Here is a 230,686-nt window from a genome sequence, read left to right on the forward strand (position 1 = left end):
CTATAAAAGGCATTTTATCCGCCTGCTCTTTTATAGCATTTATCACTTTTTTATTTCCATGTCCTATATTTAAATTTACAAGCTGTGAGGACATATCAAAATACTTTTTACCTGTACTGTCCCAAAAGTAAATTCCTTCAGCTTTTGTAATTACAAGTGGATCTAATTTTTTTTGTGCACTCCAGGAATGTAAATTATACTTTTTATCATATTCTTTTATTTTATTACTTTCTAAACACAATTCCTCATTTTGCAAAATTTCCATTTCTATTCCCCCTAATATATGGTTTCATATATTTCTATAAGCTGCCCTAGTGTAGGCTTTCTAGGATTAAGTGTTGTACTCTTATTTTCTATGGCATCCTTTGCCATTTTGTCAAAATTATCTTTATCCACTCCCACTTCTTTTAAACTTTTTGGAAGCCCTGTTTCTGAAAATAAATTTTTTATGGATTCCATAGCCAAATAGCTAGCTTCTCTTGTAGATTTTCCCTCTATATTTTCTCCCATAGTCTTGGCAATAAATTTAAATTTCTCCGAACATGCAGCTCTATTAAATCTCATTACTTCTGGAAGAAGCAGTGCATTTGCAAGGCCATGAGGAACTTTATAATAGGCTCCAAGGGGCCTGGACATAGAATGGACAAGTGCCGTAGATGAATTACTAAAAGCAAGACCTGCATACATTTGGGCAAGTAACATGTTACCTCTAGCTTCCATGTCATCCTCTTTTAATACCGCTTTTATTAAATTACTTGTAATAAGCTCTATGGCTTTTACTGCATAAACATCAGACATAGGCTGGGCAGCATTGGATATATATGCTTCCACAGCATGGGTAAAGGCATCCATGCCCGTTGCCGCGGTGATACTTGGCGGCATCATCTTAGTAAGGTTTGGATCTAAAATAGCCACCTTAGGAATGAGGAAATCACTGCCAATCAGCATTTTAATCTTTCTCTCTGTATCTGTTATTATAGAATATTTGGTAACTTCACTGCCTGTACCTGCAGTAGTAGGTACTGCCACTATAGGAATTCCCTCAATCTCTGGAGCCTTATTTTCATAATCCAAAATATCTCCCCCATTAGTGGATACCATACTTATGGCCTTGGCAGCATCTAGCGCACTCCCTCCTCCTAATGCCACTATCACATCTATATTTTCCTCTTTGGCAGTCTCTACCCCCAGTCTTACTGTATTTACACTGGGATCTGATTCCACTTTGTTAAATACTACATACTCTAAATCTGATTTTTTCAAACTATCTGAAACCTTATCTAAGGCTCCAGTTTTTTTAGATGAATGTTTGCCCGTTACTATCAATGCCTTCTTTCCCAATTTCAAAGACTTAACTCCAACTAGATCTACTACATCCTCTCCATAGATTATGTCCCTTGGACATTGGAATATAGAATAATTCATAAAAACACCTCAGCTCATTTAAAATTCAATAATTTATTATAATATTTTTTGATAATATAATAAATATTATGGATATAAATTATCATATATAAAAACGTAATCATATATCCATGGTGTACAAATATATTGTTATTTTTTTGTACATTATAAATTTATACAAAAAAAATAACAATTACAAAAGATACTTTTGCAATTTTCACTCCTTAAAAGTAGGGTATGAGCTTTGAATTACTTGATTAGATTTAAAAATATTCCTATCCTTATACAAAGTTTAATATTAAATATTACCTCCTCATCTTTCAAATCACAATTCAATATTTCTTCTATTCTTTTCACCCTATATTTTATGGTATTCCTGTGAATATATAATATCTCTGCAGTTTTACCCAAATTTCTATTTTCCCTTAAATATACAATTAAAGTTTGCAGGAGATTAGAAGAATTTTTTTCATCATATTTTTTTAATTTTAATAAATTTTCATTAAATAATTTTCTCATTTCATCGTGATTATTTATTTCAAAAAACAATCTAAATATACCTAAATCCTTGTAATTTATAATGCAATCATTTTTTTTGTAAAACTTTGTAGTTTCAAGAGCTTTTCTACCCTCCAAAATAACTTTGTTAAAGCCTCTTAAATGGTTACAAACTCCCCCAATACCTATACTTACAGTAATAAAACAAATGGTCTTATTTATCTGATTTTTTATAGTTCCTGCAATATAATCTATATTATTATTTTCTTTCTCCATAGGCACCATAAAAAAGAAAGCATCACTTTGCATAGTGTAAAGGCATTTTTTATTATTTTTATACATTACATATTCAATGGTTTCCTGAATACGATTTTTTATATTGGAAATCGTATCCTCATCTTGCAATTCATTTTCTTTCAAATAAAGTCTGAAATTATCTATATCAACTACCAGGGCACAATAGTTTTTATTTTCATTGTATCCATATAGAACAGCCCTGTTTAACATTTCTTCAGTGATATTTACATCCTCAAAAATTATTTCTCTCATAAAATTACTCATAGATTCTTTTTCCAACTTTTCTGTAAAAATAGTTCTACAAATATTTTGAGTTATATCTATTAATCTAACTTCAAAGGGCAGTTCAAATATTGGAAAATCCACACTGTCTGCAAAGTCCAATATCTCTTTAGGTGTTTTTTTAATATAAGGGCCTATATTTATAACAAGTCCTGCCAGCTTTCTCATATTAATATCCTTTACAAATTGCAGCAGCAGCTCTGTATTGTTTCCTATGGCCACACCTGTAATAAATAAAAGTTCTCCACCTTTTACCCAATTAGACACATCAGGAACTTCAGTAACATGCACCCATCTAATTACTTTGTTTAGGCCGCCTTTTCCCGCTACAACTTTCATCTTTTCAAGTCCTGGTAGATTCAATATGTTTTTACAAGTTACAAACATACTTCTCACTCTCCATAAAAAATAAATTTAAAAATCCATAACTAAAATGTACTATATTCTATTATAACTTTATTTGATGAATAAAATAAATATCCACATATGATAAACTTAAGGAATTGCCATATAAAAGCCTAAATAAAAAACTGCTGCAATAATTAACGCAGCAGTTACCTGTATTTAATTCCTTCAAATCTATAAAAACCTGTCAATTAAATTATTTTTAAATTATTCATAGGCACTGCTTTTTACATGCCAATATAGACATGAATTCAAAACCAATACTTGCCGCCAGATATGCAGTAATTTCACTGCAGTCATAATCTGGAGCTACCTCTACAATGTCACATCCTACAAAATTGATATCCTTTAGTTGCTGTATATAAGACAATGTTTCATGAGATGTAAACCCTCCAACTTCAGGAGTTCCAGTACCAGGGGCATAAGCCGGATCTACAAAATCAATGTCAAATGTTAAAAATGCTTTTCCCTGTCCTACCCTTCCTTTAATTTTCTCTCCTAATTCTTCTTCTGTCATTTTGTGTAATTTATGTGCTGTAATGACCTCGAATCCTAAATCTTCTGATATTTTAATATCATTTAAATCATACATAGAACCACGTATACCAATTTGGATTGAGGTTGAAGGGTCAATTAAGCCTTCTTCCAATGCCCTTCTAAATGGCGTTCCATGGGTATAATATTTACCAAATACACTTTTACCCAAATCCAAATGAGAGTCAAAATGTATTAAAGAAACTTTTCCATGTTTTTTATAAACAGCACGTAATTCACCTAAAGTAATTGAATGATCTCCACCTAAACACAGAGGCACAGCTCCAGCATCTAGAACTTCAGAAACGCTTTTGTAAATAGCATCATAACTTTCTTTTATATATCCAGGGACGATTGGAACATCTCCCAAATCTGCTATATTTAGAATATCCACAATATTTACTCCCATTATTATATTGTTAGGTTTAATCATAGTAGAAATTTTACGAATACTACTTGGACCAAATCTGGAACCAGTGCGAAATGAAGATGCTGTATCAAAAGGTATTCCTAAAATTCCTACATCCAATCCATCTGCATTTTCTTTTTTTTGTAATCTCATAAAATTGCCCATATCACAAAATCTAGGTAATAGTGAAGCATCTGGTAATTGATTTTTACTCATAATAAATTCCTCCCGTCTAATACATTATTTAAATTATAATCGCCATATAAATAAATTGTCAACAATAACCCTATTATTTTAACATTTTAATACTGAAGATTACTGTCAAATAAAAAGGAACAACTAAAACTAATAGTTGTTCCTAATTTCACAAAAAATTCTCGCTAAAATTATATTACTCCTTTATATACCTAAAATATTTCTAGTATGTTGTTCAACTTGCTCTGGAGTAACATCTGTATTTCTTGCAACTTTCGTATCGATAGCAGCCTTAGCTACCGCAGCAGCTACTTTAGGAGCTATTCTAAGATCAAAAGCCTCTGGTATAACATATTCTGGTAAAAGCTTATCTTTATCTACCAAATCTGCTATGGCATAAGCTGCAGCTATTTTCATTTCATCATTTATCTGTGAAGCATAAACATCCAGTGCCCCTCTGAATATGCCTGGAAAAGCCAGTACATTATTAACCTGATTTGGGAAATCTGATCTTCCAGTACACACAATTTTAGCTCCTGCTCTTAAAGCAGCCTCTGGCAATATTTCAGGATTGGGATTTGCCATTGCCATTACTATTGGATCTACATTCATGGACTTCACCATTTCCTCAGTAACACAATTAGCTTTAGATACTCCTAAAAATACATCTGCCCCTTTTAATGCCTCTTTTAAATCTCCCTTTACAATGGATTTATTGGTTATATCTGCAAGTTCTTCTTTATATTCATTCATTCCTGAAGTTCTTCCTTTGTATATTGTACCCTTGCTGTCACAAATTACTACATCCTTTACTCCCATTTTCAAAAGAAGCTTTGTAATAGCAGTGCCTGCTGCACCTGCTCCATTTATCACTACCTTTATACTGGAAAATTCCTTATTCACAATTTTTAGTGCATTTATAATACAGGCAGAAGAAACTACTGCAGTGCCATGCTGGTCATCATGAAATATGGGAATATTACTTATTTTCTTTAATTCATCCTCTATCTCAAAGCATTCCGGTGCTTTTATGTCTTCTAAGTTTATTCCTCCAAAGGTTGGCTCCATCAACTTTACAGCCTCTACAATTTTATGTACATTTTTTGTATCCAGACATATAGGAAAAGCATCAACTCCGGCAAAGGCCTTAAATAATACACATTTTCCTTCCATAACAGGCATTCCCGCCCCAGCTCCTATATCTCCAAGGCCAAGTACCGCTGTTCCATTTGTAACTACCGCTACCCAATTCCCTTTGGAAGTATATTCATATATTTTACTTTCATCTTTTTTAATTTCCAGACAAGGCTCTGCTACTCCTGGAGTATATGCAAGAGTCAAATCCTCTTTATTTTTTACAGGTACTTTACATTTTAATGCAATTTTGCCTTGATTTTCACTATGAAATTTTAAGGCTCTTTCCCTTAAATCACTCATATATAAATTGTCCTCCTAAAATTTATTTTACTCTGGCATCTAAATAACTAAGATGCTCTTTTACTACAAAATTTAGTATATCACTATTTTAAATCCATGTCATAAACACTTTCATTTCAACGGTATAATTACCGCTGTTCCATACTCTTTAACGTAAAAAACTGCATATTTCAATTGTGAATTGTGCACTGTGAACTGTGAATTGACTTATATATCCAGCTGTTCTCCTTCAAGTCTCTTAGGTAAAAACAAAGAAAGCATCAGTGAAATTACATTTAAAATAATAAAACATATAAATAGCACATGTAATCCTGAATTTAAAGACTCTTTTACAAGTTCAGCGGAAAGATTATTGTTTAATGCTGGAGTATTATATAAATTACTAGGTTCTATACCTTGTATGTTTAGGTTTTCAAAATATTTTATTATACTAAAATTAAATATGCTTCCAAATACACTTATTCCTATCGTTTGACCCAAATTCCTCAAGAGGGTGTTAACTGCCACTGCTGCCCCCCTCGTAGAATACTCCACTGAATCCTGTATAACTATAGTCTGGGTGTTTAAATTACCTCCAAATCCAAAACCCAGTATTGATACCGCAAGTATTACTAGAATTAATGGAGAATTTACGTTAAATAGAGGTAATACCATACTTCCAATCAATAATATAATAGAACTTAATAAAACTATATTTCTTTTACTATATTTAGTTATATACTTTGCCAAAAACATTGAAGACATAAGCCAGGTAAGGGACATAGGTGCCATACAAAGACCTGAAATAGTGGCACTAAAGCTGAGCACATTTTGAATATATAAGACTACATACACATCCATTGCAATTAATACAGCGGATTGCAGAAAACCTAATATATTCACTATGGTACTTGATTTAGTAAATATCTCAAAGGGCATAACAGGTTCTTTTGCTTTTTTTTCTACAAAATAGAATATAACAAGAAGCACACCTGCCAATAAAACATATACAAGCACAAAGAGTATATTTCCACTTTCTTTCTTTTCTCCAGCCAAAAATCCATATAAAAAAAGTATAATAGAAATAGTTAAAATAAGTGTTCCAAAATAATCTATATGTACATCTCTTTTTTGAAAATTTTCTTTAAGGTTCCTTTGAATAAGCACCACAGATATTATTCCAAAGGGTATGTTTATAAAAAAAATCCAGTGCCAGGACAAAGTATCTATTAAAAATCCTCCCAAAAAAGGTCCTACCAGACTTGCAACTCCCCACACCGTACTTAGCCAGCCTTGAACTTTAGCCCTTCCAGTAACAGAAAATAAGTCTCCTATTATGGTGTAAGTTAATGTAAATATAGACCCTGCTCCTATTCCCTGGACAGCACGGGATGCTATAAGAAAATACATATTTTGAGAAAGCCCACATAAAAAGCTGCCTATTAGAAATATTATTATACCAAAAGTTAAAATATTTTTTCTGCCATATAAATCTGCTAACTTGCCATATATAGGAGTGGTAATGGTTGATGTAAGTAAATATGTAGAAAATACCCAGCTTATAAGGTGAAATCCATTTAAATTCTTTACTATAGTTGGCACAGCTGTAATTACAACGGTTCCCTCCACAGCTGCAAGAAACATAGCCACCATGCTGGCAATAATTATATTCCTCTTCTCTTTCTCTAAATTCATATTAAATTTCACTTCCTTCCAAATACCGTCAAGCACTCTCCAAAAAACTTCAGGTTCATTTACGATCCTGAAGTTTTCCATTGAATATATTTACTGTAAAAATTTATTCTACCTTAAGCTTCATCTTAATCCCAGAACCTATTTCCTCCACTGTAGGAAGTATTCCTTCAAACTGTTCTGGAATGTCCCCGTTGAGCTTATATTCTCCATCCCCGGCAGCTTCTTTATCTTTAAAAGCATATTGTACAATTAATTTTTCTCCATCTTTACAAAGAATTATACCTACAGAAGGGTTGTCTCTTTCTTCTTTAACTGAATCATCTACTATGGATAGATGGAATGTTAGAATTCCTAAATACTCAGGTTTAAACTTTCCTATTTTAAATTCAACAATTAAATAACATTTAAGCTTCAGATTGTAGAAAAGCAAATCCACATAATAATCAGAACCAGACAATTCTATGTGATACTTTTTCCCAACTAGTGCAAATCCTCGTTTTAACTCCAGAAAAAATTCTATCACATTTTTCATGAACTGTCCTTGAAAATACTTTTCTTTTACTTCATCGGAAATTTCCATGAAATCCAATAGGTATTCATCTTTTAATACATAAAAATAATTTTTTAACTCACTTTCATTCTCCAAATCATTTTCTTTTAAATCTATATCCTGTATAAAATGAGAATTATCTGAATTTAAGTCAGCACTTTTTTTTAACTTGATATCTTCATCAAAATCATTTTCCTCTATAATAATGCTCTTGCTTTCAATAGATTCCAAATCCTCATAACAGGTATCCTCTTTTAATGCTTCTTCCTCCTCACCTGTTATGCCATATTCCATGTCTATATTATTAATCAATTCTTCAATTGACCAACCTTTTTCCATAACCTTATTTATAAATTCTAATCTTTTATCTGAATCCTTTATTTTATGCATTATAATTATATTACAGGACCAATTTACCTTTGAAGCTATTTTATCTACCAAATCCTGCGAACCGTATTCTCTGGCAAAGGCAGCCATATTCCTTAAATTCTTCTCTGTAAAACTCAAGTTCCCAGGGAATTTAAGCTTAAGGTAACCTGCCGAGATATTTATAAATTCTATCCCACAACCTTCATCATCCTTGGCTAAAATTAAATTTCCAATTTCCCAGTACAACCTAAACATATTTTTACTTATATCTTTATAGGCCATATTTTTAGAAAGAATTATATCCATATTTAAATGTTCAAGGAGTGCTCCTATATCATTATGGTTATTATGATACTCCAACATGCAAAACCACCTCATAACTCCTATTGTTTATGTATCTTATTTTCACCTTAGCAATTGCATAATAATATTATAAGGTAAAATCTACAATATTTCTACTAAAATTAATAGTATTTATTTTGGTATATTTAATTGAAGATCACATTGTATGATATTACTACATTATGTTTATTCTTTAAAATTAATACTTTTCACATATCTATCCTGTCCTATTATAGTATTTTTAAATATATTTTTAGCATTTTCTATATAGGCTTGTGGTTCAATCATTGAAGGACTAAAGTGGGTAAGCCATAGTTCTTCTACCTCTGCCTCTTTAGCAATAACTGCCGCTTCCGAAAAAATCATATGCTTATATGAAATAGCTTTATGCTTTTTTTCATCATCTCCATACATTCCTTCACATATAAAAATATCAGATTCCTTTACAAATTCAACCAACTCCCTACCGGGTCTTGAATCTGTACAATAGGATATTTTTAATCCTCTACGACCATGTCCAAGCACCATATCAGGTGTATACAATTTATCCCCTTGTTTTATTTCTTCTCCCTTTTGAAGTTTACTCCAGAAAATCAACGGTACTTTATTTTTTAAGGCCTTCTCCCTATAGAATTTTCTATTTCTCTGTACATCTATTGAATATGCAAAACAAGGTATTCCATGATCTACAGATAATATATTTATATTAAAGTATCCTATTTTTTGAAAATACTTCTCTTTTCCATGAAGTTCAACTAGCTCTATACTATAGGGAAGTACTGGTGCTATTACTTTAAGACCCGTAACAATTTTTATTAATCCATAAGGTCCTATTATAGTTATAGGCTCTAATCTTCCTGAATTTGCTATGGTAAGCAGTAGTCCCGGAAGTCCTGCTATATGATCTGCATGAAAATGTGTAAATAAAATCACGTCTATATTTCTAATTTTCCATCCCAATATTTTTAAACTTACCTGCGTACCTTCACCGCAATCTATAAGCAACTTTCTTCCTTGGTAGGAAACTATCATAGCTGTAAGATTTCTGCCCGGTATAGGCATACTTCCTCCACATCCTAACAAGCACACATCCAACATAATTTCCAGTCTATCCTCTCTTTCAACTCAATATTATAATATCCGTCTTATTGTATATTAAACAATTAAAGCTGCAGATATACCTGCAGCTTATGTTACATATTATTAATTTTAACTATTATCCATATATAAAATTTTATAAAAATTAATTTTAAAATCTATGCACTTAATATTAAATCATCAATTTTACAGCCAAGTATTTTTGCAATTACAGCAACTTTTTCAAGGCTCGGATTTTTCTTATCCCCTCTCTCCAGTTCTTCTAAATAAGATTTTGAGATTGAAGTTTTAAATTTGGTATTTCTAGTAATATTTTGGATATCCTGAGTAGTATATCCTAAACTTACCCTTATATCACGAATTTTTTTTCCGTTTAACATAAGAAAACCCCCTAATTTAATATTAACTTTTATATTTTTAATTATACTACTTTTTAATAGAAAATTACAATTAAATTTTGTTTTTAGTCATATCTCAAAATCACATCATTTGTTATCAAGTATTGAATTTTTTCAATGTGTGAAGAAGATTGCTGGCCTTTGATGCATTTTCTACAGTAAACATTGCTATGGATTTATTCTCATTTTCTATTCTTTCTATATTATCAGATATATTTATGGAAGTTTCTGTACACTGATTTGCAGAATATACTATTGAATCCATTATTTCACTAATTTCTACAGATGAGCTGTTCACATTTTCCGTCAATTCAGAGAATATCTGTATCACAGACTCAAATTTTCTGCCATCTTCTTCATATTCATTACTTATGTCTATAACTTTTTCATAGTCTGACAGAATATTATTCTCTATCATCTTTAACATTCCCTCTGCTGAATCCGACAGTTCTACTACAGATAATAAAATATCTTTTATATTGTCCTGTATGGTATTTACCATATCAGAGGACTGTACAGCAAGCTTTCCCACCTCTTCTGCCACTACCATAAATCCTCTTCCATATTCTCCTGCTTTTACAGATTCAATACGGGCATTTAAAGCCAACAAATTTATATTTTTTGATATATGTTTTATTTTTTCTGCCACTTTTGAAATAGTACTTACAACTTTAACCGCTTCTAATGACTTTTTCAATTTTTCACTGGATTTAACATAATAATCTTCTAAATTACGTTTTGACTCTTCTGTATCCTTTTTAATATTTGCAGCTTTTTCCTTTATACTCTCTATAAGGATCATTCCTCCATTAACTTCTTTTACTATGCCATGTATTTTATCTTTTACTTTTGAAATTTTTTCATCTACTCCTTCTATGGAATACAATGTTTGTGATATATTAGAACATATTTCAGAGGATTTATCACATACAAGATTTAGTTCTTTATTGGATTTTTCAAACATTTCATTTACACTATTAGTAACTTTAAGTGTTTGTCTACTTTCTTTTTTTATGCCTTCTATAATATTTTTTATGTCCTCCATGGCATAATTTAACGCTGAAGCTGTGTCCCCAAATTCATCTTTTTGTTCAATTTGTATACTATAATTTAAATTAAATTTAGATAATTCAAGAGCATATTCCCTTATTTTAAATAGAGGTTTTTTTATTCCTCTTGCTATAAGCAGTGCCATAAGAAGCCCTACCACTATAAATATAACAGTTATAAAGATTATTTTGTATTTAAGCACCTGTACTTCATTAAATATCTCCTCTTTATCTATGGTGATTCCAAGATACCAATGTGAATTAGGTATAGGTGAATATGCCATAAACATATCCTTTGTTCCTTCCTTATAGTAGCCTGACCCACTTTTGCCCTTTATCATATTTCCTTCCAGTTCTGCAAGAGAGGCAAGAGACTTGTCTTTCTTCGCATTTTTTATGGTATTATCCCCATTTAAGACCAGAGTTAAATTCTTATGAACTACTTTAGTACCCTGCTCATTAATTATAAAACAATATCCACTTTTACCAATTTTCACACTCTGAACAAGTTTATTTAGATTTTCCATACTGATATTTGAAAATAATACTCCCACAACCTTACTGCTATTATCCTTTATAGGAACGGCAACTGCAATTATTTGTTCTCCATTAACATTAAAATAAGGGCCTTCAATTTCTGTATTCCCATTCAATGCATTTTCAAGATATTTTGAATCATTACTTTCTAAATTCATCTGTGTTTTTTCCCCGCTTTGGATATAAGCTAGTCCATTTAAATTCATTACACTAAGACTTGCATAATTTAATGCTTTTGCTCTTTCTTCCAGAACATGAATTTGAGAAATAGGATTCATGGACTTTATCTCTTCTCTATTTGCTATTTCAATCATAACTTTAGTTTCCTGATTTAGCATGGATGCTATCAATTTAGATGATTCTACCGCTTTATCCTGAAGTGAAGAATCTATACTTTTTTCCATTGTCTTATAGGAACTATAGCAGGCTATTACTCCAAGAACACCACAGATTAACACAACCAATACAGCTATCTGGGCAATTATCTTTACAACTACACTATTAAAAGACAATAAGCCAAATCTTTTTATTTTAGCTTTTAAAAATGGAAACTGTAATTTTCTTATTTTGCTTATTGCAGAGGATAAATTAAATTTTCTTATTTTGCTTACTACAGAAGATAAATTAAATTTTTTTATCTTGTTCTTTATGTAATTAGGTAACTCTGATAATTTAAATTGCCTTATTTGAAACACTGCAATTCCCTCCTAATTAAATTCTATATATGAAAAATACCATTATCTACTATAATAATGTATGAATTTTAACTTATGGTTAAGAAATTGCATTCTTAATTTAAACTTAACTTAGAATTAACCTATGTTTAATTTAGATACTATCATTCTAAAGTTCTAAATTTTTTATCTGCACATAGATAAAAAATATTTATGAAAATTTAAATCATCTGTAAGTTCAGGATGAAATGAAGTTACGAGAATATTTTTATATTTTGCAGCAACTACATTGCCTTTTATACTGCATAAACTTTTCACATTACTGCCAAGGTAGGTAATAAAGGGGGCTCTTATAAAAACTAGAGGTATCTTAGAAGATGATATATCAGGAATTAGTGTCTCACAATAAAAACTATCTATTTGACTTCCATATGCATTCCTTCTTACTTTAATATCTATAACCTTAAGATAACTTTTATTTGAATTCTCTATGGAATTTGCAAGTAATATCATACCGGCACAAGTTCCCCAGATTGGCAGTCCTTTGAGTATTTTTTTTCTTAAAGGTTCAAGCATATCTGTATCCATTAAAAGTTTGCCAATAGTAGTACTCTCTCCACCTGGAAGTATAATCCCATCAATATTATTTAATTCATATTTATTCTTTATTTCCACAGGAATAGCTCCAAGTGACTCAATATGATGAATATGTTCTATTACCCCTCCTTGAAAAGATAATACTCCTATTCTCATATCCTACCATCCCCGTCCTGCATATTTCTCTTTTAAGCTTTCAATTTCAATTCCAGGCATAGGCTCTCCAATATCTTCTGAAACTTCCTGAATTACCTTAGGATCATTGTAATAAGTTGTGGCAAGTACGATAGCATGGGCTCTTTTTTCCGGATTTTCAGATTTAAATATTCCCGAACCTACAAATACACCTTCAGCTCCCAGCTGCATCATAAGTGCTGCATCTGCCGGAGTTGCAATTCCACCTGCTGCAAAGTTTACTACAGGAAGTTTTCCATTTTGCCATATGTATTTTATTAAATCATAAGGTGCCTGAAATTCTTTTGCCAAGGTCATGAGTTCTTCAGGTTTTGCACTTTTAACTTTTCCTATTTCATCTATCATAGTTCTCATATGGGTTACAGCTTCAACTACATTTCCAGTGCCAGCCTCTCCTTTAGTCCTTATCATGGATGCTCCTTCCCCAATCCTTCTAAGTGCTTCTCCCAAATTTCTGGCTCCGCATACAAAAGGTACTTCAAAATCCCACTTATTTATGTGATAAAAGCTGTCTGCAGGAGTTAAAACCTCACTTTCATCTATAAAATCTATATTTAACTGCTGTAATACCTGGGCTTCTACAAAATGTCCTATTCTAACCTTTGCCATAACAGGTATTGACACCGCTTTTTTTATTTCTTTTATCATTTTAGGATCGGACATTCTTGCAACTCCACCCTGTTTTCTTATATCTGAGGGTACTCTTTCAAGAGCCATAACAGCACAAGCTCCTGCCTTTTCAGCAATAACGGCTTGTTCCTTATTTACCACATCCATTATCACTCCACCTTTTAACATTTGAGCTAAATTTTTATTTATTTCATATTTGTTCATACTATTTTTCCCCCTATAATATTTATTAAATGATTTAAAATCAGATAATTATATTATATTTTATATATTATATTTGCCAAATGTACCGGTACACTTTAAGATTAGTTTAATTTTCTCAAGCTAAAGAGCTTATCCCATAACTGATAAGCTCTTTTAACATTGCTATTAATTACTAATTTGTTTTGTACAATTTTCATCCAATATATATTCTAAGACTTTTCCATCTGTATTTTTCAATTCTAATCCTAGCAACTTAGCAATAGTTGGTCCTTCATCCACTAAATTCATCTCTTCTACAATTACTCCTTTTTTTATTCCTTTGCCTGATGCCATAAATACAGTAGTATAATCAGGCTTAAAAGGAGAATATCCATGGTTGCATAACTTACATCCATTTTCTCTCTGTAAATTTCCCCCATTAAATTCCTCTATCAACTCTCCACAAATCTTATCTTGAAAATAATAGGGAAGTTTTGCCTCAAGCAACAAAGAACACCTTCCATCAGCACCAAATTCTAAAGCTTTTTCCCTGGAATAAATAGCATCTATACATTCATGTACCCCATTGAAATCCTCAATTAACTTTGTAATTTCTTTTAATATTTTAAAATTATTTTCTTTCACGTATAAATATCCACAACCATCACAGCTTTTAAATATAGCCTTATAGTCAATTATCTTACCTTTTGAATTGACTTCAATATACCCTCTATCTCTCAAAAGTATATTAAGATTGATTATCTTATTTACATCCAAACTGCTGTGGTCACCTAAAATAATAATAGTACTTTCCTCATATATACCTTTTTCTTTAAGTGCCTGTACTATTTCTCCTATTCTTTTATCATGCCTTTTTAAAGCAAGTTTAGCCTCCCTGGAATTAAAGCCATAATCATGTCTTATACTATCTAAATCCGTATAATGTACTAAAGTTAAATCCAGCCACTTATTCTCTATAGTATATAATAATGACTGGTGAACAAAATTATCAAGATTGGGTTGTCTTATACCATCTCTTAAATAGCCGAACCTTTTATTTAACTCATATTGAAATAAAGGAGTACCATTTAACAAGGACACCAGAATCTGACTTTTCCAAAACCTATTAGCAAAAATTTCCGGCATATTGTACTGTATTTTTGACTTTGCAGTAACAGGCCACAGCAGCGCTCCTACTTTCATTCCCTTTTCTACAGCCAGGTCATAAAAAGTATCTCCTCTTATATTATTCCTATACCAATACCAATCTGGAGATTTTCTATTAGGCTGAAGCAAAGTATTATTTACTATTCCATGATTTTTAGGATATTTCCCTGTAACAATAGATACATGGGCAGGATAAGTTAATGTAGGATATACACTATAAACATTCTTACAGTAGGAAGCCTCAGCTAGAAAGTTTTTAAAATTGGGTAAAGTGCTGATATATTGAAAATCCAAACTAGATAATGCATCTAATGAAATAACATATAAGTATTTTGATATTGCACTCATATAATTTACCCTTTCTTGAATAATAAATTTTTAAATATACAAATTATATCTATATAAGTTTACATAAGCATTAACTTAATGTAAAAATAATTGAACATTATTAATATATATAATTAATAATATTATAACATCTCTAGAAAGTGTGTAACTGTGTTATAATACCTTTAAATACTATAAAAAGGTGGTTTTTTATATGAAATATGAAGTACTTCATATATTAAAAAAAAATACCCATACATTTGTATCCGGTCAATTAATAAGCGACAACCTTGGTGTAAGTCGTACTGCTGTATGGAAATACATAAATAATTTAAAAAAAGAAGGATATATAATAGACTCTTCTTCCAAAAAAGGATATAAATTATTGGAATCTCCAGACATGCTAACTTTTGAAGAGATTGAAAAATACTTAAAAACAAAGTATATAGGTAAAAAAATTGTCTATCTTGAAAGCGTAGATTCTACTAATAATAAAGCAAAAGAGCTGGCCAGTAAAGGTGAAAATCATGGCACTTTAGTCATAGCTGAAGAACAGCTAGGAGGCCGCGGAAGGCTGGGAAGAGCATGGTGTTCTCCTAAGTACAAGGGTATATGGCTATCTATAATCTTAAGGCCAGATATAAACCCCATGCAAATACCTAAACTCACTCAAATAGCCGCCGCTTCCGTAATAGAAAGCTTAAAGGACTTTAAAATAGAAGCAACTATAAAATGGCCTAATGATATAATACTCAATGGTAAAAAAATATGTGGTATTTTAACTGAAATGAATGCCGAAATGAATAAAGTACACTATGTAGTATTAGGGATAGGTATAAATGCCAACTTAGGTGAAGAAGATTTTCAAAAGGATATATTAAGTAAAGCCACATCTATTAAAATAGAGACAGGACTTACTTTAGATAGAAAATCTTTCGTAGGAAATTTAGTAAATAAATTCGAATACTTATATGAAGAATTTGAAAAAACACAAAATATTGAATCCTCCATAAAGATTTGCAGAACCAATTCTGCCGTTATAGGAAAAATTATAAGAATAATTAGAGGAGAAAATGAAACCTTTGCAAAAGCTTTAGATCTAGATGAAAATGGAGGGTTAATAGTTCAATATGAAAATGGAACCCGAGAAAATCTGATATCTGGAGAAATTTCTATACGAGGATTAAATGGATATATTTAAAATTTAGTATTTCTATGTTTAAATTAAATCAAAATAGTAAACCATAATATATATTAAAATATCTTCAGGATGTGTTCAATTATGATTTTAATAAAAAATGTAGAAATATTTGCTCCCGAATCTTTAGGGAAAAAAGACATATTAATATGTTTTGATAAAATAGTCTATATATCTGAAAATACACATGTACCCAAAGGAAATTTTCCTGAAATTGAAATAATAGAAGGAAATGGCCTAAAAGCAACTCCGGGTATAATTGACCTTCACATACATATAAACGGTGCTGGAGGTGAAGGAGGATTCAATACCCGTACCCCCGAGCTGAATCTCACAGATTTTACTTTAAATGGCATTACAACCTGTATAGGTCTTTTGGGTACAGATGGAATAACGAGAAATATGGGTGCATTACTGGCGAAATCAAGGGCTCTTGAAATAGAAGGCTTATCTACATACTGCTGGACAGGATGTTATGCCGTACCTACAAGAACCCTTACAGACAGCATAAGAGGAGATATCATACTTATAGATAAAATAATAGGGGCCGGTGAAATAGCCATTTCAGATCACAGGGGAAGTCATCCTTCTGAAAATGATTTAATACATTTAGCCTGTGAAACCAGAGTAGGTGGACTCATTTCAGACAAATGCGGAGTATTACATATGCATGTAGGTGATGGAAAGAATGGATTAAATGCCGTATTTAATTTGATAGATAACTCAAATATACCTTTTGAGAACTTACTGCCTACACACCTTAATAGAAATAGTCTGTTACGTAAACAATGTGTAGAATATGTAAAAATCGGTGGTTTTGTGGATATAACCACTGGAATTAAGAATGAAGGAGATGAAGCTGTAAGTGCCTCTCAGCTATACAATACATTACTAAAAGAACATATTTCTCCTTATCACATAACAATGAGTTCTGATGCTGGAGGCAGTATGCCATTTTTTGATGACAAAGGTAACCTAACTAAACTAACCAGAGGTATGCCAAATACAAACATTAACTCAATAAAAGAATCTATAGAGTTGGGTATACCTTTGGAGCTAGCTCTCATTCCCCTTACTTCTTCCCCTGCAAAACTGCTAAAATTGAGAAACAAAGGCAAAATAACTGAAGGTTATGATGCTGATTTAATTTTATTGGACAATAAATTAAATATTAATACTGTCATAAGCAAAGGGAAAGTAATGGTTCAAAATTACTCCCCCTTAGTTTACGGTACCTTTGAAAATAGTTAAGAGTTGAAAATAATATTCCCCTCTGTAGATATTATAACTTCTCTGTATGGAAGTATAGTCTGTGTTTTCAACATGGCATTTTTAACTGCATTTACAATGCCACTGCAGCATGGTACTTCCATTCTGACCACAGTTATACTTTTTAAGTTATTGTTTTTTATAATTTCTATAAATTTATTCTCATAATATTTTATATCATCTAATTTAGGACATCCTATTACCGTGATATGGTTCTTTATGAAATCTTTATGAAAATTACCGTAAGCATAAGCGCTGCAGTCAGCAGCTACAAGTAAGTTTGCCTCTTTAAGATAGTCTGCATTGCTATTTATAAGTTTTAATTGAACAGGCCATTGATTTAATTCAGATGTACTCTTTAATGCATCTGATATATTCTCTGTATTTTTCGCCTTTACTTTATCTTCATGGTAATTTCTCTTTATTTTTTTTGCAGCTGTACCCGGACATCCACAGGGCATTGGTCTTTGTTCTTTCAATTTTTTGATTTCTTCAATTCTCTTTGTAACAAGCTCCTCATCATATGCTTTACTTTCCCTTTCAATTATACTTATAGCACCAGTAGGACATTCAGGAAGGCAGTCTCCCAGTCCATCACAATACTCGTCACTTATAAGCTTTGCTTTCCCATTTACCAATTCTATGGCATTTTCATGACATGCCTCTGCACACAGACCACATCCATTACACTTTTCTTCATTTATATCAACAATTTTTCTTATCATCATATATTCCTCCCTTACCTTGATATGTTCATTATAATAGAATATAATTTTAATATCTGTAACTTACGTTACACATGTAATAATTAAGTGTAAAAATATTATATCAGATAATGGGAGACTAATATGAAAAACGCTATTAATGCACTAGAGAAATGTGTGCTTACAAAAAATTTTTCTAAAGAATCCATAGAAGATTTTTTAAAAAATATAAATTATACCCTCTCCTCCTACTCTAAAGGAGAAATCATAGCCATGGAAGAATGGAATTGTTCCAAAATAGGCATAGTTATAAAAGGAAATGTGGAGGTACAAAAAATATTCGCCTCTGGAAAAACTATTACAATAAGCAGGCTGGAAGAAAGTGATATTTTTGGAGAAGTTATAATATTTTCTAATAGAAGCACCTACCCTGCTACCATAGTTTCATCAAATGAATCTATTATAATGTTTATATCCAAAGAGGATATATTGAACATCTTTCCTTTATTTCCTGTATTTTTAAATAACTTCATGACTTTATTATCTGACAAAATATTAATGTTAAATAGAAAACTTAAAAACATATCTTATGAAACCATTCGTCAAAAAATTGCTTTTTATATTTTAGAAGAGTATGCCCAGAAAAAAAATTTAAAAATAGATTTATCCTATACACGAAAAGAAATGGCAGAATTGCTTGGAATTCCAAGACCCTCTCTCTCAAGGGAACTTATAAATATGAAAAAGGATAATATAATAGACTTTCATAGAAATCATATTGTAATAAAAGATCTGGAAACTTTAAGAAATTTATTATTTTAACAATTAAAAAGGAAACGAAAAATTTTTCGTTTCCCTTTTAATAATTCATTTTACCATGAATCGCATCCACATCCGCAGCATAATAATAATATTATTATTATTACTACTATTTCTTTTCCGCGTCCATGTCCATATCCACCATCACATCTGCGTGACATAAAGATCCCTCCTTGTTATCCTAAACACATATTTTAAGTTATCTAAATTATCATCATCTGTTCCATATCTTATTGCTTTAATTCAAACTATAAGATCGATTAGTGAATTACAAAAACTATTTAATAAAAAGCATGTATCCCTTTATTAAATCTTTTTTACTTCCTTAGTTATTTAAAACATCCTCCTTAGCAAATGCTACCGCAATTAAGACCACCACATAATAATAAAAGTATTATTATAACTAGTACTTCTTTTCCACGTCCAAATCCACCGCAACCACTATCATATCTACGACCACATCTTGACATAAAGATCCCTCCTTGTCATCTTTAAAATAATTTATTTAGGTATTCTTTTTTTTCATCATGTGTTCTATACTTCTATAATATTAATCATCAGTGTAAATGTTACTTTTATTTTTATTATATAGTGAAGTTATTAATGACTATGCCCTTTTTTATAGAATTGATTTATATTAAATTTTTATGTAAAGTTAATGCAGCTGCTATATTTAAAAACTTTTCATAAAAAATAGACTATAAACAATCTCTTAAATTGTTTATAGTCTGCTTTAACTCTTTTTGGATAAAAAATAACTTGTCTATATATTTCTGTTTATATTCTAATACTGATAGACTAAGCTTACATTAGCTTTTATTTTATAAAGTCCTGTTTCTATAGTAGTACCTTGTCCTCCAGAGTTTTTTACTGATGATGAATCATAGAAAATAGGATATTCACCAGGAATACCATTTGAATTCTCTGTTATTGTAGTTAAAGTTGATAGTTTTACATCTAATGCATCAGCTATTGCCTGTGCCTTAGCTTTTGCATTTAATATGGCATTTGTCAAGGCTTTATTATAGTATTTTTCATAATCGCCAACTCCAAAAGTTACTCCATTTGAGTTATTCGCCCCATTTGCCACAGCAGTATCAATTACAGTTCCAACTGAAGCTATATTTTTAACTGTAACATTCAAAGTACTATCAACTGTATATCCAATAATTGTACTAATTCCTGTTTCCTCATTATAATTATATTTAGGGTTAATATAATAATTTGAGGTTTTAATATCCTCAGCTGCTACTCCTGCTGCTTTTATAGCTTCAACAACCTTATTTATTGCAGCAGAGTTGTTTTGTTGGGCTTTGTCTACCGTACTATCTTCTGTAGTTACTCCTAAAGATAAATTAGCAATATCAGGTACTACATTCACTTCACCATCTCCAGTAACATTTATGGTTCTGGTTTCTGCAGCTAATACCTTATAATTGGAAGCTGAAATTGCTCCAAATAAGAGGAGAAACATAATTGTAGACATAAAAATTAATGACCATTTTCTTTTTAACAAGTTAATACCTTTCAAAGTTAACACTCCTTACATTTTTTATATTAATAAATTTAAAATTTATTCTTCTTCATGTAATACTTTTCCTATTATTGCATAAACCTCCCAATTTTAGCTTTGTGTTCTTTATAAATTTAGACGATTAAACATAAAATTCTGTTTCAAAAATTTTAAAAATAGAAGGCTATTGTATTAACAACTTTTTCATCGTTAATACAATAGCCTCTTTCTTATTCATATTTTCATTAATTTTTGATACATTTTTCAATGAATAGTCTTACATTATTTTCCTCTTTAGTTCTATCACAGCCACCTCTTCCTAATCTATCACACAACCCAAGTAAGGCTACTTCATAAATATCCCCATACTCCTTCATACCTCTTATATCTCCAAAAGGCAGTTTATTTAACACAAAGAGTATATGCATGTGGTATCTTATCAAATAATAAACTTCATTTATAAATTCAATGTTATACGTAAACTCAGATAAAAAATCTCTTGAAAGTTCTGCTCCCACTTTATCATGATCATAGGAAGTTATTTTATCCCCTCTAGTCTTTGTTGTAGATGGCTTCCCAATATCATGAAGCAGTGCTGCCCACATAAAAGCTGAAACATTGTTACTTTTATTTTTTACTTTTGCCCCTTCATCTACAACCATCAATGTATGATTCCAAACATTACCCTCTGGATGATATCGTAGGGACTGTTTAGTATCTTTAAGCTTATATAACATATTAAAAGGATACATTTCAAATTCCTTATGGTTAATTATACTATTTAGATATTTTGATGGTTCTTTATCATCTAACAGATGATAATTTATCTCTTGAAATAAATCTTTATAAGGATTCATTTTTATCTTCTGCATTAATATCATTTATATCAAAAACAGCTCTGGCACTCTCTGCTTGGGGATCATGCTTTATATGCTTAGAATGAAACTTTCCATCCTCTTTTTTTCCGTTTTTAGTACTTCTTTTCTTATTTTGCTCGCTCATATTCTTCTCCTTATCTTTTATTATTAGATCCTGACGATTCCTTTTTTGAATTATGTGTTTGATTAATATAAGAACCGTTAACCTGAATGGAGTTTTCAAGGTTAGCAAGTTTTTGTTGATCATTTATTGGATTTTCAAATGTTTTATTATCGGAATTTTTATGCTTAGACATACTATCACCTCGAAATTAGTATTCCAAATTTTAATGTTTATATTCTGATACTAATATCTTATAAGTTACTCCCATTTTATCAGTGTCGGATTTTCATCCATAATGGATTTATACTGTTCTAAACTCCCGTATTTACCTTCAGGATCTGCTTTTAAATACCGGATATACTTAGATTGTCTTAATTCATTGGTAGACCAGCCAAAATGTTTTAATCTTACATAGCATATGCACCCAGGCAAACTAAATATATTTTCAGGAATCCTTCCGCAATGCAGTGGCTTTTCTTCCCAAGTATAATTAAAATTAGGCTGATATCTTATTAAAAATGGTCTATAATATTTGTGTGCCCCCCAATAAAAATCTTCTCTATAGTGACTTTCATCCCACATATCATATAGCCTAAAAGCATAATAATCAAAATTAGGTTCATTGATTAGTGTCCTAATAATATCACATATTCTATCTTCAAAAATTTCATCTGAATCTAAAAATAATATCCAATCAGGATTTGTATTTGCTGTTATTTCCCACAATTGTTTTCTCAGAACAATTTCATTACTAAACCCATGTTCTTTATTTTCAACTAAAGTTAATGGTATATTTTTAAATACTTTTTTACATATTTCAACTGAATCATCTTCGCTGGCATCATCTAAAATCACCGCATTATCTATATATTTAGCTGCATGTGTCAAAACCCTTTCTAAGAACTTTTTACTTTCATTTCTCACAAGCATAGCAAGGGTCAGTTTATTTCCTGTATCTTTGTTTATTCTTATTCGCTCATATAATAGATCTAAAATATTGTATCCAAGAAGAGGTTTGTTATCACTATTTATAAGCTTTATACTTTCTATTAGCATAGACTGTGTATTTAATTCTAAGTTACAAGTAAATACTTTCACAAAATTTTCTGTTATATTTTTACTTTCTAATTGAAATTTACATGTTATATTAATTTTATTATCATCTATATTAGCTTTATCAGTATTAATATCTAATATATTTATATTATTTACTGGCTTTTTTTCTATAATATAATTAATAATACTACTCTTATCTTTATTAAACTTTTCTGTATAATTAGAAGATAGATACTTATTCACTTCAAATTTATCAATATTATTATAATTAAAGCAGTAGAATTTATCCAAAAAATCTTTTACAAAATTATTAATATACAAAGAATTATTAATTTCATATATACATTTACTTCTAAATTGTTCTACTCCTTTTAAATCCTCTTTTCTATATACATGATAAGCCGGATAAGCGGTATCAACATACAGCTTAAACCCTAACGCTGCTGCCCTTATACAAAAGTGTCTATCTTCTCCCCAAAAGGACAAATTATAGATTTTATTAAAATTAACTCCTTTATTCATAGCCTTCTTACTTATTAAGGTACATGCACCTAAGCCTCCTACCTCATATATGCCTGGTTTTTTTAATTTTTCTATAAAATCTGTATATCTTTTATTAAATTCTTCTTCAGTCAATACTTCATTTCTTTCTTTAGTAATAAACGAATATTCATCACACATCCAAACCTGCGGCAATTGGCCTGCATTTTTTTGCCACCTGGTCCAAAATATTTCGCATATTATATCTTTGTTACTACTTATTAAACTTGATAATGTCTTAGGATGCAGCATTATATCTGAATCTATCAAGAATAAATAATCATAACAATTTTCTTTAGCATATTGTATAATTCTATTTTTATATTGTGCTATTTTCCAAATTAAACTTTCCTTCCAATAGTGTGTGTCTTCTGTACGTACATAAGTGTCTATTTTTTCTCCTTTTTCAATAATAACTTTATCTTTTGTTTCCTGAGAAAAATTTTTAAGCAAGTTGCTTGAATTTGGATCATCATTATCATCTATAAAAAAATAGTCTATAGTACTATCTTCTTTTATAATATTTTTTAAAAAACTTATAAAGCTTGCTAATATATTATACGGTTGTCTCACAGGACTTCCAATTAAAACCTTTGTATTCTCATTCATTAGTTTTCCTCCTATATAATTCACTATAGGTACTAAATAAGCAGCCTAGTAGATTATTCTCCTTATATACTATTCATAAATTTAATTATTGCCTATATATAAAAAACACTATAATTTTATACTATAGTGTAAATTAAATTGAAATGTTCTTATTCTTTATACTTATTCGATTTCTTCCCTCATTTTTTGATTTATATAAAGCTTCGTCTGCATTCCTTATCATCTCATTTAAATCTGTTAGACCTATTGATGTAAAAATTCCAAAAGAGCAGGTCACTTTTATAATTTTACCTTCATATATATTATTAAAATTCATTATTTTAACTCTTATTTTTTCTACTATTTCTAATATCTGTTCTTCTTCAAACTTTTCTAAAATGATTAAAAATTCCTCTCCGCCATATCTTCCAATAGTATGGTTCTTTCCTAAACAGGTCTTACAGATTGCTATGACATTTTTTAATATCAAATCACCAGCAGAATGCCCATATGTATCATTTATATTTTTGAACTTATCTAAATCAACCATTACCAATGATATAGGTTGATTATTTTTTATACAATAAAGTATTCTTTCATTGGCAACACTATAAAAATGATTCCTATTATATACTTCTGTTAGAATATCCATAGTAGCATAATATTGAAGTCTTTTTATCATTAAAATTTGTTCTGTATTATCCTTCAAAATAACAACCTTTCCATCGTTATTTATAAAAGTTATTTCTCCCCTGAAATAATGCTGCTTATCATCAGTTTTCATTTCAAAATCAAAAGTTACTTCTTTATTATCCTTTAGATACTTTGTAATTGCCGTAAAATCTTCAAGGGCCTTGGCTATATCTTGTCCTATTATAATACTTGCTTCTTTATTAAAGAACTGTTCCGTTGTCTTGTTTATATCGATTATTTTATTGTTCATGTCTAAAACTATTACAAATTCCTTTATATTATCAAAAATAATGTGTCTTGCTATAACTGCGGTTTCAAAAATATTATTTTTAGACAGCGCCTTAACATAAAACAGACAAAGAATTGCCATGAAAACAGGGACAATATCTATTTTTATTGGCATGATACCGGACATATATATCCAGTATCCAATCCAGGGTATAAAAGAAGTTATCATAATAGTAAAACTTCTTTTCCTATATACATTATTTTTAATAAAAAATTCTATGTATAAGATATTCCCCAGTAAAGACATTAAATTAATATATATGGTAGACATTATATATCCTATACCTGGACTGATATTTGCAATAGACAGGGAATACACTATGGCAGCTGAATAATTTCTATAAAACAAATGATGATATTCATTAGTAAAATTCAAAATCACTAAAATAACAGGTAGGCAAAAAATAATTATATACAACTTCACATTAACATACTTGCTCTTATTGGTATATTCAAGAGCCATGATAACCCAGAATGCTGGAATAGACAATATACCTATATATTGTACTGCTGCAAGCAGCTTCATATAATTCAAATCTGGAGATATTAATTCAAATGAATAAAATAAACTATATGTAAAAACAGATAAAATAAGGCCCAGAAAGCCTTTCAAATAGATCTTTTTCCTATTATAAAAAATGTAGATTGCTAGTTGTGCAGCAATAAATGCTGTTAAAAACATTATAAGAAAGATTACATAGTTCAAAATAACACCCTCTTTTATCATTTCATATAACATTTACATTCAATTATCAATACTTCTTTATTTAAAGATATAGATATTACATGAATATCTCAAGTATTCACCAGCATTATATCATAAAAATAAATAGATTTCTTCAAATTAAAAAGTTCCTATATATAATAGTGATTAACTAAAATTATTACAATTTCATATAATGTATTTATAATATTGTAAGCAGGAGGTTTCTTATAATGAATATTTATATGATACCATTTTTTATAAATAAAGAAAATTATGATGAAGATATGGACATGGCATATCAGTGTTTAGAAAGTTTATCTTATTCTAAAGATGTCAATTTATTAATTTTTAATCAAGGATGTTTATCTAATGAAGAATTAGATGTGATTTTACAGAAATTTGATTTTAATTATAAGCTGCTGGGTAATGGTGAAAATGTGGGTATTACACTATCTAGATATATAGGATTTCGATATATTATAGAAAACTATTCCAATATTGATTATGTTACAGAAGCTCATATTGATATGATTTTCCCGCCTAATTGGCAGGATCCTTTAATTGATTATTTAAATTCATCTGAAGAACCTATGATATCTCCCAAAATAGTAACTAATTTTTCAGATGACATTTCTTCAAATACCACTATTAGTTTAGAGGACAAAATCAAGTACCTATCTACAAAAGGAGAAGATAAAATCACCCAGGGATTTGTACATCCTGTGATTCATAAATTAAGTATATTAAAAGAATTATGTCCTTATGATGTTGGATTTTTAACAGGTACTCAAGGTTATGAGGATGACAGTATTTTGCTAGGATATAATTATTACATGGGCACAGGTAAGAAATGGGTACCTAAAATCTGTCATAAATCTTGCGTTTATCATAAAACACTATTTCAAAGATTTAAACTTCCAAATTTGTCTGAATCATTCACTAAAAATTATCAAGGATTAAAATTAGAATATGGATCCTATGGATTAAAAGAATTAGCTAGAATTTATCCTGACAATAATTTTTTCATGGGTGAATATCATAAATCTATAGTAGATCCTAACATGTACAGAAAATACAATAAGTATATTGGAGAAAATAATATTAAAAGATCTTGTGCAGATAAAAAATCCTCCAGATTTATAGTTACTACTGATGAAGAAAAAACAGAATGCCTATTAAAATTTCCTAATGATTGGTGGAGCAGATGCTACGAATACACCTGGGCATCAAATTTCTCAGAAGAGAATGACACTTGTTTAGATGCAGCCTGCGGTGCTCCTCATCCATTTAAGTTTTATTTAGCCAGTATATGTAAAGATGTATATGCCTGTGATATTGATACTGATATCTTAGATAAAAACAAAATCTTATCAAGAGTTAGTGAATACTTCGACGAAGAAGATGTTAAAAAAGCTGCAAAGTATATAGATAAAATAAAATTTTCAAATAGTAGTCTGGCAGCTCTCCCTTATGAGGACAATAAATTTGATAAAGTCTATTGTATTTCAGTAATAGAACATCTTCCTGTTGGAGATATAAAAAAATCTATTAATGAATTCTATAGGGTTTTACGAAAAGATGGACTTCTCGTATTAACTATTGATTACCCAACTGCAGATTTAAACTTGTTAGTTAACTGTTTAAAAAATACTGGATTTAAATTTGCAGATTCACTTGATTGTAAAATATACCCTAATGCTATATATTCTAAATTATTAGGAGGATTATATTGTTTCAGATTATTATTAAAAAAATAATAATCTCTTTGATTAAATTTGATTAAATAAAAACCTTATTTAAAGTATAAGTAATAAAGGCTGCAGAATTTAACTCCTGACAGCCTTATTATAATATTAAAAAAATCATTTACATTCTTATTTAAATCCCATTTTTTTAAAATATTCCCTATTATAGAGTATTCTTTTATCATTGGGTCTGAATTTGGCAGCTATTTCATTGTGTTCATAAGCTAATTTATGATTACCTAATCTATCATAGCAAACACATAATTGCAAATGAGGAAGCCACGTCCAACAGGCATCACTAAAAAATCCCAAACTATTTAATGGTTTTTTTAGATTTGCAGCTGTTTTATACCAAAATGCTGCTTGATTAATCTTATTTTCTTGTAAAAAGGAAAATCCAAGTCTACAGCATGCTTCAGCTCGTGGAGCATCATATTCAAAACTTCTAAAGGCATATTTACGACTTTCCTCACCTTTATTAATTGATTGATAATAGTCACATATCTTTCCGCAGACATGGATGTTATCTTCATACCATCCTCTTTTTGAATCTAAAAAATTATTATAGTATTTTAAAGCTTCTTCAAATATTCCATGATCATATAACTCATTTCCATAATACAATATATCTCTTGGCGTAAATTCGACTCCTTCTTTTAATTTATTCTGAAAAATCTCAAGATTACGATTGGGAGAATAGTTTATTTTTTTGTGAGTTACACTAATTTCGCTGTTAATTATATTTCCATATACTTCTAAATACTCATGGACAAAGCCAATCCATTTAAAATTTTTTTCTCTTTTAACTAGCCTATTACGTCTGTAACTTGTGGTTACATTACCATACTCATCAAAGCTTACATTATATTTCATTGTTACAGAATCTATTGAGATATCTAAATCTTCCTTCAAAGATTTAAACTTTTCTACATCTTCTGGAAGTAGTACATCATCCGCATCTAACCAAAAAATATAATCTTTAGTTGCTTTACTAAATGCAAAATTTCTTGCAGCTGAAAAATCATCAATCCATTTAAAATTATAAACATTATTGATATGTTTTTTTATTATATTTTTAGTATTATCAGAGGAACCTGTATCTACTATTATAAATTCATCCACTACATCTTTTACAGAATCTAAACATCTTCCTATGGTATCTTCTTCATTTTTTACTATCATACAAAGACTAACAGTTATCATATAATCACTTCCTTAAAGTCAGTACGTTATATAATATGAAAACACAAAAAAAGTGATACAAGCTGCTTTATAACATCAAGTGATTCTTAGATCCAGGTGGAGTTTGCTTACGAGAAATGCTTTTCTCCATCTGAACCTTATTAACAGTATTCTTAGTGTCTTTAGCACTAGAATACGTTATCCTTTAGGGGAAGAACTTATTCAGGGGCGCAGCAGTGCTTACCCCACACTTTGAAGAAGATGGAAGTATTAACTAATTACCTCGTTCGGATAAACAAAAATACTGGCTATCTAAAAAATAGCCAGTATCAATTATATTGGGCTCTATCCTATGATATTCAATGCTTTAGTGTTTGCCGTAACACTTGTAATATTAGTAGAGCTAGTAAGTGTAAGCTGAATATCATAAGTGTGAGAACCAGCTGTAGGAGTTTGAGTCCATGTCAAATTAGAAATTTCTGTGTGTGCTTCTCCAAGTGAAGTAGCAGTACCTGCATTATTAATTGTTATTGAAGCTATAGTGGTTGTATCTTCACGTAACTCATATAGAATTGAATAACTATAAGGAAGTATTGCAGTTACTATTATATCCAATTCTACTACAGAATCCAGTTTTAATTCCTGTCCAGTCGTAGTTATTGTCTGAGAAAGAAGTGCAGTTGGAGTACCAGTGATTGCATTAGCTGTACTATTCTCCGAAGAAGATAGTATACTTACAGGGCCCGTTGGACCTGTTGCTCCGGTTGGGCCTGTTGGACCAGTATCTCCGGTTGCTCCTGTTGGACCTGTGTCTCCGGTTGCTCCTGTTGGACCTGTGTCTCCGGTTGCCCCAGTTGCTCCTGTGTCTCCGGTTGCTCCGGTTGGACCAGTATCTCCGGTTGCTCCCGTGTCGCCCGTTGCCCCAGTTGCTCCTGTATCTCCAGTCGCTCCTGTTGCTCCGGTTGCTCCTGTTGCTCCTGTGTCTCCTGTTGCCCCAGTCGCTCCTGTATCTCCTGTTGGACCTGTGTCTCCGGTTGCCCCAGTTACTCCCGTGTCTCCGGTTGCTCCTGTTGCCCCAGTGTCTCCTGTTGCTCCTGTTGGACCCGTTGGGCCAGTATCTCCTGTCGCTCCTGTTGCGCCTGTATCTCCGGTTGCTCCTGTATCTCCTGTTGCTCCTGTTGGACCTGTGTCACCAGTTGCCCCAGTTGCTCCCGTGTCTCCTGTTGCTCCGGTTGCTCCTGTGTCTCCTGTTGCCCCAGTTGCCCCAGTGTCTCCTGTTGCTCCTGTATCTCCTGTTGCTCCTGTTGCTCCTGTTGGACCCGTGTCTCCTGTTAGTCCTGTTGCTCCAGTGTCTCCGGTTGCTCCGGTTGGACCCGTGTCTCCTGTTGCTCCAGTTGCTCCGGTGTCTCCTGTTGCTCCTGTTGCTCCTGTATCTCCTGTCGCTCCTGTTGTCCCGGTTGCTCCTGTGTCTCCTGTTGCCCCAGTTGCCCCAGTGTCTCCTGTTGCTCCTGTATCTCCTGTTGCTCCTGTTGGACCCGTGTCTCCGGTTGCTCCTGTTGCTCCAGTATCTCCGGTTGCGCCTGTTGCGCCTGTATCTCCGGTTGGACCCGTTGGGCCAGTATCTCCTGTTGCCCCAGTTGGACCTGTTGCTCCTGTATCTCCTGTTGCTCCTGTTGGACCCGTGTCTCCAGTTGCCCCAGTTGCTCCTGTGTCGCCTGTTGCCCCAGTTGCTCCGGTGTCTCCCGTTGCTCCTGTTGCCCCAGTGTCTCCTGTTGCTCCTGTTGGACCCGTGTCTCCCGTTGCTCCAGTTGCTCCTGTATCTCCTGTTGCTCCTGTTGTGCCTGTATCTCCGGTTGCTCCGGTTGCTCCTGTGTCTCCTGTTGCTCCGGTTGGGCCTGTGTCTCCTGTTGCCCCAGTTGCTCCGGTTGCTCCCGTATCTCCTGTTGCTCCTGTTGGACCCGTGTCTCCTGTTGCTCCGGTTGCTCCAGTATCTCCGGTTGCGCCTGTTGCGCCTGTATCTCCGGTTGGACCCGTTGGGCCAGTATCTCCTGTTGCCCCAGTTGGACCTGTTGCTCCTGTATCTCCTGTTGCTCCTGTTGGACCCGTGTCTCCAGTTGCCCCAGTTGCTCCTGTGTCTCCTGTTGCCCCAGTTGCTCCGGTTGCTCCCGTATCTCCGGTTGCTCCAGTTGGACCTGTGTCACCGGTTGCTCCGGTCGCTCCTGTGTCTCCCGTTGCTCCAGTTGCCCCAGTGTCTCCTGTTGCTCCTATTGGACCCGTGTCTCCTGTTGCTCCGGTTGGCCCTGTATCTCCGGTTGGGCCTGTTGGACCCGTGTCTCCTATTGCCCCAGTTGCTCCGGTGTCTCCCGTTGCTCCTGTTGCTCCCGTGTCTCCTGTTGCCCCAGTTGCTCCTGTATCTCCTGTTGCTCCTGTTGCTCCCGTGTCTCCTGTTGCTCCTGTATCTCCTGTTGCTCCGGTTGGACCCGTATCTCCTGTTGCCCCGGTTGCTCCTGTGTCTCCTGTTGCTCCGGTTGCTCCAGTATCTCCGGTTGCGCCTGTTGCGCCTGTATCTCCGGTTGGACCTGTTGGGCCAGTATCTCCTGTCGCTCCAGTTGCTCCTGTGTCTCCGGTTGCTCCGGTTGCGCCTGTGTCTCCGGTTGCTCCCGTGTCTCCTGTTGATCCTGTTGCTCCCGTATCACCTGTTGCCCCAGTTGCTCCTGTATCTCCCGTCGCTCCAGTTGCTCCCGTATCTCCAGTTGCTCCAGTTGGACCCGTGTCTCCGGTTGCTCCAGTTGCCCCAGTGTCTCCTGTTGCTCCGGTTGCTCCTGTGTCTCCTGTTGCCCCAGTTGCTCCCGTGTCTCCTGTCGCTCCTGTTGCTCCTGTTGGTCCTGTGTCTCCGGTTGCTCCGGTCGCTCCTGTGTCTCCCGTTGCTCCAGTTGCCCCAGTGTCTCCTGTTGCTCCTGTTGGACCCGTGTCTCCGGTTGCTCCGGTTGAACCCGTGTCTCCTGTTGCTCCAGTTGCTCCTGTATCTCCTGTTGCTCCTGTTGGTCCTGTGTCACCGGTTGCCCCAGTTGCTCCCGTGTCTCCTGTTGCTCCGGTTGCTCCTGTTGCCCCAGTTGCTCCTGTGTCGCCTGTTGCCCCAGTTGCTCCGGTGTCTCCCGTTGCTCCGGTTGCTCCCGTATCTCCGGTTGCTCCAGTTGGACCTGTGTCACCGGTTGCTCCGGTCGCTCCTGTGTCTCCCGTTGCTCCAGTTGCCCCAGTGTCTCCTGTTGCCCCAGTTGGACCCGTGTCTCCTGTTGCCCCAGTTGCTCCTGTGTCTCCTGTTGCTCCAGTTGCTCCTGTGTCTCCCGTTGCTCCTGTTGCTCCTGTATCTCCTGTTGCTCCTGTTGCTCCTGTATCTCCTGTTGCTCCGGTTGGACCCGTATCTCCTGTTGCCCCAGTTGCTCCCGTGTCTCCTGTTGATCCAGTTGCCCCAGTTGCCCCAGTGTCTCCTGTTGCTCCTGTTGGACCCGTGTCTCCGGTTGCTCCGGTTGGACCAGTATCTCCGGTTGCTCCAGTTGCTCCTGTATCTCCTGTTGCTCCTGTCGGACCTGTGTCACCGATTGCCCCAGTTGCTCCCGTTGGGCCAGTATCTCCTGTTGCTCCTGTTGCTCCCGTGTCTCCTGTTGCCCCGGTTGCTCCGGTGTCACCTGTTGCTCCAGTTGGACCCGTTGGGCCAGTATCTCCTGTTGCTCCTGTGTCTCCTGTTGCCCCAGTTGGACCCGTGTCTCCTGTTGCCCCAGTTGCTCCTGTGTCTCCTGTTGCTCCGGTTGGGCCGGTTGGGCCCGTTGGTCCCGTCGGTCCTGTAATACCAGTAGGTACTAACGTAACATATTCTACATTTAAAAATGGTCTCTGACTAGGAACTGGCCATTCTTTGGAGAAATATCCTATTATGGTATCAATGACATTTTCTATTCCAACCAACGTAATTCCATTATTTATCATCGAACCATTAAACCAATCAGTTACTAAATCTGTTATATCAATACTAATAAAACTACCAATATCACTATCCGTTACATTTACAAAATCGGTTGTTGCATTCAATGCAGGTGCGTTATTCCACGTAACTGTATCCTCTGAAAAATCACTTGCATTTGTAAATACATTGACAGTTTGAGGTGATAACACTGCATCAGGTATATCTTTTCTAAAAACAAACAATTCTAGTGAAGCTTGCAATATACTACTTCCAGAAGGAATATTAGATAAATCAAATTTCAGTAAACTTCTAAATACATCATTAGATGGAACAAACACTCCTGTGAATAAAAGGCTTGAACTACCAAAATTTGTATTAGGATTCAATTGAGATATATATGCATCATCACTAGGATTGACTTGTATAACTGGCATAATTTCATCTCCTTATTCTCTTTTGATTTTATGAGATTGTTTATAATTGGGCTATTACAATATATGTTCTTATAATAAAATTGGATACATTAAATAAATATTTGCCATAAGTATATACCCTCATTATTAAAGTAATATATAGTAAAGGAGATTTTGCAGCCATCAATAAAATGAAAGCGATTATTGATGGGTGTCTTTCGGCTTCACTTAAAATTTCCGAATTGATCTTTTTGACAAATACAAGTGCTGCTAAGCTGCAAAATGATTTTCAGCTTGCTTTTGGCATTACGATTCACAGATATGTGATAAAAGCTCGTATGAAAGAGGCATTACACAAAATTGACAGTACCGACAAACCAATCTATTCCATTTTAAAAAAAGAAAGTAACCGGAAATATATTTGCTACTGGTTGGGGCGACCTTAAAGAAAGTTTTCACTTTATGTTCAGGGAGCGGCCTGTTAGTGGCATTGTCAACATTATTCCAAATTCAAATACTGACATATCTGCAACTTTTAACGCCTAAAGACTTAATTGGAAAAGTCATTTCATGCTTTATATGTGTTTGCATGTGTGCAAATCTTCTTGGTCAGTTCATTTATGGTATTGTTTTTGAACATATAGGAAGCAGCACATACCTTCCATTTTATATAGGGGCATTAATAATGATAGGAATTAGTGTCTTTACCCGCCGTATTTTCTATGGAATTGACCATAATATATGAGGTTGATTTTATAAATGTTCAATGATAAACTATAGAATAATTAGAAAAAACTAACTTATCAGATCATCTTATCTAGAGATTGCAATTAACTATCACTTCCAAATTCTTCAAAGTGCAGAATGAGCACTGCCATATCTCTGGATAGGCTTTTCCGAAGCTTAGATAGGCAAACTTAACCTAAACCCAAAAATAACTTGATATACAATATATAAATTACGGAAATTTATATCATATGACTGCTAAATCTATTTTTAATAAGGAGACCACTAATAATGAGTAAATTAACCTATACCATGGAAAATTATCTGGAAGCAATATATGAACTTTCAAAAGAAGAGTCAGGAGTCAGAGTATCTGATATAGCCTACCGCCTGGGTGTTACAAAAGCCAGTACTAATAGAGCAATGACTACACTAAGCGAAAAAGGATTGATTACAAATGAAAAATACAAAGAAATATTTTTAACTGATATTGGAAAAAAACTGGCGGAGAAAACTTCTAAGAAGCACCATGTCATCCGTAAATTTCTTATTGAAATTTTAGATGTTGATTCAGATATTGCCGATAAGGATGCCTGTGCTATAGAACATGTTATCAGCGATGAATCTGTTCTTGCCATGCTAGAATATTTCAAAAAATAAAATATATATTTATTTATTTTTATCCAAACGCTGGAGTTAGCTAACATCCCATATTCTTCAAAGTGGGGGATGAGCACTGTTCGTTCCTCTATAAGTTCTTCTAAATTTCAGATGGAGAGAAAACTTCACCTAAACCTTAGAAGAACTTGATAGAAAATTTAGAATAATAAATACAATTTACCGTTAAATACGAAGTAATTTTTTATTACATATTCACATAAATTATAAAGTAAATAATTTTGTGGAGTAATTATGAACTATAAAAATAATTTATCTTATTCTAGGATAGAAGCTGTAAATTATGCCCTAAACTATGCTAAATCACCAAATCCTGCTTATAAATATTTCCCAGTACAAGGTGATAATGGAGGTGACTGTACAAATTTTATATCCCAATGCCTTAAAGCCGGTGGAGCTCCAATGGTGTCTTCACATAAGAATCAATGGTGGTACAGTGGTCCCAAGTGGTCGGTCTCATGGACTGTAGCGGGTTCACTTTACTGGTATTTGAAAATCAATGCTGATGAACAATTATACGGTGCTAAAGGTACAGAAGTTGATTATGTATCAATGCTTGATGTTGGCGATATAATCTTTTATAAAAATAAAAGAGGTAGAATTCAACACTCAGCAATTATAACTTCATTTGACAAAGATTATCCTTTAATATCGCAACATACTCCAAACCATTTAAACATATCCTATGAAAAAGACTGGGCTATTAAGATGCATTTTCTAAAAATATCCTTATAGTAACTTCTTCTTTTAAAAACTAGTTACAGCAAATGCCATTGGCTCAAATTTTCTTTTTTAGAATTTCTACTCTATATGTAGTTATATAATTTTCACTATAAGGATAATACTCTTTAACCCTTTGGGATAAATTATCTAAAATTCCAAATATTTTATCCCTATTTTTTTGTTCTGTTTTCATACGCTCAAACCATTGAGGTAGTTCATATGAAACTTTATGGAAATTCAATTGCCCTTCTTCTAAAGGAAGCTCTCTTAGTAATTTACTCCATAAACGTGGTGAATATGAAAATACATGAGAACTATCCCTCAATAGTTCAATCTCATTAAACATCCTTTCGGACTCATCTCCATCAACTACAGAACAATCTAAAATATATAATTTTCCTCCCGTTTTTAAAACTCTGCACATTTCTTTAAGTGCCGTTTTGATATTTGAAAAGTGGTGAGCAGCTAATCTACAGACAACAATATGAAATGTGTTGTCTGGAATTTTCATATTATGAACATCTTCAATACGAAATTCTATATTGGTAATTCCATTTTCATATGACTGTTTTTTTGCTTCATGTAACATTTCACGTGTAATGTCAATTGCTTCAACCTGTTGAGTATATTGTGCAAGTTTTATAGCTGTATGACCCGTACCAGTTGCCACATCTAAAACCTTATCTTCAGGTTGTGGATTCAATAATTTTATCATTCTATGAAGATCCCGGGCATTATTATGGACTGAACTATACCTATAATTAGAAGCATTTTTCCCAAAATTTTGTTGTACTCTGTTTTGATTTTCCACCTACAATCCCCCTTGAATTAAATCTATTTTTACCCAACTACTACTGCTGTTCCTGAAGCAGTTACCATGAGCATATTTCCTCCCTGTCCTAATACCTCATAATCAATATCTATCCCAATAACAGCATTTGCTCCAACAGCATACGCCCTATTTTTCAATTCTTCTAACGCTTCTTCTCTAGCCTGTATAAGTTCTCCTTCATAAGATTTTGAACGTCCTCCAAAAAAGTTAGTAAATCCCGCTGCAATATCTTTAATAGCATCTACTCCAGAAATTACTTCTCCAAAAACAATTCCTTTATATTCTAAAACTTTCTTTCCCTCTATACAATTTGTAGTTGTTACAATCATCATTATGCCTCCTTCTTTAAATTTTAAAAAGTTTGTTATTAGATAAATCGATTGATTTTTTATACACTTTAAATAATATCAGATAATTCTAATATAGAGAAATAATTTAATATTTTAGTACACTTCCATTAAGGTTATAATAAACATATATTAATATTTTACAATAAATTAAAAGGATGTGTTCCTATGTCAAATACTTATAATAAAGAATATCTAAAGAAAAAGCTTTCTCCTATACAATATAAGGTAACTCAGGAGAATGAAACTGAACCCCCTTTTGAAAATGAATATTGGGACTTCAACGGAGAGGGTATATATGTGGACATCTGTAGTGGAGAACCCTTATTTACCTCTCTGGATAAATTTGATTCTGGCTGCGGCTGGCCAAGTTTTTCAAAGCCATTGGTTCCTGAAAATATAAATGAATCCAAAGACAATTCCCATGGAATGATTAGAACAGAAGTAAGAAGTAAAAAGGGTAATTCTCATTTAGGCCATGTTTTTGATGACGGTCCAAAGGCATTAGGAGGACTCAGGTATTGTATAAATAGTGCTTCCATAAAATTTATACCTTTAGATGATTTAGATAGAAAAGGGTATGGTGAGTATAAAAAATTATTTAAAACATATAAATGATTTTTAAATAATCAAAGTAAAAAATTCTACGCTTATAACAGATGAACGAAAAGGTCAAAATATTTATTATTCTCTGAATACTACTGTACTGCAGGAAGTAATTAATTGGTTCTTAAATGTAACAAATGCTAATAAAGGAGGTGCTGCAGATGAAAAAAATAAGTAAAGTTTTAAAAAAAGATTGGATTATTTTAATTATTATAATTTTGGGATTTGGATTTGGAGCATATTTCTATAGTTCACTTCCCGATAGAGTTCCTATACATTGGAATATAGAGGGTGAAGTTAACGGTTATGGAACCAAGTTCTTCGGAGCTTTTGGACTTCCATTGATAAATCTAGGATGTTATTTAATGTTTATTATACTTCCATATATAGATCCCAAGAAAAAAAATTATGAAAAATTCAATTCCACTTATCAATATTTAAAATATATATTAATTATATTTTTATTTGGAATACAAATTATTACCCTTTTAGCATCAACTGGAGTAGTCATTAATATAGCAGATTATATACAAATCATGATATCATTGATATTTATTTTAATAGGAAATGTAATGGGAAGGTTTAGTCACAACTATTTTGTGGGGATAAAAACTCCCTGGACTTTAGCAGACGAACAGGTATGGAAAAGAACTCACAGAATTGCAGGACCACTTTGGGTTATAGGAGGTATTTTAAATTTATTATTAACTTTTACAGGGATATATTTTAAGAAGATAGGTTTTATGGTTATCCTAATAATAATTGTAGTTTTTCCCATTATTTATTCTTATATTCTCTACAGAAAGATACATTCAGATATGAACTAAGTATAGGTGATAAATTTATCACCTATACTTTACTATAACTTAATTTAACTCTGCATACATTTCAGCTATTGTATAAAGATAATAACTAAGTCCAATTTGCTGCTTTTCAAAAACATCTCTGTGAAAATCATCTTCTAGAAAAAATCTGGCCTGTTTAACAAATAATTTTGAATTTATATTCATACTATGATTGTTTTAAAATTTAATATGATCTTTTAACACCTTTTGAAGTCTTTTATCACTTGCCTTCCATCCACTCTTTAGAGCAGTTGCCAAATATTCTATAAATCTTTGTGCTTCTTTTGCATATTCATTCATATTTTCTAGATTTTCATATTTTATTTTAGGAATTTGATATCCATAGTTATCTTTAATATAGTTATTATGCTCTAAGAGTGCATTTTCCCATTCATCTACATTAAGTCCTTTAAACATTTCTTCTTTATTCATTGTTTTTCCTTTCTTTACTAGATTGATAGAATTGCCGATAGTCTCCAATAAAACATCCAATCTCTGCCTGCGCGCAAAAAGCAGTTTTTGCTGTTTAATTAAACACATTATACGACTTGGTTCATTCTCAAGTGTTTTCTTAATATCTTTTAGGGAAAAATCAAGTTCTTTATAAAATAATATTTGCTGAAGACGTTCAAGTTCTTTTTCTCCATAAAGACGATATCCCGCATCACTTATTTTACACGGCTTTAGCAATCCTATTTTATGATAATAATATAAGGTTTTTATTGTAACTCCTGTAAGTTCTGAAATTTCCTTAACCTTGTATAACATAATTTTTCACCTCATATATAATCATACTCCCTTACCAAAGGTTAGAGTCAATACTTTTCATATTTTTATAACTTAAACCTGTACCCAGTTCCCCACAATGTTTCTATAAATTCTGGATTTTGAGGATCCTTTTCTATTTTCTTTCTTATTTTCTGAATATGTACTGCTACAGTGGCCAAATCACCAATAAACTCACTTCCCCATATGCTGTCGAATATGTTCCCTTTGGTAAATACTATATTGGGATTTGAAGCCAAAAACACAAGTATTTCGTACTCCTTTGAAGTTAATTTTACTTCTTTCCCATTGACAGTTACTCTGTGGGAAGCTCTATTAATTTCAAGACCCTTAACCGCAATAATTTCCGAAGAAAAATTATTGCCCTTAAGTCTTTCATATCTGCTTATATGAGATTTTATTCTAGCTGCAAGCTCAGCAGGACTAAAAGGTTTTGTCATATAATCATCTGCTCCAAAATTTAACCCTCTTATCTTATCAATATCCTCATTTCTTGCGGAAACTACTATTACAGGTATTTCAAATTTCTTTCTCACTTCCTTTATTATTTCAAATCCATTTTTTCCAGGAAGCATCAAATCAACAATTATTACATCATACATTTCCCCCATGATCATATCAATCCCTTTATTTCCATCTTGAACAATTTCTACACTATATCCATTTAACTCCAAATAGTCTCTTTCCATTTCAGCTATATTTATATCATCTTCAATTATAAGAATTTTTTTCATCCGAATCCTCCACCTTCCTTGGGAACATAACAGTAAAGCAGGTTCCAACTCCCTGTGTACTTGATACTTCTATCCTTCCACCGTGAGACTCCATAAGTTCTTTTGCTATGGCAAGACCCAGTCCCGTACTCATCAAATCTTTAGTTCTTGCATAGTCCACCTTATAAAATCTATTAAATATGTTCTGTAGTTTATCCCCTGGTATTCCAGGTCCATTATCTTTTATGCTCGCACATAAATAATCTTTCATTTCATATAATCTAACTTCTATCTTTATAACATTATTACAACTGTATTTTACTGCATTTCCAATAATATTTCTAAATATCTGATTAACTCTTTTACAGTCAATATTTATATAACAATCTTTTTTCAGTTCATCTACATAATTAAATTTAATTCCCCTATCTTCCATATCATATTTAAATTCTTCCATTAAATCATTCATAAAGTTTTTTACATCTACTTTTTCAAAATTCAATTCTAATTTTTGCATATCCAATTTTGAGAACAAAAAAAGATCCTCGATAAGTTTATTCATATAAACAGAATTATTATATATTATTTTATAATATTTGTTTATTTTATCCTGAGGTAAGTCCCTCATTTCCAACATTGTTTCAATATAACCTTGAATTGAAGTAATGGGAGTTTTAAGATCGTGGGAGATATTTGCAATAAGAAGCTTTCTATTTTCCTCATAGGCCTTTTTTAACTTTTCACCCTCGTAAAGTTTTTCTGCCATTTCATTAAAGGAATTCAGTAAACTATTTATTTCCTTTGTGCTGTTAACTTTTATATTCACACCATAATTCCCCCTGGAAATTTCATCTACGGCACTTTTTAACTTATTTATTGGTTTGAATACATTATTTTCTAAATTCCTACTGAATAACACTTGATTTACTCCAATAGAACCAAAAATTATGGCAATAATTACTGTTACTGTTTTTCCTCCAAAATATCTGAATATAAAAAACCATAGTATTAAATTAAAAATTATGATAAACATATGTGAATGTCTCATATGCTTGGAGTACCATTCAAATTCTCTATTATTTTTATATTCTATTTCAAATTTTTTGCGCATTTTTTCTTTTACCTCATGTATTTTATGGTGATTTTTTCTTTTCTCATTTATATATATACGTACAATTTCAATTTTTTTATCAATTAATTCAATAAATTTCACAGTTTTTTTCATAATATCCCCTAATCTTTTATCAAGTTCTTCTGAGGTTCCGATGGAATTTGCTCTAGAGAAATGCCTATATATAATTTTAATCCAATTTTATTTATTTATAAATTATTTTAATATTAAACATTAAAAATACATTAAAGTAATTATAAAGAATTTATAAAAAATAATTTTATGAATTCTTTATAAAACTTTTAAAGTAAATTTAATATGCTCAATTAATATAGACATGTGAAGTGATCCTTAGACTCAACTAAAGTTTGTCCATAAAAATGTTTTTTTGTTCTAAATCCTAGAAGAATTATTCAGGCGCTTAGTAATACTCACTTCTTATTTGAAGAAAATAAGAGGCAAATAATAACAGCGTTAGTATAAAAGTTGGGAGGTAAAAATTATGGAAAGTATAATTCAAGTAAAAAATTTCACTAAAAAGTATGGGAGTTTTACCGCAGTAGATGATGTTTCTTTTGAAGTAGAGAGGGGGAGTATTTTTGCATTTCTAGGTCCAAATGGTGCAGGTAAGAGCACAACTATAAATACCCTGTGTACTATAATAGATAAAACTTCAGGTGAACTTAAAATTAATGGTTGTGAAGTTTCAAGAGAAAAATCTAAAGTTAGAAATGATATAGGCATAGTATTTCAAGAGTGTACTTTAGACACCAAGCTGACCGTTGAAGAAAATATAAAATTGCACTGTGAATTCTATAATGTTCCAAAACCTGAAATTAAGGGAAGAGTTGATTTTATACTGGAACTTGTAGATCTTGAAGCTTGGAGAAAGGCTCCTGTGGGCAGTTTATCGGGAGGTATGAAAAGAAGAGTCGAAATAGCCCGGGGACTTGTACATTATCCCAAAGTACTTTTCTTGGACGAACCAACCAAAGGTCTCGATCCGCAGACTAGATTAAATATATGGAATTATATTTACAAATTGCAAAAAGAAAAGAATATAACTATATTTTTAACTACACATTATATGGATGAGGCAGAAATATGCAGTAAAGTAGCCATAATAGACCATGGAAAAATAGTTGCCTATGATACTCCTCACAATCTTAAAAGAGAGTATACTTCAAAACTGACTAAAATAAAAATTTCAGATAACGATTCACTTATAAGATACTTAAAAATTAAGGACATTGAGTATACATTGAAAAAGGATATATTTAAAATATATTCCAATGAACTAAAAAATATTTTAGATATCATAACCATATTTAAAGAATCAATCTGTGATTTTGAAATTAGCACAGGTACTCTAAATGATGTATTTTTAACTTTGACAGGAAAGGGGATAAGAGAATAATGAGAGGAATAATTGCTATTTTAAAAAGAAACCTAACTAATTTTATACGAGATAAAATGAGACTTGTATTTTCAATAATTATGTCTGTATTTTTTCTCTTTGTATTTTCTTTTGTTATGAAATCCACTGCAGTAGGTATTGCCCAGCCTCTTAACTATCTTATTTCTGGAATAATAATCATGACAGTTTTCCAGGCCGCATTGAGCAATTCTACCAGTATAATTGAAGACATGTCCATGGGTTTTATGAAAGAGATAATTGTATCACCTATAAAAAGATGGCAAATATCCATAGGACAAGTTCTCTCCTCTACTGTAATTGCATTTTTTCAGGGTTTACTGGTTATAATACTGGGTATGTTTATGGGACTTAATTTGAGTATATTTCAATTTTTACAGATGTGTGCTGTTATGTTACTGGTTGGAATAACCTTTAGCTGCATTGGACTATATTTGGCTTCCCTTGCAAAAAGTTCTACCACCTTTCAGATAATGATAACCGTATTTACTTTTCCTCTAACTTTTTTATCCGGGGCCTATATTCCAACTACTATTATGCCAAAAATAATTCAACCTTTGGTGTATATAAATCCACTTACCTATACTACTTCAATTTTCAGATATATTACACTTGATATGAAAAATTTAACCTTAACTGCATTGATAAAAAGTGGAGTGGCATTTAATATTCACGGTTTTATTATAGGGCCTTATGCAGGGTTATTCATAATTTCCATCATGTGTGCTGTTTTTTTCCTGCTTTCAGTTATCCAGTTTAATAAAGCTGATTTTTCAAATATTAAGGTATTTGATCCCCATGCAAAATAAAAATTTATAGAAATATTTACAATAAACAAAGGTGCCGCTCTTTGACCCTTAGATATGCGGCACCAACATCATGATATTAAAATTTCTTACATCTACTTATTATTTATCCTCCGGCTTTTTATCCCTTTGTCCACCAAAGTGAAAACCGTTCTGCCAGTTACCATGCGGATCGTGGTCATTTGGGTTGGGTGGCTCATGTGCCGATTTCCTGGACCACATATCATGGAATCTTGAACCGAAAAATCCGCCGCGCATGGACCTGAGCCGTTCAATTTGCTCATGTCCCATACGGGAACGAGCAGCACACATCCACTCATCCCACTCGTCATCGTTCACTTCAACACCAAGTTGAGACTCCAGCACAGTGATTATCTTATCCAGATATTTGCCGAATGCCGCCTGTTCCTCTTCACTGAGACAGCTAAAAATACTTTCGGAATTGAGACCTGATTCCTGATGCTCATTTTTACCCTTCTCAGTCAGCGTCACCAACATGATACGCTTATCCTCCTCAGACGGGACACGGACAACGTAGCCCTTCTTCTCCAGCTTGTTTAGCAGCTCATTAAGTGATTGCTGCCGAATACCCAACAGATAGGAAAGGTCTTTGGTACTAATTCTCTCCTGTAGCTTGAGTATAGCTAAAACTCTGCCCTGCCCGCGCGTTGGATCGGCCATTGGGCCGTATTGTGCATGACTCAACAAATGGTGGCGCTGCAAAAGCCATTGGAGTTTTGACATTTTTTCATAAAGTTCGTTAAAATTATTTTCCATCTAGTAAATCCTCCTTAATTAATTTATAACAGGTACCTTTAATATTATTGTACTGGTACCTGTTATAAATGTCAAGATATTTTTCACAGGTGCCTGTAATAAATTATATGGAAAAATGCCCAGACTACTTCAATAATTCAATAAATACATTATTTGCTTTTGACTTTTTGACAATATATAAAACAATGACATTACTAGAATAAACTAATAATGAATGCCTATAGAATAATTATTGCTAAAAATATAATAATAACTATATGAAATAATTATTTACAGGAGGCGATATTAAAATGGGAAATTCTATGTTTTGCTATCAATGTGAACAAACTTTTGGTGGAAAGGGATGTACAAAAAGTGGAGTTTGTGGTAAAACCCCGGAAATTGCAAATTTACAGGATTTATTGATATATCAATTGAAAGGTATATCCTGTTATGCTAAAACACTAATTGACAGAGGAGAAACTATAGATAAAAATATAGTAACATTTTTGGAGAATTCTTTATTTACTACTCTTACAAATGTAAACTTTGATTCAAACTCTCATGTAAAATTATTAAAAGAATCACAGAAAATAAAAGAATCATTGAGAAATAAATCTCCAGAAGGAAAATATCCAGATGCAGCTATATATAATTTAAGTGATACAAAAGAAGATATGTTAAAAGATTCAGTTAAAGCTGGAATTATGTACGACGAAAATCTGGATGCTGATATCAGATCCCTACGCTCTACCATATTGTATGGCTTAAAAGGTATAAGTGCCTATGGCCACCAAGCAAGATTTATAGGATACAATAGTGAGCAGATAGATAAATTCTACTTTTTAGCATTGGAAGCCACCACCAACGATAATTTAACCCTACAGGACATGATCCGCATGACAATGAGAACGGGTGATATGAGCATAGAGGTTATGAAGACACTAGATAAGGCAAATACATCCAGATATAAAGATCCATCTGTTCACAAAGTTAATGTAAATATTAAAAAAGGACCCTTCATAATTGTATCAGGCCATGATTTAAGAGATTTAGAGATGCTTCTCCAGCAGACAGAAAACAAGGGAATCAATATTTATACTCATGGAGAAATGCTGCCTGCACACGGATATCCACTACTAAAAAAATATAAACATCTAGTAGGTAATTATGGTTCAGCCTGGCAAAACCAACAGAAAGAATTTGACGGAATACCAGGATGTATTTTAATGACTACTAATTGTTTAATGAGACCAAGAGAAACATATAAAGACAGAATATTTGCCACCAGTGTTGTTGGGTGGGATGGAGTTCAGCACATAGATGTAAATGAAGATGGAACAAAAGATTTTAGTGTAATAATAAATAAGGCCCTGGAACTTGGAGGATTTAAAGAAGACGAAAAAACAAAAGAGATTTTAGTAGGATTTGGTCATAAGGAAACCCTATCTCATGCAAATGAAATAGTAAACGCCGTAAAAAAAGGAATCATAAGACATTTCTTTTTAATAGGCGGTTGTGATGGGGCAAGACCTGGCAGAAACTACTATACCAGCTTTGCACAGATGGTACCTAATGACTGTATAATACTTACTTTAGCCTGCGGCAAATATAGATTTAATAAATTGGATTTTGGAACAATTGAGGGCCTTCCAAGATTACTTGATGTGGGCCAATGCAATGATGCCTATTCAGCAGTTAGAATAGCTACAGCACTGGCAGATGCTTTTGACACAGATGTAAATTCTCTTCCACTGACAATAATACTATCCTGGTATGAACAAAAAGCAGTAGCGGATTTGTTGGCATTACTGTCCCTTGGGGTAAAAGGAATATATTTAGGACCAAGTTTGCCTGCATTTATATCCCCTAATATACTTCAATATCTAGTAGATACCTTTGATATAAGACCAATCAGCACTCCTGAAGAGGACTTGAAAAGTTCTCTTAAACAAGCAAATTGAAAAAATCCTGGAAATGGAAAACTCCCATTCCATAAGGATGTTTTTGGTTTTCAAAATTTGCCGTAGGATATATTTTATATTTTACGGCCTTTTTCTTGCTCTAAATCCTGCCTAAGAAGTTAAAGCACACCTCCAATCTATTTTTAAAAAAATTACTAAGATTTCTTAACAATTCACACAGAAGATAAAATTCATGTTAAACTCAAAATATTTCACAGGGAATAAAGCATGAAATTGTCCTTCTGCTTGGTACAGTTGCCCAGCAAATTATTTTTAGGAGGGATCAAATGAAAACGACAGAAAAATCAGTAGTTGAAACAGATGTCCATGATAACGAACTTAGTTCCAATTTACAAATTCTTAGAATAAAGTCTCTAGTTGGCAAAACCCTGTTCTACTCAACCATTCCCTGTGGATTTGCAATTCTCGCATACTTTTCAATACAGGAAGTATGGGCAGCCGCGGCTGCAACAGTAGCCCTGGGGTTTGTGGTTCTTTTTGTAAGTTTTAATGTCTGGACATCCTCCTCCAGCAAGCTGAAGAAGATGTTAGGTCAAAACATCACTAAACCTATTTTGGAGGATATTTTCCAGGTGATAGACTATTTACCTGAATCCGGAATTGAAGTAAATTTAATTCATTCCTCCAATCTTATCCACTCTTGGGACACATACAGCGGCAGTGACTTCCTACAAGGGAAATACAAAGGGATAGATGTTCTCTATTCTGATATTCATCTGCAGGAGAAGATTGAAGAAACAGACGAAGAGGGAAAAACACAAACACGTTATGAGACAAGATTCAAGGGCCAATGGCTTATCTGTGATTTTCATAAAGAGTTTGCAGCTTACTTGCAGATCAGAGAAAACCGTAAACGCATGATTTTCAAAGGGTACACAAAGTCCAAGTCGGATATACAAACCGAAAACCCGGAGTTTAATGAGAAATTTCAGATTTTGACCTCAGATGGACATACTGCATTTTATGTGCTCACTCCTCATTTTATGGAGCACATCATATCCACGGACACCTTTGCAAAAGCACAATCTTTTTTCTGCTTTAGGGATGGCAAGGTACATATTGCTCTGCACAGTGGGCGGGATTCCTTTGAACTTAAAGGCATAAGAGTAAATGACCTTGAAGAAATTCGCAGGGATTTCCGCAGGGAACTTATCCATATGACTGGAATTATTGACGAACTTCTTCTCAATGATAAATTATTCAAGGAGGTATAAGTCATGGATCTTTTAACATCTATTATACTATCTGTTATTATTTTGATTTCAATCATGGTGCTTATCACGGTCATTTGGTGGATCATGACCAGCAACAATTTCAAGCGTACATCTATCAAGATTTCCGAAGCTCTGTCAGGCATTGAGGTGGCACTGACCAAACGCTATGATATGCTGACAAAATTATTGGATGTAGCCAAAGGCTATACATCTCATGAGAAAACTCTTTTCATGGAAACTATAACCCTGAGAAAAGGCATGTCAGTATCCGAAATAAATGATGCAGACAACCAGATTAACACAATGGCATCCCGCATCAACGCCATAGCAGAGGCGTACCCGGAACTACGCTCCAGTGATGTGTTTTGTGAACTTCAAGCAGGCATTCGTGATGCGGAGGAGCATTTGCAAGCAGCACGGCGATTGTATAACAGTATCGTGACGCAATATAATACGACAATGGCAGTATTTCCCTCAAGCATTGTGGCAAACTTCCAAAAGTTGACACCAGTTGATTTCTTTAAAACTGAGGAATGGAAAAAGGCTGATGTAAAGATTCAATTTTAATAATTCGATCTATTTTTCATAACACAGCTGACAGTTTTCTACTGCCTTTTCCTCATGTACCTCAGTACCATAGCTTTTAAACCCCGCGTCATAACGTGGGGTTCAGGGCATGAACAAATTCTATATTTTATAAGATATAAGCAAACCTGAGTTTCTCTTTAATATTATCCTAAATTCCATCCAATGGCCTTTTTCCTTATCTGGATAAACTCCCTATAGATACCTTCTTCATTTATAAGTTTTTCATGTTTTCCACTTTGTACAATATGTCCTTCACTCAACACGAAAATTTTATCTGCATTTCTCACTGTTGAAAGACGATGAGCAATCATAATAACAGTCTTGTACTTTGTGAGTTCTCGGATGGCAAGCTGAAGCTGGTTTTCATTTTCAGGATCCACACTTGAAGTGGCCTCGTCCAAAATAATTATAGGAGCATCCTTTAGTATAGCCCTTGCAATGGAAATACGCTGTTTTTCTCCTCCTGAGAGGCTGCTTCCACCTTCTCCAATTAACGTATTGTATCCTTCAGGAAGCTTTTCTATAAACTCATGGCAGCTGGCCCTTTTAGCCGCTTCAACTACTTCCTCCATGGTTACCTCTGGATATCCAAACTTTATATTGTTCAAAATGGTATCATGAAACAAATATACATTTTGAAATACCATGCTTATATTTCTCATAAGACTTTCACATGTGTATTCCTTCACATCATATCCTCCAAGTAGAACTCTACCTTCATTTACATCCCAAAATCTGGCTATAAGGCTGCAGATGGTACTTTTCCCCCCTCCAGAAGGCCCTACAATAGCCACTGTTGAATTTTGCGGTATGGTAAGAGTTATGTTGTCTAGAATCTTTCTTTCATCATAGGAAAAAGATACATTTTTAAGTTCTATATTATAATTTTCAGGTTGAATGTCCCTCCCATTTTCATCCATAAGAGGTATTTCTTCTACAGCCTGAATTTTATCCATGCTGCTGTCAAGTAATCTAAGTACTCCCGATACAGTGCCAATTAGCTCAATATAGGAGTAAATCACAAAACTTGATATAACCATCATGAGAGTACTTAAAAGAGAAAGTCTGCCTCCTGAAAAAAGGTAGCAGGACATAAGAATGATAGTACATGCTGCAATCTTGAAAACATACAGATAAAGTGCAATCAACTTATTAAACACCTTCTCAAGGCCCATATTCCTCTTTCGGCTTTCTTCAACGGCTTCATCCACCGCCCTGTTTGATTTTTCACCAAGTCCAAAAGATTTTACAATGGATATTCCCTGTATATACTCAAGCACCGCAGAAACAAGAGCACTCTGTGCTTCCTGACGTTTTGGAGCAATATCAATACTCTTTTTCTGAAGTATGGAATTTACAATCATACCTAAAATAATGGCTAGAATAGATATAATACCTATACGCCAATCAAAGAGGCTTATTACAATACTTATTATAACTGCATGAATAAATCCCACAATAATCTTATCTAAAATATCCCCTGCCTTGTTTTCAATATCCCCAATAGTAGTAGTAACTACAGAAGAAATCTCCCCAAGCCTATTGGAACTAAAATAACCCATAGGCATTCTCTTTAATCTATCCCCAATTTCAATTCTCTTGTCCGAACACATGGAAAAACATGCAATACTTCTTTTTTCATTAGCCAAATAACCAAATAATATTTTACCGGTCAGCCCTACAGCCATTATCAAAAATGCCAAAAATACAGTTTCCATAGTAATATTTTCTCCTGTATCTCTTGCAACTATAATGCTGTCTAGAGCATACACCATGGCAAAAATAGGCACTGCCTGACAAATAGAGAATATAACATCAAGTGCAAAGGACTGTACCAGCTTTCCCCTGTACTTTCCCGAAAATATCAAAATCCTTTTTATGGTGTTAAGCATATTTTTTCCCTCCTTTTATCTCATCTCTATCTTTAGTTCCTATATGAGCCTCCCACATTTTTCTATAAAGATTGCAATTTTCAAGCAGTTTTTCATGAGTTCCCTGAGCTTCTATCTTGCCTTGATTTACCACAACTATATTATCTGCAGTTGTAATGGTGGAAAGCCTATGGGCTATTACAATTAAAGTTTTCCCCTTTACCATCTGAGATATGGATTCCTGTATTATGGCCTCATTTTCAGGATCCGCATAGGCAGTGGCTTCATCAAGTACAATTACAGGACTATTTTTCAATATGGCCCTCGCAATTGAAATACGCTGCCTTTCCCCTCCTGAAAAATGCTTGCCTGCCTCACCTGCTTCTGTTTCATATCCATTTTGAAGACACATTATGAAATCATGACAGCTGGCTTTTTTAGCTGCTTCTATAATCTCCTTATCCGATGCACCCTCCTTTCCAATTCGGATATTTTCCTTTATAGAGGTGTTAAACAGAAAATTTTCCTGTGATACATAGGATATCACATCACTTATCTGCTTAAGTGGAATATCTCTTACATCCACATCATCTATGGTTATCCTCCCGCCTGAAGCTTCCCAGAAACTGGCGATAAGTTTTGCTATAGTTGATTTTCCTGAACCTGATGGCCCTACAATAGCTGTCATTCCACGTGGGACTATATCAAAAGATATTCCCTTTAAAATTTCAGTATCATCATAGCTGAATGTCACATCTTGAAACTTTATTTTATAGTTCTTTAATTTTTTATATTGAGATGGACGTTTTAATTCCTCCTTATCTAATATTTGGTATACCTGTCCAATAATAGTTCCCATAGAAGCTATGCTGTCAGTGTACTGCATAGCCTGTACAAGGGGTGTCAAAAGTCCAAAACACAATATTATACAAGTTATAAACACTGAGAGAGCCAAAGTTCCATTTATGTAAAAATAAAGTCCTGAAGGTATGACAAAAAGCAGTGCCTCAGGAGTAACATACATGACAGCTGTATACAAAAACAGTGTGTTTTTGAAAAAAGCTGTCACTGCAGCACAATTGTTTTCTACAGAGTCGGAATACTTCTTGTAGGAAGTTGAGGACTGGTTGAATGCTTTTATTGCCTCAATGCCGTTTACATATTCCACTACATTGGAATTCATCAGATTACCGGCCTGGACATATTTCTTATAATAGTACACATATTTTTTCATGATAGGCTTATATAGCAGCATTCCTATAGGTATTGTAACAAGGGATATAAGAGCCATACGCCAGTCCAGGTAAAATAAATATAAAAGCACAAATATCGGTACCAGAAGGTTTGATGTCATTTCTGGTATTACATGGGCAAGAGGTTCCTCAAGTTTTTCAACCGTATCCACCATTATTGTCTTCAATTCTCCAGATGGATTTTCCAGTACATATCCAAGAGGAACCTTTGAAAGTTTTTCAGCAAACTTTACACGAATATTTTTTAGGATTGTAAAGGCTGCACTATGGGATATAGAAGTGGAAAGTGCATTAAAGCCTACTTTTCCTGTATATCCTGCCAAAGCAGCAAGGACAACATATGAAAGCTGCCTGAAGTCAGAGTTTCCATCTATAATTTTCACCGTAATGTTTGCAGCAGCAAAATAGGGTATCATGCCGCAGGCCACACCAAGTACGGCAAGAATCACCGAAACTGTCATTTTGTCCTTGCACTGAGAAGCAAAGTACATCAATCTTCTAAAAGTGCTATCTTTTTTCATGTTCAACCTCCTTATATTATTAAAGAAAAAAATAGGGATATAATTCAGTATAGTTAGTTCCATCTAACTATACTGAATTATATCCCTATGCCCCTTATTTATCTACTCCATTTATACATTTATGCTCCAAAACCGCCCATAAATTATCTTCTTCTAAATTTACCTGGAGTCATTCCCATAATATCATGAAAGGCTTTTGAAAATTTACTGGCATTTTCATAGCCCACCATCATTGCAATGCCCCCTACAGTATTTTTAGTATTCAAAAGCATTCCCGCAGCTTTTTTTATCCTAAATTCCCTTATAAATGCATAATAAGTTTTACCATATATCTCTTTAAAACACTCCGAAAATGTCCTAGTATTTATCTCATACTTATTGCCTATTTCCTTTATGGTAATATATTTTTCCACATTTTCCGTAACATCTTCCTTTATAAGTTTTACCTTGCTTATAATCCTTCTATCAAAATATTTTCCCTTTATTTCAGATACCTGTATATCCTTGTCAATCAAAAAAAGCACCAGTTCTGAAAATTTAACAATGGCCCTTTCTCTCCAAAAAGCATCCTCTGATATTATATTCCCCATTATGTTTTGTATGTACCTGTTATTGGACAGTATCATGAATTTTCCATGGACATTCATCTTGTGAAGCAGCATATAACTTGTAATTCTGGTTTTTCCAAACATGTTTTTCAGAAAATCATCCAGATTCTCTTCTGTGGTAGTAATTGAAATGCCCTTATAATTTCCCAGTGGAAAGTTGTGTTTATGATTGCCACTAGACAAAACCGCCATTGCAAAATCCCCTGGTGCCACATAAAATATCTTTTGATTTAAATAATCTAGTTCACACCTGCCTGCCATGCAGTAATTCATTTCTATAATGCCTTTTTCCTCCACAGGAAGAAATTCATTAACCTTTAATTCAAAATCATGATATACAATCCATATACCCTTAAATATTTCATACTGCACAGTTTTTCCCTTAATATAATTTTCATTGTAATAATAAGCCGTCTTATTTTCCTCCCTTTGAACTTTTTCAATCATATCTTCAAAAGAGGCCTGCCATCTGACATCGGCTATATACAACTCCTTGTCCAAAAAATTCTCCCCATTTCCATATTTTATTTTAATATCTTTATTTTCATTATAATTGCCACCTATCTCTGTATTTTATCTTTCCACTTTCTCCAGTATGAACACTCATGTATCCCTTATAAGTTTTTCTAAGGCTCAGACAGATAAGGTCATTACCTATGCAAAAACTCCATCTGAATCTTTAAATTACTTAATAAAAGTTCCATTATCAAGTTCATTAAAAGCTTCAGTGAGTTCCTCATTTGAATTCATTACAATAGGCCCTCCCCATGCAACAGGTTCATTTAAAGATTTTCCTGTAAATAAAATAAAATGAATTTTTTCTTTACCTGACTTTACTTCTATTTTATCACCATTTTCAAAAAGAGCCGCACTTTTTTCATATATTGGATTTTTCATTCCTCCATCAAAATAACCATATCCTCTAAAAATATATATAAATGCAGTATCATATTCCTTCGTTTCAAAAGACCATTTTGAGTCAGCCTCCATTTTAACTTCCAAAATATTTGCTTTTACATATCCTCCATCAAAGGCCCCACTTGTATCTTTGTATTTTCCAGATATAACTTTTATATTACATCCTTGTTCTTTCACTTCACCTATATCTTTTCTTTCTATACTTCTATACTTTGGGGAACACATTTTATTTTTTCTAGGAAGGTTTATCCACAGTTGAAATCCCATCATAAGCTCAGAGATCTGTGGCATTTCCTGATGAATTATTCCGCTCCCTGCAGTCATCCACTGGCAGCATCCATCTTCAATTACACCTATATTCCCCATACTATCTTTATGTTCTATTTTCCCATTTATAAGATATGTTACTGTATCTATGCCCCTGTGGGGATGCCACGGAAAACCTTTTATATAATCTTCTGGATTAGTAGAATCAAAAATATCAAGCATTAAAAATGGATCAAACTCCTTTACTGTACCAATAGATAGTATTCTGACAAGCTTCACTCCAGCTCCATCTTTTTCTATATTGCCTTTTATGACTTTTTTTATTGCTCTGGCTGACATAAAAATCCCTCCAATATTCATTATAAGTGTAAATTTGTAGCAATGGGACTAACTTTTCATATAATATAGCATATAAAAATAACTATTACAACTTATTTAAACACAATAGGAAAAGGTGAGGGTTATATGGAAAGAATATATGATAGTAATGATATAAGGGTAGGATGTTTAAAACACAATGATACTGTTTATGACAGATATCACAGAGTTGTTGGATATATTGATGCTCCCGTACTTTATGATGCAAATTATAGACGAATAGGCTACGTAAAAAATGGAACCATCTATAAACGTAACGGCCATCCAGCGTGTTATTTCAATGGTTGGCATATCCATGATATGAGGGGGCACAGACTAGGGCATGTAAACAGTTCCTGGCTGGGATTGCTTGCGGCCGGTCTATTACTAGGTCTATATTATTAGTTTGTGGTACCTAGATATAGTTGACTTTTGTAGTTTAGATCCATAATGCTTTAATTTATCCCATGATAAAATTAACTAATACCCCCAGCTTCTTTAAGATGGGGGATAAACACCTTATATACCTATGTTTTAGGTATGATGTAAATAAACCCTAAACAAATTTAAAATTTAACGTATACTTTTAACACTGTGTATGTTAAATTTATAATACAGACTTGTAATATATTTACTACAATCTTAAAAATCAAATAATTGCAACTTGTTACAATCCGCTTCCTGCTAGTAATAAATCCACAAAATTCATTTACTTTTAATACATAAACAGTACTTTGTGCAAGAACACATATGTTGTGGAATTAGTAATATATTCTGGTTCAGATGGTAGTAAACGCTTTAAGTCCACTTAGTCATTCATTTGTAGGCATAAAGAATGTTAACTCAACAAATGGCTTTAACATGAAACCCTGAATAAAGAAAAGACCAAGGCTGGAACTGGATTAAGAAAAGGGGGAGAATAGAAATGAAGATTACCGTTATTAATGGAAGTCCTAAAGGCAAAGATAGCAATACTAATATAATGGTTACCGCTTTCTTAAAGGGGGCAAAGCGGGCAGGGGCAACAACTGTTAACATTTTCTTGGCAGAAAAAGAAATTAAACATTGTCTAGGTTGTTTTTCCTGTTGGTTCGTTAATCCTGGACAATGTGTGATTAAAGATGATATATCAGATATTATTGCTCAAGGTGAGGGAACAGATATTCTTATTTTAGCTACACCGCTTAAATATGCTAACATATCCAGTATGCTAAAAGTTTTTATTGAACGAATGCTGGTGTTGTGCAATCCATATTTTGAAATAACTCCAATAGGAATCAGACACCCGAAAAAAATAGCAGCAGCAGAAGCACAGTCATCTTTTTATCGTTCTAAACTAGTAATGATGGCTAACGGTGCTCTTTCTACCAGAGATCATTTTCAAATAATTTCCAAATGGGTTAATAAATTGGCTTTCTACAATCATACGGAAGTACTTGGAGAAATATATGCTCCGCAAGGACTTCTTCTCAATACTCAAGATAAGGAATTACGCCCTATTATTGATAATTATCTGCAGCTTTTGGAACAGGCAGGTCAAGAACTTGTAACCATGAACAGACTGTCAGATCAGACAGCAAAATCATTGGAACAGAACTTTATTCCTACTGATATTTACGTTAAACAAGTTAATAGCTTATTTGATAATTTACTTGATAAATTGGAACATCCTTACTCCAGGTGGTAGATGAAATGGACATGCTAGGAAACATATGTAAGCAATTATTAGCAGGTGTTTGATTTATAATCATGTAAATCCTTATGAAAACTTAGTGATAATATGACATTAGATAAAATAGAAAAACTGCCTTTTAAATGAGTTCCCATTTTTTATATAAAATTAGGAACTCAAATACTAAATTTAAAAATATATCAGTATCAAGGATAAACATATGGATTCTCTGGAGTCTCTATATTTTCTATTTTTTGTACAACTATTATGGGCATTATATCTTCATTTCCATATTTAGTACTTTCAAGGGTACCTTCTACACTTATCCATTGTTCTTTATTAAGCTGTGATGCATTATCCCATCTGCACATTAATCCTATGACTTGAGCATCAGCAGCACAACAGCTCATCAGCATTCTTGCAACGACAAATTCATTTTCCTTAAAGTTTTCTTCCTTATAGACAAAACCTCTTATTATTACCTTCTTTCCAATATACTGCTGAACTTTACCCTCTAATTTAAAAATATTTTCATAATAATTGTGATCATCAAATAAGATAATATCGCCAGTGATATCTTCTTCTATATTCTCATTGGTTGAACCATTATTATTTGAATTGATTATTGTGACCCCCTTATTATCAGCAATTTCTGTATTTAAATTATTTGGAACTGCTGTAAATCCAATTAGAATTACTGCAAGAAACATTAAATAACTTATCCTGAATTTATTTCTAGTCACTACTGTAAATATTTTTGTCAATTGAAATAAAGCTAATATGGAAATTGCCACTATGGTGATCTTTATATATATAAACATTTTAGGATTAATAAAATTATTAATCTTTCCTGTTTTCATCAAATAACATAAAAGGGCATTAAAAGCTATAAAAATAATAAATTTTACAAACTCTTCAATATTAAATTTTCTCATTACACTACCCCCATGGTGGTTAATATATTTATTAAACAGCCAATTATGTAACAAACAGAAAAAATGTATATTATCAATCTTATTACAAAGCCTTTTTTAAAGCTTGCTCCAAGCATTATGGTGTTTTTTATATCCAGCATAGGACCTATAATCATGAAGGCAGAAACAGAGCCTAGTGTAAATTGATTTAAAAATGTCCTTGCAATAAAGGCATCTGCCTCAGAGCAAACTGATAACACAAATGCTAAAAGCATCATTACAATTATAGAATATACAGTGTGCTTTCCAAGAGGAGTTATAATGCTTCTAGGTACAAATGTTTGAAATGCTGAGGATAACACAGCACCTATTATTAAATATTTGCTTATATCAAAAAATTCAATTGTAGTATGCTCCAAAACATTTAAAATTTTTGACCTTTTTAAACTATATTGATGATTATAGCCACATCCGCAGAGAATATCACCGTCAGACTCAAATTCTTTCCCTTTTACCGGCATGTCTTTACCTTGAACAACTTCTATAAGAAAGCCTATTGTTACAGCTGCTAAAACTCCAAATGCTGCCCTTAACAATACAACACTGGGTCTATCGTAAAAAGCACTATAAGTAGATAACAGCACAACAGGATTTACTATAGGTACCGCAAGCATAAATGTAACAGCTATACTAGCTGGAACACCTTTTTTCATAAGCCTTCTGGCTATAGGAACAATAGCACATTCACATATTGGAAATACAAATCCCATTAAAGAAGCTCCCGTAATTCCCAAAAATTTATTTTTAGGCAGCACCTTTGAGATAACTTTATCTGACACAAAAACCTGTATCACTGCTGATATAAAAGAACCTAAAAGTATAAATGGAATGGCCTCCAGCATTATGCTAATAAATATAGTAAAAAAGCTGTTAGTAAATCTCAAATTAAAATTAAAATCAGTTAATCCTCTTATTCCATTAAAGACAAAAATAAGTAATACCCCTAAAATCATATATATAATTATTTTTCCGTTATTTGATTCAGCTGCTTCTGAGCTTCCTAATGCTTTTTCATCTTCTCCTTGAAAATAATTTTTTGTAACTGTTTGTATATTTTTTAAAATTTTTTTTCTCAATATATTAGCTTTTAAAAGTTCTTCTTCTAAATCATTAACATTTTCAATTCCCAATATAATTGCATAGGAGTTAATCTCTTCAATCTTCTTTTTAATCCTTACTTGATCTTTTTTTGCCATTGTTTTAAAATTATTCATTATTATTAAATTACTATTATATATAGGTGGAAAAATCAAGGATTCCATATTACTCAAATAAAGTTCAAAACTCTCTGCATCTAATATATTAAATATAGTGGATATATTGCAGTTTTTTCTTATTTCATCCTGATTTAATGTATCTAACAGTTCCTGCAATAAAGTTGCTCCATTATGTTCAATAATAATCCTATGAGGTTTATAACTTTTAATTATATCCATTGAAATTACATCTTCCACAGCAACTTGTCCACTGTTTATATATTTATCTGCAATGCTTTTTTCTCCAATCTCATTCTGAAATATAAGCACTCGTTCTCCCTGGGATAAAGTATTGCCTAAAAGAACATTTATAAAAGTAGTTTTTCCAGCCCCTAAAAACCCTGTAACTATTTCTATATCAATTTTTTTCATCATCTATTATACCCCATGTTAAGCAGTGAATAGCTTATTTATATAATCCTTATTTATTTTACAGCCTATTACACATACTCTTCCAGTAAAATCAGATGTAGTTTCCCTTATATTTAATTCATTTGGGACATAATCAAACTCTATCCAGTTTTTATTTTCAACCTGAACTATACCCTTTGCTCTGAGCACCATTCCAGTAAGTTTTTCATCCCTCAGCTTATTTAAATTATTCAACAGCTTATTTTTGTTGTATATAACTGAAGTTTCAATTCCATAGCTATCAAAAACTTCATCTACATTATTTGGGCTTTTATTTGAAACTTTTGTACCAATTATATTTAATTTGGTCCTTTCAAGTCTTACTGCCTGCTTTAGAAGTTCAGCCTTAAAATCTTCCTTGGCAGCTTTAACAATTTTATCCCCCTTTAACTGTTCAATAGGGGTAGTAACAATACTACAACCACTACTAATCCTTTTAATTTGTTCCGTTACTGATTGAATCTTTTCACTGCTTTGATTTTCTGTTCTAGTTAAGACAACACACTTAGCACTTTTAATCTGATCCTTATAAAAATCTCCAAAATTTATTATATAGGCATTGAATTTTGTTACATCTATCAAGGTTATAACCAGATTCAAATTTACTATCCCTTTAAGCTCCCTACTGCTTATAACCTTCAATATTTCTGAAAGCTTGCCAACGCCGGAAGGTTCTATTATAATACTGTGAGGCTTATATTTACTGCATACCTCCTCTATAGCTTTTTTAAAATCCCCTGCAATAGTACAACATATACAACCTGCATTTATTTCTTTTATTTTTATATTTGTTTTCCTTAAAAATCTTCCATCTATTGGTACTCTTCCAAATTCATTTTCTATTATGGCTACATTTCCTGTATATACTTTTTCAAAAATCAGCTTTTTGATAAGAGTAGTCTTCCCGGATCCTAAAAATCCTGAAAAAATATCAACTCTAGTTTTCATAAATACATGCCTCCTTATTCGGATAAATTTACTTAATATTATAATAATATTAAATTAAATGCAAATTATTAGCATTTAGCATTATTTATTTAAAAAATCAATATAGGGATGGCATTATTAAAATAATAACTATATAATATCAAATGCTATTTTCCAATTTTTCAATTTCTTTTTGTCCCCCTATAGCTACAATTATATCCCCTTCCAAAAATACAAAATCCGAAGCAGGTGATACATTTATATTGTCCCCTCTTTTTATCATTATAATATTTATTCCATACTTAGACCTTATATTCAATTGCTCTAAATTTTTCCCAATCCATTTTTTTATACATAGTATTTCCGCTGCTCTATATTCAGGGGATAATGCTATAAAATCAAGCATATTATTTGATACCAGATTATGAGCAATTCTAACAGCTGTATCTTTTTCAGGAAAAACAACTTTATCAGCTCCTATTTTATATAGAATCTTTGCATGTAAATCTGTATTGGCCTTGGCAAGTACAAATTTCATACCCATTTCTTTTAACAATAAGGTAACTATAACACTACTTTGAATGTCGGCACCTATTCCTATTATAGCTACATCAAAATTATTCACCCCAAGTGCCTTCAGATTCTCCTCCTCAGTGGCATCTGCCTCAACTGCCTGTGTTACATAAGGAGTTATATCCTGAACATTATCTTCTCTTGAATCTACTGCAAGTACATCATTTCCAAGTTCATAAAGAGTTCTAGCTATTGATTTTCCAAACCTCCCCAAGCCTACTACTAAATACTGTTTTTTTTTCATGAGATCATCTCCGTTTCTCAAGTTTTATCCAATTAATATTTTATCTTCGGGATATTTTATAGATTTAGGAATTTTCCTATTTATCATGGATAATATTATAGTGAGACCCCCTAATCTTCCAAAAAACATGCTTATAATTATAACTATTTTTCCTATAATGCTCAAGTCAGGTGTAGTTCCAAAGCTCAACCCTGAAGTTCCAATGGCCGATATGCACTCAAAAATTATAGTTTCCAAGGATTCATCCTTTTCCGTTACGCCTAATATCAAAGCAGATATAAAAATCAAAATTATATAAACTATGAATATAACAATAGCTTTATATACCAGATCTTTTTTTATGGTTCTTTTATAAATTTCAGTTTCCTGTCTGCCTTTTATTACAGATACAGCTGTCATTATAATTAAGGCTGCAGTAGTTGTCTTTATCCCCCCTGCTGTAGAACCTGGAGCTCCACCTATAAACATAAATACAATAGTTAAAAATTTACTGCTCTCACTCATGTCAGAAATAGAAATCGAATTAAATCCTGCAGTCCTCACAGAAACTGAAGCAAAAAATGAAGATAACAGCTTATCTCTTGAAGTCATATGTTTCATAGTAGCTGGATTATTAAATTCAAATAAAAAAAACAATATGGTTCCAGAGGCTAAAAGTACAACAGCCATTGTTATGCAAACCTTTGAATTAAGGGAAAGTCTCTTTGTATACTTAAAACTTAAATTATATATTTCCTGCCATACATAAAATCCTAATCCTCCAATGATAATCAATACACTTATAGTAAATATTATTGTAAAATTATTATAATAAGGCATTAAACTTCTACCCTCTCCAATTAAGTCTATGCCAGCATTACAGAATGCAGATACAGAGTGAAAAATTGAATAAAAAAGCCCTCTATAAACTCCGAACTGAGGAACAAACTGAGAAGACAAAATAACTGCTCCCACAGCTTCTACTAAAAAAGTAAACAATAATATGTACTTTGACATTTTTACAAGCCCCTGTATATTAAAGGAATTAAGTGACTCATGAATTAACAATCTTTCTTTTAATGTAATTTTTCTCCCTAAAATCAATGCAATAAGAGTGGAAAACGCCATAAATCCAAGCCCGCCAATCTGAATTAAAGCCAAAATTACCGTTTTCCCAAAATAGTTCCAATGAGTTCCTGTATCCACTGTTATAAGCCCTGTTACACAGGTTGCAGATGTAGCTACAAATAATGAATCTATAAAATTGGTGTATGTATGATTTTCAGAAGATAGGGGAAGCCATAGTAAAATGGCACCTACTATAATTATTAACAAAAACCCCAATATCAAAATTTGAATTTCATTCATTTTAAATAATGGTTTACTTTTAAGCTTCATTAAAATTCACCTTCTGTTTATAAATTACTCTTTATAGTATATCTAGTTTAAAAATACTTACCCGATTTATTTAAAAAATCAAAATTTTCTTGGACAATTATCTCCATTCGTAAACCACCTACAGGGTTTACATCCTAAGCATTTAATAATACTTTTTCCCTCTCTTATATGACTTGTAAAATCATGATCTGCAAGCTGCGCTCTACCTATGGCGACAAAATCCACCAAATTATTATCAATTAAATAATTGGCCTGCTCTTTTGTTTTAATTGAATTTACTGCAATTACAGGTATATTTACCTGTTCTTTTATTTTAGCTGCGCCATATACAATCCAGTTACAGGGAAAATCTTTTGGTACTTCTTCTTTAATTGGTGTATTATCATATCCTGTAGAAACATGAATATAGTCCATACCTGAAGCTTGAAATTTTTTTGCCATATTAATGCTGGTTTCCAAATCACTCTCATTACATCCCATCCTAATTCCAACTACAAAAGAAGCATCAACCTTTTGTTTAACTCCTTGAAGGATCTCCATTGTAAATCTTAATCTATTATCTAAACTTCCGCCATACTCGTCCACTCGCTTGTTTATCTTAGTTGAAAAGAACTGTGTCATAAGATAGGAATGGGCACCATGAAATTCAACTCCATCAAAGCCAGCTTTTTGGGCTCTAAGGGCAGCACTTATAAAATCCTGTTGTATTAAATGAAGTTCATGCTTTGTCATAGCCCTGGCAGATATATTCCTATGAATATAATCAGAAGATGTAATAGTATCTTTATTAACAAGTTTGGAGGCTTTAAGTCCTGCATGATGAAGCTGAAGAATAACTTTTGCATTATATGTATGACAAATGTGCGCTATTTTATCCAACCCCTCTATATAATCATCACACCAAATTCCCAGCTGATCTGGAAATATTCTTCCACTTTCGGAAACTGCTGCTGCTTCCACAATTATCATACCTGTACCGCTTTTAGCTATTCTTTCATAGTGGTATATATTTTTCTTTGATACAAAACCATTCTTATCTGAAAAACCAAAACAGACCATAGGAGGCAGTATAATTCTATTTTTTATTTCTAGATTTCTAATTTTACGTGGTGTAAAAAGTGTATTCATTATTTTCTCTACCTTTCGTTTATTTTTAAAACTAATTTTTATCACTCAGACATCTTTACCCTCAATCCTCTGTAACGATTCAAAGCGGCACAGAATTCATATTTCCTAGGTAGTGCCAAATTGCCTGGATGACCTGTATAGGGTGAAATAGAATCTAATCCAAATTTTTCTATCTGCGTATATAGTCTATTGACAGCTTGAAAAACAGATGACCTATCGTCCAACATACGTTTTCTCAAAAAATCAATCATTACAGCAATACAATTGGTTTGGCTATCATCTACTAATTGTTCCAAAGCAGAAAGATCAATAATTTCTCTTCCATATGAAATCTTATATTTCCCTCTAGACTTAATACGATCTTCTTTCCCTGTTCCTAAAAATCCCCCCTTTAAAGGAATCCTATGTGTAATTTCTCCAAATTTACTATTTGTGATTTGTTCCCGTATGTATCCATGGGAATTTGCAATCTCTTTGGCAGTACTTGTTACATCCTTTGGCACATATTCATCCATCATAATAATTTGGTGTGCCACATCAAAATAATCCCCTGAACCTCCAACTATCAATATGGTTGAAACCCCATTATCATCATATAATGATTTTACCTTATCAATAAAAGGTGTTATTGGTTCTTTATCTTTTGAAACTAATTTTTGCATCCGTCCATCTCGTATCATAAAATTGGTAGCAGAGGTATCCTCGTCAATCAATAAAAGTGAGGTTCCCACTTCTAAAGCTTCCATAACATTTGCTGCTTGAGAAGTACTTCCACTGGCATTTTCCGTAGAAAATTTAAAAGTATCTTTATTTCCTGGCAAATTGCCGATAAAGGTGCTAATATTAACTTTTTCCACATTTCGTCCATCTTCAGCACGAATTTTTACTGCATCTTGCCTGGTAATCACAAATTCTCTGCCATCACCGGGAATATGATTATATACACCAAGTTCAAGTGCCTTCAACAATGTAGATTTTCCATGATAACCTCCACCTACAATTAAAGTTATTCCCTGGGGTATCCCCATTCCTGTAATTTTACCATTATAAGGCAGTAAAATTTCTATTTCAAATTTTTCCGGGCTTATAAATGGAATTTGGCCTTTAAACAACGGCTTATCTGATATACCACTTTCCCTTGGCAAAATGGAGCCATTACCAATAAAGGCAGCAAGGCCTTTTCTCTCTAATTCCTCTCGAATATACATTTGATCTAAAATTAAATTCACTTGATTTTTTAGTGCTTTTTGATCAATATTTCTATAAAACAAGGACCTATCTACTATTTTAGGAAGGATCTCCTGAAAGATACGGTTGGCAGCTTTACCCAAAACCCGTCTTCCTGCGGCGGGCAGACCAACTTCAAATCTCACTTCAATACGATTATTTTTAATCAAAACAGCTGTCCTCTCAAGCATTTCTTGCCCACAATGATCAATTAGCAGAAGTCCACTACCCCCTGTGCCACTGATACCCTTATTTAAGTGCTGGATATTCTTCCAGAAGACTCTCGTTAGAAAATCCGAAACAGCTGTTATTTTATCTTTGGAATCAATCAGATCATCTGGAATGCCTGTAATATCACGATTAATTACAATGTGGAATTTAGATGGAGGAGCATATGGATCTGCCTGGACATGGTCAACAAAAAGTTGATAGGTTCCAAATTTATATGCTCCCTTTATTTCTTTATAAGCAGAATACCCACGCCCATCTATAGACATCAATAATTTTTCAAGTTCATTATGATTTTTCAAGTTAAGTGTCCCCCTTGTTTGTATGCTTTTTAATAGTGTTTTTTCACTTACCTAATTTTACTAAGTTCATCTATGAATGCGGGTCTTTTTCTATATAAACCACTTAGTTCATTTATCATACCCTTCTGTTTTTCCTCTCCAGCTATTTTTTTATACCTTTTAAGTATTTCGCATACTCTCTGGTAATCCCTTCTATTTAATGAGGAATTTGCTGAGGATTTTATATATTTATTATAAATATTTATAACTTCATCCTTAAACTTACCTACCAACATATGTGCGTATTCTTCTATATTTGTTGGATTTTCCCTTATAAATTCCATTATCTCATCTAAATCATTTTCCTCTACTATAAGTTTAAGGTAAATACTTCTTCCATATCTGCCTTTATCATTTTTTAATTCTTGTTTTAAATTATTATATAATACTACTTTATCTCCTGCTGCTATTTCTTTTAACTCATTATAATATTCAAAATCCCCATCAAGCAAAAGTTCTTTTGCCAATTGGAATTGTTCTTTCTTTAATGAAAGCTCTTTATAAGCTGCATACCTTATTTTTTTCCATTTTGATATCAGCCCTGCATATTGTTTATCTTGTTTTTCTCCCTCTAAAGTCAATTCTATTACTTTGTGGTAGTTTTTTTCTTTAATATGTTTATTTATAAGAAGTTCTCTGAAATATGTAAATATAAGATTATCTTTTATAAAATCATCTGCTTCTTTTTTCGTACCATATTCTTTTATCATATCAAATAATATTTTCAGCATACTTTCATTGATGTATTCATTATATTTTCTATTGGAATTTTTATCTATGAAATATTCTATTTTTTTTCTTAATTTCACCCTAAATTCTTTTACATCAGTAAATTTTGCACATAATTGCAGTATATCAATTTTATATTCATCCCACCCGTCAAAAATTTTGTTATCACTTTGTTGTAATATCTTATTAAATACTTTTTCTCTTAGATTTACATGTGAAGGATTTATTTCCGTTACAATTTCTTCTATCAATTCCATAGTTTCTCCTACCAAAGAGCCTATTTCTCCATTAGAATCATCTGCATACTGGAAAGCTTCAACGGCTTCATTAAGTAATAAAAAAGCAATATTCAAAGCTAATAGTGTATCCTGTGTACTTCTTACTTTTTCTAATAAATCTCCCATATCACTGACAAAACCATAAGTTTTACTGTATTCGATAAAGCCTCTTCCTCCCGTATATTTTCTTACAATAGAATCTATAAGATTTTTGCATTTTTCAAGTTCCTGTTTGTCATTACCTTTTGAGTACCTGACAATAAGACTATTTTTCAAGATTTTATCCTTTTCCGTCATATCTATTATAATTCCAATTAATTCTTCTTTAGAAAGATTGTCTAACACTTCCTTCAATCCTTGATGCTTTACTACTTCTCTTTTCACACTTATGGTACTACCCTCATCATTTAAAATCTCAGATAGTTCAAAATAAGCTGCTGCTTCATGTTTGCATACAGGCCCAAAATCATAAGGACAATCACACTGAGAATATAGTATTTCTCCCATATTATCTATCTTTACTACAACTTCGTAGTCTTCACTTCCCTGAATTTGAAAAATATATTCATTGTTTCCCTGATTATTAGTTTCAATTATATTTCCTTCGCTATAATATGCATATCCTCTATCTAAAATTTTTCTGTCTATATGCTTTTTAAAATCATTTATATTCATCATTTATTCCTCCTAAACAGTAAAAAATCATTTATAAAAAAGAATAGCCCTGATACTAAAATGCAGTATTCTCTTAGTTACTATACCTTTTAGCAGAGAGTTATTTCTGAATATTTTATCATACCCTGGCCACTTATGTATTATTGTTTCTTTGTTCTATTATACATTATTTGAAATATTTTATGGTTTTAATTACTTCTCATGTAGGATAAAGTCAAAATTAAGCCTATACTTTTCTCTATAATCATTGTAACATCTCTTAAACCATTTCGAACCGACTCTAGACAGACTGTATACCCTTGTTGTCTTTTTATTCTTGTTAACCCTTACAGTGGTGCTAGTATAAAAATGTAGACACAAAAATTCGAACAATATAAAATAAAAGAAAAGGAGTGTCTACAAATATGTCAAATAAATCCGAAAGATACACAGAAGATTTCAAAAATACAATAGTAGAACTTTACAAATCAAGTAAATCTTTAAGTAAATTAAACAGCAAACATGGCGCATCTAAATCAACAATAAAATCATGGGTTAAAAAATCAACACCTATACAGATAGATAATAACAAAACTATTACGACAGCTGATTATCAGGTATTGATGAAAAAAATGGCCAGGTTGGAGAAAGAAAATGAGATATTAAAAAAAGCTATGGCCATATTTTCAAAGAAAAATTGGTAAAAAATTTAGGCCAGTTCAACCTAGCCCTAAGGAAGGGAAAATATCTTAAAAAGAGACTTCAATGCAAGTACTATTAACGAAAAATGGTGTAACAGATATAACTTACATACACACCATAAAAGATAGATGGTGCTATCTTGCATCTGTCATGGATCTCTACAGCAGGAAAATAATTGGTTATAGTTTCTCCAGAACTATGGATTCCAAACTTGCTATAGATGCTGTTAAAAATGTCCTCACCCTTCAAAGATCAGTTAAACCCCTTATCTTCCATAGTGATCTGGGAAGTCAATATACAAGCTCTGAATTTAAAAATTATCTCAAAAGTACTAATTTAATAGCCTTTAGCCTATTCTTTCAGTTCTAAAGGATGCACTTATGATAACGCCTGTATTGAGTCTTTCCATGCATCATTAAAGAAAGAAGAAGCAAACCTTGTTAAATATTATGATTATAATTCTGCCAAATTAGCCGTATTTCAGTACATAGAATCATGATACAACAGAAATAGAATACATGGGGTTCATAGGGTATATTACACCTCAACAAATGTGAGGACAACTGCAAAAAATCTGCTTAAATATTCGATTTTTTGTGTCCACTTTATTGACTCAGTTCCCCCTTAATATTATCATGATTTTATATATACTTCAACGAGGAGATACAAGTTTTAATCCTATAATCCCCATTACTATAAATCCAATACAAATTAACCTTATTATTTCAATAGGTTCTTTGAATAATATTATTCCCAAAATTACAGTACCAATTGTACCAATTCCTGTCCAGATTGCATATGCAGTTCCTAGTGGAAGATTTTTTAAAGCTAATGATAAGAAATAAAAGCTTGCTATCATTCCCAATATAGTAAGTATACTGGGTACAAGTTTTGTAAATCCTTGTGAATACTTCAAACCCACAGCCCAACACACTTCAAAAATCCCTGCTACAATTAATAATAACCATTTCATAATTTCACTCCTCTCCTAAAATTAAAATAAAAAAGCCATGGATGATATAATGAAATATCTCCCAGGCTTTTATCCTTCCGTGAACACAGTAAACTGTGCGTTTTATCTTGGACCAGACCAATTATCAATTTCAAACTGCGGAACCCTATAAAACTTCAAATTATTAAAATTTCTTATTTTTAAAATAATAGCAAAAAATATTGAAATAGTCAATATACTTTTCTTAACAGTGAAAAAATTCTTCGCATACTACTGTGATTTTTTATCGTATAAAATTGGTCATAATGTGTTCTCCTTCCGCAGGAACAGGTATTATCTCTTTTCCTGCATCAATTACCTTCAGGAGCCAGGCCATTGATCTGGCATTTTTACGAAGGGTCTGAATACCTTCTCCATCCTGAAGAACCTCTCCTTTTTCCATACCGTATGCTACTGTCCAGTATTGAGATGGCGGTATGACGGTCTGGGCTAAATTAAGATAGTTATTAAGCTGATGTATTACATCAACACCACCGGCGCGTCTTACAACTGAAATGGAAGTTGCAACTTTATATTTGAAATAATCTGAACTTGTGAAGAATACTCTATCCAGGAAAGACTTCATTGTTCCTGCTATTCCTGCATAATAGGTTGGCGAAGCAAGGATAAAGCCATCTGCTTCACGCATTTTTTTTGTAACCTCATTGACAATGTCATCTTTGAAAACACAGTAGTTTTCCTCAGAAGTCCAACAGTATCCACAGGCAATGCACCCATGAATATTCAACTGACCAATTTGGATGATTTCAACTCCTATACCCTGCTGTTCCAGTTCCTCTGCCATAATATTCAGTGCCTGACTTGTATTTCCGTCTTTACGTGGGCTACCATTAATAGCTATCACTTTCATAATTTCACACTCCTTTATCCGTTATACGGTTAGTATAGACCTTACACTTAACTGTAAGTCAATAGTATATGTAAAAAAAATTTTTATAATCACGCTTGACTTAGAACTAAATGTAAGTTATATAATATATACAAAACTATTTGAGACTAACTATATGAAGTCAAGTAAAAATTAAAAGATTTTTATAGTTATTTAATTTAAAAAAGAAAGCATGACAAAAAGAGCAATGGAAAATTGCTTTTTGAAAAATATTAATTTTTATGGATAAGTTTATATTTGTGGAGCAAAAGTTGCATTGGTCTTTAGAAGATGAAATATTATACGTATCAATTTTTTAGCAACATGGCTCATGGCAACATAATAGTGCTTGCCTTCAGAGCGTTTCTTCGACAAATATGCAGAGAAAGTGGCATCTCTCATTGAAACAGTTCTCCCAGCCATAAGTATGGCCCATCTAAGGTAGGCAGAACCCCGTTTGACCATGGGTGTATGGGATGCAGTGTACTTTCCAGATTGATAGGTGGAGGGATCTAATCCGGCAAAGGCCAGGAGTTTACAGGGAGTGGTGAATCTTTTAATATCGCCGATTTCTGCCAATATTATAGCTGCCAGGGTATATGAAATTCCTGGAATACTAATAAGTGGGGAATTGATCTCAACAACGATTTCTTTTATGAGAAGCTCTAAGGAATCAATCTCGTGTTGTACTGACTGTATTAACCTAATGGTTTGCTTGAGTTCAAAACTTAGAGACCTTGAGTTAGTGCCAATAGAATTTGCAGCAGACTCCTTTAGAGAAATAGCTTTATCTTTTCCATACTTGCCCCTGGAAGCTGTATTTAGTATGTTTGTTAGCTTGGTCAGGTGGCAGCCAGCTATATCTTTTGGGCTTGGAAGTATGGATAAAAGGGCATAGGAAGAAGATTGATGAATTGACCAAAAAAGATCGGGCAGCTCGGGAAATATAATATCTACCAATCTATTGACAGATGTTTTCAACTTAGACCTATATCCAATTAAGCGATATCTATGTCTGGTTAGTGACTTTAGCTCTTGAATCTGGTATGATACAGGAGAATAGGATTTTGTATCATCAGAAAAGAGCATTTTAGCAATAACCAATGCATCCGTTTTATCAGTCTTAGTTTTTCTAAGAGACTGGGCTTTACGGAAGAGATTTGTAGCTAAAGGGTTGAGAATGGAGAGCTTGAAGCCTTTAGCATACAAAAAGTTTTGGAGATTGGTGCTGTAATGACCTGTTGATTCAAGTCCTATTTTTACGTTGGAAATGTCCTTGTCAGGCAGAATGGAAAGTATTGAAGAATAAAGTAATTCAAAGCCTTGACGGGAATTGGATATACGTAAAGAATCATTATAAACAACACCATCTGAATCTATAATACAGCAATCATGTTTGTTTTTTGCTATATCTATACCAATATAAATCATAAGAACAACTCCTTTATAGTATTATACGCCATGTTCCACAAATCTCATGCAAATGTATCCTTGCTATATATAAAACGTCATGCGTTATCTAACTAATTAACAGATAAGCATAAGACAGTGGTTAGATCCTCAATTAAAATAGTCCAGCTATAGGTGATAAAACTAATCCACAGCGTCTTATGATAATTATAGTAAAAATCTCTAAGAAAGGAAAAGTATAATGAATTTTTACTATATGTTCATTATACAAGGTGATGAATATGAACTATACCATAACACAAGCAGCAAAAAAAATGAACTTAACAACATATACATTAAGATACTATGACCGTGAGGGACTGCTTCCCAATGTCGAAAGGGATAAGTCAGGCAACCGTACCTTCTCAAAGGATGATATGGAAACTCTTTCCCTCATATGCTGTCTTAAAAATACCGGAATGCCTATTAAGGAAATAAAGCAATTTACAGACTGGCAGAATGAGGGGAATCATACACTCCACGCCCGCAATGACATGTTAGTAAAACACAAAGATGATATTTTAAAGCAAATTGAAGATTTAAGAAAATATCTTCGATTGATTCACCAAAAGCTCGATTATTATCATGATGCCTGCCAAGCCTATGATACAGGCTTACCAATCCCATCCTGCTGTAAATGTACAGACAATGATTTAGAATAATAGGTCTTATTTTTACGGGTAATTTCATTCCATATAATCTTCATATACAGCGTTTAATCCCACAAGAATGGGCAGGATAATCAAAGGAAAATCCTGCCACGTAGTATCTGAGAACAAAATAATGCAATGACATTTATTCTCTTTTTCATCCCTTTCTTATTTATTTAAAATGCACTTAAGTTCTTCAGAGCTTGTGCACCCGTTGCACGATATACATTTCGACTTTCTAACATCACTGGCAGCTTATTTTCTGCTGCAATTTTCTCTGTATATTCTCTGAAATAGCTAATAAGCTAGTGTGGCAAAAGAAGTGGGTACAGTATCTCTTGTGTAGACTGTTCATAAAAAGAAAAAATAATAAAATCCAAAACAAAGATCAATACAAAAGCAATTCCAGCAGTATTGGCGTTTAGTGCATTTATAGCACTATTTAATGAAACTATATTAAATGTTGCATTAAATATTCTTATGGAGGAGTCGGTAGTACAATGTCAGCTTCTCAACTGAAAGCCTTAAATAATTCAGCTTCACAGGAAGTTGCTTTGACTACCGGGTTTGGAGTGGCCTCATTAGTTTTAGTAATATTAGTTTTAGTGGGCCTTTGTTTGTCATTTACTTTAAGATTTGAAAATAAAAATCTCTCTTTATAATTTGATTTAAAATCAGTAAATATTAAAAAAAATAAAATTTAAATAAACATTTGCAGTTCAAAAACTCACGGAAGATACAAAGTATAAATTCACTGCAGCTCCATCATTCCCTGGTAAACTAATTAGTACTGTATTTGCACCTGTTGCCCTAACTATGTTACCTTCACCTGAAATTACATTATTTTTACTTGTATCTATATTTAAAACCCTATTTCCTACATTGTTTGCAAAAAGTATTCTTAATTGTTCCTGACAACATTGTTTATATACCTTTGGAATCTCAGAAATAGTTGTATCTAATGCAGTTTTTAGGGTACTGGTCTTAAAATCGTAAGAATTACCAATTAAAAAAGTGCTCTGTATCAGCTCCATTTGACAAATAGGTACAATTTCTCCATTTGAAAATTGTGCTAGTGCTGCTGTATATATATTATTTGCATCGGGATAAAATCTGATTATACTCTGATTGTTTACAGCTGGTTCAGAAGCTATTGTTTCAACTATTATATCTGTTGCTCCAACATTTTTTAAATACCCTAAAACGGCTCTTAATCCTGCCATGCAATATTCATCCCCATTTATTCCAGCAAATCCTGGAGAACAAATATTACAGAAATTATATTTAGGATTATAATTGTTTCTGTGATACACAGGTGAACAATTATTATTTAAATATCTTTCATGAAAACAATCCAAAGAATCATCCTCAATGAAATCACCTAAGCAATTATCCTCAATAATTTCCCAATGACTGTGTTTTAAACCATTAACATAATAGTTTATACTAACTGAATTTTGGTTATTATGCATATTTACTCCTCCAAATTTAATCAATAAAACTATTCATCATAAAATCATTATTTATTATAAATTTCACAAATTCAAATTGATAAATATCATCTATATCTATAGATGATATTTTATCCATTATATATGGATAACTCTTCTCTCTATAAAAACTCTTATATTTTAAAAAGTAATCTGTTTTACATATATAAATGGCTCCATTTATTCTATATTCCTTCTTCATATCCTGTCTTCTTACTTTTTTGCTGTCATCAAAAAGAAAATCCAAACGCATATTTGAATCCAAAACTATATTAATGTTTGATGGGTGATCTACTTCACATATACTTACTATTGAATTTGCATCATAATTTAATAACTTGTCTACACTTTCCAATATATGCTTTTCATTTCTAAGAGGCGATGTAGGCTGCAGCAGAACAATATAATCATATGAATTGCCAGTTTTTTTTACTTCATTTAATACATGTAAAATGACATCATGATTTGATGCAGTATCTGTAGATAGCTCATCAGGCCTCAAAAATGGAACTGAAGCTCCATAACTTTCTGCTATTTTTGCATATTTTTTAGAATCAGTGGATACAATTATATCGTCAAAAATTTTAGATTTTATACATGCATCTATAGTGTAAGCCATTAAAGGTTTATTATTTATTTCTTTTATATTTTTATCAATTATACCCTTGGATCCACTTCTTGCAGGTATTATAGCCAAAAAACTTCTATCCATATACATTGCCTGTCTCCTTAAATTATAAAAACTTTCAAATCAAATATTTAATTTTTCTATCATACTTTTCATTTCTCTAAATTCCCCCATATCCAACCAATCATTATCAGTTACAGGGTATATACCCACCTTTTCACCCTTTGACAAACAGATATTTATTAAATCTGTCATATTAAAATAGATGCCTTTAGGAATATGCCTTAATACATCTACTTCCAATACATACATACCCGTATTAATTAAAAATTCATAATTGGGTTTTTCGTCAATTGAGGCTATATCTCCTTTTTGGTTTAAATTCAAAATTCCATATGGAATTATATAATTTTTTAAAGCTGTGACCACTGTTACCTTGTTATTATGCTCTTTATGATATTCTAAAATTTTAGAATAATTAGCATTAACCAATATGTCACAATTACTCACAAAAAAAGTATTGCCTATTCTGTTACCCACTAGACTCAATCCTCCTGCAGTACCAAGAGGTTTTTTTTCTTCTAAAAATGATATTTTATATGATAATTTTTTACTAAAATATGCTTTTATTATTTCCTTTTTATAATTAACAGTAATATAAAAATTTTCAAATTTAAACTCTAGAAATCTGTTTATTATCCTCTCTATTATAGGTATCTCTCCAATTGGAATAAGTGCTTTTGGAATAATTTTTGTATATGGATGGAGCCTTGTACCTTTTCCGCCAGCCATTATAACAACTGATATATCCCTAGCATTATTACAATTGAATTTATTATCATATAAATCATCCCAAAATATCATATCTACAACTTCATGGTACTCATTTATCAGTGGAATACTTTCAATACGATACTTTTTCATTAATTCATTTGCTCTATTTCTATTTTTTATATTTAAATATATAGGATGTACATTCATTATATTTTCTACTGAAGATGATAGCTCTCCGCTTTTTACAATCCATCTTCTTATATCTCCATCTGTAACTACACCTATCAATTTATTATTCTCTACTACAACCAGAATTTTTTTTGCAGTTTTATTTAACTTTTCAATTGTCTGTCGTATTGATATTTTTTTATCTATAAAAACATTTTGAATATCCATAAGAACACTCCCTAACCTATTGAGCTTTTTCTAGCATGCTTATGATATATTCTATGCTTTCTCTTTTTAAGTTGGTACTACATGGTATATTTAATACCCTATTGTAATATTTAATGGCTTTTTCAATTTTATAGGCTTGATTTTTTATATATGGTCTTTGTGTGTGTACTAGTTTCCAAATGGGTCTTGTTTGGATTTGATTTTTTAAAAGGTATTTTAACAGTTCATCTCTATCTAAACTGTTATTATCTATATACAAGGAATAAAACCAGTGATTATTTCTTGCATTATTATTAAATTCCAGAAGTGTTAATCCTTCTATATTATTTATTCTTGACTTATACAACTTATAATTTTTAATTTTTATTTCAATAAATTCTTCTAATCTTTCAAGTTGTGCTACTCCCAGTGCTGCTTGTAAATTAATCATTCTGTAATTGTATCCTATATGATGATGTACATAATATAATTCATCATCCTTAGCTTGAGTTGACAAATATTTAGCCTTTTTTATGTCCTCAGAGGATTTTCCAATTAAAATTCCTCCTCCTCCGGTTGTTATTATTTTATTTCCATTAAATGAATAGGCTCCAAAATCACCTATGGTACCTGCAAATTTCCCTTTATGTTTTCCATTAGTATAATAGGTCCCTAGAGCTTCAGCAGCATCTTCTATCAATTTTATTTTGTATTTATCTGTTAATTCTTTTATTTTTTCAACATTGGCCATATTTCCAAACACATGGACTACTATTAATGCTTTAATATACCTGTTGGTATTTTTATTTTTCAATCCATTGTCAGTCATGACGCATTCATTTTCAAAAAATTCTTCAAGTTTGCTGCAATCCATATTTAAATTATCATCGCAATCCATAAATACAGGTTCTGCCCCTAGATATTTAACAGGGTTAATTGTGGCTATAAATGTAACCGTTGGCACTATAACTTCACAATTTACAGAAACTCCCGAGAGCTTTAACGCTAAATGGATTGCTGCCGTACCGCTTTGACAAGCAGCAGCATTATCTACATTCAAGTATTTTTTTATATCATTTTCAAATCTATTTACATAACTGCCTGATGTAGAAATCCATTCACTTCTTATGGCATCTACCACATATTTTTCTTCATTACCCTTCAAATTTGGTACAGATAATGGTATCATAATTATCTTCCTCTCATATCTGCCTGAAAACTATTCCTATTCTACTCTCTCTCTTAATAGCATAAATGCTTCAGCATTTTTATAACCTGAAGCTCCTCCTCTAAATGTAGAAAGCCCTTTTACTACATCCACAGATCTTGGAAAAGGTGCTTTTCCTATTTCACTTTTAAATATATTCATAATACTCAGCTTTTTCTCTAAAAATCCTTCTATGTTTACAAATACATTAGGTTTAAAACTATCTATAGAATTATTTATTCCAAACTCAGTTTCCGATAATGTTTCATAAACATATACCTTTTTAACTGTATTATGCCTAAACCACTTAGTACAACACATGGAAGCCTCTGAAACAATTCTATGATCGCTGTGTATATCTCCATAATTAGGGATGTACAAAACTTCACATTTTGTTTCAATAATACATTCAGATATTTTATCCACTAAATCCTTAAAAGGTACTTTGTCTAATTCTGTAGTAGGAAATCCCAATCTAAATACCTTTGCAAATTTATATTCATTAGCTGCTTTTTCGATTTCTAATTCTCTGCTATTTATTCTTTCTTCAGAAAACCCCAATTCCCCTGTCATTGAAGTTACTATAACCCAATAAACCCTGTGACCCCCTTTTACATACTTTAATATGGTTCCCCCACAACCAAAGGTTTCATCATCTGCATGTGGTGCTATAATCAATACATTACTCATTATCAACCTCCCTCAATAATGGATCCTCTGATTTAACTATATAAGATTTAAAATCCAAGCTTCTCATTAAACTTATAATCTTCTCAACTGAATTTCCGCTACCATAGGGTGACTGTACTTTATCCAATAAAAGTTTAAATTCTTTAGTTAAAACTGTTTCTATTCCTTTTACTATATTACTCACTCCTTGATGAACAAAAACCACATTTTCTGCACATAATCTTCCTTTTTGCCTATTTCCCACATTAACTGCACCTAATTTTAATATTGGTGCCTCATATAATCCGGCACTGGAATTTCCAATCATAAACATACTATTCCTTAATAAATTTACAAATAAGGTTCTAGGGATATTTTTATAAAATTTAAAGTTTTCCTTATTATAATATTTTTTTATTACTTCTATAATCTTCTTGTTTCCGCTGTCTACATTTGGGTAACTTACAAATGCATTTACAGACTTTTTTTCTAAAGCAACCAGAATTTCTTCAAAATATTGACCTGCTCTATCTTCTTCACCTGCCAGGGGGTGAAATATCATAACTGCATAATTGTTCCAACGAGGTTTACCTAAGATATGAACAATTTCTTTTTTGCTTATATACTCAGTAGAAATAAATTTATCTAAAGCTGGACTTCCAACATTAAATATTCTATTTTTATTTTCTCCAATTTTTATTAATCTTTGTTTTGATTCTTCGTTACTGACAAAATGAAGAGATGACAATTTAGATACTGCATGCCTCACTGGATTGTCAATATTCCCATCCAAAGCATGATCTCCACCAAAAAAATGTATGGTTGGAATTCTAAGATATGTGCCTATTAATCCTCCAACAACCACTTCTTCCCTATCTCCAGCATATAAAATAACATCTGGTTTATATGCTGCTACTGTATGAATACAATCCTGCAATAATATGGATAGTGATTTAATTCTAGAAGCCCTAGAATTAGAATCAATAAGATTTTCAATTTGGGCTATTATGGGTATTCCATCTTCCACTATATTATTTAATGTATATCCATAAGTTTCTGATAAATGCGCACCTGATACTACAAGCTTAATTTCAAAATCATTTGCTTCATTTAATTTTTTATATAAAAGACTCATCAGATCGTAATCTGACCTAATTCCAGTAAAGGCTAAAATTTTCTTAATACACATCCGAATCTCCCATCTGTATATTCCAATTATTATAAATACTTAAATCAGTAGATTCCTCTTTAAAATCTTTAACTCCAAAATAAGAAATGGGTTCACAGTTGACAAATCCAATTCTTTCAGCTATTTCATGTACATTATCATTCAACTGACACCACATATTGATATATTTAAAATTATTATTTTTCCCTTTTTCAATAACCCATTCTAATATTTCTTTTGTATAACAATCATCTAATGAATTGATTTCTACTATATCAATTTCATAATTATTAAACTTCTTAGTAATTATTGATGAAATTACAGTTTGTCCTTGAACTACTACATAATTATCATATTTATTAATTGGATTATCCCTAAATCTCCATTTTAAATAATCTAAATCCTTATATATTCTTATTTTATTATTATTGTTATTAATAAGCCCAGAGTAATCTAATAAAAATTTTTTATCGTTAATGACATTAAAATTTTTATAATTGTTTAAATTGCTTATGTTTAACAAATTTAATTTCATAGTGGGAATTTCATATATGTCTTTCCAATTTAATTTATTTACAAAAATGAGATGAGAATTGCTATTAGGAAATCCAATTACTGCTTTGTAACCACTCTCCTCCATTCTTTTATATAATCCCTTAGCTAATTTAGGGAATAATCCTTTTCCTCTAAAATTTGGATGTGTCATTGTAGTCATAGATAATGCAGCCTTTTCTATATTTCCATTAATACAAATTTTACAGGGCGATACAGAATAATTTGCTATTATCTTGTTATTTTCAAGTGCAGCGTTAACCAGCATATCTTTCATAGGATTATCTATATATCTCCACCTCAAGAATTCTTCAGGCATTTCTCTAGTAAAACAACTCCTAAATAACTTTTGAAATTCTGATATTCTTTTTAAATATTCATTTTTATCTATAAATTTAAATTCCACTAAATTCCCCTACCTTATAGATCTATAAGCTCATCTTCTTTAAAATCCCTTTTTGCCTTTTTTCCAATAACATAACTCCAATTTCTTGGTGATATACCTGTTCCAGGCCTTTTTACGCATACATTTTCTTCAGTAAATGCTTCTTTAGATTTTATGAAAACTTTAGCCACCAAACTTTTCCTTGCCACCACTCTATTTATTTTTTCCGAAGGGGTTTGAATTTTTATTCCATCTCCAAGGGCTCTTTCTATATTTCTCACTGCTTTGACCATATTATTAAGTTCAAAAGGCTCCAAACTGGCCTTATGATCTGAACCATACATATTTTTATCTAATGTAAAATGTTTTTCTATAACTTTGGCACCTAAGGCTGCAGCTGCCACAGCTACCTCTATGCCTTCTGTATGATCCGAATATCCAACTGGCACTTTAAATGCATTTTCTATAGTTTGCATAGCAAGCAGATTCACTTCTTCCATTTTAGTTGGGTAATCAGTATTACAGTGAAGTACAACAATATCTTTTGTGCCATTTTCTTTTAAGATATTTAGTGAAAATTCTATATCTGATAAATTACTCATACCTGTTGATAGTATAACTTTCTTTTTTAACTTTGCTATCTCTATCAGGTATGGAACATTATCTATTTCACTAGAAGGTATTTTAAAAATTGACATTCCAATACTATTTAATAAATCAATGCTTTCTAAATCAAATGGGGATGATAAAAACATTATTTTTTTCATATCACAATAATTCTTTAATTCTATATATTGTCTATAACTTAGTTCCAACTTTTCTAACATTTGCAATTGGGAAGTTTCCTCACCCAAATTATTAATTTGATAGTTAGCCTTTTTTGCATCTCTTGTTACTAGATTAGACGCTTTAAAGGTTTGAAATTTTACTGCATCCACTCCTGCAATCACTGCTTTATCAACCATTTTTTTTGCTGTATTTAAATCCCCATTGTGGTTAACTCCAGCTTCAGCAATTATAAAAATATTACTCATGACATTCCACCTCCCGACCTGGATTACCATAAACCTTAATTCCATTTTTAACATTTTTAACAATAACAGAACCCGCCCCTATAAGTACATTCTTTCCCACATTAACATTTTGAATAATTGTAGCATTAGTTCCCACATGTGTTCCTTGTCCAATTGAAACTCCTCCACTTAATGCTGCTCCAGGTGCTAAATGAACAAATTCATTCATTTTACAATCATGTTCCACTATGCTTCCTGAATTTATAATGCACTGCTTTTTTATTAAGGCATTAGCATTGACAATTGCTCCTTTTCCTATAAATACCCCCTCTTCAATCTTTGCACTACAGGATACTACAGCTGTTTTATCAATTATGGTGGGAAAATTATATCCTATGCTTTTTAATAAATTATAAACTTTTATTCTAATTTTAGGATATCCAATGGAGCCAATTCCAATAAATGCATTTTTTACGCCAGATTTATACAGTGAATGAAGGTCTTCATCGCACCACACTTTATCTATATTTAATCCACTATCCTTCTTATATTTTTTATCGACAATTCCCATAATCTGAAAATTGTTTAATCCATTTATAGAATCAATAATACTTCTACAGTGGCCCCCTGCGCCAATTAATATTATTTTTTCCATAAACTTTCCTCCCGATTATTGCTTAATTTAACAATATAATAAAAAACTTCTCTAATCTAATTAAATATTATATATATCCGTTTTATATTTTTCTAAATTCTTCTCTACCTTAAACCAATCAACGGTTTCTTTTATACCTTCTTCAAAGGTGAATTTTGGAGTCCATCCTGTTAACCTTTTAACCTTTTCATTTGATCCTAACAATCTATTCACCTCACTTTTTTCAGGCCTAATTCTTTCTGTCTCACATACAATTTTGACTTTCGGATTTAACTGTTTTATAAGTTCTGCTGCAAGATTCTTTATAGATATTTCTTTTTGGGAGGCTATATTTATTACCTCTCCTACTGTTTTATCACTTTTAGCAATTTCAACAAAACCATCTACAGTATCTTTTACATAATTAAAATCTCTTGTTGGACTTAGTGAGCCCAATCTTATTTCCCCTTTTTGTGACAACAATTGAGTTATTATTGTGGGTATTATAGCTCTTGCTGATTGTCTGGGGCCATAGGTATTAAAAGGTCTTACTATTGTTATAGGTAAAGAAAAGCTTCTATAGAAAGATTCTGCTAATTTATCTGCTGCTATCTTAGTAGCTGAATATGGTGATTGTGCCTGGTAGGGATGTTCTTCGGTTATTGGCACAAATTTAGCACCGCCATAAACCTCTGAAGTAGAGGTTATGATAACTCTCTTTGTTTTTAATTCTTTAGCTGCTTGCAGCACATTTAATGTGCCTTTTATATTGGTATCCACATATGAATCCGGTGAATAATAACTAAAGGGAATTGCTATTAGTGCTGCGAGATGATAAACCTCATCTATATTTTTCACAGCTTCTCTTACTCCATTTGGATCTCTTATATCACCACTAAATATTTCTATTTCCTTTAGCATATGTTTTGGTAATGTATCTAACCATCCCCATGAATTGAATGAATTATAATATACAAAAGCCTTAACACTATATCCTGAATTTAAAAGTTTTTCCACCAGGTGGCTGCCTATAAATCCATCTGCTCCTGTTACCAGAACCTTATTCATTAATTGCCTCCTATATTATTACTTGATATGTTATTCTAAGTGTATACTGCAATTTACATCACTTAAAGCACCACATTCATTATTAAAAACTTTTAATCTATAATAATATCTTTTATTGTAAATTAAGCAGCAAAACTCTCCATTACAATTTGTAAGTGTATATCCACAAAACTTTCTATAATCTGTATGTGGAAGGAATGCTTCCAATAACACTATTGCATCTTTAACTGGATTTCCATTTCTATAACATACTTTTCCTTTTACCAATACCCTATTACAACTTTTCATTTCAGCATTCCTTCCATTTAATTTGTTGTTTCTTCTAAACATAAGGGTTCAATTATTGGTTCATATATATACAACTCATAGTTAACATTATGAATTTTTTCAATATTTATGGCATATGCTCCAGAAATATTGGTAATTGCATATCCAATTTCTGTTTCTTTAGGGGGTCTATAATTGTAATTTATACTTTTAATGCCAATAACTGCTCCCTCTACTGGATTATAATTTGAATCCAAGACTTTTCCCTCTATTAATATATCCTCACTTTTTCCTATTACAATTCTTTTATTTAATATTTCATATAAACGTAGTTCCTGTGGAGTTATAATAATTTCCGCATATGATTTCAAAATTTCACCCTCCCATTCACTACTTACTACATATTTAAAGGAGAATATATATTCATTTCATAAAATATATCCGGTAAAACTTCCAGACAAAATAAATATTCTCCTCTATTATTAGTGTATGCATAACCTATTATTTTTTTAACATTGCTGTCACAATTGACTTGAATTACTTCTATTGCAGCGCCAATACTTGGTATTTTATTTGAATTATATACGGTACCTTTAACAATAACTCTTTTATGACATTTTAAAATTACATTCAAATTATATTTACTGCAGTGGTTTAAATTATTAGTATTTATTAGTATAGATCTTTTTCCACATAACTCTATAGTGTTTTTACTATTAGCCATTATTTTTTTCATCTATATCTTCTGTAAATATAGTCACTGTTGTATCCTTACCTGCATCCGTATCCTCCGATGATATTATTGAGCCTTCTTTTTCCTTACCATTAATCACCATCTTGCTTATTTTTACTTGTTTGTAAACTTTCCCATTTATGATTTTCTCCATTATACCCCTCCATTAACATATATTGTTACAAATTAACTATTAGAAATGTCTTAATAAAACTCCTCCAGTGTCTCTAATATTAAAGACTCAACTTCTTTTAAAAAATCTCTCATTTTATGAAAATAAGCTAAAAAACATTTACTTTGATATCTCAAGTCTGAAGTCAAAGAATCATAATCTTTAGCATACATATTAAAAGTTTCTTCTTTTATATCAAATAAAAACTTATTAAAATATCCCCCTAAATAAAGTCTTCCTGGTGATGATTCAAACCCATTTACTATTCCCATAACATATATGAACTTTTTAAGTTCTTCATCATCTTCATCCATATCCATTAAAGATTTATCAAATTCACTGGACAGTAAATCTTTACATAACTCTGCTCCCTCTTCTGCCGCAGTTGTACATCTTTTTACATAATTCAATATATCATAAGTTATACCTTCTGCATCTATTTCAATTGTTCTATCTATAATGCAATTTTTTTTTCTACTATCCGTATTATATATTTTAAATACTTCACATAATTCCCTGTGAGGTGCACCTTTAATTTCAGCCCCGTAAGATACATTGATAAATTCTACATTGTTGACTTCACTATGAAATTTTATATACTCTTCTATTTTTGCTCTAAAGTGATTAAGTGTTACATTGGTCTTTATTTTGTCACCAAATACATCCTTTACAGTTAAATCGGTATTATAGTTATTTTTTTTATCACTATCAAAAACAGCTGACTCCGAATGATGTTTTCCATAGGTAAAAGCAAAATCTTGTCCTGCCAATATCAAGGGTGAACATCCCATAATGTTTGCAATATCTACACAGGTATGAGCTACCGAACCTCCTAAATACACTCCTTTAAGTCCACATAGCTTGGGTATTGTCTTTGACAATAATGTTGACAAATATATTTTTTCACCTTTATAATCTCTTATTAAATATCTATTACTGTATTCATAAAATACTAGTGGTATATCTTCCTCTAAACAGTCCTTCATCATATCATAATTGTCATTTACAGGATCTATTGATACCACCATATCCGGTCTTATCCCATTTTTAAGCATTGCCCTAAGTGTTCTATTTCCTGCTATTATAAAATATTCATCTAATTTACTTTTATATTTCACCATATCTGCTAAATTTTTATCCAAAGAGGGTCCTGCAGATACTATTATTGCTGGAATGCCTCTATTTATATTTTCACATGAATTAACCGGCGTTGCACTTTTTAATGATTTTAGATTACCTATTAAATTTTTAATAAATATTTGACTAAATCTATTTGCAATACTTATAGAAGAACATGCCGTATAATAAACACAATCCAAATTTTCCATAAATGTTTCATATTCTTCTCTATATACACGGGAATAATTTCCAAAGGTATGAACATATAGATTATTAAAGTTTGTATTATTTATCACGCTGTACAATTTGGATCTCACAGAATTTTCATCATAAAAAACTAATCTTACATTATCATTATCTATATTATTGTGGCCTTCATTAAAAATTTCCTTATTTGGTTCAAAAATTAATATTCTGTTTTTTTCACACAATACATTATATAAAGCATTTAAATATTCACATGTATCAATGCCAAAAATAATAATTAACGAATCAAACTTAATATCATCTATAGTTTTCAATAAATCATTAATATCTTTTTTATAATTATTTTTATTTGCTAAATAATAATATTCTTTTCCCTTTTTTACATAATAAACATGATAACCATCCAACGTTTCAATCTTTTGCATATTATCTCCCTATATTATCTCTTTAGAATATTTTTTCCTTTAATTTTATAATATTAAAAACTGTATTGTTTGTTACTGATACCTTAATATAATAGAAAAGCTGTCCCAAAATAAACTTTAAAGTTATTCTGGGACAGCCGTATTTTAAATTATATTGTATAATTTGATAATGTTACTAAAGATCTAATTATTAAACTCCAAAGAACTTAATTACTAGGGCAACATTAGCCTTACAAGTTACGCCATATCTGCCCACTGCATCTGTAAAAGTAGTGTGTTGTGCTTCTTCAGTTGTTGGAGCAGTACTCTCCCAAACTTGGACAGCACCACTTTGCATAGCAGCTCCAGTAGGACTTAAGGCCGTTCCTCTTAATAAAAACATGCCCCAGGTACTTGTGCTGATATCTTTAGTATATGATGTTCCTGAATCTGCAAGAGATGCCGCAACGGTAACTGCTTTTGGTCTATAATTAGCCATAGCATTCTCCCCTTTAATCTACATTTTGAGTATTATTTACTCCATTATATAATATATATAACCTGTGAAATTAGTTACAGTTCTTATGCTGGAGAATATGCAGTTAATTCATAGGCATAACCTTTTTTCCATAAAAGTGGTACACCATAGGAACCATCCTCTAATGTAAAAGTTACTCCTATGTTTTTTTTAACTTGTGGTGTTACATTACTGTCGATTTGGATTATATCAATAGCTGCATGCGGCAGTGGCCTTCTCTGTGGACTATAAACCACACCCTTTAAAAGTACATATTCTTCACTTGGTAAAGTAGCATTTTTGCATATTATTTTTTCTGTAGTTAACTCTTTTCTGGATATTATTTTTTTCACTACAGCACACATAAAATTCCCCTCTTCTACATTTAAGCTATTTGTATTTAATATATCCTATGTGTTCTTGTTAAGATTGGGCTTCAAGTATTTAGTTTATTTTCATTCATATATATAATTACGAGTCAGTGGCCAATTATTATTTACACCTTTAGTAAATAGGAACTGATGAATATCGATGTTGCCACAATGAAACGATGCCGCACAGGAATTTAAATAAAGGCGCCACATGCGAATAAAAGTTTCATCTTTTATCTTCCTGATATCTGGAAGAGCCTCCTCGAAATTTCGAGCCCAATGTTCTAAAGTTTTAGTATAATGTTCACGCAAACTCTCAAAATCCATAAGATAAAACTTATTCATAACTATTATGGAAACAAGCTCTTGAACTGCAGGTATGTATCCACCTGGAAATATGTACTTATTAATCCAAGTATTTGTTCCCGCTCCATCATAACCGGTAATACAATGCAGGAGAGAAACACCACCATCATTCAGAAGTGATTTAACAGCAGAAAAGTACTCTGCAAGGTTTTCTTTACCCACGTGTTCAATCATTCCCACACTCACTACTCTGTCAAAAGTCCTATTCCTCAATTCCCTAAAGTCAATGAGCTGGACCTCTACCAGGTTCTGTAATTCCTCTTCTTTAATTCTTTCCAAAACCCGGGAGTATTGCTCTTTACTAAGTGTAATTCCCAAGGCTTTAACCTGATAGGTTTTAGCAGCTGTAAGAATAAGTTCTCCCCACCCGCAGCCGATGTCCAGCAGCGTTTGACCAGGGTGCAAATTGAGTTTACGTAAAATATGATCCACTTTGTTCTTTTGAGCCTGAAACAAGCTGTCTTCCGGCGATTCAAAATATGCACAAGAATAAGTCATACTATCATCCAACCATAAACGATAAAAATCATTACCTATATCATAATGAAACTGGACATCATCCTGGCTTTTACGAATGGTATTGGATAGTATTTTTGCCAATTTAACATAAGGTTTTTTGTCATGGAGAAAGCTGCTATAATTATTATAGATGGATTCAATAACTTTTTGTACACTTCCCTCAATGTCAATTTTGTTATGCATATAACCTTCGCCAAATGCAAGAGACGGATCACTTATGATCTCTGATTTTGCAATGATGTCATTAAAATAAATCTTGAAATAAGCTTCTCCATCACCATATTTTTTTACCTCTCCATCCCAATACTTTACTTCACATGGGTCAGCAAACATATTCTTCATGACATTATGATAGAACGCTTTATCAATACTCATTTATAATACCCTCCTATTATCACTGGAATCTTTATTTTTCCAGCATTAAATTATCTACTTTCAATGAGTGACTAATGCTTTCTCACTCTTCAAAGTTCTCCATATTCATTTTTTCAACAACTGTTTGAGCTCGTTTTTTTAAATCCAGTAACTCCTTACGTACATTTTCAATCTTATCAATCTTTTTTTCAATGAGTATAAGCTTTTGATCTATATTATTTATAATCTCAATCAATTTTTCTTTTTGCTTAGCTGGTTCAAATGATTGTTTGTAATCTATTTTATTGGCTTCTATTGCACTGCCAAGTGATATGAAATATTGCAGCTCTTGAAGAGAAAATCCCAAAGCCTCTTTAGCATTTCTAATCTTTATCAATAAATCAATATGTTCCTGAGTGTAGCATCTAATCCCTCCTTCACTACGCATAGGTGGTGGTAAAATACCAATTTGCTCATAATACCTAATCGTCCGCTTAGTCAAACCACTTTCTTTTGAAACCTGATCTATTTTTAACCAATCCATAAAAGCCCTCCAAAGTCATTAATTCTATAATAGAATAACATTCCATTTACATTGACGTCAACGTTAATTGCTGGCAAGAATAAAATTGTGTACATATACCTATAAGGTATTAAGTAAACTAAGGAAACAAAAAACTTTAATGCAGCTGGAAATATTGAAAATATTCTTAGCTCACGTATACATACTGTCTGAGCTTGCTATTTATTTAGGAAATCTAAAATGACCTGTTATTTTTGGCATCCAATACATAATCTCATCACCTTCTCTAGCATAAGGTGGTGAATTATGTATTATATATGGAATACCATCTGATCTTCTTTTATCAGAGACTATAGCTATGTGTTCACTGTGATCAAAAGTTATGATATCACCTGGCTGCCATTCCTTTAAATTCTCTATATCGTTAGGTTTCAACTCAGTAGTAATACTAGCTGCATATTTTTTAAAATAAACATAAAGATTAGGTACCCTCCTAAAATCTATATTGGGATCTGGTTTACCCTCAATTTTGTTATAATCACCAGGATGATTTCTTATATCCTCATCTACCATATCTTTTATATTATATCCTGCATCTTTAAAAGCTCTCCATACCAAGTCAGTACATACTCCTTCGTTCTCTGGAGGATATCCTCCTACATAGTATCCCCCTTTATACTTAACCTTTTTATCTGCTTCTTTTCTTGCTCCAAGAAGTATATCTTCCTGATCTTTTATACCATCTTTATCTTTGTCTGAATTTACTAATACTATTATTTTCTTTAACTTCTCGTCAATTGTTTCATTCTTTTCTTTACTGGATGTACTTTTAGTTTGCACCTTTGCTGTATTTTTACTGTAAAGTACATTTTTTTGTATAAAAAGTTTAAAACCTATAATAATTAAACAAATTAAAACTAAAAGCATCATAAAAAACCTTTTTTTCATTTCTTACCTCCTTGTCCCTTTTATTATAAAAACATATTTAAAAGATAATTACAATGTCAGTAAATATTATATTTAGGATGACAATCACCTTAGCTAAAATGGAAAAAGGAAAGCTATACTTCCGTTTTATTTTATTTTTTATTCACTTTACATAACAATTTAGACTCAAATTTATCAGATATTATTTATGTGCTTAAGAACATAAAAGAAAGCTGCAGTTAAAATTATTTGTTGCCACCCGCAAAAGTGAAGAAATGCTTGAGCCATGTGAGAGGGAAACTCTCACATACGATTCTTAAACGAGGGAGTAATCCCTTTTCTTTAGTCGTTCATGCTAGTAACCACTACCAAAAACTACTTAAGAAGTATGGGCTTGTATGCAGCATGAATAGAAAAGATAATTGCTATGATAACACTCCGATGAGATCCCTATCTATCTACGAAAAACGATTTAATTACAGCAAAATATTCCCTAATACAAGAATTGGGTAATATCCCCCACCACGTTCTTGAAGGCAAACCATACGTAATAAATCTATTACGTCTTCCTATCATCTTAGCCCTAAACATATGAAAATCACTAGTAACAATCATTATTTCATTTTTCTCGTTCTCTCCCTGTTGTTGTATCAATTCTCTTGAAAACTTAAAATTCTCCATAGTACTTGTAGATTTTTCTTCTTTGATTATTCTACTTGCATCAATACCGTTTTTAATAAGATATTTGCTCATCGCTTCTGCTTCAGGTATAGTTTCACCAAGCCCCTTACCACCTGAAACGATAACTCTTACTTCTGGATTTTCCCGCAGAAATTCAATACCCTTATCCATGCGATTTCTAAATGTTAACGTCATTTGGTCACCTTTCAAGCCAGCACCAAGTATAATAACATAGTCTACCCGCACATTAGAATCTGTTCTAATTGCGGACAGTATCAATATTTCAACTAATATAAATGATGCTAGAACCAGAATAAATATTATTACAATTATTCTCTTATAGGCAGTATTTCGTATTCGAAAAAAAGTGAATTTATCTTTTCGGAGCTGGATACCCACAATAAGTAACGGAATTGCCACAATACATGGAAATATTATTCCAAAATTCATTGCCGCCCTTAAAAACATTAAAAATAAGAAATCTAAAACACCCAAAGCCCCTAATATAATAAATACATAACTGACGGCTTTCTTGGATAAATGAATCATATACCTCTCCTCCTCAGATAAAGCTTTTAAAGTAGTATTATTTGATAATGCCTTTAGGAATATTATCATCAAAAATGCCTAATTTCTCTAGACCGTTACTGCAAAAAAATTGCCTAAAGCTGCAAAGCAAATATAGATATTAGCATTAGTTTTACCATTATCAATAATATTACAGCAATGTAGGCAACTTAAATTTAACCATTTCAATACAATTAGCATTACTTTCTAATGTTTGTGTAGTAATTTTAATAGGCTTAGCAAATATAGTTGGATAATCAACTTCATCATATTTTGCACGAATTGGAAACGCCAGTTGTTCTCTGTCTATTAAGAATTGAGCATTCTTACCATAATAAAACATATAAGAAAATTGTTTACGATTATCGAACTTGATTATAGCATCATAATTTTGATGACAACGCCAAAAATAAATATACTTAATAAAATCAAGAGGATGCCATCTGCTTTTTTACCTTCCTTGTAAAAGTGTAACCCATTGAAAACTTGAAAAATACCCAGACAAGTAAGCATATAAGGCATTATAACTTTACTATTAACATTACCAATTAATATACTTATGGTTAATATGATTGTTACTATTGCAAGTATAAATCTAATTATTGTATATTTGCTTTTCAACGTTATTCCCCTTTATATTTCAAAATTAGTTCACTATATTTAAGAATATTACTCATTAGATTTAATATCTATATTTAGATACTTTAATAAATTTCGTAGAATATCCTGAGTTTGCAAAAATATTTTCTGCTTCACCTAAAGTGTTTCACTAATATCAATACCCGTATATGTACTTCCCCTAGGCAATATAGGCAATAATAGTAGTCCGAAATAAAAATAATTACATACTTAAATTAGTAGTATCAATTATCTTCTTTATTTTCTAATTTGTCTAAAATAACATCTATCTTTTTATTCATCTCTTTATTTCTATTAATGAAATTTTTAAATCCTCGTATTGATTTATATACGACTATTATAATTGAAAATAATACAATAAAATTAAGGACTGTAATAATAATAGTTACATAATCAATCTCCACATAACTCCCTCTTTCCTAATATTAAATATTTCTAAAATTCATTCATAACTGATTCTAGTATATCATGAAATTTGAGGGAATTTAAATTAATTTAAAACTTTTTAACCAATTCGTTTTATTATGAAAACTATAATTCCACTACCTACAATCTAAAGGCTCACTACTTACTGCATTAACATAGTTAAGGCAGCACTGGGGCTGCCTTTTAGCATTACAAATTAATGTCCTTTATGTTTTTCTTTCTTTTTACGTTGATGTAATTGAAACTTAAACTCTTTTTCTTTATCATTTTTCTGTTTAAAATTTTTTCTTCTTTCTGCTTTGTTTTCTTCATATTGCAATTTCATGGCAAGTTGTGCTTTCGTTCCTATGCCATTAGTTTGTGTTTGTTTTTTGATTTCTCTTTGAAGTCTTTTAGGATTTATTTTTTTGTCTCTAGACTCATCATTTAATAAAGAATTACCAAATTTTAAATCACAAAAGTGCTTTAATATAAAATCATATACTTCATAATCTTTTGGTTCAGAACCAAATACAACTTTTGAAACTTCATATTTATTGAAGGATACTTTTTCAAAAACACCTACCCAAAATATATCTTCAAAAAATACAGTGAACTTAATACTTACTTCCATTTGAAATTTCCTCCTGTAAAATAAAATTTAACATAGAGAATGGACGACCCCAGGAGGGAAGGTTACTTCTATCTATAACAATATAGACAGGTTTGGACTACCAACCAAAACTGTGTTTTTATCTCTAATCTAGTAAAGATATGCATTGAATTACAAACCCGTAATAACACTTGTAAATATTATACCATAAATTATTACTCACTTTTCTTTTTTACCATTTCGTATTTTTGATAAAGAATATCTTTCAAAACTAAAACAGTATCCATATCATTAAAGTTAAACTCATTTTTACACTCGTCATATAACTTGGATATTTTATCACAATAAGTATTTATTCCTTGTATATCTTGATAAGATGCTAAAATTGGATATTTTTTGCTCCACGCACCGGTCCAGTCAATTTCATCAACTATCATTTCAATGCTTGTAACATCTCCACCAAAATGACTTCCACTGATAAGATAATCATAACTTATATTGTACAATTGACTTAGTAATTTTACTTTAGCTAACTCTGGAACTGTTTGACCAGTTTCCCATTTGCTTACTGTTTGCCTGGATACACCTAATTTATCAGCAACATCTTCCTGAGATAAACCTTCCTTTTTACGCAAATCTAATAATTTTTCACCTAACAACATAATAATTACCCGCCTCTCTTTTATCCGATCGCTACCATTGCTAACATACCCATCGCACTCTGTGAAAGCGATTCACACAAAATTTAAAATTTGGGTTCTCTGCTTTTCTGTCAAAGTGGGGAATAAGAGGTGCTACGCGCCTGGATAAGTTCTTCTCCTAAAGGATAACGTATTCTAAGTGCTAAAGACACTAAGAATACTGTTAATAAGGTTCAGCTTGAGAGAGTCATCCTTATAAGTAAACTCCATCTGAACCCAAAAATCACTTGATTTCAAGTGAACTTGTAGATACAGTATACTTGAAATAAAAATTGTTTTCTACCAAATGAGGATGGAAATTTGTCAACTAAACTTAACATTTCTTCTCTTTAAAAACTTTTCTATTCCCACTCTTACTTCTTCATCCATATCAATATTTGGAACTTCAACATTCTCTTCAAATCCATCCATTTCTACACCATCAAAACAATATAGTTTGGTTAATAATTTCCATAGGGTTTCTACTTCTTCTTCGGTAAAATCTTTGAAAATCTTCTCCATAAAATTATATAATCTATAGACCCTACATTTAGTCAATGCATTGTCTATTTCTTATATTATAAAATTTCTACAATGTTAAAGTATTAAATATGAACTTTTCTTTGAGATTGTACTTTATAATATTTAAAAACCCACCCACACTCTAAAGCATAAATGAGTTTTTAATCTCTATTATTTATTACCAAGATCTATTCTAAACTTCAAGTCATTTCTTATTTCACAATCACCTAAATCAGTAGTTACTATTTTATATTTTGTATTCTTATCTAAAGGTTCAAATTCCATAATATCTAAGTCTTATTTGCACAAAACTTGGGTAAATAAATATAAATGCATGGGATCTGTTTGTTTAGAATTGTTTTTATAAATATTTATCTATAATAATCTTTGATTTGAAATATACAAAATGATATATTATAAATGAGAATCCAAGTAAAGGAAGTCATTAATAGTGAATATAGGATATATTAGAGTTAGTATTGTTGAACAGAATGAATCAAAGCAGGTTGAAGTATTAAAAAAATATAATATGGATAAAGTGTTTACCGAAAAGATTAGTGCTAAAAATGCAGATAGACCAGAATTAAAAGCAATGATAAAGTTTGCCAGGGAAGGAGATACAATATATGTTTATAGTTTAGATAGGCTAGCAAAGTCAACAAAAGACTTATTAAACATAGTAAAAGAACTACAATTAAAAGGAATACATTTAGTAAGTTATAAAGAGAATATGGACACATCAACTGATATTGGAAAGTTAATGATTACAATGATAGATGCTATTGCAGAATTTGAACGTATTAATTTACTTGAAAGACAAAAAGAAGGTATGGCAAAATAGAAAAAGGCTGTGAAAATAATTATGTGTATTTTCTTTCTTTAAATAAATAATTTTAATATGTGATAAACCTCAGGGGTCCCGGGGACAGAGTCCCCGGGATATATTGCTCAACAGAACCCAGCTCAGATTTTATAGTTTTTTTAGAGTAACCATTCCTAATGTTAGGTGTCTGTTTTTCAGTTACATTGCATTTATCATATCCAAGTTGAGCATCCATTTCTGCTTCTTAAAACCTTTATTTAATCTTAAATGTATCTAAGGAGATTTGTAGTGAAGCAATTATTTCTTTCAGTATACTAGCCTGAACCGCAATTTTTTCCGCTGCCATAGTTTGTTCTTCTATATTTACTATCGTATTTTGAATACCTGCGGCTGTCTGCTCAGAGATTGCAGACAAATTTTCAGTCATTGCAACAATTTCATTCTTTTTTAAATCCATTTCCATACTACTACTTGTTGTATTGGAAATCCTGTCATATAATTTATTTATTAATTCAGATATATTTGTAAATAAGCTGTTTGTGTCATCAACTGCTTGTTTCTGTTCTATCGAAATTTTTTCTGCTTCCTGCATCAAGATTGAAGTTCTGTCTGAATTATCCTGGATTTCCTTTATAAGTTCATTGATGGTATTGGACAGATCCTTTGTCATATTTGCAAGCTTCGATATTTCTTCAGCAACAACTGCAAATCCCCGGCCTGCTTCTCCAGCTCTTGCACTTTCAATCATTGCATTCAATGAAAGCAGATTAGTCTTTTGTGTTATATCCATGATTGATTGAGTTATATTCGTAATAGCTTTACTTGTCTTTCCAACTTCATCCATACTAAGGGATACATTACTATCTTTTTCCGCCCTTTCTCTTGATTTTCTTATCAGTTCTTCTACAATTATTCTTCCCTTCTCGCTGAGCGCTTCTGTTTCATGAGCAATTTCATTCATTGCAGCTATGTCTGAAGTAACTTCGTGAATTTTTTGCCCTAAAATCTGCATTTGAACCACTCCATTCTCAACTTCAGAGGAATTTTCCTCAGATGCCCTTGAAATCTGCTGTACTGCATCCAAGATTTCCTTGGAATTAGTTTTTGATGCTTCTGTTGCAAAGGATAGTGTAGCAGCACTCTCAGAAACCGTATTTACGGCCTTTACGACTTTATAAATCAATCCTCTTGTATTTGAAATCATTTGATTAAAGCTTTTCGTAACTTTAGCAATTTCATCCTTCGTCAAAAACTTACCTTCAACCGTTAAATCACCCTGTGAAGCACAATTAAAGTCATCAATCATACTTTCTAAAGGTGCGGATATGTTTTTGGAAATAATTCTACTTATAAACAAGACAAGCACTAACGACATAAGTATTACAATTATGATGAAAAAAGTCATTTTGTCCATTTCTTTGAAAATCTCATTCTTGGGTACAGCAATGCATAGAATTTGGCCGTTTTCCAGATGCGAATAGGCCAGCAAATAGTTTATCCCTAATTTTGTAAATTCTGCAACCCCAGAAGTGTTTTTATCCATATCCTTAATAACATCCTTATACACACCATTGTCCATTGAAGCAAGATTAGTAATTGATTCACTTCCTTCTGACTGCTTACCTTCTCCTGTTTTCATAAACTCTGGAAAGGCGATAAGATTATACTGCTGGCTTAATAAAAAGCTATAGCCTGAATTAAAAACTTTTAATTTTTTCACAAGGTCCTCTGTATCCTCAAAGGTCATATCAATACCTACCATTCCTATCGTTTTTTCCTCATTTTTGATAGGTATTGCATAAGATATCATATTCATATTTAAATCCGAATCCAAATATGGATCCTGCCATAAATCTTTTCCATCAAGAATTGGGGTAAAATAATATTCATATTCATCATTTCTGTTCTCCGTCAAATAGATACTCCTATCCTCTTTTGTCATGTCATACTTTTCAAGAGTACCGTCTCTATTGTCATCATAAAACCATGCCGCATAGATACCGTCAAACATTTCTACGTTTAAATAAGTATACACACCAAGTGTTCCTTTGGTCTCCATGGAGAACTTCTTGGTTATCGGTTCAATTATATTCTTTGTATATTCCTCAAGGTACTCTTTGTCTTTCGATCTATTTATATCAAATGTTGACAAAATAACATTTGATACAGCTTTCACACTGGTTTCAATTCTCTGATTGTTCTCATTCATTCTGCTTGTATAATATTCTGCTGTATTTAATATATTGCTTTTTGCATATTTTTCAATAATTGCCCTGCTCCCGATAATACTGAAAGCGCCAATAACAACTGCTACAAATAGTACACATATTAATATACCCACCAGTATTTTGTATCTTATCTTTTTCATTTTTGTATACATTCCTTTCTCTTTGCTCAATAGCACAAAACTTAATTAACCATTGAGCCTTGGCATTATATCTTTTTTAAAACTACTTGCATATCCGACAGCCTTTCTATAAAATTAGAATATAATGATAAATAGCAAAAAAATTTTCATATATTTTTCATATTACTACAAATTTTTTAAGCTTATATTATACTCATATTAAAATATCAAATAGCTAGTATAATCAATCGTAAATAAAAGTAAAATATTTCATTATAAATCAGCTTCACACAAAAATATTTCAAAAAACAAGAAAATGTACTTTTATAGGTCTGTTAGATCTTTCAAAGTACATCTTCAAATAATATTTTTACAACATGAATAATTTCTATCTTAAACCTAATTAATCATTTAGTTATAAAATCTTTAATCAATTGGGCAACATATTTCTCTTTAACTACCGGGAGCATGTGTCTAACACCTGGAACAGTTACCAGATTAGAGTTTTTTATTGCTGCATGGATCTTGTCTGAATACTCCGGCAGGGCCAGTATATCATCTGCTCCTGCTATAATCAAAGTGGAAATATCAATATTACCCATTACACTTTCCAAATCAAGCTTTATATCTATATTAAAATCCCTAATCAATACCTCTTCAGGTTCAAAAGTTTTAAGAATCTGTGAAACATCGGCATTGTCCAAAGAAGAAAGACATTCTAGAAGATAGGACCAATCTAGTTTTCTATTTTCAACCATACTGTAGATTCCCTGGTCAAATTTATAGTATTTTGCACTGGAGCTTATAATTACACTTCTTTTTACTGAAAGAATACGCCTAGCTGCAACCGACCAAAATATAATATAATCTCCAATGTTTAGTTTATTTTCTGCAATTGCCCTTTCATATACGAGGAAAGGGCTGGAAACACCCGTATATCCATATTCGTCGCCAATAAATATAAATTTATCCATGCTCTCGTCTAGATCTTCACAAATTTGTTCAATACTTTGTTTCGCAAATTGAAAAACAAAATAGAATTTAATATCTTTTTTTTCAAGAGAATTTCTCCATAACAACTGTTCTATTGAAATTTTAGCACTATGAAACGCACCATCAAACTTAAATGGCTCCCATTGCAATAACTTATCCTTTATATGTAAAGAGTTATCGTGAATAGTGGCTGATTCACCCTTAAATGGAAACGGAACCCTATTATGATTGCTTGAATTCGTATAAAAATCAGAATCTATAAAACCTCTATCAGTATTGTACATATTCTCCAATATTACTGCACTAGCTGCATCTGCAAAATTGGAATATGTAAATGAATCATCATAATCAACATATTTACTTAACTGATCAGAACCTATAACCAATGCGTATTTAATGTAACTATTACTTCTCATCACTCTGGAAACTTCTTCTAAAGCTACTATCATACCTATACAGTTGGCATTCACATCATATACGGAAGTAGAACTACTTATACCCAATGCAGCGTGTACTTTCAATGCGTTTGTAGGTGATATATACTCAGGAGTACCGGAAGCCACTACTACACAATTAATCTGTGAAACTTTAACCATAGTTTTGGCTAATACACTTTTAGCTGCTTCAATACCCATAGTCAATGTTGTTTCATTTTCATCCATTGAAATATACCTCTTATTACGTCCTGTTACTCTTAATAATCCACGTATATCAATATTTTTCTCATCAAAATGATCTATATAAAAATTATTGTCAACTACATTATCAGGATGGTAACTAGATATACCTTTAATTACTGCATTATTTATCATATTAACATCTCTCCTTAGTTAAATAAAATTTATACTTGTATCTCATGATAAAATTTACTAATTTCAAATTGCCACAAATAAGACTATTGTTGTGTTTAACTGCTTTAGAACTTCCTATTGCTGTATTTAAATTTTATGAATTTCTACTTAAAATTTCAGAAAGTTTATCACTGGTAAGCTTGACTTCATCCATGGCTTTAACAAACTTATCCACTGAAGCTGCTTGTTCTTCCATGGATGCACCAGTTTCCTCCGTGTATGCCGCCGAAGCCTCAGAAATTGATGACAATCTCTTCATTGATTCCAACAAAGTATTTTTCAAGTCCTTTATTTTATTTAATTCATCACTTAGAAAATTTATCATACCAATTACATTATCCGACGATAAAATGATATTATCAAAAGATTTTACTGTAGCACCCAATCTTTCATGGGACTCATCTACAACAATTTTGTTATTTTCCATGGTACCCTGGGTTTTGTCTATTACATCCATTATTTCTACCAGAATGGAATCCACCCCATGGGTTGATTCTGCAGACTGTTCCGCAAGTTTTCTGACTTCTTCTGCTACAACTGCAAAACCGCGCCCTGCATCTCCCGTCCTGGCAGCTTCTATGGCAGCATTTAACGCAAGCAGGTTGGTCTGCTCTGCAATACTATTAATTGATTCCATTATTTCTCTTATAGAATTGGATTTTTCAGACAGTTTATCTATCTGCAGTGCCACATCCTCCGTGGCTTTTTTACTTTCCTTAAATTTATCCGAAAGTTTATCAATCAATTGACTGCAAATTTTAAAATTATTATCAACTTATTTTGCCTATTCTCCTGAATTAACTGCAATTTCTTGAGATGCCTCTGCAGCCTGGTGGGAGGTTTCATTACTATATTTTTCATATTTTACTATAATCTTTTTAAGTCTATATTATTTTTAGGTTAAAATATTCACCCTTATCCAGTGATTCTTACGTTCAGGTGAAGTTGTGAAGTTTGCCTATCAGACTAAATCATTTGAAGACTTTCTAACTTACCAACAACTTATCCACAGTTTATTCACATTATCCACAATATTCCATTAACCAAGTTTTTCTAAAAAAAATAAGCACCCTAAACAACAGGTACTTAACTTTCTTAAAGAAGATTAATTTAATATACGAACTTCTGGCAGTTGCATTTAAGTTTAAAGTGCCCTGCAACCACAGACACTATTTTAAATTTACACTTGGGGTATTAATTACAAACTATTTATTTAATACTAAGGTTTTATTACTAAAGACATTTATAATTATAAGTAGTATTTGTTACAACTTAATGGCATAATAATTAACTATTTGTAAACAAAATAGAAATAAATACTGATTTAATAGTATCTACCTTATGACATATATACACATTATAGTATTAATTTTATTTTTTATTGTCTATGCAAGGGAAACAATGCAGCAGCTTCTTTTCTATTTAACTTAACATTTATTATTCAAGTTTATTATTTTATAATAAATAAATTTTTATAAAAATATTGATTCTACGACAATTGTCGTATATACTTTAACTAAGATAAAAAGTGAATGAAAGGTTGGTTATAAAATGAAAAAACTTCCTAAAACAGAACTTGAAATAATGAAATTTATTTGGAGCAGAAAGGATACAGTATCTACGAAGGAGGTAGCCAAACATATGGAAGATGTTCTAAGTTGGAAACTCAGTACTACATCTAAAACTTTATCAAGGCTTGTAAAAAAAGAATTTCTTGCTGCAGAACGAATAGGTAAACAATGTTATTATACATCAATAGTAGAGGAAAATGATTACTTAAAATTTGAGACTAAAGATTTCTTTAATTATCTTCATGGAAAGTCCTTAAAAAGTATAATATCTACCCTTGAGGAAAGTGATGAAATTACTAATGAAGACTTAGATGAGCTTGAAAACTGGATAAAGAATAGGTAATTGTTATGAAAGATATTTTTTTAGAAGTTTTAAGAACAAGTTTGTTAGTAGGAATATTAATATTTGGAATAATTATTGCAAAAGATAAGTTTTTAACTAAGTATAGTCATAAATTCAACTACTTTTTAGCTATTATAATAATTATAAGAATGCTTTTAGTAGTCAGCATTAAACTTAATATAAGTGATTTTATAAACAAGAATTACACTGCTTATCATAGAATTATATATAATTTAGCCCAATACCATCTAAACAGTATAAATGTAATTGACTATACTTATATTGCAATGTTGATCTGGCTTATGGGATTAATAGTAACCTTACTATATTATGCTTATTTCCAAGGAAAATTTTATTTTAAAATCAGAAATAATATGACTTTTATAAAGGATAGAAGAATAGTAGAAATTTTGAATAATGAAAAAATAAATTTCAATATAACTAATAATATAAAAGTAGAAATAGTAAAAGGAATTTCTTCACCGGCCATAATAGGGATACTAAGTTCTACAATAATTGTACCGGATCAAGAATTTTCAAACAATGAATTAAAATGGATATTCAGACATGAACTAGTTCATTTTAAAAGAAAAGATAATATTATAAAGCTTCTTATGATATTATCCTCATCATTACATTGGTTCAACCCATTAATATATATATTTAGAGAATTTTTTAGCGAACAATGTGAGTTATCCTGTGATGAAGCAGTTATTAGTGGATCTAAGACGGAGGATATTAAAGAATACGCATTGCTTTTAGTAAAATGCGCCAGGTATAGAAATACACTTAAACTTTCTATGATGTCATCACAGTTAACTAATAAAAAAGTAAATATAACGAAAAGGAGGATAGAAAATATGTTAAATTTGAAATCAAGAAAAAAGGGAATGGCTGCTGCTGCTATATCATTGGCTGTTATAGGTGGATCTCTATTTGCATTAAATATCAATAAAGCATCAGCAATAGTTGAGGAAAATACCACTAATACTGTAGCTGAAAAAAAATTGAATCAAAACAATAGTGATTATACAGACAGAAGCATAGTAGTAAAGAGAAGCTCAATAGTAACTTTGGAAACATATACCTATAAAGATGCTCCAGAAGAACTAAGAAAAGAACATGAGGAAAACTGCAAAGCAATTAATATAGAAGTGAAGGATTCAGATGTAATTGGGAAATTTGTTTCAGTAATTTGGGATAAATAATATTAAAAAAGCTCTATGCTAATTTTTAGTCATAAAGCTAATATAAATAAGTTTTATTTTACATCTACCATAACTAATTATTGATTAATTGTATTATAAATACAATTCAGTACAGTTAAGCGGGCTACTGGTATCACTCATCCCTCTTTAAAGGAAGGTGTGATACTTATGAGTAACGAATTATTAACATTATTATTTCAAGCAGGCTTATTTTTAATGGCACTGTTAACATTTATAGTGTTACTTATAGAAAAAATAAAAAAATAGTAGCCCCTACCGCAATTGGATGCTACTATTTTTTACTTACAAAAATTTAGTGATGCCAGTTGCCTAAGCAACTAGAATTGTATACTACAGTGTGTTACTACACCCTGTTTTTATTATGCTCACTTATTAATTTTATTATACCATACATCCACGTGGATGTATATTAAATGATATATTTTTATATTATTTAATATTAAATAAGTTAAGCGCTTTTTATGATATTCATAAACTCTAGTAATTTTTTCACAAAGTTTTAAATATTCTTGGACAGTCATAAAGTTATAAGATTCTGGAACACCTACTCAAATAATTTTTCTTTCAATTTTTTAATAATCATATTGTACTGTTCATCTTCTTTTAACGGTGTAAATGCAGGATTTTCAGTAATAGCCTCAATGAAATTTTTCTTAATTGTTATCTCATCTAATGGTGTGTTTGTTCCAATACAAATATTATCCTCAAGCCATTTATTTACCTTGGTAAAATATCCATTTCCTTTTAATCTCAATGGATATTGATATCCACAAACAATGCTCACATATTCTTCTAATGCATTTACTGCCTTTTCTTTCTTCTGCTGAATCAAATATCCTTGTGCAGCAACAATATGAATTCCAAAGACCGCATTTGTCAAAATCTCTTTCATCTGAAAAGAGTTGATAATCTGAATCCCCTGAGAATATATTTGCTCAAATAAAGCTGGTTCCGTCATGTGCATGGAAAGATAATTGGTTAAGAGCGTTAATGTATTTATTATATTTTGATATAGTAATATTTGATTCACCTCATTCGCTTGAGCATTTTCTCCCAGCATTTGATATGCATTAATCAGCATAACATCATCTCCGCTATAAGGAGTTAATTTGTCATCTAATAATTGAATAACTTCTTTGCTATTTCCCTGCATCATTTCTGCCAATGCTTCCATAGTATTTGCACTTTTTATGTCAGAAATGTTCTCTGATTCCTCTTTTACTCTCTGACTCAGAAGTATACATTGGTGAATAATTTCTTTTTTTATTTCCTCAGTCTTTGCTAAAGGCAAATAGTTTAATAATAATTGAATCATAGACAATAAAAATGGAAAACAAGAATAGTATTTCTTTATCATTTTGTTACACTGCTCCATTACTTCCTCAAACTGTTTTGTAGCAAATTCATGTGAAAGTTTATTATAAATTTTTTTAATATCTTCCTTTGTAAGTTGTGGAGAATATCCCAGTAATTCATCTACTGAAACATTAAAATAAGTTGCAAGTTCAGGAAGAAGTAAAATATCAGGATAACTCAATCCTGATTCCCATTTGGAAACAGATGCTTTAGAAACTCCAATATAATCTGCTAACTGTTCTTGCGTTATTCCTTTCTCTTTTCTTTTTTGAATAATACATCTACTTATATTTAGCTCTCTCATATCCATCACCTCTAATGATATTTTATGTGTTGAGCCATTCCCTGTCGATGGATTTATAGTTGATTTTAGTGAAATAAGTTAACCTACAGGAAACTTCCTTAAATAATTAAAGCCCTGCTTCTCGAAAATATAAAATTTACATTCACTATACATGTTATGGATACATAAAAAATGGCCAAGTTATAGAACTTGACATTATAGATGTGAAACATTCAATTTGTTTAAGAATTAAATGTCATAGGAGTAATAGATTAGATTTCATTGTTAAAAATCATAACTTATTAGAATTTATTTACAACAATCCAATCAAAAGGCCAAAGGACCTATTAGTTAATACAAGACTTAACACAAATTTCTTGAAACTGACAAAATAAAATCATCTATCATCAGTTGAAAACTGTCTTCTGAACTTACTGGATTTTGGAAATACCCGAGGAAATTTAAAGAAATAAAGCCATGTAACAAACTCCTTAATGCCCGGCTTTTATGAACCAAATGTGTTTCATCCTCAATATAAAAATGTAAAATTTGACGAATAATACTGGTAGTTTCTTTCGCTAAACGATGTACTTCCTTATCTTCTGTACTTGGAATATTCATAATAAGCCCATAAGCAGACTTGTTTTCAAAAGCAAAGTCTCTATAAGCGTTGGCATACTCTCTAATAGCATCTCCACCACTTTTGCCAATTAATCTTTGCATTAATTTCAAATTCAATTTATTTAAAAGGTATATTGTCATTTCTATTTTAAGGTTATCCATATTAGTAAAATGATTATATAAAGATGGGTATTTTATGTCCAGCTTTTCTGCAATTTTTGGGAAAGTAATTTGATTAAGTCCAATTTCATCAGCCAATGAAAAAGCAACTTGAATAATTTTCTCTTTGGTTAAATTTCGCTTTCGCATTATTCTATAACTCCTTCGTATAATTTCACTTTATGAAAATAGTTTATCATAAAAAAATATATTTATCAAACTATAAAATATAGTTTACATGTTATATCTTATAATTTATAATAATATTAAGAAGTAATACATAGTGCAGTATACATTTTATTGCCCTTTAGTTATTTGTTAATTGTTATTTTCGTTATGTATTGTAGATAGCAGCATTATTTATGTTGAGTTATAGCAAAGAGAAGAGGTATATTATGAAAATGTGGAGAAGAAATTTAATGGTTTGTTGGTTTGGAATGTTTGTAACCAGTGTAGGAATGAGTCAAATTGCCCCGGTATTACCCCTCTATATAAAACATCTTGGCATTTCTAATACAGCTTTAATTGAACAATTTTCAGGAATTGCTTTTGGTATTACCTTTATAATTTCAGCTGTTTTTTCACCAATCTGGGGACACGCTGCTGATAAATTTGGACGAAAGCCAATGCTTTTACGAGCAAGCCTTGGTATGGCGATAGTTATATTCAGCATGGGTTTCGCACAAAATGTATATGAACTAATAATATTAAGAGTATTACAAGGTATTATCACAGGCTACAGTACAGCTTGTATTACACTGATTGCAACTCAGACAGATAAGGAACATGCAGGATGGGCTTTAGGTACGCTCTCAACATCAAGTATCGCAGGATCACTACTTGGACCAATGATTGGCGGATATATTGGAGAAAACTTTGGTTTACAAAATGTATTTTTTATAACAGGTATACTTATGATGATTACATTCATTACAACTGCTTTATTTGTAAGGGAATCCTTTACTCGTGAGAATAAAAAAGTGAGCAGTATTAAGGAAATATGGAGTATTATTCCAAACAAAAGTTTAACTATTATAATGTTCGTAACCTCTTTTATATTAACTCTAGCGTTATATTCTATAGAACCAATCATAACAGTATATATTGCTCAATTATCTCGTAATAGCAATCACGTTGCTCTGTTAGCTGGAATGGCATTCTCAGTCTCAGGATTAGCAAATATAATTGCAGCTCCAAGACTTGGAAAACTTTCTGATAAAATTGGAGCGCAGAAAGTTATATTAGTTGCACTTGTGGTGGCAGGAATAATTTTTATACCACAGGCCTTTGTAAAAAATCCCTGGCAGCTAATGGGTCTTCGCTTTCTATTAGGACTGGCGATGGGGGGACTTAATCCTTCTGTTAATGTTTTAGTTAAAAGAATTACACCAGATTCTCTTACAGGTAGAGTTTTTGGTTTTAATATATCCGCCCAATATTTAGGCATATTTGGGGGATCAATTTTAGGGGGACAAGTGGCAGCTTATTTAGGTATAAGATATATTTTTTTTATTACAAGTACGTTGCTGCTGCTAAATGCCGTGTGGGTTTATTTTAAAGTATATAAAAAACTCAGCTTAAATTAATAATCATCACAATATAAAATGAAATTATAAACTATATTATATTTATAGTCTATGTATAATAGCCATGACAAGGGGCTTACAGTACCTTGTACACAAGATAAAAAAGGAGATAAAGAAATGGAAGATTTAAAATCAAGAGAAACTGAATTAATAAAATCAGAAAAAACAGCTCTGGTAATCATAGACTTACAAAATGGAATTGTGAATAGGGAGCTTTCACCTCATACTGGTGTAGAGGTTGTTCAAAATGCAAGCAGATTAATCAATGTATTCACAGAAAAGGGAGCCTTTGTAGTTCTTGTAAGAGTTTCCTCCATAGATGGAAAAGATATGTTAAAGCCAAGTGTAGATTCCAAGATTAATCCAACACAATTCCCAGAAGGATGGGATAGCTATGTACCTGAAATAGCAAATAATAAAAATGCTCATACTATTACCAAAAGACAATGGGGTGCATTCTATGGTACTGATCTTGACTTACAATTAAGACGTCGTGGAATTGATACTATTGTACTATGCGGCATTTCCACCGGAATTGGCGTAGATACCACGGCAAGAGAAGCTTTTCAACATGGTTATAATCAAATCTTTGTGGAAGATGCAATGACAGCGGGATCAAAAGAAGAGCATGACTATGTTTGTAAACACATCTTCCCTAGGATAGGTAAACTTAGAAGAAGTGAAGAAATAGTTTTATCCGAACGCTGCCATTGCTAATACTCCCATCTTCTTCAAAGTGGGAGATAAGCACTGCTACGCGCCTGGATAAGTTCTTCCCCTAAAGGATAACGTATTCTAAGTGCTAAAGACACTAAGAATACTGTTAATAAGGTTCAGATGGAGATAAGTATTTTTCTATAGCAAACTCCGCCTGAACCTAAGAATCACTTGATCATAATGTCCATTTCCAAGGGTTCAGTCCAAATAATATAGATGTGAAAATAACACTATCTATTATCTCCTGCCCAATACTCCTCTACAACTTTGAATTGGGAATAAATGTGATATTTATTCTAAACATTAAAATATCATATTTACTCCCAATTTGATTTTCAATAAAGAAAATTATAGCTCATAGTTATGCATGTGAAAATGTGCATGATGATTTCCTTCATGACAGTGATAATATTCATCTACTAGATTTACTTTTTTCAGTAAATCTATCTCTGCTAGCAGTTTCTCTGTTGGTAAATCAGCTGCAATACAATGATCCTCTCCAAACAGTACAGCTCTTTTTGATATTTCCTGTACTAGCTCTAAATTATGTGTTGAAGTTATCAATGTCTTCCCCATTTTATTCAATTTAACTAGAAATTCCGCAAGCCATCTCTGAGTTCTAGGATCAAGACCGTTCATGGGTTCATCAAGGACAAGAACTTCTGGATTTAAGGCTAAAACACAAGCAACAGCAACTTTTCGTTTTTCTCCACCACTTAAATGATATGGCTGTCTATGCTTGAAATCAGTAATATTTAACAATGATAGACAATCATTAACTCTTTCATCTACATCATTCTCATTCATTCCCATCTGTCTGGGTCCAAATGCAATTTCATCATAAACATCAGCACAGAACAATTGTGTATCTGAATTTTGAAATACAAAACCTATTTTCTGGTGAAAGAGCTTTGAGAATTTTGTATCTTGAAGTTTAGCATGAGTTATTTCTTCATTATTAAACTTATAACTCCCACTATCGGGGAAAACAATACCATTTATTAGCTTCAGCAATGTTGATTTACCACTGCCATTGGCTCCTAATAATGCCACAGCTTCTCCTTTATTTATATGAAGATTTATATCCTTTAAAGCAGGAATACCTGAATACGAATACGATACATTACTTATATCAATCATACATTTTAGACCCTTCCCATGTATATAAAAATAATAATTATTAGTACATTAATTATTACATATATATAGTCTGTAAAATTTAATTTATTTTTATTATTAATAACTCGATATTCTCCTGTGAAACCTCTGCACTCCATGGCAGTATACATATCTTCAGCAATTTCCTTGGACTTTATAAACATTGTTCCAGCAATTCCTGAAAGCGATGCATATTTATTACTATTTTGACCAACTGATCTAAGCTTTAATGAATATAACATATTTAATGAAAATTCACCCAGCATAACTATGTATTTTATAGTAATATCCATGACAAAAATAAAAATATCCGGCACAAAAAATCTTTTTAATGCACTGATTATAAAGTTCCATCTTGTAGAATGAGAAAGTATATTTACACAAGTTACTGTTGCAAATACCTTAGATGTAATCATAATGCTGCTAAACCCATTGTTCCAAAAGATTGCCGGTAAGAGTATAATAAACGTGAAAGCTGACATTATCAGACTGATTTTTAAAACTTTTATAATTTCTTCGCCATCCATCATACTCAATATCGCTAATAAATATACATTAATAATAATTGTAAATGTAAAACTTCTTGTAATAGAAACTAACAATATAAGTATAAATGTAAATGTGACTTTCAAGGTTACATTTATCTTAAATTTATTTTTTTTATATCCGCTTTGAGTTCTTATCTTCGAAAGAACTTCCAATATGGACAGAATACTTTTTGTAATAAAAGTATCCTTATCTGATTTAGGAATATAATTTTCATCTTTTAACAACCACTCAGGCATATATATTATTTCTCCTCACTTTTACCAATTATGTCTCCAGTCTTATTTTTCTTTAAACTGCTTATAATCTTAAATAAAATTACTAAAATTACTACTCCTGTAACTGCTGATAAAATATATCCAGCAGTCTCTGGCAGTCCCTTAATTGCATAATCTGGCATAAAGGTATTAAAGCTAAATCCATTTTTCATTCCTTCAGGGATATAACCAAGTGTCTTACCACCAATCGATACATTCTTTATTTCATCAGTTCCCCATTCACCCCATGCTGTTCCGGTTGCAATAAGTCCTATAGGTGTCAAACAAATTAAAGCAACAATTAATCCATAGACAATTTTTGTCTTTCTCTTGGCTCCTTCATATATTGTGCCTGGAGAAACTTTCTTTATAAATGAAAAAATCGCCACTGTAAATATAACTTCGATTACGCCTGCAACTAGTAAATGAGGAACAAGCATGGCTGGAATTGATACAGACAATGGATAGGGACTGTATAATGCTTGTCCGACCGCATTTTTAAATAGGAGAGGCTGAATACCAAATTCTATTCCTGCCATAAAAGCTGCAAAATTGATTCCTATATAAGCTCCTAATATTATTCCAACATATTCACCTTTTTCAGAATTAGTTCTATCCTTGATAAACTTATAGATAAAATAACCAAGAAAAGGCATTATAAATGCCATATTAAAGCAATTAGCTCCAAATGCGAGTATTCCACCATCTCCAAAAAGCAGCGCCTGAATAAGAAGAGCCACAGTAATTGAAATACATGCTGCAAATGGTCCTAAAAGTATAGCCAGCAGCGTCCCTCCTACAGCATGCCCCGTTGTACCTCCTGGCAGCGGTACATTAAACATCATCACAAGAAAAGAAAATGCAGCGCCTATACCAAGTAATGGCATTTTAACCTTAGATATTTCATTTTTTACCTTTTTAACTGATATCGCCCATATTGGAATCATAGCCGCCCCCATCACTGCACAAGTGGATGGACTTAAATAATTATCTGGAATATGCATACTTTAACACCCCTTTTTCACAAAATAATTTTAATTTCTTAATATAAGAATACTACTTAGAGTCAACTCCAAGTCAATATTTTTTTGCATAAATCAATTTATTTTTACGAAAATATATTTTCTCCAATTATTTATGAAAGCATGCCTAATTGGGAAAGTCAAGGCCCCCTGCTTCTGCTCTATTTATTTCACCGCCTTGAATCATTAGATCTTTATATTTTTCTTTGAATATTTTTTTGTAATAACTTAGTTCATCCTGAATTAATTCATCGATTACCCTCATTCCTAAAAGTTCCACTGGTGCCTTATCATCAGTCAGAAGATAATTTCCTTTTACATATGTGTCCATATTATCTGCAATGTTATACATCAATGTCTTTAATTCATTGTTTCTTAACCCTCTAGTATTCTGCTCAAAGGTTTTAGCTGCTTCCATATTCTTCGTTGCAAATAGTTCTCTGTTGGTTGAGCCATCTACATCCACTGTATATACCTCATTAAAAACATTTGCTATGGTGTCTGATAAATGCTGTGTAATATTTCCTTTTTTTTCAGTATGCATATTCATATTTACAACCATGATACCATCTTCTACCAAATGATTTTTAACAATAGTAAAGAATTCTTTGGAAGACATCTGAAAAGGTATGGTTATATCCTGATATGCATCTACCATAATCACATCATATTTTTTATTTTCAGAATTCAAGTATGCTCTTCCATCATAAGTATTTACTTTTATAGTGTTTGGGAGTTTAAAATATTTACTGGCTAAATTGGTTATTTTCTGATCTATTTCTACACCCTCGATGGAAGCATTAGGAAAATATTTTTGACACTGTTTTGCATAAGTGCCTGTTCCCATACCAAGCACTAAAATCTTTGCATTTTTTTTCTTATGAATTCCGGACATAACGGGTGCCGCAAGTGCGTAGTCATAATACATTCCCGTGAAACCATTATCTTTTTTCATAATGGATTGAACTCCAAAAAGTACATTGGTAGAAAGAATTACACTATCATTTGTATCCTTCACCTGCAGATAATTATAAATAGATTCTCCTTCATACAAAAGATCTTTCTCCCAAAATGCAAAACTATCCGAGGAACCAAATACGCTGCAAAAGATGAACAAAATAATACTTATAATACATTGTACTTTCTTTGCTCTTATGTTTATAAAATAAATCATGCCAAGCACCAGAAGAATTCCCGAAAATATTAAGAATGTAACGGATGTTCCAACTGCCGGGATCGTAACAAATGTAGGTAAAAATGTGCCAATAATGCTTCCAATTGTATTAACTGCACCTAACATACCCACTATCTTTCCATTGTCACTCAAACTATTTACCGTATATTTTACTAAAGAAGGTGTAACTGTCCCCAGCAAGAAAAGCGGAAATACAAAAATTATCATACATGTTAAAAAGGTTGCTAAAATCAAAAAGTTATTACTTATTGTTAAAACAAGTGCTGCAGATACAGCTAAAATTATATACTTTCCCAGAAGCGGTATTGCTGCAATCCATATAGCAGCTATAATCATTCGCATATACAGCTTATCTGGATTAGGATTTTTATCTGCACTTTTTCCCCCCCAGATATTGCCCAATGCCATTGCAATCATGATAGTTCCGATAATAATTGTCCACACAATTTGTGAAGAACTAAAATACGGTGCCAAAAGTCTGCTCGCTCCAAGTTCCACTGCCATTACTGACATTCCTGCAAAAAATTCTGTCATATACAAATAAAACTTATTCTTCAATATAGTCCTCGTTTCCATTCATGCCCTCCTCTGATAAGAATTCATATGACAACTTCTCTCTATGTTATCTTATCATTTCAGGTAAGCCCTAAGTCAAGAAGTAATTTATAAAAATTCCATTCTTTATATAATGTTTTTCTCCAATTGTAACATCGAGCATTACCATAGCACCCACACCTACCCATGCGTTTTTCTCAATTACTATAGGAGTCTATATTTCTGTTGACAAATGATGAATCGGAATTCCCTAAATAATCGTTGTAGATGATTCATCCATAATTGCATCTTAATTAATATAAGTAATTACCTCCGAAACGTTATCAAGACTATCAAGAACCCCAAAACACATTGACCAAATAGTTTCGTCAACAGGAGTAATATCTGGTACCATTATGGTAATACAACCAGCAGTTACCGCACTTATAATTCCGTTTCTGCTATCCTCAATAGCTAAGCATTCATTTACAGGCAGCCCAAGACTTGCAGCGGCTGCTTGATACACATCAGGAAATGGTTTGCTCCACATAACCATATCTCCACAACATATAGAATCAAAATACTGTGTCAAATTCGATTTTGAGAGATACCATAAAACCCTGCTTTTTGATGAGGAAGAAGCAATTGCCGCTTTAATCTTATTTACCTTAAGAAAAGTGAGTAACCTATATACCCCCTCCTTAACAGGTATACCATATTTTCCAATACTTTCATCCATTAAACGATAAACTTCCCTATTAAAATATTCAAAATCGAAAGCTTCTCCGAATTCTTTTTTTAATCTATTTTCATAGACTTCGTTTGTTGCACTGCATGAATCAATAAAAATATCATCTTTTAAACACAACCCCATTTTTTCAGCAATAATTTTAGCACACTGCATTTCAAGCACTTCAGTATCGAATAATACACCATCTACATCAAAAATGACCCCTCTAACCATATGTGCCACCACCCTCTATCTTTAAATTTTAACGATAACCCAGCTTTCTCTCCACAGCGTATATAGCCTTCTCAGCTTTAAACAACGTGCTCTCGATATCCTGGTCACTATGTGCTGTAGAAACAAAGATATTCTCATAATTGTCGGGATGGAACAGCACGCCTCTAAAAAGCATTTCTTCCCACCATAAAGTGAAAATATCTTTATTGGCATACTTTTCAGCATCTCGATAATTAAATATAGTTGCTTCAGAGAACCATACCTGGAAAACCGGGCCAAGTCCTACTACCCGTGCTGATATCTTTGACGAGATCCGCTTCCTTCTTTTACAAATAAGGGATAAGGTCTCCATCCTGATTTTACCATCCGGGCTGTACTGTTCACCCCTGCAGGTAAAAATTGGAGGGCCTTTCGATATAAAAATTCACTGGTGGGAAAACGTTTTTTATATTCTTCAATGTTTCTAAGTTCCTTGATGTTCAAATCTGAGACCTCCTCTTTATATTATTGTTTCTTATCATCTTAAGCCTTAGAGTAATATCGAAGTCAAGTCCAAATTCTATTTTTTTATAAATAACTTGACTTAGAGTTAACTCCAGGATATAGAATACATATGATAACCCCTATAACAAAAAACGGAAGGTGACCAAAATGTATACAATAACAGAAGCAGCTAAAAGATGCGGATTAACTGCCCATACATTGCGTTTTTACGATAAGGAAGGACTTTTACCCTTTGTGGACCGTACTCCATCTGGCATCAGGACCTTCAAGGAAAGCGATTTTGAGTGGTTAAATACCATTAGTTGCTTAAAAGACACCGGTATGCCTATCAAGAGGATCAGAGAGTTTATTGACTTATGCATGCATGGAAATACAACACTGGAACAACGTCTGAAGTTCCTTAGAAATCATAAGCTAGTTGTAGAGAAGCAGATGAATGAACTGAAAATGCACATGAAAACAATAAACCACAAAATACAATATTATGAGACTGTGGTAGAGGCCGGAATAAAGGAAATCCATAATAAATAAAGTTCTATTCCTAATAATTATCCCCTGACATAGCCGGGGGATAATTATTCATACAGATATTATAATAATTTACTATATTCTATTCATTTTATAGAAAAGCACCTTATTTATCGAATAAAATTTGTGAATATGGTTTGTTCTCTTTCCGGTAAAGCAATACCTGCTTTTATTCCGGCTTCTTTGCACTTTAAAAAGAATGCCATATTTCTACCTAATGTACGCATGATCTGCAGCCCTTCCAAATCCTTTTCTACATCTTCTGGAGTATGACCGTGTACCATATTCCAGTATTGTGAAGAAATAATTGGCATCTCCATTAATGTAAAGTATTTATTTAACTGATCGAAAGTTGCCGTAGTTCCTGCTCTTCTGGCTGATACCACAGCCGCTGCAGGTTTCAAATAAAAAGATTGTTTACCCGAACATAAATCTGCATAAAATACACGATCCATAAAAGAAGTAATTGCCCCGCTGGCAGCTGCATAGTGTACCGGAGAACCAAATATATATCCATGAAAATTTCCTGCTATTTCAAGAAATTCATTTACTTTATCATCAAATACACACTGACCTATTTTGACACAGCCTTTGCAGGCAATACATCCCACCAATGGCTTTGTTCCAATTTGAAATATTTCTGTGTCTATCCCTTCATGATTTAAAGTTCCTGCCACTTCATTTAACGCTGTATAGGTACATCCTTTTTCATGTGGGCTTCCATTTACTAATAATACTTTCATAGCTTGCTCCTTTCATCTATTTCCTTGTATATGTCCTTAAACTGTCTTTTCCTCTGCTGAAAGTACTTCATTCATACTTCCTGTTCTATATCCCAGGATATCTAAAGTAACATAAGTAAACCCGATCTCTTTGAATTTTTTCCCTATCTTATCCATTACTTCAATATCAAAAAATTTGACTCTCTCTTCAGGAGAAACTTCAATTCTAGCTATTTCTCCATGATGTCTTACCCTTACTTGTCTTATGCCCATATCAAGTAAGAACTGTTCTGCTTCATCTACCATCTTAAGCTTTGGAATAGTAATTTTCTTTCCATAAGGAAATCTGGAAGATAAGCATGCAAAGGAAGGTTTATTCCAGGTTGGAAGTCCCAGCTCTTTTGAAAGTTCTCTTATATCTGCCTTGGTAAGATTCGCTTCCTTAAGTGGACTTATTACTTCTAATTCCTTTGCTGCTTGCATTCCCGGTCTATAATCACCAGTATCATCAAAATTTGAACCATCAAAAACACATTCAACGCCATTTTCTTTAGCTACTTCTTTTATCTTTGTAAAAAGTTCTTTTTTGCAATAGTAACATCTATTTTTAGGATTACTAGCAAACCCTTCAATATCTAACTCTTCTGAAGATATAATTAAATGTTTTACACTCATATCCTCAGCATACTTAATTGCTTCTTTTAGTTCTCTTTCGGGATAAGTCGATGAAGTAGCTGTAACTGCTATTAATTTATCACCCAATACCTCATGTGCAACTCTGACTAAGAAGGTACTATCCACTCCACCTGAAAAAGCAACTGCTGCACTACCTCGCTTTTTAATATTACCCTTTAATAATTTAAACTTCTCTTGTAATAACATATTTGTTGGCCTCCTAAATTTAATTTTTCTCCAATTATTTTAATTAAGCACCTTAAAAATTTAATTTCTATTTTTCCTAAAATTTGATATTCCACTCTTTCGTGTACTTTGGTTATTATTAATACCTTTTTACTCATTCATCAATAATTATTTTCTTGTAGGGATAATACTGTTCTTTTCAAACTTTTCTACAACATCTTTCAAATATGTAGTAATTGGCAAATGTTGTGGACAAGCACGCTCACACTGTTTACATCCAATACATTCACTTGCTTTTCCATGGTTAATAGCAATATTGTTGTAATATACCATCTGACTTGAGAAACTACCGGTAGTACGCATAATGCTGTTGTACAGTGCAAAATATTTGGGAATAGCGATGTTCTTTGGACATTCATGTGTACAATACTCACAAGCAGTACACTGTACGGCTGTATTTAGATTAATGATTTTGGCAACATTTCGAATGATAGCATTTTCTTCTTCATTTAAGGGTATAAAATCTGCCATAAATGAGGTATTATCCTCTACCTGTTCCATACTGTTCATTCCACTTAATACACGAAATACTCCTTTTTGACTGGCTGCAAAACGAAGTGCCCAGCTTGCAGTAGAAACAGTAGGATTATAGTCTTTCATCAGTTTTTCAGCCTCTTTTGGTATATTTACAAGAGTTCCACCTTTGCAAGGTTCCATAACAATTACTGGTTTATTGTACTTATTGGCAATTTCCAGGCAACGGCGTGATTGAACATTTGGCTGTTCCCAGTCAATATAGTTAATCTGTAGTTGAATAAAATCCAATCCATTACCATGCTCTGATAAAATTTCCTCTAATAGCTCTGGTGTGTCATGGAAAGACATACCGACAACTTTAATTTTACCCTCTGTTTTCTTTTTCACAACAAAATCAAAAGCATCATATTTGCAGCACTTTTGGTAAACATTAGAGCCCATGTTATGCAGAAGATAATAGTCAAAGAAATCAACACCACAGTTTGTCAACTGTTCGTCAAAGATGCGTTTCATATCCTCATTATCTTTGAAGTCACGCAGCGGTAATTTTGTAGCCAACTGAAATGAATCTCTGGGATGGCGTTCTATCAAAGCCTTACGCACAGCTTCTTCACCATGATAACCATGATATGTGTAAGCAGTATCAAAATAAGTAAATCCCTTTTCTAAATAGGTATCAAATAACTTGTTAATTAGGTCATAGTCAAAAGAAGTCTGGTCTTCCTTATTTAGCAAAGGCAATCGCATACATCCATAACCAAATTTTTTTTCCTTCATTAAATCCATAATAGAACCTCCTCATATTATTTCTATTTGAAAAATATTTGACTACTCCATAATTTTTGAAATAAAAATACTTATTAATTCCCCAATTTTATCTTAACTTACTGTATACTTCATCTGTCACCGCTTCTAGCCATTCATTACTTGCGCCTTCCGCCGGCACTTCAATAGCCAGATGTGCAAACCAACTATCCGGTGCAGCACCATGCCAGTGTTTCACCTCTGCAGGGATATTTACTACATCTCCTGGCTTTAATTCTTTTGCTTCTTCTCCCCATGCCTGATAGTAGCCTCTACCACCTGTCACGAGAAGAATCTGCCCACCCTGGTGATGGATATGCCAGTTATTACGACATCCTGGTTCAAATGTCACATTTCCCACACCTACACCTGTAGTGGTCAGCATATTTAAATATGCCTTTCCAACAAAAAACTTGCTGAACTTTTCTGGTAGAGGTTCTCCTATTGGAAAGATCGCACCTTTACTTAAATCTGTAGTTCCACTCATGTTAAAATACCTCCATTCATTTTCTTAAACTAAATTTCTTAATTTTGGTCAATTTGTTTTACAGCTTCATTTACACAACATAGAGCATTTAAGGAACGCGGATATCCTATATATGGCAAACATTGTGATATTACCTTTATTAGAAATTGTTTGTCATTTCCTATTTTCATATTTGCAGCAGCATGGCTTATAAGCTGTGTCTCACAACCTCCCTGTGCTGCCAAAAAGCAAAATGTAATCATTTCACGCTGATTATAGTCAAGTCCTTTTCTTGTATAATAATCACCAAAGCAGTTATCAGCTAGCCAGTGATTGATATGTCTGGATTCTTCAGGTCCGGATTTATAAAATTCTTTCATGACTTCACCAAAAATGTCAATCTGTACTTTAATCCCCATCTCCAGACGGTTTGCAGTAGTAGTGGTAGCCTGACCTTCCAGGGGCAGCTTAATTCCCCTTGCAGTCAACACATCATTTACAGTATGCAAAAATGGGAATACTCTTCCAATTTCTAAATAGGCCACTGCCTGATATACAATTTCTTTTGCTTCCACTGGAGTTACTCCAAAGTTAAGTGTCGCTGGAAGCAATGCTCTAAATTCTTCAATCCCCTGACATCCAAGAAGTGTAGCTAAAATAGCCATCATTCTTATTCTATCATCTAAATTATTCTGATTGATGACTTCATCAAATGCAAAGTTATCAAATCTTTCAATGAACTCAGGCTCCGTCTCCAAAAGCCCGGATACGCAACCTGGAAACATTCTCTCATGGTATTGTTTTGAAAATTCTGTAATTGCCATATTATCCTCACTTTCCAATATATTAAACCATATTGTCTTTAATTGTTCTTTAGATTTTTGCCAGCTTCATATACCTGCTGCATAACTGGAAGTCCTAGGATATCTCCCTTTTCCCATGCCCCCGTTCCATAAAACACACCTTTTTCTTTCGCTCCCGGGAGACACGCTGTATAACCTCTAAATCCAGAAAGCGTAGGCTCCATTGCTTCATGAACAGGATCAGCAGCGGCTACTGCAAAATAAAAATTCTTATCTTTAATTTCCTGATATCTTGGTAAACAACGATCAATAAACATCTTCATCTGTGCATTCATGGAATAGAAATATACCGGAGTGGCAAGGAGAATAACATCTGACTGTATTAACTTATCTAGAGTCTCTTCCATTCCATCATTTTGTATACATTTTCCCGTTTTTCCACATGCATAGCAAGCTAAACAAGGATTTAGTTTGATTTTTGCAAGATTAACCTTTTCTGTTTCACATCCTGCCTCTTTTGCACCTTTTAAAAACTGATCGCATAATACATCTGAATTGCCACCAATTCGTGGACTTCCACTAATCGCTATTACTTTCATAATTTTCAACTCCTTTTATTAAATATTGCACTGACATCTTCCAGATAATCTCTAATTTTCGGATGCTGTGGACATATCTTTTCACATTTGCCATTCATAAATCACTGATTTTACCACCCAGTCTACAAACATAGCGACCCAAGTGCCCAACATACCCATATGAAATCCTATTGCAAATATATAAGACAATACAATTCTGCAAAAAATCATAGACAAAATGCTGACTACCATTGGAAATTTTGCATCCCCAGCTCCAACACATCTGGATATAATAACGGAAAGTCCCAAGTTCATTGCCATACCCGGCAGCACTTCAAACATTACAATAGCTCCTGCAACAAAATTAGCTGCAATTGATGCCGTTCCAAACATTGAAACAACACTTAATACAATCAGCCTTCCAAGATTATACTGATGATTAGTACCATAATAAAATCTACCAATGACACCCCTGATACAGCCGGCTCTCCAACTTGTGCTGCCATCATGGATGCTGCCATTCCAACAGTATATTCAAGTCCCTGCTCTATTACCAGCGGCAAAAACAACGTAAATAAATCATGATTAGAAAAAAATCGTTTTTTTCCTAAAGTTGTTTCCATTTTTAACTGCTCCTCTTTCTTTTGTACTTTTATGATATCTTTTAGCTATTAAAAGAGCAATTTCACTTTCTAATCGAATCCATAAGTAAAACTTATCCGAAATTATTCCATCTCACTTCTCTGAAAAATAGTGCGTAGAATATCTGCAAATTCTCTAATCAAATCTAGATCTTTATCTTTTTTCCAGAAAGCAAAGTAATTACGTTGTATCTGATTTCCACTTCGAAATAGCGGCAGTCGTTTTATTGCTATTCCTGCCTGCATAAGTCTGTTACTACCCTCAACAGGCAAGAATCCTTTATTCCCAGCTACCAAAAGCCTTCCCTCTTCCAAGTTTTCTGCAAATAGGAAATTACCAGCAAATCCGAGAGTATTTTGATAATATTCCCGCTCATTTTCCTGCTGCTCTTTAGACGCAACAAGGATGCAGGGAACTCGCTTTAATTCTTCTATCGCTATTGCTTCAAAATTACTTAGAGTACTTCTGCCAGCAACTTCTACATAGCTATAAGCAGTGCATAAATGATAATTGACATATTCATCCGATAGGGCACGCCTCTGGTCATTTATTACAAGACTCACATCTCCATTTTTTAAATACTGATACAGTTCTTCATGATTTCCATTTATTGTCCGAATATCTATGTTGGGATATTTTTCAGAAAATACTGCTATTGCCTGCTGCAATTCTTGTAAACCATATGACTTGCAATAGCCTATGCTGATTCTATTATTCCTGTTTCTTGCAATATGATGCGTTTCTCGCTTTAATCTATCAACTTCATCAAGTAAAAGCAGACTATGTCTATAAAAATACTCCCCCGCGGGTGTTAATGAGAATTTTCTGTTTTCCCTAACAATCAGTTCTACTCTAAATCAGATTCCAATGCCTGGATCTGTTGAGACATGGCAGATTGCGATATAAAACATTCTTCTGCTGCTTCTGTAAAGCTATTACAATCCACTACTTTAACAAAATAATATATCTGCTTGAATAACACTTGAGTGCACCTCCATTTCGATGACAACATAGATAAAAATAATCATATCCGCTTCCATCCAGTTATTGTTCCTATACCTAATTAAAATAATGTTACAACTTTGAGTTAACTCCATGTCAATAGAAATTAGTAAAATTTTTTGTAAAATGAAAAGGTAATTTCTATTTTTGTTCATTTTATTAAGTCTTTACTGTAGGATAAACTTTGTTTATGGAGCATAGGTTTCTTCCCTTCTTAAATTTTGGATATAAAAAAAGCCTATACCTTTAAGATAAGGGCTCGTAGTCATCTAATACAGTTTTATTAATCATTTTCTTATAAGTATTAATTTTTTTCTCTAAATGTACTATATTATTCTCTATATTGCTTTTTTGAGTATACAATCTGTCCATTTGCTTTTCTAACAATTTCAGACGTTCCCTCAGCGTACTGTCTCCCTCATATCTCAGCTTAGAATAATATTGAATTTCTTTAATTGGCATATTTGTTTCTTTTAACCTAAATATAAAATTTAGCCATTCTATATCTTTTTCACAATACACTCGTCTATTTATTTTATCTCTATTAGGATAAATCAGGCCAATTTTCTCATAATATCGTAATGTATCAATACTTAATCCAATTTTTTTGGAAAATTCCCCAATATAATAATTCAAACATACTCACCTTCCTATTGACATGGACTTAACTCCAGCATATAAGATAATGTTATCAAATATGAGGAGGTAATTCAATTATGGAAAGTCGTTATGAACTAGGAGTACGTAAACTAAAAGAGGTTGACGGAACAGGTGGAACAGCCGTAGTAGATTCACTGAAAAATATTGCTCCTGATTTAGGAAAATATATTATTGAATTTGCTTTTGGAGATATTTATACCAGACCAGTACTTGATTTAAAACAAAGAGAACTTATTACGTTATCTGCACTAGCAACATTAGGCGGATGTGAGGCACAATTAGAAGTCCATATTAATGGAGCATTAAATGTTGGAATATCAAAGGAAGAAGTTATAGAGGTTTTTTTGCAGTGTATCCCTTATATTGGTTTTCCAAAAGTATTAAATGCTGTTTCAGTTACAAAGGATATTTTTCTAAATAGCTAATCAAGAAATAAGAACCTAAATTCTCTATAAGAATCTAGGTTCTTATTTTTATAGATTTTTAAGATTTTCTATCTGCTTAGATATAACTGCTTTTCTTTATAATTTATTGTTTTTTTCATTTATGTAAATATCAAGTGCTTTGATTCCTCTGTGAGCAAGTTTAACAAATAGTATAAAACTATAAATACCTATACTAATTAATACCACTATAATAAATAAATTAATTAGCGTAAAACCAGCCATTGCCATACTCATATTCTCCTAATCTCATATTTAGCTATTAGCACAGAATTTTACAAATAACATTAAATCATAACATCTTACAATTTTTTAGTTACTTTACTGTATTATAAAATTCTCTTAATTCACTTTTTATTTCATCTGAAAGACTATGCCATCTAATTCCTTGTATTGCTCCTTCTATAGCACACAATCTATTTATACACGCTGAGTTGTCTATAGCTTTAATATCTAACCAAGCTTGTTTACTTCCAATTCTTTTTAATTGTTCAACCGTTTCTATTCCAACTTCATTAAGCTGTGCTTCTAATTTGTTACCTATATTATGCAATTTACATAGTTCACCCAATGCCCTTCCTCCTCTCCATACAAATACGTATTAATAAAATTTCAAACATATCCCATAGTAATTTCATTCATTCCTATTATTTGATACAGCATATTCCCATTTCTCACTTATCCGCAATGCTGCCGCAACTAATCTTAGTATATCATGAAATTTGCTGTAAATTCCATATATTCTGATTCATTATCATAAGATCCTATAGGAATACTATTTATCTGCAGAAGTGAGCATTTTATTAACCTCGTTATATACGCTGCTCTTATATCTAGTACTGCCTACAAAAGCTTCTTAATTCATATTTATCCGAAGGCAACCATTACCCCCATCTTCTTCTTCAAAGTGGGGGATAAGCACTGCTACACCCCTGGATAAGTTCTTCTAAGGTTCAGCTGGAAAAAGGTATTCCTTACAAGCAAACTCCACCTGAGCCTAAGAATCACTTGATTATTTGAATTTCTAAGTTACCTGTAACAAGTTTACTGTTCCTTACTATACCAATTTCTGATAACTAATGTACTTTCTTCACTTGGGTAATACTGTTTATCCTTATCTTGCTTACCTATTGCAAATACAGAAAACCCCAGAAACCATGGCTCATTCTCAAATTCTCTTCTATAAGCTTCAAAGCAATTAGCTTGTTCAACATTATTTACAATGCTATTTTCATCTGGATCCCATGGATGAAATGATGCTTCATCAGTTTTAGGAAAACCAATCTCTCCAAAGAAGATAGGTTTATTCCATTTATCATAAAAATTTTTTACCTCTTGTTTTATATTTTGGTTTCTAACTTCTCCATTTACAGATATCTGTGAACTTTCTATTGCACCTACAAGATTTTCCACAGTATTTATGTCATTATTTGTAAGTTCGAAATAAGCCGCAATAGATATAAAATCTAGTTTTGAAAACAACTTATTATTTAGCTTGTTTTCATAGTCAGTAATACTTTTAGTATCCCATGATGCCGTATACCACCAATTAGTTCTATAGGTTACTAATCCTTTATAATAGGTTCTAACATAATCTATGGTATCACACCAATTTTTTTCTTCAGGTTCTATATTTACAAAATTACTCCCTATGTTTAGTGCATCTACATTGTATGGTACTGCAATATCATCTATTAATATCTTTAATACATTTGCCCTCCAATTTGAAAAGAAAGTATCCATATCATCTGGATTCCAATCTGTTTCACTCATTTCTCCTTCAGCTATCCATGGGTAAGGCTCTAATATTATTTTTATATCTCTACCTTTTAATTGCTTTATCAAACTTATTGCTGTACTCTCACTATCTTTATCAACTTCCATATTACTTGAAGATAGATTATCTATTTTTATCTTTACAGGTATGTTTAAAGTATTCAATTGAAACTTATCTATATCACTTAAGGCTTGTCCAATATCATAGTCTGTAGATAGATTGCCTGATTTAATCTTCTTTCCATTTAATATTTCATCTTTAATATTAAAGTTTAATGTATATTTCTTATTCAAAGTCTTACCTTTAGTAGAATGTACTTGATTTCCAATATCTAATATGTAACTTTCACCTGCTGTATATCCGCCTTGAGGAGCCGTTACTGTAATTGTTTTACTATCCTGACCTAATTGTATTCCTACGTTTACTTTGTTACCTTTGCTATCTATTACAGTTATCCCTTGTTTGGTTGCCTCATCAAATGCAACATCATTTGTAAATTTGATTGTCCATGTTTTATTAGCATTTACTGTTTGATTATCAGTAAAGTTTACTGCTTTTACATTAGGTGTAATTAATAAAAAAATACCAAAAAAAGTTGCCATTAAAATTTTGTTTTTCAATTTATCCATCCCCTTATTATTACTTATATGCTTAATTATATATTTTCTGGCAACAATAATCTACATAGTACTCTTATATACCTAATAGGTTTTGCACAAAGAATCCCTCCATCCTGAGCGGGTTGTATATGCTTGCAATAGTTTTATTGAATCTGACTTACTAGCATAAAACCCCAAGTGCATTGAATCTGGAGTGGACGTCCAGTTCTGACCTGTTATTACAATGATATCAGGATTTTTGGAAATTACTTGTTCTGGATTGATTGTATTCATACCTGTAACTACTGAAGTTCCTCCTTTTTGAATTCTTACCATAAACGTTATTTCCAATCTGCTGAAAATAAACCCGAATACTTAACCGGCATATATTTATCAAAAAATTCTTTTCTATCTTTTTCAGGATTTAAGTCCTCAAATTCACTTGGAAATAAGAATTTTGCCATCGCCTCAATTCCACAAAAATTATATGGATAAACAGTATAGTTAAAATGTACTGCATATAATCTTCCATTTTTTACTGCTGATAAATCTGACCATCCTGCTCTCTTTTGAACATATTCATCTAGATGTGCACTTGCCTCCTCTTTAGTTACATAATATCCCATACGCATAATATTAGCAGTTTGATCCCAATTAGCCCCACCTATCACTATTATATCTGGATTATCAGTCAATACTTTTTCAGGGTTCACTGGATTTGATCCTTGTCCAACACTTATATTATCAGCACCTAACCTATTCCATAAATATCCCCAGCCATCTGATGTGTCTCCTCTAGTTCCTCCAATTTCCGTTGGTGTTACATTACCACATTCAAAATATAATGTTGGTCTTTTAGTACCTGCTTTAAGTAGTTTATCAACCCTAGCCAATACAGAATCAGTCTTTTTATTTGCATCTTCAACCATCTTCTCAACCTTGTCTTCTTTTCCAAGCATTTCTCCAAGCATTAACATACTCTTTTGAACACCATGGAATGGATCTGAATTCATATCTGTAAATACAACTGGAAGTCCAGCTTCTATCATTTTATTGACACATGACTTAGATTTAAATTGTGTGTCAACAATAATAAGATCAGGCTCTAAATTTACAACGGATTCTAAACTAATAGCATCATCATATATACTTCCTAAACTTTTAATCTTATCCATATTAAATACTTCTGAATATTTTTTATATCCGTCTATATCGCTATCTTTAAAATTCAGTCCCAGAGCAACTACTTTTTTATCAAACTCTTTTCCTAAAATTGCAGACATATAATATACGTCCATAGATCTTACTAATACAATTTTATTGATATCAGTTGACAAAGTAACTTTTCTGCCTGCCATATCAGTATATGTTTTTGTTTTAGCTGTATCCTTTGATGTTTCATTTTTTACTGCCGTTGTACCACATCCTGCTAATGATACTATAATTGTTACAATAAGTAATAGACCTAGCATCCCCTTTTTTATTTTCACTTTGATTCCTCCCATTCACATTAACTTATTATTTATTCCATTGAGCCCACTGTATACCTGAATATGGCATTTCCATATATTTCCCGAAAAATTCTTGAATATCTTTATCAGGATCTAAATCGCTAAATTGCGTAGGATATAACATCTTTGCCATTTCCTCAACACCAGCAAAACCATAAGGACGACCATAAAGGTTGTAATGGAGTGCGTAAAGCCTTCCATTTTTAATTGCATTTAAATCAGACCATCCTTCTCTTTTGGTGTAAAGGCTTAAATGCTCACTAGCACTTTGCTCCGTTGCAAAAAATCCAAGACGCATAATATTATCAGTTGGACTCCAGTTAGCTCCACCTATGATAATAATATCAGGATTTGAGGCAAGTACCTTTTCAGCATTTAATGGCTGGCCTGTGACACCAATACTAATATTATCTGCGCCGAGTTTGTACCAAACATAACCCCAACTAGTTTTCACATCACCATCTGTCTGACCAATCTTATCTGGAGCTACATTGCCGCACTCCCAATATAATACGGGCTTTTTTATTCCACTTGAAATAACTTTTTGAACTCTTTGCAGCACAGCATCAGTTTTTTGGTTAGCATAATCCACCATTTCATCAACTTTTGATTCTTTGCCTAGCATTTTTCCTACCATTTTTATACTCTTTCCAGGTCCATAAAAAGGATCGGAATTATTATCCATAATAACAACAGGCAATCCTGTAGAAATCATTTTCTGTATGCAATTTTTATTGTAGAATTGTTTATCAACGATGATTATATCTGGATTTAAATTCACAACAGATTCAACATTTATTGCATCATCATACACGCTGCCAAGCACAGTCATTTTATCAAGATTCTTGTATACTTTTGAAAACATATTGTATCCATCAATATCGTTACTCTTGAAGCTTTGGCCTACAGCCACCAATTTTGTATCTAGTTCTTTACCTAAAATTGAAGAGAGCATATATATATCCATTGTTCTCACAAGTACAATACGTTTAATATTAGTAGAAAGTGTCACTTTCCTACCAACCATATCTGTAAAAACCTTCGTTTTTGAAGCAGTTGAAGATGAATTTGATGATGTTGAATTATTAGAACTACATCCAGAAAATACAAAGATAAGTGCAGTTGTCAATAGTAGCCCAATAATTCTAATTCCTAATTTTTTGTTTTTCATTTTGATTCCTCCTAGGCACATAATTAATTAAATTTGAGATACTATTTCATATTTTGGGGCTTCGGCAGCAATGTCAACAAATTCAATAACTTGTTTACCTTGTTTATTTACATATATTTCACTATCAATTTTATATATTTCCCTTATCATTTTTTTTGTTAAGACTTCCTTAGGTGTTCCGTAAGAATAAATATTACCATCTCTCATGACAACAATATTATCAGCATATCTTGATGTGAGATTTATATCGTGCATTACAATTATTACAATCATTTTTTTCTCATATGCCAGACTTGATACTGTATTCATCAATGAAAATTGACGATGTATATCTAGATTATTTAATGGCTCATCTAATATGAGAATTTCTGGTTCTTTAATTATTGATTGAGCTAATGACACCATTTGAAGCTGACCGCCACTTAATTCATTAATTTTATTTTTTGCTAAGTGCTGCAATTCAAAAGCATCTAAAATATCATTTACCTTTTGTTCCTGTTTTTTACTAACTTTAAGATTTAGTGTATTTATTAGTCCTAAAAGTACAGCTTCAAAAACAGTAATTGAAGCATCATTTTGTGTTGTTTGGGGCAAGTAACCCACCTTTTGCTTAATAAATTCTTTTTTCTGTTTCTTAATGCTTTCACCTTGGTAATACATTTCACCATCACACTTATATATATTTAAAATACACTTAACTAGTGTAGACTTTCCTGAACCATTTGGCCCAATGATTGCAGTTACATTATTATGAAAAGTCAAACTAATATTATTTAGAGAAAATTCAGAAGAATGTTTATAATTAATATTCTGTATTTTAAGACTCATACGCCTCTCACCTTCCTTGTTTTAAGATAAGTACACAATTTATTTAGCTATATACATATACTATTATTCATCTTTCCAGTCTTCAAAAAATACTCCAGAGTAGCTAATAGGCATATATTTAGAAAAGAATTCTTTTAAATCTGCTTCTGGATCAACATTTTTAAATTGTTCCGGCCACAATTTCTTCCCAATATATTCAACAACTGCAAAATCAAAAGGATATTTGGCATAATTAAAATGAAATCCATATAATCTACCATTTTTAATAGCTGAAAGCTCACTCCAGCCAGATCGTTTCGTATATTCTCCTAAATGTTTTTTAGCTTGTTCTTCAGTGACAAAATAACCAAATCTCATAATATTTGACGTTGGATTCCAATTTGCTCCACCTATCATAATCATATCAGGATTTGAACTTAAAACTATTTCAGGATTCAGTGATTCTGACCCATGCCCTTCTCCTATATTTTCAGCACCTAATCTTTTAAGCAACGCTCCAAATCCAATAGATGTCTCTCCTCTTGTGGTTCCAATTTCCTCAGGTGTTACATTCCCCAATTCAAAATAAACAGACGGCTTTTTCGAACTTTCTTTTACAGCTTTATTGGCAATTTCTAGTGCATTGTCAATTCTGTCTCTAGCATATTTCACCATTTCATCTGTCTTTTCTTTGTACCCTAACATATCACCTAACATAGACATACTGTCCAGCATACTATATAATGGATCCTTTTTAGGATTAGAGCCATCCGAATCAATAAAAACTACAGGTAATCCAACCTCAATCAATTTTTTAACGCTGCTCTTCTGCATAAAATAATAATCAACAATAATAATGTCCGGATCGAGCTCCAGCAGTTTCTCACTGCTTACCGAATCATCATATATGCTTCCACATTGTACAATTTTGTCCATGTCAAAAGTTTGTGAAAACTTTTGATACAAATCTATGTCATTGGTTTTTAAATCCTGCCCTAGAGATATTACTTTTTTGTCAAAATCCTTACCCAATATGGCCCCTAAAATATTTGTTTCCATATATCTCAGTGTGACAATTTTATTTATGTTAGTTGATAATTTTACTTTTCTGCCTGCCATGTCAGTGTATGTTTTCGTTGCAGGTGTATTCTTTGCTGTTTCTTCTTTTTTTGCTGTAGTGCCGCATCCAACCAAAGATATCAACATGACTGCAATGAATAACATACTCAGCAGTTTTCTCTTCATATGAATCTTTTTCATTTCAATTCCCTCCAGTTTGTATATAATTAATTTAAATATGAGATACTAATTAATATTCTGTATTTTAAGACTCATACTCTTCTCACCTTCCTTGTTTTAAAATAAGTACCAATAAAAACGGAATACCTATAATTGAAGTAACTATTCCTAAAGGAATCTGTACTCCTGATATAGCAACCTTGCTTAACACAGATGAAACTGATAACATAAATGCTCCAGTTAACATAGATGCTGGAATAAAAAACCTTTGTTCTTCTCCTACTAAAGATTTAGCCACATAGGGTGCGACCAATCCAACAAAGCCTATGGTTCCAACAAAGCAAACTGCGATGGATGTTATTAATGAAGACAATATTAAAACCTTTGTTCTTAACTTTTCTACATTAATCCCTAAAGCTGCTGCAGTACTTTCCCCCATACATAATGATGTCAGCTTCCAGGATTCTCTAAAGAGAATTGGTGTCACTATTACAAGTACTACAAACACTATTGTATCCTGCTGCCATGTAGCTCCTAAGATACACCCTTGTGACCAGTTAGTTATACCTCTTAAAATTTCATCTGGTACAAAGTATGTAAGAATAGAATTTAAGGCTGTAAACATAAAACTTATTGCAATCCCAGCTAAAATTATTGTTCCTCTATCCTTTTTTATCTTTCCAATAGTATAAATAAAGAAGGATGATATTAATGAAAAAGCAAAAGCAAATATAGGTGTGGCATAATTATTCATATATTGGGGTAAAAATGCATACCCGAAAATCAAAGATATTGAGGCTCCAAAAGATGCTGCCGAAGATATTCCCAGTGTATACGGACTAGCAAGATTATTATTAAGTATAGTCTGCATTTCCATACCTGCAATTGCTAATCCTGCACCAGCTAATAGTGCCATAGTTGCTATTGGTAATCTGATTACCCTGACAATTATATTCACTTTTCTGCCCAGTGACTCAGGGTTCGTTAATGAAGTTATCACATCAAAAATATTCAACATTGCCGGTCCAGTTGAGAGATCAATTACAAAGCTTATTAATACAAGTAGTATTAAAATCATCAACGCTATTACTTTTCTCATAATAACTAACTTGTAATTTTGAGACTTTCCAATAGCAATTTTTTTAGAGCTTATATCCACAATTTCTCCCTCCTTCTAAACTAATTTTTATCAATATTTTGCAATAAGTTTATAAAAATAAGCCAAATTCAATATGTCCTCAACCAAAAATGACATTCCTTCAACCCCAGCATAACCACTTTTGCTAATACTAATCTTGTCAAACACTGGATATGTATACTGCAGAAAAGGAATATCCAGTTCATTAGCCAATCCTCTCTCAAAAGACGATCCAAAAATCATTACTGAATTGGATTTAAAAACTTCATCTCTTATCTCTTCCCTGTCTTTTTTTTGTTCAGTATCAATTAACACATCTACAACCATTTCAAGTTCAGCTTCTAAAAATTTTTTTAGACCATATATTCTTGCCTTATCTCCTAAAACAGCTACTGGCATACCCATAAAAGTATCTATAAATGAGTGAAGTTCATTTAATAATTCTAATGATAAATTTTCCTTTTCATCAAAATTTTCATGGACTTTAATTGACAATGCTGCCAGTATTTTATTTACAAAAATTCTACTACCCGTTATTCCATATGGATAACTGACGGTTATATACGATGTTCCAAATTTTTCCTTTAACATTTCTCCAACAAACTGGAACCCATCTAATACAACATTTACCACAGCTGATGGTACTTTCATAATATTCTCATAGCTATCATAGGGAAAAACGGAATTTATATATATGAAATCTTCCAGCATATTCTCTATATTAATTAAATCCGAATCAACTTTGTAATCATCAGAGAAAAAGCCTATTAAATTAATTGAATTTTTAATTATTTCTCTTGGCATCATTTCATCTATTAATAGTTTAAATGCACTTTTCATGCCTCTTATACCTGCATCATTGAAACCTGGTTCATTTAATAAAAAAATATTTTCTAAATTGTTCTTCTGTTTAAACCTATTAATGACATTTAGGGCATCATCATTTAGTATTTCAGGTATGCATCCCGTTATCACATATATAACCTGAGCCTCATAGAGTTTAACTATATTTTCTAAAGCTTCTTCTAAAATTTTTTCTCCTCCATTTACTATCTCTTCTTCATAAATAACTGTAGATGTCTGTCTTATATCGCTTATTTTTGATGAAATATGAAATGCTAATGTTCCCCAGTTACAGCCAACTGTTGAATGAATTAAAATTACGGAATCTTTAATGCTTATAACTACTCTGTATGCTCCAAATAATCTACACTCACTATCACAATTCATCTCATTTTCCTCCTCTCTGCAGCCAGAGAATATCCCACATTTTTTTGCTTACCTCCTCATTGACATTCACACCATTATAATTATCTAAAAGTAAGCTCTTATCCTCACGAAATACAGTTCTATTGATCATATCTATATAATGAAGTATGAATTTTTCATAATTATTAAAATCTAATGGTATAAATGATGGTGGATTAATATGTTTAGGATTTTGAATATGTGTATCCCCTATGCATAAATCTGCACTTTCTTCAAATGTAATGATTTTTTCTATATCAAAATTAATTTTCCAATTAACCTCATAATCTAATTCATTTAAACCTTCTAGTATATTTTCTTTTGCCATCTCAAACAATGTATCTTTAGAAAATAAACTCATATACCCATTTTGTTTAACTGTAACAACTACATATTTTATTTTTAGTTTTAACACGCAGCCATAAAAATAAATTAATTTATATATATCTCTAAAATCTTCACAATATATAGCACAAGTGTATTTACTCATCTTAAGCAATTTTTTTTCTACCCTCTCCTGAATATGAACTTTTCGCTCATTTAAGTACCTGCCTAATCTCTCATAAGCTCCAATTTTCTTAGCTATATCTATATAAAATTCTTCAATTCCATTTAGACCTCCATAGCCATAATCTTCGTTTTTGACTATCATAAATTCCGTTCCATATAATTCTTTCATTTTTATTACCCATTTAACACGGCTTGTTATTATATTAAGTGCTGCTCTAGGTGCTGTTTCTAGTTCTTCAACAGAACAATTTGGTATAAACGCATTTATTTTTATTCCCATCTTCTCCAATTCTTTTTTTATACCATTTACCATGGCATCTTCATGAATTCCCCAGTAAAAACCACATATGTTTATAAGAGTATTGTCTACTTCTTGAGGTTTCATTACATTTTCAACGATTACCTCCATAGCTTCTGAAAACCCACAACTTTTTAAATTACCATCATGAATTTTTTTGTTATCAGTGTTATTTTTACAAAAACTTTTTCTTGCATTACCTCTCTTATCAGCATGTGAAATCTTTTTTGATTTAACAAATAATAGCTTACAAGTAATTTGAGGCTGTAACTCTCTAATAACTCCTTCTATATCATCTCCGGTCATATCAACAGAGGATGCTGGAATAATGCCAATTAATGATGGACTATATTTTTTCGCCGTTTCAATAATTGCTTCCTTTAATTTTTCACTTCCCCCCATTATAATATCTGTTTCCTTTAAGCCCGTACATTTCAGGTTATATGCTGGCTTCCAGCTCCTTCTGCAAACATATCTGTAATGAAATCCACATCCGCTAGAACCATGTAAAATAGGAATGGCATTTTCAATTGTTGAAATTGCAAATATTGCTCCGGCAACCTTTCCACTTGGTGTAAACTTATGAATATATGGAACTCTATCATATAGATAACTATTTTTATAAAACTCTCTCAAACTTGTCTCCATCTTCCCCCTCCTTTCTATAACTAAATGTGGGCACTCCCAAAATTTTGGAGGCATTAATCCATTTATGACAAATCGGTACAAAATCATGCTAAATTGTATGAAACATATTATTTTCGTATTTGATTCATTATAATTTAATTTTATATTTATCACAATACTTTTTTAATATTTTATCATAAATTATATATATTTTTTAAAAAATTAATTATTTTTCAGGAAATTATTATCTATTTATCAATAGTGAAATCATTAATAATTTACTATATTTTGTAAAATTATGTTGAATTTCATTGTTTTTAATCAGAAAGTATGATGGTAGATTCTACATGCAAAATGTAGATTACATTATTGATATTTCGAACATAAAAAACCAGCCTAATATCAATATATTAAGCTGGTTTTACTCTATAATTTTCCTGCTCCATTTCGGCATATTCTCACTTTTCCATACTTATTTTCTTATTGAGAAATTATATCATGAATTACCGGATTTGATTTTATTTCCTTTGTATTTCTATACTCCTTGATTTGCTGATTACATTGCTGAATTATAAATACTGCTATGTTATATGCTGCTTTAGGATTTCGAAAACGAGCCATATTATTCTTAAGATATACTATCTTTTTTTGATTAAATGCATATAATTCTTGTATTACACTTGATATTTTTTTATAATTTTCACAAATACAGCCTAATTGATACTTTTCTATAAACTCCGGATTTTTTTCTTCCTGCCCCTTTAACGCGCCAGTTATAATAATTGGTTTGCATAAATTAACAGCTTCCATTAAAACATTCGGGCTAGCTCGTAAGATAAGAATATCCGCTTTTGTCATATATTTTTTTATTTCTTTCGTGAAACCAATTATACTGACCTGCTCCTCTGAATATTCTGCTAATTGTTTTTCTAACTTTTTCCTAAGAGCTTCATTCTTTCCAGCTATAATCGTAACATTGCACTTACCATTTTTTAGAAGTTTCTTTGCCATTTTAAGTACTTGCCTGGATCCTTGGCTTCCATTTATAAAGAGCACAGATATACTGCCATTAGCCGAATCTTTTACTTCTATATCAATATCCGGTATATCACTGCAAAATTCTTCCCTTACTGGAAAGCCCACTACCTTTAATCTTTCTGAAGGTATTCCCAAGGATTTCATTTTGTCTTCTGCTTCCTTAGTGGGGCAAAGTATATACTTTGCTCTTGAATCCGCCCATAAGTTCGAAACATTGTCAAGATCTGCAATAAATGAAATGACGGGAATTTCCATATGTTTTTTTTCTAAAATTCTTGTTACAGAACCGGTAAAAACCGCATGGACTGAAATAATAATATCAGGCTTTATCTCCTTCATCAATTGAAGCAGCTTCTTCTTAATGATCCGAGAACACATTACATTAATAGTATTTACCATGTGATTAGAAAGTCTGTATACCCATCCCCATATAAGGGGAGCATTTACGGCTATAGGGCTATATAACTTACTCAAGAACCTAAAGAAATAATTCCCCATTGAAAATCCATCCACCACTTCCAAATGTTTCGTAGCATCCAGCTTTTTTATTTGATGCCTCAAGGCCTCTGTAATACTTTTATGCCCATTTCCGGTATTATCAGCTGAGATAAATAATATTTTGCCGGTGTACATGAAGGGTATATGCTTAACTTTGCACTTTTTTATTTTATTACTATTTCTGTCCGGCCTTTTCATTATTGCAGCCATCCTTGGGCGGTTGTACCTTTGTATTATAACAAATGGAATATTTACCAAAACTGCCACTGCCAACATCACAGTATTTACCCAATTTACTTGATATAGAAAATACAGAAACACCGTGAATATAATACTCCAATGGCATATTTCAGCTCTGCAGGTTTCTGTAATAAATTGCTTAACATACTCTTTATCTAAAGATACCATTTTTTTCTTTTTAAACACTTCTGGAAGAAAGTTCCCCAACTCAGGCAATATGCCTTTCCACTGCTTTACCTTAAAAAACCTTTGGTAAAACAGTCCTTTCTCTTCCCATTTTCTTTCCCGAAAAAAAAAGTTATCTTCATAAAATTTGTCTCTTGGTAAAAAAAGATACCACACAGTATTTAATAAGGATAATAAAAAAAATACAAATATACTTTTAAAAATATTTATTCCCATATTACTGCTAATCCTCCTCTACACAATGGGATAAGGAGTATTCTTTCCTTTTTTCCTTAGGTTCAATTGCATGATAAAGCAGTATATTAAAAAGTACACTTATCATGATCCCTCCGGCTACATCTACTATGGAATGCTGCTTAATCATAACTGTTGATAGACAGATCAATACCATTAATATGCCTGATTTTTGTTTTCCGTATTTCACCCTCTCAAATGCCTTTGAGTGACATAGGGCTGAATGTACCGCAATGGAGTTGATTACATGAACACTTGGACAGATATTGGTTGGAGTATCCGTTTCATAAATGAGCCTTACCATAAAAGAAAACGGATCATTTCCCAGAACAGCAGGCCTTAACTCCTGACCATTCGGGTAAATCATATAGATAATATAAGCGATACTCATTCCTCCTGCTAAAAAGATAAGCAGCCGATAAAAGTCTCTTTTAGAATAAATCCCGGTATAAATGACACCATAAGCTATATAGGGAAACCACAGCAAATAAGGGACAATCAATACAGGTACCATAGGAATCAGATCATCCAGCGGACTGTATACCATATACTCTGGTACTAAAGTTACCTCCAAATATTTAAACCAGATTAAAATAGGTATCAACATAAGTACCCAATAGAAATGCCTATGGGTTTTTATAAAGTTCCTCAATCGTTTCAATTTATCCTCCTTGACTTATAGAATTCCTTTATTTTTCAATGAACAAGACACCTAATGTATTCTGTCCACAATGGCTTGAAACAGTACATACTGCATTTGTTTCATATACCTCATCAAAAATTACCTTTTGATTGACAGCATTTTCAAACTCTTGTGCCGCTATACAGGCATTCTGGTAACAACTTAAAAATCCGCTGCCGATGTTTATATGGGTTACTGCGTATAGTTACGATTTTAAAATCCTGATTATCCCAAAGTTTATCTCGCAGTCAGCCGACGAAGTGTATATCCAGCCTCCCGAAGCAAAGCTGTCAGCTTAAAATTGTCTACTTTTAGTAAGTAATTATACCATACCTTGTTATTATAATAAAGTATATCCACTTCATTTTATCTTTTTAACACATTGGTAAGCTGCTGCAAGAGCACCGGGCACACCACCAATCTGCATTGCCCAGCATGAACCAATATATAGATTTTTTACCGGTGTTTTTACATTCACGCTCATAGTGTTTTTATAGAACTTCTTCTTTGGGTTCCAACTCCATGAGGAACTTGCTCCATCGGTATTATGGGTAAATCTTTCATAAGTCAGTGGAGTTGCAGCATCTTTATATTCGACATATTCCTTTAAATTAGGGATCAGTCTTGATGCCCTTTCTATCATTGCATACATAGCTTTTTCTTTCAATTGTTTATATATCTCCTTGTCACCTTTACCCCAATTATTCATCCAATGGTGAGGCACCATAGTCTGAAGCATCAATGAGGCTTTTCCTTTGGGAACATGATTGGGATTTATCATTGACGGTGAATAAAGTGAAACAGACGTCTTACTGAAAAACTCTCGATCTTGTGAATTATAAATATCATAATCAGGGTTATTATTAAAAAAAATTACATGAGGAACTTTCATATATTTGCCAAGTTCTTCAGTTGACATATTTAACCCCAAATATACTGTGAAAAAGCTCTCTGAAACAGCAGACCTGTTAATATTGTTCAGGAGTTCCTGTGGAATAAGACTATTGTCATCTAAAAGTTTCAAGAAGGTTTTCTTATAATCTCCGGCAGAAATAACATAATCTGCTTCATAAATGGTGTTTTTACATGAAACTCCAATTGCCACTCCATTTTTTGTGATTATCTTATCAACAAATGAGCTCAGTTTCAAAACTCCACCCAACTTCCTGAAGTTTTCAGCTAGAACGTCGGCCCATGACTGCATCCCACCTTTCACAGTCCAATAATCGGTGAGCATTCCTGGTAAACTGGCGCCTACAAACATGGCCGGCATATCCGGATATCCAAATCCGCTGAACAGCTTAAACAATTTTGAGTTTTTTTCAAAATAAATTTGGGCAAAATCCGACGAGGTCATATCTCCGTACTTTTTCGATAGTTTCGTCACTTTTGGACTGTTCATGATATATGGAATCATTAATTTTAATAATTTAAGTCCACTTAAAAGAAACGGCATGGGTTCATCTACGTTCCCCATTAGATCAACTATTTTATCCAAATCTAAAAACACCCTATCAAGCTTTTCTTTATCGGATGGAAAAGCAGAGTAAATCATTTTTTTAAAATTATCGTAATTCTCAGGAATCCCATCAATATCCTCCGAAACAAATCTCATTTTCTGTTTCACGAAGTCTATCTTTTCAAACACTCCGATATCCTTCATTGCCTTAAATACTGATGCTGAGGCTTCAAAAGAAAGAGTACCGCTCTCAAAATAATAACCATTCCTATAAAATCCGGCAGTATAGCCGCCAGGCATGCTGTGAGATTCAAATATGGTTACTTTATAGCTATTCTTTGCAAGAAGGTTTCCTGCAATAAGGCCACCAATTCCCGAACCGATTATTACTATATTTTTCATTTCATAACCTCCTCAGTTTATAATAAATTATCGTGTTTTAATATTATGTTTTTACGTGGAGTTGATTTAACTTGTATCATTTCGTAAAATAAAACCTTTCGCCGGATATCCAATTCTATCGTAACCAGAATTTAATCACTTCTAGTTTTGAATCATTTCTCTTACAGTTTTTATAATTATATCAGTTAATTTTTTAATATCTCCGTTATTTATTCGATAAGCTGATGTATCTTTTCGAGTTGGCTTCGGGTCAGAAGTCAATAGATCAGCGATATGCAGATCCATAAGTGCGTCAGGTTCCTTTCCCACTCTTTTTTTCAATTCACCTGCTAGTTTTGGATTTGCACCATCGGCCCCACCGCTTATTGAAATGAAAGCATATTTACAGGGATTTGTTTTAAGGTGCTTTAAGTAAGCACGAAGCGGTGTAGCCACTTGTCCCATCCAAATTGGTGCAAAAAAGAGAATCAAATCATAATTTCCTAATTTATCAGGTGTTGTTTGTACCTGTGGTGTTCTGTTAAAAATCATGTCCAGAACAATTGAACTAATAGTCCTAGATTTAGTTTCTTTAATTTTGATGTGTTCCACTACAAGTTCTTCTGCTATACTGTTGGCTAAAGCTTCGTTGTTGCCGGTTAACGAATAGGAAATAACTGCCACTTTCATAATAAAACCTCCTAAATTTTTCATATATATTCTTGCCACATTGCAAAACAAAATCCTTCTCTATTTTTTCTGTGCCTTAATGAGAGCATTTTCCACAGGCTTCAAATAGGCTTTTGAAGTAAGAGTAGCTCCACTGATGACATCTACATGCAGCGACTGGGCTTTTATTACTCTATTATATAGCTCGCCTGTAAATTCTGGCTTTTGATTTTCTTTATGCTCTAGTATTTTAATATCAGTAATCTTGCCCGAGGACACGGTAACCTGTACTTTATTGGCTCTCCATTTGTAAATCCCGCCTTCGTACTCCCCGATATAAGTACCGTCGTTCAGCTTGCTGAAATTCACAGCGTCAAGAGAAAGATTTTTAGCTTCATTATGTTCTTTTGATATATACCGCCAGCCCACTGCTCCTACTATACCTAATACAGCAATAATTGCAAGAAAAATAACCCATCCAATTTTTCTTTTTCCCTGTTTTTTCATTTTTAACATTACTCCTTTTCACAATAATTATGCTTCCCATTTAATTTATTTTTCCACTTTGTAAGATTATTCTTTTCCAGAGCAATCCATCAGGCCTTTCATTGTAAATTCCGCTAAGTATTCTAAAACTTGTGGAAAATATCTAAGTCCAATCTCTTCCTTGTGTGTTTCTATATTAACTAAGGCAGAAAAAATCGCCATAATCATCTCAGCATCTATGTCATTTCTCATTTTCCCTTTAATTTGCCATTTTTTTACTATTTCAATAAAATTGTCATATAAAAAAGCAACACAATCAAATCCGTTTTCCTCACGAAAACTTTGTTCTATTTTATTAAAAACATCTCTGTTATACCATTCTTTTAAGATGGGATTTGATGTCATTCCTTTGAGATTCAGAAACATGATTTTCTTCATAACATCTATGGGGCTGGCTTCTAAATCAACAGATTCCATTATGTTCCTTTTTAGTTTCACGTTTTCTTCCAAATAAATCTCCATAAACAGCTTATCTTTTGAAGGATAATAATTATAAAAAGTACCGGTAGCCATACCAGCCATTTTTGTTATTTCAGCAATACTTGTATCTTTGAACCCTTTGGAACTGAACAACTCCCTCCCACACTTTAATATATCCGCTTTTTTATCAATCATGTAAGTTACCTCCCTGTAGTTTGGAAAATCTCTTTATTTATGTATTCACGCAATAATATGAATGAATACTTTTAAATTCATTCATATTCTAACATAGACAAATATTTTAGTCAATTATGTATATAAGAATACTGTTAATAAGGTTTAGATGGAGATAAGTATTTCTCTATAGCAAACTCCACCCGAACCTAAGAATCACTTCACATTTGCTACTTTATTTCTGTTCCAGTTTTCTGATAGCTGGAACCAGTGGACAAAGTACCGAAATTCCAATGATTAAAATGCCAGACAGCAAGAACCAATGGCTCACGCCGATTCTGTCAGCAAACGCTCCTGAAAGAATTAAGCCAAAAGGCATAGCTAGAGATATGATGCTCCCTGTTAGAGAAAATACACGTCCCAAATATTCAGGTTTAATTTTCTCCTGAAAAAGGGCTGTTTGAACGCCGCTGTAAAATGGAACTGAAAGTCCCATAATTCCACAACACAAAACAAAAAAGATGAATCCATTTGAAGGAAGTAGCCCCGAAATAGTCAAACTAACTCCCATCATAAAAATAGACGCTGTTATTAAGGTGATTCGCTTTTTATAGCCACCAAACAGTCCTAATAGCAAACCTCCTGTGAGCATTCCAGCGGCATAGGCTATCTCTGTAATAGAGATATGCATCGGTGTTCCGGCAAAGTGTTCCATGCTGATTAGTGGATAAAGTGCATTGATTGGCATATAAACTAACATATATAGTGTTCCTATCAATAACAAGGCAAATAATCCTTTATTTTCTTTCAAGACAAAAAGCCCTTGTTTCATCTCTTCAATAAAATTTCGCTTTAAGTTCTCTTGCTCTATATTAACCTTGGGAATGTGAACAAGTGCCACCGCAATACATGCAATCACAGCACCTACCACATCTATAGCTATGATTGCATTTAGTTCCCAAACAGAATATAAAAAAGCCGCAGCAGCTGGACTAAGAATGTAGCTTATGGACTGCAAAGATTGACTGTAACCAGCACATTTAGTTAATTCTTCTTCTGGCACTAAAAGAGGAGTTACCGCACTTAGTGCAGGAGAATGGAAAGCTGTTCCAACACTGCGAATGAACAAAACTACCATAACTATCCAGACTGGCAGTTCCATGTATATTGCAATAAGAGCTAATACCCCACCAGCCAAAGCAATAATTAAATCAGCATAAATCATAATCATCTTTCGATCATAACGGTCAACCAATACACCAATGGCAGGTCCAAAAACCGCATATGGCAGAAAGCCAATTAATGAAGCCATTGACAACACCACTGCAGATTGAGTTTTTTCCGTAAGGTAAAAGATAATCGTCATCTGCAGAATAGCACTAGTAATAAGTGAAACTGCTTGTCCTGTCCATATAGTAAAAAATTTTTGTTTCCAATTTGAATTTTCTTTTGTCATATCTATTCTCTCCTTGCATTTTTATTATTGGTTTCATACTGGCTTTAGGCAATAAAAAATGCAGGCTAAAATCCGCAATGCGAGCTTTAGTCTGCATACCAACGTTAAAAAGACATAGGAAAAAACTATAACCTCAAATGGCTACACTTCACCTGTATCTATGTCTCTATTCGTAAAATAAGTACAACAAAAAAGCCCACTTTCATGGATGTTTTTACCACTTTTTTATTGCCAGCTTATCTTAAACGTACAGAATACATAGATAGAATGCCCTCCTTTAATTCACTAAATTTTATGTCATTTTATCATAAATAATATGATTCTGTCAATTATTATAATTAATATTAAAATCGATTTAACACAAGGTTATTACTTTATTATCTTTATTAAGAGACAAGTCTTTAACTATTTTGCCTTGTGTTTTATTCCCTATTAATTCATAAGTTATCAACAACTTATCCACAGGTTATACACATTATCCACAATATTCTACTAACTTCTTAAAATAAAAAAATAAGTACCAAAACATTGTTGGTACTTTCATATAAGTGAGATTGATAGGTATTTATAACTTAAGAATAATATTATTTTAGATGAAGGTAGCATATATTATTTATAGTTATCACGATATAATATAACTATTAATTGTTATGATATCATTATGCGTATGTTAAAAAATATAAAAATAAGCACCCTAAATGACGAGCGCTTATTTTCAATATTATTTTATACATAATCCTTCTACATCTCTTTATCATATTTGTAACGATAATAACTACTATATCCTACAACAAAGAGATATGCAAAAACTAAAAGAAGAAGAACTGTTAAATCAATACCCATTAAAGCAAAGGCAACCATCAAAGCACCAAATATAAATATCATCATATCGTATCCCTTCGCTTTTGCCCTGTTTCTAATAGCACTATTACGTTCATCCTGTGTATCAATTTCTATTTGTTTTTTTATATCAGGATAATTTTTAATTGCTCTGTGGCTGATTATTTCCCCCATACCACGACCAAAAATGCCACATCCAAGGCCGATACAAATATACGGTAGAGCTTTCATCATTCCTTGTGGGTCAATAGGCTTAATAATTGCTTTAACGAGATATAATCCTATACTTAGCAACAATAATCCAATTATAATTGTAATGTAATGAATACTATTTTTCATTTTTTCTCCTCCTCATAAATAAAAATCTCTTCAATGCTCATATTAAAGTATTTTGCTATTTTAAATGCCAATATTATTGACGGGTTATATCTACCATTTTCAAGTGAACCGATTGTCTGCCTTGATACTCCAAGTGCCGCTGCCAAATCTTCCTGCTTTATGCCATGTTGCTTTCGTATTTCTTCTAATCGATTTTTCACATTTTTACTCCTTTCTACGGAAAGCAAACTTTCCATGTCTTTAGTATATCATTATCGCTAAAAATGTCAAGTAAGCTTTCCATAAAGTTTGGATAATAACTTATATAAAAATTTCGATTTTCTACCGTATTTTTAAGTATCAAAGAACATTGTTTATATTTTCATTTTATACTCTAACCTACATATCCCTGTTAACTATATTTTCAATCAACCTATGCCACCTTTTTGTAACTGCTCCTTGAGACATATTAAATTTTATCCCAACGTGCACAATCTTTATGACAATCCCAATCATCTACTCCTCTACCAATATTACAATGTACTCTTTCTTGCTTATATTTACTAGGCTCATCAATATAGTTCATAAATCCCCATCCACATCATTTTTGAATATTTTAAGTCTGGCCGCTATCAGAGAACTTTTTTAAGTGCGACGCAAAAACACCGTAGAATTCAATTGAATAATACAGTGTTTCAATAAATTGTTAAATAAGAAAATACAAATTAAAATCACTATGCAGTCTACTCTATTTTTCTGTTGATGGAACAATAAGTGGTACCTGAGAGTTTTTTTCACTTATACCTAAATCATACTCAAGAATAACTTTCCCTTCTTCTCCGGGCTTAAGTATTGAGACATAATTATTCCCATAGTCTACACCTGTTCCTTCATAAAAATATTATTGTAGCTTGCACCCTAAATGGTCCCATTGGCAAACCAGCAAAAAGTGAAATTCGAGAATTCAGCACTCTAATTCCTGGAATGCAAGACCTCAAAGCATGAACAGCCTCTGAAGATTGTCACTTTATAGCAATAGAAAGCACTGGCATACACTGGAAGCCAATTTACAAAACACTTGAAGATTTATTTGACAGCCTGTTCACTTTGTTTCACAATGTCAATCTAACAGTTAATTATTTTGACCAATAGGTCGGGCGAACTATCATGATAGGTAGCTTTGTATGTGAATCTCCCTTAGCCGTATTGATTTGGGCTTGAGTAAGAAAAATACTATTTGTTAGATTAGCTCCACTAAGATCGGCATCTCTTAAATCAGCTCCAATTAGATCAGCCCAACTTAAATCAACTCCCCTAATGTTTGCCGCAATAAGACAGGCTCCCCTCAAGTCTGCACCTCTAAGGTTGGTTTTTCTCAGATCCGATCCAAAATAATCTGATCTAGGAAAGGTGACATTACAACTTCTTGAAGTAATATTCTTTTTTCTGTGGAACTTAGTACGTACTAAGTTGCTGGTATTTTTTAGCAGTACGTTAACTTTAGTTCGATGAGCTGCTATATCCAATGTTAATAGAAAGTCAACATCAAGAAGAGTAAGTTGTTTAGTATTGTCTATTAATGAACTTATCTTCTCCTTAATATGAGGGTCTTTTTGCAGAATAAATGCTTCAGTAAGATACCATAGCATCTCATGAAGCTGTCGCATAATCAAAAATGTTTCAAACATTTTATTAGCACATTCCGGGTTTTTAAGCCAATCATGTCCACTAAAAGTAACTTGTGATACCTTCTGACCAGCACCAAAGCAATCATAAGCAGTACATCCCTTAAGCCCCTTATTTCTCAAATTTTTGTGAACAGAGCAATTAAAGTTAGACTGTAAGTTTATACAAGGTTTGCCAGCCTCTTTATTCGTTGGAAAGCCTTCTGACGCCGAAAAATACAATGCTACACAACATAGCCCGAAACATTCTTTACAATCAACCCTTAATTCTTTAGTATACTTATCTTTGTATGTATATATCATATTTATTTACCTCATTTTAGAAAAATAGGAATGATTTTTTTCTCTTAAATTATATCATATACAGCCTGTACTTCAATGTCTGTATAATACTTTCGTCATAATTATTTGCTACTATGTCACAACATAGGAAGATTATGAGCTACACTCACCACGACTAATGCTAATTTTATTCATAAAGGTAAATTAAAATGCGCTAGGCTTATTTTATTGCTTTTAAATGCTGAATGTCCTAACATATATAATATCTCCTTTCAAAGTATTCCTTGCCAAATACTTTACAAATAACACCTGTAATTCTTCATCAGCTTTACTTATCCGAAGGCTACCATTGCTAACACCCCCATCTTCTTTAAAGTGGTGGATAAGCACTGCTACGCCTCTGGATAAGTTCTTCTAAAGTTCAGATGGAGAAAGGCATTCCTTACAAGCAAACTCCACCTGAACCTAAGAATCACTTGATTCCCACAATTTGAACAAATCTTTGAAGTATATGCTTCGTTAATCTTTACTATTTCAACATCATGCAATTTTGCCTTGTATGTTAAATAGGTTTTAAACTTGCCTAATCCCCAATTTTCCTTAATACTTCTATTAAACTTTTTAATCTCTGAGTTTTTTATCATTTTCTCTTGTGATAAATTCCCTATAACTATAATTTTATTATCTTCTATCATGTTCTAACTGATTTATTTGTTCTCTTGCAGGATAACACTGTATTTTCTTCATAAGTATAACTTTGTTTTCATCTTTCTTCTTGAACATCTTCTTTTATTACTTCCTTTACCACGTTGATTAACTTTTTTTGTTTATAACTTCTACTTCCATAAAGCCTTGCAGAAAAAACATGAACTATTGTCATTAAATCTTCTATCATTTCTTGTTCATATGTTTTTTCTTCTGCTTTATTCATAATAACAATCTCTATATTAAATCTTTTACACATAGTTTCAAAGAAGTCATATCCAAATCTTGCAAATCTATCTTTATAAGCTATAATAATTCTTTCAACTTGATTAGATAATATTAAATCCCACATTTTCTGAAACTCAGGCCTATTATAATTTAAAGCACTTCCTATATCAGAAAATATTTCGTCAATAACATAGCCTTTAGCTATACAAAATTGTTTTAAGTTTTCAAGTTGATGTTTTAATTCATTTTTTTGCTTATTTGAAGATACTCTTGCATATATTAATGTCTTTCGTAATAAAGGTTTTCGAATCATATTTAAAGCCTTCAATAAATGTTCTTCTGTATACCTTCTATGTCCACTATCCAACTTTATAGGACTTAATTTCCCTTCTTTGTCCCAATTTCTTAATGTTTGTATTGTAACACCTAATTTTTCGGCAAATTTTCCTATCGAATACATTATTTTCACCTCTAATACTAGAGTACCAAAAATATATAAAATAATCAATATATTTTTATGGTTTTTTATACATTTTTATTAACTGTTATTACCACCACATAAAATACTTTGATTATAGGCAAAGCATTTTTTTTGAATAAAGAGAATCTCTTGTACACAGGTAAGGCTAATGCAACTGCTGCTGGATATAAAAAGAATGAGATAAGCTGACCTCCAATATTAAAATCTTCATATTTTATATGCAGTTTTGTAAGTAATATAATCAATATAGCTATGGCTATTAACAAAGGGTTAAAAATTTGTTTTTAAAAATACAAGAGGTCGGCCATATTAATCAATTCATTGACACCTATAAAATAGAATGATATAATAGACAGAACAGTCTATTATATACCGAAAAGGAGATGAATTAAATAAAAGATAAATTGAAATTATTAAGGTAGGAGGCTTTATAATGACGTATAAAACTTTATTATTAGAAAATCGTAACAGAATAACAATCATAAAAATGAATACTCCCCACAATTTAAACGCAATCTCCCAACAGTCAGTGGAAGATTTGTTTGATGTTCTCCAAGTGATTAAAAATGATGATAATTGCCGGGTTGTTATTCTGACTGGTGAAGGGAAAGGATTTATTGGAGGTGCAGATATTAAGCATATGGCCGGCTTGGACGCAATAGAAGGCGGGCAATTCTGTTTTGCTGTGTCAAAGTGTACATTGGAAATGGAGAAAATGGGGAAAGTATTTATTGCGGCTATTAATGGATTTGCACTGGGAGCTGGTTTAGAAGTAGCCCTTGGCTGTGATATCCGAATATTCTCAAAACATGCCAAAATTGGATTTCCAGAAACCGGCTTAGGAGTTATACCTGGTGCCGGTGGCGCACAGAGACTGCAGCGGTTAGTGGGAATAGGGAAAGCCAGTGAGATAATATTTACTGGTGACATCATCAGTGCAGATAATGCGTTAAGGTTGGGAATCGCCAACCAGGTTACAGAACCGGAATCATTAATGGATACAGCTATGTCCATGGCAGAAAAGATTTTAACAAAATCTCCAGTAGGCACCCGCTTGGCTAAGGAAGCCCTGCAAAAAGGCAGAGATACAGATTTGGAAAAGGCTCTTGAATACGATAAAAATCTATTTGGTTTATGTTTCTCAACAGAGGACAAAAAAGAAGGAATGGCTGCATTTATTGAAAAAAGAAAGCCAGTCTTTAAGTAACTTCAATTCGTAATTTTAATATATAGATCCAAAATTAAATTAATTCTATTTTTAAGAATTAATTTAAATATTACCTCTAATTTTCTAGATTAATTCCTCGGAAACTACATAAATTATAATATCATAAATCAATAGAGGAGGAAATTAATTATGTCAAAAAAGCCATTAGTTCCAGGTGCAGAAAAAAAATTAGATAAGCTTAAAACAGAAACAGCAAATGAATTAGGTATAGATTTAAATAAAAAGTATGCTGCGGATTTACCCTCAAAAGAAATTGGAGCTCTAGCTGGTCCAACAGGTGGTAATATGGTTAAAAAAATGATTGAGGCTTATGAAAATAAATTGTTAAAATAAATCCATATTTGTTACAATCCAATGTCCTATATAACAACTATTTGTAAATAAAATAGACACCCTAAATAATGGGTGTCACTTTGTGATAAAAGATTTATTTTTTTATATTTATGTGGTATCTAGTATAGTTACATTATATGCAAAGATTATAATGGAAAAATATTTTTCTCGTTAAATCTTTGTTAAAAAGACATCTGGCCAAAAAACAAACATATAACAGTTATATTTTAAATGCTTAAATATAAAAATAAGCACCTAACAATGCTAAGTACCTATTTTTAATACTATTTTAATTTTACTTTAAGGGTGCGGTAATTTATATAGAGTCATGGTGGTTGCAGCCATTTTAACGTGCCCTGCAACCTTAGACACAATGACTGGTAATCATCTTCTTACATACTTACAATGAATAATAAAGTTAACCAATGTGTATAATTTTACTATAGGTATATTATATTCCCTAATTGTTACAATATTATTTTATATAGGTTAAATAAATATTTACCATATGAATAAAATTTAGCACCTTAGATTGGTAGTAAATTCGTAGTGACTGCTTATTTTTTATTACTCAAATTTCCTTTAACCTTTCAGCAGTGGTGTAATCTTACCAGAATAGTATATGCATAAAGCATGAAGTGCTCTAGTACAGGCAGTATAAAACAGCAGTCTTTCCTCCTCACAACTATAATTTCCATCTCCTGCATTATATATAAGCACCACATCAAATTCTAATCCTTTAGAAAGGTAAGACGGAATTACCAAGGTATCACTTACATATTCATCATCATCCTTCATTATGGATTTAACATAAACCTTATCTTTTAAGAAACTGTATACCTCTTCTGCTTCCTTTACGGTTCTTGTTATGATACCAATTGATTTATAACCTTTCTCGTTATATATTTTTATATCCTCGAGAAGTCTTTCTTTTATAGCCTCTTCATCTATGAAGTCAAGGAGTAAAGGCTCATCTCCACTTCTTTCTACGCATTCATCAGAAATCTCCTTATTAAGCAGCCTTCTTGAAAACTTAGTAATTTCTATTGTTGATCTGTAGCTTTTGGTTAAATTTATTATGCAGGTATTATCTTTTGAAAATATATTGGATATATTACTATAATCTCCTACATTCATAAACGGATTGATGGATTGATGTAAATCCCCCAGTATGGTAATACTGGCAGACTGGAAAAGCTGATGAAATATCTCATACTGTAACGGTGTATAGTCCTGTGCTTCATCAATAATAACATATTTGATTTCTGAGGTTTTTGGGAGGTCTCCAATGGCACCTTTTAGATATAGAAGAGGCGGCTGATCCTCATAATTAAGTATTCGAGTCTTTAGTTTTTCTAGAGTATAACTTTTGATTTTATCAATTTCCGTCTCACAGTATTTAGTATTTGAACTTGCATAAAAAAATTCAAGTTTCTCAAAAAGTTTTTTATAAATATCTACCAAATCAAGTTCTGTCATCCTATTGATTTCATAATAAATATTCTTCATTTCTTCCTTTACTACAAGTGTACTTCTCTTCATAATTTCTACTTTATCCATATAAGAATCCGAATCCTCAAGATCACTATCCACTTCTTCTATCCGCAGCTTTTTATAAGGCTCTACAAGAAATAAAATTCTTTCTCTTATCTTTTCAAGCCTCCTCTTCAGCGGAAGCTGCACATAATCTTTAAAAAATAATTCTTGTATATCCTTAGAGGAAATTATCAAATTACCTCTGAAAATAATATCCGTAAAATTTCTATCCATCTTTTCAAGATAGGATACATATCGTTTTAATATATCTAAAAATTCCATAGAAGACTTAAATTTTATATTGCTGATTCTCTTTTGGTAAGAATCTTGCTTCTTAGAGACGAGAATATATTCCATCATCTCGCAATAGTTTTCCTTTATAAGCTCACTGCCTAATGCCGCATGCATATATTCTTTAAATGTGGTCTGGTACATATTGTCTTCTCCAAGCTGTGGCAATACATTGGAAATGTAATCATTAAAAATATCATTGGGAGAGAATATTACTATATTTTGAGGCTTTATTTTATCCCGCTGTTTATATAAGAGATAGGCAATTCTATGAAGAGCAACAGAGGTCTTCCCGCTTCCAGCAGGACCCTGGACAATCAGATTTTTGTACTCCTCATTACGAATTACTTTATTCTGCTCTCTTTGAATAGTTGTTACTATTGTCTTCATTTTACTATCAGTGCTTTTACTCAAGATATCCTGCAGCACTTCATCGTCTATCTTAAGATTACTGTCAAACATATACTCAATTTTACCATTATTAATTTTATACTGCCTTTTCAGTGTAATCCTCCCATCTACAATTCCTTCAGGACATTCGTAGCTGGCCTCTCCAATTTCGTAATCATAAAACATGCTGGAAATTGGTGCACGCCAGTCATATATGAGAATATCGTAATTATCATTAATAAGATTTGAAATTCCAATATAACACTTTTCAGCTTTCTTATCTCCCTTTTCAAGGAAATCAATTCTTCCGAAATAGGGTGATAAAAGCATTCTCTCATATTTTTCCTCAAGTTTTTTGGTAAACTCATGGCTTCTCTTCTCCATTTTCATTGTATTGATAAATTGCATGAAGTCTACAATCTGTTCCAGTCCATTGCTTACGGAAACAGAACCTATATCCTGCCACAGTTCCCTTTGTGTTTTAATGGCATCCTTTTTAAATCTTTCTTTAAAATCATGTTTTTCACTAAACTGTTTTCTAACTTCTTTAAGCACCTCCTGCAGCCATTTATTTTCAAGCTTCCATTTAACGTCATTCCTGTTCATGATATACCCCCTCCTTTTTGACGAATAATTAAATAAGATTTTTTTCAAATACTGTTGACACCATTATTATAAGGGTGTATAATGTAATTAGAGGTTTATATTATACTTTTATAAGGTGATATCAAATTTAGTGTATCACTTTTATTTTGTTGTGTCAATGTAAGGGCATTTGTCATTGGGCAAGTGTCTTTTTGTGGTGTAATTCATCTGTTTGTACCTAAATTGACGTCGTTACCTCGTAGGCATGAGATAACGCATCAATAACAACTTTTTTTGCAGTTTCCTCTGATATTTGTTCTTGTACTTCGAATGAATTATATGGGAGATCCATAGTCCACCAAGAGATTGATTCTATAATAAATCTTGCTGCTAATTTCAAATCTTCTATTTTCCTAATACGCCCATATTTTTCAAACAGCTTTAAATACTCATATACACTCGTAAAGAAGTAAGATCTGAATTGCCTGTAGATCTCAACAAATTCTTCATGTTCATTTGTATTTTTTTCAAAAATCAGACATCCTCTTGCATATTTTGAAATCGTATCAAAGGCATTTGATATCATGCTTTGGAAATTATATCCTATTGAGATCTCTTCTTTATGCTTATCAAATTCTTTAGAATTATTTATTAACACTGAATGAACTTCTTCTTCTAATCCTATAAAATCCTTTTCAGTGATTGGCAAACTTAAAGGGCCATGGATATACTCTGGAGATATGATACATTTAATAACGAATCCATACACTGCTTCTTTACTTTCAAATAAATGATACATACTGCCAACAGCTATTCCAGCAGCCTTCGCTATTTGATTAATCTGCGTCCTTGTATAACCCTGTTTAATAAACATTCTGCTCGCCACATCGAATATTTTATATAATCGTTCATCTGTCATGAATTTTCTCCCCTTTACCTTATTCCTTTTGCCTTATCTTTTCCTTTATTATAAATCACGCATATAAGGATTGTCACTAAATAAGACATACCTAATATAAGAACAAATTGCAAATGCGGATTTATCCCAATTTTAAATATTTCATATGCTATAAAAGTCATAATTGGCATATGTACAATGTAAACCTGAAAAGATATCTTATTCAGAAATGATAAAATTCTACTTTTTATCGCTGGAATGAAGAAATGGCCTATTCCCAAAATAGAAAAACTAATTAACAGCTTAACAAGTTTTGCCACATAACCACGAACACTATACATTTCATTAATTGTATCAAAATAGCAACCCACTTCCCAGTAATAAAATAGTATTAGTAAAACTACTGATAAAAAAGTGTATTTATACTTATCACGATCTAAAGTTTTTTGAATTCGATCATCCATTGCAAAGAAATATCCCATTATAAATACATATAAATACCCGATTGGATTTCTTTCTCCTAAAAATGGGAAGATCCAAAACATAAACGGATATGGCATGCAAATTAATAACATCATCATGGGTTTTGTTAGAAATTCTATTGTTTTATCATAATGTTTGCTGCGAATTTTGCAGGCCAATTCTTTAAAAAATGGCAGACACAGTAATGTAAATACAAACAAATATAACAAAAACCATAAGTGCATTGGTCCGAACCCGGTTGTCATTGCCTCCATATTTCTCGAAACAGAAGTGAAATATAATTTTATTTGTTCGATAAAGGATTGCTTTCTTCCAATACTTAACCCATATAAATAAGACGTGATGGGATTTAAAAACACACATCCTAATACCATTGGAATAAAAATCTTTGATACCCTTGTTTTAATTATACTTCCTGCACTTCTTTGTTTTAATGAATAAAATAATGCCATACCTGATATTAGAAATAGTATTACCATATGCCATCTTGCTAAAAACATTTGCATATATTTACAGAATATCAACTCAGTATTTGCTCTTGCAAATATAATAATGTTATTATTTAAAATAAACATATCGCATACATGATAGAAGATAATACTTATAACTACAATTGCACGAATCCAATCTAAGTCGCACCTTCTCTTTATTTTATATTTTTCCATGGCGACCACCTCAAAATATTAACATGAATGAATTATTCATTCATGTTAATGATATCATTATAATTTTTATTTGTAAAGTAAATGTATGGACATAATAGTTTTGAACCACTAAAATCTAAACCATTGAGATTAGAAGCGCTAAGGTTACTCAACTATAGTTGGAAAGACCTATTTGCCGATTATTATTTAAGGAAACAGTCTTATAATGAAAAAGCCAGTCAAAGTGAAAAAACAATTCACTCCAACTGTCCTGTTATTACTTTCTATTCAATTACAACTTCTACATCAGTGCCATCCAGCAAAGTTACAATAACCTTCTCCACTATCCTAAAAAATAAATCCATATCAAATTCTTCCATGGATTTTGCATTTTTTATAATCATTATAAACCGCCTTGCCTTGTATCCCAATTCTAAATTCCAAATTTATCTTTACAAAGTAAATTTTGATATAACATTTAAAATATTATGATATAATTTATTTATGAATTATTAAATTTGAAAAGTCAATGTAAGGTGGGAATGAAATGTTTTATAAAATAAAAAAGAAACATGTAATATCAATATTAACATTGATAATTGCAATAGTGATTAGTTTTTCTTTTTTTAAAAGTATTACAAATAATCCGAAGCAGAATTCTGAAAAAACATCAAATATTCATACACAAGAAATATCTGAAACAGACTCTAAAGATACACAATCATCTGATGTGACCGAAAACTATGGAAATCCTGAAATCATAAGTCGTCATTATATCTATGAAAAAGATGTAGTTCCTCATGTTATACTTCTTGACCAATAAATATAATAACCATTCCTGCAATAAAAATGAGCACCCTAAATAACGGATGCTCATTTTTAACAATATTATTTTGAAGGGATGCAATTTTAATATACTAGCTCCTGGCAGTTGCATTTAAGTTTTAGGTGCCCTGCAACCACGGACACCGGGTTAAATTTTCATGCGGGGAACTAATCTATAATCTGTTATAATATTTATTATATATGGTATTTGTTACAATCTAATGTCCTATGTAATAATTATTTGTAAATAGCATAAAAAATAGACACCCTGAATAAAGGATGCCTGCTTCGTGTGTAAAGAACTTATTTTATGTTAGATTTAAAGTGGTGGTTGCATCCATATTTAAAGTGTCCTGCAACCACAGACACTGGTCTAAATATCCTCAATGCCTAGGGATATATTGTACATGGTCTATTATGTATTATATACATCAATTGTTACTATATTGTTTTGTACAAGTTAAATAATATTTACACATATCAAAAGGCACTCGAACTTAATCAAGTACCTTACACGATATATAGTATAATTTTTATTTACGGTTTCCCGTATTGTATACCACTGTATCTACCGTGTTCAAAAAAATCATATATGCTTTTCCTTCTCATTTCTCGTGTAAATACCATTATAATTTGATTTTTTTGTTTCATTTATATCAATATTATATTAACCTTTCATAATTCTTGCTGCATCTTAATTTATATCTGGTCTTAATTCCGTTCCGGCAGAATAGGATTCAAATATATCCTTTGCAAATAATTTTCCTAAAGCTTCTGCCATTTGTGAGCTACAAGAATTGTGTACACATATCAAATGATTCTTGGGTTCAGGTGGAGTTTGCTGTAGGAGCTGCTTTTCTCCATCTGAACCTTATTAACAGTATTCTTAGTGTCTTTAGCACTTAGAATACTTATCCTTTAGGGGAAGAACTTATCCAGGCGCATAGCAGTGCTTATCTCCCACTTTGAAGAAGCCTATACATTGCACACATCATTGGTAAGAAATTGGTAAACGAGCTGCAAGCCAACCTTTTGCAATATTATTAAGACACATTAAACCACGCCATATAACCTTTACGCCTGGTTGACCATCGCTTTTACGACCAAGGAACCCACCTAATTTAGCTATCATAAGTACAGCTTCCTGTAATGTTGGAGGCTGAATTGGTGGAATAGGAACTCCATTAATCACACAATAGAGTGCTTGCCACTCATACTCTTGTAGAACTATATCGCATGCTGTTTCTGGATTTTGCTCAGATTCGAACTTTAACCAAAGAAGCTTCCATGCCACTATAGAATATATTGCAAGGGCATTTTGCAAGCTTTCTGTGGTCTCCAATTGGAGTTTCTCAATATTACAACCACTTTTTAAAGTATAATGATAACGTTCAATTTTCCAACGTTGTTTGTACCATTTGATTTTTTCAACTGCTTGTTCAAGGTTTTCTACAGGTAATGTTGTTAAAAGAAGCCAATATATAGGTTTAATTCCTTTAGGAGGATTTATCTCCTCTGCCAAAACTAAATATAATTTAAGATTAGGTAATGACTTTGAATCTTTACGATTAACCGGAGGTTTTATTGTAACAGGACAATATTTCATAGATAATGTAGCTTCTCTTGGTGTACGTTTGTTTTCAGTGTCTCTAGGTATACTTGTAAGTAATTGACCCATTACAGGACTACTCTCAATTTCTTGAATTAGAGACTTACCGTTTTTGAGAACTCTCCTTTTTTGAGCGACTCTTACGAGCAAATCTCTTTCTTCTGATACTGCTTTATGGAAGAAATCATAAATGTCAGCTTCACGATCACAAACAGTAACTACATTTATATGTTTTGGAACATCTTTGAGGCTTGAATCTAAAGTGTCAAGCCACTTTTGACTTTCTTTATCTGATGTAGAGCGTTCACGTTTGGTAACCCGTTTTCCAAATTCTTTTGGATCACGTGTCCATACATATCTTGATAAAATGCCAAGAGGAATACCATCTACTGTTACTGCAAGAGTAGTATTATTTAACAACCCAAGATCATGTTCTGTGTTACCATATACACCTAAACCTTTAGTTGCAGGATGATCTTTATAATCTAATGCGGTAGTATCTTGGATTGCCAAGACAGTGTCATACTTTCTCATACGCTCGATAGTTTGTTCTCTATGGCTCATTAGGATTACCTCCGGTTTAACTCTATTATTACTAAAGAATCTATATGTTGCCTGTGCTCCAGCATAGCTCTTACATGCCTGAGGTATTGAACTCTCAGGGTTTTCGTAGAAAGAGTTAGCTATTTTAGTTAACCTCTTATTTAGTCTATTATCTGCAAAAGGTGCTTCATTAAATTCCTGTAGTACCCAATCATTAGTATGCATACAAACCTCCTAAATTATTTGGTCTTATATGCATATTAATATATTTATTTATGAATGTTCAAATGTATGTTTTGGCTCTGTATACGTTACTTACCAATTGATTCCCAAACTTATGTGCAATGTATAGCTTTGAAGAAGATGGGAGTACTAGTAATGGTAGCGTTCGGATAAAAAATCTTTGGATAAACTTATTGCTAGATAAAGTTTTAAGTTTATTCAAACCTTCTCACTTACGCCTTCATCTTTAATATAGATAGGACGCCCCTGCCCCCTATTGGGATTAGCAAACGGTCCCAATTTTTTAAATTCTACATTTGATAGTGGTGTAAAACCATCTGAAAATTCAGCAAACGTTCAAATACTTCTTTCCTTAAATTACTCATACCGCTTCAGCGGAAACGAGGAAAAAGTTCTTTTGCCGTTTCAGATATTATCTTGCGCTTCTCACCTTCGTCAAAGCCTAAGTAGCTGCTGAACTGTTCGATACTTTCAGTTACGCCTTTCTCGTAGCGCAATGGATAATCCGTACCGAATAGGATATGTGATGTTCCTACCAATTCTTTCAATGTAAAAAATACACTAGGCGAGGTTGAGAGCGCCACATCATAATACAAACTTCTCAAGGATGCAAGAACTTCATCGCTGGACAAGCTACTTACCTTGTTTTCCTGTGCAACAGTACTCAAACGATATGCAATATATGGAATGACTCCTCCTGCATGAGAAACAATCCATTTAATATTTGGATACTTTTGGACTTTTCCTCTATAAATTAGATCCATCATGGCACGCGTTGTATCAAATGGGAATTCATAGATGGACATATCTTTTACAAACAGAGACTCATTCACTCCAGCGGGCTTAGTGGGATGAAGTAGTACAACCGCCGACCTCCTGTTTAACTCCGCGAGAATTTCATCCATGCGGTCATCGCCTATATAAATTCCTTTGGTGTTGCTTGGAATAGAAAATCCATCCACTTTCAGTGTGTCATATGCATAGTCAATCTCTTTTAATGCATCGTCAACAAATTCAGTCGGCAGACATGCCAGCATTCCATATTTCTTTGGATCATAAGTAACAAATTGAGCTAAAAAGTTATTCATTTGCCTGGTTACTTCAGGACTTGCCGACACAGGTAGCGAAAATAATGCTCCTGTTATCCCCGTCCTATTCATTGTCTCTTCATCTATTTTCATGTTCCAAGGTGGCAATAATGCTGCATTAGGATTATTTTTTCCTATTACATGGTGATGTACATCAATAAAACACATATTTATTTCCTCCTTAAATTATAGTTAAGCGAACACCTTGTCGCCAAACTGATTGAACAGATAATGTATCAGAAATATTTGACGTTGGATCGCCCTTAACTAGCAATAAGTCGGCACGAGCACCATCCACGATCCGTCCGCGGTCAATGAGTCCAAAACGTCGCGCCGGAACCGAAGTAGCAGCTCTTAACACCTCAATAGGTGCCAAGCCGGCCTTGACAAGCAATTGCAGTTCATGGTGCAAACTTGCTCCGGGTACCATACCACCAACATCAGGTGTTGAAGAATCGGCACCAGCTAAAATATCTACGCCGGCATCGTGAAGTGCCTTCACTGTTTCCAAAAGATATTCTGTCTTCCCTTGTGGATAAGAATTGATGTGTTTATAAAGCGCGTTTATCCATTCTTCACTTAATTTAGAGCGTACACGTTCATCTTTGGCGAACTCAGCCGCGTCACTGTCTCCTATTGTGGAAGCGCCAGCGACAATAGTGGGGCACACAAACACTCCTGAATTTACAATAGTATCAATGATTTCTTTAGTATAGGGCTTGTCGATGAAAATATGCATTAATCCGTCTATTCCAGCTTTAATCGCACGTTCAGAAGCTTTAATAGTCATTGTATGGGCAACAGCCATTTTCCCAAAACGATGAGCTTCGGCACAAGCAGTCGCAAGCACTTCATCAGTAATGTCAGGTGTACCCGGCTTCCCGAACACCGTTCCGTCCTCAACCATAATTTTAATGTAGTTAGCGTCTTGCTCTACACGCTTTGCCACAACTTTAGCAGCCTCTTTAGGAGTTGATGCAAACTTAATTGCCTCGCTCATATCAAAACCCTGAGGCATCTTAGGAATGGCGTCTTTCGGTATAAGCTCGTGGGGGTGACCTCCTGGAGCAGTAACTGCAAAGAATGAGCTTAAAGCATCAGCTATATCTCTGCGCTCATCAAGCACTCTTTTCTGCTCTTTTGACCAATACCCCTGCATGATATACACGGTAGTAACACCAAAAGTTAAGGCAATCTTCCGACTTTCAGGGTTAGCATGTGTATGTGCGTCAATTAAACCCGGAAGCAGCGTACATCCTTTCGCATCAATAACTTCTGCGCCATCAGGAGCAGGACCTCCAACGTTGACAATCTTTTCTCCTTTGATTGTAATTGATTGCTTTTCGATAACACATTCGCCATCAAAGATTTTTACGTTGGTAATGAATGTAATTTTGTCTTTACCCATATTAATTACCTCTTTTCAATAATATTGTTTCGGATTAACCCCCTGATTTTGGACAGAATCTAATAAATTCTTCATTTCTTAAATTCTTCATTTCTCTTAAATTTAGACCCTTATTTGAATATTTGTTAGGTTTTCTCCAAAATAAAGGTTATAAAATTCATGTGGAGCCATAAATCTTAAACTTGAGTGTAATCTCCTATTATTGTAGAATTCCATAAATTCATTTACTATTTTATATGCTTCCGCATAGCTTTGAAATTCATTAATTCTTAAACACTCATCCTCAAGTATTCTGTGAAATGATTCTATATGTGCGTTTTTATTTGGTGTCTTCACTGGTATTCTCTCATGTTCAATTTTAAGTTCTTCACAGCATTCATCAAATTTATGACTTATAAACTGAGGTCCGTTGTCTGTTCTTATTACTGGCTTTTTAGAGTCTTCCTCAAACAAGTTTCTTCTTATTAAGCACTTTCTAAGTAGTGCCGTAGCATCTTTAGCCTCACAGTGTAAACCCATGTGGTAATCTATAATGCTCCTATCAAAGATATCAATTAAATTTAGTAAGTAGAAGAACTTATCTTTGCCTTCTATGTAGCCATATTTTATATCCATTTCCCATAGTTGATTTGAGCCTGTTATAGTTCTGTTGACTGCAATATTTCTCTTTATTTTAGCTTTAATTATTCTCTGGTCTTTAAGTATTCTCAGTTCCTTGCAAAGCCGATAAACCTTCTTATGATTAATCACAAGATTATAATATTTTCTTAAATGGTAAGTTATTTTTCTATATCCATAGTTAATAGCATCCCCGTCAATGGCCTCCAAAATAAATTCCTTAATCTGATCGTCGCATACTTTTTCACCATCTCTGTTTATACTATATCCTTTTGGCTTTCCACCCTTAGGTCTAGCCTTTTCTCTGCCTTCTACGCTTAAATTATAGTAATATGTTGACCTTCCGAGTTTAACTACTTTAAGTACAAATACCGCATTGTATCCTTGCTCTATATACTTTTTAGCTATTTCTACTTTTTCTTTAATTGAGGGTTTGATTTTTTTATTAAGTCTCTAAGAATTGCTATTTCTAAATCTTTTTCTCCTAGCAATTTTTTAAGCTGATCATTCTCTTTTGTTACCTCTGTCAACTCATTTTCAAGTTCTTTTTCTCCCTCAACTAAAGCTTTTCTACCAGGCTTAACTTTAATCTCATCCTTAGAATTTTTTATCCACGTAAATATAGTTGATTTTGAGATCCCATGCCTTCTTGATACCAGTGAAACATTTCCTACTTCTTTCACTTCTCTTAATACCTCTTCTTTTAATTCTTTTGTATAACTTTTTCCTTTCATAGTTTGCCTCCAATCACTTTCTACATTATAATAAATATAGATATAATTGTCCAAGTTTATTTAGGGGCTTAAGAGGTTTCTAAACACTGTTTGGTTTCTACAAGCATAGTATATGGCTGCAATTTAAACCGAACTTAAATGGAGTTTAAACGCAATGTAAACAAAAAGAAAAACCACAGTCAGTTAATTTAGCCTGTGGTAATCCACATATTAGTTTTTATCTGGGTAGAAAAACAGTAAATTCCGTACCTTTTCCAATTTCACTGGTAAGAGATATTTTCCCTCCGTGTAAATCAACAATCTTTTTTACTATTGAAAGTCCAAGTCCGTTGCCACCCAAAGAACGGTCACGAGATTTATCTGCTTTATAAAACCGTTCGAAAATTCGTGGCTGATCTTGCGGTGAAATACCTCTACCTGTATCGGAGATTTTACACTCAATTTCATTTTCATTGCTTGATAATTTAACTCCTATATTTCCGTTTTCGGATGTGAATTTAATAGCATTATGAAGCAAATTTATAAATACCTGACTTAATAAATCCTCATCACCGCATACTATCGTCTTCTCAAGAGAAACGTCAAGTGTGATACTTTTCGCAGACCACTGTGGTTCTAGCATGAGTAAAATACTTTCAATTTGCTTGTCGATTTGATAGTTCTTTAAATTTAAATTATGATTTTCTGATTCCAAATTAGATAACCTTAATAAATTTTCGCTTAGCTTGGATAATCTTTTGCTTTCAGCTTCTATTATACTGGCATAGCGTGATATTTGGCTCTCGCTTAAATTTCTTTTTCTCAGCAGTGCAGCAAACCCTGAAATAGAGGTTAAAGGTGACTGTATTTCGTGTGATACATCTGATATAAAATCTTGCCGCATTTTTTCCAAAGAACCTAGCTCTTTTGCCATTCTGTTGACTTCATCTGCTACCTCATTAAAAGGGTCGAGTTCGTTTGTTTTAACAAGCACATTGAAATCACCGGAAGCTATCTTGTTTATGGCTTCAATAGCTCCACTCAATACTTGAGAGCGTGAAAGGTCAAACTTTCTTTTTTTACTGGTGAATCGCCAGTGTAATTGTAAATATATTTCCCAACCAACAAAAAATATCACAACAGAAACGAAGCTTTGAGCAATATAGAGTAGATATGAATGGATAATTCCTGATTGACTGAAAATGAATGTGCATATATAGTATCCACAGGTTAAACTAAGTAACGCCGAAAAAAAAATTAGCATTACTGAAGAAAAACACCAATTTCCCCTCACTTCGCCGCCTCCAATCTATAACCAAGTCCCCGAATTGTAGTAATTTTGAACTTGTAAACATGAGACGGAAATCTCTCTCTAAGACGATTTATATGAACATCAAGTGTTCGCTCGTTTCCTTCAAAATCAAGACCCCAAACCTCTTCAATCAACCTATTACGAGAAAGGGTTTTACCAGGATAGCTTCCAAGCATGAATAAGAGTTCAAATTCTTTCATGGGTATATCGTAATTTTCATTGTTACTAATGACCGTATAACTACTTTTATCCATGGCTAAATTACCTATATTAATAGTTTGTGAAGCAACTACTTTATAACGCCTCAGAAGTGCTTTTATTCGAACAAGTAGCTCATCAACCTCAAAGGGTTTTGTTAAATAATCGTCCGCACCAAGCTCAAAGCCCTTTACTTTTTGGGAAAGCTCGCTTTTGGCGGTCAACATTAAAATGGGCATATCCTCATAATATCTACGTACCTGTTTGCAAAATTCGTAGCCGTCCATTTGAGGCATCATAATGTCAAGAACACAAAGGTCTATTTTTTCCTCTCCAAGTTTTTGTAATGCATCTCTCCCGTTTACAGCTTCAGACACAGAAAATCCGTCATTTTTCAATACTGTGCAAATAAGCTCTCTAATATAACCGTCATCATCTATAACTAGAACCTTATTCAAATCTCTCACCCTCCTCTTATGAGTATACACAATCAATGTAAATACAATATAAACTGAACCTATTTTTTTCGTTTATTATTTTGAAAAGCCGATTCAAATCTATCATTCCAAAGATTGAGTAGTGATGATATGACAAACAGCACAATAAAAAATATAATTAAAACAGCTGGATACAAAAATGATAGCACAAATACAGCTACAATGCTTATGAAAGTCAATATTAACTTTTTCTTTGGAATTTCTATTCTAGTTCCTTTTATTAAATTTTTGCTGTAGGATAAACTTTGTTCCTAAATCGTAAAATGAACCTCCTCTTCGAAATTTTCAATATAAAAAAAGCCTGTACTGTCAGGTATGGGCTTTTAGTTGTATAATTGGTAATATTTCGAGACATATTTAACTCCTTCTTCAGTTATTATCTGCTTATTAAAGGTATCCATATCATCATAATGAATATCCTTGGGATAAACATATTCTAAATCTTTTAAGTCCGTGTGCCATAAATCTTCACCATTTGTCACATGATACATCGCTACATACTTAACCTTGCTTTTATATTTATTTAATAATACACTAATGTTTTTATCTATATTCTCTAAATCATCCTGGTTATATGATCTCATTATATTAACAATTTCATTATTTCTTTTGTCATATTGTTTTGTGCAAATATTAATTCCAACAACAAAAGTTGAAAATGATATTAAAGCCAGCAAAAGAAATGATACTGCTGCAATTAATATTTTTTTGGCTTTTTTGTTTACAAACTTAAATATCCCCAGCAATTCGTTTTCAATTTGAGTTTGTTCCCCAAATCTTTCAATGGCAATAGTGATACTTTCTTCATCCGACTTACCTTCTGATTTTAATTCTTCTACAATTTGTAGTAAATGATTTCTCATTTCCTCTTTTAATATTTCAATTTCTTCTTTATCTCCATCAACATGTCTATAAACTGAATTAACATATCTATCAATTTGTTCCATGAATCATACCCCCTTATAAAATGTATTAATAACATTTTTGAAGAACAACCATTCATTCTCCTTGCTTTTTAAATAATTAATACCTTATTCAGTAATTTTATAATATCTACGCCTTCCTCTACCACAATTATGATATAAATTCAACTTTCCTTTTATGATAAATATTAATGAAAGAAGAAATTATAAATAAAACAATGCTTGATACTATACATATAATTATAAAGATATTTAAAATATTATTAATTCCATACTGCAGCCATTGAATTCTTGGCTTAATGTAATGAACAGAAATATACCATTTATTATTAGTGGTTAAATATTCCTTACCTGACGAAGCATTTGATATATATCCTATTCTTTTTAAATCATTATTAAGCTGAGCATAACTTGGATATATATTTTTTGCATTCTTAAAAGAAGCTGTGTCCATATTTCCATTATAATTTGGGGGATATTTGAATACTGCTATATACTTTAATTCCTTATTGTAAAATTTAAATTTATTATTATTTTCTTTAAATAACGTCTCTAGCTTACCGCTGGATACATCATTATTACTTTTTATTATATCTTGTACATCATATAAGATTTTTGTATCTATATAACTTGAATTATATTTAATAAAATTTTGAAATATTAAAAATATCACACCTATAATTAATAATATAAATGCTGTATTACTGATTTTTCTCGAAAAGCTTTTTTCAGTGGTATAGACTTGTTTAAGCTGTTTTTTTAATATATCCACTTGTCCAAATTTATTTATAGCTATATCAATACTTTCATCTTGGGATTTTCCCTGCCTTTTTAGTTCTTCTACGGATTGTAATAAATGATTCTTCATTTCCTGTCTTACTATGGTAATTTCTTCATTTCTACCTTTTAAATTTTTACAAACTGAGTTAATATATCTGTCTAATTTATCCATATTTATACCTCCTCAAAAAAAATATCGATAATACTTTTAAAAAATATCCACTCATCTTTCTTTTTGCTAAGATAATTTATACCTTTATCAGTTATTTTATAATACCTCCTTCTCCCACCATTACTTTCTGTATCACCCCAATAAGAATGAACTAATTCATTCTTTTCTAATCTTTTTAGCACCACATATAAAGTACCTTCCTTAATTTCAAATTTTTCTTTACTCATGTTCCTAATTTTTTTTGAAATTTCATAACCATATAAATCATTATTTTTAAGCAAAGATAATATTATACTTTCTATATATCCTTTTATCATTTCTTTATTTATTTCCAATAAAAATCACTTCCTTATATTATATATATCATAGATTACTATATACTGTAAAGTAATCTATGGTAATTAAGTTATTTTATATATACTAAAAAGAGCTAGTTTAAAGTAACTCGCTCTGTATTAATATTTGTTATTTATTATTCACTATTTCCTATTTCCATCACTGTCAAAAATACTTCTTAAATGTATTTCTGAAATAAAAACGCCAATTAAAATAACTGGTACTATTCCAATAGATAATACAACAGCAATTAAGCCATTGAAATTATCATAAAATACTACAGCAAATATCAAAGTCAACACAAGGTATACTGCTCCACATATAACTTTCAATTCATCAATTGTTGAGTTCGTCTTCTCTATCAAAGATATTCCTTCTTGTACCTTCTGTTCTTTTAAAGTAAAAAATTTTACTTTAACTTTTAAATTTTCAATTTTTATCGCAAAATTATTCACCTGTAAGTTCTATATGTTCTTCCTCAACCTTAGAAAGTACATTAAATATCTTTACAATGTTTTCTTCATGAATTTCTTTTTCATATTTTTTATAATATTCTACAGCATGTTTTTCCCTTTCACAAGCTGCAGCAAGTAAAGCTTCATCGGTATTATATTTTGAATAATCCATATCTTTAAGTACTGGAAATTCTTTAATACCAGCTATTTTCTTGTGAATTCTAGCATGCATATATTCTATGCTTGATAAATCCTTAAACATACTTTTTACATTTTCATCTTTTGCCATATCTGAAGCCTTCTTATAAAAATCCCCATTAAAAACTTCCAACTTAACTGCATGATCTATTATTTTTAAATCATTTCGATTCAATTTATTTCTATCATATTTTATTTCTTGTCCATCTTCTATTAAATATTCAATTGCTGCTCCACAAAATGGGCAATACATTATTTTTTCTTTACTATTTGAATTTATAAATGCTTCTTTATTAAAATTATAATTCTTTTCATTTATTCCCATACCGCAAACAATACAAGTCATTTTAACCATATAAACATTCCCTTCTAAATAACTTTTAATTTTAGTATAGCATAAAATAAGTATTAATCTGTTTAAAATAAATGCCTGTTTTTAGTCTACTAATTATTTTATAAAATTTTTCACTTGTGACGCAAGTTTTGAATTAAAGGAAACATCTAGGAACATGAATGATATAAATATAACAGAAGAAGTTATAATAAAAGAGAAAAAGAACAGGAGCTTCATGCTACCAGAAAGCACTATAAAAAGTTGAAAGAATTGAATTTTATTTTGGATAAAGATCCAAGTAGTATTGAAGAAGATAGTACATTACAGAATCCATGTAATATACTATCTTTTCCCCTAAATCAAGTAATAAAATAGATAACTATGACTTCTGTATATCTAAAGCTGTCTATAAACTTATAGTTTTTATTCATAGATTTTCTATCAAAGCTAATAACAATTCGTCTAGCTACTTTAGAGGGAGACACTTATCTTTTAAAGAACAATTTTGACAATCAATATGTTTAGCAACATAGCTTCTTTTTTTGTATTTACCAGTATCAACACTAGTAAATCTAAGGATTTTATTATTAGGACATATAATATTGTAGGACAAGCATAAACTGTTAAGCTTCAGAGCATATGGTTATGAAATTTAACTACTTCACCCCTGGTTACAGAGCTGCTACTCCTACACTATAATTTCAAAGTACATATTATTCTAGTTAAACTTTAACTTGAAACAATCACAAATATAATCCCACTTGATATGTAGAGTCAAAATATGCACCTATTAAATCCTCAACCTTTAGAGCAAAAGCTAACTGCAAATGTGTTACCTCATCCCATTTTTCGTTTTCATATGCAATAATTAATTTTAATACCTTACTATAATAATTATCTTTTTCTCCAAGTAATGCACTTTTAACCGCACTGGGCATAGATAACTCTTTTAATATCTCATTAAGTGGTCTTTCCAATATAGCATCTATTAAAGAAAACATTCCTGTTAAAAATGCATTAAATGATTTTTCCACCAGTCCTGACTTGATAAATATGGATTCTGCAAAATATGCCCTAACTAGTGTATTAACTGTAAATATCTCTGGCTTATCATTGGCAATTGACTTTACACAGGTTAAGTTTATCCATTTTTTTATTTTATTTTCTCCAAAATAAACAATAGCATGCCTAATTGATTTTATCTGACTTTTTAAGCAAAATTGAGCAGAATTTATTATTTTTAACAAATCATATGAAAGTGAAATATCATTTTTAATCAAATTTTCGATATTTTCAATAGATATTTCTTTTGAATTTATCTCCTTTAGTAACTTTATATATAGAAGTTTATTTTCGGGTATTTTTTTACCGGATATAATTACAGGTTTACTAAAATAATAGCCTTGAAAATATGTATATCCATACTGCATAGCTTCATTAAATTCATCACCTGTTTCAACTTTCTCTGCAAGAAATTTTATTTTTTTAGATTTTATACTATTAATTATTTTTTTTCGTTCATAATCTGGAGTTATACGAAAATCAACTTTTATTATATCTACAAGATTAATAAATTTTTTATGTTCTTCATCAAAAGGAAAATCGTCTAAAGCAAGTATAAATCCTTTTTGTTTTAGAATTTTACATGTATTTATCACTTTATCTGATGGCTTTACATTTTCTAAGATTTCAATTGCTACACTTTCAGGCGAAATTATTTCAAATATTCCCGATGTTAAAATGTTTTCAGTAAAATTAATAAACGCCATTTTGTTCTGAACTATCTTATCCATACCAATATAAAAAATACTATTTTTTATAACTTTAATAGTTGCTGTATCTCCATCGCTTTCAATACATTTATTTTTTTTAATATTGTCTCTAAACAAAAGTTCATATCCATAAATTTTATTAAATCTATTAAAAATAGGCTGCCTTGCTACAAATATATCCATAAGGACCTCCTTTTTATACGTTTACATAACACAATCTTTAATTTATCTGATAAAATATTTTGATATGCTAAACGCACATATTAATTTAAACATAAGCTCATTGATATTTATAAATGAATCCTCCTATTATTCCTGTTTCTACTGCTTTCACATATTATATTTAAGAAAAGAATCAGGTTGCAAAACTAACTTAAAGGTATCAGCACTTTGAATTATTAATTTCTCTAGTTTAACAAAAATTTAAAATACTAAATATATGTCCACTTAAGTATATAATCGATGGATCCGAATAAATATATAAGTAGTTTTTTATATATTTTTTTATTTGAAATCATCTACATATATAATTAACCGATATTTATATAAGCTATAAATATATGAATAGTGAAATTATGGGCATGGGGAATACAAAATGTAATAGAAATTATTTTGGACCAATAGATGAGTACGATAAAAGTATTCAGCCTAAAGAACGATTAAAGAAAAAATTAAAAAGAGCATTTCTGCTCTTGAATTTAAACATAATAAGAAAAATGCGAAATAACTCAACTACACATTATGCTCATACTCTCAACTACAAATTGAAATTAGTTAGTTCGATAACTGAAAATATTACTGTCTTATAAATTAGGACTTCTATGTTCTATATTATACTCACATTTGCTTGATGATTTCCAACCAGTCTTCTGTTTAACCTCGCTGCCTTTTTTTATAAACTCCGGAACCTGTGCCAGAATAACAGAAAGGAATACGATTCCACATCCAATCAGTTCATTGCTGCTCAGGCGCTCATTTAATATTATCCAACCTGCAAGAGCGGCAAATACGGATTCAAGACTCATTACAATAGATGCAACCGCAGGCTCAGCATATTTCTGGCCTACCATCTGTAGGGTATACCCCACACCACTGGATAGAATACCGGCGTAAAGGATTGGCAACCATACGGCAAGTAGGACATCCATGCTTGGCTTTTCAATGATAATCGTAGCAATCAAAGATAGTGTTCCACATACAAAGAACTGGATGCAGGACATTTTGATGCTGTCAAGCTTTGAGAAATGGTCGATAACCAAGATATACGCCGTAAAGAAAACCGCCGAGACAAGGACCAAAATATCACCAAGATAAATGACGGAGAAACCACCCGAAAGGCAAAGCATATACATTCCGGCAACGCAGCCGACCACCGAAAATAAAACGATCGGGTGCAGTTTTTTGCCGGAGATTCGAGCACACAGAGCGACCATGACTACATAGCTTGCTGTGAGGAACCCAGCTCTGCCGGAGGATGCTACACCGTCAGGATAAACCGAAATGCCGAACTGTTGGAAGTTGACGGCAGAAAACAGAGCAATACCACAGAGTAGGCCGCCAATAATGACTCGCTTGGAATCTGCTTTTTTCAGTTTTCCCGTAAGTGCCTTTTCAAAAGCCTTTCTCACTTCCATAAACACAAGCAGAAACAGCGCAGCGACCAATGAGCGTGCCGCATTGAAGGTAAATGAACCAATATTATTTGCCGCAGAGGATTGTGCCACAAAAGCCACTCCCCATATAAGTGCAGTTAAAAGCAGTATTAATGTACCCTTTGTTTTTTTCATAACAGACTTCCTCTCTTTTTCATAATAAAAAATACCGTATGCAAGATTAGCCTCGCATACGGTAGGTGCTCACCCGATGAAATTTCTTTATGTTTAGTATTATAGCACTCTTTTTACGAATTTGCACTAGTGTGGAAAAACTTCATCGCAGCCTTCGTTTTGCACAGATAATATTTGATATATCAGCTCTCCAAATTCCTGTTTATCGGTAAAATTATATAAATAATCGTTAGTTCATGGTTTCCTACTATCGCAAAGTAACCAATACCTTATAGTTGTGCGTCAACCCTTCTGGCTTCTTCTCTCCAAATAATCTGTACCTTAGATAATCATCTACATATACACAAAATGGAACTAACATAAACCATATTAAGGTGTAAGATAAACATATCTGCCCATACAAATTAAAAGGTTCCCTAGAATAATCCCATATGCCTAATCCTAACCATATATTAAGTATTACACCACTTATAAATTCCAGTACAAGAATTATAAGAGTTCCTATAATGCACTGCTGCCACATTTTTCTGTCATAAAACATTTGATGCTCATTAAGCCTTCCTATTAAAAAAGCACTTATTCCACCAACTACCAACATACTTATATGTGTCCATCCGTGCCATAAACCCTCCAATACCATATATAAAGCACCCATCATGAATATTAAAATTAGGTCTTTCTTTAATCTAGAATAATTATATCCCATGCTACTGAATTCACCTCTTCTACTGTTGTAAGTGTTTTTACATAAACCTGTAATAATTCTTTATACTTTATAGTATTTGTCATAAAGTTTTCGTTATAAGTATTTCAAACAAAATAAAAAAATTATCTCTAGCCCCTATTTTGCCTTATTTATTATTATTCCGGCGTTAGGGGACATCATAAAAATATTGTAACAAATCAAGGAAGCAAAGCTAAAGAATATATTACCCTTTCATTACTTCTTAATCTTGTCATTTAAAATATTTAAAACTAATTCATAAAATCCACACTCAATACGTATTTTATTTAATGATTTTTCTTTAAGCTTACTTACTACATAATTCAAAAACCCCGATATAAATAAAATCATATATACACAAATAATGAAAGATATAATATTATTTTTATTATCACGAATTAATATAAACGCCATAGTTACTAATATAGAAATACCTGTTGCTACAAATGTCATAAAATGGCTATAATCAATCATTTTTTCTTTCCCCTTGCATAAAACTAACTTATTATTAAAATATATTTTTATTTCTTCTAAACTCTTTAAAATCCCATGTATTTCTACTTTACGATATAAATATAGATCTTTTGAATCAAATTTACTATTAATATAATCAATTAAATTAAGAAGCTTTAAATCTAATTGCTTTTCATCCATTAAATCAAACTTTCCTAGTTCATTAAAATCTAACTCCTTATTTGCATATTCATAATAACTCTCTATAGTTAACTTATCCAAAGACAACATCTCCTCGATATTTAATACCACATATATTCTTCACAATCCCCAAAATTCCTCCTAAATTTTAGATAGATTTAATATTCTATGTTGAATATTGGTATTGAAGGAGATATTACACAGAACTTCGTAACTTATTTGCTAATTTACTTTCAAAATCTATGAATAGAGGTACTAAAGACAGAATTCATTCATTATTAAATTGATATTTGCCTTAACTTATTATTTTACGCTCTATTTCTACAAATTATCCACAAGCTATGCACATTATCTACAACATTAAAATAATTCGACTTTTTCCAATAAAAATAAGCACCCTAAATAATGGATGCCTACTTTTAACAATGTTATTTTGAAGGGACGCAATTTAATATACTAGCTTCTGGCAGTTGCATCTATATTTAAAGTGCCCTGCAACCACAGACACCGGGTTAAATCTTCATACAGTAGGGAACTAATTTATAATCTGTTATAACATTTATTATATATGGTACTTGTTACAATCTAGTGTCCTATGTAATAACTATTTGTAAATAATATAAAATAGACACTGCCTAAACAAACAGGCACTCATTTTCCCTCTAAGTTTTAACAACTTAGGACATTTTTATTGTATATTATAATTATTTACATAATATGTATTGAATGTTAAATGATATTTACAATCATGATAAAAGACACCTAAACTTGCTAAGTACCTTACCCACTAATTGCCACTGTATACAATTCCCTATTAACTAAATCTTTAAAATATAAAAATAAGTACTCTAAATGACGAGTGCTTATTTTTATATAACATTATTTTGAAGGAGACTAATATTTATACTATCCTGTGGCAGTTGCATTTGAGTTTTAAGTATCCTGCAACTACAGACACCAGTTTACATTTATGCTTAGGGGGCATTAATTTATAAACTATTTATTTAAACTAAGGTTATTTCCTTAGGACACTTATAATTATATATAGTATTTATTACAGTTTAATGTCATATTTATTAACTTATTGTAATGAATTTTACCATTATATGAACAAAACAGAAGATAATCCTTAACCAGGCAATTATGTATTTTACATTTAAAATCCTAATCCCTATATAATTATTATATATTAATCGTATATATTAGTTGTCAAAACATTATGTGATTTAACCCAACATGAAAATAAGCACCAGTTTCTCCAGTGCCTATCTCTGACAAATACTACTGTAAATATACTAGGGGAAAAACATTTAAAAGATTATACCTTTCGATTTTATCCTTATATATTACAGTATAATATTTATGCTGTATACAAATCCTATTACTAAAACTATTAATACAAAATGATAAATACTTCTTCCTATAGTTAATTTTTTTGAGCATAAATTCTGCTATTCACAACTCTTCTTATCCTCACAGTAGAATAAATTATTATAATTATTACTATGGGGATTATAATGATACATTACATAAGTAATTTATTTCACTGTTCTTAAACGAATAACTTCATTTGAAAATGATTCTGAATATTTTCTCCACACAGCATAATTTATTATTAATAATATTTGTTGAATTATAACTTTCAAGATACAATTCACTTTTATATAGAAAACCTTTTTAGGTGATACAGCCTTTGACATCATTGGAATTTATCGCTACTTTTTGCAGGAATTAAAGTTTTCAAACATACCTAAACCTATAATACGCCCTCAATAAAATCCTGTACTAGCTGATCTTTTAAGGGAACCCATCTTCTTATACTTTTTTAACTTGGTATTTATTCTTAGATACTTAAATACTATTAATTTTTTGATATGAGCACATTGTAAATGTGATTTTCAAACGATATTTCTTAATTTGTTTATAAGTATGTCCATTTCTTCGTCAGTTCCTATGCTTATCCTTAGAAAGTTGTGAATTCTTGGTTTGTCAAAATATCTAACAAGAATTCCACTATTTTTCAATTCGTTGAATATTATTTTAGCATGGATTCTATTGTGAGTGACAAATAAAAAGTTAGCTTTAGATTCTAACACCTTAAATCCTAGATCTTTAAAATAAGGTATTACTTTTTTTCTCGTATTTATAATTTTGGAACTGATATTTTTAAAATAATGTTCATCTTCAAAAGCTGCTTTTGCTCCTGCCATGGAAAGACGGTTAACTGTATATGAGTTTATAGAATTTTTAATTCTGTTTAAGCCTTCTATTAATTCTATGTGACCAAAAGCAAATCCAACCCGCAATCCTGCTAATGCTCTTGATTTAGAAAGTGTCTGTACAACTAATAAATTTGGATAATCATTTACAAATCTAGCTAGAGATTCTCCACCAAAATCTATATATGCCTCGTCAATTATAACAACACTTTCCATATTATATTCTACAATTTTTTTTAAATATTCAATAGCCATATATTTAGTAGTTGGTGCATTAGGATTTGGAATTACAATTCCACCATTTCTAATACAAAAAGAATCTATAGGGATATCAAAATTATCATCCAACGGAATTAATTCATATTTTAGATTAAACAATTTAGCATAAACTTCATAAAAACTATATGTTATATCTGGAAAAAGTATAGGTACTTCTTGATTAAAGAAAGCCATAAAAGAAAATGCTAATACTTCATCAGAGCCGTTACCTATAAAGACTTGATCTGAGGATAATTTATAATAATTTGCCAAAGTATTTCTCAGCTCATCACAATTGGGGTCAGGATATAATTGAAGATTATTATTAGCTGCTTGTTCTATAGCTTTAATAACTTTAGGAGAAGGCGGATATGGATTTTCATTGGTATTTAGTTTAATGTATTTTTTATTTTTAGGTTGTTCTCCCGGAACATAGGGTTCAATGTTTTTTGCAATTTTGCTCCAATATTTACTCATATATGATGCTCCCTTCTATTTCTACATTTTTAAATTTAAGTATGTTATATTGTTATTTGAAATTTTAAATTTCTATGATACTCACTTAACAAATACATAGACTTAAGTTCACACTTATCTGCTGATAATCTATTAACTGCAACCGTACTTATAATGGTTTTACTGGATTCGTTCCTGAACAAGGAACATTTACCAAGCATTTACCACAAATATCAGTGAAATCAACATCTGAATGAAATTTATCGTTATACAAACACATTTCATAACATTTGTGTCTATCAAAATAATCAACTTTTAAAGCATTATTTACACACCTATCTACACATTTTTTGCATATATTCATATGTTTATATAAACAATTTTCTTTATTTTGTCTTTTAGTAGGCTCTAGCTTTAGTTCAGTTACAAAACTTCCAATTCGTCCACAACATCCTTTACCAGTAATTAGCATATTATTTAATCCAAATTTACCTAATCCTGCAATAAAAGCAACGTGTCTTTGAGACCAATCAGTAATTAATTTCTTATCATCAAAATTATATGTTGGTGGTATACTACTTAATTTATACCCTAATTTTTGTAATTCATTTGTAATAAAAGTATTTAAATCTACTATTAGTTTATTGGTTTCTATATAAGCTATTGCCTAAATTTTAGAGCATTCTTTCCCTTCTATATTGCTTTTAACAATGTCTTCATTGAAGGGTATAAAATATGATACCACTGTTTTTGCTTCAGATAAAAAATCTTTGGGCATCGCATGAGAAGAACTTACCACATCTTTAAGTTTATAAAACATCTCGTCCATTGCATCTGCATATGCTACCAAAGGTTCTTCCCATTTGGTTTGAACATCTTTTATTTTTAAATAGTGCTGTACAAATTGCTTTATAATTATCTCTATTTTATTATCCATTTTTCCCCCTAAAACATTTAAGATAAGTCATAGCAATTTACAATCCCATTATAACTAATTCTAGTATATCATGAAGTTTGAGGGAACTAAATTGAATTATTTAGACATTCTTGAAGATACATCCTATACCTCTTCTATACAGTATTATAGTTAACCTTTATCCCTCTTAATTTCAAAACGTCAGTACTTGAACTAACTTACATATACCACGCAAATTTTATCTTCTTATCTAAAAGACCAAGGGGCGTCCACTGCATTTCAGTAATTCCTTGAAGTACTGAGACAATTATATATGACTCACTAAATAAAAAGTCTTCTTTCATGCTCACAATTACAGACTTTAGTCCAATTATTTGAGTTACCACAGGTACCGGCATTTCAGCTAGTGGTGACCATATTTTGAATATTGGAGAAGTGGGCACAAGTCCTGTCCTTTCTTTATGATAATTGTCATCACCATAGCTTTGAAATTTATTTGCTATCAGCGCGGAAGCTTTGAAACTCTGATATAGCTTTGACTTGAAGTATCCCAATGTTTAATACCATTTCCATCTACCATAATGTATTTAATGTTTGGCTGAATATAGGAGCCCTCCTGAACAGTGTATGATTTTCCCTAATCCTGCCCCGGGGTAAAAGCGTAGGATCTATTATTTCGAAGAGTTAGGGTAGTGGTTCCTAAAGTTGGATTTACAATAGATACAAATCATCCTATTGCTTCCAATAATTTTAATCTGGAGCAATAAAAAAACTAGCCTACTATAATATAATAAGCTAATTTAATGTGAAAAATTTTTTCTATATATAATTATCCTATTTTAGTACTTTTCTTATCAACCCAATTTCATCAATATCTAATCCATGACCATGTTTTTAGCTTCTAAAATTACTAATTCTGTTGGATCGAGTTCCTTGACTTTTTATTTATTCCAAAGAATTTTAATCCTTCTTCTGCAAAAAGATCCATTGCCCTTTTCATTATCAGGTCTTCATAATTTTTAGGTTTCATCACTTCACCTTCCCAGCTTCCTATTATACCTTTATTTTACCAACTTTCATAATGTACTATTTCCTCAAGCTTTTTTCTTGGACGAGTTTCTGGTGCTTCATTAGCATAACCAAGGGTGATGATACCAACTACATACTTATCAGAAGGTATATTTAAAATTGGCCTGATTTCTTCTTGTATGAACCATCCAACCCAGCATGTACCTAATCCTAAACTATTAGCTTCAAGTAGCATATAACTTATGGAAATCGATGTATCTCTAATTATTTGTTTTAGTTCTTCTTGTGGACTATCTTCTTTTATTAATATATCCACATTTTTTGCTATTCTACAACGTATATCTGCAACACATACAATAAATACCGGAGCAGAAATCATCCACTGCTGATTATGAGATACTTTAGCCAATTTTTGTTTAATTAACTCAGACTTTACTATAATGAAATGCCAAGGCTGGGTGTTGCTGCCGGATGGGGCAAGTCTTGCACTCTCAACTAGTTGAATTATTTTCTCATCTTCAACTGGTCTATTGAGATATTTTCTTATACTTCTACGTATTTTAATCTCTTCAATCATATCATTTAATTCACTCCTTAAAATTCCATATTTGAAATCTAATCCCCAAAATCACAATACATCAGGTAATTTATATTTAACCATTTCAATACAATTAGTATTATTTTCTAATGTTTGTGTAGTAATTTTAACAGGCTTAGCAAATATAGTTGGATAATCAACTTCATCATATTTTGCGCGAATTGGAAATGCCAGCTGTTCTCCGTCTATTAAAAATTGAGCATTCTTACCATTTGTATTACCACGAGCATCTATTCTAATCCACTTGTTTATACTTGAAAGAAAAACTGCATTTAAAGCATGTATACCATATCCTGTCTCTGGAGTATCACCTAAAGTTAATCTTTGATAGCAAAAACCAATTGGAATGCTTTGACACCTTAATAGTGCGGCCAACAACATTGACTTTGCATAACAAATTCCTTCCTTATACTTCAGCACTTCTGATGCAGTTCTTGTTACTATCTCACTTTGAATATCCCAAGAATGTGAAATTTCATCCCGAACATATTCAAAAGCAATTTTTATTTTTGGAATTTCATCCAAATTATCACTAAACAATTCTTTAGCTCTATTTTGTATAACTTTTTTATCAAAATCAACATATTTGTCAGCTAATAAATAATTTGATAAATCTTCATATTCTAATATAAAATTCATTTAGTTGCCTCCTTTTTATATTTTATTTGATTTGTATTATTTACGATTGTCCAAATATCTTAGATTTACGATTAATAAAACATATAAGAATACTATTACTGCATGTATGTATCAAATCCAATTATCCTAATATATCCACTCTGTAACTTCTTGTAGTAACTTTCGTGGACGTGGATAAGGAGATTGATTTGGATAGCCTATGGCTACAGCAGCTATAAGTTCATCTCTACGATTTAACCATGAACATATTTCTTTATCACAATAAAAAATATCACAAATCCAAAGAGTACCTAATCCAAAATCCTGTGCTGCTAAAAGAATTGTCTGCACAGCTGCACCTATTGATTGAATATCAGTAAGTAATCTATAGTGATTATAGTCTTCTTCAAAATTAGAAAATGCATTAAAGACTAAAACTACTGCCGATGCTTCATCAATTGAATTGATGCTTAATTCAAAACTTCCAGTAGGTTTGTTCTGTTTCTTATGTAGACTTAACATATTCTCCATAATACTTACTAACTCATCTTTCTTCCTATTTTCAAGAACGATAAATCTCCATGGTTGACGATTTTTACCTGAAGGTGCCTTAGCTGCTAATACTAATAATTTTTCTATGATTTCTTTTGGTACTATTTTATTTTCAAATTTTCTTATACTTCTCCGTTTTTCTATTGCCTTTATTGTATCCATACCAACCCTCCTCAAATTTGAACAACACTTTACTTATTTTTTTATAGTCTCAAAGATTCCAATGGACTTCAAAGCATCCTTAAAAGCACATATATAATTCCATATTTTCATTTATTAACTATGAATAATTTTATTAGCTTTTTCTATTTCTTTGGGTTGGATATATATTTCATAATATTCATTTCTACTTCCATTGATAGCTATAGGATTTCTAACTCCTTTGTGCCTTATTATCTTAGTCTTTACTTTAATCCCATTACTCATAAGTTTATATTTTATAGCACAATATTCTTCTATTTTTACAGTAAAAAAGATCATCTCCCAATGATTCTCCTTTAAACGTTGAAAAAGTTTGTTTAACAAAATATCACTTCCCTTCATTTACCTTTACAATGCAAAAATATACACTTGTGACACAAATTAAGAATATTGTTCAGTTATGATTTAATTTTAATATTAGAGGTTTTTCTCAAACGTAAATATAAAAAACTAATACCAAATCCAACAATCAATCCTCCTAAGGCAGCGACAATCAACCATTCAAGAGCATCTTCTAAAATCAAACCCCAAAGTAAATTTTTCAAGTTGCTCCAATAAAATTGATTTCTATAATTAGATATATAAAATTCTGACATCGTTGATTGTCCTATAAAAACAAACTTAATTGGAATGTACATATAATAGGAAAAAACGGAGATAACCCAAACCAATATATTAGCAAAGATTGACTTAACTACTGATTCTGATATTTTTGCTTCATATAAAACAATTGGTGTGATTGGAATCAACCAAACTCCCCATGCTACTAAAAGCCACATTATGGTTGAAGTAATTATTCCACGAGTAATCTCTTGATAGTAAAAATCAAACACTCCAAATAAAATTCCAACTAAAATATAAATTAGTCAACGTTTCTTCATAATAAGAACCTCTTCCATTATATCTACTTTTAAATTGCCCTTATTTCTATTAAATTACTATTCACTACCCAATAGTTGTTTTCATAAAAACATCAGCAACCATATTATCATTATACCTTACTGTTTTCACAAATCCATTTTTCTCATAAAGCTTAATTGCTCTTTCACTGCTGCTTAATGTATCTAGGTACATTGCATTTGTATTATTCCTACTTTAGATTGAATAAGTAGTTTTAGAACACTTTCATTTGTACCCGGATAGTTGGCCGTACCATCTGAAATTGAATTTTGGTTTAAAATACAGTGTGATACCAATACGATTTTTTTATTTCTAACATCAGAAAACATAAAATTTTACTCCATTAAATTTAATATGCAGCAAATTACAATTTTATAGTAACTAATTCTAGTATATCATGAAATTTGAGGCAATTTAAATTACTTAAAATTTTTTTAACCAATTCCTCTTCTACACAGTATTATAATTAACTCTTACTTCCTTCAACCTTAAAACATCCATACTTAAACTAACTTCCATATACCAAGCAAATCTTATCTTCTCATCTGAAAGGCCAAGAGACGTCCACTGTGCTTCAGTAATTCCTTTAGAGGTGAGTATTTTTATATCAAAGTTTCCTTTGGTTGTTTTTTTATCGTAGATACAGAGCATCCTATCACTTCCAATAACTTTAATCTGGAACAATAAAAAACTAGCCTACTATAGACATAATACTTCCAAAAACCATTCAAGCTGGCGCCTTGTTATAGCTCTTACTTCTCCTTGATTCTTTGGCCACTGAAATTTCATTTCATCAGAAAGAAATTTTGTAACCAAGATAAAACCATTTCCATCCTATCTTTATTGATATAAATGAACACCAGAAAGACTCCCTGATAAGTAAGTCTTTTTATTATTTTATTAGAAATTTACCACATAAAAGCACCGTAAATTCAGTGAATAATACAGTGTTCTAAATAATTATTCGTTTTTTGAAAGTTATGAAAATAGATAAGTAAAAACACTTCATTTATTAAGTGCATTCTCTACCGCCTTCATAAATGCCTTACTGGTTGTTGTAGCACCAGTTACTGCATCTACATCTACTTTCTGTTGTTTTATAATTTTAGTAAAAACTCCTTCTGCATAAGTCACATAGGGACTTTTCCGATTATCTATCCCTTCAATATTAATAATTTTATGGTTTTCAACTTTTACCTTCACCTTATATGCATAATTTCCAGCCTTCGATTCTCCTATATATATTCCATCATTAATCCTTGTAAGATCGACATTTTTTATAGGTATATTTCTTATTGTGTTTAACTTTATAGCATTAATGGTTGCAAATCCAACACCTATAGCTATGAGAGGTAATAATATCATAATTACTGTTTTTTGTTTAATCTGTCGCTTTACATTCCTTATTCCCCATGGTTTAAAAACAGAAATCACAAAAATAAGTAAAATAGCTACTATCTCAACTGCATTAAATACTACGGCTCTCTGTTGAAAATTTAAATATTCTCTACTCATTGTTGAACTATTTAATCCTGCATCCGCTATAGATGTCATACCATTTATAGCTGGTCCCAAACCAAAACAAGTTACAGCAAACATACTTAATACAATCATCCACTTGAATATTATCCATCGATGTTTAACAAATTTCCATTCTGTGAACAACCCAAAGATAAATGAAGTTAACATTAGAGCAAAGAAAGCATAATTCACTCCCCACGTAAATATTTTAAGAATGCTTAAATCCACTGCAAAAATGTTTTCGGTTATCATATGACAATTTTGTTTAACTATGAAAATAATGAAAATTGATAATAAGCTACCAAATACACTGGCTGCAAGTATAATATGAAAAGTCTTTACTATTTTTTTATAATAAGCACTCATAGTCCAGTTTTTATCCACAATCACGTTCCCCCTAGAACTGCCTCTTTCTAGATTTATAATATTGTTCAATGTTATACGAGAATTTTTATATCTATTTCTATCAGCAGTTTTTTATATTCCCAACTTAACTTACATAGAAATTGTAACATATTTTTAAATTTTTAACACCGTATTATTCATTTATCAACGAATCATGAATTGCTTCACAGCCACCAATGAAAATACATTAGCCGTATCTTCCCAAGTAACAATGCTGATTGTTGAATTCTAAGGTATAACTATTAGTGTAGAACTTCTATTTTCATAACAAAGAACATCTGTATATTTAGATTTATTGGTTAGTTCACCTAATTTTCATCACCTTCAACATACCAACTTGCTTTAATTTCTTGTGCTCTTGATATAACAGTATTTTTTAAAGTATTATAACCATTTGAATCATCAGTACCTTCCTCTGGATATATTTCAAGTTCATTTAATTTTTGAATAATTCTTTCCATAGAACCCAACTCATCACTAAAAAATTCACTTCCTCTAATTCTTATAAACCTCCAACCCAAACGTTCTAAAATAGATTGTCTATTCATATCTTCTTCCAGCTTATCTTCTCCATGCCATCTTTCTCCATCGCACTCAAGAGCTACTCTATTATCCTTATGACTTACTACCATATCTATTCTAAATGCACCTACTTCCCATTGTGGTGTTATATGGTATCCTCTATCTATTAAATATTTCATTACTCGCTTTTCAAATTCTGATTCAGCTTTAACTACGTTCTTTCCAAATTCTACTTGTCTTGATTTATAATTATTACAATACTCTAATAACCCCTTTCTTATATCACCTTTTTTTAAATCATTTTCAGAATCTAATGAATGAACAAGCCATAACTGATCTTTTGCACGACTTACCGCAACATTATATCTCTTCTTATATAAATCATCACTTCCAAATGATTGTAATCTAAGTGCTCCTTCCCCATCATTAGCATCTACCATAGTTAAGAATATAATATCTCTTTCATCACCTTGAAAATTAGCAGGATTACCACATAATATATTTCTCTCATTATATTCTTTAGCAGCCATTTTACTTTGTAATTTTCTATCTATTAATGCAGCTTGCTTATCTCCTTTTAATGTTATTACACCAAAATTCTTACCCATATATTCTTTTTGTTCACAACATGCTAATATTAAAGATACTACTATATCTATTTCCTTTTCATTTGTTTTATTTACAGTTACTGCATCTCGAACCCTATAAGTTACTATAGGTGGTTTTATTTTAATTTGACTAGTCTCACGTAATGGTTTAATCTGCCCATTATATGAAAGCAGATTTGAATACTGGATTATTTCAGGAACACATCTAAAATGTTCTTTAAGCCTTACTGGCTGATAACCTGATGTTTGTGCTAAATCATATATTGAAAATTTACCACTATATAAAGACGGATGCGGTATATTGATTAAATACTCTCTAGCTAAGTTTTCAACATCATCAGATTTTTCACCTATAGCTAATGGACTAACCTGCTCATTATCACCAACAATTATTACTTGTTTTCCTAAATATAATGCAACTATTGCCATAACATCTGCCTGACTTGCTTCATCAATAATTACTACATCAAACTTATTTTTTTTAGGTTCAAAGTTCTCTACTACTTTATTTAGAGGCATTATCCAAACAGGAACTGCCCCTTGACATTCTGGCATTAATTTACGAGCCTCAGATTTTAACTTTTCTGCTCTTTTTCCTTTTCCTTTACCTATCTTTCTGATAAGCTGTCTCCACCCTTCTATAGCTCTAACCTGAGATTTATTATCTTCAAAAGCTTTTAATTTATATAACCATGCTTTGTTAAATGCAAGTTCTGCCGTATTTTCTCTTAATGCCTTTTCCATATCTAATATATCGTTTTGAATCTCTTCAATATTAACAGAATTTCTATCATCTATTTCCTGTTTAAATTGAGCATATTTCCAAGCATCATTTATATTTAAGAAAACATTTCCTCTTCCAAATTCATTATTTCTTAATCTTATTTCATCAGCCCATATTGGTGCTGTCTTTTCTAATCTGCTTATTAATTCTCTTCTTCTAATAATATTCTTTCCTATCCCCTTTATGTATACTATAGCTTCATAGCATTCCTTATATAAATTTACATCTTCATTCGTCAATGCATTTTGAAGCCGACTTATTATTTTACTATTTTTATTAGCTGAATACTTGTTAATTACACTTTCGATTTTTTCTTTATTTTGTTTTATCTCTTCATACTGAATTCTATTGATCTGTGATTGCATAGCTTCTATAATTTTCTGACTTAAATCTGTCTTAATGTATTTTAAATTGCTATATTTATCGCTAGATAAATCAACTCTAGTACTAATTTTATCTAAATCTAACCCAGCTTTTTTAATATCATTTTCCATTTGGTTCCAAGTATCATTGTACCAATTAATATTCTCTTTAATTATAGGTATATACTTAACACATGTGGCTTCAAAATTTTCTCCCATAGCTTCAGTAGTATCAGCTCCTAGTGGAACCATTTGCCTATTCCATCTATTCTTTAATTTTTCTCTTTCCAATTTTAAATTATAAAATTTATTTAAAGCTTTATATTCATTGGATTTTACAGGAACATGCCCATTTACTCTGCATGAATTTATAAATGATTTCATTTGTTTATTTAAAAGAAGATTTAATCTAGTTATTTTTCCACCACTTTCAAGCTTTCTGATTATTACATCCATCTGCACTTTAACATCCATGTTATTATCTAAATCTTTAAATTCAGGATTATAATTTAAAATATCTTCAGAACAATCTAATGAGAGATTATATACTCTCCCAATTTCATTCATTAAATTAATCCAGTTTTTCTTTAGCATATCTTCTTTCGAATCTTGTATTACTTCTAAAGTCCATAATTTATTTAAATTAATATTTTTAACAGCATTTTTAACTTTATCAATTATTGATTTTAGTGTTTGTTCACTTATTTGGCGGTTACTTTCCCAAAATTCAGCTCCATGATCCAATACTTTTTCTTCGAAAGAATTTTTTTTATTAATTAAATTATTAAATTCTATAGGCGTTATTAATTCAGAAACATCTGGCAGATTACTATCAAATTCATTTTCTTCATCCTTAGAAATTGCTTCATTGCTTAAATATAATTCTTGTACTTCTTGCTCAGTTAAGGATAAATTCATACCTTTTTCAACAGGTAATGGAATCCAGCTTGCATTTTCTTTATGTTCATTAATAAATTTTCCACAATCTTTAGGTTTAAACTCTTCTCCTCCTATTACTATATATCTGTATTCATTTAATCTTGCATTTTTCAGTTCAAGTTTCAATTTGCTTAGTTTTTTGATTTTATCTTTTCTATCTCTTTCTAATGAAGTTATTTTTTGATTTAAACTATCCGGTTCTAATCTAGATCTATTTTCATTAATAATATCTAAAGTATTCTCCATTTCAATTCTGCTTTCAGTTGTAGAAAGCAAACTTAAGCATAATGCCTGTAAATTGTCAGTAACCTTTTCTTTTAAAACAGCTAAAGCCTTTTCACTATAACTTGTAACTAATATACTTTTTCCTTGAGACAATAAATGTCCTATCATGTTGGCAATTGTATGAGTCTTTCCTGTTCCTGGAGGCCCCTGAACCAAGACAGCTCCACGCGTTTCTAAATATTTTGCTACTGCTAATTGTTCAATATTTGCAGGCTTTGTAAGAATAATATTTTCATCTAAGCCATTTGAAGCTAATAATGTGCTACTATTTTCAGTACTTGTACTATTGCTATTATTTAACTTAGTGCTATTATCTTCATCTACTCCAATTATATCTTTCAAAAATTCTGGAATAGAATCTACTTCCTCTAAGTCTTCTAAGATAGCATCAATAGCTGACTCGAAACCCATATTTAATTTTCTAACAAATAAAACTGGTTTTCTAAATATCTGTGGATATTCTTGAAATTTAAATTCTCCATCATTATCTAAAAATTCACCATTAGGAGATAAAGCATGAGCAACTCTATTAAGAAATGAATCACTTTCATCAATATCAAAAGGTGAAAATTCTTCTGTTTCAAATTCTTTATAAATTTCTAGTAATAATTCAGTATTAGAATCTGGTACTAATGTAAATACGCTTTTATATAATTCAGGACTTCTATCAAACACTTCAATTTTAAATTCTGGAATGTTAGCATCAAATATTAAATTGACTTTTTGCAAAAGAATAGGATGATATATTTTCTTTTCATACTTACATCCTAAAATTCCATCACCAAAAATCAATTCCATAGCCTCAGATTCTTTTTTTAATGTTGAATATAATGTATATAACATATTAAATATATCATCAACATCATGTGCAGCTATTTCTTTTTTTGACCAAATAGTTCTTTTGTCCTTCCAGTTTTCTAACGCTGATATTCTTTTTTTATCATCATCAAAATTAATTTTGACTAGTTTTTCTTCTCCTGTTCCTGAGTCTTTTTCTATTTTACTTATTGACTTTTTTATATTTACTTCTTTATCAAATTTGCTCCATCCATTTTCAAGCCATTCTTTTAATTCTAAAGGAGGTTTAGGACATTCAGTAAATTCAGGTTTGCCCACAGTTAATATTGCGTCAGAATCATTATCTTTATGTATATTATTTTTTATATTTTCATGTATAGGAATATCCTCAAGCCACCTACACCAATGTTGTGAATCAATATCTGTTATAGTAGGATTTTTTATATTATTATATTGCTTTAAAAACCTAAATAGGTTGCTAGCTTTATTCTTTTCTTTCTCACTAAGCATTAGTTAACCTCCAAAAGTATTTTTATATAAAATTTTATTTTTTTCTACACAATTATACCATATATTTCAACAAACACCATATAGTAAGCTTCACGTATATTATCTGTTCATTTGCTAGTTATGTCCTTTATTTTTCCTGCCTTATCAAATATAACATTGATAATATAAAAAACCCTCAAGTAAATCATCAAACACTTAAGGGCTCTACTTAACTATATTTTCTTTTCTCCTTGTTTGCTAACCCTATATTAAGAAACATATACTATTCTTACCATTCTCTAATCCCAGCTATATCAATACTTCTAACCGTGTTTCTTTTTAGACCTTACTAATCACTCCACATGAAACAGTTCAAGCAACATGTATACTGGAAGCAAAATTATTGTATCAATATCAATACCTTTAAATCCCATAATAAGTTAGAAGATACAAATACCTATTTCACTCTATACAATTTCCTCAAATCACCATTCATTTTCGCGTATTTATCAATTCGAGAAAAAGTTTTACCCCCTCTAAGCAAAAAATACCCCAGAACCCTAGTCTAGGCAAACATAAAGCACACAAAAAAAATAGGTCAAAATGCCCTAAGCCTTTGATACCAAGCTATTTCCGCTCTATCCTTACCACACACTCAACATGTGTTTTGATAGAAAAGTGATACTAATTCGCAGATATATTGATTTTGCATAAAGATATACCCCCTAAAGTAAGGGGGTCGTATATCCTCATAGTACAGCAAGCACTTTTGCCCTATGGATTTACGTTCCTGTATTTCAACAGGTTTGCTCTTAGCGCTTATATTTCAATTTTTTTACACTAGCATAACAATTATTAGTGTTATAGAGAAACTACAAATAAGTATTTTATTCAAGGTTATGAACTCTTAAGAGCGAGGTCAAGAACACAACTGAAATAAATATTATTACCTGTTACAGTATTTCCAAATACCCTTCCGTTCCATTTACCCTAATCCTCTGCCCATCTTTGATCAGCTTAGTGGCATTTTCCACGCCTACCACTGCCGGAAGACCATATTCCCTCGCAACAATGGCGCCATGCGTCGCTACTCCGCCTACCTCCGTCACCAGGCCTTTGACGGATACAAACAGGGGTGTCCAACTGGGGTCGGTGAATGTGGCAACCAAAATATCGCCTTCCTCTATATGGGCGTCCTCTATCCTTAACACGACCCGAGCCCGACCCTCAATGATGCCGGATGAAACAGGCACCCCCGCCAAAGCGCCTTCAGGAATATTGCCGTTATCATATTCACCTGATATAACCTCACCCTCAGAGGTCATCACCCGTGGTGGCGTCATCTTCTCATAGACCTCGTATTCCATTTTTCGCTTAGTTATAATGCTGTAATCAAGACGGTTTATTTTAACAACCTCCCTGAGTTCTTCAAAAGACAGATAATAGATATCCTCCTTCTCCTGGATAACGTCCTTTTGTACGAGCCTGGCGCCCTCCTTCAGTAGGGCTTGCTTAATGATCCAGAAATAGCAAACCATGAAATATTTCGGGTACTCCCGATAGCCAATAAAATTGCGTAAAACGCTGATCGCCTTCTTTGTTTTTTGGGCTTTTCTTTTACCACCGGGCAACTCTGCCAGGCGACTTAGGAGATCCTGTGCTTTTTGCTCCGCTTCCTGCCACCCCTGCTCAAATTTAAGGTTATGGGCACCCGACTCAAAGTTTCTGATGTTGCTGAGAATCATAGGGATAAGCGCGGTTGGATGTTCGTTCCAACGGGGCATAGTAATATCGATCTCACCGGAACAACGCATGCCGTATTTTTTCAGGTATGCTCGAATAGAAGCACTTACAGCTTTTCCGCCTTCCAATTTAGCCAAACACTCAAAAAATGTTTCATCACTGGCGTGCCCAAGATATTCAATTATCTCCGGGTATTGCCGGATGACATCCGCAACGTCCAAAAGCTCAAGGCCCATCTCGGATGTGACATTATTGGACACAGATTGAGAGAGAGTATCGGCAACGTTCTTTTCGCCTAACCATTTCTGCATGTTCTTGTTAAGCCACTGAGACGTGTAGCCTCCGACAACCATCAATGCCATGCCGTCAGAAGTGGCTTTTTTCAATTCCATGCTACTTTGTAGAATGAGATCAAACAAGTCGTTCCCATATACATTGGCGGATCTTTGCTCCACTGCCCGAATCAATGCCCTATTGCGGGCAATCATTTTCTCGACGACCATCGCATCGTTCTTCCGGTAGAACTTTATGGCTTGAATCACCCAGGACAAAATCCCCAATAGCATGGTATTCGAGGTCAGCGCTGACTTCTCTCGAGACAACGTCTTGATAAAGTCCTTCCTTTCCATCAATTTGAAAAGGGCGTTCGATCCCAGAACATCGGAACTGCGATATCTGCTGAGGACTACTTTCCCCAGCCGCGAGGAAATTGAGCTCGATACATCCATATAAAGCCTTCCGCCGGCATCGACCAAATCCGAGCCGCTAACCATCTTGAAGATAGGTTGGTAGAAGGTTATGCCCAATGGTTTCATGGCTTCCGTCATCATCTGTTGATGGCCGAACGACAGGTACACATGGTTTTTCCCATCTTTCACTTCCGGTTCGGGGTATAGAGTAGTGATGGGGCGGCTCTGAACGATATAGGCTTTATCTTCATAAAGGCACCATTCAATGTCCTGAGGGCGACCAAAATACGTTTCAGTCTTTCTTCCCATGCGCTCAAGCTGCAAAATCTGCTCATCTGTCAACGTCTGCATATTCTGCTTTTGCATCTCGATTTCCTTTTCCTCAGTGCCTCCTTCTTTTAAAGCGTAAATTGCAAGCTTCTTGGTGGAAATCTTTTTATTGATAATCCTACCTTCTCGCACCTTATAGATATCAGAATTCACCAGGCCGGAGACCAGTGCCTCACCAAGCCCAAAGCTTGCATCGATGGACAGCACCTTCCTGTTTGATGTTACCGGATCAGCTGTAAACATGATCCCTGAAGCCTCAGGGAAAACCATTTCCTGGATTACCACAGACAGATATATCTTGCGGTGATCAAAGCCATTTTGAATACGATAAGTTACGGCACGGTCAGTAAAAAGCGATGCCCAACACTTGCTGATAGCTTTTAGGATGGCATCTTTCCCGATAATGTTCAAATAGGTATCCTGCTGTCCTGCAAAGGATGCTGTCGGCAGATCTTCCGCTGTAGCGCTGGAACGTACTGCATATGCATTTTTTTCCCCAAGTTTTGAAAGCTGCGTTGTAATTTCTTCTTCAATGTCCCTTGCAATGACTATCCCTTCGATGACCCTGCGGATTTTTTTGCTGATTTCACTGATTCTTTCCCTTTCATCAGCCATAAGATACGATAATTGATCCAGTAAATCGCTAAGTTCCTTATTATTGTCAATAATTCTTTTATAGGCTTCAGTGGTAACACAAAAACCATCTGGAACCCGTATCCCCTGGATCCTGGACAGTTCCCCCAGATTGGCTCCTTTTCCTCCTACAATCGAAAGCTTATTTTTATCAATCTCCTGAAACTTGAGCACATATGAATTCATACACATTCTCCTCTCTATTATTTAATGGGCAAACAATCAGGTATTATTCATTTTTTTGTCACTGCAATCCCTTCCTTTAATATTTTTATGGTATCGTTGAGCTTCTTTAAATACTTATCCTCGTCAAGCCCTGCAAAGAAGCTCTCATTTAAAATGAGGGTGATAAGTATATCCGCAACCAGATCGGAATCAGCTTCCGGCTTGATTAAGCCACGCTCTTTATCACTCTCTATATTTTTTTTCACCGATTCAATGGTAGTGGCACGAAACCTGGCAATGAATTTGCTGTTGTCACTCCACATCAGTATGCCTATCCGGCTATAATCAGGTCTAAACTTTGCCCATTCTAATGCTGCTTTCATTTCTTCCATACCAATTTCAAAAATGTCCGCATCCGTGTTTAAAACTTTTATATGAGACATAATTTCGTGCTTTTCATTTTCAATTTTTTCCATCATATAAAGATATATATCCTCTTTATCATTAAAGTATTGGTAAAAACTACCCTTAGGTATACCTGCGTTCTTAATAATCTGGTTGATTGATGCGTCGGTGAAACGCCTGATAGAAAACTCCTTCACTGCAGCATCAAATATTCTTTGTTTCTTATCATCATTTAAATTATGAAAAGTACTTGTTGGCATAATTTATCCTCCTTTTGTGACCTGGTGGCCATGTGATATAGAAAAAAATTTATCTCATCTGCAAATACGACTAGGTGGTCATATAATAATATTATTATATGACCACCTAGTCGTAATGTCAATGTAAACTTTATTGATATAATTATTTGCTGTCAATGAACATTCCTCCAGCAGCCCACTAATACAATGCCCATACGGTCTGACTTATGTTTTTGTGCAATATTGACTTATGTCAATATCTTGGACACAAGTCTAGGAAAGGGCAATTACTTTATTATGTAGTTAATATTTTAAACGCTAGAACCAAGCTTGCATTCTTGCCCAATAAAATCCTTAGGTGCTGTCATTATGATATCTTTGGTGCGGCACGCATGCCGATGTAGCAAAATATTGAACCATCCATCAACTTGTGGAAAACCACAGGAATCCAATCCTGACCAGCAGCCCCGGCAAATACGGTCTCAGACACAGGTATAAGTTTTATTTCAAGTGATGGTGATGGATCTTTCCTGCCGTCATTTATTTCATATACCAAATGTAATATTCCGTTATGCTCTGTTATGGTAATGACGACTCCTTTACGCTCGTAGGTTCCTATGAATGGTGCGATATCAACCATAGGTGGTTGTGAAGATGGTCCAAAGGCTTTGTCTGGCATTCTCACACCAGCAAGTTCCTCAAACAGTTCCCGAAAAAGTACTGAGTGTAGCAAGTCTGAGGCTCCGCCATTAGTCAACAAGGCAATTGCTGTTCCGGTTTCTGGAACTACACGCAAGTATCCATTCTGACCAATGGTAGCACCGTCGTGTCCAAACACTTTAACGTCATCCCAATCATATAACATCCAACCAAGTCCCCATCCCTCGTTACCGGATGTCCACTTGTCAGGAGTTTTTGCTTCAAGATGCAGCATAGCAGTAACAGTTTCATTGGTTAATATACGGGTATTATCTGGTGCTTCTCCATCATCAAGATACACCTTTGCAAATCGGATCAGGTCAGCAGCTGTAGCACATAAAGCACCACCACTCGGACCGGCTGAACGAGGCAATAGGTTCCAGAATGGTACTGGATCTGGCCCCAAGTGTCCCATCGCCGCACGAAATCGCAGCACTTCCTCGGGGAGGGTCACTGTACTGGTGAGTCCTAGCGGAGTAATGAGTCTGTCCCTCAACGCATCGTCCCAAGTCTGACCTATCAGCACCTCGATAATACGGCCTAACACGTTGTATCCAACGCTACTGTACGAAACAATCGTCCCAGGTTTGCTGTCCAGCTTTAACTCCTTAGCAGCTTCGATGTAGTGTTCTAGACAATCATCCCCGCGACCAGTGTCAAACGTAAAATCGCTGGTTAGACCACTAGTATGGCTGAGTAACTGACGAATCGTTATCGCATCGGCCTCGGGAACCGTAAATTCTGGGAATATCTTCTTCAATGGTGTATCCAAATCCAGTTCACCCGAATCTACTAGCTGCATCACCAGTGTAGCTGTGTAAACCTTAGTAATTGAACCGACCTGGAATAGCGAATCAGTTGTGACATCCACACCAGTCCCCCTATGCAGCACTCCACTAGCCAGCTCGTGAATTTTTCCATCAGTAAGTACCGCCAGGGACGCTCCTGGTATTTGACAGTTTTCTCGTAGCTCGTTCAGTCGATTCTGCCAGTGATAATAGTTTAACTTTGTGGTATTTTCTTCCTTTTTATGGCTCATATTATTTTCTCCTTTTCTCCTTATTTTAACCTTTAATACAAGGTATAGCACCTCGATTCTTCATAGATAAGAATACAATAGTTTTTTAAACTGAATTTAAACTATCTAGTTTTTTAATCATAATTCTCATCTTCAAAACCATATTTTCTCTAGTAATATGCTCATTTAGGAGAATTATTATTAGCTATTTATTCATGAAATTTATATAAAAAACAACCTCACATATTGTTCATAATGAGGTTGTTTTGTCTATTGGAATCCTTATTTATATTTTATAAGTTCCTCGGTAAAGTTACAATAAATGTAGTACCTGTGTCTAATTTACTTTGCACATGAATAGTCCCTTGATGCATATCAACAATCTTTTTAACTATTGAGAGCCCCAAACCACTGCCTTTTATTAAAGGGCTTCGTGATTTATCACCTTTAAAAAAGCGCTCAAAAATACGGCTCTGATCTTCCTCAGCAATACCTATTCCAGTATCAGATATCTTAAATTCCAAAATGTTACCTTGATTATGCAGATTAATTCTTACACTTCCACCTTCAGATGTAAATTTAATACTGTTATTAATCAAGTTTATAAAGACCTGACTCATCATATCTTCATCTGCTTTAATTTCAACTTCTTCCAAAGATACATCCATATTAATGTTCTTATTAAGCCACTGTGGCTCACAAGACAAAATAATATGTCTTATCTGTTTATCTACACGATACTTCTTGGTTCAAACTTAATAGTGTCCGATTCCAGTGAGGCAAGTCTTAATAAATTGTCACTAAGCTTGGATAACCGCGTACTTTCAGCTTCAATAATATTTAGATAGTGCAGCCTTTTATCAAAACTTAGCTTGTCATTTCGAAGCGCCTGTGCAAAACCACGGATGGATGTTAGAGGAGACTGGATTTCATGAGATACATTTGAAATGAATTCCTGCCTCATTTTCTCCATCTTGCTTAATTCTGAAGCCATATTATTTACACTTTCCACTAGTTCGCTGTATGGACCTAATTCTTCAATATTCTTATATAAATTTATATTATAATCTCCTTCTGCAATTTTCTTTTGAGCCTTAATAATTGAATCAAAAATACCTGATTTATGTTCATCAAAGAGTAATGCAACTTTGATTATTATTAGCACTATAAATAACCCAAGTAAGGAATTGATAATCTGGACTAATAAATCTGGTGGAGAGTATCCCATTCTGGCATAAATATAAGAGGTTAGGTAAAAAGCTGCTGCAGAGCATCCTATAAAGAGAAAAAGTGCAGAAATTATCCCAAGAGCATTTTGAATCCTTTCTTTCCTTTTCATCAATAACCCTCCAAGCGATAGCCCAACCCACGGACAGTTTTTATTTTAAAAGAATGATCCCTCTCTGAAAGCCGTTCTCGGAGCCTGTTAATATGCACATCCAAGGTTCTTTCGTTTCCTTCGAAGTTATAGCCCCATATATCTTCAATAAGCTGATCCCTGGAGAAAGTCTTTCCTGGAAAACTTGCAAGTTTAAATAGAAGCTCAAACTCCTTAAGAGGTAGATCTTTACTTTCGCCGTTAACTATTACTTCATAGTTTTTTCGGTTCATAAACAATTCTCCAACTTGTATTGTATTTGACGCAGCAATTTGATAGCGTTTAAGAAGAGCTTTTACCCTGACAATCAACTCTAAAGGATCAAAGGGTTTTACCAAGTAATCATCTGCCCCCAATTGGAACCCCTTGACCTTTTGACTTGTTTCTCCATTAACTGTAAGCATAAGCAAAGGAATATCATAATACTTTCTAAGTTCAGAACATAACTCCCAGCCATCCATATTAGGTCATCATCACGTCAAGAATAACCATATCCGCTTTAATAGTCTCAAGTTTGGCTAAAGCTTCTAATCCATCAGATGCTTCATATACATCAAAACCTTCATCCCGTAAAAATAATCCAACTAATTCACGAATATTAGGATCATCATCCACAACCAATATTTTACTCATTTTATGCGCTGACTCCTTTCTTCACAGCCTGATATCGGTATAAGCTATAAAATAACCTCATGCTTATTATTTCGTCTTTATATCATACCACATTCTAATAATATATAACCTCTTTTTAAACTGAATCAAAGTGGATAATTATAGTAGTGCGACCGCCTCCACATGGATGATGTGTTCTAGTTGGTATATGATATCATCTCACCTGATACCTGATTTATTTTCATAATGGTATCGACTTTAGTTATGCCGCCAGTTAATATCAGGCACACACCAATGGTAGCAATCACAGTTGAACGTGAGTAGCCTGTAAGATATCCACTACCCCCTGCACTCTAGAATGGTATCCATGAAAATATACGTTTATATATAAAAGAATCAACTGGATTAAGAAGAATTGCGGCTATAAACAATCCGATAATTAATACAAATATTAATCTAATAAGGGTTCCTTTCTTAAGGGGTTTCTCCATGTAGTGAACTACACCTCGCAACGAAAGTTTACCGTTTTTCTTCCAGCCCAAAAAAAGCAGCAGTCCGAGTTCTGCGGGCACAAGAGCAACACACATAGCAATCACCCAGGCAAGATATGATGGGTAACCAAGTAATTGGACAAGGGTGCTCCTATAATAAAATATGCTGCCAGAATCAGCACAACTGAAAGCAGAAGTGAATGCTATTCTTCACATAAGCGCTTCACAACCTTATTTACCAACTTTTTAACTTGAATCTCCTTTTCCATAGTAGTTGTCCTCCTTGAATTTTAATCTTATAAGTTGAATCAAGCCACAGAAAGTACATTAAAAAATTTAAAAATCTCCGTCACTACAATTGACTTCGTGAATAATGATATAATAGTTTTTTAAACTGAATTTAAACTAAAAAAACTCATATATTACTTATAGTGAGATTGTTTAATAACATGGAATCTTTAGTTAGATTTATTTTAAAGAAGTTGGAGTAAGCTTAGATGTCAAGCATGAGGGTTTTGTACAATTTCAATCCTGTAACTAAATGTATCTTTATCCTAAGCACTAGGTTACTGGAGGATTAAAAAAAGCCGGTCAAGGCGAAACCAATCCACCCAACCGGCATAAATATTTTCTATTCAATTACAACTTCTATCTCTATCCCATCAATCAAAGTTACAATAATCTTCTCCCCATCAAATACAGCCATCTTCTCCACTATCCTAAAAAAACAAATTCATAACAAAATTTTCTATCGACTCCGCTTTCTCTAATATCTTTATAAAAGCTTTCATCAAAGCTTAAACAAATCATTGCTTTTTCAATAATTGTCGATATAGTATCTTGCCTGTTCTATTTCTTACCTGTCGTTGTACACATATCTCCCCGGTATAGCCCTCCGCTATTTCATTTTAATTGCCGGCATGCTGATCGGCAACTCTATGACCGGTATCTCCTTGGGAGTAAGACGTTTAGTTGATGGAATGCGGACACAGAAAAATTTAGTTAAAGGATCTTTAATGCTTGATGCAACACCAAAAATGGCAGCAAAGCAAATTGTGGATAATGCTTTTGATCCGGCAATCCTGTCTACCATCAATTCCATGGTTGGTATTGGTATGGGAATTGTTTTTTTACTAGGTATGATGACAGGTCAAATACTATCCGGCACCTCACCTGTTACAGCGATAGAATTACGATTATTCTTGGAATACTTGGCAGTGTAGCATTGACAGTAATTTTATTTGTACAGTTAGGCTATAAAACGTTTTTCAATGAGCAAAGCCAATTAACAATTGGTGACTAGTAAATAATGTTTTAAGTATAAATACAGAGTTCATATGCTTGATTTCAAGGCTTTCCATATGAGCTTTATTTTTTCTCTTATCTGTATCTTCCCAAGTTCACTAAATCTGATAAGGACAATTTACTGATGATTTCATAACCGTTTCCTTGTCCCCGTGGTCTAACAATAACTGTTCCCATGTTCGGGATTTGGCCTAAACCAATCCCTTCTGGAAAACTATGAGCAATTATAACCTTGTTGCTCCCCTGAGGAGGTATGACTTCCAACCTTGACTGAAAAGAGCCTAATATTCTTCGTTGCTCTGCAGCAGATATACTTCCACTTAACTTATAAACTTCAAACCAAAATGGGTCGATTTGAACATTTGACCTTCCAAAAGCCAATTGTGCCGTTTCTATAGTTCTGCAAAATGGACTTGTTAGGACAGGATAATTGATAGGAATTCGTAAATTACGAAGAATTTGGCCATAGTAAATTGCTTGTCTTCTTCCCATTTCAGAAAGATTTCTTTGAGTAAAACAATATAGAAAATTTAGATACGGTTGATCTTCTCCAACAGTTGCTTCCCCATGTCTAACATATAGTATATATCCTCCGCCCCTTAATAAATCTAGTAACGAATTATTCAATTTAACTTCTCCCTTCCCTATGTTTACTTTTTATAATAATAATTTAATTTATGATAATCACCGCAAGGATGTTAACCCATATTTTATATGGTCTTCCACTATTTTGGGTACCCCCGGAAAGCAATATTTATCGCATCCTATAAAACTGGAAAAAGTCAAGGCAATTACAGTAAAAATAAAAAGCCGGTCAAGGCGATTACTAACCACCCCAACCGGCATTTCAATGTCTTATTCAATCTCACACTCAACCTCAGTGCCATCCATCAAACTTACAATAACCTTCTCCCCATCAAACACTGTCATCTTCTCCACTATCCTAAAAAATAAATCTATATCAAACTCTTCTATCAGCTTAGCTTTCTCTAACATCTTTATAAACTGCCTTGCCTTATACCTCACTAATACATTGTCACTCTGTAACCTTTCTTTCCACTTTTCCATAAAATAATCCTTATTTTGAACCATGGCATTAAAAGCTTCTACAAATACCCTGTATAAAACCCTATCCTGTTCGTACCTTTTCCATCCAAATAATCTCTATAAATCCTTCTCACAATCTTAGCTTGTTTCTGGTTTATAACTAAGTTTCCGTCTTTCCCTTTATCATAGCCTAAAAACTTTGTGTAATTTACTGTAACTTTCCATGGACGTAATAGCTTTCAGCTTTTAAAAGCAAAGCTATTACGTCTTGAACTAATGAAAATCAACTAAAGTTGGAAAGAACCTATTTGACGCATACCTTGGGTCCATTATAATATTATCTAAGATAGGATAATAAAATCCATCCAGATAAGCCATATTGCCAAATACAGCAGATATCCTGTTTTCACTTTTAGCTTCATAGGTTTGTTTTCCTGTAAGTGCATCATAGAGTCTAATAGTAGCTGTACCTGTAAAAGGTAATATTAACTTTTTCTTTGGAACCTCCATATTAGTTCCCTTTATTAAATCTTTGCTGTAGGCAATGCTATTTTTAAAAGCCATGATGCTCCTCCTCTCTATTAATTTTTCTATATTTTTGAATATAAACTTATATACTTAAAGTGTTAAAAATTTTTCGTGATGTTAATTTAAACACGTAAAAAAAACCCTCTACCATCAGGTATGGGCTTTAGTCATATAATAAAAATATTGTTTATCAATTACTAAATTGAATTATAAACTTTATAAGAAAAATGAGATTTTGATTACAACACCAAAAACAAATATACTGCATAAAATTAACAGTATCCCATCTTATTTTTTACCTTGGTTATAAAAGTGCAAACCATTAAAAATTTGAAAAATACCTAAACAAGTAAGCATATACGGCATTACTATTCTGCCATCAATCTTACCAATAAATATGCTTATAGATAATATAATTATTAATATTCCAAATATAAATCTAACTATTGAAAAATTTCTTTTCAAAGTCTTCCCTCTTTTGATATTTATATTTAGTTCGTTTTAAGTCACTACTTCGTATCAATTATAATTTTATAATATCACTATAATGACTGGCTCTTACTAATTTCTTCTATGTATAGTAAAATAAATGAACACATTAATATAGGAAGAATGTGTATTAGTGGTACTACTTTTTTCCTATCATAAAAAACAAAGAATAATTAATTTCTGAACCATCAATAACCTTGACATCATTATAAAAAACATTTGTTACCACACTTTTAAATCCAAGTTCTTGTAACAATTTTTCTAACTCATTTTGCTTAAAGCCATTAATGACCTTTAAAATCTTTTTCTAACTTGTGAAAACTTCCATCATCTTCAACTAATTCAACAATACATAAATATCCAGTGTCTATAATCATTTCATATAATTTTTTTAAAGTCGTTCTTATATCTATAAGATGATGTAATTCCATCGAAGTATATATTACATTAAACTTTTATTTTTTAGTAAGCGTAGCTAAAGGACGTTGCAAAGCCTTAGCTGAGCTTGCTTGCTACTGGCTATTTTTGAATTAATCTTTTATAATACTTTTTTTGAAGAAATTAATATATTTATCATCTTCATCCTCAAAACATCTTCCGTCTGACATTTTGTTAGCCACAGCGAAATATTTTTGTGCCATATCAAACCTTTCTAATCCAAATAACACCTTCGCTGCTAAAAAATATCTTTCTCCACTATCAATTCTAAAAGTAGCACATCTAGAAAATTCATTTGACCACTTCTTTGCTTCTTCAAAGTTATTAATTAATATATAAGCTTCACAAATGGATTGTGCCAAATGATAACTTTCACTATAGTTTTCTTTTGGATTAGGAAGTTTCAACCATGCCTTTTTTAAAATTTCTATTACTTTATCATATTTTCCTTCATTATATTCTTTGTTACTCTCATGCATTAAATCATGTATAACTTTACTTAATTCATTATCAAGTATTAATTTTTCCATTATATTTACTCCATTCATTTAAATTATTGTTATTTTATTGGTGGTACTTTTGTTTCTATTGGTGGTACTTTTGTTTTTGTTGTTGGTACTTCTACCTCTACAGGTAATTCATCATCTATTATCGGTGGTAGGTATGTTTCCTGAATTTTCGCCCCATCTGACCTATTTATACTATAATGTTCAAGATAATAATTTTCTGATTTTAACATCCATTCTCTTACTTCTGGTGCTTTTTTCCCAAATTTTCTTCCTGTTTCATTCCACCACTTAACTGCGTCTGTTTTATGTGCCATATCTCCATATTTTAGTTCATACCATTCTCCATCACTTGCTTTAAACATGGTTTTCCCATCAATTACATCTATATCTCCATCTTTCAACATTCTTTCAATAACTTCTTTCCCTGTACGTGAACTTTTTCCAGGTGTTCTTCCCACATATTCTAATCTTTTGGTTATTCCTGCTATTAGCGAACTACTCTCCCGACCTAATACATTGTATATATATTGACCTTCTAATTCATATAGTTTATTGATATTTGTGTTTAACCTATCTTCACTAATTCCATCAGAATCCAATAAAATTTGTCCTATAACTCCTTGTAAAACATTATTAAAACCCTGTTCAGTAAAACGTTCTAACAAATTGTCATTTGGATTTTTATCTCTATAATTAGATATCTCTTCTTCAATTATTCTTTTTTCTTCAATTGTTTTAGCTTCAAACCATTTTAGTGATAAACCTACTAAAACATTTTGAGATTTTATTGAATACTTACCTGAATCCCTTTCTTTATTATATAATATATCTGGGAATGTTGCCATTTCTTCCATTAACTTGTAATATTCATCTTCACCTAATATTTTTTCTACATATGATAATATCTCTTTTTCTCCATTAGTCAAGTCATTTGGATTTTTTAGCATTAATTGTATTACCTTATTCTTATCTACTTGTCCATTTTCTGAAATAGCAGAAACACCCCTTAATTCAGATATCCCTCCAGTTATTCCTGATATTTTTGAAAATACGAAACATATATTTTCTTCCATATCTCTTACACCATTACAATATAAATTAAATGAATCATTGAATTCTGTCAAACTTATTGTTTGATTTTTAAGTGAATTCTGTAAATTTAAAACATCATCTGTAATCGGAAATGATGTAAAACTTAAACTATTTGCTAAACTTAATATTTCTTCAAATTTAGAATTCATCTTTTTATAATTATCTATACATTCACTAACATTATTATTTATTTGAAATTGTCCTCCATATTGGAGTGAAATAACTCCTGTATCATCATTTGTAAGGGCTGCCCCGCCCCCACTTCTTTTTATGCAGTTTACAAAATCCTCACTTTGCTTTTTTAATCTAACTGCCCTTGGCTTTTCTTCATTTTCTAAAGCATTTTTCACGTACTTTATATCTTCTATTAAATTTGTATAAAACTCCTGATTTTTAATATGCTTTTCCATGAATTTATCTTTTGCTTCACCTGACCATCCAGCTTCAGTAAGCTCTGCGATAGTTCTATTTATATTTTCTTTTTGTTCTTCTAATGTCTTTATAATGTTTTCATATTCATTTATTGTATTAGTCAATTCACCAATATCTAATTTAAAATCCATTTACTTTCCCCCATGTACTAATCACTTTATTGTATTTTAACATTAGCAATATATATCTAATTTTTACATTAATATTCATATATTTCCTTTATCTTAATGTTTTTGTATGTACATGTCAATACGTCCTCATTCTTACTTTTAGTATTAAAAAACCATTTAAGTCATTTTGAATTATCAAAGGACATTTATATATTTAGATTTATTGATTTGCTGGCATTTTTTTCACTATTCGCCACAAAATTAAAGGATGTTATTTCTCCGAATCGCACTATAATCTTACACCTGCATCTCTTTTCAAAATAATCATATTACCAAATATATTTAGCGATACCTACTTATTTTTTCATAGTCTTAAAGATTCCAATAGCCTTTAAAGCATCCTTAAAAGCACATATATAAATTTCTCTGTATATAATGACCATCTCGGCATTTGTAATATCCCCATATTCTACAAATAGCCCCTGTAATTCTTCATCAGCCTTATTTATAAACTTATCCTGTACCTCCAATAATGCAATTTCCAATTTCTTGCATTTTCCATCCTTTTTACCTAAATCAAGTGAAATACCGTTAAGCCTTTTATCAATAAAGAAATCAATAAACTCTTGAAATTCTTCCAGCATATCCATACCTCCAAATCTTATGTTTGTGGTATGTTAACTCTTAATCGATATGCTTTCAAGTTATATTCATTTCACGTTAACACTTAATTTAAAAGTATTTATAGTTGAATTAGAATCCCACTCTCGACTATATTTGAATTGAATTGATGTTTTTCCAGTATTAATAGCTTGAAATAACCATCTATCTCTTAACCCTGCTCCAGGACACGCCTGAGGATATAGCGAATAAATTATGTTAATATGTTCAGTATTTTTTATTATAGAACTACCTGTTGATACTGATTGCCAGCTATAACCTCCATCATACCCGTCATCAGGAAGAGTTAGTTGAAGTGTTTCACCTTTTTTTAAAGTTATACTTTGGTTATTGAAGCTTTCATCAATTTTTGTAGCATTTGAGTTAATAGTAAAAGGCATACAAATTCCTTTTTTTATGTTAGAGCTATCCGCTTTATCCAGAACATAAAGCACATATGAATGGCTAGGTTTATAATTATTAATTGGCGAGATTTCAACTTGCTTGTAATCATCTGACAAAGCAACTTCTGTTTCTACTTTATTATAACAGTCATCTAAAATAAATATAGATGAATCATTAATTTTGGATTTGTATACTAGTGATTTAAAATTAATTTTCCAAACCTTATTTTCATCCACATCTTCCCTTAAAGGCAATGATTTCCAGTTTTCAATGTGCTCACGTTCAAGATTTTCGTATTCTGGTGCAGCAGAAAAAACTACAGTATTAAGCAATAAAAGTATACTAAAAACATAAGTAATACTTATAAACAATTGTTTCTTAAATTTATTCACTGATAAGTCTCCCCCTCACATAAATCATTAATATCCTATTGGTACACAGTAATTTACAATTCAGTCATAACTAATTATAGTATATCATGAAATTTGAGGGAATTTAAATCATCTGAAAATTTTTTAACCAACTTCTCTTCTACATAGTATTATAATTAACCCTTATCTCCTTCAATTTCAAAATATCCGTACTAGATGTAATTTCCATATACCATGCAAATCTTATCTTTTTATCTGAGAGACCAAGAGACGTCCATTGTGCTTCACTAATTCCTTGAAGTACTGAGACAATCATACCTTTTATTTTCACGTCCTCCATATTTGTTATGTTTACCAGTACCCATGAACTCCCATTCCATGCCTTCCACGAAACTCCACTATCTGTACTTACTATAAAAACTATAATTCCACTACCTGTATTATCTAAGGTTATCACTGCATTAACAAAGCTGTACAGCTTTCCTGAATCTATGGTTTCTTCAACTGCTGCTCCTTCATAAACTGTTTTAAAATAAAGCCCATTATTATCTATTATTAAAATATCTTCATCCATTAAATATTTATCCTTATAATGATAAGTTAAATATAAGCTCTAGCCATACTTTTTACAGGATAAAGCTTTGTTACAACACTTGTGGTATCTATATTAAACTTCAGTCTCGATATATTTTTACCCTGGGCAATTAATACTCCTGCATCTTTACCCATACTATTTAATATTTTAATATCAAAGTTATCCCTCTTAAGTTGGCCGCATTCCCATATATTAATTATAGAAAATATGGCTTCTACTGGATTTTTCTCTTCAAGGCTGATTGAATTAGCTATTATAATATCACTGTCTACTGTATATATGGTAAGCAAATCTCCTATTAAAAATTTTTCCATAGCTGTCTTTACACTACAGTTTTGAGCATCCATACTTTCTATAAAGTAATAAGTTAAGTCATAAAATATATGTTTAGCCCAGACTTTAACTTAAAATTCCAAGACCGTTGTTATCAAAGTTTCCTTTGGTAGTTTTTTTATCATAGAGGCAGCTCATCCTATCACTTCCAATAATTTTAATCCGGAGCAATAAAAAAACTAGCCTACTATAGACATAATAAGCTACTTTAATGTGAAAGATTTTTTTCTATATATAATTATCCTATTTTAGTACTTTTCTTATCAACTCAATTTCATCAATATCTAAATCTGTCAATTCTTTTATTGTTTCGTTATCCATGCCTTTTTTTATTGCTTTTTTAACTATCTCTATAGTTTTCTCTTTTTTTCCTTCATCTTTGCCTTCATTTATTAAGCTTTTACCAAGTTCAGTCATCCTCAATTCCTCCTTTACTCTCTCTAAATCTTTTCCACTTAAAAATTTATTTGCAAAAGCATATAGTATTGATTCCACGTCATATTTATAGTCCTTATTTACGTCTTTTACTACATCTATGGCATTAATTATCTTGTCTACTGTACTTATATCTCCACCCATTATAGGTGTAAATGTTAAAGATATTATATCTTGTTTTGTAATATCCACTCCCGATTTTATTTTAGCCATGATATCATTATATATCTTATCTCCATCTTTACGGGCCATAGATATTGAATTTACTTTGTATGCATTTATTCCTGTCTCTAAAACGTTCCCTGGATTTTTTATATTACCTGAATAAACAACATATGTAACCACATCTTTTCCTGTTTGATTTCCAAGCAGTGCTTCATAGGCTCTAAACCTTCTTAAATCTGCTTTTCCTTTATTAGTTGTCTGAAATTCAAAATGTATAAAAGTATCGTCTTCCATGAGAAAAGTGTAATCCATGAACAGGTTTTTAGTTTCTAAAATTACTAATTCTGTTGGACCAAGTTCCTTAACTTTTTTATTTATTCCAAAGAATTTCAATCCTTCTTCTGCAAAAAGATCCATTGCCCTTTTCATTATCAGGTCTTCATAATTTGTAGGTCTCATCAGTTCACCTTCCCAGCTTCCTATTATACCTTTATTCTAATTCATTAGCAGCAATAGTTCAAATAAAAGTAAATTTCTTATTTACAGCCACCGCCAGTTTGGTAAAAGTTCTACTTTAGTAACACTGCCACTCCACTCTATAATATTCTGTCCAGATTTTAGTTTTAAAAATTCACCTGTCATCTTGCCATTTAAATTATTTTCCTCATCATCATAACAGTCCTGTATAACTGAGTTTACTATGACCTTTTCAGTTATATCTTGAAGATTTATCTGGTCTTCATTTATTTTTAAAACTATATCACCAGAGCCGTATACTTATTACAGGTTCGCTTTCTAAGCTCCCCAGATTAGTTACAGCTCCACCTGAGGTATTTAGAGTTACTATATTATTTTCCACTGCATATTTAAATGGCCTGCAGTTAAATATTATGGGAAACTGACTGAAACACCTGTAAACCTGCTTAAAATCAATGGCATTTACCACCTGGGCAATGTATTTTTTATCAGCTTGAAAACTGAATATCAGATCACTTTCACCTGTTCCAAAAAGCCAGGCTTTAATATCATCGAGCTTACTTCCGAGGTTTTGTGTATCTTTTACAGAACATTCAACGCCTAGTGTTATATCCTCATAGGTTTTTTCATCGAATCTTAAATTAGAATCCCTTCACGGGATATTTATGGTACTTACTCTTCGTTTAGGAGAAGGAAGGTCTGGCCTTTTAGCTATTAAAATTCCAAAATCATCATAACTGTTTTTACCGCCAAAATCAAAACTGAGCACTCTAAATTCCTCCCTTTCCCATAGAAATTTTCCGCCTGTAGAACTCCAGTTCATAGGCCAGCTTCTATATCTTTGTCTGTGTTGTTAATAAAATTTTCAATGTGTAAAGTAAGATTATTATTTGACTGTGTTTTATCTTTTAAATTATTGCTAGCTGCTACTGTCATATCTGCCACTATAGTATTTACTTTCATATCCAGTGACAGTCCCTTTACAGCTTCTATTACAGCAGATTTACTTTTATTTATACCTTCTGCAAGCCCTGACATAAAATCTGGCATCCAGCTTTCATAATCAGTAAGTGGTCCTTCATACGGTACTGAAAAGTGAAAGTAGCTCCTTATTTTAGCTGCCAGTGCACTTACTACATCTTCTACTTTTCCTGAAGCTGTGTTTTTTATAGCTTCCCATATATTTGTCAGGACTGTTTTTATATTGTTCCATATGCTTTCTATATCAGATCTTAACTTTGTGAAGTTTCCTGTAACTATATCAAGTACTATAAGTACAGCACCAAGTACAATATTTTTTATAATATCCTAGGTATTTTGAAATATAGTCTTATAAAAATTTAGAGCTGGCTCTAGAAAACCTTTTATCAGGAACTTTAAGAGGTTCTAAAGCTTGAATAATTAAACTATTTATCACTTTAGTCCCTCCTTCAAGGTGTTGGCTATAGTTTTTGTATATTATCCTTATTTTTCTCATAGGCCGGCTGCAGAAATGGCCTTGCAGACATTTTGGAAGTTCCAAATCCAATAAACTTACCATAAAAAATCTCTGAATTATCTCCTCTATCCACACCTACACGAATATACTTTACCCCTTCTTTCTTTTTAACATTGGTTATCTTAAGACCTTTTTAAGTTTCCCGGTTCTTACTAGGGCATTTGCCTTTGCATCTTCAAGTACAGATTCCGCGGCATTTTTTAATGCCTTGTTTTCAAGTCTACTAATGTTTGTACTCATCCACTGAAGCTTATTTAATATTTCATCAACTCCCGTAAGTTCTATATCAGCCACTACTTTCCACCTCCAAGGCTTTTATTTCCATATATCTATTTCTGTATTTTATATTATCAATAGAAGTTATATTGTACTTGATGCCTTCAAATAGTATCCTCATATCACTGGATATACCGGCTAAATACCTTATAGCAAATTTAACAGTTTTCTCTGCCTGCACGGCTGCCGCCCCAAAATATTCTCTTCCATAAAGATTTGATACTGATGCCCAAACAGCTAAGTAATCCTCCCATACTTCCTCCTCAAAGCCATTTTCATTTGTAGAAGTTGTAAGCTTTTGTAATGTTATTTTATGCCTTAGTTCCTCTGTTCTCATATTGGTACCACCCTGTTCATACTTAATAAGGAGTTTCTTGCCTCTTCGATTTTTTGCCTTTCATCCGATCTATAATCATAATAAAGAAGCCTCATGTGAAGCACCATTGCCCATTTAACTGTTTCAGGAACACTTTTTCCAGTATCTAAATGCTATTTTGCTTCTTCTAAAGTTAAAGGTTCTGCTGCTGGCAGTGTTAAAATACAGTAAAGCTTACTCCATCCTGCTGTCTTACAAGTTTATCACTTACCGAAACATCTTCATTTGCAAGTATTGGAACATTATTTACTAAAGGCTTTGCACCAGTTCCTTCTACATCCTGTGACTGGTACAAAGAAATTTGTGTTTCGTGGCCTATTGTTTGAGCTAAATTTACAATAACAGTTGCCGTAATGACATTTTTAAGAGTTACATAGTCACTTGTTATTGCAGCATTTGTGGTCTTTAGTTCAAACCCCTGTATTACTTTATATTTTTCAATTATCGCCATATTCTGATAACCCCCTTAATTTTACATCATTAATATTTTGAGAATAAAAAACTAGCTTAATATCAATATATACTAAGCTAGCGTTATTTTAAAATATGACTACCCCATTTAGGAATTATATCTCTTTTCCATCTAAGTATTCCATTACATATATAAGCTACATGTTTAAATTTATTTGTATTATCATATATATTTATTTCATTACATACATCTAATATATCTTTCCAGGAACCTATTCTTGCCACCATCTCATCTGTATTTATTCTTTCTTCGCTTTTGTTTCTTTCATAATAGATAGACTTATATATTGATGTCTTTCCAGCACCATTTACCCCTGCAAATATAGTATAAGTAGCCATTACTCTTTACCTATTACTCTTTGTTGTTCCTTTTGAAGCGCTAAATCAGATAAAGTAATATAAAAATCCTGCTCTTCTTTTGTTTTTGCTTTTTTGAATAATTCTTTTAGATCTTTATATGAATATCTCAAAAATTGTTCATACAAACTATTTTGTTGATTTATCTTTTCCATAGTATTTCCTCCAACAAATAATACTTTTATTATATTATAGCCTAATACGTCACTTATATAAACAGCTTTTTACCTGTCTGCTAATGTTATAAACGGACTTAAAGCATTAGCTCCTTTATATGGCATCATCTATTTTAAAAGACATTTCATCTGCATAGGTCTGTTTTACTATTGCTTCAAGGGCTGTATCATCCTGTAGCAGGTCATCGGTAACATAACATAGTGCCAATAATTTTTGCAGTGCCATATCAATTTCTCTAAACTTTGGTTTAGACTGTGTAACAGTTTCTGCTTCAGCTACCCAATAAGCCTGGACCCCTCCCCATCTGCTTCCATTAGCCCTGCTGGTTTCATCAATACCAAGTGCTCTTAATCTATTTGTGTTTGCACCTATTGGAATCATCCTTATTCTATTTGCCACCTGTACCTCCCTTCCATTTCTTTTCATCAGGATCTTTAGGCTTTGCATATATATGCTCATTTACAGGTATCTGTGCCTGTTTTTGTCTTTCTTCCTCCAATGCAGCAATTTCTTTTTGTGCTTCAATTTTGGCTTTATGTGCTTTAATTTCAGAAAGCTTAGCAGTGATTTCCTCAGCTGTTGCATCCTGCTTATTTATAAGATTTCCTGTTTTTAGCTGGTAGGCATTAATTATAGTTTCCTTTACTTCATCAAGTACCTCTACACCATGTCTTAAATCTTTAGCTTCACCTTAAAAATTTCCCAAGGGTTGTGAATCATGCAGATTGAAGTAGGTGACATTAAAATCTCATCTCCTGACATAGCAATTACGGAAGCTGCCGATATTACAACACCATCTATTTTTACCTTTACTTTTCCCTTATGTTCTTTAAGAGCAGTATAAATCCTTGAAGCTGTGTACACATCTCCGTCGTAAGAATTAATACACGCATTGATGTCTTTTCCCTTATGCTTGCTGTATACAATAAATTCAAGGCTCTGATGCTCAATATTATTGTTAGTAGACCTTGTTAAGTCCTGCACCAGGTGGAGGAGTACCCTGAATATCCTGCACACATCTTCTATCCTAAATCTTTTTAATTCTAAAAACTGTGCATCTGTAAGCTTCATGGTAATTTCCTTAAATTGACCCCCGCCTTCCAGTATCATATGAAAAGGGGATCTATAATTAAAATCTACTAATATTTACCTATTTACTCTTACTCATTTCCTTGCCTTCTAAAGGCGCTATTTCCGCTTAGGTTGCTTCTTTTGTAAGTCCCTTAAGCTCCTTTAAATTTAAAACCTTTCTTCCAAATAATGCTCTCATTTCAAAACCTCCATGTGTCATTCTTAATAACTCTTTCATTTTCTTTCCCAGCTGAATAGTTAACATTATAGGGTGGATCTATTACACAAAGATTTGCTTTCTTTCTATCCATTGATTTTTCAACATCTAAAAGCTTAGTGCTGTCACCACAAATTAATCTATGCTTTCCTAAAAGCCATATATCTCCTGTTTTTGAAATAGGTTCTTCAATATCCTCTAAAGCTTTATCTGCAGCATAGTCATCATCATTAACATCTTTATTATGAACCTCATTTAACTGCAGACAGATGCCGTATTCTATTATCACCCACAATTTATTGTTGGGTATTTTAGCTAAAGTAATTAGACCAGTACTCCTTGTATATATTTCAGTTTTACTTGCAAAAGTTCCATCCTTATTATATTTAGCTATAAAACTTTTATATTTTGAACTTGAGCCTGAAGTATCTGTGCAGCCATTGTAAGTTATATATATAGGCATCATTTACTGCTATATCAAAATACTCCACGTCATAAACAAGGTCATCAGGTACTGCCGCACTTTTTGGGTAAGATGAGATTACTGTAAAATCCTTATTAAGCTTTTTGAAAGAGCTGTCACTTATAAGAATCCAGAAGTTTGTACCATCATAAGCTATTGCTTTAGCTTGAACTGACAGAGTTATATTGTCTTTCTTAACAGCTGTTGTTTTATCGTATGCCACTAAGCTAGTTGCATTTTTAATTAAGGCATAAAGGTTTGTTTCATCAGTACACAGGTTGTAGTTAGGTAAAGATGTACTGCTTGTTCCTGCCTCTAATGCAGCTTTAGGATATAGACTATTAATTTTAGGACTCTGTGCAGTGTCCTGGGTACTACTTCCACCTGTCCAATATATGCTCTTAAAAGTTCCGTTAGCAGCACTGGTTGGAAAGTCTATAACATAATGTCTTGTACCTGCTGCATCAGTATTAGTTCTTGTGGTTTCACTTTTATTTACAGTTCCCCTGATGAAAGGTAATACTAATTTTTTCTTTGGAATTTCTATTTTAGTTCCTTTTATTAAGTCTTTGCTGTAAGATAAACTTTGTTTATAAATCATGAGTTTCCTCCTCTCTGAAATTTTGAATATAAAAAAAGCCTATACCGTTTGATATGGGCTTTTAGTCATCCAAAAAGAATATTCCAACTTAACTTTGCTTCATTTCAACAGAATAGTCATGCTTATCAAAAAAATAGAAAATCATTTTTTGTTTATTTTAAACTTATCTCTTAAAATATCGTACTAATCTAACACCTTCTGGCTGAATTTCAAAATTAGCCTGCCACATCTCAACACCTAATGTAATACTTTTATCTACTGCTGCTCTTACTTCTTCAAAGTTAGTACTTTTTTCAATTACCTCAAAACCAGGATTATCATAGATAAAGCATATTAAAAGTATAGCTCTTTGGCGGCTTTGAAGGCTCTTTCCTAATTCTATCATATGTTTTACAAATCTATCAGTGGAACTAAATGGAGTCACTTTTTTTGTTTTTATATAATTTGGATATTCAACCTGCAAATGTTGAAGAGGAGTCTTTACTTCAAGGTAGGTGTTTCCCACAAGAAAATCAAGTTTAGATATACCAAGAAATTGCTCTCTAAAAACCTCATTTTCTGCTCCAACCATATCTTTAAAGCCTCCATTTACTAAATAATGCTCCACATAACGATTAACTGCATTTTGATTAATACCAATCCATGACTTACTAGAGCCTCCTGGACGATCCAAAGACACTGCCTCAACTGTATACGTAGTTTTTCGTTTAGGATCACTGCTTTTTGAAAGTAAACAGGGCAGACCACTTACATCTAGATTACCTATTCTCCCTGTTGTTGGACAATGGCAATTGTTAATTTTATCATTAATCTCACAAATCATAGTAAATTGCCCTTTTCTTTTCATAATTACGCCTTCCACAAGAAATTCATTAAACTTAAAATCATATTCTTTCATAACATGCCCTTTTCATCTTCCTATATTAAAATTCTTTATTACAGTTTACACAAAATCCATGTCCTACAGCTATAAAATTAGGCTCTATTTCTAGTAAACTGTTTTTTAATGCTGCTAACTGATTTTCATTTGGAATTCGTTCAATATTTATTGCTCCTACTTCTTCTTTCCAACCACTATCAATTGTTTGACCAACAGCATCACCAAATCTCAGCATTAGATCACTACTTAAAAATATTTTTCTAGTTTCTTCATAAAAAACAAGACCATTTTGAAGATGTACCTCTGATGGATAATCAATAAATCTAAATGAAAAACCATTACCAATTAATGAGTCTCCTTGTTTTTTAGCTTGAACTGTTCCTGTATAGCTAAATCCTGCTAATTCCCGAGCACTAAGCTCAGAACATACTGTAATTACATTTGGATATTCCTTTAGAAACACTGGTAATCCACCACATTCATCAGATTCTATATGTGAGAAAAGAATATATTTTATCTCTTTTCCATTTAATAACTTCTTAATTTGGGGCAATATTTGTTTTGCCTGCTGTACAGTACCAGTAGATACTAGTACTGGTTCCTCCGATAAAAGTAAATATTGGTGAAGTGTAAAATGCATAGGTGGAATATGCATGGAAAATTGATATAAATCCTTGCTTATTTCTATCATTTTTATGTTCTCCTTTCTCTTTTTCAAATTTATTATATCCCACTAATCTTGACATCATTATGTCATGATTATATCATTAAGTAAAATAAATTTGGTGGTGAATAATTTTGAAGATAGATAGATTAGTATCAATTATCATGATATTACTTGAACGAAAAAAAATTAGTGCACCTGAACTAGCAAAAATGTTTGAAGTAAATCTTAGAACAATTTATAGAGATATAGATACAATAAATCAAGCTGGTATCCCCATAATTACTTATCGTGGTGCAAATGGTGGCATTGGTATAATGGAAGAATATAAAATAGAGAAAAAGCTTTTTACTCTTTCAGACATCACTGAGTTATTAATTGGTCTTAAAAGTATTTATTCAACTATGTCTAATCAAGAACTTCTTAATACTATGGCAAAACTTAAGGGATTAGTTCCTAAAGATGAACTTCAACAAGTTGAGAAAAAAACAAATCGAATCAAAATTGATCATACACCTTGGTTTGGTAATGAAAGAATACAGTTAAACCTAAAAAAAATCAAAACTGCCATCAATGAAAACAGGTCTATTTCTTTTAAATACTTCGATCGCCTAGGACAAAAGAGTGAAAGAAAAATAGAACCTTATAGGTTGGTATTAAAAAATTCAAGTTGGTATATACAAGGCTACTGTACCTTGAGAGAAGATTTTAGAATCTTTGAAGTCTCTAACATGTCTTCACTTAAAGTCCTTGAAGAAACCTTTATTCCCAGAGAGTTCGATTACGATTCACAAGACATTTATTTCAGAACTGATAGAAAAACCATTACTCTGAAACTCCTTATTCATGAATCACTTTTAGATATTATGATTGAATTCTGTGGTAAAGATAATATTACGCTTTATAAAGACGATAAATATATAGTTTATTTTCCTTTTGTTGAAGACGATTATTTTTATAATATGATTCTTCGCTTTGGTGATAAATGTGAATGCTTAGAACCTGAGAATGTTAGAGTTGAGATTATAGAAAGAATAGAAAAACTATTGAGTATATACAAAAAACTACCTAAATAAAATCCTATATTTAGGTAGTTCAACTAGATAAATACACTATCAGTATTTCTACACTATTTTTAATAGTAAAATAATTTGTTTTGTGACATAAGAACACCATAAGATTCATTTCGAATAATACGGGCATTCTTAAACAAGTATTCGTTTTTTAGCTGTTACATTTATTAATGTTTAAATAATTTAATTATATGTTCGCAAAGGGGCATATCTTTCTGCAAATATTACATCCATATACAAATCCTCCACCATCAGTTACATAAGCACATAATTCTCTACACTTCTTTTGATTTACTGTAACTCCATTTAATGCAGATTGAGGACAGGATTTTAAACAAATACTACAATTTTCAGGACACGAATTACTTACTAAATCATCTTCATTCAATTCTGCATTACTTATTACTGCTCCAAGGTAGAGACGATTGCCATATTTCTTATTTATTAATAAAGTATTCTTACCAATCCATCCAATACCACATAATTGACCCAAATGTTTCAATGACAATATTCCTCTACCATGTCTATTTTGTGAATCCCAATATTCATATGGTTCATCTGCCGGAATAGGAATTGCCCTATAACCTTCTGATTCAATAATAGCAGTAAGTTGAATAGCGATGTCATCTAACAGTTTAACAGACTTATTTTTAACAAGTGCGTAAGGTACATTAGTATTTGCTTGAAATAAACTTGCTGAAAATTGCTTACCAAATACTATAACAGATTTTGTTTCGGCATAAACATCTAATGGATGAAAACCTTTCGGAGCATTAACAAATCTTTTTATATCTGCAATTCCACATACATCAGCTCCTAATGAACATGCCATTTCTTTAACATAATTGCTATCAATAGTATTTCTTCCCCCTCAATCTAATTTATAAATCCGTTAAAAATAATTATACTGACACCTTCTTATACAATATTATAAAATATAAATAAACTATACATTAATATTTCCTTTCATATAAAGTACAGCTTTTCCACCTATTTCAACTCTATTTCTATTCATTTTACAGTATAATATTCCTCCACGTTTTGATAACTGTTTAGCTGTCATTATATCCTTATTCAATTTCTGTGACCAAAATGGTATTAAGTTGCTGTGGGCCGAACCTGTTACAGGATCTTCATTTACACCGAGTTTTGGATAAAAACAACGTGATACAAAATCCACATCTGTTCCTTTAGCTGTAGCGATAACACCTAATCCTTTATTCAATTTTAACATTTCTGAAAAATTGGGAACTAGCCTTTTTACTTGTTCTTCTGATTCTAACACTATAAATAAATCTCTTGATAAATATATTTCAGCCGGTTTAATTCCAATAGCCTGTGAAATTACTGGGTAAGATACTTCTACTTTCTTTACTTCTCTTAAAGGAAAATCCATTTCATACAAATCACCATTTCGTCTAACTTCTAGTATTCCACTGGCAGTATTAAAACTCATACTTTCAATTCCAATATCAACATAGTTAGAAATAACATAAGAAGTTCCCAAAGTGGCATGTCCACACAAGTCTATTTCAGCCTTTGGCGTAAACCACCTTAAATCATAGCTACTTTTATTTTTAATTACAAAAGCTGTTTCTGATAAATTGTTCTCTTCTGCAATTTTCTGCATTGTATTACCATCTATAGGATTATCTAAAACACATACACCCGCAGGGTTTCCTTTAAACACTTCATCAGAAAAAGCATCAACAACATAATATTTCATCTTAAATCTTCCTTCCTAAAATGTAATGTTACATATATATAAATTGCACCTGCGTCCCTTCGAAAAATGGTTGTATTATCGAGTCATTTATATCACTTTACTTATTTCTTCATAGTCTCAAAGATTCCAATAGCTCTTAAAGCATCCTTAAAAGCACATATATAAATTTCTCTGTATATAATGGCCATCTCGGCATTTATAATATCTCCATATTCTACAAATAGCCCCTGTAACTCTTCATCACCCTTATTTATAAACTTATCCTATATCTTCAGTAATGCGATTTCTAATTTTTTATAGCTATCATCTTTCTTTCCCAAACCAAGTGAAATATCATTAAGCCTTTTATCAATAAAAAAATCAATAAACTCTTGAAATTCTTCCAGCATATCCATACCTCCAAATCTTATATTTGTGGTATGTTAACTCTTAACTGATATGCTTTCAAGTCATATTTATTAGATTAAAAGAGAACTCTGAAAAATTAATTCTTAGGAAGTTTATTATAATACAGTATATTGGGACAGCTTGGAAATTTTAAAACTTAGTGATGCTACAATAATAATCTTTTAAGTTTCATGTTACTCATAATAAGAAGATTATACATTAATATTATCATAACAATTTCATTTATATAATTCTATAAGTGCATTTTATAAATATTTAATCAGGGTATTTTATAAAGCAATATTGCCTCAAGTCTATCTCATTTTCTGCTATGGTTTTGACTAGTTTGAAACCAAAGTGTTCGTAGATTGGTATATTGTTTGGGTCATTTGATTCTAAAATTGTAGGTATAGTATTTTCATTACAATAGTTCAATGTTGGCGTAATCAATTTTCTAAAAACACCCTTACCACGTTCTTCATTTGCAATAGCAATTGCTTTAATGTAATAATAATTACTTTTGATAAATTCTTTTTGCCATTTTAAATTAATAACCTTTAAAGCATTTTTTACATTGGATGAATATATCTTAAAATCTTTTTTTCCCAGAACGCGAAATACTCTAGGGCTTGCCATTAAATTTAGTATTAGTGTTCTAAAACTCTTATAATTCTTTTTTTCATAACCAATTATTACAGAATTAAGCTTACTATCTAAACTAAATACCTCTATTGTTTTTTGAAAAATAGGTACTTGGCTCATAAATAGCTTTTTCAAAAATTTTTCTCTATCATCTATCCCTTTTGTCTGCATAATAATCAAAGGATCATTAATAAAACATTTTGTTAAAAGTATAGCTATTGACTCAATTTGATTTTCATTTATTCTTATCATAACAGTACCTCCATACATAATAGCATTTTAATGTTTTTTCACTTTTTACTCTCACTATATCATTTCTATTTCTACATCATTATTTACAATTCCACCATAACTAATTCTAGCATATCATGAAATTTGAGGGGATTAAATTGAACTATTTAAACATTCTTGAATATATAACCCTATGCCTCTTCTACACAGTATTATAATTAACTCTTATCTCCTTCAATCTTAAAATATTTGTACTAGCTGTAATCTCCATATACCATGCAAATCTTATCTTTTTATCTGAAAGGTCAAGAGATGTCCACTGTGCTTCAGTAATTCCTTGAAGTACTGGCACAGTCATACCCTTTGTTTTCACATCCTCCATATTTGCTATATCCACCAGTGCCCATAGACTTCCATTCCATGCCTTCCATGAAGTTCCACTATCTACACTTACTATAAAAACTATAATTCCACTACCTGCATTATCTAAGCTTATTACTGCATTAGCTATATCTATTATATATGCTTCGGTAAATAAAATGTCTTCTTTCATACTTACAATTACAGGTTTTGGTTTAATTGTTTGAATTACCACAGGTACTGGCATCTCAGCTAGCGGTGACCATATTTTCAATATTGGAGAAGTAGATATAAGTCCTGTCCTTTCTTTATGGTAATTGTCATCACCATAGCTTTGAAATTTATCTGCTGTCAGTGGAAGTTCTGAAGAAGTTCTGAAACCTTGACATAACTTAAAGATGCCGTGTCCCAGTGTTTAATATCATTTCCATCTACCATGAGATATTTAATATTTGCCTGGATGTAGGAGCCCTCCTTAACAGTGTATGCTTTTCCCTGCTCCTGCCCCGGAATAAATGCATAGGATTTATTATTTTCAAGGGTTAAAGTAGTAGTTCCTAAAGTTGGATTTACAAAAGAATTTGTACCTGTATTAGGTATCTGCTCAATAACAAGCACCATTGCACTATCATTAAAAAGTATCAGTTCCCATACTAAATTAAGAGTTCCCCAGGTGCTGTACACTCCATGGCCTTCCCATCTAATTCTAAAGGTAGGTTTGTCATTTACAGTTTCCTGCACATAGTAAATGTTGTCTGCCCCTGCATCCCTTCTATTTATTTTTAGCTGTTCAGTTCCCCCGGTAAACCCAACCCATGAGTTACCATTTGTTTTAATTGTAGTCCTGCAGTTTACTCCATTGTAGTAAAAGTCAAAGCCTATATCGGGAAAACTAACTGTAGTATCATCATTATGGGAACTTATTAAAGTCATACTACTGTTTCCCTTTGGTGGAATTATACTGCTGCTGTATACTCCCAAATTATTTCACCTCCAGACTTTCAATGCTTGTAAAATTACTGCTGTCTAAAAGTTCATAGCTGTACAGTTTTCCTGAATCTATTGCTTCATTAACTGCTGTTCCTTCATAAACTGTTCTAAAGTAAAGTCCGTCATTATCTATTGTTAGAATATTTTCATCTATCACATATTTGTCCTTATACTGATAAGTTAAATATAAAATATCACCATACTTTTTGATTGAAAGGGCATAATTTGTACTCATCTGTCTTCCACTACTGATTGCTGCTATATCTGCTGTTTGATGGGTACCTAACATTGAAGTTATAGGATTTTGTAACTCAGTTTCAATATAGTTGCCCTTAATTTTACTGAAATATAGACCGTTCATATTTACAAAACTTTGCTTATCAAAACATTCTGCATGTGGTGGGTGTGAATTTAAGCCGCCCTGAAGGTTTCTCCCGTCAATCATACACTGCAGATTAAACATTGGTATGCTTAACGTTCCCGTATCTACCTTTAAAAACACAGCAATATAATGTGCCCCTTGAGATACTTGTGGAATTCCAAGGGGTATTCCAATTGTATTATCTCCCTGCTGGAGTTTTTGTTTTGGGGTAAATGGAATATCCTTATTATCCAGCTGAATCTGCATGGTTAAAGTACATATAGCACTTGCAGTGCAGTACATAGAAAAGTTCATAGCTAAATTTGTAGATGCTACTGCGGTAACCCCTAAATATATTGGCTCTATTGCTGATATCCCAACTGTCAGTGCAACAGGATTCGCATAATACAGCATGGAGCTAAAGGACTCTGCTACTTTATTTCCAAGTTCATCCAGTGTAGTTTTAATAGATGCCGTATCAAGCTGATTTAATATACTGTCTTTTGGCTGACCAAGTTCAACTTTAACATTTACTCCGGTTAAAATATCCTTCTTTATTTTAACTACTGGGACTTTTACATCTATTTCAAAATCCTTGTGTCTTACTATAACTGAATCTCCTATATTAACTGTCTGGAGATGTTTATAATTTTCATATTCCTTAGTCTTACTAAGTTCAACGAAGTCCACGTCAATACTAACTTTACTTAACCCTATTACACTGGCGGCTTCCTGGGCAAGCAGCCTTAAAGTAACTTCATCCTCTGCATCTTTGAACTCCACTTTCTTTATAATAGGAAACGGCGGGTACTTTTCACTGTCCCAGTTAGGTACACTTATATATTTTTCAGTAAGCTTTATACCATCTTTTCCTACTGGATAAAGCTTTGTTACAACACTTGTGGTATCTATATTAAACTTCAGTCCCGATATATTTTTACCCTGTGCAATTAAAACTCCTGCATCTTTTCCAATTGAGGTAAGTATTTTTATATCAAAGTTATCCCTTTTAAGCTGGCCGCATTCCCATATATTAATTATAGAGAATATGGCTTCTACTGGATTCTTCTCTTCAAGACTGATTGAATTAGCTGTTATAATATCGCTGTCTACTGTATATATGGTGAGCAAATCTCCTATTAAACATTTCTCAAGAGCTGTCTTTACACTGCAGTTTTTACCTTCCATACTTTCTATAAAATAATAGGAAAGGTCATAGAATATATGCTTTACCCAGACCTTAATAATATTTTTATCATCACTATCTTTTTCTACCATGTATATTCTAAAGAGCTGTCCGTCTGCTTTTATTATGTTCCATTCAACAAGGTACTTTGATTTTCTGGAACTTGCAGGATACTCAAGTTCTAGTGAGAAATCTCCATTTAGTTCTTCAGTAATGTAACAGCTTATAGCTTCACTTAAAATTCCAAGACCGTTATTATCAAAATTTCCTTTGGTAGTTTTTTTATCGTAGATGCAGATCATCAAAGCCACCGCCAGTTCGGTAAAAGTTCCACTTTAGTAACACTGCCACTCCACTCTATAATATTTCCACCTGACTTTAATTTTAAAAATTCACCTGTCATCTTGCCATTTAAATTATTTCCTGAATCATCATAACAGTCCTGTATAACTGAGTTCATTATGATCTTTTCGGTTATATCTTGAAAAGTTATCTGGTCTTCATTTATTTTTAAAACTATACCACCAGAGCCGTAAATACTTATCACAGGTTCGCTTTCTAAGCTCCCCGGATTAGTTACATCTCCACCTGAGGTATTTAGAGTTACCATATTATTTTCCACTGCATATTTAAATGGCCTGCAGTTAAATATTATGGGAAACTGACTGAAATACCTATAAACCTGTTTAAAATCAATAGCATTTACCACCTGTGCAATATATTTTTTATCAGATTGAAAGCTGAATATGAGATCACTTTCACCAACCCCAAAAAGCCAGGCTTTTATATCATCGAGCTTACTTCCAAGGTTTTGTGTATCTTTTACAAAGCATTCAACGCCTAGTGTTATATCCTCATAGGTTTTTTCATCGAATCTTAAATTAGAATCCCTTCCCGGGATATTTATGGTACTTACCCTTCGTTTAGGAGAAGGAATGTCTGGCCTTTTAGCTATTAAAATTCCAAAATCATCATAACTGTTTTTACCGCCAAAATTAAAACTGAGCATTCTAAATTCCTCCCTTTCCCATAGAAATTTTTCTTCTGTAAAACTCCAGTTCATAGGCCAGCTGTTCTATATCTTTATTTGTGTTATTATTAAAATTTTCTATGTGTAATATAAATCCATTTCTATCATCTGTATTTTTACTATCTTTTAAATTACTGCCCGATGGTACTTCTACAGATGTCCTAGTATTTACTTTCATATCCAATGACAGTCCCCTTACAGCTTCTATTACTGCAGACTTACTTTTATTTATACCTTCAGCAAGGCCACTCATAAAATCTGGCATCCAACTTTCATAATCAGTAAGTGGCCCTTCATCCGGCACTGAAAAATGAAGATAGCTCCTTATTTTAGCTGCCAGTGCACTTACTACATCTTCTACTTTTCCTGCAGCTGACCTTATTCCATTTACAATTCCATTAACAAAGTCTGCACCATATTTCCATGCCCTAGATGGAAGACTTGCTAAATAGGCTAAGGCACTATTTATACCACTTTCTATAGAACTTTTCACACTTCCTATGGTACTTCCTACTCCCTCTCTCATTTTGGTAAACATATCTGAACCATAACTGTAAAGCTTGCCAGGCAGTTCAGAAAACCAATTTAAAAGGCTATTCCATACATTTATAGCTTCATCTTTTATACTTCCACAGAGGTTTATTACAGTTTCCTTTAATTTAGTCCAGGCACCTGAAGCGACTCCTCTTATAGCTTCCCATATATTTGTAAGGGCTGTCTTTATATTATTCCAGAGGTTCTCTATATCAGATTTTAACTTTGTAAAGTTTCCTGTGACTATATCAAGTACTATAAGTACAGCACCAAAAACAATATTTTTTATAATATCCCAGGTATTTTGAAATATAGTCCTATAAAAATTTAGAGCTGGCTCTAGAAAACTTTTTATACTGTTAAGTCCGTTATTTACTGTATTTTTTAAGTTTTCCCAGGCAGTTAGTGTGAACGTCTTTACACTTTCCCAGGCATTAACTATAGAGGTTTTTATATTTTGAAAAATGGCGGTAAGATTGTTCCAGAGGTTAGAAGCTCCCTGCTTGATGACATCCCAGTGCTTGTAAATTTCATACCCTGCAATTATGGCAAGACCTATGCCAATTACCCAGGGATTAAACACCATTCCAAGTATCTTAGACATACCACCTAAATTGCCTGCAGCAGCTGATACCTTAGAAATGGCCGAGGATATCTCACCTACAGCTTTTACCACGCTGCCAATTGCAACTAAAGCCGGACCAACTACAGCAATTAGTGCACCTATGACGAGTATTATCCTCTGGGAACCCTGATCCAGTTTTCCAAATGCCTGTATCCATTCATTTAATGTAGTAATTATGGGGGTTATTATAGGGAGTATATTCTGTCCCATGGTGGCACCCAGTTCTTTTAAACTCTCTTGAAATACCCTCATCTGGTTGGCAGTACCTGCACCTGTACGTTCAAAATCCCCGTGGGCATTTTTAGTTTTTTCTAAGACATAGTTATACCTGAGCTGTACTTTTTCAGCTTCTGTCATATCCTGTGTTCTCTTCTGTATTCCCTTGGAATAAGCATACTGCTGCAGGTTTGCATCTGTCATAACTACCCCAAGCATTTTTAAGCTTTCTGTCTCACCTGTAAATATACCGTTTAAAGCTTCTTCTGCCTGTTTTATATCAATATTTTTAAAACTTGATAAATCACCTGCAAGACCAACAAGTGACATAGACATCTTTGCAGCTTCTTCCTGGCTTAATCCCATACTTGTTGCCATATCCCCATAAAGGGCTGACATATCAAGTGCTGTTCCTTTTGCTATACCATAACTCTTTAAAGTGGTATTTGACCAGTCCTTTACCTTTTGGTTAACACTTCCAAATGCAACCTCAACTTTATTCATGCTCTCAGCTGTATCTGAGGCAAGCCTTACACTTGCAACTCCTGCGGCAACAAGAGGGGCAGTTACTGCAAGTGAAAGTTTACTTCCCACATTTGAAAACCCTTCACCTATAGTTTTCATTTTACTTCCTATACCATCTAAACTCTTACTTAGGGAAGTCCACCTGCTGCTTTGTGTTTCTATTTCTTTATTTGTCTTAGAAAGTTCATTTTCCATTTGTGAGAGGGTTTGCTTTGCCTTATTTAGTTTTATCTCAAGGTCCTGGGTGGCTTTACTGTCTTTACCTTTTATTTCAGCACTTTTGGTATAAGCTTGTTCTAAAGCTCCAATCTTTTGTCTTTGGAGTTCTAACTGTTTTGAAAGACTTTCTGATTTTAATTTAAGTCCCTCAAGTCCTTTTCCATTTTCCCCAAGAGCAGCAGTGTTTGCTTTAAACTCACTATCGAGCACTCTAAGACTCCTGTTAATACTGCTTATACCATTTTGAAATCCACTTGAATCCAGTCCTATTTTTACCGCCAGGCTTCCAAGTTCTTCTGCCAACTCTCCCACCACCTCTACAATATATTTAAAACGGCATTTAAATTTTTCCTATACTCCTTATTAGCCCTGTAGATTAAAATATCAAAGTAATAAAATATATCCATGCCGTCAATATCATTTAATGTCCACCCCTGTCCTAAAAGCTCTAGATAGATTTCTTTTATAAAGTCAGGCGGAGACAGCTCTTCACTGCTGCCCCCGCTTACCTGTTTGGGAATTCATTTAATTTATTTCCTAGGTTTCCCACTATTCCATTTATACTGTTATTTAGGGTTTCTATAAGTTTATCTGCATCAAGTCCATCGTAAAAATCGTCCCTTGTAAATTTGTTACCATAAAGCTCTACTACAAAATCCACTAAGCCGTCTAAATCCTTTATCTTTAGATTGTTAAAATCTATATTTTCATTTATCTCAATAGCCTTTCTAAGTATACGGGCTTTTACCCTGGGCATAACATAGGTTTTATCGTTCAATACTATTTCCACAGTTCATCCCTCCAATTTTTAATATTAAGCTGCTGGAGCATATACACTGATAAACCAGGAAGCCCCACCTGTAAAACCACTGTCCTCATCAGCTGTATATTTCCATCTGCCGTCTGTACTTACCATTTCCTTTTTTCACCTTAAATCCTACCGCCACATAAGGGGCATTGTCATCAGCCTCATAGCTCATTACTTTACTTGCCGCATCTAATGTATGACCGAGTAAAATTGCCTGTACTTCTAAAGGTAAATCCTGAGTTTCCAGTTCTACCTCCACCTCTCCCAGAGTGGATACTGTTTCAACTGCCTTATTATCGGCATAAAGTGTATCTGAATTGCTCTTTGGACTTATCTTTACATTTATTGCAGGTGAAATTAATGCAGGTGTTCCATAGGTTGCTGTGGTTTCATCTGTTAAAACTGCATATACTAAATTTTCTACCCCTATAGGGGCACTGTTTACTACTCCTGACATAAATTATTACCTCCCTTTCGTTATTTTATTGGTATTGTAATTACATACCTCAACATCTTGTGATATATTTTAGTGTCTTCCTCAAATAAATCAGCCGCAGAGGTTCTCCTGAATCCTGCGGCCTTCATGGAATTTGTCACATTTTCTACAAGTTCTGTATAGTCATTTTTACTCCACACATCTATTTGAATATAATATCCTGTTTCCTTTTCTTCGTTATCTGCGTAATGCTCACCTTGTTCCAGATAGTTAAAAAAGGTTATATAGGTGTTTTCCTTTCCCCTATATTTTTGAAATGAAACAGGAACTTTAAGAGGTTCTAAAGTTTGAACAATTAAACTGTTTATCACTTTAACCCCTCTTTCAAAGTATCAGCTATAGTTTTTTGTATAGTATCCTTATTTTTCTCATAGGCCGGCTGTAGAAATGGTCTTGCAGACATTTTGGAAGTGCCGAATTCCACAAATTTTCCATAAAAAATTTCTGAATTATCCCCCCTATCAACGCCTACAAGGATATACTTTACCCCTTCCTTCTTTTTAACATTGGTTATCTTAAGACCTTTTTTAAGTTTTCCGGTTCTCACAGGAACATTTGCCTTCGCATCCTGGAGTACAGGTTCTGCGGCATTTTTGAGTGCTTTATTTTCAAGTCTACTAATATTTGCACCTATTCTTTGAAGCTTATTTAATATTTCATCAACGCCCGTAAGTTCTATATCAGCCACTGCTTTCCACCTCCAAAGCTTTTATTTCCATATATCTATTTCTGTATTTTATATTATCAATAGAAGTTATATTGTACTGTTTATCTCCAAATAGTATCCTCATACTTTCATCAATGCCTTTAATAAACCTAATAGTAAATTTAACAGTTTTCTCTGCCTGCACGGCTGCGGCTTGAAAGAATTCTCTTGCATAAAGATTTGATACCCCTGCCCAAACAGTTAAGTAACCTTCCCATATTTCCTCCTCAAAGCCATTTTCATTTGTAGAAGTTGTAAGACTTTGAAATGTTATTTTGTGCCTTAATTCCTCTGTTCTCATATTGGTATCACCCTATTCATGCCAAGTAATGAGTTTCTTGCCTCTTCAATTTTCCTCTTTTCATCCGGTTTGTAATCATCATAGAGAAGCCTCATGTGAAGTACCATTGCCCATTTAACTGTTTCTGTAACACTTTCACCATTATCTCCAAAACCTGCAGTAAATCTAACTCTTACTCCATTAACAGGCTGCAGCTGCATGGTTGGTCATAACCTGCAGTAACCAAGAACTATTCTATTAATAAAACTATCTGTATCAACAATATAGTTACTTGGGTCAAATATAAACTCCTGATCACTTGTATCATAGTACTTGATACTTTCTACACTTTGAACTGGCGAGGAGTTTTTAAATGAAATATAGTTATCTCCTGGAAAAGAATCCATCACAAGCTCTAAAGTTTGGGTAATATATTTTTTATTCTGAAAATCCTCACAAAACTCTCTGGCCTGTTTAATCATACTGAGTAAAATAATATCATCATCACTGCCTGCTATCCTTAAATGCTGTTTTACTTCCTCTAAAGTTATAGGTTCAACTGCAGGTGAAGTTATAATTTTTAAAGCCATGAAATCACCTTAACCTAAGTTTAATCAACTACTGCAGAAGGTGGGTATTCCTGCGGGTATTTATTCTCCAGTATAAATTCACCACCTGCAAAGTTTGTAGCCTGGGAACTTGCTCCAAGTCTTACGTTCAAGCAACAGAAGCCATTATTTACATCAAGTTTAGCCGGGTCAATATGAAATATCACCTGTTTATTTTTTGCAGTGTTAGATACAGCAAAGCTTACTCCATCCTGCTGTCTTACAAGTTTATCACTTATTGAAACATCTTCATTTGCCAGTATTGGAACATTATTTACTAAAGGCTTTGCACCCGTTCCTTCCACATCCTGTGCCTGGTACAGAGATATTTGTGTTTCATGCCCTGTTGTCTGGGCTAGGTTTACAACAACAGTTGCCGTAATAGAATTTTTAAGAGTTACATAGTCACTTGTGATCGCAGCATTTGTGGTTTTAGGCTCAAATGCCTGTATTACCTTATATTTTTCAATTATTGCCATAATTTGTTTTCCTCCTTTAAAATTTATTGGTATAAATACACAGCCAAAAGACTTACTTGTAAGCAAGCCTTTTTACCATATTATAAGAAGAATGTAGTATAAAATATCACTCTAATTTATCAATACTACCTGATTGAATGTATTGAATATTTGCCCGGATCTTTTCATATGACCAGTCCCACCACTTAATTTTCATCAACTTAGAAATTACATCATCACTAAACCTTTTCTTTATAATCTTTGCTGGTACTCCTCCAGTAATAGCATATGGTGGAACATCATTAGTAACTACTGCCCTAGTTCCAATAATTGCACCGTCTCCAATTTTCACACCTGACATAATTATAGAGTCATATCCTATCCACACATCATTGCCAACTACAATATCCCCCTTATTATCCCAAGCATCTGTTATATGGCTGACGTCTAAACCCCATTCCTCATAAAATATTGGAAATGTATACGTAGATAATGATTTAATTGTATGGTTCCCACTAGTCATGAGAAACTTTACTCCACACGCAATTGAACAAAACTTCTCAATTATTAATTTATCATTGTTTACAGAATACTGATATAACACATTATTTTTCTCAAAATCCCTTGGGTCATTATAAAAATCATTATATATTGTATAATCTCCAACTTTTATATTGTCTCTAGTAATTACATTTTTAAGATATACTGTTTGGTAATCGTTACTTCTTGGATATACTTTATTTAAATTTGGAATAGTCATTTTAACTCTCTCCTTTATATTATGATACTTTTTGACTATCCCATTATTACAATGCATTTCTTCACAAAACCACTCCTTAAATAATAACTATTATTTATTAGTTTGTATCCTAGTATTTTATTTACTTTTTGTCCACAAAAGAAAGATACGACAGAACTGGATTAAAATTATTCTGAATCAACTTTACAAACTTGGAATTTGATGAACTTCAAATTATGCTCTTTTACGTAGTTATTTTTTCTTAACAGGAATCCAAATTTCGCTATAGTAGTTTTCATCTTGATTACCTTGCGGATAATCAGCTGTATTAGTGTACATTTCAATATTATAACCTGCTGCAATTTCATAGCCCTTGCAATTAGGCAGCCATTCTGAGAAGATTTTTCTGTTTACATCTTGCAGAGATTTCGGCATTGCGCCCTTGCAAGCAAAAACAGCCCACGTGTGTTTAGGAATAATCTTTGTAACAAAACCATTAGGTATTTCTATAGGCGGATTATAATTGTCTGCAATCAAATATTCAAACTCATCTGAACCCATGCTCTCATCTATGCATACTCCGTACATTCCGCATACAAATTTCCCCTTTCCTGTTTGATAATGCTCTGTCCAAAACTGTGGAATTTCTGTAGTTGCACTATCATATTTAAACACCTTTGATACGCCCATGACAGTAAACGAATCTTTTTCAACAATTTTGTAATCCATAATATAACCGCCTTCCAATAAAAATTTAATTTTCAGAGGAGCAAACGATTTAATCATTGCTCCATCCTTTCGAACAGCAGTGGGTGTGACACCATGAAATCGAGTAAAAGCTTTTGTAAAACTATCTGGTGAGGCATAGCCATATTTCAGTGCAATATCAATGATTTTTTCATCAGTAGAAACAAGCTCACTACCGGCAATGGTAAGCCTGCGTTGTCTGATATACTCTCCGACCGTAAAACCACAAAGCATTGCAAAGCCTTTTTGGAAATAGAACGGAGACATAAATGTTTTTTTTGCAATATTTTTTATTGTGATTTCTTCAGTGATATTCTCCTCAATATAGTTGATAGCTTCACCGATTCCTTCAATCCATCCCATAATCATCATCCCCTGTCTGTACACATATCTTATCTCTTTTCAAGCGGTTATTCCCGACTTTTTGTGTTATGTTTTGTCTTACCGGAAAGATTACTAAATAACCTATACATCAACCTATGCATCAAATTACTATTTATAATACTCAATCTTAAATTTAGAATTTGTTTTAATATTCTTTTATAATATTGGTACGCAAATTTCACAATAATGCTTATTTATCATCTTCATTGTATAGCGTTCAAGAATAGGTCTTCTATCATCAAATTCATAATTTCTTTTTGATAACTCCGAAAATATCTCCATCCATGCTTTTTGCATAGCATCTATCGTATGACTTATTTTAAATACGCAATATTTTCCACCGATAGTTTTTCCAAAATTAATATACTTGTTATCAACCTCAAATTCATCCGAAACAACTAAACATGTATCATAACGACAATCTTTAGGTTCTGTGAATTGAGGGTTATCTTGGGCTATTCCTAATATAATTGAACTTTCATTAAATAAGTTTTTTTCTCTAGCCCAACTTTTTAATTGTTCCATTATTTGTACATTCTCTGAACCGTAAGGACCTGTTTTTCGTATATAAGCAATTTTATATGATGATATCATTTCAATATTAATATCCATAACTTACCTTCTTTTTTAATAGAGTACATCGATGCCTGAATTCATCATATAATGCTTTAAAATGTATTTCAACTTATTTTTTTAAATTGTCAAATTACCATTTATCATGTTTAACCTTAAACAATAATTGGAATTTGTCAGCTTTGTACTATGTTCACAATCTTATTTTTTTATTCTACTTAATGGCAATATATAAATAACAATGTGGTTTTCCATCTTTCGTATATTCGCCGGGAACGGTACTCTCATAATCTTGGGTAAATGCTCTCTTTATATTGCCTGATTTTTGTTCAAGCCACACTTTTTCCCATGCCTTTCTTGTACATACACCTATCTCTCCACTTTCATCTTTTTCATCATATTTTTTATATAGGCCTTTACTTACTGCTGTTTCCATTTTTCGAAAAAAGCCAGCTGTTACAGCCATTATTGTAAGGTCATAATCCCCACTTTCATCACTGGAATAATTACTGTATTTTGAAACTGGAGAAACGCCTTGTTGAAACATATGCTCGGTATCAAAAAGAATGGGTAGTTTTCCACTGACAATATCTTCCCAGATTTCACTAATTACTTTTGTTCCTTCTTCAGAATTATTCGTTCTTACTGTTACTTCCCTCAATTTATAAGCCATAGTTTTATTCATCTCCTTATATGGATAATTACCTTTTTATTTTTTATATAATATCACACTGAATATGACAGCAGTATGTCATAATAAATTACAAAGTCGTAATAACATTTGTAGATATTATATCAGAAACTACTATTAGTTTACACTCTCAAGTTATTTCTGATATAACCCCCTGAATTCCTATCTATCAACCAAAGTCACAAATTGACTTAACGCATTAGCTCCCTTATAAGGTGTAATAGGCTTATTTCTGTAAGGTGCACCATTGAATTTATAAATAAATCTAAATACCTGTTCGTCAAATAAGAATCTCACATGTATTGATACATCTGCCGTTGGTGCTTTTTTATCTATTCCAATATACTGGGTCGGGTCTGCAAGTATGATGTCTCCTTTTTTACCAGGCACAGAGCACTGCTCTATCGGAATTATTGGTCTGTTTAAAAGGGTGCTGTATTGTGAAGCCGAAGCTCCACCGGAAGGTAAAAATACAGGTGCTCCTCCTGTTCCAATATTTAAAGCCATAGTATAAAGCTGAGGTTCAATTTCCTGATTGATATACCACACCGCATTTGCCCTGAGTCTTGCGAGCATACTGCTCCACATTTTAAGTATGTTTTCATATTTTATAGTACCTGCAGACTGACCGGATTCTTTTGCCACCGAAACAAGTGCACTTGAATTTAATATTCCAAGGGGCATTCCAACTCCAGTTCCATTTATTATGGCATCGTCAATTTTAAAAGACATCTCATCTGCGTAGGCCTGCTTTACTATTGCCTCAAGAGCTGTAGCATCTTGAAGCAGGTCATCTGTGACATAACAAAGTGCCAGTAGTTTCTGCAGTGCCATATCAATTTCTCTAAACTTTGGTTTGGACTGTGTAACAGTTTCAGCCTCGGCTACCCAGTAAGCCTGAACTCCTCCCCACCTGCTTCCATTAGCCCTGCTGGTTTCATCAATACCAAGTGCCCTGAGTCTGTTTGTATTTGCGCCTATTGGAATCATCCTTATCCTATTTGCCACCTGACTTTCTGCCATCATTGCGTCAAATAACCCCTGTATAAAATCATTATCCAACATAAAGCCACCTTCAGAAGTTACACTTTCATTTAAACCTGCGGCTGAATTCTGGTATACAAGTCTGTTATCCATTCTTCCACCGGGTGAAGATGCAGTTGCCACAGCCTGTAAAAATTCTCCCATACCTCCCTTCCATTTTTTCTCACTAGGGTCTTTAGGCTTTGCATATATTGGCTCATTTACAGGTATTTGTGCCTGCTTTTGTCTTTCTTCCTCTAGTACATCAATTTCTTTTTGTGCTTCAATTTTGGCTTTATGTGCTTTAATTTCAGAAAGCTTTGCAGTGATTTCCTCAGCTGTTACATCCTGTTTATTTATAAGGTTCTTAGATTCTGTTTCCAACTTGGTAAGCTGTGCTAATAATTCTTTCATTTTCTCTGACATACTCATTACCTGCCTTTCAAATTTTACATAATAAAAACCTTAAAGTTCACACTCTAAGGCAAGTCTTGCTTTTAGTAATTTAATTTTATTGGCTTCCCCATCTTGTTTTAATTCCTTAAATCTTTTATTATACTGCTCTATAAATTTTCTAATGCTGTTATTTACACTATTTTGTACCCTAAGCCTACTGAACATAAAGGAATTTTGTGCAGTTTCCCCTTCACTCTCAGAATAAAGAATCCCATCTGCAAAACCTTCAGTAACTGCTTTTTTAGCACTCATCCAGGTTTCCTCATCCATCATCTGTGATATCTTTGCCCTTGATTTACCTGTTTTTAACTGGTAGGCATTAATTATAGTTTCCTTTACCTCATCAAGTACATCTGCACCATGCCTTAAGTCTTTAGATTCCCCTTGAAAGCTCCCCCAGGGGTTGTGAACCATACAAATTGATGTTGGTGACATAAGAATTTCATCCCCTGCCATAGCAATTACAGAAGCTGCCGATATGCAACACCATCTATTTTTACCTTTACTTTTTCTGTATGTTCCTTTAATGCTGTATAAATTCTTGAAGCTGCGTACACATTTCCACCGTAAGAATTAAGCCACACATTTATGTCTTTCCCTTTGTACTGGCCAAGTTCTGCCATAAAACCTTTTGGTGTTACGTTCTCTATTCCAAATAACATGGACCAGAAATCATCATCCATGGCAATATCTCCATCAATTCTAAGTTCTATCTCCTCTTCGTTTTCTTCACTATTTTTAAAATTCCAAAATGCCAATTAAATCACTTCCCTTCACTCATTAAATTAAATACTTCTTCCCTTAAAGCCTTAAGCTGGTCTTGCTGTTTACCTGCTTCACCCATATTTAGAAGTTCCAAATATCGGTCACCGTTCTCTATAGGATTCATATTTTCAAGCCTTCTGATATCATTAACTGAAAGCCATCCCCACTGCCTGCCTTGAGCATAGGCTTCATATCTGGATTTAATATCTCCGCGGAGAAGGCCACTTATGTTGAATTCAAAATATCTACTTCTCCTCTTTGAGTCCTTTGATAAAAGCTGTAAATTTAAATTTTCTTCCCATCTTTTAAACCAGGGCAGCATAGTGTATACAATAAATTCAAGGCTCTGATGCTCTATGTTATTGTTAGTAGACCTCGTTAAATCCTGTACTAGGTGGAGGGGCACCCTAAATATCCTGCACACATCTTCTATCCTGAATCTTTTAGATTCTAAAAACTGTGCATCTGTAAGCTTCATGGTGATTTCCTTAAACTGTCCTCCGCCTTCCAGTATCATTGGAACTCCTGCATTGGAAAGCCCTGTATAGTTTTTCTTAATATCCTTTTTAAGCCTTTGAAATGCTTCCTCCCCGAGTTCATTTGGATACTGAAATATTCCACTTGTCGATGCCCTGTTGTGGTAAAAGTTTCTTTCAAATTTATCCTGGGATAACCCGATATCAACAGTTAAAGCTACATAACTAAGAGGGGTTATTCCTATATAACCATCTAAAGTAAGTCCCGGAATATGAAGTATTTCATCTCTTATCTTAGGTTCAGTTTTTCCGTCTATAAAATAAAGGAGTCTTCCTGTAACCTTATCTATATCAATCCTTACCCTTTCCCAGGATATGGGTCTTAGTTCTAAAAGTTCTCCATGAAGATTGAAAACTTTCTGTGCTGTAAAATTGCCGCCAAGGTTAATATTTGTCATACCAAACTCCTTAAATTGTCCTGGTGTCATTTCAGCATTTGGTGCATAATGGAGAACTCCATATTCGGGGGTATCTGTTACCTGATGTCTGTTTCCCCTATCATCTTTTTCATAAAGAAATATGGGGCAACTGGCAAGTGTTTCTGAAAGCACCTTGTTACAGGCAAAAACTGCTGAAAAACCCATGGCTGTATCTGTGTCCACTTTAAAATTGTCCGCAGGTACATCTTCTCCAGCTAAAAAATCTTGGGAATATTTCTGCAGCACTTCAAATAATGCATTTTGTGGAGTTAAAAACAACTTACATCTATCTATAAACTTCAAAATATCACTTCCTAATCAAGTAAACTTCTCATCCCTCTTTTTTCATAAACATTTTCTTTCATTTCTCTCCTTATTGCCCTATCCAGTGCCATAACAAGTGCCACAACCCCATCTATCTTTTCAGTGGACTTTGATTCATCAGGTTTTATATTTCCCGCAGGGTCAGTTCTAACATAAACATTATCCATCATCCAACTTAAAACTGGATGTGCCCCATGGGCCATTTTCTGTTCTAAAGCTATTTTCATAAGCTCCTTTGTAGGCGGACTCATATCCTTGTATCCCTGTCCAAAGGGTACTACTGTAAAACCTAAACCTTCCAAATTTTGTACCATCTGCACAGCTCCCCAGCGGTCAAAAGCTATTTCTTTTATGTTATATTTAGTCCCAAGTTCATCTATAAAGTTTTCTATAAAGCCATAGTGAATAACATTTCCCTCTGTAGTTTTAAGAAAGCCCTGTTTCTGCCATACATCATATGGTACATGGTCTCTTCTAACCCTAAGTTTTAAATTATCTTCCGGTATCCAGAAGTATGGAAGAACATGATATTTATCATCTGCTTGTGTTGGAGGGAAAATTAAAACAAAAGCTGTAATATCATTGGTGCTTGATAAGTCAAGTCCACCATAGCACTCTCTTCCTCTTAGTTTTTCAGGATTAACTTCAAAAGAACATTTATCCCATATATCCATAGGCATCCACCTTACGGATTGTTTTACCCACTGATTCAATCTCAGCTGGCGGAATATATTTTCTTCTGCTGGATTTTCTTTTGCACTTCCAAAGGCATCCCTGACTTTTTCAATAGGTATGGTATATTCAAGGGAAGGATTGGCTTTGTACCAATTTTCCTCTAAGCTCCAGTCGTCTTCATCTTTAATTCCATAAATAACTGGATAAAAGGTTTTGTCAATTTTCTTACCTTTTAAAATATCTTCTGCTTTTTGATGTACCTCATAACATATGGAATTTCTATCCGTTCCCGCGGTCGTAATTAAAAAGAACAGCGGCTGCATTCTTGCATCTCCACTGCCCTTTGTCATAACATCATATAATTCTCTGTTAGGCTGTGCATGCAGTTCATCGAAGATAACTCCATGTACGTTAAGTCCATGTTTACTAAAAGCTTCTGAAGATAAAACCTGATAATAACTTCCTGTAGGAATATAAACAAGCCTCTTCTGTGATATTACCGGTTTTATTCTTTTCTTAAGAGCAGGACACTGTTCTACCATTTCCACAGCAACATCAAATACAATGGATGCCTGCTGCCTGTCTGCAGCACAGCCGTAAACTTCTGCCCCCCATTCATTATCTGCACAGGTAAGATACAGTGCTACTGCTGCTGCGGTTTCACTCTTTCCATTTTTCTTAGGTATTTCTACATACGCTGTATTGTATTGTCTAAATCCGTCATTTTTAATAGTGCCAAATATATCTCTGATTATTTTATCCTGCCAGGGTAAAAGTTCAAAATGAACTCCATGCCACACACCTTTTGTGTGCTTAAGATTATTAATAAATTTCACTACCCTTTCAGCCTTTTTCTCATCAAACATAAGTTAAACCATCCTTAAAATATCTTCCATTGGATCATCTGTATTTGCAGTTTCTTCTACTCCTATACTTATCCTCGTCCTTGAAGCAGGTGTAAGTCCAAACTCAGAGCAAAAATCTTTCATAATCTTAAGGTAGGTTTGGGCAATGGAAACCTGGGGCACCTGCTGAATATACCCGGATGGAGTTTTAAAAATAGTGCCGTGTTTTGTTAAAAATTCTTCTGCTTCCTTCCACCTTGCATAAGCCTGACAGTATCCTGCAAAGGATGCCGCATCTACTTTTGTTAAGATACCTATAGCTTCAAGTGACTTACTCATTCTTCTCCATTCCTTTTTAGCCTCCGATTCAAGCCATGTGGGACATTTAGGTGCCTTCTTTTCAGGCTTTGGTTCATTTACATTTAAAGGTCTTTTTCCTGGATTTCCTTCAAGAACTTTTAAAGCAGTAGGTTTTGGTTTTCTTCCCCTCTGTGCCATAGGTTTCACCTCCAATCCTGATTAAAAAAGAGCCTACCTAAGCAAGCTCTTAAAATTTCAGTTCTTTAATATTTTCATCAACTGCTTCCATTAAAACATTTATAGGTATTTTATTATCTACATATCCCTGTCTAATGACATCAACGTAGTATCTTACAGGCTCTGCCGGAAGCTTTTCATATTCTTTTGCCATAACATAAGCCATTGCAGTAACTGTACTCTCTTTTGTAACAACCTGAATATCCTTTTTAACATACATCTTTGGATACCCTTCGTAAATATCCAGTGCCTTTTCACATTCTTTGGTTATCTCCCATAAAACAATAGGTACTGCCCCTTTAGAACTTTCCTCAATATTTGCAACGCCGCTGCTAGTTCCCCTAAAAGTCAATTTATAATTTCTAACTTCTCCTATACCTACAACTTTTGCCTTTGGACATCTTCGTTTCATCTGCTTAAGGTTCATGTTAGAACCGTAAGCTGCATATATCTTATTTTTCATTACCCTGTACTCCTTTCGTAAATTTTTAAGCTATGTACCTCCAGGCCGGGTTTCCTTCAAGGTTTGCTAGAAAATGGTGCCTGCAGGTTTCAAACTCTTTCCCTATAAGTCCCAGTCTCAACATCCAGCACCTGAAGGTGTATTTTTCATTGTCAGTTATGGTTCTTTTGCTGCTGGCTGACTTTTGTCTTATGGCCTGATGACTTACTGCAAGGCAAAATTGGATGTATGCTTTAATTTTACCAGCATGGGTGGTGCTGTTAAAGAGTCTAAATTCCACTGTGCCTTTATCAAAAATACTATGGAGATTCAATCCGTGGTACCTGCTCCTATGGTAATGCCTTTTCCTTGATTCACTGCCATAACCTTGGTACCAGATATCTGCCAGTTCCTCCAAAGTTTTTGGTTTCTTTTTATTTATAGTACTTAAAAGTTTCTCGTTTACCTTTTTACAGTATCTGAGCCTTTCAGTGTCTATCTCGAGGGATTTATAAAGCAGTTCCTCTTTGCTTGCAATTAAATTTACAAGGTTTTTAAGACTTAAAGGTGTGTGGTTTGACCCGTCAATATGTATGTGGATTCCGCAGCTTTTGTTCACAACCATTCCTGCTTTTCTAAGTTTTCTTACCAGCTCCTGCAGGGGTTCAATGTCACTGTAGTTAAGTACCGGACTTACCAGTTCAACTTTGTAGGTATCCGGTGCCGATATAACTTCTCCCTTTTCTTTTTTCTCTGGGTCAATGCTTCCATCTGAAACTATGTTCCAAACTCTGCCTTCTCCATCTCTAATGTGGTATTTATCATAGCTGCCTCCAATATGCTCTAGCTTTGTTTTAAAAAACTCTGCAACTTTTTTAGCTGCCATATACCTTGTCAATCCTGTAAATTCTATTTCTATTCCGAACTTCTGGCTTTTCAATGTTTCCTACCCCTTTCAAAGTGTGTTTATCACCTTCTTGCAGTGTGTATATTACCTCTGAAAGGGGTATATAGCAAGTTATATATGATAAATTCTATCAAAATAAAATCACACACCTACTCAAGCTCCTTTAATACATCTTTATATCCAATCTTAACTCCATCTCTAATAAGAAATACCCCTTTGTCAGTTCCAACCTGCTCAATATATCTTTTAACTGCTACATCTACAAATTTTTCTTCAAGTTCTACAGCATAACAAATCCTGTCCGTCTGTTCACATGCTATCCCTGTGGAAAAACTTCCGGCAAAAGGGTCAAGGATAATACAATTTGAAATACTTGAATTCTTTATAGGATAGGCTATTAAATTCAATGGTTTCATAGTTGGATGGAGTTCTGATTTTGTTGGTCTATCGAAATTCCACACCGTTTTTTGTCTGCGATCTGAATACCATTTATGTCCCAATGTTGGTTTCCAACCATAGATAATAGGCTCATGCATATAGACGTAGTCACTTCTTCCTAGTACCGGAGCATTTTTTACCCATATACATGTTTGATGACAGAAGAACCCTGCTTCTTTAAAAGAAGTTCTAAAGTTAACAGTTTCTCTATCAGCATGAAATACATAAATAGGAGCACCATCTGCCATATTATCATACATATTTTTAAAAGCCTTTAGAAGAAATTCAAAGAACTCCTTATCGCCCATATTATCATTTTTTATTTTACCGGCAACCCCTTGATAATTTACATTATAGGGCAAGTCCGTTACAACTAGATTTGCTTTCTTCCCCTCCATTAAAACCTCATAAGTTTCAGCTTTAGTGCTGTCACCACAGACAAGTCTGTGTTTTCCAAGGAGCCATACATCTCCCTGTTTTGATATAGCAGGTTCTTTTAATTCACTGTCTATATCAAAATCATCTTCTTTGATTTCCTTATCATGGACGTTAGAAAATAAATCATCTATCTCTGCGGCATCAAAACCTGTAAGGGAAATATCAAAATCTAAATCCTTTAAAGCTTCAATTTCTAATGCCAGAATCTCATTATCCCACCCTGCATCCAGTGCCAGTTTGTTATCAGCAAGGATATATGCTTTCTTCTGTGCTTCAGTTAAATGTTCAACCAGTACACATGGAATTTCTTTTATTCCCTCTTCCTTTGCTGCCAAAATTCTGCCATGTCCAGATATAATATTTTTATCTTTATCAATTAAAACCGGGTTTACAAAGCCAAATTCACGCAGACTGCTTCTGATTTTTGTTATCTGCTCTTTACTGTGGGTTCTTGCATTATTGACATAGGATATTAATTCATCTATATCTATTATTTTTAATTTTTCTGTCCTTTTTCACTGCATTCACCTCCCATTTTTAACATAAAAAAACACCTTACTCACTTTGAGCGGTGCCACCAAATCTATGTTCATTTGAACATCTAACAGAACAAAACTTCCTGTTTTTATTGCCGTAGGCTTTAAATTCTATGCCGCAGTTTTTGCATATAAAAGTATACCACGCCTTTTTATTTTTCTTATCACTGTTCTTGCTCCACCATGTCCTCCTGCACTTATCCGAACAGAATTTTGATTTTCTGCCCCTGCGATCTTCTGAATTTATTTCCTTTCCGCAGTAAAGGCAGTTCTTTGGTATATTTATAAGGTCTTCAATATCACCTCCAATTGGCTGTCCATATCCTGTAAGGTTATAAGCCTTACATACATTTCTTACAGTATCTCTTTTTATTTTTAAAATACTTGATATACTTTTATATCCATAGCCTTTCTTTCTAAGCTTTAAAATTTCATATTTCTGCCCTTTATCTAACATATTTTTTCACCCCGCAGTTTAAAACAATTCCTCAAAATTCACATCCCCGCCCATGAAATTATGCGTTTTCCCACACGAAGGGGACCGACCGGCCTTCTGCCGCAAGGCTTAGAGGATTTACCCCCCCTATCCCCGACACTTTTTACTCACAGGTTATCCACAGCTTATCCACAGATATTTTAAACAGTCTGTGGATAACATTTTTATTTAAAGTCATAAGGGTAAACCCTTCCTTTCTTTCCCCATCTGCCATCTTCCTTAGCAGTCTTTCTATCATGGCAGGACTTACATAAAGGCTGCCAGTTGCTCTCGTCCCAGAACAATTTTTCATCACCTTCATGGGCTTTGATATGATCCACAACAGCTGCAGCTTTAATGACACCTTTAGCTTTACACTCTACACAGAGTGGATATTCCTATAAGAATTGTTTCCTCAGCCTCTTCCACCTGGCAGTGTTATATAAGTATTTAAAGGGTCTGTTTGTACTGCTGTATTTCCTGTCCATTTCTTTCTGGTGCTTTTCACAGTACCTTCCGTAGGTCAGTTCAGGACAGTTGGGGTAGCTACAGGGCTTTGGTGGTTTTCTTGGACACATTTCTTTTTCTCCTTTTTTAAAATGCATAAAAAACCCTTGAAACTTTATCAAGAGTTTTTCTATTTGCTTTTAAAATGATTCTTAGTCCAATTCTCCTGCTGATCTTAAAATTTCATTATACAATTTTACGGATATTCTAAATCCGTTTTCTATTAATACATCTAGATACTTTTTTACACTTTCAATTTTTTTATACTCTTTTGATAATAATAAAATTCCCATCAATCCGATTGTTCTTAACAAAGCTGTCTCTGCAAAATGCCTAGCTGACCTATCATCTATTATTACCCTTTTTATTTTCAATTCTTTTGCCGCAACCACAACCTCAAGTTCTCCTCGGTGGAGTCTTCCATACAACTGTTTCACTAACATCTTATTTTTTACACTATACACCTTAATATGATTGTTTTTAATAGCTTCTATTAGTTCACTTGCACCCATTTTGTTAATTTTCTCAGCTATTGTTATTTCTTTATAAACCTCTTCTGTAATATAAACCTCATCAAAAATCTCCCATAGCAAATCTAACTTTTTAATAATACTTAGCCCTATGATTGGGCTTGAATTACATACAACTTTAGTCATTTTTGTTAGCTCCTAATTCGTCTTTTAAATCTCTTAGTGCAATTTGATCAAGACGAAATTCATCTTCTGTATATTCATTCCAAGGTATATTTTTATTTTTAAGTAAATCCATAAAATCTACAAGGTTCATTTCTGCTATCTCAGCTGCACGAGCTAATGATACAGACTTACTTGTAAATAATGCAATTGCTATTGATATAGTTATATTATCATTTAAAGATTTTGAAAGTCCTAGATCTTCTATAAGTGGTATTAAATCATTAGATAAATTCAAATCTATTTTTACTTTTTCAGCTCCCAATTTACTTCACACCCCTAACTAAATAATGCAAATTCTTATATATATTATACTCTATATTTCGATTATTCTACGTAATTTAAATTATTCTTTTCACTTAAATGTATGATATGAATTATTTTACTTACAGCACAAGATCATCTTACTTATTCTATTGCTCCACACGTATTTTTCACATTCATGCACATCCATATTTATTCCCCCAAATTAAGTACACCGTCTAAGTGATATTGAAAAGAGTGGTGACATAGTATTTTCTCCAGATGTTGTAGTACTCAG

General features: G+C 32.5%; 244 protein-coding genes, 9 pseudogenes and 1 riboswitch (2 of these 254 running past the window's edge). Of the genes and pseudogenes, 33 read left to right on the forward strand and 220 right to left on the reverse strand.

Annotated elements, in window-relative coordinates; translation table 11 throughout:
• The 13 genes from BS101_RS13535 to BS101_RS13595 all read right to left on the reverse strand — a co-directional run.
• Positions 1 to 265, reverse strand: the 5' end (the start) of a protein-coding gene (locus tag BS101_RS13535; protein WP_073539299.1) for an aminotransferase class III-fold pyridoxal phosphate-dependent enzyme. The gene continues 1,094 nt to the left of window position 1, outside the view; 265 of the gene's 1,359 nt are visible here — the first part of the coding sequence; it begins with the start codon at positions 263 to 265; the stop codon falls past the left edge of the window.
• A gap of 11 nt (positions 266 to 276) precedes the next feature.
• Positions 277 to 1,425 carry an iron-containing alcohol dehydrogenase gene (locus BS101_RS13540; RefSeq protein ID WP_073539300.1) on the reverse strand — a complete coding sequence of 383 codons (1,149 nt, stop codon included), beginning with the start codon at positions 1,423 to 1,425 and terminating at the stop codon, positions 277 to 279.
• Between the two features lie 228 nt (positions 1,426 to 1,653).
• Entirely contained in the window at positions 1,654 to 2,868 is a 1,215-nt protein-coding gene (locus BS101_RS13545; protein ID WP_073539301.1) for a PucR family transcriptional regulator, read from the reverse strand.
• Between the two features lie 229 nt (positions 2,869 to 3,097).
• On the reverse strand, positions 3,098 to 4,045 hold the full coding sequence (speB, locus tag BS101_RS13550) for an agmatinase (protein WP_073539302.1): 948 nt from the start codon (positions 4,043 to 4,045) through the stop codon (positions 3,098 to 3,100).
• Positions 4,046 to 4,228: 183 nt separating this feature from the next.
• On the reverse strand, positions 4,229 to 5,461 hold the full coding sequence (locus BS101_RS13555) for an NAD(P)-dependent malic enzyme (protein ID WP_073539303.1): 1,233 nt from the start codon (positions 5,459 to 5,461) through the stop codon (positions 4,229 to 4,231).
• A 207-nt stretch (positions 5,462 to 5,668) separates the two neighbouring features.
• Positions 5,669 to 7,135, reverse strand: coding sequence for an MFS transporter (locus BS101_RS13560; RefSeq protein WP_073541334.1), 1,467 nt, complete (start codon positions 7,133 to 7,135; stop codon positions 5,669 to 5,671).
• A 103-nt stretch (positions 7,136 to 7,238) separates the two neighbouring features.
• Entirely contained in the window at positions 7,239 to 8,417 is a 1,179-nt protein-coding gene (locus BS101_RS13565) for a PDDEXK nuclease domain-containing protein (protein WP_198039480.1), read from the reverse strand.
• Positions 8,418 to 8,582: 165 nt separating this feature from the next.
• Complete coding sequence (locus tag BS101_RS13570) at positions 8,583 to 9,494, reverse strand: ribonuclease Z (protein WP_073539304.1); 912 nt, start codon at positions 9,492 to 9,494, stop codon at positions 8,583 to 8,585.
• 158 nt (positions 9,495 to 9,652) lie between these two features.
• Entirely contained in the window at positions 9,653 to 9,874 is a 222-nt protein-coding gene (locus tag BS101_RS13575; RefSeq protein WP_012102757.1) for a helix-turn-helix domain-containing protein, read from the reverse strand.
• Between the two features lie 115 nt (positions 9,875 to 9,989).
• The gene (locus BS101_RS13580) at positions 9,990 to 12,173 is read right to left on the reverse strand and encodes a methyl-accepting chemotaxis protein (RefSeq protein WP_073539305.1); all 2,184 of its coding nucleotides are present in this window, start codon (positions 12,171 to 12,173) and stop codon (positions 9,990 to 9,992) included.
• A 165-nt stretch (positions 12,174 to 12,338) separates the two neighbouring features.
• Positions 12,339 to 12,905, reverse strand: coding sequence for a pyridoxal 5'-phosphate synthase glutaminase subunit PdxT (pdxT, locus tag BS101_RS13585; RefSeq protein ID WP_073539306.1), 567 nt, complete (start codon positions 12,903 to 12,905; stop codon positions 12,339 to 12,341).
• Positions 12,906 to 12,908: 3 nt separating this feature from the next.
• Positions 12,909 to 13,778, reverse strand: a complete 870-nt coding sequence (gene pdxS / locus BS101_RS13590) for a pyridoxal 5'-phosphate synthase lyase subunit PdxS (protein ID WP_073539307.1) — start codon at positions 13,776 to 13,778, stop codon at positions 12,909 to 12,911.
• Between the two features lie 165 nt (positions 13,779 to 13,943).
• A complete protein-coding gene (locus BS101_RS13595; protein WP_073539308.1) occupies positions 13,944 to 15,272 on the reverse strand; it encodes an ectonucleotide pyrophosphatase/phosphodiesterase in 1,329 nt (442 codons plus the stop codon).
• 193 nt (positions 15,273 to 15,465) lie between these two features.
• Here BS101_RS13595 and BS101_RS13600 point away from each other — a divergent pair, with 193 nt between their 5' ends.
• On the forward strand, positions 15,466 to 16,452 hold the full coding sequence (locus BS101_RS13600; RefSeq protein ID WP_073539309.1) for a biotin--[acetyl-CoA-carboxylase] ligase: 987 nt from the start codon (positions 15,466 to 15,468) through the stop codon (positions 16,450 to 16,452).
• 81 nt (positions 16,453 to 16,533) lie between these two features.
• A complete protein-coding gene (iadA, locus tag BS101_RS13605; protein WP_073539310.1) occupies positions 16,534 to 17,700 on the forward strand; it encodes a beta-aspartyl-peptidase in 1,167 nt (388 codons plus the stop codon).
• On the opposite strand, the gene BS101_RS13610 is transcribed toward iadA, so the two are convergent.
• Positions 17,697 to 18,443 (reverse strand): ATP-binding protein, encoded by a 747-nt coding sequence (locus BS101_RS13610; protein WP_073539311.1) that lies wholly within the window; start codon positions 18,441 to 18,443, stop codon positions 17,697 to 17,699. The two genes, iadA and BS101_RS13610, sit on opposite strands and share 4 nt — an antisense overlap.
• A 123-nt stretch (positions 18,444 to 18,566) precedes the next feature.
• On the opposite strand from BS101_RS13610, the gene BS101_RS13615 reads away from it, so the two are divergent.
• Positions 18,567 to 19,244 (forward strand): Crp/Fnr family transcriptional regulator, encoded by a 678-nt coding sequence (locus BS101_RS13615; protein ID WP_073539312.1) that lies wholly within the window; start codon positions 18,567 to 18,569, stop codon positions 19,242 to 19,244.
• 344 nt (positions 19,245 to 19,588) lie between these two features.
• Here BS101_RS13615 and BS101_RS24260 read toward each other — a convergent pair whose 3' ends face one another.
• The 7 genes from BS101_RS24260 to BS101_RS13635 all read right to left on the reverse strand — a co-directional run bounded on the left by BS101_RS24260 (position 19,589) and on the right by BS101_RS13635 (position 25,606).
• A complete protein-coding gene (locus tag BS101_RS24260) occupies positions 19,589 to 19,711 on the reverse strand; it encodes a sporulation protein YjcZ (RefSeq protein ID WP_156876049.1) in 123 nt (40 codons plus the stop codon).
• Positions 19,712 to 20,025: 314 nt separating this feature from the next.
• The gene (locus BS101_RS13620) at positions 20,026 to 20,781 is read right to left on the reverse strand and encodes an SIMPL domain-containing protein (RefSeq protein WP_242951267.1); all 756 of its coding nucleotides are present in this window, start codon (positions 20,779 to 20,781) and stop codon (positions 20,026 to 20,028) included.
• A gap of 218 nt (positions 20,782 to 20,999) precedes the next feature.
• Positions 21,000 to 21,626, reverse strand: a complete 627-nt coding sequence (locus BS101_RS13625; RefSeq protein ID WP_242951268.1) for an HDIG domain-containing metalloprotein — start codon at positions 21,624 to 21,626, stop codon at positions 21,000 to 21,002.
• Positions 21,598 to 21,756, reverse strand: coding sequence for a CPC_1213 family protein (locus BS101_RS23360; RefSeq protein WP_198039481.1), 159 nt, complete (start codon positions 21,754 to 21,756; stop codon positions 21,598 to 21,600). The genes BS101_RS13625 and BS101_RS23360 overlap by 29 nt, the downstream gene beginning before the upstream one ends.
• Positions 21,757 to 21,766: 10 nt before the next feature.
• Positions 21,767 to 21,928: a hypothetical protein gene (locus BS101_RS22810; protein WP_156876050.1), complete on the reverse strand. Its 162-nt coding sequence runs from the start codon at positions 21,926 to 21,928 to the stop codon at positions 21,767 to 21,769.
• 65 nt (positions 21,929 to 21,993) lie between these two features.
• Positions 21,994 to 23,940: a glycosyltransferase family 2 protein gene (locus BS101_RS13630; RefSeq protein WP_073539314.1), complete on the reverse strand. Its 1,947-nt coding sequence runs from the start codon at positions 23,938 to 23,940 to the stop codon at positions 21,994 to 21,996.
• Positions 23,941 to 24,073: 133 nt separating this feature from the next.
• The gene (locus BS101_RS13635; RefSeq protein WP_242951269.1) at positions 24,074 to 25,606 is read right to left on the reverse strand and encodes a histidine kinase N-terminal 7TM domain-containing diguanylate cyclase; all 1,533 of its coding nucleotides are present in this window, start codon (positions 25,604 to 25,606) and stop codon (positions 24,074 to 24,076) included.
• Between the two features lie 230 nt (positions 25,607 to 25,836).
• Between BS101_RS13635 and BS101_RS13640 the strand changes: the two genes are divergently transcribed.
• Positions 25,837 to 27,363, forward strand: coding sequence for a class I SAM-dependent methyltransferase (locus BS101_RS13640; RefSeq protein WP_073539315.1), 1,527 nt, complete (start codon positions 25,837 to 25,839; stop codon positions 27,361 to 27,363).
• A 117-nt stretch (positions 27,364 to 27,480) separates the two neighbouring features.
• Here BS101_RS13640 and BS101_RS13645 read toward each other — a convergent pair whose 3' ends face one another.
• Together BS101_RS13645 and BS101_RS13650 are read right to left on the reverse strand one after the other, a co-directional pair.
• Entirely contained in the window at positions 27,481 to 28,554 is a 1,074-nt protein-coding gene (locus BS101_RS13645) for a glycosyltransferase family 2 protein (protein ID WP_073539316.1), read from the reverse strand.
• Between the two features lie 324 nt (positions 28,555 to 28,878).
• Positions 28,879 to 32,928 carry a beta strand repeat-containing protein gene (locus BS101_RS13650; RefSeq protein ID WP_073539317.1) on the reverse strand — a complete coding sequence of 1,350 codons (4,050 nt, stop codon included), beginning with the start codon at positions 32,926 to 32,928 and terminating at the stop codon, positions 28,879 to 28,881.
• A 170-nt stretch (positions 32,929 to 33,098) separates the two neighbouring features.
• Here BS101_RS13650 and BS101_RS23365 point away from each other — a divergent pair, with 170 nt between their 5' ends.
• From BS101_RS23365 to BS101_RS13665, 3 genes are all read left to right on the forward strand, one after another.
• Positions 33,099 to 33,353, forward strand: coding sequence for a helix-turn-helix transcriptional regulator (locus BS101_RS23365; RefSeq protein ID WP_198039482.1), 255 nt, complete (start codon positions 33,099 to 33,101; stop codon positions 33,351 to 33,353).
• 571 nt (positions 33,354 to 33,924) lie between these two features.
• Positions 33,925 to 34,293 (forward strand): metal-dependent transcriptional regulator, encoded by a 369-nt coding sequence (locus tag BS101_RS13660; RefSeq protein WP_073539318.1) that lies wholly within the window; start codon positions 33,925 to 33,927, stop codon positions 34,291 to 34,293.
• 252 nt (positions 34,294 to 34,545) lie between these two features.
• The gene (locus BS101_RS13665; RefSeq protein WP_073539319.1) at positions 34,546 to 35,046 is read left to right on the forward strand and encodes an amidase domain-containing protein; all 501 of its coding nucleotides are present in this window, start codon (positions 34,546 to 34,548) and stop codon (positions 35,044 to 35,046) included.
• A gap of 43 nt (positions 35,047 to 35,089) precedes the next feature.
• On the opposite strand, the gene BS101_RS13670 is transcribed toward BS101_RS13665, so the two are convergent.
• Both BS101_RS13670 and BS101_RS13675 read right to left on the reverse strand, forming a co-directional pair.
• Positions 35,090 to 35,845 (reverse strand): class I SAM-dependent methyltransferase, encoded by a 756-nt coding sequence (locus BS101_RS13670; RefSeq protein ID WP_073539320.1) that lies wholly within the window; start codon positions 35,843 to 35,845, stop codon positions 35,090 to 35,092.
• A gap of 29 nt (positions 35,846 to 35,874) precedes the next feature.
• A complete protein-coding gene (locus BS101_RS13675; RefSeq protein ID WP_073539321.1) occupies positions 35,875 to 36,195 on the reverse strand; it encodes a heavy metal-binding domain-containing protein in 321 nt (106 codons plus the stop codon).
• A 186-nt stretch (positions 36,196 to 36,381) separates the two neighbouring features.
• Here BS101_RS13675 and msrB point away from each other — a divergent pair, with 186 nt between their 5' ends.
• Both msrB and BS101_RS13690 read left to right on the forward strand, forming a co-directional pair.
• Positions 36,382 to 36,831: a peptide-methionine (R)-S-oxide reductase MsrB gene (msrB, locus tag BS101_RS13680; protein ID WP_073539322.1), complete on the forward strand. Its 450-nt coding sequence runs from the start codon at positions 36,382 to 36,384 to the stop codon at positions 36,829 to 36,831.
• A 149-nt stretch (positions 36,832 to 36,980) separates the two neighbouring features.
• On the forward strand, positions 36,981 to 37,646 hold the full coding sequence (locus BS101_RS13690) for an SdpI family protein (RefSeq protein WP_073539323.1): 666 nt from the start codon (positions 36,981 to 36,983) through the stop codon (positions 37,644 to 37,646).
• A gap of 39 nt (positions 37,647 to 37,685) precedes the next feature.
• Here BS101_RS13690 and BS101_RS13695 read toward each other — a convergent pair.
• The 3 genes and pseudogenes from BS101_RS13695 to BS101_RS13705 form a co-directional block, all read right to left on the reverse strand.
• A pseudogene (locus tag BS101_RS13695) lies at positions 37,686 to 38,432 on the reverse strand (MerR family transcriptional regulator).
• 65 nt (positions 38,433 to 38,497) lie between these two features.
• Positions 38,498 to 39,184 carry a response regulator transcription factor gene (locus tag BS101_RS13700; RefSeq protein ID WP_073539324.1) on the reverse strand — a complete coding sequence of 229 codons (687 nt, stop codon included), beginning with the start codon at positions 39,182 to 39,184 and terminating at the stop codon, positions 38,498 to 38,500.
• Entirely contained in the window at positions 39,162 to 40,388 is a 1,227-nt protein-coding gene (locus BS101_RS13705; RefSeq protein WP_073539325.1) for a HAMP domain-containing sensor histidine kinase, read from the reverse strand. The genes BS101_RS13700 and BS101_RS13705 overlap by 23 nt, the downstream gene beginning before the upstream one ends.
• Before the next feature lie 388 nt (positions 40,389 to 40,776).
• Between BS101_RS13705 and BS101_RS13710 the strand changes: the two genes are divergently transcribed.
• Both BS101_RS13710 and BS101_RS13715 read left to right on the forward strand, forming a co-directional pair.
• Positions 40,777 to 41,691 (forward strand): ABC transporter ATP-binding protein, encoded by a 915-nt coding sequence (locus tag BS101_RS13710; RefSeq protein ID WP_073539326.1) that lies wholly within the window; start codon positions 40,777 to 40,779, stop codon positions 41,689 to 41,691.
• Positions 41,691 to 42,518, forward strand: coding sequence for an ABC transporter permease (locus BS101_RS13715; RefSeq protein ID WP_073539327.1), 828 nt, complete (start codon positions 41,691 to 41,693; stop codon positions 42,516 to 42,518). Before BS101_RS13710 ends, BS101_RS13715 begins: the two co-directional genes overlap by 1 nt.
• A 99-nt stretch (positions 42,519 to 42,617) precedes the next feature.
• Here the strand turns inward: BS101_RS13715 and BS101_RS13720 are convergent, their stop codons facing one another.
• The gene (locus BS101_RS13720; protein WP_073539328.1) at positions 42,618 to 43,292 is read right to left on the reverse strand and encodes a MarR family winged helix-turn-helix transcriptional regulator; all 675 of its coding nucleotides are present in this window, start codon (positions 43,290 to 43,292) and stop codon (positions 42,618 to 42,620) included.
• A gap of 290 nt (positions 43,293 to 43,582) precedes the next feature.
• Here BS101_RS13720 and hcp point away from each other — a divergent pair, with 290 nt between their 5' ends.
• From hcp to BS101_RS13735, 3 genes are all read left to right on the forward strand, one after another.
• Complete coding sequence (gene hcp, locus BS101_RS13725; protein WP_073539329.1) at positions 43,583 to 45,235, forward strand: hydroxylamine reductase; 1,653 nt, start codon at positions 43,583 to 43,585, stop codon at positions 45,233 to 45,235.
• A 287-nt stretch (positions 45,236 to 45,522) separates the two neighbouring features.
• Positions 45,523 to 46,470, forward strand: coding sequence for a DUF3137 domain-containing protein (locus BS101_RS13730; protein WP_073539330.1), 948 nt, complete (start codon positions 45,523 to 45,525; stop codon positions 46,468 to 46,470).
• Positions 46,471 to 46,473: 3 nt separating this feature from the next.
• On the forward strand, positions 46,474 to 47,037 hold the full coding sequence (locus BS101_RS13735; protein WP_073539331.1) for a LemA family protein: 564 nt from the start codon (positions 46,474 to 46,476) through the stop codon (positions 47,035 to 47,037).
• Between the two features lie 164 nt (positions 47,038 to 47,201).
• On the opposite strand, the gene BS101_RS13740 is transcribed toward BS101_RS13735, so the two are convergent.
• The 4 genes from BS101_RS13740 to BS101_RS13755 all read right to left on the reverse strand — a co-directional run bounded on the left by BS101_RS13740 (position 47,202) and on the right by BS101_RS13755 (position 52,835).
• Positions 47,202 to 48,950, reverse strand: coding sequence for an ABC transporter ATP-binding protein (locus BS101_RS13740; RefSeq protein ID WP_073539332.1), 1,749 nt, complete (start codon positions 48,948 to 48,950; stop codon positions 47,202 to 47,204).
• A complete protein-coding gene (locus BS101_RS13745; protein ID WP_073539333.1) occupies positions 48,943 to 50,703 on the reverse strand; it encodes an ABC transporter ATP-binding protein in 1,761 nt (586 codons plus the stop codon). The genes BS101_RS13740 and BS101_RS13745 overlap by 8 nt, the downstream gene beginning before the upstream one ends.
• A gap of 143 nt (positions 50,704 to 50,846) precedes the next feature.
• Positions 50,847 to 51,812 carry a helix-turn-helix domain-containing protein gene (locus BS101_RS13750; protein ID WP_073539334.1) on the reverse strand — a complete coding sequence of 322 codons (966 nt, stop codon included), beginning with the start codon at positions 51,810 to 51,812 and terminating at the stop codon, positions 50,847 to 50,849.
• A gap of 183 nt (positions 51,813 to 51,995) precedes the next feature.
• Complete coding sequence (locus tag BS101_RS13755) at positions 51,996 to 52,835, reverse strand: pirin family protein (RefSeq protein WP_073539335.1); 840 nt, start codon at positions 52,833 to 52,835, stop codon at positions 51,996 to 51,998.
• Positions 52,836 to 52,961: 126 nt separating this feature from the next.
• Here BS101_RS13755 and BS101_RS13760 point away from each other — a divergent pair, with 126 nt between their 5' ends.
• Both BS101_RS13760 and BS101_RS13765 read left to right on the forward strand, forming a co-directional pair.
• Entirely contained in the window at positions 52,962 to 53,258 is a 297-nt protein-coding gene (locus tag BS101_RS13760) for a 5-fold beta-flower protein (protein ID WP_073539336.1), read from the forward strand.
• 520 nt (positions 53,259 to 53,778) lie between these two features.
• Positions 53,779 to 54,540, forward strand: a complete 762-nt coding sequence (locus BS101_RS13765) for a flavodoxin family protein (protein WP_073539337.1) — start codon at positions 53,779 to 53,781, stop codon at positions 54,538 to 54,540.
• 191 nt (positions 54,541 to 54,731) lie between these two features.
• Here the strand turns inward: BS101_RS13765 and BS101_RS13770 are convergent, their stop codons facing one another.
• The 8 genes from BS101_RS13770 to BS101_RS13805 all read right to left on the reverse strand — a co-directional run bounded on the left by BS101_RS13770 (position 54,732) and on the right by BS101_RS13805 (position 64,896).
• Positions 54,732 to 55,460, reverse strand: a complete 729-nt coding sequence (locus BS101_RS13770; RefSeq protein WP_073539338.1) for a TIGR03943 family putative permease subunit — start codon at positions 55,458 to 55,460, stop codon at positions 54,732 to 54,734.
• A complete protein-coding gene (locus BS101_RS13775) occupies positions 55,460 to 57,130 on the reverse strand; it encodes a permease (protein ID WP_073539339.1) in 1,671 nt (556 codons plus the stop codon). The genes BS101_RS13770 and BS101_RS13775 overlap by 1 nt, the downstream gene beginning before the upstream one ends.
• Positions 57,131 to 57,145: 15 nt before the next feature.
• Positions 57,146 to 58,114 carry a GTP-binding protein gene (locus BS101_RS13780; RefSeq protein WP_073539340.1) on the reverse strand — a complete coding sequence of 323 codons (969 nt, stop codon included), beginning with the start codon at positions 58,112 to 58,114 and terminating at the stop codon, positions 57,146 to 57,148.
• A gap of 139 nt (positions 58,115 to 58,253) precedes the next feature.
• Positions 58,254 to 58,910: a potassium channel family protein gene (locus BS101_RS13785; protein WP_073539341.1), complete on the reverse strand. Its 657-nt coding sequence runs from the start codon at positions 58,908 to 58,910 to the stop codon at positions 58,254 to 58,256.
• A gap of 24 nt (positions 58,911 to 58,934) precedes the next feature.
• The gene (locus BS101_RS13790) at positions 58,935 to 60,287 is read right to left on the reverse strand and encodes a TrkH family potassium uptake protein (RefSeq protein ID WP_073539342.1); all 1,353 of its coding nucleotides are present in this window, start codon (positions 60,285 to 60,287) and stop codon (positions 58,935 to 58,937) included.
• Between the two features lie 78 nt (positions 60,288 to 60,365).
• Positions 60,366 to 61,415: an NADH:flavin oxidoreductase gene (locus BS101_RS13795; protein WP_073539343.1), complete on the reverse strand. Its 1,050-nt coding sequence runs from the start codon at positions 61,413 to 61,415 to the stop codon at positions 60,366 to 60,368.
• Positions 61,416 to 61,456: 41 nt separating this feature from the next.
• Complete coding sequence (locus BS101_RS13800; RefSeq protein WP_073539344.1) at positions 61,457 to 63,172, reverse strand: ABC-ATPase domain-containing protein; 1,716 nt, start codon at positions 63,170 to 63,172, stop codon at positions 61,457 to 61,459.
• A gap of 47 nt (positions 63,173 to 63,219) precedes the next feature.
• Positions 63,220 to 64,896, reverse strand: a complete 1,677-nt coding sequence (locus BS101_RS13805) for an SWIM zinc finger family protein (protein ID WP_242951270.1) — start codon at positions 64,894 to 64,896, stop codon at positions 63,220 to 63,222.
• Between the two features lie 401 nt (positions 64,897 to 65,297).
• Between BS101_RS13805 and BS101_RS24610 the strand changes: the two genes are divergently transcribed.
• Positions 65,298 to 65,576 (forward strand): transposase, encoded by a 279-nt coding sequence (locus tag BS101_RS24610; protein WP_073539346.1) that lies wholly within the window; start codon positions 65,298 to 65,300, stop codon positions 65,574 to 65,576.
• Positions 65,577 to 65,609: 33 nt separating this feature from the next.
• Positions 65,610 to 66,070: pseudogene (locus BS101_RS24615) on the forward strand (IS3 family transposase); the annotation flags it as partial.
• A gap of 156 nt (positions 66,071 to 66,226) precedes the next feature.
• Here the strand turns inward: BS101_RS24615 and sugE are convergent.
• The 3 genes from sugE to BS101_RS13830 all read right to left on the reverse strand — a co-directional run bounded on the left by sugE (position 66,227) and on the right by BS101_RS13830 (position 68,885).
• The gene (gene sugE / locus BS101_RS13820; protein ID WP_073539348.1) at positions 66,227 to 66,547 is read right to left on the reverse strand and encodes a quaternary ammonium compound efflux SMR transporter SugE; all 321 of its coding nucleotides are present in this window, start codon (positions 66,545 to 66,547) and stop codon (positions 66,227 to 66,229) included.
• A gap of 56 nt (positions 66,548 to 66,603) precedes the next feature.
• Positions 66,604 to 66,707, reverse strand: a riboswitch (guanidine-I (ykkC/yxkD leader).
• A 102-nt stretch (positions 66,708 to 66,809) separates the two neighbouring features.
• The gene (locus tag BS101_RS13825) at positions 66,810 to 67,436 is read right to left on the reverse strand and encodes a flavodoxin family protein (protein ID WP_073539349.1); all 627 of its coding nucleotides are present in this window, start codon (positions 67,434 to 67,436) and stop codon (positions 66,810 to 66,812) included.
• A 270-nt stretch (positions 67,437 to 67,706) separates the two neighbouring features.
• Entirely contained in the window at positions 67,707 to 68,885 is a 1,179-nt protein-coding gene (locus BS101_RS13830) for an IS110 family transposase (RefSeq protein WP_073539350.1), read from the reverse strand.
• Between the two features lie 260 nt (positions 68,886 to 69,145).
• Here BS101_RS13830 and BS101_RS13835 point away from each other — a divergent pair, with 260 nt between their 5' ends.
• On the forward strand, positions 69,146 to 69,565 hold the full coding sequence (locus BS101_RS13835; RefSeq protein ID WP_073539351.1) for a MerR family transcriptional regulator: 420 nt from the start codon (positions 69,146 to 69,148) through the stop codon (positions 69,563 to 69,565).
• Between the two features lie 488 nt (positions 69,566 to 70,053).
• A complete protein-coding gene (locus BS101_RS22820) occupies positions 70,054 to 70,215 on the forward strand; it encodes a hypothetical protein (RefSeq protein ID WP_242951271.1) in 162 nt (53 codons plus the stop codon).
• A gap of 57 nt (positions 70,216 to 70,272) precedes the next feature.
• Here BS101_RS22820 and BS101_RS13840 read toward each other — a convergent pair whose 3' ends face one another.
• From BS101_RS13840 to BS101_RS13965, 27 genes are all read right to left on the reverse strand, one after another.
• Complete coding sequence (locus tag BS101_RS13840) at positions 70,273 to 71,025, reverse strand: hypothetical protein (protein ID WP_073539352.1); 753 nt, start codon at positions 71,023 to 71,025, stop codon at positions 70,273 to 70,275.
• 16 nt (positions 71,026 to 71,041) lie between these two features.
• Positions 71,042 to 71,755, reverse strand: a complete 714-nt coding sequence (locus BS101_RS13845; protein ID WP_073541341.1) for an acylneuraminate cytidylyltransferase family protein — start codon at positions 71,753 to 71,755, stop codon at positions 71,042 to 71,044.
• Between the two features lie 39 nt (positions 71,756 to 71,794).
• A complete protein-coding gene (locus tag BS101_RS13850; RefSeq protein WP_073539353.1) occupies positions 71,795 to 72,841 on the reverse strand; it encodes a nucleotidyltransferase family protein in 1,047 nt (348 codons plus the stop codon).
• 16 nt (positions 72,842 to 72,857) lie between these two features.
• The gene (locus BS101_RS13855) at positions 72,858 to 74,009 is read right to left on the reverse strand and encodes a LegC family aminotransferase (RefSeq protein ID WP_073539354.1); all 1,152 of its coding nucleotides are present in this window, start codon (positions 74,007 to 74,009) and stop codon (positions 72,858 to 72,860) included.
• A 36-nt stretch (positions 74,010 to 74,045) separates the two neighbouring features.
• A complete protein-coding gene (locus tag BS101_RS13860) occupies positions 74,046 to 74,717 on the reverse strand; it encodes a PIG-L deacetylase family protein (RefSeq protein WP_073539355.1) in 672 nt (223 codons plus the stop codon).
• Positions 74,710 to 75,885: a UDP-N-acetylglucosamine 2-epimerase gene (gene neuC, locus BS101_RS13865; RefSeq protein ID WP_073539356.1), complete on the reverse strand. Its 1,176-nt coding sequence runs from the start codon at positions 75,883 to 75,885 to the stop codon at positions 74,710 to 74,712. The genes BS101_RS13860 and neuC overlap by 8 nt, the downstream gene beginning before the upstream one ends.
• Complete coding sequence (locus BS101_RS13870; RefSeq protein WP_073539357.1) at positions 75,875 to 76,822, reverse strand: GNAT family N-acetyltransferase; 948 nt, start codon at positions 76,820 to 76,822, stop codon at positions 75,875 to 75,877. Before BS101_RS13870 ends, neuC begins: the two co-directional genes overlap by 11 nt.
• A 14-nt stretch (positions 76,823 to 76,836) precedes the next feature.
• Positions 76,837 to 77,835 carry an N-acetylneuraminate synthase gene (gene neuB / locus BS101_RS13875; protein WP_073539358.1) on the reverse strand — a complete coding sequence of 333 codons (999 nt, stop codon included), beginning with the start codon at positions 77,833 to 77,835 and terminating at the stop codon, positions 76,837 to 76,839.
• Positions 77,828 to 78,469: an acetyltransferase gene (locus BS101_RS13880; protein WP_073539359.1), complete on the reverse strand. Its 642-nt coding sequence runs from the start codon at positions 78,467 to 78,469 to the stop codon at positions 77,828 to 77,830. The genes neuB and BS101_RS13880 overlap by 8 nt, the downstream gene beginning before the upstream one ends.
• Before the next feature lie 60 nt (positions 78,470 to 78,529).
• A complete protein-coding gene (locus BS101_RS13885) occupies positions 78,530 to 79,516 on the reverse strand; it encodes an NAD-dependent 4,6-dehydratase LegB (RefSeq protein ID WP_073539360.1) in 987 nt (328 codons plus the stop codon).
• Between the two features lie 30 nt (positions 79,517 to 79,546).
• A complete protein-coding gene (locus BS101_RS13890) occupies positions 79,547 to 79,804 on the reverse strand; it encodes a hypothetical protein (protein WP_073541343.1) in 258 nt (85 codons plus the stop codon).
• A gap of 17 nt (positions 79,805 to 79,821) precedes the next feature.
• Positions 79,822 to 80,154 carry a hypothetical protein gene (locus BS101_RS13895; RefSeq protein ID WP_242951272.1) on the reverse strand — a complete coding sequence of 111 codons (333 nt, stop codon included), beginning with the start codon at positions 80,152 to 80,154 and terminating at the stop codon, positions 79,822 to 79,824.
• A 26-nt stretch (positions 80,155 to 80,180) separates the two neighbouring features.
• Positions 80,181 to 80,519, reverse strand: coding sequence for a hypothetical protein (locus BS101_RS23370; RefSeq protein WP_083585732.1), 339 nt, complete (start codon positions 80,517 to 80,519; stop codon positions 80,181 to 80,183).
• Complete coding sequence (locus BS101_RS22825) at positions 80,500 to 80,670, reverse strand: hypothetical protein (RefSeq protein ID WP_156876051.1); 171 nt, start codon at positions 80,668 to 80,670, stop codon at positions 80,500 to 80,502. Before BS101_RS22825 ends, BS101_RS23370 begins: the two co-directional genes overlap by 20 nt.
• 50 nt (positions 80,671 to 80,720) lie before the next feature.
• The gene (locus BS101_RS13905; protein ID WP_073539362.1) at positions 80,721 to 82,439 is read right to left on the reverse strand and encodes a motility associated factor glycosyltransferase family protein; all 1,719 of its coding nucleotides are present in this window, start codon (positions 82,437 to 82,439) and stop codon (positions 80,721 to 80,723) included.
• Between the two features lie 190 nt (positions 82,440 to 82,629).
• Positions 82,630 to 82,917 carry a hypothetical protein gene (locus tag BS101_RS13910; RefSeq protein ID WP_012102826.1) on the reverse strand — a complete coding sequence of 96 codons (288 nt, stop codon included), beginning with the start codon at positions 82,915 to 82,917 and terminating at the stop codon, positions 82,630 to 82,632.
• 83 nt (positions 82,918 to 83,000) lie between these two features.
• On the reverse strand, positions 83,001 to 83,300 hold the full coding sequence (locus tag BS101_RS13915) for a hypothetical protein (protein WP_073539363.1): 300 nt from the start codon (positions 83,298 to 83,300) through the stop codon (positions 83,001 to 83,003).
• 90 nt (positions 83,301 to 83,390) lie between these two features.
• Positions 83,391 to 84,566: an SAM-dependent methyltransferase gene (locus BS101_RS13920; RefSeq protein WP_073539364.1), complete on the reverse strand. Its 1,176-nt coding sequence runs from the start codon at positions 84,564 to 84,566 to the stop codon at positions 83,391 to 83,393.
• Positions 84,567 to 84,648: 82 nt separating this feature from the next.
• Entirely contained in the window at positions 84,649 to 85,089 is a 441-nt protein-coding gene (locus BS101_RS13925; RefSeq protein ID WP_073539365.1) for a MerR family transcriptional regulator, read from the reverse strand.
• Between the two features lie 201 nt (positions 85,090 to 85,290).
• On the reverse strand, positions 85,291 to 86,016 hold the full coding sequence (locus tag BS101_RS13930) for a DUF1287 domain-containing protein (RefSeq protein ID WP_073539366.1): 726 nt from the start codon (positions 86,014 to 86,016) through the stop codon (positions 85,291 to 85,293).
• 429 nt (positions 86,017 to 86,445) lie between these two features.
• Positions 86,446 to 87,225 carry a YdcF family protein gene (locus BS101_RS13935; RefSeq protein WP_073539367.1) on the reverse strand — a complete coding sequence of 260 codons (780 nt, stop codon included), beginning with the start codon at positions 87,223 to 87,225 and terminating at the stop codon, positions 86,446 to 86,448.
• 169 nt (positions 87,226 to 87,394) lie between these two features.
• Complete coding sequence (locus tag BS101_RS23375; RefSeq protein ID WP_073539368.1) at positions 87,395 to 87,586, reverse strand: hypothetical protein; 192 nt, start codon at positions 87,584 to 87,586, stop codon at positions 87,395 to 87,397.
• Between the two features lie 32 nt (positions 87,587 to 87,618).
• Entirely contained in the window at positions 87,619 to 87,864 is a 246-nt protein-coding gene (locus BS101_RS13945) for a hypothetical protein (protein WP_073539369.1), read from the reverse strand.
• Positions 87,865 to 88,106: 242 nt separating this feature from the next.
• Positions 88,107 to 88,286 carry a hypothetical protein gene (locus BS101_RS13950; RefSeq protein WP_073539370.1) on the reverse strand — a complete coding sequence of 60 codons (180 nt, stop codon included), beginning with the start codon at positions 88,284 to 88,286 and terminating at the stop codon, positions 88,107 to 88,109.
• Between the two features lie 218 nt (positions 88,287 to 88,504).
• The gene (locus tag BS101_RS13955) at positions 88,505 to 88,921 is read right to left on the reverse strand and encodes a YjdF family protein (protein WP_073539371.1); all 417 of its coding nucleotides are present in this window, start codon (positions 88,919 to 88,921) and stop codon (positions 88,505 to 88,507) included.
• Positions 88,922 to 89,115: 194 nt separating this feature from the next.
• Complete coding sequence (locus BS101_RS13960) at positions 89,116 to 89,562, reverse strand: helix-turn-helix domain-containing protein (RefSeq protein ID WP_073539372.1); 447 nt, start codon at positions 89,560 to 89,562, stop codon at positions 89,116 to 89,118.
• Positions 89,563 to 89,904: 342 nt separating this feature from the next.
• A complete protein-coding gene (locus tag BS101_RS13965) occupies positions 89,905 to 90,102 on the reverse strand; it encodes a hypothetical protein (protein ID WP_073539373.1) in 198 nt (65 codons plus the stop codon).
• Between the two features lie 451 nt (positions 90,103 to 90,553).
• Between BS101_RS13965 and BS101_RS13970 the strand changes: the two genes are divergently transcribed.
• The gene (locus tag BS101_RS13970) at positions 90,554 to 90,943 is read left to right on the forward strand and encodes a recombinase family protein (protein WP_073539374.1); all 390 of its coding nucleotides are present in this window, start codon (positions 90,554 to 90,556) and stop codon (positions 90,941 to 90,943) included.
• Positions 90,944 to 91,037: 94 nt separating this feature from the next.
• Here the strand turns inward: BS101_RS13970 and BS101_RS22830 are convergent.
• The 4 genes and pseudogenes from BS101_RS22830 to BS101_RS23890 all read right to left on the reverse strand — a co-directional run.
• Positions 91,038 to 91,169, reverse strand: a pseudogene (locus BS101_RS22830) (transposase); the annotation flags it as partial.
• A gap of 9 nt (positions 91,170 to 91,178) precedes the next feature.
• A complete protein-coding gene (locus tag BS101_RS13975) occupies positions 91,179 to 93,293 on the reverse strand; it encodes a methyl-accepting chemotaxis protein (RefSeq protein ID WP_242951273.1) in 2,115 nt (704 codons plus the stop codon).
• A 386-nt stretch (positions 93,294 to 93,679) separates the two neighbouring features.
• Positions 93,680 to 95,077: a 3-oxoacyl-[acyl-carrier-protein] synthase III C-terminal domain-containing protein gene (locus BS101_RS13980; RefSeq protein WP_073539375.1), complete on the reverse strand. Its 1,398-nt coding sequence runs from the start codon at positions 95,075 to 95,077 to the stop codon at positions 93,680 to 93,682.
• A 133-nt stretch (positions 95,078 to 95,210) separates the two neighbouring features.
• Positions 95,211 to 95,861, reverse strand: a complete 651-nt coding sequence (locus BS101_RS23890; protein WP_073539376.1) for a methyl-accepting chemotaxis protein — start codon at positions 95,859 to 95,861, stop codon at positions 95,211 to 95,213.
• 806 nt (positions 95,862 to 96,667) lie between these two features.
• On the opposite strand from BS101_RS23890, the gene BS101_RS13990 reads away from it, so the two are divergent.
• The 3 genes from BS101_RS13990 (at position 96,668) to BS101_RS14000 (ending at position 98,505) form a co-directional block, all read left to right on the forward strand.
• Entirely contained in the window at positions 96,668 to 97,030 is a 363-nt protein-coding gene (locus BS101_RS13990) for a BlaI/MecI/CopY family transcriptional regulator (RefSeq protein WP_073539377.1), read from the forward strand.
• 5 nt (positions 97,031 to 97,035) lie between these two features.
• Positions 97,036 to 98,238 (forward strand): M56 family metallopeptidase, encoded by a 1,203-nt coding sequence (locus tag BS101_RS13995; RefSeq protein ID WP_073539378.1) that lies wholly within the window; start codon positions 97,036 to 97,038, stop codon positions 98,236 to 98,238.
• A 168-nt stretch (positions 98,239 to 98,406) separates the two neighbouring features.
• Positions 98,407 to 98,505 (forward strand): putative holin-like toxin, encoded by a 99-nt coding sequence (locus BS101_RS14000; RefSeq protein WP_083585735.1) that lies wholly within the window; start codon positions 98,407 to 98,409, stop codon positions 98,503 to 98,505.
• A gap of 298 nt (positions 98,506 to 98,803) precedes the next feature.
• Here the strand turns inward: BS101_RS14000 and BS101_RS14005 are convergent, their stop codons facing one another.
• Positions 98,804 to 99,919 carry a helix-turn-helix domain-containing protein gene (locus BS101_RS14005; RefSeq protein WP_073539380.1) on the reverse strand — a complete coding sequence of 372 codons (1,116 nt, stop codon included), beginning with the start codon at positions 99,917 to 99,919 and terminating at the stop codon, positions 98,804 to 98,806.
• A 342-nt stretch (positions 99,920 to 100,261) separates the two neighbouring features.
• Positions 100,262 to 100,828, reverse strand: a complete 567-nt coding sequence (locus BS101_RS14010; RefSeq protein WP_073539381.1) for a TetR/AcrR family transcriptional regulator — start codon at positions 100,826 to 100,828, stop codon at positions 100,262 to 100,264.
• Positions 100,829 to 101,073: 245 nt separating this feature from the next.
• Here BS101_RS14010 and BS101_RS14015 point away from each other — a divergent pair, with 245 nt between their 5' ends.
• Together BS101_RS14015 and BS101_RS14020 are read left to right on the forward strand one after the other, a co-directional pair.
• A complete protein-coding gene (locus BS101_RS14015; RefSeq protein ID WP_073539382.1) occupies positions 101,074 to 102,264 on the forward strand; it encodes a multidrug efflux MFS transporter in 1,191 nt (396 codons plus the stop codon).
• A gap of 117 nt (positions 102,265 to 102,381) precedes the next feature.
• The gene (locus BS101_RS14020) at positions 102,382 to 102,981 is read left to right on the forward strand and encodes a hydrolase (RefSeq protein WP_073539383.1); all 600 of its coding nucleotides are present in this window, start codon (positions 102,382 to 102,384) and stop codon (positions 102,979 to 102,981) included.
• A 348-nt stretch (positions 102,982 to 103,329) separates the two neighbouring features.
• Here BS101_RS14020 and BS101_RS14025 read toward each other — a convergent pair whose 3' ends face one another.
• The 6 genes from BS101_RS14025 to BS101_RS14050 form a co-directional block, all read right to left on the reverse strand.
• The gene (locus BS101_RS14025) at positions 103,330 to 104,121 is read right to left on the reverse strand and encodes an energy-coupling factor ABC transporter ATP-binding protein (RefSeq protein WP_073539384.1); all 792 of its coding nucleotides are present in this window, start codon (positions 104,119 to 104,121) and stop codon (positions 103,330 to 103,332) included.
• Between the two features lie 5 nt (positions 104,122 to 104,126).
• The gene (locus BS101_RS14030; RefSeq protein WP_073539385.1) at positions 104,127 to 104,924 is read right to left on the reverse strand and encodes an energy-coupling factor transporter transmembrane component T; all 798 of its coding nucleotides are present in this window, start codon (positions 104,922 to 104,924) and stop codon (positions 104,127 to 104,129) included.
• Positions 104,925 to 104,929: 5 nt separating this feature from the next.
• Positions 104,930 to 105,946 (reverse strand): cobalt transporter CbiM, encoded by a 1,017-nt coding sequence (gene cbiM, locus BS101_RS14035; RefSeq protein WP_073539386.1) that lies wholly within the window; start codon positions 105,944 to 105,946, stop codon positions 104,930 to 104,932.
• 145 nt (positions 105,947 to 106,091) lie between these two features.
• Positions 106,092 to 107,735 (reverse strand): spermidine synthase, encoded by a 1,644-nt coding sequence (locus tag BS101_RS14040; protein WP_073539387.1) that lies wholly within the window; start codon positions 107,733 to 107,735, stop codon positions 106,092 to 106,094.
• A gap of 268 nt (positions 107,736 to 108,003) precedes the next feature.
• Positions 108,004 to 108,657, reverse strand: a complete 654-nt coding sequence (locus tag BS101_RS14045) for an HAD family hydrolase (RefSeq protein WP_073539388.1) — start codon at positions 108,655 to 108,657, stop codon at positions 108,004 to 108,006.
• Positions 108,658 to 108,942: 285 nt separating this feature from the next.
• Positions 108,943 to 109,140 (reverse strand): hypothetical protein, encoded by a 198-nt coding sequence (locus tag BS101_RS14050; protein ID WP_073539389.1) that lies wholly within the window; start codon positions 109,138 to 109,140, stop codon positions 108,943 to 108,945.
• A gap of 168 nt (positions 109,141 to 109,308) precedes the next feature.
• Between BS101_RS14050 and BS101_RS14055 the strand changes: the two genes are divergently transcribed.
• Positions 109,309 to 109,692, forward strand: coding sequence for a MerR family transcriptional regulator (locus BS101_RS14055; RefSeq protein WP_073539390.1), 384 nt, complete (start codon positions 109,309 to 109,311; stop codon positions 109,690 to 109,692).
• Between the two features lie 107 nt (positions 109,693 to 109,799).
• Here BS101_RS14055 and BS101_RS14060 read toward each other — a convergent pair whose 3' ends face one another.
• The 11 genes from BS101_RS14060 to BS101_RS14105 form a co-directional block, all read right to left on the reverse strand.
• Positions 109,800 to 110,432 carry a flavodoxin family protein gene (locus BS101_RS14060; protein ID WP_073539391.1) on the reverse strand — a complete coding sequence of 211 codons (633 nt, stop codon included), beginning with the start codon at positions 110,430 to 110,432 and terminating at the stop codon, positions 109,800 to 109,802.
• A gap of 36 nt (positions 110,433 to 110,468) precedes the next feature.
• The gene (larE, locus tag BS101_RS14065; protein WP_073539392.1) at positions 110,469 to 111,293 is read right to left on the reverse strand and encodes an ATP-dependent sacrificial sulfur transferase LarE; all 825 of its coding nucleotides are present in this window, start codon (positions 111,291 to 111,293) and stop codon (positions 110,469 to 110,471) included.
• Between the two features lie 147 nt (positions 111,294 to 111,440).
• A complete protein-coding gene (locus BS101_RS14070) occupies positions 111,441 to 112,595 on the reverse strand; it encodes an aldo/keto reductase (protein ID WP_073539393.1) in 1,155 nt (384 codons plus the stop codon).
• Positions 112,596 to 112,683: 88 nt separating this feature from the next.
• Entirely contained in the window at positions 112,684 to 113,100 is a 417-nt protein-coding gene (locus BS101_RS14075) for a cupin domain-containing protein (RefSeq protein WP_073539394.1), read from the reverse strand.
• Positions 113,101 to 113,138: 38 nt separating this feature from the next.
• Complete coding sequence (locus BS101_RS14080; protein WP_073539395.1) at positions 113,139 to 113,903, reverse strand: carboxymuconolactone decarboxylase family protein; 765 nt, start codon at positions 113,901 to 113,903, stop codon at positions 113,139 to 113,141.
• Positions 113,904 to 113,941: 38 nt separating this feature from the next.
• Positions 113,942 to 114,481, reverse strand: a complete 540-nt coding sequence (locus tag BS101_RS14085) for a flavodoxin family protein (protein WP_073539396.1) — start codon at positions 114,479 to 114,481, stop codon at positions 113,942 to 113,944.
• Positions 114,482 to 114,562: 81 nt separating this feature from the next.
• The gene (locus tag BS101_RS23380; protein ID WP_073539397.1) at positions 114,563 to 114,853 is read right to left on the reverse strand and encodes a hypothetical protein; all 291 of its coding nucleotides are present in this window, start codon (positions 114,851 to 114,853) and stop codon (positions 114,563 to 114,565) included.
• Positions 114,854 to 114,873: 20 nt separating this feature from the next.
• On the reverse strand, positions 114,874 to 115,083 hold the full coding sequence (locus BS101_RS23385) for a hypothetical protein (RefSeq protein ID WP_073539398.1): 210 nt from the start codon (positions 115,081 to 115,083) through the stop codon (positions 114,874 to 114,876).
• Between the two features lie 102 nt (positions 115,084 to 115,185).
• A complete protein-coding gene (locus BS101_RS14100) occupies positions 115,186 to 115,770 on the reverse strand; it encodes a LysR family transcriptional regulator substrate-binding protein (RefSeq protein WP_242951274.1) in 585 nt (194 codons plus the stop codon).
• A 179-nt stretch (positions 115,771 to 115,949) separates the two neighbouring features.
• Positions 115,950 to 116,084 (reverse strand): helix-turn-helix domain-containing protein, encoded by a 135-nt coding sequence (locus BS101_RS23895; RefSeq protein ID WP_242951275.1) that lies wholly within the window; start codon positions 116,082 to 116,084, stop codon positions 115,950 to 115,952.
• A 266-nt stretch (positions 116,085 to 116,350) separates the two neighbouring features.
• Positions 116,351 to 116,740, reverse strand: coding sequence for a MerR family transcriptional regulator (locus tag BS101_RS14105; RefSeq protein WP_073539399.1), 390 nt, complete (start codon positions 116,738 to 116,740; stop codon positions 116,351 to 116,353).
• An 80-nt stretch (positions 116,741 to 116,820) separates the two neighbouring features.
• Between BS101_RS14105 and BS101_RS14110 the strand changes: the two genes are divergently transcribed.
• Positions 116,821 to 117,189, forward strand: coding sequence for a carboxymuconolactone decarboxylase family protein (locus tag BS101_RS14110; RefSeq protein WP_073539400.1), 369 nt, complete (start codon positions 116,821 to 116,823; stop codon positions 117,187 to 117,189).
• 96 nt (positions 117,190 to 117,285) lie between these two features.
• Here the strand turns inward: BS101_RS14110 and BS101_RS23390 are convergent, their stop codons facing one another.
• From BS101_RS23390 to BS101_RS14225, 24 genes and pseudogenes are all read right to left on the reverse strand, one after another.
• Positions 117,286 to 117,438 carry a hypothetical protein gene (locus tag BS101_RS23390; RefSeq protein ID WP_172634743.1) on the reverse strand — a complete coding sequence of 51 codons (153 nt, stop codon included), beginning with the start codon at positions 117,436 to 117,438 and terminating at the stop codon, positions 117,286 to 117,288.
• Positions 117,439 to 117,523: 85 nt separating this feature from the next.
• Positions 117,524 to 117,778: a TfoX/Sxy family protein gene (locus tag BS101_RS14115; protein ID WP_073539401.1), complete on the reverse strand. Its 255-nt coding sequence runs from the start codon at positions 117,776 to 117,778 to the stop codon at positions 117,524 to 117,526.
• 473 nt (positions 117,779 to 118,251) lie between these two features.
• Complete coding sequence (locus tag BS101_RS14120; protein WP_242951276.1) at positions 118,252 to 119,604, reverse strand: glycoside hydrolase family 113; 1,353 nt, start codon at positions 119,602 to 119,604, stop codon at positions 118,252 to 118,254.
• An 81-nt stretch (positions 119,605 to 119,685) separates the two neighbouring features.
• On the reverse strand, positions 119,686 to 119,919 hold the full coding sequence (locus BS101_RS14125) for a hypothetical protein (protein ID WP_073539402.1): 234 nt from the start codon (positions 119,917 to 119,919) through the stop codon (positions 119,686 to 119,688).
• Between the two features lie 5 nt (positions 119,920 to 119,924).
• Complete coding sequence (locus BS101_RS14130; RefSeq protein ID WP_073539403.1) at positions 119,925 to 121,073, reverse strand: ABC transporter substrate-binding protein; 1,149 nt, start codon at positions 121,071 to 121,073, stop codon at positions 119,925 to 119,927.
• Positions 121,074 to 121,101: 28 nt separating this feature from the next.
• Complete coding sequence (locus BS101_RS14135; protein WP_073539404.1) at positions 121,102 to 122,265, reverse strand: ABC transporter substrate-binding protein; 1,164 nt, start codon at positions 122,263 to 122,265, stop codon at positions 121,102 to 121,104.
• Positions 122,266 to 122,292: 27 nt separating this feature from the next.
• Positions 122,293 to 123,093, reverse strand: coding sequence for an ABC transporter ATP-binding protein (locus BS101_RS14140; protein ID WP_073539405.1), 801 nt, complete (start codon positions 123,091 to 123,093; stop codon positions 122,293 to 122,295).
• 63 nt (positions 123,094 to 123,156) lie between these two features.
• Entirely contained in the window at positions 123,157 to 124,332 is a 1,176-nt protein-coding gene (locus tag BS101_RS14145) for an ABC transporter substrate-binding protein (protein WP_073539406.1), read from the reverse strand.
• 82 nt (positions 124,333 to 124,414) lie between these two features.
• Positions 124,415 to 125,470 carry a FecCD family ABC transporter permease gene (locus BS101_RS14150; RefSeq protein ID WP_073539407.1) on the reverse strand — a complete coding sequence of 352 codons (1,056 nt, stop codon included), beginning with the start codon at positions 125,468 to 125,470 and terminating at the stop codon, positions 124,415 to 124,417.
• Between the two features lie 30 nt (positions 125,471 to 125,500).
• Positions 125,501 to 126,679: a nitrogenase component 1 gene (locus tag BS101_RS14155; RefSeq protein WP_073539408.1), complete on the reverse strand. Its 1,179-nt coding sequence runs from the start codon at positions 126,677 to 126,679 to the stop codon at positions 125,501 to 125,503.
• A gap of 1 nt (position 126,680) precedes the next feature.
• On the reverse strand, positions 126,681 to 128,153 hold the full coding sequence (locus BS101_RS14160; RefSeq protein WP_073539409.1) for a nitrogenase component 1: 1,473 nt from the start codon (positions 128,151 to 128,153) through the stop codon (positions 126,681 to 126,683).
• A 459-nt stretch (positions 128,154 to 128,612) separates the two neighbouring features.
• The gene (locus tag BS101_RS23900; protein ID WP_242951277.1) at positions 128,613 to 130,310 is read right to left on the reverse strand and encodes an MGDG synthase family glycosyltransferase; all 1,698 of its coding nucleotides are present in this window, start codon (positions 130,308 to 130,310) and stop codon (positions 128,613 to 128,615) included.
• A 7-nt stretch (positions 130,311 to 130,317) separates the two neighbouring features.
• Positions 130,318 to 130,989 carry a phosphatase PAP2 family protein gene (locus BS101_RS14170; protein ID WP_073539410.1) on the reverse strand — a complete coding sequence of 224 codons (672 nt, stop codon included), beginning with the start codon at positions 130,987 to 130,989 and terminating at the stop codon, positions 130,318 to 130,320.
• A gap of 382 nt (positions 130,990 to 131,371) precedes the next feature.
• On the reverse strand, positions 131,372 to 132,871 hold the full coding sequence (locus BS101_RS14175; protein WP_073539411.1) for a phytoene desaturase family protein: 1,500 nt from the start codon (positions 132,869 to 132,871) through the stop codon (positions 131,372 to 131,374).
• 141 nt (positions 132,872 to 133,012) lie between these two features.
• Positions 133,013 to 133,540 (reverse strand): flavodoxin family protein, encoded by a 528-nt coding sequence (locus tag BS101_RS14180; RefSeq protein ID WP_242951278.1) that lies wholly within the window; start codon positions 133,538 to 133,540, stop codon positions 133,013 to 133,015.
• 60 nt (positions 133,541 to 133,600) lie between these two features.
• A complete protein-coding gene (locus BS101_RS14185) occupies positions 133,601 to 134,026 on the reverse strand; it encodes an FMN-binding protein (protein ID WP_073539413.1) in 426 nt (141 codons plus the stop codon).
• Positions 134,027 to 134,092: 66 nt separating this feature from the next.
• Entirely contained in the window at positions 134,093 to 134,680 is a 588-nt protein-coding gene (locus BS101_RS14190; RefSeq protein ID WP_073539414.1) for a TetR/AcrR family transcriptional regulator, read from the reverse strand.
• Positions 134,681 to 134,894: 214 nt separating this feature from the next.
• Positions 134,895 to 136,115 carry a macrolide efflux MFS transporter Mef(A) gene (gene mef(A), locus BS101_RS14195; RefSeq protein WP_073539415.1) on the reverse strand — a complete coding sequence of 407 codons (1,221 nt, stop codon included), beginning with the start codon at positions 136,113 to 136,115 and terminating at the stop codon, positions 134,895 to 134,897.
• A 741-nt stretch (positions 136,116 to 136,856) separates the two neighbouring features.
• Positions 136,857 to 137,294 carry a DUF6442 family protein gene (locus BS101_RS14200; protein ID WP_073539416.1) on the reverse strand — a complete coding sequence of 146 codons (438 nt, stop codon included), beginning with the start codon at positions 137,292 to 137,294 and terminating at the stop codon, positions 136,857 to 136,859.
• Positions 137,291 to 137,494, reverse strand: a complete 204-nt coding sequence (locus BS101_RS14205) for a helix-turn-helix transcriptional regulator (RefSeq protein WP_073539417.1) — start codon at positions 137,492 to 137,494, stop codon at positions 137,291 to 137,293. Before BS101_RS14205 ends, BS101_RS14200 begins: the two co-directional genes overlap by 4 nt.
• Before the next feature lie 915 nt (positions 137,495 to 138,409).
• A complete protein-coding gene (locus tag BS101_RS14210) occupies positions 138,410 to 139,261 on the reverse strand; it encodes a pentapeptide repeat-containing protein (RefSeq protein WP_073539418.1) in 852 nt (283 codons plus the stop codon).
• Positions 139,262 to 139,632: 371 nt separating this feature from the next.
• A complete protein-coding gene (locus tag BS101_RS14215; protein WP_073539419.1) occupies positions 139,633 to 139,935 on the reverse strand; it encodes a zinc ribbon domain-containing protein in 303 nt (100 codons plus the stop codon).
• 68 nt (positions 139,936 to 140,003) lie between these two features.
• Positions 140,004 to 140,633 (reverse strand): IS607 family transposase, encoded by a 630-nt coding sequence (locus tag BS101_RS14220; protein ID WP_073539420.1) that lies wholly within the window; start codon positions 140,631 to 140,633, stop codon positions 140,004 to 140,006.
• Between the two features lie 110 nt (positions 140,634 to 140,743).
• Positions 140,744 to 140,932: pseudogene (locus BS101_RS14225) on the reverse strand (LrgB family protein); the annotation flags it as partial.
• A 155-nt stretch (positions 140,933 to 141,087) separates the two neighbouring features.
• Between BS101_RS14225 and BS101_RS14230 the strand changes: the two are divergent.
• Both BS101_RS14230 and BS101_RS14235 read left to right on the forward strand, forming a co-directional pair.
• Positions 141,088 to 141,861: an enoyl-CoA hydratase/isomerase family protein gene (locus BS101_RS14230; protein ID WP_073539422.1), complete on the forward strand. Its 774-nt coding sequence runs from the start codon at positions 141,088 to 141,090 to the stop codon at positions 141,859 to 141,861.
• Positions 141,862 to 142,011: 150 nt separating this feature from the next.
• Entirely contained in the window at positions 142,012 to 142,215 is a 204-nt protein-coding gene (locus BS101_RS14235) for an alpha/beta-type small acid-soluble spore protein (RefSeq protein ID WP_073539423.1), read from the forward strand.
• A gap of 582 nt (positions 142,216 to 142,797) precedes the next feature.
• On the opposite strand, the gene helD is transcribed toward BS101_RS14235, so the two are convergent.
• The 3 genes from helD to BS101_RS14250 form a co-directional block, all read right to left on the reverse strand.
• Positions 142,798 to 145,038 (reverse strand): RNA polymerase recycling motor HelD, encoded by a 2,241-nt coding sequence (helD, locus tag BS101_RS14240; protein ID WP_073539424.1) that lies wholly within the window; start codon positions 145,036 to 145,038, stop codon positions 142,798 to 142,800.
• Between the two features lie 217 nt (positions 145,039 to 145,255).
• Complete coding sequence (locus tag BS101_RS14245; protein WP_073539425.1) at positions 145,256 to 145,936, reverse strand: helix-turn-helix domain-containing protein; 681 nt, start codon at positions 145,934 to 145,936, stop codon at positions 145,256 to 145,258.
• 14 nt (positions 145,937 to 145,950) lie between these two features.
• Positions 145,951 to 147,063: an acyltransferase family protein gene (locus tag BS101_RS14250; protein ID WP_073539426.1), complete on the reverse strand. Its 1,113-nt coding sequence runs from the start codon at positions 147,061 to 147,063 to the stop codon at positions 145,951 to 145,953.
• 586 nt (positions 147,064 to 147,649) lie between these two features.
• Between BS101_RS14250 and BS101_RS14255 the strand changes: the two genes are divergently transcribed.
• Positions 147,650 to 147,865, forward strand: a complete 216-nt coding sequence (locus tag BS101_RS14255; RefSeq protein WP_242951279.1) for a hypothetical protein — start codon at positions 147,650 to 147,652, stop codon at positions 147,863 to 147,865.
• A 672-nt stretch (positions 147,866 to 148,537) separates the two neighbouring features.
• On the opposite strand, the pseudogene BS101_RS14260 reads toward BS101_RS14255, so the two are convergent.
• From BS101_RS14260 to BS101_RS14430, 38 genes and pseudogenes are all read right to left on the reverse strand, one after another.
• Positions 148,538 to 148,648: pseudogene (locus BS101_RS14260) on the reverse strand (arsenate reductase ArsC); the annotation flags it as partial.
• A gap of 210 nt (positions 148,649 to 148,858) precedes the next feature.
• Positions 148,859 to 150,244: an IS4 family transposase gene (locus BS101_RS14265; RefSeq protein ID WP_073539428.1), complete on the reverse strand. Its 1,386-nt coding sequence runs from the start codon at positions 150,242 to 150,244 to the stop codon at positions 148,859 to 148,861.
• A 389-nt stretch (positions 150,245 to 150,633) separates the two neighbouring features.
• On the reverse strand, positions 150,634 to 151,518 hold the full coding sequence (locus tag BS101_RS14270) for an amidohydrolase family protein (RefSeq protein WP_073539429.1): 885 nt from the start codon (positions 151,516 to 151,518) through the stop codon (positions 150,634 to 150,636).
• Between the two features lie 13 nt (positions 151,519 to 151,531).
• Positions 151,532 to 152,758 (reverse strand): amidohydrolase family protein, encoded by a 1,227-nt coding sequence (locus tag BS101_RS14275; protein WP_073539430.1) that lies wholly within the window; start codon positions 152,756 to 152,758, stop codon positions 151,532 to 151,534.
• A gap of 102 nt (positions 152,759 to 152,860) precedes the next feature.
• Positions 152,861 to 154,110 (reverse strand): IS3 family transposase gene (locus BS101_RS22385; RefSeq protein ID WP_156876055.1). Its coding sequence is split into 2 segments (ribosomal slippage): positions 152,861 to 153,822 and positions 153,822 to 154,110, totalling 1,251 coding nucleotides; the frame shifts between segments, so codons are not numbered across the junction.
• A 217-nt stretch (positions 154,111 to 154,327) separates the two neighbouring features.
• Positions 154,328 to 155,383 carry a sensor histidine kinase gene (locus BS101_RS14290; protein ID WP_073539433.1) on the reverse strand — a complete coding sequence of 352 codons (1,056 nt, stop codon included), beginning with the start codon at positions 155,381 to 155,383 and terminating at the stop codon, positions 154,328 to 154,330.
• Positions 155,380 to 156,057, reverse strand: coding sequence for a response regulator transcription factor (locus BS101_RS14295; protein ID WP_073539434.1), 678 nt, complete (start codon positions 156,055 to 156,057; stop codon positions 155,380 to 155,382). The genes BS101_RS14290 and BS101_RS14295 overlap by 4 nt, the downstream gene beginning before the upstream one ends.
• A gap of 362 nt (positions 156,058 to 156,419) precedes the next feature.
• Complete coding sequence (locus tag BS101_RS14300; protein ID WP_073539435.1) at positions 156,420 to 157,043, reverse strand: permease prefix domain 1-containing protein; 624 nt, start codon at positions 157,041 to 157,043, stop codon at positions 156,420 to 156,422.
• Positions 157,044 to 157,170: 127 nt separating this feature from the next.
• Complete coding sequence (locus BS101_RS14305; protein ID WP_073539436.1) at positions 157,171 to 157,971, reverse strand: permease prefix domain 1-containing protein; 801 nt, start codon at positions 157,969 to 157,971, stop codon at positions 157,171 to 157,173.
• A gap of 2 nt (positions 157,972 to 157,973) precedes the next feature.
• Positions 157,974 to 158,306 (reverse strand): PadR family transcriptional regulator, encoded by a 333-nt coding sequence (locus BS101_RS14310; protein WP_073539437.1) that lies wholly within the window; start codon positions 158,304 to 158,306, stop codon positions 157,974 to 157,976.
• 144 nt (positions 158,307 to 158,450) lie between these two features.
• Entirely contained in the window at positions 158,451 to 158,762 is a 312-nt protein-coding gene (locus BS101_RS23905; protein WP_242951280.1) for a hypothetical protein, read from the reverse strand.
• Positions 158,755 to 159,315, reverse strand: a complete 561-nt coding sequence (locus tag BS101_RS14320; RefSeq protein WP_073539438.1) for a ferritin-like domain-containing protein — start codon at positions 159,313 to 159,315, stop codon at positions 158,755 to 158,757. Before BS101_RS14320 ends, BS101_RS23905 begins: the two co-directional genes overlap by 8 nt.
• 353 nt (positions 159,316 to 159,668) lie before the next feature.
• Positions 159,669 to 159,892 (reverse strand): annotated as a pseudogene (locus BS101_RS24620) (transposase); the annotation flags it as partial.
• Positions 159,893 to 160,037: 145 nt separating this feature from the next.
• Entirely contained in the window at positions 160,038 to 161,249 is a 1,212-nt protein-coding gene (locus BS101_RS14325; RefSeq protein WP_073539439.1) for an EAL and HDOD domain-containing protein, read from the reverse strand.
• Between the two features lie 620 nt (positions 161,250 to 161,869).
• Entirely contained in the window at positions 161,870 to 162,853 is a 984-nt protein-coding gene (locus tag BS101_RS14335; protein ID WP_073539441.1) for a DMT family transporter, read from the reverse strand.
• Positions 162,854 to 163,100: 247 nt separating this feature from the next.
• Positions 163,101 to 163,559, reverse strand: coding sequence for a putative ABC transporter permease (locus BS101_RS14340; RefSeq protein WP_073539442.1), 459 nt, complete (start codon positions 163,557 to 163,559; stop codon positions 163,101 to 163,103).
• A gap of 234 nt (positions 163,560 to 163,793) precedes the next feature.
• The gene (locus BS101_RS14345; protein WP_073539443.1) at positions 163,794 to 164,312 is read right to left on the reverse strand and encodes a hypothetical protein; all 519 of its coding nucleotides are present in this window, start codon (positions 164,310 to 164,312) and stop codon (positions 163,794 to 163,796) included.
• Between the two features lie 1,817 nt (positions 164,313 to 166,129).
• Positions 166,130 to 167,185: a histidinol-phosphate transaminase gene (gene hisC, locus BS101_RS14350; protein WP_073539444.1), complete on the reverse strand. Its 1,056-nt coding sequence runs from the start codon at positions 167,183 to 167,185 to the stop codon at positions 166,130 to 166,132.
• 148 nt (positions 167,186 to 167,333) lie between these two features.
• Complete coding sequence (locus tag BS101_RS23910; RefSeq protein ID WP_242951281.1) at positions 167,334 to 167,636, reverse strand: hypothetical protein; 303 nt, start codon at positions 167,634 to 167,636, stop codon at positions 167,334 to 167,336.
• 195 nt (positions 167,637 to 167,831) lie between these two features.
• Positions 167,832 to 168,101 carry a hypothetical protein gene (locus tag BS101_RS23915; RefSeq protein WP_242951282.1) on the reverse strand — a complete coding sequence of 90 codons (270 nt, stop codon included), beginning with the start codon at positions 168,099 to 168,101 and terminating at the stop codon, positions 167,832 to 167,834.
• Positions 168,102 to 168,298: 197 nt separating this feature from the next.
• The gene (locus BS101_RS14360; protein WP_073539445.1) at positions 168,299 to 168,634 is read right to left on the reverse strand and encodes a hypothetical protein; all 336 of its coding nucleotides are present in this window, start codon (positions 168,632 to 168,634) and stop codon (positions 168,299 to 168,301) included.
• Positions 168,635 to 169,146: 512 nt separating this feature from the next.
• Positions 169,147 to 169,686 (reverse strand): nitroreductase family protein, encoded by a 540-nt coding sequence (locus tag BS101_RS14365; RefSeq protein ID WP_073539446.1) that lies wholly within the window; start codon positions 169,684 to 169,686, stop codon positions 169,147 to 169,149.
• A gap of 51 nt (positions 169,687 to 169,737) precedes the next feature.
• A complete protein-coding gene (locus BS101_RS14370; RefSeq protein ID WP_073539447.1) occupies positions 169,738 to 170,346 on the reverse strand; it encodes a transglutaminase-like domain-containing protein in 609 nt (202 codons plus the stop codon).
• A gap of 126 nt (positions 170,347 to 170,472) precedes the next feature.
• Entirely contained in the window at positions 170,473 to 171,039 is a 567-nt protein-coding gene (locus BS101_RS14375; RefSeq protein ID WP_073539448.1) for a nitroreductase family protein, read from the reverse strand.
• 114 nt (positions 171,040 to 171,153) lie between these two features.
• Complete coding sequence (locus BS101_RS14380; protein WP_242951283.1) at positions 171,154 to 171,402, reverse strand: hypothetical protein; 249 nt, start codon at positions 171,400 to 171,402, stop codon at positions 171,154 to 171,156.
• 74 nt (positions 171,403 to 171,476) lie between these two features.
• Positions 171,477 to 171,857: a hypothetical protein gene (locus tag BS101_RS14385; RefSeq protein WP_198039485.1), complete on the reverse strand. Its 381-nt coding sequence runs from the start codon at positions 171,855 to 171,857 to the stop codon at positions 171,477 to 171,479.
• Between the two features lie 166 nt (positions 171,858 to 172,023).
• Positions 172,024 to 172,152, reverse strand: coding sequence for a GNAT family N-acetyltransferase (locus BS101_RS23920; protein ID WP_242951284.1), 129 nt, complete (start codon positions 172,150 to 172,152; stop codon positions 172,024 to 172,026).
• Positions 172,143 to 172,307: a hypothetical protein gene (locus tag BS101_RS22845; RefSeq protein ID WP_156876056.1), complete on the reverse strand. Its 165-nt coding sequence runs from the start codon at positions 172,305 to 172,307 to the stop codon at positions 172,143 to 172,145. The genes BS101_RS23920 and BS101_RS22845 overlap by 10 nt, the downstream gene beginning before the upstream one ends.
• Positions 172,308 to 172,428: 121 nt before the next feature.
• Positions 172,429 to 172,629 (reverse strand): hypothetical protein, encoded by a 201-nt coding sequence (locus tag BS101_RS14390; protein ID WP_073539451.1) that lies wholly within the window; start codon positions 172,627 to 172,629, stop codon positions 172,429 to 172,431.
• Positions 172,630 to 172,677: 48 nt separating this feature from the next.
• A pseudogene (locus tag BS101_RS24625) lies at positions 172,678 to 172,800 on the reverse strand (hypothetical protein); the annotation flags it as partial.
• Positions 172,801 to 172,983: 183 nt separating this feature from the next.
• Positions 172,984 to 173,883: an FMN-binding protein gene (locus BS101_RS14400; protein ID WP_073539452.1), complete on the reverse strand. Its 900-nt coding sequence runs from the start codon at positions 173,881 to 173,883 to the stop codon at positions 172,984 to 172,986.
• Between the two features lie 329 nt (positions 173,884 to 174,212).
• Positions 174,213 to 178,712, reverse strand: coding sequence for an AAA domain-containing protein (locus BS101_RS14405; protein WP_073539453.1), 4,500 nt, complete (start codon positions 178,710 to 178,712; stop codon positions 174,213 to 174,215).
• A gap of 932 nt (positions 178,713 to 179,644) precedes the next feature.
• On the reverse strand, positions 179,645 to 182,272 hold the full coding sequence (ppsA, locus tag BS101_RS14410) for a phosphoenolpyruvate synthase (protein WP_073539454.1): 2,628 nt from the start codon (positions 182,270 to 182,272) through the stop codon (positions 179,645 to 179,647).
• Positions 182,273 to 182,319: 47 nt separating this feature from the next.
• Positions 182,320 to 182,916 (reverse strand): TetR/AcrR family transcriptional regulator, encoded by a 597-nt coding sequence (locus BS101_RS14415; protein WP_073539455.1) that lies wholly within the window; start codon positions 182,914 to 182,916, stop codon positions 182,320 to 182,322.
• Between the two features lie 346 nt (positions 182,917 to 183,262).
• Positions 183,263 to 184,633, reverse strand: a complete 1,371-nt coding sequence (locus BS101_RS14420) for a serine hydrolase domain-containing protein (protein WP_073539456.1) — start codon at positions 184,631 to 184,633, stop codon at positions 183,263 to 183,265.
• Between the two features lie 272 nt (positions 184,634 to 184,905).
• A complete protein-coding gene (locus BS101_RS23400; protein ID WP_198039486.1) occupies positions 184,906 to 185,319 on the reverse strand; it encodes a sensor histidine kinase in 414 nt (137 codons plus the stop codon).
• 23 nt (positions 185,320 to 185,342) lie between these two features.
• Entirely contained in the window at positions 185,343 to 185,951 is a 609-nt protein-coding gene (locus BS101_RS23405) for a histidine kinase dimerization/phospho-acceptor domain-containing protein (protein ID WP_198039487.1), read from the reverse strand.
• A pseudogene (locus BS101_RS14430) lies at positions 185,951 to 186,623 on the reverse strand (response regulator transcription factor). The gene BS101_RS23405 and the pseudogene BS101_RS14430 overlap by 1 nt, the downstream one beginning before the upstream one ends.
• A gap of 1,390 nt (positions 186,624 to 188,013) precedes the next feature.
• Here BS101_RS14430 and BS101_RS24400 point away from each other — a divergent pair.
• Positions 188,014 to 188,316: an ABC transporter permease gene (locus tag BS101_RS24400; RefSeq protein ID WP_347472777.1), complete on the forward strand. Its 303-nt coding sequence runs from the start codon at positions 188,014 to 188,016 to the stop codon at positions 188,314 to 188,316.
• Positions 188,317 to 188,473: 157 nt separating this feature from the next.
• On the opposite strand, the gene BS101_RS14445 is transcribed toward BS101_RS24400, so the two are convergent.
• From BS101_RS14445 to BS101_RS14555, 26 genes are all read right to left on the reverse strand, one after another.
• Positions 188,474 to 189,025 carry a histidine phosphatase family protein gene (locus tag BS101_RS14445; RefSeq protein WP_073539459.1) on the reverse strand — a complete coding sequence of 184 codons (552 nt, stop codon included), beginning with the start codon at positions 189,023 to 189,025 and terminating at the stop codon, positions 188,474 to 188,476.
• Between the two features lie 228 nt (positions 189,026 to 189,253).
• Complete coding sequence (locus BS101_RS14450; RefSeq protein ID WP_242951285.1) at positions 189,254 to 189,490, reverse strand: hypothetical protein; 237 nt, start codon at positions 189,488 to 189,490, stop codon at positions 189,254 to 189,256.
• Between the two features lie 228 nt (positions 189,491 to 189,718).
• The gene (locus BS101_RS14460; protein ID WP_073539460.1) at positions 189,719 to 190,009 is read right to left on the reverse strand and encodes a hypothetical protein; all 291 of its coding nucleotides are present in this window, start codon (positions 190,007 to 190,009) and stop codon (positions 189,719 to 189,721) included.
• Positions 190,010 to 190,261: 252 nt separating this feature from the next.
• Positions 190,262 to 190,438, reverse strand: a complete 177-nt coding sequence (locus BS101_RS22850) for a hypothetical protein (protein WP_156876057.1) — start codon at positions 190,436 to 190,438, stop codon at positions 190,262 to 190,264.
• Between the two features lie 308 nt (positions 190,439 to 190,746).
• Complete coding sequence (locus tag BS101_RS22855; RefSeq protein WP_156876058.1) at positions 190,747 to 190,893, reverse strand: hypothetical protein; 147 nt, start codon at positions 190,891 to 190,893, stop codon at positions 190,747 to 190,749.
• A gap of 99 nt (positions 190,894 to 190,992) precedes the next feature.
• Positions 190,993 to 191,430 carry a hypothetical protein gene (locus BS101_RS14465; RefSeq protein WP_073539461.1) on the reverse strand — a complete coding sequence of 146 codons (438 nt, stop codon included), beginning with the start codon at positions 191,428 to 191,430 and terminating at the stop codon, positions 190,993 to 190,995.
• A 29-nt stretch (positions 191,431 to 191,459) separates the two neighbouring features.
• Positions 191,460 to 193,064: a GH-E family nuclease gene (locus BS101_RS22860; protein ID WP_073539462.1), complete on the reverse strand. Its 1,605-nt coding sequence runs from the start codon at positions 193,062 to 193,064 to the stop codon at positions 191,460 to 191,462.
• A 335-nt stretch (positions 193,065 to 193,399) separates the two neighbouring features.
• The gene (locus tag BS101_RS14475; RefSeq protein WP_073539463.1) at positions 193,400 to 193,687 is read right to left on the reverse strand and encodes a hypothetical protein; all 288 of its coding nucleotides are present in this window, start codon (positions 193,685 to 193,687) and stop codon (positions 193,400 to 193,402) included.
• Positions 193,688 to 193,753: 66 nt separating this feature from the next.
• The gene (locus BS101_RS14480) at positions 193,754 to 194,500 is read right to left on the reverse strand and encodes a protease inhibitor I42 family protein (protein ID WP_073539464.1); all 747 of its coding nucleotides are present in this window, start codon (positions 194,498 to 194,500) and stop codon (positions 193,754 to 193,756) included.
• Between the two features lie 139 nt (positions 194,501 to 194,639).
• Positions 194,640 to 195,053: a hypothetical protein gene (locus BS101_RS14485; protein ID WP_073539465.1), complete on the reverse strand. Its 414-nt coding sequence runs from the start codon at positions 195,051 to 195,053 to the stop codon at positions 194,640 to 194,642.
• A gap of 26 nt (positions 195,054 to 195,079) precedes the next feature.
• Positions 195,080 to 195,421, reverse strand: a complete 342-nt coding sequence (locus BS101_RS14490; protein ID WP_073539466.1) for a phage tail spike protein — start codon at positions 195,419 to 195,421, stop codon at positions 195,080 to 195,082.
• Between the two features lie 229 nt (positions 195,422 to 195,650).
• Positions 195,651 to 196,466, reverse strand: a complete 816-nt coding sequence (locus BS101_RS14495) for a hypothetical protein (protein WP_073539467.1) — start codon at positions 196,464 to 196,466, stop codon at positions 195,651 to 195,653.
• Between the two features lie 301 nt (positions 196,467 to 196,767).
• Entirely contained in the window at positions 196,768 to 197,094 is a 327-nt protein-coding gene (locus BS101_RS23925) for a distal tail protein Dit (protein ID WP_242951487.1), read from the reverse strand.
• A 209-nt stretch (positions 197,095 to 197,303) separates the two neighbouring features.
• Positions 197,304 to 197,534 carry a hypothetical protein gene (locus BS101_RS23930; RefSeq protein WP_242951286.1) on the reverse strand — a complete coding sequence of 77 codons (231 nt, stop codon included), beginning with the start codon at positions 197,532 to 197,534 and terminating at the stop codon, positions 197,304 to 197,306.
• A gap of 392 nt (positions 197,535 to 197,926) precedes the next feature.
• The gene (locus tag BS101_RS23935) at positions 197,927 to 198,055 is read right to left on the reverse strand and encodes an HK97-gp10 family putative phage morphogenesis protein (protein WP_242951287.1); all 129 of its coding nucleotides are present in this window, start codon (positions 198,053 to 198,055) and stop codon (positions 197,927 to 197,929) included.
• Positions 198,056 to 198,099: 44 nt separating this feature from the next.
• Positions 198,100 to 198,276 carry an HK97 gp10 family phage protein gene (locus BS101_RS23940; RefSeq protein ID WP_242951288.1) on the reverse strand — a complete coding sequence of 59 codons (177 nt, stop codon included), beginning with the start codon at positions 198,274 to 198,276 and terminating at the stop codon, positions 198,100 to 198,102.
• Entirely contained in the window at positions 198,269 to 198,595 is a 327-nt protein-coding gene (locus BS101_RS14515; protein WP_073539469.1) for a phage head closure protein, read from the reverse strand. The genes BS101_RS23940 and BS101_RS14515 overlap by 8 nt, the downstream gene beginning before the upstream one ends.
• A 196-nt stretch (positions 198,596 to 198,791) precedes the next feature.
• Entirely contained in the window at positions 198,792 to 199,085 is a 294-nt protein-coding gene (locus BS101_RS14520; protein WP_242951289.1) for a hypothetical protein, read from the reverse strand.
• Between the two features lie 83 nt (positions 199,086 to 199,168).
• Positions 199,169 to 199,444, reverse strand: coding sequence for a hypothetical protein (locus BS101_RS14525; RefSeq protein WP_073539470.1), 276 nt, complete (start codon positions 199,442 to 199,444; stop codon positions 199,169 to 199,171).
• The gene (locus tag BS101_RS22870; protein ID WP_156876059.1) at positions 199,444 to 199,617 is read right to left on the reverse strand and encodes a hypothetical protein; all 174 of its coding nucleotides are present in this window, start codon (positions 199,615 to 199,617) and stop codon (positions 199,444 to 199,446) included. The genes BS101_RS14525 and BS101_RS22870 overlap by 1 nt, the downstream gene beginning before the upstream one ends.
• Positions 199,618 to 199,732: 115 nt before the next feature.
• On the reverse strand, positions 199,733 to 200,038 hold the full coding sequence (locus BS101_RS23945) for a phage major capsid protein (RefSeq protein ID WP_073539471.1): 306 nt from the start codon (positions 200,036 to 200,038) through the stop codon (positions 199,733 to 199,735).
• 273 nt (positions 200,039 to 200,311) lie between these two features.
• Positions 200,312 to 200,749 carry a Clp protease ClpP gene (locus tag BS101_RS14535; protein WP_073539472.1) on the reverse strand — a complete coding sequence of 146 codons (438 nt, stop codon included), beginning with the start codon at positions 200,747 to 200,749 and terminating at the stop codon, positions 200,312 to 200,314.
• Between the two features lie 161 nt (positions 200,750 to 200,910).
• Positions 200,911 to 201,393, reverse strand: coding sequence for a hypothetical protein (locus tag BS101_RS23950; RefSeq protein WP_242951290.1), 483 nt, complete (start codon positions 201,391 to 201,393; stop codon positions 200,911 to 200,913).
• Positions 201,329 to 201,991 (reverse strand): hypothetical protein, encoded by a 663-nt coding sequence (locus BS101_RS14545; protein ID WP_073539474.1) that lies wholly within the window; start codon positions 201,989 to 201,991, stop codon positions 201,329 to 201,331. Before BS101_RS14545 ends, BS101_RS23950 begins: the two co-directional genes overlap by 65 nt.
• A 163-nt stretch (positions 201,992 to 202,154) precedes the next feature.
• Positions 202,155 to 202,889 carry a DNA/RNA nuclease SfsA gene (locus BS101_RS14550; protein WP_073539475.1) on the reverse strand — a complete coding sequence of 245 codons (735 nt, stop codon included), beginning with the start codon at positions 202,887 to 202,889 and terminating at the stop codon, positions 202,155 to 202,157.
• A 25-nt stretch (positions 202,890 to 202,914) separates the two neighbouring features.
• Positions 202,915 to 203,562, reverse strand: coding sequence for an MBL fold metallo-hydrolase (locus BS101_RS14555; RefSeq protein WP_073539476.1), 648 nt, complete (start codon positions 203,560 to 203,562; stop codon positions 202,915 to 202,917).
• Between the two features lie 107 nt (positions 203,563 to 203,669).
• Between BS101_RS14555 and BS101_RS14560 the strand changes: the two genes are divergently transcribed.
• Positions 203,670 to 204,611, forward strand: coding sequence for a helix-turn-helix transcriptional regulator (locus BS101_RS14560; RefSeq protein ID WP_073539477.1), 942 nt, complete (start codon positions 203,670 to 203,672; stop codon positions 204,609 to 204,611).
• A gap of 184 nt (positions 204,612 to 204,795) precedes the next feature.
• On the opposite strand, the gene BS101_RS14565 is transcribed toward BS101_RS14560, so the two are convergent.
• The 35 genes and pseudogenes from BS101_RS14565 to BS101_RS22875 all read right to left on the reverse strand — a co-directional run.
• A complete protein-coding gene (locus BS101_RS14565) occupies positions 204,796 to 205,440 on the reverse strand; it encodes an epoxyqueuosine reductase (RefSeq protein WP_242951291.1) in 645 nt (214 codons plus the stop codon).
• Positions 205,441 to 205,554: 114 nt separating this feature from the next.
• Entirely contained in the window at positions 205,555 to 206,334 is a 780-nt protein-coding gene (locus tag BS101_RS14570; protein ID WP_073539479.1) for a PhzF family phenazine biosynthesis protein, read from the reverse strand.
• Positions 206,335 to 206,597: 263 nt separating this feature from the next.
• Entirely contained in the window at positions 206,598 to 206,723 is a 126-nt protein-coding gene (locus tag BS101_RS24265) for a hypothetical protein (protein WP_278335237.1), read from the reverse strand.
• 274 nt (positions 206,724 to 206,997) lie between these two features.
• Positions 206,998 to 207,615 (reverse strand): GNAT family N-acetyltransferase, encoded by a 618-nt coding sequence (locus BS101_RS14575; RefSeq protein WP_073539480.1) that lies wholly within the window; start codon positions 207,613 to 207,615, stop codon positions 206,998 to 207,000.
• 181 nt (positions 207,616 to 207,796) lie between these two features.
• On the reverse strand, positions 207,797 to 208,228 hold the full coding sequence (locus BS101_RS23955) for a hypothetical protein (RefSeq protein ID WP_242951292.1): 432 nt from the start codon (positions 208,226 to 208,228) through the stop codon (positions 207,797 to 207,799).
• 77 nt (positions 208,229 to 208,305) lie between these two features.
• Positions 208,306 to 208,935 carry a hypothetical protein gene (locus BS101_RS23960; RefSeq protein ID WP_242951293.1) on the reverse strand — a complete coding sequence of 210 codons (630 nt, stop codon included), beginning with the start codon at positions 208,933 to 208,935 and terminating at the stop codon, positions 208,306 to 208,308.
• A 1-nt stretch (position 208,936) separates the two neighbouring features.
• The gene (locus BS101_RS14585; protein ID WP_073539481.1) at positions 208,937 to 210,793 is read right to left on the reverse strand and encodes a phage tail spike protein; all 1,857 of its coding nucleotides are present in this window, start codon (positions 210,791 to 210,793) and stop codon (positions 208,937 to 208,939) included.
• A complete protein-coding gene (locus BS101_RS14590) occupies positions 210,793 to 211,500 on the reverse strand; it encodes a distal tail protein Dit (protein ID WP_073539482.1) in 708 nt (235 codons plus the stop codon). The genes BS101_RS14585 and BS101_RS14590 overlap by 1 nt, the downstream gene beginning before the upstream one ends.
• 1 nt (position 211,501) lies before the next feature.
• Positions 211,502 to 213,943 (reverse strand): phage tail tape measure protein, encoded by a 2,442-nt coding sequence (locus BS101_RS14595; protein ID WP_073539483.1) that lies wholly within the window; start codon positions 213,941 to 213,943, stop codon positions 211,502 to 211,504.
• Between the two features lie 202 nt (positions 213,944 to 214,145).
• On the reverse strand, positions 214,146 to 214,430 hold the full coding sequence (gpG, locus tag BS101_RS14600; protein WP_073539484.1) for a phage tail assembly chaperone G: 285 nt from the start codon (positions 214,428 to 214,430) through the stop codon (positions 214,146 to 214,148).
• A gap of 88 nt (positions 214,431 to 214,518) precedes the next feature.
• A complete protein-coding gene (locus BS101_RS14605; protein WP_073539485.1) occupies positions 214,519 to 214,905 on the reverse strand; it encodes a major tail protein in 387 nt (128 codons plus the stop codon).
• Between the two features lie 20 nt (positions 214,906 to 214,925).
• On the reverse strand, positions 214,926 to 215,255 hold the full coding sequence (locus tag BS101_RS14610; RefSeq protein ID WP_073539486.1) for a hypothetical protein: 330 nt from the start codon (positions 215,253 to 215,255) through the stop codon (positions 214,926 to 214,928).
• Complete coding sequence (locus BS101_RS14615; RefSeq protein ID WP_073539487.1) at positions 215,252 to 215,632, reverse strand: HK97-gp10 family putative phage morphogenesis protein; 381 nt, start codon at positions 215,630 to 215,632, stop codon at positions 215,252 to 215,254. The genes BS101_RS14610 and BS101_RS14615 overlap by 4 nt, the downstream gene beginning before the upstream one ends.
• Positions 215,625 to 215,951: a phage head closure protein gene (locus BS101_RS14620; RefSeq protein WP_073539488.1), complete on the reverse strand. Its 327-nt coding sequence runs from the start codon at positions 215,949 to 215,951 to the stop codon at positions 215,625 to 215,627. Before BS101_RS14620 ends, BS101_RS14615 begins: the two co-directional genes overlap by 8 nt.
• Positions 215,948 to 216,151 (reverse strand): hypothetical protein, encoded by a 204-nt coding sequence (locus tag BS101_RS23965; protein ID WP_242951294.1) that lies wholly within the window; start codon positions 216,149 to 216,151, stop codon positions 215,948 to 215,950. The genes BS101_RS14620 and BS101_RS23965 overlap by 4 nt, the downstream gene beginning before the upstream one ends.
• Before the next feature lie 6 nt (positions 216,152 to 216,157).
• A complete protein-coding gene (locus BS101_RS23970; RefSeq protein ID WP_242951295.1) occupies positions 216,158 to 216,520 on the reverse strand; it encodes a head-tail connector protein in 363 nt (120 codons plus the stop codon).
• A gap of 20 nt (positions 216,521 to 216,540) precedes the next feature.
• Positions 216,541 to 217,017 (reverse strand): hypothetical protein, encoded by a 477-nt coding sequence (locus tag BS101_RS14630; RefSeq protein ID WP_073539489.1) that lies wholly within the window; start codon positions 217,015 to 217,017, stop codon positions 216,541 to 216,543.
• A gap of 106 nt (positions 217,018 to 217,123) precedes the next feature.
• A complete protein-coding gene (locus BS101_RS14635; protein ID WP_073539490.1) occupies positions 217,124 to 217,756 on the reverse strand; it encodes a CatB-related O-acetyltransferase in 633 nt (210 codons plus the stop codon).
• A gap of 231 nt (positions 217,757 to 217,987) precedes the next feature.
• Positions 217,988 to 218,845 carry an AraC family transcriptional regulator gene (locus BS101_RS14640; RefSeq protein WP_073539491.1) on the reverse strand — a complete coding sequence of 286 codons (858 nt, stop codon included), beginning with the start codon at positions 218,843 to 218,845 and terminating at the stop codon, positions 217,988 to 217,990.
• A gap of 177 nt (positions 218,846 to 219,022) precedes the next feature.
• On the reverse strand, positions 219,023 to 219,478 hold the full coding sequence (locus BS101_RS14645) for an AraC family transcriptional regulator (RefSeq protein ID WP_073539492.1): 456 nt from the start codon (positions 219,476 to 219,478) through the stop codon (positions 219,023 to 219,025).
• Positions 219,479 to 219,653: 175 nt separating this feature from the next.
• Positions 219,654 to 220,112, reverse strand: coding sequence for a hypothetical protein (locus tag BS101_RS14650; protein ID WP_073539493.1), 459 nt, complete (start codon positions 220,110 to 220,112; stop codon positions 219,654 to 219,656).
• A gap of 180 nt (positions 220,113 to 220,292) precedes the next feature.
• Complete coding sequence (locus tag BS101_RS14655; RefSeq protein WP_073539494.1) at positions 220,293 to 221,579, reverse strand: phage major capsid protein; 1,287 nt, start codon at positions 221,577 to 221,579, stop codon at positions 220,293 to 220,295.
• Between the two features lie 39 nt (positions 221,580 to 221,618).
• A pseudogene (locus tag BS101_RS23975) lies at positions 221,619 to 222,292 on the reverse strand (head maturation protease, ClpP-related).
• An 80-nt stretch (positions 222,293 to 222,372) separates the two neighbouring features.
• Positions 222,373 to 223,632: a phage portal protein gene (locus BS101_RS14665; protein ID WP_073539495.1), complete on the reverse strand. Its 1,260-nt coding sequence runs from the start codon at positions 223,630 to 223,632 to the stop codon at positions 222,373 to 222,375.
• 11 nt (positions 223,633 to 223,643) lie between these two features.
• The gene (locus BS101_RS14670; RefSeq protein ID WP_073539496.1) at positions 223,644 to 225,194 is read right to left on the reverse strand and encodes a terminase large subunit; all 1,551 of its coding nucleotides are present in this window, start codon (positions 225,192 to 225,194) and stop codon (positions 223,644 to 223,646) included.
• A gap of 3 nt (positions 225,195 to 225,197) precedes the next feature.
• On the reverse strand, positions 225,198 to 225,671 hold the full coding sequence (locus BS101_RS14675) for a phage terminase small subunit P27 family (RefSeq protein WP_073539497.1): 474 nt from the start codon (positions 225,669 to 225,671) through the stop codon (positions 225,198 to 225,200).
• A gap of 49 nt (positions 225,672 to 225,720) precedes the next feature.
• On the reverse strand, positions 225,721 to 226,173 hold the full coding sequence (locus BS101_RS14680; RefSeq protein WP_073539498.1) for a gamma-glutamylcyclotransferase family protein: 453 nt from the start codon (positions 226,171 to 226,173) through the stop codon (positions 225,721 to 225,723).
• A 25-nt stretch (positions 226,174 to 226,198) separates the two neighbouring features.
• On the reverse strand, positions 226,199 to 227,092 hold the full coding sequence (locus BS101_RS14685; RefSeq protein ID WP_073539499.1) for an amidoligase family protein: 894 nt from the start codon (positions 227,090 to 227,092) through the stop codon (positions 226,199 to 226,201).
• Positions 227,093 to 227,208: 116 nt separating this feature from the next.
• On the reverse strand, positions 227,209 to 228,429 hold the full coding sequence (locus tag BS101_RS14690) for a site-specific DNA-methyltransferase (RefSeq protein WP_073539500.1): 1,221 nt from the start codon (positions 228,427 to 228,429) through the stop codon (positions 227,209 to 227,211).
• A 61-nt stretch (positions 228,430 to 228,490) separates the two neighbouring features.
• Positions 228,491 to 228,928, reverse strand: coding sequence for a helix-turn-helix domain-containing protein (locus BS101_RS14695; protein WP_073539501.1), 438 nt, complete (start codon positions 228,926 to 228,928; stop codon positions 228,491 to 228,493).
• A 203-nt stretch (positions 228,929 to 229,131) separates the two neighbouring features.
• Positions 229,132 to 229,287, reverse strand: coding sequence for an HNH endonuclease signature motif containing protein (locus BS101_RS24405; RefSeq protein WP_347472778.1), 156 nt, complete (start codon positions 229,285 to 229,287; stop codon positions 229,132 to 229,134).
• Positions 229,288 to 229,344: 57 nt separating this feature from the next.
• A complete protein-coding gene (locus BS101_RS24410) occupies positions 229,345 to 229,551 on the reverse strand; it encodes a hypothetical protein (protein WP_347472779.1) in 207 nt (68 codons plus the stop codon).
• 54 nt (positions 229,552 to 229,605) lie between these two features.
• A complete protein-coding gene (locus tag BS101_RS14705; RefSeq protein ID WP_073539502.1) occupies positions 229,606 to 230,109 on the reverse strand; it encodes a DUF3368 domain-containing protein in 504 nt (167 codons plus the stop codon).
• On the reverse strand, positions 230,102 to 230,410 hold the full coding sequence (locus BS101_RS14710) for a UPF0175 family protein (RefSeq protein WP_083585741.1): 309 nt from the start codon (positions 230,408 to 230,410) through the stop codon (positions 230,102 to 230,104). The genes BS101_RS14705 and BS101_RS14710 overlap by 8 nt, the downstream gene beginning before the upstream one ends.
• Positions 230,411 to 230,627: 217 nt before the next feature.
• Positions 230,628 to 230,686, reverse strand: the 3' portion of a protein-coding gene (locus BS101_RS22875; RefSeq protein WP_156876060.1) for a hypothetical protein. Its footprint extends 109 nt past the window's final position; only the last 59 of its 168 coding nucleotides appear in the window; its start codon lies beyond the right edge, outside the window — the gene reads right to left on this strand; it ends in the stop codon at positions 230,628 to 230,630.

Source organism: Clostridium kluyveri, from assembly GCF_001902295.1.
Classification (GTDB): domain Bacteria; phylum Bacillota; class Clostridia; order Clostridiales; family Clostridiaceae; genus Clostridium_B; species Clostridium_B kluyveri_B.

Bases quoted from the DNA above. Each gene is read 5' to 3' on its own strand.
- BS101_RS24610 (WP_073539346.1), top strand. From the start codon at position 65,298: ATGTCAAATAAATCCGAAAGATACACAGAAGATTTCAAAAATACAATA.
- BS101_RS14155 (WP_073539408.1), bottom strand. From the start codon at position 126,679: ATGAATTGTGATAGTGAGTGTAGATTATTTGGAGCATACAGAGTAGTT.
- BS101_RS23930 (WP_242951286.1), bottom strand. From the start codon at position 197,534: ATGCCAGATTTTATGTCAGGGCTTGCAGAAGGTATAAATAAAAGTAAA.
- BS101_RS13645 (WP_073539316.1), bottom strand. From the start codon at position 28,554: ATGATAACTGTTAGTCTTTGTATGATAGTAAAAAATGAAGAAGATACC.
- BS101_RS14275 (WP_073539430.1), bottom strand. From the start codon at position 152,758: ATGGGTAAAGACAAAATTACATTCATTACCAACGTAAAAATCTTTGAT.
- BS101_RS23920 (WP_242951284.1), bottom strand. From the start codon at position 172,152: ATGTACCTAGATACATTAAGCAGCAGTGAAAGAGCAATTAAGCTTTAT.
- BS101_RS14545 (WP_073539474.1), bottom strand. From the start codon at position 201,991: ATGATTTATAAACAAAGTTTATCTTACAGCAAAGACTTAATAAAAGGA.
- sugE (WP_073539348.1), bottom strand. From the start codon at position 66,547: ATGAAATGGTTATTATTAATTGTAGCAGGGATTTTTGAAGTGTGTTGG.
- BS101_RS13980 (WP_073539375.1), bottom strand. From the start codon at position 95,077: ATGATAAATAATGCAGTAATTAAAGGTATATCTAGTTACCATCCTGAT.
- BS101_RS14010 (WP_073539381.1), bottom strand. From the start codon at position 100,828: ATGCGAAAGCGAAATTTAACCAAAGAGAAAATTATTCAAGTTGCTTTT.
- BS101_RS14250 (WP_073539426.1), bottom strand. From the start codon at position 147,063: ATGGAAAAATATAAAATAAAGAGAAGGTGCGACTTAGATTGGATTCGT.
- BS101_RS23385 (WP_073539398.1), bottom strand. From the start codon at position 115,083: ATGGAAACAACTTTAGGAAAAAAACGATTTTTTTCTAATCATGATTTA.
- BS101_RS13615 (WP_073539312.1), top strand. From the start codon at position 18,567: ATGAAAAACGCTATTAATGCACTAGAGAAATGTGTGCTTACAAAAAAT.
- BS101_RS14340 (WP_073539442.1), bottom strand. From the start codon at position 163,559: ATGGGATATAATTATTCTAGATTAAAGAAAGACCTAATTTTAATATTC.
- BS101_RS14385 (WP_198039485.1), bottom strand. From the start codon at position 171,857: ATGTGGCTTTTAGTAGCATGGGGAGTTTGGTTGATTCCAATCACACCA.
- BS101_RS13825 (WP_073539349.1), bottom strand. From the start codon at position 67,436: ATGAAAGTGATAGCTATTAATGGTAGCCCACGTAAAGACGGAAATACA.
- BS101_RS23965 (WP_242951294.1), bottom strand. From the start codon at position 216,151: ATGCAGCTGCAGCCTGTTAATGGAGTAAGAGTTAGATTTACTGCAGGT.
- BS101_RS14565 (WP_242951291.1), bottom strand. From the start codon at position 205,440: ATGGCATGTTCATTAGGAGCTGATGTATGTGGAATTGCAGATATAAAA.
- BS101_RS22845 (WP_156876056.1), bottom strand. From the start codon at position 172,307: ATGTTTTCTGATGTTAGAAATAAAAAAATCGTATTGGTATCACACTGT.
- ppsA (WP_073539454.1), bottom strand. From the start codon at position 182,272: ATGAATTCATATGTGCTCAAGTTTCAGGAGATTGATAAAAATAAGCTT.
- BS101_RS14575 (WP_073539480.1), bottom strand. From the start codon at position 207,615: ATGATAAGAATAAATGAAAATCAAATTGAGTCAATAGCTATACTTTTA.
- BS101_RS14640 (WP_073539491.1), bottom strand. From the start codon at position 218,845: ATGGGATGGATTGAAGGAATCGGTGAAGCTATCAACTATATTGAGGAG.
- hisC (WP_073539444.1), bottom strand. From the start codon at position 167,185: ATGAGTAAATATTGGAGCAAAATTGCAAAAAACATTGAACCCTATGTT.
- BS101_RS14520 (WP_242951289.1), bottom strand. From the start codon at position 199,085: ATGGCGATAATTGAAAAATATAAAGTAATACAGGGGTTTGAACTAAAG.
- BS101_RS14675 (WP_073539497.1), bottom strand. From the start codon at position 225,671: ATGGCACAGAGGGGAAGAAAACCAAAACCTACTGCTTTAAAAGTTCTT.
- neuB (WP_073539358.1), bottom strand. From the start codon at position 77,835: ATGAGTAATATTTTTATAATTGCTGAAGCTGGAGTTAACCACAATGGG.
- BS101_RS22870 (WP_156876059.1), bottom strand. From the start codon at position 199,617: ATGGAAAAGATAAATCAACAAAATAGTTTGTATGAACAATTTTTGAGA.
- BS101_RS14125 (WP_073539402.1), bottom strand. From the start codon at position 119,919: ATGGTAAGAATTCAAAAAGGAGGAACTTCAGTAGTTACAGGTATGAAT.
- BS101_RS13785 (WP_073539341.1), bottom strand. From the start codon at position 58,910: ATGAAAAAAAAACAGTATTTAGTAGTAGGCTTGGGGAGGTTTGGAAAA.
- BS101_RS23390 (WP_172634743.1), bottom strand. From the start codon at position 117,438: ATGGCAATGGCTGGTTTTACGCTAATTAATTTATTTATTATAGTGGTA.
- BS101_RS13965 (WP_073539373.1), bottom strand. From the start codon at position 90,102: ATGGAGAAGATTTTCAAAGATTTTACCGAAGAAGAAGTAGAAACCCTA.
- BS101_RS13675 (WP_073539321.1), bottom strand. From the start codon at position 36,195: ATGATTGTAACAACTACAAATTGTATAGAGGGAAAGAAAGTTTTAGAA.
- BS101_RS13555 (WP_073539303.1), bottom strand. From the start codon at position 5,461: ATGAGTGATTTAAGGGAAAGAGCCTTAAAATTTCATAGTGAAAATCAA.
- BS101_RS14235 (WP_073539423.1), top strand. From the start codon at position 142,012: ATGTCAAAAAAGCCATTAGTTCCAGGTGCAGAAAAAAAATTAGATAAG.
- BS101_RS14325 (WP_073539439.1), bottom strand. From the start codon at position 161,249: ATGGATATATTTGTAGCAAGGCAGCCTATTTTTAATAGATTTAATAAA.
- BS101_RS14055 (WP_073539390.1), top strand. From the start codon at position 109,309: ATGTATACAATAACAGAAGCAGCTAAAAGATGCGGATTAACTGCCCAT.
- BS101_RS14590 (WP_073539482.1), bottom strand. From the start codon at position 211,500: ATGCTCAGTTTTAATTTTGGCGGTAAAAACAGTTATGATGATTTTGGA.
- BS101_RS14160 (WP_073539409.1), bottom strand. From the start codon at position 128,153: ATGGAGACAAGTTTGAGAGAGTTTTATAAAAATAGTTATCTATATGAT.
- BS101_RS13610 (WP_073539311.1), bottom strand. From the start codon at position 18,443: ATGATAAGAAAAATTGTTGATATAAATGAAGAAAAGTGTAATGGATGT.
- BS101_RS14110 (WP_073539400.1), top strand. From the start codon at position 116,821: ATGGAAAGTCGTTATGAACTAGGAGTACGTAAACTAAAAGAGGTTGAC.
- BS101_RS14680 (WP_073539498.1), bottom strand. From the start codon at position 226,173: ATGAAAAATAAGATATATGCAGCTTACGGTTCTAACATGAACCTTAAG.
- BS101_RS14550 (WP_073539475.1), bottom strand. From the start codon at position 202,889: ATGAAAGAATATGATTTTAAGTTTAATGAATTTCTTGTGGAAGGCGTA.
- BS101_RS14695 (WP_073539501.1), bottom strand. From the start codon at position 228,928: ATGTTAGATAAAGGGCAGAAATATGAAATTTTAAAGCTTAGAAAGAAA.
- BS101_RS13885 (WP_073539360.1), bottom strand. From the start codon at position 79,516: ATGAATAAGGTTCTGGTAACAGGAGCAGATGGATTTATAGGCAGCCAC.
- BS101_RS14020 (WP_073539383.1), top strand. From the start codon at position 102,382: ATGGAAGATTTAAAATCAAGAGAAACTGAATTAATAAAATCAGAAAAA.
- BS101_RS14650 (WP_073539493.1), bottom strand. From the start codon at position 220,112: ATGGCTTATAAATTGAGGGAAGTAACAGTAAGAACGAATAATTCTGAA.
- BS101_RS23910 (WP_242951281.1), bottom strand. From the start codon at position 167,636: ATGCTAATTACTGGTAAAGGATGTTGTGGACGAATTGGAAGTTTTGTA.
- BS101_RS14460 (WP_073539460.1), bottom strand. From the start codon at position 190,009: ATGGCTTTTAAAAATAGCATTGCCTACAGCAAAGATTTAATAAAGGGA.
- BS101_RS13625 (WP_242951268.1), bottom strand. From the start codon at position 21,626: ATGCAGAAGATAAAAATGAATCCTTATAAAGATTTATTTCAAGAGATA.
- BS101_RS13910 (WP_012102826.1), bottom strand. From the start codon at position 82,917: ATGGCTAATTATAGACCAAAAGCAGTTACCGTTGCGGCATCTCTTGCA.
- BS101_RS14080 (WP_073539395.1), bottom strand. From the start codon at position 113,903: ATGGCAATTACAGAATTTTCAAAACAATACCATGAGAGAATGTTTCCA.
- BS101_RS14270 (WP_073539429.1), bottom strand. From the start codon at position 151,518: ATGTGTTTTATTGATGTACATCACCATGTAATAGGAAAAAATAATCCT.
- BS101_RS13700 (WP_073539324.1), bottom strand. From the start codon at position 39,184: ATGAAAAAAATTCTTATAATTGAAGATGATATAAATATAGCTGAAATG.
- BS101_RS13880 (WP_073539359.1), bottom strand. From the start codon at position 78,469: ATGGAAAAAATAATATTAATTGGCGCAGGGGGCCACTGTAGAAGTATT.
- BS101_RS13890 (WP_073541343.1), bottom strand. From the start codon at position 79,804: ATGAAAAGTTGTAATAGGGTATTGGTAAAAGGAAAAGTATGTTATAGA.
- BS101_RS23915 (WP_242951282.1), bottom strand. From the start codon at position 168,101: ATGGATAATAAAATAGAGATAATTATAAAGCAATTTGTACAGCACTAT.
- BS101_RS23380 (WP_073539397.1), bottom strand. From the start codon at position 114,853: ATGTTTGGAACGGCATCAATTGCAGCTAATTTTGTTGCAGGAGCTATT.
- BS101_RS14300 (WP_073539435.1), bottom strand. From the start codon at position 157,043: ATGGAACAAATTGATAGATATGTTAATTCAGTTTATAGACATGTTGAT.
- BS101_RS13840 (WP_073539352.1), bottom strand. From the start codon at position 71,025: ATGCATAATAACCAAAATTCAGTTAGTATAAACTATTATGTTAATGGT.
- BS101_RS23900 (WP_242951277.1), bottom strand. From the start codon at position 130,310: ATGGGAATAAATATTTTTAAAAGTATATTTGTATTTTTTTTATTATCC.
- BS101_RS14420 (WP_073539456.1), bottom strand. From the start codon at position 184,633: ATGAGCCATAAAAAGGAAGAAAATACCACAAAGTTAAACTATTATCAC.
- BS101_RS14375 (WP_073539448.1), bottom strand. From the start codon at position 171,039: ATGGATACAATAAAGGCAATAGAAAAACGGAGAAGTATAAGAAAATTT.
- BS101_RS14015 (WP_073539382.1), top strand. From the start codon at position 101,074: ATGAAAATGTGGAGAAGAAATTTAATGGTTTGTTGGTTTGGAATGTTT.
- BS101_RS13575 (WP_012102757.1), bottom strand. From the start codon at position 9,874: ATGTTAAACGGAAAAAAAATTCGTGATATAAGGGTAAGTTTAGGATAT.
- BS101_RS13765 (WP_073539337.1), top strand. From the start codon at position 53,779: ATGAAGATTACCGTTATTAATGGAAGTCCTAAAGGCAAAGATAGCAAT.
- BS101_RS14320 (WP_073539438.1), bottom strand. From the start codon at position 159,315: ATGGTTAAAATGACTTGTATTGTTTGCGGTATGGGAATAAATGAAAAG.
- BS101_RS22825 (WP_156876051.1), bottom strand. From the start codon at position 80,670: ATGGAGAAAATCATAAATGGGAAAGTTTACAAACAAGTAAAAATAAGC.
- BS101_RS14200 (WP_073539416.1), bottom strand. From the start codon at position 137,294: ATGAAAAATAGTATTCATTACATTACAATTATAATTGGATTATTGTTG.
- BS101_RS14145 (WP_073539406.1), bottom strand. From the start codon at position 124,332: ATGAAAAAGATTCATATGAAGAGAAAACTGCTGAGTATGTTATTCATT.
- BS101_RS14040 (WP_073539387.1), bottom strand. From the start codon at position 107,735: ATGGAAACGAGGACTATATTGAAGAATAAGTTTTATTTGTATATGACA.
- BS101_RS23370 (WP_083585732.1), bottom strand. From the start codon at position 80,519: ATGAAAAAAATAATGGCTAATAGTAAAAACACTATAGAGTTATGTGGA.
- BS101_RS13955 (WP_073539371.1), bottom strand. From the start codon at position 88,921: ATGGAAGTAAGTATTAAGTTCACTGTATTTTTTGAAGATATATTTTGG.
- BS101_RS14000 (WP_083585735.1), top strand. From the start codon at position 98,407: ATGAGTAACGAATTATTAACATTATTATTTCAAGCAGGCTTATTTTTA.
- BS101_RS14620 (WP_073539488.1), bottom strand. From the start codon at position 215,951: ATGAGAACAGAGGAATTAAGGCACAAAATAACATTTCAAAGTCTTACA.
- BS101_RS13715 (WP_073539327.1), top strand. From the start codon at position 41,691: ATGAGAGGAATAATTGCTATTTTAAAAAGAAACCTAACTAATTTTATA.
- BS101_RS23375 (WP_073539368.1), bottom strand. From the start codon at position 87,586: ATGTTTTATTATGGTAAGAATGCTCAATTCTTAATAGACAGAGAACAA.
- BS101_RS23405 (WP_198039487.1), bottom strand. From the start codon at position 185,951: ATGAAAAGGAAAGAAAGGATTCAAAATGCTCTTGGGATAATTTCTGCA.
- BS101_RS24265 (WP_278335237.1), bottom strand. From the start codon at position 206,723: ATGCTGGAAGAATTTCAAGAGTTTATTGATTTTTTTATTGATAAAAGG.
- BS101_RS14495 (WP_073539467.1), bottom strand. From the start codon at position 196,466: ATGAGACCTACAAATTATGAAGACCTGATAATGAAAAGGGCAATGGAT.
- neuC (WP_073539356.1), bottom strand. From the start codon at position 75,885: ATGTGTATTAAGAAAATTTTAGCCTTTACTGGAATTAGGTCAGATTAC.
- BS101_RS14210 (WP_073539418.1), bottom strand. From the start codon at position 139,261: ATGATATATACATACAAAGATAAGTATACTAAAGAATTAAGGGTTGAT.
- BS101_RS14230 (WP_073539422.1), top strand. From the start codon at position 141,088: ATGACGTATAAAACTTTATTATTAGAAAATCGTAACAGAATAACAATC.
- BS101_RS14305 (WP_073539436.1), bottom strand. From the start codon at position 157,971: ATGGATAAATTAGACAGATATATTAACTCAGTTTGTAAAAATTTAAAA.
- BS101_RS13560 (WP_073541334.1), bottom strand. From the start codon at position 7,135: ATGAATTTAGAGAAAGAGAAGAGGAATATAATTATTGCCAGCATGGTG.
- BS101_RS13790 (WP_073539342.1), bottom strand. From the start codon at position 60,287: ATGAAGCTTAAAAGTAAACCATTATTTAAAATGAATGAAATTCAAATT.
- BS101_RS14245 (WP_073539425.1), bottom strand. From the start codon at position 145,936: ATGACAGATGAACGATTATATAAAATATTCGATGTGGCGAGCAGAATG.
- BS101_RS13630 (WP_073539314.1), bottom strand. From the start codon at position 23,940: ATGAATGAGAATACAAAGGTTTTAATTGGAAGTCCTGTGAGACAACCG.
- BS101_RS14265 (WP_073539428.1), bottom strand. From the start codon at position 150,244: ATGCATACTAATGATTGGGTACTACAGGAATTTAATGAAGCACCTTTT.
- BS101_RS13995 (WP_073539378.1), top strand. From the start codon at position 97,036: ATGAAAGATATTTTTTTAGAAGTTTTAAGAACAAGTTTGTTAGTAGGA.
- BS101_RS14045 (WP_073539388.1), bottom strand. From the start codon at position 108,657: ATGGTTAGAGGGGTCATTTTTGATGTAGATGGTGTATTATTCGATACT.
- BS101_RS13770 (WP_073539338.1), bottom strand. From the start codon at position 55,460: ATGAGAAAATTTAATATTGAAGAGTTTGTAAAATTTATTATTTTTATA.
- BS101_RS13780 (WP_073539340.1), bottom strand. From the start codon at position 58,114: ATGAAAACTAGAGTTGATATTTTTTCAGGATTTTTAGGATCCGGGAAG.
- BS101_RS14085 (WP_073539396.1), bottom strand. From the start codon at position 114,481: ATGAAAGTAATAGCGATTAGTGGAAGTCCACGAATTGGTGGCAATTCA.
- BS101_RS13805 (WP_242951270.1), bottom strand. From the start codon at position 64,896: ATGATGAATATAAATGATTTTAAAAAGCATATAGACAGAAAAATTTTA.
- BS101_RS13735 (WP_073539331.1), top strand. From the start codon at position 46,474: ATGGATCTTTTAACATCTATTATACTATCTGTTATTATTTTGATTTCA.
- BS101_RS14005 (WP_073539380.1), bottom strand. From the start codon at position 99,919: ATGAGAGAGCTAAATATAAGTAGATGTATTATTCAAAAAAGAAAAGAG.
- BS101_RS22810 (WP_156876050.1), bottom strand. From the start codon at position 21,928: ATGTCTAAGCATAAAAATTCCGATAATAAAACATTTGAAAATCCAATA.
- BS101_RS14030 (WP_073539385.1), bottom strand. From the start codon at position 104,924: ATGCCTGAGTGGTTGTTAAAAGATGAAAATTATATTCCTAAATCAGAT.
- speB (WP_073539302.1), bottom strand. From the start codon at position 4,045: ATGAGTAAAAATCAATTACCAGATGCTTCACTATTACCTAGATTTTGT.
- BS101_RS14465 (WP_073539461.1), bottom strand. From the start codon at position 191,430: ATGGAAAAATTAATACTTGATAATGAATTAAGTAAAGTTATACATGAT.
- BS101_RS23970 (WP_242951295.1), bottom strand. From the start codon at position 216,520: ATGGCTTTAAAAATTATAACTTCACCTGCAGTTGAACCTATAACTTTA.
- helD (WP_073539424.1), bottom strand. From the start codon at position 145,038: ATGAACAGGAATGACGTTAAATGGAAGCTTGAAAATAAATGGCTGCAG.
- BS101_RS13545 (WP_073539301.1), bottom strand. From the start codon at position 2,868: ATGTTTGTAACTTGTAAAAACATATTGAATCTACCAGGACTTGAAAAG.
- BS101_RS14655 (WP_073539494.1), bottom strand. From the start codon at position 221,579: ATGTCAGAGAAAATGAAAGAATTATTAGCACAGCTTACCAAGTTGGAA.
- BS101_RS24400 (WP_347472777.1), top strand. From the start codon at position 188,014: ATGCTGATCGGCAACTCTATGACCGGTATCTCCTTGGGAGTAAGACGT.
- BS101_RS14515 (WP_073539469.1), bottom strand. From the start codon at position 198,595: ATGAGAACAGAGGAACTAAGGCATAAAATAACATTACAAAAGCTTACA.
- BS101_RS13960 (WP_073539372.1), bottom strand. From the start codon at position 89,562: ATGTTGTTAGGTGAAAAATTATTAGATTTGCGTAAAAAGGAAGGTTTA.
- pdxS (WP_073539307.1), bottom strand. From the start codon at position 13,778: ATGAACAAATATGAAATAAATAAAAATTTAGCTCAAATGTTAAAAGGT.
- BS101_RS22820 (WP_242951271.1), top strand. From the start codon at position 70,054: ATGTCAGCTTCTCAACTGAAAGCCTTAAATAATTCAGCTTCACAGGAA.
- BS101_RS14075 (WP_073539394.1), bottom strand. From the start codon at position 113,100: ATGAGTGGAACTACAGATTTAAGTAAAGGTGCGATCTTTCCAATAGGA.
- BS101_RS13775 (WP_073539339.1), bottom strand. From the start codon at position 57,130: ATGATGAAAAAAATTGATATAGAAATAGTTACAGGGTTTTTAGGGGCT.
- BS101_RS14135 (WP_073539404.1), bottom strand. From the start codon at position 122,265: ATGAAAAACAAAAAATTAGGAATTAGAATTATTGGGCTACTATTGACA.
- BS101_RS14220 (WP_073539420.1), bottom strand. From the start codon at position 140,633: ATGTATTCGATAGGAAAATTTGCCGAAAAATTAGGTGTTACAATACAA.
- BS101_RS13570 (WP_073539304.1), bottom strand. From the start codon at position 9,494: ATGTTGGATGTGTGCTTGTTAGGATGTGGAGGAAGTATGCCTATACCG.
- BS101_RS14450 (WP_242951285.1), bottom strand. From the start codon at position 189,490: ATGGTTCAAAATAAGGATTATTTTATGGAAAAGTGGAAAGAAAGGTTA.
- BS101_RS23950 (WP_242951290.1), bottom strand. From the start codon at position 201,393: ATGATGCCTATATATATAACTTACAATGGCTGCACAGATACTTCAGGC.
- BS101_RS14525 (WP_073539470.1), bottom strand. From the start codon at position 199,444: ATGGCTACTTATACTATATTTGCAGGGGTAAATGGTGCTGGAAAGACA.
- BS101_RS13595 (WP_073539308.1), bottom strand. From the start codon at position 15,272: ATGAGTGCAATATCAAAATACTTATATGTTATTTCATTAGATGCATTA.
- BS101_RS13855 (WP_073539354.1), bottom strand. From the start codon at position 74,009: ATGATACCATTATCTGTACCAAATTTGAAGGGTAATGAAGAAAAATAT.
- iadA (WP_073539310.1), top strand. From the start codon at position 16,534: ATGATTTTAATAAAAAATGTAGAAATATTTGCTCCCGAATCTTTAGGG.
- BS101_RS13845 (WP_073541341.1), bottom strand. From the start codon at position 71,755: ATGGATAGAAGTTTTTTGGCTATAATACCTGCAAGAAGTGGATCCAAG.
- BS101_RS14180 (WP_242951278.1), bottom strand. From the start codon at position 133,540: ATGAAAGTGGCAGTTATTTCCTATTCGTTAACCGGCAACAACGAAGCT.
- BS101_RS13835 (WP_073539351.1), top strand. From the start codon at position 69,146: ATGAACTATACCATAACACAAGCAGCAAAAAAAATGAACTTAACAACA.
- BS101_RS13565 (WP_198039480.1), bottom strand. From the start codon at position 8,417: ATGTTGGAGTATCATAATAACCATAATGATATAGGAGCACTCCTTGAA.
- BS101_RS14635 (WP_073539490.1), bottom strand. From the start codon at position 217,756: ATGACTATTCCAAATTTAAATAAAGTATATCCAAGAAGTAACGATTAC.
- BS101_RS14390 (WP_073539451.1), bottom strand. From the start codon at position 172,629: ATGCTCTGTATCTACGATAAAAAAACAACCAAAGGAAACTTTGATATA.
- BS101_RS13830 (WP_073539350.1), bottom strand. From the start codon at position 68,885: ATGATTTATATTGGTATAGATATAGCAAAAAACAAACATGATTGCTGT.
- BS101_RS14185 (WP_073539413.1), bottom strand. From the start codon at position 134,026: ATGAAAAAACAGGGAAAAAGAAAAATTGGATGGGTTATTTTTCTTGCA.
- BS101_RS23360 (WP_198039481.1), bottom strand. From the start codon at position 21,756: ATGAGCGAGCAAAATAAGAAAAGAAGTACTAAAAACGGAAAAAAAGAG.
- BS101_RS14705 (WP_073539502.1), bottom strand. From the start codon at position 230,109: ATGACTAAAGTTGTATGTAATTCAAGCCCAATCATAGGGCTAAGTATT.
- BS101_RS13660 (WP_073539318.1), top strand. From the start codon at position 33,925: ATGAGTAAATTAACCTATACCATGGAAAATTATCTGGAAGCAATATAT.
- BS101_RS13850 (WP_073539353.1), bottom strand. From the start codon at position 72,841: ATGGATATTCAAAATGTTTTTATAGATAAAAAAATATCAATACGACAG.
- BS101_RS14025 (WP_073539384.1), bottom strand. From the start codon at position 104,121: ATGATTGATATAAGTAATGTATCGTATTCGTATTCAGGTATTCCTGCT.
- BS101_RS13915 (WP_073539363.1), bottom strand. From the start codon at position 83,300: ATGTGTGCTGTAGTGAAAAAAATAATATCCAGAAAAGAGTTAACTACA.
- BS101_RS14405 (WP_073539453.1), bottom strand. From the start codon at position 178,712: ATGCTTAGTGAGAAAGAAAAGAATAAAGCTAGCAACCTATTTAGGTTT.
- BS101_RS14175 (WP_073539411.1), bottom strand. From the start codon at position 132,871: ATGAAAAATATAGTAATAATCGGTTCGGGAATTGGTGGCCTTATTGCA.
- BS101_RS14585 (WP_073539481.1), bottom strand. From the start codon at position 210,793: ATGATCTGCATCTACGATAAAAAAACTACCAAAGGAAATTTTGATAAT.
- BS101_RS13690 (WP_073539323.1), top strand. From the start codon at position 36,981: ATGAAAAAAATAAGTAAAGTTTTAAAAAAAGATTGGATTATTTTAATT.
- BS101_RS13795 (WP_073539343.1), bottom strand. From the start codon at position 61,415: ATGAATACACTTTTTACACCACGTAAAATTAGAAATCTAGAAATAAAA.
- BS101_RS22860 (WP_073539462.1), bottom strand. From the start codon at position 193,064: ATGGATTTTAAATTAGATATTGGTGAATTGACTAATACAATAAATGAA.
- BS101_RS13920 (WP_073539364.1), bottom strand. From the start codon at position 84,566: ATGAGTATTGATAAAGCGTTCTATCATAATGTCATGAAGAATATGTTT.
- BS101_RS23365 (WP_198039482.1), top strand. From the start codon at position 33,099: ATGAAAGCGATTATTGATGGGTGTCTTTCGGCTTCACTTAAAATTTCC.
- BS101_RS14670 (WP_073539496.1), bottom strand. From the start codon at position 225,194: ATGTTTGATGAGAAAAAGGCTGAAAGGGTAGTGAAATTTATTAATAAT.
- BS101_RS14605 (WP_073539485.1), bottom strand. From the start codon at position 214,905: ATGTCAGGAGTAGTAAACAGTGCCCCTATAGGGGTAGAAAATTTAGTA.
- BS101_RS13930 (WP_073539366.1), bottom strand. From the start codon at position 86,016: ATGAAAAAAAGGTTTTTTATGATGCTTTTAGTTTTAATTTGTTTAATT.
- BS101_RS14490 (WP_073539466.1), bottom strand. From the start codon at position 195,421: ATGGATGCTCAAAACTGTAGTGTAAAGACAGCTATGGAAAAATTTTTA.
- BS101_RS24260 (WP_156876049.1), bottom strand. From the start codon at position 19,711: ATGTCAAGATGTGGTCGTAGATATGATAGTGGTTGCGGTGGATTTGGA.
- larE (WP_073539392.1), bottom strand. From the start codon at position 111,293: ATGTTATTACAAGAGAAGTTTAAATTATTAAAGGGTAATATTAAAAAG.
- BS101_RS13975 (WP_242951273.1), bottom strand. From the start codon at position 93,293: ATGAAAAAGATAAGATACAAAATACTGGTGGGTATATTAATATGTGTA.
- BS101_RS13860 (WP_073539355.1), bottom strand. From the start codon at position 74,717: ATGAGTAATGTATTGATTATAGCACCACATGCAGATGATGAAACCTTT.
- msrB (WP_073539322.1), top strand. From the start codon at position 36,382: ATGTCAAATACTTATAATAAAGAATATCTAAAGAAAAAGCTTTCTCCT.
- BS101_RS13710 (WP_073539326.1), top strand. From the start codon at position 40,777: ATGGAAAGTATAATTCAAGTAAAAAATTTCACTAAAAAGTATGGGAGT.
- BS101_RS14645 (WP_073539492.1), bottom strand. From the start codon at position 219,478: ATGGATATTAATATTGAAATGATATCATCATATAAAATTGCTTATATA.
- BS101_RS13935 (WP_073539367.1), bottom strand. From the start codon at position 87,225: ATGATTCATTTATCCAAGAAAGCCGTCAGTTATGTATTTATTATATTA.
- BS101_RS24410 (WP_347472779.1), bottom strand. From the start codon at position 229,551: ATGCATTTTAAAAAAGGAGAAAAAGAAATGTGTCCAAGAAAACCACCA.
- BS101_RS14335 (WP_073539441.1), bottom strand. From the start codon at position 162,853: ATGAAAAAAACAAAGGGTACATTAATACTGCTTTTAACTGCACTTATA.
- BS101_RS14070 (WP_073539393.1), bottom strand. From the start codon at position 112,595: ATGGATTTAATGAAGGAAAAAAAATTTGGTTATGGATGTATGCGATTG.
- BS101_RS13745 (WP_073539333.1), bottom strand. From the start codon at position 50,703: ATGAAAAAAGATAGCACTTTTAGAAGATTGATGTACTTTGCTTCTCAG.
- BS101_RS14570 (WP_073539479.1), bottom strand. From the start codon at position 206,334: ATGAAATATTATGTTGTTGATGCTTTTTCTGATGAAGTGTTTAAAGGA.
- BS101_RS14060 (WP_073539391.1), bottom strand. From the start codon at position 110,432: ATGAAAGTATTATTAGTAAATGGAAGCCCACATGAAAAAGGATGTACC.
- BS101_RS14485 (WP_073539465.1), bottom strand. From the start codon at position 195,053: ATGGATGAAGATATTTTAATAATAGATAATAATGGGCTTTATTTTAAA.
- BS101_RS13540 (WP_073539300.1), bottom strand. From the start codon at position 1,425: ATGAATTATTCTATATTCCAATGTCCAAGGGACATAATCTATGGAGAG.
- hcp (WP_073539329.1), top strand. From the start codon at position 43,583: ATGGGAAATTCTATGTTTTGCTATCAATGTGAACAAACTTTTGGTGGA.
- pdxT (WP_073539306.1), bottom strand. From the start codon at position 12,905: ATGAGAATAGGAGTATTATCTTTTCAAGGAGGGGTAATAGAACATATT.
- BS101_RS13905 (WP_073539362.1), bottom strand. From the start codon at position 82,439: ATGCAAAAGATTGAAACGTTGGATGGTTATCATGTTTATTATGTAAAA.
- BS101_RS13730 (WP_073539330.1), top strand. From the start codon at position 45,523: ATGAAAACGACAGAAAAATCAGTAGTTGAAACAGATGTCCATGATAAC.
- BS101_RS13760 (WP_073539336.1), top strand. From the start codon at position 52,962: ATGGAAAGAATATATGATAGTAATGATATAAGGGTAGGATGTTTAAAA.
- BS101_RS13705 (WP_073539325.1), bottom strand. From the start codon at position 40,388: ATGAAAAAAACTGTGAAATTTATTGAATTAATTGATAAAAAAATTGAA.
- BS101_RS13650 (WP_073539317.1), bottom strand. From the start codon at position 32,928: ATGCCAGTTATACAAGTCAATCCTAGTGATGATGCATATATATCTCAA.
- BS101_RS14555 (WP_073539476.1), bottom strand. From the start codon at position 203,562: ATGATAGAAATAAGCAAGGATTTATATCAATTTTCCATGCATATTCCA.
- BS101_RS14630 (WP_073539489.1), bottom strand. From the start codon at position 217,017: ATGGCAATAATTGAAAAATATAAGGTAATACAGGCATTTGAGCCTAAA.
- BS101_RS14415 (WP_073539455.1), bottom strand. From the start codon at position 182,916: ATGCCAACAAGTACTTTTCATAATTTAAATGATGATAAGAAACAAAGA.
- BS101_RS13925 (WP_073539365.1), bottom strand. From the start codon at position 85,089: ATGGATTGGTTAAAAATAGATCAGGTTTCAAAAGAAAGTGGTTTGACT.
- BS101_RS14365 (WP_073539446.1), bottom strand. From the start codon at position 169,686: ATGATTGAAGAGATTAAAATACGTAGAAGTATAAGAAAATATCTCAAT.
- BS101_RS14475 (WP_073539463.1), bottom strand. From the start codon at position 193,687: ATGCTGGAAGAATTTCAAGAGTTTATTGATTTCTTTATTGATAAAAGG.
- cbiM (WP_073539386.1), bottom strand. From the start codon at position 105,946: ATGCATATTCCAGATAATTATTTAAGTCCATCCACTTGTGCAGTGATG.
- BS101_RS13640 (WP_073539315.1), top strand. From the start codon at position 25,837: ATGAATATTTATATGATACCATTTTTTATAAATAAAGAAAATTATGAT.
- BS101_RS13665 (WP_073539319.1), top strand. From the start codon at position 34,546: ATGAACTATAAAAATAATTTATCTTATTCTAGGATAGAAGCTGTAAAT.
- BS101_RS22855 (WP_156876058.1), bottom strand. From the start codon at position 190,893: ATGGAATTACATCATCTTATAGATATAAGAACGACTTTAAAAAAATTA.
- BS101_RS14215 (WP_073539419.1), bottom strand. From the start codon at position 139,935: ATGATAGAAGATAATAAAATTATAGTTATAGGGAATTTATCACAAGAG.
- BS101_RS13755 (WP_073539335.1), bottom strand. From the start codon at position 52,835: ATGTCAGCCAGAGCAATAAAAAAAGTCATAAAAGGCAATATAGAAAAA.
- BS101_RS13740 (WP_073539332.1), bottom strand. From the start codon at position 48,950: ATGCTTAACACCATAAAAAGGATTTTGATATTTTCGGGAAAGTACAGG.
- BS101_RS14535 (WP_073539472.1), bottom strand. From the start codon at position 200,749: ATGATACTGGAAGGCGGGGGTCAATTTAAGGAAATTACCATGAAGCTT.
- BS101_RS13600 (WP_073539309.1), top strand. From the start codon at position 15,466: ATGAAATATGAAGTACTTCATATATTAAAAAAAAATACCCATACATTT.
- BS101_RS14370 (WP_073539447.1), bottom strand. From the start codon at position 170,346: ATGAATTTTATATTAGAATATGAAGATTTATCAAATTATTTATTAGCT.
- BS101_RS13990 (WP_073539377.1), top strand. From the start codon at position 96,668: ATGAAAAAACTTCCTAAAACAGAACTTGAAATAATGAAATTTATTTGG.
- BS101_RS14190 (WP_073539414.1), bottom strand. From the start codon at position 134,680: ATGATTGATAAAAAAGCGGATATATTAAAGTGTGGGAGGGAGTTGTTC.
- BS101_RS14140 (WP_073539405.1), bottom strand. From the start codon at position 123,093: ATGAGTCTTAAAATACAGAATATTAATTATAAACATTCTTCTGAATTT.
- BS101_RS13720 (WP_073539328.1), bottom strand. From the start codon at position 43,292: ATGGAAAATAATTTTAACGAACTTTATGAAAAAATGTCAAAACTCCAA.